General features: G+C 70.1%; 167 protein-coding genes, 2 tRNA genes and 5 pseudogenes. 76 read left to right on the top strand and 98 right to left on the bottom strand.

Annotated features, from left to right (window positions below; all coding sequences use genetic code 11):
* Positions 1-137: 137 nt before the first annotated feature.
* The 5 genes from glmU to ACFVX4_RS13260 all read left to right on the top strand — a co-directional run bounded on the left by glmU (position 138) and on the right by ACFVX4_RS13260 (position 4,743).
* Positions 138-1,586, top strand: coding sequence for a bifunctional UDP-N-acetylglucosamine diphosphorylase/glucosamine-1-phosphate N-acetyltransferase GlmU (gene glmU, locus ACFVX4_RS13280; protein ID WP_389975524.1), 1,449 nt, complete (start codon positions 138-140; stop codon positions 1,584-1,586).
* Positions 1,587-1,706: 120 nt separating this feature from the next.
* Positions 1,707-2,681: a ribose-phosphate diphosphokinase gene (locus ACFVX4_RS13275; protein WP_030976866.1), complete on the top strand. Its 975-nt coding sequence runs from the start codon at positions 1,707-1,709 to the stop codon at positions 2,679-2,681.
* Between the two features lie 182 nt (positions 2,682-2,863).
* Positions 2,864-3,448, top strand: a complete 585-nt coding sequence (locus ACFVX4_RS13270) for a 50S ribosomal protein L25/general stress protein Ctc (RefSeq protein WP_389975521.1) — start codon at positions 2,864-2,866, stop codon at positions 3,446-3,448.
* Positions 3,449-3,567: 119 nt separating this feature from the next.
* The gene (gene pth / locus ACFVX4_RS13265; RefSeq protein WP_389975518.1) at positions 3,568-4,161 is read left to right on the top strand and encodes an aminoacyl-tRNA hydrolase; all 594 of its coding nucleotides are present in this window, start codon (positions 3,568-3,570) and stop codon (positions 4,159-4,161) included.
* A gap of 111 nt (positions 4,162-4,272) precedes the next feature.
* On the top strand, positions 4,273-4,743 hold the full coding sequence (locus ACFVX4_RS13260; protein ID WP_389975515.1) for a hypothetical protein: 471 nt from the start codon (positions 4,273-4,275) through the stop codon (positions 4,741-4,743).
* A 194-nt stretch (positions 4,744-4,937) separates the two neighbouring features.
* On the opposite strand, the gene ppc is transcribed toward ACFVX4_RS13260, so the two are convergent.
* Positions 4,938-7,667, bottom strand: coding sequence for a phosphoenolpyruvate carboxylase (gene ppc, locus ACFVX4_RS13255; protein ID WP_389975513.1), 2,730 nt, complete (start codon positions 7,665-7,667; stop codon positions 4,938-4,940).
* A gap of 323 nt (positions 7,668-7,990) precedes the next feature.
* Between ppc and ACFVX4_RS13250 the strand changes: the two genes are divergently transcribed.
* The 3 genes from ACFVX4_RS13250 (at position 7,991) to ACFVX4_RS13240 (ending at position 10,373) form a co-directional block, all read left to right on the top strand.
* Positions 7,991-8,992, top strand: a complete 1,002-nt coding sequence (locus ACFVX4_RS13250) for an acyl-CoA desaturase (protein ID WP_389975510.1) — start codon at positions 7,991-7,993, stop codon at positions 8,990-8,992.
* Positions 8,989-9,678: a TetR/AcrR family transcriptional regulator gene (locus ACFVX4_RS13245; RefSeq protein WP_266418299.1), complete on the top strand. Its 690-nt coding sequence runs from the start codon at positions 8,989-8,991 to the stop codon at positions 9,676-9,678. Before ACFVX4_RS13250 ends, ACFVX4_RS13245 begins: the two co-directional genes overlap by 4 nt.
* Before the next feature lie 92 nt (positions 9,679-9,770).
* Positions 9,771-10,373: a Uma2 family endonuclease gene (locus tag ACFVX4_RS13240; RefSeq protein ID WP_389975801.1), complete on the top strand. Its 603-nt coding sequence runs from the start codon at positions 9,771-9,773 to the stop codon at positions 10,371-10,373.
* A 3-nt stretch (positions 10,374-10,376) separates the two neighbouring features.
* Here ACFVX4_RS13240 and ACFVX4_RS13235 read toward each other — a convergent pair whose 3' ends face one another.
* Both ACFVX4_RS13235 and ACFVX4_RS13230 read right to left on the bottom strand, forming a co-directional pair.
* Positions 10,377-10,742 (bottom strand): VOC family protein, encoded by a 366-nt coding sequence (locus ACFVX4_RS13235; RefSeq protein WP_389975507.1) that lies wholly within the window; start codon positions 10,740-10,742, stop codon positions 10,377-10,379.
* Positions 10,742-11,539, bottom strand: coding sequence for a trans-aconitate 2-methyltransferase (locus tag ACFVX4_RS13230; protein WP_389975504.1), 798 nt, complete (start codon positions 11,537-11,539; stop codon positions 10,742-10,744). Before ACFVX4_RS13230 ends, ACFVX4_RS13235 begins: the two co-directional genes overlap by 1 nt.
* 88 nt (positions 11,540-11,627) lie before the next feature.
* Between ACFVX4_RS13230 and ACFVX4_RS13225 the strand changes: the two genes are divergently transcribed.
* Complete coding sequence (locus ACFVX4_RS13225; protein ID WP_072487439.1) at positions 11,628-12,125, top strand: MarR family winged helix-turn-helix transcriptional regulator; 498 nt, start codon at positions 11,628-11,630, stop codon at positions 12,123-12,125.
* Here ACFVX4_RS13225 and ACFVX4_RS13220 read toward each other — a convergent pair.
* Entirely contained in the window at positions 12,084-12,875 is a 792-nt protein-coding gene (locus ACFVX4_RS13220) for a LuxR C-terminal-related transcriptional regulator (RefSeq protein ID WP_389975501.1), read from the bottom strand. The genes ACFVX4_RS13225 and ACFVX4_RS13220 overlap by 42 nt on opposite strands.
* 268 nt (positions 12,876-13,143) lie before the next feature.
* Here ACFVX4_RS13220 and ACFVX4_RS13215 point away from each other — a divergent pair, with 268 nt between their 5' ends.
* Positions 13,144-13,587, top strand: a complete 444-nt coding sequence (locus ACFVX4_RS13215; RefSeq protein WP_389975498.1) for a GNAT family N-acetyltransferase — start codon at positions 13,144-13,146, stop codon at positions 13,585-13,587.
* On the opposite strand, the gene galK is transcribed toward ACFVX4_RS13215, so the two are convergent.
* The 13 genes from galK to rsmI form a co-directional block, all read right to left on the bottom strand.
* Entirely contained in the window at positions 13,562-14,788 is a 1,227-nt protein-coding gene (gene galK / locus ACFVX4_RS13210; protein WP_389975496.1) for a galactokinase, read from the bottom strand. The genes ACFVX4_RS13215 and galK overlap by 26 nt on opposite strands.
* Positions 14,785-15,765, bottom strand: a complete 981-nt coding sequence (gene galE, locus ACFVX4_RS13205) for a UDP-glucose 4-epimerase GalE (RefSeq protein ID WP_389975493.1) — start codon at positions 15,763-15,765, stop codon at positions 14,785-14,787. Before galE ends, galK begins: the two co-directional genes overlap by 4 nt.
* The gene (galT, locus tag ACFVX4_RS13200; protein WP_389975490.1) at positions 15,762-16,805 is read right to left on the bottom strand and encodes a galactose-1-phosphate uridylyltransferase; all 1,044 of its coding nucleotides are present in this window, start codon (positions 16,803-16,805) and stop codon (positions 15,762-15,764) included. The genes galE and galT overlap by 4 nt, the downstream gene beginning before the upstream one ends.
* 190 nt (positions 16,806-16,995) lie before the next feature.
* The gene (locus ACFVX4_RS13195) at positions 16,996-17,688 is read right to left on the bottom strand and encodes a LuxR C-terminal-related transcriptional regulator (RefSeq protein WP_389975487.1); all 693 of its coding nucleotides are present in this window, start codon (positions 17,686-17,688) and stop codon (positions 16,996-16,998) included.
* 311 nt (positions 17,689-17,999) lie between these two features.
* The gene (locus ACFVX4_RS13190; RefSeq protein ID WP_389975484.1) at positions 18,000-19,901 is read right to left on the bottom strand and encodes a PQQ-binding-like beta-propeller repeat protein; all 1,902 of its coding nucleotides are present in this window, start codon (positions 19,899-19,901) and stop codon (positions 18,000-18,002) included.
* A gap of 133 nt (positions 19,902-20,034) precedes the next feature.
* Positions 20,035-21,858, bottom strand: coding sequence for a PQQ-binding-like beta-propeller repeat protein (locus tag ACFVX4_RS13185; RefSeq protein ID WP_389975481.1), 1,824 nt, complete (start codon positions 21,856-21,858; stop codon positions 20,035-20,037).
* A 247-nt stretch (positions 21,859-22,105) separates the two neighbouring features.
* Entirely contained in the window at positions 22,106-23,929 is a 1,824-nt protein-coding gene (locus ACFVX4_RS13180; protein WP_389975478.1) for a PQQ-binding-like beta-propeller repeat protein, read from the bottom strand.
* A 108-nt stretch (positions 23,930-24,037) separates the two neighbouring features.
* On the bottom strand, positions 24,038-25,855 hold the full coding sequence (locus ACFVX4_RS13175) for an ABC-F family ATP-binding cassette domain-containing protein (RefSeq protein WP_389975475.1): 1,818 nt from the start codon (positions 25,853-25,855) through the stop codon (positions 24,038-24,040).
* A gap of 101 nt (positions 25,856-25,956) precedes the next feature.
* On the bottom strand, positions 25,957-26,850 hold the full coding sequence (locus tag ACFVX4_RS13170; RefSeq protein ID WP_389975473.1) for a 4-(cytidine 5'-diphospho)-2-C-methyl-D-erythritol kinase: 894 nt from the start codon (positions 26,848-26,850) through the stop codon (positions 25,957-25,959).
* Positions 26,847-27,722, bottom strand: coding sequence for a 16S rRNA (adenine(1518)-N(6)/adenine(1519)-N(6))-dimethyltransferase RsmA (gene rsmA / locus ACFVX4_RS13165; protein ID WP_389975470.1), 876 nt, complete (start codon positions 27,720-27,722; stop codon positions 26,847-26,849). Before rsmA ends, ACFVX4_RS13170 begins: the two co-directional genes overlap by 4 nt.
* A gap of 47 nt (positions 27,723-27,769) precedes the next feature.
* Positions 27,770-28,636 (bottom strand): TatD family hydrolase, encoded by an 867-nt coding sequence (locus tag ACFVX4_RS13160; RefSeq protein WP_389975468.1) that lies wholly within the window; start codon positions 28,634-28,636, stop codon positions 27,770-27,772.
* A gap of 57 nt (positions 28,637-28,693) precedes the next feature.
* Positions 28,694-29,077 carry a hypothetical protein gene (locus ACFVX4_RS13155; protein WP_389975465.1) on the bottom strand — a complete coding sequence of 128 codons (384 nt, stop codon included), beginning with the start codon at positions 29,075-29,077 and terminating at the stop codon, positions 28,694-28,696.
* A 171-nt stretch (positions 29,078-29,248) separates the two neighbouring features.
* On the bottom strand, positions 29,249-30,145 hold the full coding sequence (rsmI, locus tag ACFVX4_RS13150) for a 16S rRNA (cytidine(1402)-2'-O)-methyltransferase (protein ID WP_389975463.1): 897 nt from the start codon (positions 30,143-30,145) through the stop codon (positions 29,249-29,251).
* 215 nt (positions 30,146-30,360) lie between these two features.
* Between rsmI and ACFVX4_RS13145 the strand changes: the two genes are divergently transcribed.
* The 7 genes and pseudogenes from ACFVX4_RS13145 to ACFVX4_RS13115 all read left to right on the top strand — a co-directional run bounded on the left by ACFVX4_RS13145 (position 30,361) and on the right by ACFVX4_RS13115 (position 36,916).
* Complete coding sequence (locus ACFVX4_RS13145) at positions 30,361-32,127, top strand: dolichyl-phosphate-mannose--protein mannosyltransferase (protein ID WP_389975459.1); 1,767 nt, start codon at positions 30,361-30,363, stop codon at positions 32,125-32,127.
* A gap of 116 nt (positions 32,128-32,243) precedes the next feature.
* Positions 32,244-33,143: an alpha/beta fold hydrolase gene (locus tag ACFVX4_RS13140; protein ID WP_389975456.1), complete on the top strand. Its 900-nt coding sequence runs from the start codon at positions 32,244-32,246 to the stop codon at positions 33,141-33,143.
* Positions 33,144-33,295: 152 nt separating this feature from the next.
* Positions 33,296-34,933: a penicillin-binding transpeptidase domain-containing protein gene (locus tag ACFVX4_RS13135; RefSeq protein ID WP_389975453.1), complete on the top strand. Its 1,638-nt coding sequence runs from the start codon at positions 33,296-33,298 to the stop codon at positions 34,931-34,933.
* Positions 34,934-34,979: 46 nt separating this feature from the next.
* Complete coding sequence (locus ACFVX4_RS13130; protein ID WP_157987114.1) at positions 34,980-35,129, top strand: hypothetical protein; 150 nt, start codon at positions 34,980-34,982, stop codon at positions 35,127-35,129.
* Positions 35,130-35,194: 65 nt separating this feature from the next.
* On the top strand, positions 35,195-35,695 hold the full coding sequence (locus ACFVX4_RS13125; protein WP_389975450.1) for a YbaK/EbsC family protein: 501 nt from the start codon (positions 35,195-35,197) through the stop codon (positions 35,693-35,695).
* The gene (locus ACFVX4_RS13120) at positions 35,692-36,543 is read left to right on the top strand and encodes an EamA family transporter (protein WP_389975447.1); all 852 of its coding nucleotides are present in this window, start codon (positions 35,692-35,694) and stop codon (positions 36,541-36,543) included. The genes ACFVX4_RS13125 and ACFVX4_RS13120 overlap by 4 nt, the downstream gene beginning before the upstream one ends.
* Positions 36,544-36,702: 159 nt before the next feature.
* A pseudogene (locus ACFVX4_RS13115) lies at positions 36,703-36,916 on the top strand (DUF397 domain-containing protein).
* An 87-nt stretch (positions 36,917-37,003) separates the two neighbouring features.
* On the opposite strand, the gene ACFVX4_RS13110 reads toward ACFVX4_RS13115, so the two are convergent.
* Complete coding sequence (locus ACFVX4_RS13110) at positions 37,004-38,551, bottom strand: MFS transporter (protein ID WP_389975797.1); 1,548 nt, start codon at positions 38,549-38,551, stop codon at positions 37,004-37,006.
* Positions 38,552-38,843: 292 nt separating this feature from the next.
* Here ACFVX4_RS13110 and ACFVX4_RS13105 point away from each other — a divergent pair, with 292 nt between their 5' ends.
* Complete coding sequence (locus ACFVX4_RS13105; RefSeq protein WP_389975444.1) at positions 38,844-39,836, top strand: Lrp/AsnC family transcriptional regulator; 993 nt, start codon at positions 38,844-38,846, stop codon at positions 39,834-39,836.
* A 32-nt stretch (positions 39,837-39,868) separates the two neighbouring features.
* On the opposite strand, the gene ACFVX4_RS13100 is transcribed toward ACFVX4_RS13105, so the two are convergent.
* From ACFVX4_RS13100 to ACFVX4_RS13080, 5 genes are all read right to left on the bottom strand, one after another.
* Positions 39,869-40,669, bottom strand: coding sequence for an SDR family NAD(P)-dependent oxidoreductase (locus tag ACFVX4_RS13100; protein ID WP_389975441.1), 801 nt, complete (start codon positions 40,667-40,669; stop codon positions 39,869-39,871).
* Positions 40,666-41,829, bottom strand: a complete 1,164-nt coding sequence (locus ACFVX4_RS13095; RefSeq protein ID WP_389975794.1) for a serine hydrolase domain-containing protein — start codon at positions 41,827-41,829, stop codon at positions 40,666-40,668. Before ACFVX4_RS13095 ends, ACFVX4_RS13100 begins: the two co-directional genes overlap by 4 nt.
* Before the next feature lie 169 nt (positions 41,830-41,998).
* Entirely contained in the window at positions 41,999-42,769 is a 771-nt protein-coding gene (locus ACFVX4_RS13090; protein ID WP_389975438.1) for an energy-coupling factor ABC transporter ATP-binding protein, read from the bottom strand.
* Positions 42,766-43,527, bottom strand: coding sequence for a cobalt ECF transporter T component CbiQ (gene cbiQ, locus ACFVX4_RS13085; RefSeq protein ID WP_385544902.1), 762 nt, complete (start codon positions 43,525-43,527; stop codon positions 42,766-42,768). Before cbiQ ends, ACFVX4_RS13090 begins: the two co-directional genes overlap by 4 nt.
* 1 nt (position 43,528) lies before the next feature.
* Positions 43,529-44,623 carry an energy-coupling factor ABC transporter permease gene (locus ACFVX4_RS13080; protein ID WP_389975435.1) on the bottom strand — a complete coding sequence of 365 codons (1,095 nt, stop codon included), beginning with the start codon at positions 44,621-44,623 and terminating at the stop codon, positions 43,529-43,531.
* Between the two features lie 178 nt (positions 44,624-44,801).
* On the opposite strand from ACFVX4_RS13080, the gene ACFVX4_RS13075 reads away from it, so the two are divergent.
* Positions 44,802-45,164, top strand: coding sequence for an SsgA family sporulation/cell division regulator (locus ACFVX4_RS13075; RefSeq protein WP_389975432.1), 363 nt, complete (start codon positions 44,802-44,804; stop codon positions 45,162-45,164).
* 165 nt (positions 45,165-45,329) lie between these two features.
* Here the strand turns inward: ACFVX4_RS13075 and ACFVX4_RS13070 are convergent, their stop codons facing one another.
* Together ACFVX4_RS13070 and ACFVX4_RS13065 are read right to left on the bottom strand one after the other, a co-directional pair.
* Positions 45,330-47,546: an MMPL family transporter gene (locus ACFVX4_RS13070; RefSeq protein ID WP_389975429.1), complete on the bottom strand. Its 2,217-nt coding sequence runs from the start codon at positions 47,544-47,546 to the stop codon at positions 45,330-45,332.
* Positions 47,547-47,682: 136 nt separating this feature from the next.
* Entirely contained in the window at positions 47,683-48,255 is a 573-nt protein-coding gene (locus ACFVX4_RS13065; protein ID WP_266418236.1) for a TetR/AcrR family transcriptional regulator, read from the bottom strand.
* A gap of 190 nt (positions 48,256-48,445) precedes the next feature.
* Here ACFVX4_RS13065 and ACFVX4_RS13060 point away from each other — a divergent pair, with 190 nt between their 5' ends.
* Positions 48,446-51,736, top strand: coding sequence for a S41 family peptidase (locus tag ACFVX4_RS13060; protein ID WP_389975426.1), 3,291 nt, complete (start codon positions 48,446-48,448; stop codon positions 51,734-51,736).
* Between the two features lie 24 nt (positions 51,737-51,760).
* Here the strand turns inward: ACFVX4_RS13060 and ACFVX4_RS13055 are convergent, their stop codons facing one another.
* Together ACFVX4_RS13055 and ACFVX4_RS13050 are read right to left on the bottom strand one after the other, a co-directional pair.
* Entirely contained in the window at positions 51,761-52,123 is a 363-nt protein-coding gene (locus ACFVX4_RS13055; RefSeq protein ID WP_389975423.1) for an ATP-binding protein, read from the bottom strand.
* Positions 52,124-52,128: 5 nt separating this feature from the next.
* Positions 52,129-52,350, bottom strand: a complete 222-nt coding sequence (locus tag ACFVX4_RS13050; RefSeq protein ID WP_389975420.1) for a hypothetical protein — start codon at positions 52,348-52,350, stop codon at positions 52,129-52,131.
* A gap of 117 nt (positions 52,351-52,467) precedes the next feature.
* On the opposite strand from ACFVX4_RS13050, the gene ACFVX4_RS13045 reads away from it, so the two are divergent.
* From ACFVX4_RS13045 to ACFVX4_RS13030, 4 genes are all read left to right on the top strand, one after another.
* The gene (locus ACFVX4_RS13045) at positions 52,468-53,319 is read left to right on the top strand and encodes a helix-turn-helix domain-containing protein (protein ID WP_389975418.1); all 852 of its coding nucleotides are present in this window, start codon (positions 52,468-52,470) and stop codon (positions 53,317-53,319) included.
* Positions 53,300-53,572 carry a DUF397 domain-containing protein gene (locus tag ACFVX4_RS13040; RefSeq protein WP_389975416.1) on the top strand — a complete coding sequence of 91 codons (273 nt, stop codon included), beginning with the start codon at positions 53,300-53,302 and terminating at the stop codon, positions 53,570-53,572. The genes ACFVX4_RS13045 and ACFVX4_RS13040 overlap by 20 nt, the downstream gene beginning before the upstream one ends.
* Before the next feature lie 33 nt (positions 53,573-53,605).
* Positions 53,606-54,805: a hypothetical protein gene (locus tag ACFVX4_RS13035; RefSeq protein WP_389975413.1), complete on the top strand. Its 1,200-nt coding sequence runs from the start codon at positions 53,606-53,608 to the stop codon at positions 54,803-54,805.
* 191 nt (positions 54,806-54,996) lie between these two features.
* Entirely contained in the window at positions 54,997-55,977 is a 981-nt protein-coding gene (locus ACFVX4_RS13030) for a serine/threonine dehydratase (protein WP_389975411.1), read from the top strand.
* 102 nt (positions 55,978-56,079) lie between these two features.
* On the opposite strand, the gene ACFVX4_RS13025 is transcribed toward ACFVX4_RS13030, so the two are convergent.
* The 4 genes from ACFVX4_RS13025 to ACFVX4_RS13010 all read right to left on the bottom strand — a co-directional run bounded on the left by ACFVX4_RS13025 (position 56,080) and on the right by ACFVX4_RS13010 (position 59,779).
* Positions 56,080-56,322 carry a hypothetical protein gene (locus ACFVX4_RS13025; protein ID WP_389975408.1) on the bottom strand — a complete coding sequence of 81 codons (243 nt, stop codon included), beginning with the start codon at positions 56,320-56,322 and terminating at the stop codon, positions 56,080-56,082.
* An 84-nt stretch (positions 56,323-56,406) separates the two neighbouring features.
* A complete protein-coding gene (locus tag ACFVX4_RS13020) occupies positions 56,407-57,300 on the bottom strand; it encodes an SDR family oxidoreductase (RefSeq protein WP_389975405.1) in 894 nt (297 codons plus the stop codon).
* On the bottom strand, positions 57,297-58,259 hold the full coding sequence (locus ACFVX4_RS13015) for an alpha/beta fold hydrolase (RefSeq protein ID WP_389975402.1): 963 nt from the start codon (positions 58,257-58,259) through the stop codon (positions 57,297-57,299). The genes ACFVX4_RS13020 and ACFVX4_RS13015 overlap by 4 nt, the downstream gene beginning before the upstream one ends.
* A complete protein-coding gene (locus ACFVX4_RS13010) occupies positions 58,256-59,779 on the bottom strand; it encodes a flavin-containing monooxygenase (protein WP_389975399.1) in 1,524 nt (507 codons plus the stop codon). Before ACFVX4_RS13010 ends, ACFVX4_RS13015 begins: the two co-directional genes overlap by 4 nt.
* A 251-nt stretch (positions 59,780-60,030) precedes the next feature.
* Here ACFVX4_RS13010 and ACFVX4_RS13005 point away from each other — a divergent pair, with 251 nt between their 5' ends.
* Positions 60,031-60,681 carry a MerR family transcriptional regulator gene (locus ACFVX4_RS13005; RefSeq protein ID WP_389975791.1) on the top strand — a complete coding sequence of 217 codons (651 nt, stop codon included), beginning with the start codon at positions 60,031-60,033 and terminating at the stop codon, positions 60,679-60,681.
* 100 nt (positions 60,682-60,781) lie between these two features.
* Here ACFVX4_RS13005 and ACFVX4_RS13000 read toward each other — a convergent pair whose 3' ends face one another.
* Complete coding sequence (locus ACFVX4_RS13000; protein ID WP_266418213.1) at positions 60,782-61,597, bottom strand: exodeoxyribonuclease III; 816 nt, start codon at positions 61,595-61,597, stop codon at positions 60,782-60,784.
* Positions 61,598-61,647: 50 nt separating this feature from the next.
* Between ACFVX4_RS13000 and ACFVX4_RS12995 the strand changes: the two genes are divergently transcribed.
* Positions 61,648-62,127, top strand: a complete 480-nt coding sequence (locus ACFVX4_RS12995; protein ID WP_385328999.1) for a GNAT family N-acetyltransferase — start codon at positions 61,648-61,650, stop codon at positions 62,125-62,127.
* On the opposite strand, the gene ACFVX4_RS12990 is transcribed toward ACFVX4_RS12995, so the two are convergent.
* The 3 genes from ACFVX4_RS12990 to ACFVX4_RS12980 all read right to left on the bottom strand — a co-directional run bounded on the left by ACFVX4_RS12990 (position 62,079) and on the right by ACFVX4_RS12980 (position 64,940).
* Positions 62,079-63,329: a serine hydrolase domain-containing protein gene (locus ACFVX4_RS12990; protein ID WP_389975396.1), complete on the bottom strand. Its 1,251-nt coding sequence runs from the start codon at positions 63,327-63,329 to the stop codon at positions 62,079-62,081. The two genes, ACFVX4_RS12995 and ACFVX4_RS12990, sit on opposite strands and share 49 nt — an antisense overlap.
* 86 nt (positions 63,330-63,415) lie before the next feature.
* Complete coding sequence (locus tag ACFVX4_RS12985) at positions 63,416-64,201, bottom strand: SAM-dependent methyltransferase (RefSeq protein WP_389975393.1); 786 nt, start codon at positions 64,199-64,201, stop codon at positions 63,416-63,418.
* 139 nt (positions 64,202-64,340) lie between these two features.
* Positions 64,341-64,940 (bottom strand): ArsR/SmtB family transcription factor, encoded by a 600-nt coding sequence (locus ACFVX4_RS12980; RefSeq protein ID WP_389975390.1) that lies wholly within the window; start codon positions 64,938-64,940, stop codon positions 64,341-64,343.
* Positions 64,941-65,059: 119 nt separating this feature from the next.
* Here ACFVX4_RS12980 and ACFVX4_RS12975 point away from each other — a divergent pair, with 119 nt between their 5' ends.
* On the top strand, positions 65,060-65,332 hold the full coding sequence (locus tag ACFVX4_RS12975) for a hypothetical protein (protein ID WP_389975387.1): 273 nt from the start codon (positions 65,060-65,062) through the stop codon (positions 65,330-65,332).
* A gap of 116 nt (positions 65,333-65,448) precedes the next feature.
* Here ACFVX4_RS12975 and ACFVX4_RS12970 read toward each other — a convergent pair.
* The 7 genes from ACFVX4_RS12970 to galU all read right to left on the bottom strand — a co-directional run bounded on the left by ACFVX4_RS12970 (position 65,449) and on the right by galU (position 70,912).
* Positions 65,449-65,522, bottom strand: a tRNA-Ala gene (locus ACFVX4_RS12970).
* Between the two features lie 97 nt (positions 65,523-65,619).
* Positions 65,620-66,762 (bottom strand): gephyrin-like molybdotransferase receptor GlpR, encoded by a 1,143-nt coding sequence (gene glpR, locus ACFVX4_RS12965; RefSeq protein WP_389975384.1) that lies wholly within the window; start codon positions 66,760-66,762, stop codon positions 65,620-65,622.
* 158 nt (positions 66,763-66,920) lie between these two features.
* Entirely contained in the window at positions 66,921-67,532 is a 612-nt protein-coding gene (locus ACFVX4_RS12960; protein WP_389975381.1) for a GNAT family N-acetyltransferase, read from the bottom strand.
* Positions 67,533-67,549: 17 nt separating this feature from the next.
* Entirely contained in the window at positions 67,550-68,074 is a 525-nt protein-coding gene (locus ACFVX4_RS12955; protein ID WP_389975378.1) for a molybdenum cofactor biosynthesis protein B, read from the bottom strand.
* A complete protein-coding gene (gene moaC / locus ACFVX4_RS12950; RefSeq protein ID WP_389975375.1) occupies positions 68,071-68,571 on the bottom strand; it encodes a cyclic pyranopterin monophosphate synthase MoaC in 501 nt (166 codons plus the stop codon). The genes ACFVX4_RS12955 and moaC overlap by 4 nt, the downstream gene beginning before the upstream one ends.
* 123 nt (positions 68,572-68,694) lie before the next feature.
* Entirely contained in the window at positions 68,695-70,005 is a 1,311-nt protein-coding gene (glp, locus tag ACFVX4_RS12945; RefSeq protein ID WP_389975372.1) for a gephyrin-like molybdotransferase Glp, read from the bottom strand.
* A 4-nt stretch (positions 70,006-70,009) separates the two neighbouring features.
* Positions 70,010-70,912, bottom strand: a complete 903-nt coding sequence (gene galU / locus ACFVX4_RS12940) for a UTP--glucose-1-phosphate uridylyltransferase GalU (RefSeq protein ID WP_389975369.1) — start codon at positions 70,910-70,912, stop codon at positions 70,010-70,012.
* 106 nt (positions 70,913-71,018) lie between these two features.
* Here galU and ACFVX4_RS12935 point away from each other — a divergent pair, with 106 nt between their 5' ends.
* Positions 71,019-71,609, top strand: a complete 591-nt coding sequence (locus ACFVX4_RS12935; RefSeq protein ID WP_389975366.1) for a 5-formyltetrahydrofolate cyclo-ligase — start codon at positions 71,019-71,021, stop codon at positions 71,607-71,609.
* Here the strand turns inward: ACFVX4_RS12935 and ACFVX4_RS12930 are convergent.
* Entirely contained in the window at positions 71,606-74,356 is a 2,751-nt protein-coding gene (locus ACFVX4_RS12930) for a penicillin acylase family protein (RefSeq protein ID WP_389975363.1), read from the bottom strand. The genes ACFVX4_RS12935 and ACFVX4_RS12930 overlap by 4 nt on opposite strands.
* A gap of 292 nt (positions 74,357-74,648) precedes the next feature.
* Here ACFVX4_RS12930 and ACFVX4_RS12925 point away from each other — a divergent pair, with 292 nt between their 5' ends.
* The 6 genes and pseudogenes from ACFVX4_RS12925 to ACFVX4_RS12900 form a co-directional block, all read left to right on the top strand.
* The gene (locus ACFVX4_RS12925; protein ID WP_389975360.1) at positions 74,649-76,202 is read left to right on the top strand and encodes a potassium/proton antiporter; all 1,554 of its coding nucleotides are present in this window, start codon (positions 74,649-74,651) and stop codon (positions 76,200-76,202) included.
* Positions 76,203-76,576: 374 nt separating this feature from the next.
* Positions 76,577-77,860, top strand: a complete 1,284-nt coding sequence (locus ACFVX4_RS12920) for an MFS transporter (RefSeq protein ID WP_389975357.1) — start codon at positions 76,577-76,579, stop codon at positions 77,858-77,860.
* A 66-nt stretch (positions 77,861-77,926) separates the two neighbouring features.
* A complete protein-coding gene (locus tag ACFVX4_RS12915) occupies positions 77,927-78,277 on the top strand; it encodes an FmdB family zinc ribbon protein (protein ID WP_389975354.1) in 351 nt (116 codons plus the stop codon).
* 108 nt (positions 78,278-78,385) lie between these two features.
* Positions 78,386-79,219: an S-methyl-5'-thioadenosine phosphorylase gene (locus ACFVX4_RS12910; RefSeq protein WP_389975351.1), complete on the top strand. Its 834-nt coding sequence runs from the start codon at positions 78,386-78,388 to the stop codon at positions 79,217-79,219.
* A gap of 285 nt (positions 79,220-79,504) precedes the next feature.
* Positions 79,505-80,020: an RcpC/CpaB family pilus assembly protein gene (locus ACFVX4_RS12905; RefSeq protein ID WP_389975348.1), complete on the top strand. Its 516-nt coding sequence runs from the start codon at positions 79,505-79,507 to the stop codon at positions 80,018-80,020.
* Between the two features lie 33 nt (positions 80,021-80,053).
* Positions 80,054-80,269, top strand: a pseudogene (locus tag ACFVX4_RS12900) (large conductance mechanosensitive channel protein MscL); the annotation flags it as partial.
* Positions 80,270-80,336: 67 nt separating this feature from the next.
* On the opposite strand, the gene ACFVX4_RS12895 reads toward ACFVX4_RS12900, so the two are convergent.
* Positions 80,337-80,546 carry a hypothetical protein gene (locus tag ACFVX4_RS12895; protein ID WP_385328972.1) on the bottom strand — a complete coding sequence of 70 codons (210 nt, stop codon included), beginning with the start codon at positions 80,544-80,546 and terminating at the stop codon, positions 80,337-80,339.
* Between the two features lie 22 nt (positions 80,547-80,568).
* Positions 80,569-80,947, bottom strand: a pseudogene (locus tag ACFVX4_RS12890) (hypothetical protein).
* 170 nt (positions 80,948-81,117) lie between these two features.
* Here ACFVX4_RS12890 and ACFVX4_RS12885 point away from each other — a divergent pair.
* The 3 genes from ACFVX4_RS12885 to ACFVX4_RS12875 all read left to right on the top strand — a co-directional run bounded on the left by ACFVX4_RS12885 (position 81,118) and on the right by ACFVX4_RS12875 (position 84,479).
* Positions 81,118-82,275: a low temperature requirement protein A gene (locus ACFVX4_RS12885; protein WP_389975345.1), complete on the top strand. Its 1,158-nt coding sequence runs from the start codon at positions 81,118-81,120 to the stop codon at positions 82,273-82,275.
* Positions 82,276-82,473: 198 nt separating this feature from the next.
* The gene (locus tag ACFVX4_RS12880; protein WP_389975788.1) at positions 82,474-83,574 is read left to right on the top strand and encodes a P1 family peptidase; all 1,101 of its coding nucleotides are present in this window, start codon (positions 82,474-82,476) and stop codon (positions 83,572-83,574) included.
* 134 nt (positions 83,575-83,708) lie between these two features.
* Positions 83,709-84,479, top strand: coding sequence for a DUF6227 family protein (locus ACFVX4_RS12875; protein WP_389975341.1), 771 nt, complete (start codon positions 83,709-83,711; stop codon positions 84,477-84,479).
* A gap of 151 nt (positions 84,480-84,630) precedes the next feature.
* Here the strand turns inward: ACFVX4_RS12875 and ACFVX4_RS12870 are convergent, their stop codons facing one another.
* Positions 84,631-86,232, bottom strand: a complete 1,602-nt coding sequence (locus ACFVX4_RS12870) for an MFS transporter (RefSeq protein ID WP_389975338.1) — start codon at positions 86,230-86,232, stop codon at positions 84,631-84,633.
* A gap of 92 nt (positions 86,233-86,324) precedes the next feature.
* On the opposite strand from ACFVX4_RS12870, the gene ACFVX4_RS12865 reads away from it, so the two are divergent.
* Positions 86,325-87,311 (top strand): helix-turn-helix transcriptional regulator, encoded by a 987-nt coding sequence (locus ACFVX4_RS12865; protein ID WP_389975335.1) that lies wholly within the window; start codon positions 86,325-86,327, stop codon positions 87,309-87,311.
* Between the two features lie 136 nt (positions 87,312-87,447).
* Here the strand turns inward: ACFVX4_RS12865 and ACFVX4_RS12860 are convergent, their stop codons facing one another.
* Positions 87,448-88,446, bottom strand: coding sequence for an RNA polymerase sigma factor RpoD/SigA (locus ACFVX4_RS12860; protein ID WP_266418161.1), 999 nt, complete (start codon positions 88,444-88,446; stop codon positions 87,448-87,450).
* Between the two features lie 148 nt (positions 88,447-88,594).
* Between ACFVX4_RS12860 and ACFVX4_RS12855 the strand changes: the two genes are divergently transcribed.
* Positions 88,595-89,134, top strand: a complete 540-nt coding sequence (locus tag ACFVX4_RS12855) for a GNAT family N-acetyltransferase (RefSeq protein ID WP_389975332.1) — start codon at positions 88,595-88,597, stop codon at positions 89,132-89,134.
* A gap of 72 nt (positions 89,135-89,206) precedes the next feature.
* Positions 89,207-90,307 carry a questin oxidase family protein gene (locus tag ACFVX4_RS12850; RefSeq protein ID WP_389975329.1) on the top strand — a complete coding sequence of 367 codons (1,101 nt, stop codon included), beginning with the start codon at positions 89,207-89,209 and terminating at the stop codon, positions 90,305-90,307.
* An 89-nt stretch (positions 90,308-90,396) separates the two neighbouring features.
* Here ACFVX4_RS12850 and ACFVX4_RS12845 read toward each other — a convergent pair whose 3' ends face one another.
* Positions 90,397-91,179, bottom strand: coding sequence for a dioxygenase (locus ACFVX4_RS12845; protein WP_389975326.1), 783 nt, complete (start codon positions 91,177-91,179; stop codon positions 90,397-90,399).
* Between the two features lie 139 nt (positions 91,180-91,318).
* Between ACFVX4_RS12845 and ACFVX4_RS12840 the strand changes: the two genes are divergently transcribed.
* A complete protein-coding gene (locus tag ACFVX4_RS12840; protein ID WP_206433798.1) occupies positions 91,319-91,831 on the top strand; it encodes a MarR family winged helix-turn-helix transcriptional regulator in 513 nt (170 codons plus the stop codon).
* Between the two features lie 131 nt (positions 91,832-91,962).
* Here the strand turns inward: ACFVX4_RS12840 and ACFVX4_RS12835 are convergent, their stop codons facing one another.
* Together ACFVX4_RS12835 and ACFVX4_RS12830 are read right to left on the bottom strand one after the other, a co-directional pair.
* On the bottom strand, positions 91,963-93,495 hold the full coding sequence (locus ACFVX4_RS12835; protein WP_389975323.1) for an MFS transporter: 1,533 nt from the start codon (positions 93,493-93,495) through the stop codon (positions 91,963-91,965).
* Between the two features lie 181 nt (positions 93,496-93,676).
* The gene (locus ACFVX4_RS12830; RefSeq protein ID WP_389975320.1) at positions 93,677-94,339 is read right to left on the bottom strand and encodes a TetR/AcrR family transcriptional regulator; all 663 of its coding nucleotides are present in this window, start codon (positions 94,337-94,339) and stop codon (positions 93,677-93,679) included.
* A gap of 310 nt (positions 94,340-94,649) precedes the next feature.
* Between ACFVX4_RS12830 and ACFVX4_RS12825 the strand changes: the two genes are divergently transcribed.
* Positions 94,650-95,927 (top strand): M6 family metalloprotease domain-containing protein, encoded by a 1,278-nt coding sequence (locus ACFVX4_RS12825; protein WP_389975317.1) that lies wholly within the window; start codon positions 94,650-94,652, stop codon positions 95,925-95,927.
* 44 nt (positions 95,928-95,971) lie between these two features.
* Here ACFVX4_RS12825 and ACFVX4_RS12820 read toward each other — a convergent pair whose 3' ends face one another.
* Together ACFVX4_RS12820 and ACFVX4_RS12815 are read right to left on the bottom strand one after the other, a co-directional pair.
* Complete coding sequence (locus ACFVX4_RS12820) at positions 95,972-97,756, bottom strand: class I adenylate-forming enzyme family protein (RefSeq protein ID WP_389975314.1); 1,785 nt, start codon at positions 97,754-97,756, stop codon at positions 95,972-95,974.
* Positions 97,757-97,857: 101 nt separating this feature from the next.
* Positions 97,858-98,445: a TlpA family protein disulfide reductase gene (locus ACFVX4_RS12815; protein ID WP_389975312.1), complete on the bottom strand. Its 588-nt coding sequence runs from the start codon at positions 98,443-98,445 to the stop codon at positions 97,858-97,860.
* A 180-nt stretch (positions 98,446-98,625) separates the two neighbouring features.
* On the opposite strand from ACFVX4_RS12815, the gene ACFVX4_RS12810 reads away from it, so the two are divergent.
* The 4 genes from ACFVX4_RS12810 to ACFVX4_RS12795 all read left to right on the top strand — a co-directional run bounded on the left by ACFVX4_RS12810 (position 98,626) and on the right by ACFVX4_RS12795 (position 102,569).
* On the top strand, positions 98,626-99,570 hold the full coding sequence (locus ACFVX4_RS12810) for a S8 family serine peptidase (protein ID WP_389975309.1): 945 nt from the start codon (positions 98,626-98,628) through the stop codon (positions 99,568-99,570).
* Between the two features lie 147 nt (positions 99,571-99,717).
* Positions 99,718-100,185 (top strand): hypothetical protein, encoded by a 468-nt coding sequence (locus ACFVX4_RS12805; RefSeq protein WP_389975306.1) that lies wholly within the window; start codon positions 99,718-99,720, stop codon positions 100,183-100,185.
* Positions 100,186-100,194: 9 nt separating this feature from the next.
* The gene (locus ACFVX4_RS12800) at positions 100,195-102,018 is read left to right on the top strand and encodes an alpha/beta hydrolase (RefSeq protein WP_389975304.1); all 1,824 of its coding nucleotides are present in this window, start codon (positions 100,195-100,197) and stop codon (positions 102,016-102,018) included.
* Positions 102,019-102,113: 95 nt separating this feature from the next.
* Positions 102,114-102,569 (top strand): hypothetical protein, encoded by a 456-nt coding sequence (locus ACFVX4_RS12795; protein ID WP_389975301.1) that lies wholly within the window; start codon positions 102,114-102,116, stop codon positions 102,567-102,569.
* Between the two features lie 225 nt (positions 102,570-102,794).
* Here ACFVX4_RS12795 and ACFVX4_RS12790 read toward each other — a convergent pair whose 3' ends face one another.
* Both ACFVX4_RS12790 and ACFVX4_RS12785 read right to left on the bottom strand, forming a co-directional pair.
* Complete coding sequence (locus ACFVX4_RS12790) at positions 102,795-103,067, bottom strand: hypothetical protein (RefSeq protein ID WP_389975298.1); 273 nt, start codon at positions 103,065-103,067, stop codon at positions 102,795-102,797.
* A gap of 3 nt (positions 103,068-103,070) precedes the next feature.
* A complete protein-coding gene (locus ACFVX4_RS12785) occupies positions 103,071-103,544 on the bottom strand; it encodes a hypothetical protein (RefSeq protein WP_389975295.1) in 474 nt (157 codons plus the stop codon).
* A 454-nt stretch (positions 103,545-103,998) separates the two neighbouring features.
* On the opposite strand from ACFVX4_RS12785, the gene ACFVX4_RS12780 reads away from it, so the two are divergent.
* Positions 103,999-104,074, top strand: a tRNA-Arg gene (locus ACFVX4_RS12780).
* A 76-nt stretch (positions 104,075-104,150) separates the two neighbouring features.
* On the opposite strand, the gene ACFVX4_RS12775 is transcribed toward ACFVX4_RS12780, so the two are convergent.
* From ACFVX4_RS12775 to ACFVX4_RS12725, 11 genes are all read right to left on the bottom strand, one after another.
* Complete coding sequence (locus ACFVX4_RS12775) at positions 104,151-105,302, bottom strand: tyrosine-type recombinase/integrase (RefSeq protein ID WP_389975292.1); 1,152 nt, start codon at positions 105,300-105,302, stop codon at positions 104,151-104,153.
* Positions 105,302-105,493 (bottom strand): helix-turn-helix domain-containing protein, encoded by a 192-nt coding sequence (locus ACFVX4_RS12770; RefSeq protein ID WP_389975289.1) that lies wholly within the window; start codon positions 105,491-105,493, stop codon positions 105,302-105,304. The genes ACFVX4_RS12775 and ACFVX4_RS12770 overlap by 1 nt, the downstream gene beginning before the upstream one ends.
* Complete coding sequence (repSA, locus tag ACFVX4_RS12765; RefSeq protein ID WP_389975785.1) at positions 105,490-106,869, bottom strand: replication initiator protein RepSA; 1,380 nt, start codon at positions 106,867-106,869, stop codon at positions 105,490-105,492. The genes ACFVX4_RS12770 and repSA overlap by 4 nt, the downstream gene beginning before the upstream one ends.
* Positions 106,870-106,979: 110 nt before the next feature.
* Positions 106,980-107,297, bottom strand: coding sequence for a SpdD-like protein (locus tag ACFVX4_RS12760; RefSeq protein WP_389975287.1), 318 nt, complete (start codon positions 107,295-107,297; stop codon positions 106,980-106,982).
* 23 nt (positions 107,298-107,320) lie between these two features.
* A complete protein-coding gene (locus ACFVX4_RS12755; protein ID WP_389975284.1) occupies positions 107,321-107,476 on the bottom strand; it encodes a hypothetical protein in 156 nt (51 codons plus the stop codon).
* Between the two features lie 12 nt (positions 107,477-107,488).
* On the bottom strand, positions 107,489-107,680 hold the full coding sequence (locus ACFVX4_RS12750; protein ID WP_007388789.1) for a mobile element transfer protein: 192 nt from the start codon (positions 107,678-107,680) through the stop codon (positions 107,489-107,491).
* A gap of 1 nt (position 107,681) precedes the next feature.
* Positions 107,682-107,876, bottom strand: a complete 195-nt coding sequence (locus tag ACFVX4_RS12745; RefSeq protein WP_389975281.1) for a hypothetical protein — start codon at positions 107,874-107,876, stop codon at positions 107,682-107,684.
* Between the two features lie 19 nt (positions 107,877-107,895).
* Positions 107,896-108,561, bottom strand: coding sequence for a DUF2637 domain-containing protein (locus ACFVX4_RS12740; protein WP_389975278.1), 666 nt, complete (start codon positions 108,559-108,561; stop codon positions 107,896-107,898).
* A gap of 85 nt (positions 108,562-108,646) precedes the next feature.
* Positions 108,647-110,002, bottom strand: coding sequence for an FtsK/SpoIIIE domain-containing protein (locus ACFVX4_RS12735; RefSeq protein ID WP_389975275.1), 1,356 nt, complete (start codon positions 110,000-110,002; stop codon positions 108,647-108,649).
* A gap of 3 nt (positions 110,003-110,005) precedes the next feature.
* Positions 110,006-110,362: a hypothetical protein gene (locus tag ACFVX4_RS12730; RefSeq protein WP_389975272.1), complete on the bottom strand. Its 357-nt coding sequence runs from the start codon at positions 110,360-110,362 to the stop codon at positions 110,006-110,008.
* Positions 110,363-110,501: 139 nt separating this feature from the next.
* Complete coding sequence (locus ACFVX4_RS12725; RefSeq protein ID WP_389975269.1) at positions 110,502-111,281, bottom strand: GntR family transcriptional regulator; 780 nt, start codon at positions 111,279-111,281, stop codon at positions 110,502-110,504.
* 18 nt (positions 111,282-111,299) lie between these two features.
* On the opposite strand from ACFVX4_RS12725, the gene ACFVX4_RS12720 reads away from it, so the two are divergent.
* The gene (locus ACFVX4_RS12720; RefSeq protein ID WP_389975782.1) at positions 111,300-111,764 is read left to right on the top strand and encodes an NUDIX hydrolase; all 465 of its coding nucleotides are present in this window, start codon (positions 111,300-111,302) and stop codon (positions 111,762-111,764) included.
* A gap of 558 nt (positions 111,765-112,322) precedes the next feature.
* On the opposite strand, the gene ACFVX4_RS12715 is transcribed toward ACFVX4_RS12720, so the two are convergent.
* From ACFVX4_RS12715 to ACFVX4_RS12690, 6 genes and pseudogenes are all read right to left on the bottom strand, one after another.
* A complete protein-coding gene (locus tag ACFVX4_RS12715; RefSeq protein ID WP_389975266.1) occupies positions 112,323-114,908 on the bottom strand; it encodes a tetratricopeptide repeat protein in 2,586 nt (861 codons plus the stop codon).
* 17 nt (positions 114,909-114,925) lie between these two features.
* Complete coding sequence (locus ACFVX4_RS12710) at positions 114,926-115,336, bottom strand: hypothetical protein (RefSeq protein WP_389975259.1); 411 nt, start codon at positions 115,334-115,336, stop codon at positions 114,926-114,928.
* Positions 115,337-116,452: 1,116 nt separating this feature from the next.
* A pseudogene (locus ACFVX4_RS12705) lies at positions 116,453-117,169 on the bottom strand (GntR family transcriptional regulator); the annotation flags it as partial.
* An 8-nt stretch (positions 117,170-117,177) separates the two neighbouring features.
* A complete protein-coding gene (locus tag ACFVX4_RS12700; RefSeq protein ID WP_389975256.1) occupies positions 117,178-117,402 on the bottom strand; it encodes a hypothetical protein in 225 nt (74 codons plus the stop codon).
* Positions 117,403-117,601: 199 nt separating this feature from the next.
* Positions 117,602-117,742: a hypothetical protein gene (locus tag ACFVX4_RS12695; protein ID WP_389975253.1), complete on the bottom strand. Its 141-nt coding sequence runs from the start codon at positions 117,740-117,742 to the stop codon at positions 117,602-117,604.
* A gap of 168 nt (positions 117,743-117,910) precedes the next feature.
* Positions 117,911-118,189, bottom strand: coding sequence for a hypothetical protein (locus tag ACFVX4_RS12690; RefSeq protein ID WP_389975250.1), 279 nt, complete (start codon positions 118,187-118,189; stop codon positions 117,911-117,913).
* A gap of 77 nt (positions 118,190-118,266) precedes the next feature.
* Here ACFVX4_RS12690 and ACFVX4_RS12685 point away from each other — a divergent pair, with 77 nt between their 5' ends.
* Positions 118,267-119,022: a GntR family transcriptional regulator gene (locus tag ACFVX4_RS12685; protein WP_389975247.1), complete on the top strand. Its 756-nt coding sequence runs from the start codon at positions 118,267-118,269 to the stop codon at positions 119,020-119,022.
* 6 nt (positions 119,023-119,028) lie between these two features.
* On the opposite strand, the gene ACFVX4_RS12680 is transcribed toward ACFVX4_RS12685, so the two are convergent.
* The 4 genes from ACFVX4_RS12680 to ACFVX4_RS12665 form a co-directional block, all read right to left on the bottom strand.
* Positions 119,029-119,490 carry a DUF4240 domain-containing protein gene (locus tag ACFVX4_RS12680; protein WP_389975244.1) on the bottom strand — a complete coding sequence of 154 codons (462 nt, stop codon included), beginning with the start codon at positions 119,488-119,490 and terminating at the stop codon, positions 119,029-119,031.
* Between the two features lie 491 nt (positions 119,491-119,981).
* Positions 119,982-120,410: a type II toxin-antitoxin system VapC family toxin gene (locus tag ACFVX4_RS12675; protein ID WP_389975241.1), complete on the bottom strand. Its 429-nt coding sequence runs from the start codon at positions 120,408-120,410 to the stop codon at positions 119,982-119,984.
* Complete coding sequence (locus tag ACFVX4_RS12670) at positions 120,407-120,679, bottom strand: hypothetical protein (RefSeq protein WP_389975238.1); 273 nt, start codon at positions 120,677-120,679, stop codon at positions 120,407-120,409. The genes ACFVX4_RS12675 and ACFVX4_RS12670 overlap by 4 nt, the downstream gene beginning before the upstream one ends.
* A 693-nt stretch (positions 120,680-121,372) precedes the next feature.
* Positions 121,373-122,152, bottom strand: coding sequence for a calcium-binding protein (locus ACFVX4_RS12665; protein ID WP_389975236.1), 780 nt, complete (start codon positions 122,150-122,152; stop codon positions 121,373-121,375).
* Positions 122,153-122,462: 310 nt separating this feature from the next.
* Here ACFVX4_RS12665 and ACFVX4_RS12660 point away from each other — a divergent pair, with 310 nt between their 5' ends.
* Positions 122,463-123,962 (top strand): immunity 49 family protein, encoded by a 1,500-nt coding sequence (locus ACFVX4_RS12660; protein ID WP_389975233.1) that lies wholly within the window; start codon positions 122,463-122,465, stop codon positions 123,960-123,962.
* A 48-nt stretch (positions 123,963-124,010) separates the two neighbouring features.
* Here the strand turns inward: ACFVX4_RS12660 and ACFVX4_RS12655 are convergent, their stop codons facing one another.
* The 4 genes from ACFVX4_RS12655 to ACFVX4_RS12640 form a co-directional block, all read right to left on the bottom strand.
* On the bottom strand, positions 124,011-124,607 hold the full coding sequence (locus ACFVX4_RS12655; RefSeq protein WP_389975230.1) for a hypothetical protein: 597 nt from the start codon (positions 124,605-124,607) through the stop codon (positions 124,011-124,013).
* Between the two features lie 16 nt (positions 124,608-124,623).
* Positions 124,624-125,238: a hypothetical protein gene (locus ACFVX4_RS12650; protein ID WP_389975227.1), complete on the bottom strand. Its 615-nt coding sequence runs from the start codon at positions 125,236-125,238 to the stop codon at positions 124,624-124,626.
* A 50-nt stretch (positions 125,239-125,288) separates the two neighbouring features.
* Positions 125,289-125,570, bottom strand: a complete 282-nt coding sequence (locus ACFVX4_RS12645) for a hypothetical protein (RefSeq protein ID WP_389975225.1) — start codon at positions 125,568-125,570, stop codon at positions 125,289-125,291.
* 75 nt (positions 125,571-125,645) lie between these two features.
* Positions 125,646-126,443, bottom strand: a complete 798-nt coding sequence (locus ACFVX4_RS12640) for a hypothetical protein (RefSeq protein ID WP_389975222.1) — start codon at positions 126,441-126,443, stop codon at positions 125,646-125,648.
* 204 nt (positions 126,444-126,647) lie between these two features.
* Between ACFVX4_RS12640 and ACFVX4_RS12635 the strand changes: the two genes are divergently transcribed.
* From ACFVX4_RS12635 to ACFVX4_RS12615, 5 genes are all read left to right on the top strand, one after another.
* The gene (locus tag ACFVX4_RS12635) at positions 126,648-127,865 is read left to right on the top strand and encodes a CapA family protein (protein WP_389975219.1); all 1,218 of its coding nucleotides are present in this window, start codon (positions 126,648-126,650) and stop codon (positions 127,863-127,865) included.
* Positions 127,866-128,255: 390 nt separating this feature from the next.
* Complete coding sequence (locus tag ACFVX4_RS12630; protein ID WP_389975216.1) at positions 128,256-130,565, top strand: HAMP domain-containing protein; 2,310 nt, start codon at positions 128,256-128,258, stop codon at positions 130,563-130,565.
* Positions 130,566-130,571: 6 nt separating this feature from the next.
* Complete coding sequence (pgsB, locus tag ACFVX4_RS12625; RefSeq protein WP_389975213.1) at positions 130,572-132,296, top strand: poly-gamma-glutamate synthase PgsB; 1,725 nt, start codon at positions 130,572-130,574, stop codon at positions 132,294-132,296.
* Complete coding sequence (locus ACFVX4_RS12620; protein ID WP_266418098.1) at positions 132,293-132,775, top strand: poly-gamma-glutamate biosynthesis protein PgsC/CapC; 483 nt, start codon at positions 132,293-132,295, stop codon at positions 132,773-132,775. Before pgsB ends, ACFVX4_RS12620 begins: the two co-directional genes overlap by 4 nt.
* Before the next feature lie 27 nt (positions 132,776-132,802).
* A complete protein-coding gene (locus ACFVX4_RS12615; RefSeq protein ID WP_389975210.1) occupies positions 132,803-133,879 on the top strand; it encodes a C40 family peptidase in 1,077 nt (358 codons plus the stop codon).
* A 45-nt stretch (positions 133,880-133,924) separates the two neighbouring features.
* Here the strand turns inward: ACFVX4_RS12615 and ACFVX4_RS12610 are convergent, their stop codons facing one another.
* A complete protein-coding gene (locus ACFVX4_RS12610; RefSeq protein ID WP_389975207.1) occupies positions 133,925-135,742 on the bottom strand; it encodes an MFS transporter in 1,818 nt (605 codons plus the stop codon).
* 267 nt (positions 135,743-136,009) lie between these two features.
* Here ACFVX4_RS12610 and ACFVX4_RS12605 point away from each other — a divergent pair, with 267 nt between their 5' ends.
* A complete protein-coding gene (locus tag ACFVX4_RS12605) occupies positions 136,010-136,375 on the top strand; it encodes an acetyltransferase (RefSeq protein ID WP_389975204.1) in 366 nt (121 codons plus the stop codon).
* Positions 136,376-136,477: 102 nt separating this feature from the next.
* On the opposite strand, the gene ACFVX4_RS12600 is transcribed toward ACFVX4_RS12605, so the two are convergent.
* Positions 136,478-138,886, bottom strand: coding sequence for a serine hydrolase (locus ACFVX4_RS12600; RefSeq protein WP_389975201.1), 2,409 nt, complete (start codon positions 138,884-138,886; stop codon positions 136,478-136,480).
* Between the two features lie 195 nt (positions 138,887-139,081).
* On the opposite strand from ACFVX4_RS12600, the gene ACFVX4_RS12595 reads away from it, so the two are divergent.
* From ACFVX4_RS12595 to ACFVX4_RS12585, 3 genes are all read left to right on the top strand, one after another.
* Positions 139,082-139,804, top strand: a complete 723-nt coding sequence (locus ACFVX4_RS12595) for a GPP34 family phosphoprotein (protein WP_389975198.1) — start codon at positions 139,082-139,084, stop codon at positions 139,802-139,804.
* A gap of 248 nt (positions 139,805-140,052) precedes the next feature.
* Positions 140,053-140,922, top strand: a complete 870-nt coding sequence (locus ACFVX4_RS12590; protein ID WP_389975195.1) for a helix-turn-helix domain-containing protein — start codon at positions 140,053-140,055, stop codon at positions 140,920-140,922.
* A gap of 231 nt (positions 140,923-141,153) precedes the next feature.
* Positions 141,154-141,360: a DUF397 domain-containing protein gene (locus ACFVX4_RS12585; protein ID WP_385328922.1), complete on the top strand. Its 207-nt coding sequence runs from the start codon at positions 141,154-141,156 to the stop codon at positions 141,358-141,360.
* Between the two features lie 142 nt (positions 141,361-141,502).
* On the opposite strand, the gene ACFVX4_RS12580 is transcribed toward ACFVX4_RS12585, so the two are convergent.
* Positions 141,503-142,357 (bottom strand): hypothetical protein, encoded by an 855-nt coding sequence (locus ACFVX4_RS12580; protein ID WP_389975192.1) that lies wholly within the window; start codon positions 142,355-142,357, stop codon positions 141,503-141,505.
* An 80-nt stretch (positions 142,358-142,437) separates the two neighbouring features.
* Here ACFVX4_RS12580 and ACFVX4_RS12575 point away from each other — a divergent pair, with 80 nt between their 5' ends.
* Positions 142,438-143,220: an SDR family oxidoreductase gene (locus tag ACFVX4_RS12575; protein ID WP_389975189.1), complete on the top strand. Its 783-nt coding sequence runs from the start codon at positions 142,438-142,440 to the stop codon at positions 143,218-143,220.
* Positions 143,221-143,614: 394 nt separating this feature from the next.
* Positions 143,615-145,186 (top strand): sodium:solute symporter family protein, encoded by a 1,572-nt coding sequence (locus tag ACFVX4_RS12570; protein ID WP_389975186.1) that lies wholly within the window; start codon positions 143,615-143,617, stop codon positions 145,184-145,186.
* Positions 145,187-145,215: 29 nt separating this feature from the next.
* Here ACFVX4_RS12570 and ACFVX4_RS12565 read toward each other — a convergent pair whose 3' ends face one another.
* On the bottom strand, positions 145,216-146,331 hold the full coding sequence (locus ACFVX4_RS12565; protein WP_389975183.1) for an ADP-ribosylglycohydrolase family protein: 1,116 nt from the start codon (positions 146,329-146,331) through the stop codon (positions 145,216-145,218).
* A gap of 200 nt (positions 146,332-146,531) precedes the next feature.
* On the opposite strand from ACFVX4_RS12565, the gene ACFVX4_RS12560 reads away from it, so the two are divergent.
* The 3 genes from ACFVX4_RS12560 (at position 146,532) to ACFVX4_RS12550 (ending at position 147,975) form a co-directional block, all read left to right on the top strand.
* Entirely contained in the window at positions 146,532-146,816 is a 285-nt protein-coding gene (locus ACFVX4_RS12560; protein WP_389975180.1) for a hypothetical protein, read from the top strand.
* Positions 146,813-147,211, top strand: coding sequence for a hypothetical protein (locus tag ACFVX4_RS12555; RefSeq protein WP_389975177.1), 399 nt, complete (start codon positions 146,813-146,815; stop codon positions 147,209-147,211). The genes ACFVX4_RS12560 and ACFVX4_RS12555 overlap by 4 nt, the downstream gene beginning before the upstream one ends.
* A 119-nt stretch (positions 147,212-147,330) precedes the next feature.
* Positions 147,331-147,975 carry a dihydrofolate reductase family protein gene (locus ACFVX4_RS12550; protein ID WP_389975175.1) on the top strand — a complete coding sequence of 215 codons (645 nt, stop codon included), beginning with the start codon at positions 147,331-147,333 and terminating at the stop codon, positions 147,973-147,975.
* 61 nt (positions 147,976-148,036) lie between these two features.
* On the opposite strand, the gene ACFVX4_RS12545 is transcribed toward ACFVX4_RS12550, so the two are convergent.
* Both ACFVX4_RS12545 and ACFVX4_RS12540 read right to left on the bottom strand, forming a co-directional pair.
* Positions 148,037-150,619: a bifunctional FO biosynthesis protein CofGH gene (locus ACFVX4_RS12545; RefSeq protein WP_389975172.1), complete on the bottom strand. Its 2,583-nt coding sequence runs from the start codon at positions 150,617-150,619 to the stop codon at positions 148,037-148,039.
* A gap of 64 nt (positions 150,620-150,683) precedes the next feature.
* On the bottom strand, positions 150,684-151,556 hold the full coding sequence (locus ACFVX4_RS12540; protein ID WP_389975169.1) for a LysR family transcriptional regulator: 873 nt from the start codon (positions 151,554-151,556) through the stop codon (positions 150,684-150,686).
* Between the two features lie 340 nt (positions 151,557-151,896).
* Between ACFVX4_RS12540 and ACFVX4_RS12535 the strand changes: the two genes are divergently transcribed.
* From ACFVX4_RS12535 to ACFVX4_RS12515, 5 genes and pseudogenes are all read left to right on the top strand, one after another.
* Positions 151,897-152,832: a virginiamycin B lyase gene (locus tag ACFVX4_RS12535; protein WP_389975166.1), complete on the top strand. Its 936-nt coding sequence runs from the start codon at positions 151,897-151,899 to the stop codon at positions 152,830-152,832.
* Entirely contained in the window at positions 152,829-153,176 is a 348-nt protein-coding gene (locus ACFVX4_RS12530; protein ID WP_389975163.1) for a YciI family protein, read from the top strand. Before ACFVX4_RS12535 ends, ACFVX4_RS12530 begins: the two co-directional genes overlap by 4 nt.
* A 40-nt stretch (positions 153,177-153,216) precedes the next feature.
* Positions 153,217-153,387: pseudogene (locus ACFVX4_RS12525) on the top strand (GNAT family N-acetyltransferase); the annotation flags it as partial.
* 294 nt (positions 153,388-153,681) lie between these two features.
* Positions 153,682-153,936 carry a type II toxin-antitoxin system Phd/YefM family antitoxin gene (locus ACFVX4_RS12520; RefSeq protein ID WP_389975160.1) on the top strand — a complete coding sequence of 85 codons (255 nt, stop codon included), beginning with the start codon at positions 153,682-153,684 and terminating at the stop codon, positions 153,934-153,936.
* Complete coding sequence (locus ACFVX4_RS12515; protein ID WP_389975157.1) at positions 153,933-154,184, top strand: type II toxin-antitoxin system RelE/ParE family toxin; 252 nt, start codon at positions 153,933-153,935, stop codon at positions 154,182-154,184. The genes ACFVX4_RS12520 and ACFVX4_RS12515 overlap by 4 nt, the downstream gene beginning before the upstream one ends.
* 3 nt (positions 154,185-154,187) lie before the next feature.
* On the opposite strand, the gene ACFVX4_RS12510 is transcribed toward ACFVX4_RS12515, so the two are convergent.
* Positions 154,188-154,607, bottom strand: a complete 420-nt coding sequence (locus ACFVX4_RS12510; protein WP_389975154.1) for an ATP-binding protein — start codon at positions 154,605-154,607, stop codon at positions 154,188-154,190.
* Positions 154,608-154,741: 134 nt separating this feature from the next.
* Between ACFVX4_RS12510 and ACFVX4_RS12505 the strand changes: the two genes are divergently transcribed.
* The 4 genes from ACFVX4_RS12505 to ACFVX4_RS12490 all read left to right on the top strand — a co-directional run bounded on the left by ACFVX4_RS12505 (position 154,742) and on the right by ACFVX4_RS12490 (position 157,715).
* Entirely contained in the window at positions 154,742-155,608 is an 867-nt protein-coding gene (locus tag ACFVX4_RS12505; RefSeq protein WP_389975151.1) for a helix-turn-helix domain-containing protein, read from the top strand.
* On the top strand, positions 155,605-155,850 hold the full coding sequence (locus ACFVX4_RS12500; RefSeq protein WP_389975148.1) for a DUF397 domain-containing protein: 246 nt from the start codon (positions 155,605-155,607) through the stop codon (positions 155,848-155,850). The genes ACFVX4_RS12505 and ACFVX4_RS12500 overlap by 4 nt, the downstream gene beginning before the upstream one ends.
* A 336-nt stretch (positions 155,851-156,186) precedes the next feature.
* On the top strand, positions 156,187-157,071 hold the full coding sequence (locus ACFVX4_RS12495; RefSeq protein ID WP_389975145.1) for a helix-turn-helix domain-containing protein: 885 nt from the start codon (positions 156,187-156,189) through the stop codon (positions 157,069-157,071).
* Complete coding sequence (locus tag ACFVX4_RS12490; RefSeq protein WP_389975142.1) at positions 157,068-157,715, top strand: HAD family hydrolase; 648 nt, start codon at positions 157,068-157,070, stop codon at positions 157,713-157,715. The genes ACFVX4_RS12495 and ACFVX4_RS12490 overlap by 4 nt, the downstream gene beginning before the upstream one ends.
* Positions 157,716-157,761: 46 nt before the next feature.
* On the opposite strand, the gene ACFVX4_RS12485 is transcribed toward ACFVX4_RS12490, so the two are convergent.
* The 5 genes from ACFVX4_RS12485 to ACFVX4_RS12465 form a co-directional block, all read right to left on the bottom strand.
* Positions 157,762-158,418, bottom strand: a complete 657-nt coding sequence (locus tag ACFVX4_RS12485) for a hypothetical protein (RefSeq protein ID WP_389975139.1) — start codon at positions 158,416-158,418, stop codon at positions 157,762-157,764.
* A gap of 159 nt (positions 158,419-158,577) precedes the next feature.
* A complete protein-coding gene (locus ACFVX4_RS12480; protein WP_389975136.1) occupies positions 158,578-158,931 on the bottom strand; it encodes a hypothetical protein in 354 nt (117 codons plus the stop codon).
* 277 nt (positions 158,932-159,208) lie between these two features.
* On the bottom strand, positions 159,209-162,727 hold the full coding sequence (locus ACFVX4_RS12475) for a hypothetical protein (RefSeq protein WP_389975133.1): 3,519 nt from the start codon (positions 162,725-162,727) through the stop codon (positions 159,209-159,211).
* A gap of 186 nt (positions 162,728-162,913) precedes the next feature.
* Positions 162,914-164,395 (bottom strand): peptidoglycan D,D-transpeptidase FtsI family protein, encoded by a 1,482-nt coding sequence (locus ACFVX4_RS12470; RefSeq protein WP_389975130.1) that lies wholly within the window; start codon positions 164,393-164,395, stop codon positions 162,914-162,916.
* 157 nt (positions 164,396-164,552) lie between these two features.
* On the bottom strand, positions 164,553-165,398 hold the full coding sequence (locus ACFVX4_RS12465) for an LLM class F420-dependent oxidoreductase (protein WP_389975127.1): 846 nt from the start codon (positions 165,396-165,398) through the stop codon (positions 164,553-164,555).
* Positions 165,399-165,686: 288 nt separating this feature from the next.
* Here ACFVX4_RS12465 and ACFVX4_RS12460 point away from each other — a divergent pair, with 288 nt between their 5' ends.
* Positions 165,687-167,195, top strand: coding sequence for a CehA/McbA family metallohydrolase (locus ACFVX4_RS12460; protein ID WP_389975779.1), 1,509 nt, complete (start codon positions 165,687-165,689; stop codon positions 167,193-167,195).
* On the opposite strand, the gene ACFVX4_RS12455 is transcribed toward ACFVX4_RS12460, so the two are convergent.
* Genes ACFVX4_RS12455 through ACFVX4_RS12445 form a run of 3 tightly spaced genes read right to left on the bottom strand, consistent with a single transcriptional unit; the run spans position 167,167 to position 170,185 of the window.
* The gene (locus ACFVX4_RS12455) at positions 167,167-168,183 is read right to left on the bottom strand and encodes a DMT family transporter (RefSeq protein WP_389975125.1); all 1,017 of its coding nucleotides are present in this window, start codon (positions 168,181-168,183) and stop codon (positions 167,167-167,169) included. The two genes, ACFVX4_RS12460 and ACFVX4_RS12455, sit on opposite strands and share 29 nt — an antisense overlap.
* Complete coding sequence (locus tag ACFVX4_RS12450) at positions 168,180-168,791, bottom strand: TetR/AcrR family transcriptional regulator (protein WP_389975122.1); 612 nt, start codon at positions 168,789-168,791, stop codon at positions 168,180-168,182. Before ACFVX4_RS12450 ends, ACFVX4_RS12455 begins: the two co-directional genes overlap by 4 nt.
* Positions 168,792-168,823: 32 nt before the next feature.
* Complete coding sequence (locus ACFVX4_RS12445) at positions 168,824-170,185, bottom strand: MFS transporter (protein WP_389975119.1); 1,362 nt, start codon at positions 170,183-170,185, stop codon at positions 168,824-168,826.
* A gap of 216 nt (positions 170,186-170,401) precedes the next feature.
* Between ACFVX4_RS12445 and ACFVX4_RS12440 the strand changes: the two genes are divergently transcribed.
* Together ACFVX4_RS12440 and ACFVX4_RS12435 are read left to right on the top strand one after the other, a co-directional pair.
* Positions 170,402-171,037, top strand: coding sequence for a DNA polymerase ligase N-terminal domain-containing protein (locus ACFVX4_RS12440; protein WP_389975116.1), 636 nt, complete (start codon positions 170,402-170,404; stop codon positions 171,035-171,037).
* Positions 171,034-171,738 carry an endonuclease gene (locus tag ACFVX4_RS12435; RefSeq protein WP_389975113.1) on the top strand — a complete coding sequence of 235 codons (705 nt, stop codon included), beginning with the start codon at positions 171,034-171,036 and terminating at the stop codon, positions 171,736-171,738. Before ACFVX4_RS12440 ends, ACFVX4_RS12435 begins: the two co-directional genes overlap by 4 nt.
* A 21-nt stretch (positions 171,739-171,759) precedes the next feature.
* Here the strand turns inward: ACFVX4_RS12435 and ACFVX4_RS12430 are convergent, their stop codons facing one another.
* The 4 genes from ACFVX4_RS12430 to ACFVX4_RS12415 form a co-directional block, all read right to left on the bottom strand.
* The gene (locus ACFVX4_RS12430; protein ID WP_389975110.1) at positions 171,760-172,935 is read right to left on the bottom strand and encodes a macrolide family glycosyltransferase; all 1,176 of its coding nucleotides are present in this window, start codon (positions 172,933-172,935) and stop codon (positions 171,760-171,762) included.
* Between the two features lie 220 nt (positions 172,936-173,155).
* A complete protein-coding gene (locus ACFVX4_RS12425) occupies positions 173,156-174,721 on the bottom strand; it encodes an APC family permease (protein WP_389975107.1) in 1,566 nt (521 codons plus the stop codon).
* 246 nt (positions 174,722-174,967) lie between these two features.
* Positions 174,968-176,431: an aldehyde dehydrogenase family protein gene (locus ACFVX4_RS12420; protein ID WP_389975104.1), complete on the bottom strand. Its 1,464-nt coding sequence runs from the start codon at positions 176,429-176,431 to the stop codon at positions 174,968-174,970.
* Positions 176,428-178,167 carry an amidohydrolase family protein gene (locus tag ACFVX4_RS12415; protein ID WP_389975101.1) on the bottom strand — a complete coding sequence of 580 codons (1,740 nt, stop codon included), beginning with the start codon at positions 178,165-178,167 and terminating at the stop codon, positions 176,428-176,430. Before ACFVX4_RS12415 ends, ACFVX4_RS12420 begins: the two co-directional genes overlap by 4 nt.
* Positions 178,168-178,437: the final 270 nt, after the last annotated feature.

The following is a 178,437-nucleotide window of genomic DNA, read 5'->3' as shown; positions in this document are numbered from 1 at the left end:
GGGGGGGGGGGGGGGGGGGGGGGGGGGGTGGGGGGGGGGGGGGGGGGGGGGGGGGTTCCTCCCCCCGCACCCATGCCTGCCTCATACCCCCCCGGTATCCTTCGGGTGTCCACCACCCGAAGCCGAAGGGCATTTCTGTGAGCTCCGAACGCCCGGCAGCCGTCGTCGTCCTCGCAGCGGGTGAGGGCACCCGCATGAAGTCGAAGACCCCCAAGGTCCTGCACGAGATCTCCGGGCGCTCGCTCGTCGGACATGTCGTCGCCGCCTCCCGCGAGCTGGACCCCGAACACCTGGTCGTGGTCGTCGGCCACGGCAGCGAGCAGGTCACCGCGCACCTCGATGCCGTCGACGACCGGCTGCGGACCGCCCACCAGACCGAGCAGAAGGGCACCGGCAACGCCGTGCGTGTCGGTCTCGACGAGCTGGGCGGCACCGTCGACGGCACCGTGATCGTCGTCTGCGGCGACACCCCGCTGCTCTCCGGCGAGACGCTCGTCGCGCTCGCCGCCACCCACACGGCCGATTCCAACGCCGTCACCGTGCTGACCGCCGAGGTCCCGGACTCCACCGGCTACGGCCGCATCGTCCGCGACCCGGCCGACGGCGCGGTCACCGGGATCGTCGAGCACAAGGACGCCACCGACGCCCAGCGCGAGATCCGGGAGATCAACTCCGGGGTCTTCGCCTTCGACGGCCGACTGCTCGCCGACGCCCTCGGCAAGGTCCGTACCGACAACAGCCAGGGCGAGGAGTACCTCACCGACGTCCTCTCCATCCTGCGCGAGGCCGGGCACCGGGTCGGCGCCTCGCTGGCCGGGGACCACCGCGAGATCCTCGGCATCAACAACCGGGTCCAGCTGGCCGAGGCCCGGCGGCTGCTGAACCAGCGGCTGTTGGAGCGGGCCATGCTGGCCGGTGTGACCGTCGTGGACCCAGCGTCCACGCTGATCGACGCCACTGTCACCTACGAGCGGGACGCGATCGTGCACCCGGGCACCCAGCTGCTCGGCACCACGCATCTCGGCGAGGACGCCGAGGTCGGCCCCAACACCCGGCTCACGGACACCGTCGTCCGCGCGGGCGCGCGCGTGGACAACACGGTCGCGGACCGGGCCGAGGTCGGCGAGGGCGCGACGGTCGGTCCGTACGCCTATCTGCGGCCCGGCACCACGCTCGGCACGAAGGCCAAGGCCGGTACGTACGTGGAGATGAAGAACGCCACGATCGGCGAAGGCACCAAGGTCCCGCACCTGAGCTACGTCGGCGACGCGACGATCGGCGACCACACCAACATCGGTGCCGCCAGCGTCTTCGTGAACTACGACGGCGTGGCCAAGCACCACACCACGATCGGCTCCCACTGCCGTACCGGGTCGGACAATATGTTTGTGGCGCCCGTCACGGTCGGGGACGGCGCCTACACCGCGGCCGGCTCGGTCATCACCAAGGACGTACCGCCCGGTTCGCTGGCCGTCGCCCGCGGCCAGCAAAGGAATATCGAGGGTTGGGTTGCCCGCAAGCGTCCGGGAAGCGGCGCCGCGCAGGCGGCTCAGGCCGCCGCATCGGAGCGCGACAGCGAAAGCTGACCGGAAACAGGTGCGCCGCGCACGGCGTACCGTGATAGATGCTCACCCCATTTCGGCTGGCTCGTTGCGCATCGGGACACATGCGCGCAGCGCCAGGAACACGTCTGAGGAGACTGTGCTGTGACCGGGATCAAGACGACCGGCGAGAAGAAACTGATGCTCTTCTCCGGCCGCGCCCACCCCGAGCTGGCCGAGGAGGTTGCGCACCAGCTGGGTGTCGGCCTCGTGCCGACGAAGGCCTTCGATTTCGCCAACGGTGAGATCTACGTCCGCTTCCAGGAATCGGCCCGCGGCGCCGACTGCTTCCTGATCCAGAGCCACACCGCTCCGATCAACAAGTGGATCATGGAGCAGCTCATCATGCTGGACGCGCTGAAGCGCGCCTCGGCCCGTTCCATCACGGTGATCGTGCCGTTCTACGGCTACGCCCGCCAGGACAAGAAGCACCGCGGTCGCGAGCCGATCTCGGCCCGTCTGGTCGCCGACCTGATGAAGACGGCGGGTGCCGACCGCATCCTCACCGTCGACCTGCACACGGACCAGATCCAGGGCTTCTTCGACGGCCCGGTGGACCACCTCTTCGCGCTGCCGATCCTGGCCGACTACGTCGGCGCCAAGGTCGACCGCTCGAAGCTGACGATCGTCTCCCCGGACGCCGGCCGGGTGCGGGTCGCCGACCGCTGGTGCGACCGCCTGGACGCCCCGCTCGCCATCGTGCACAAGCGCCGGGACAAGGACGTCGCCAACCAGGTGACGGTCCACGAGGTCGTCGGCAATGTGAAGGGCCGGGTCTGTGTCCTGGTCGACGACATGATCGACACCGGTGGCACCATCTGCGCCGCTGCCGACGCCCTGTTCGCGCACGGTGCCGAGGACGTCATAGTGACGGCGACGCACGGTGTGCTCTCGGGTCCGGCCGCAGACCGGCTGAAGAACTCCAAGGTCAGCGAGTTCGTGTTCACGGACACCCTGCCGACCCCGGGCGAGCTGGAGCTCGACAAGATCACGGTGCTGTCGATCGCCCCGACGATCGCGCGCGCGGTGCGTGAGGTCTTCGAGGACGGCTCGGTCACCAGCCTCTTCGAGGAGCAGTAGGAACAGCGGTACCGAAGATCCACTTTGGGGGCGGCCTCCCCGCCGGGTAGACTCAGCGAGTTGCTCGGCGAGGGAGGCCGTACTCATGTGTACGGCGGTCCGTTATCGACGCGCTCTTCGTAGCAGGCCTGTCGTGGGCCGGGTGACCGTCCGATTTTCGTCACCTCACGAGGAGTGCAGTCATGGCTGAGGTCAAGCTCGCCGCCCAGGTCCGTACCGAGTTCGGCAAGGGTGCCGCCCGTCGCACCCGCCGCGCCAACCTGGTTCCCGCGGTCGTCTACGGCCACGGTGCCGAGCCGGTTCACGTCACCCTGCCGGGTCACGAGCTGATGATGGCGCTCAAGACCGCCAACGTCCTGATCGGTCTGGAGATCGACGGCAAGGACGCGCTGGTCATCCCGAAGGCCGTGCAGCGCAACCCGCTCAGGGGCGACATCGAGCACGTCGACCTGCTGACCGTCAAGCGCGGCGAGAAGGTCAACGTCGAGGTCGCCGTGCACGTCGAGGGCGACCTGGCCCCGGGCGGCAACCTCCTGGAGTACGTGCAGAACACCCTGCTCGTCGAGGCCGAGGCCACCCACATCCCCGAGTCCGTCACGGTCTCCGTCGCGGGCCTGGACGCCGGTGCGTCCGTCCTCGCCAAGGACATCCCGCTGCCGAAGGGCTCCGTGCTGGCCGGTGACGAGGACGCCGTCGTGCTCCAGGTCGTCGCCGCGCAGGCCGAGGAGCCGACTGCCGAGTCCGCCGAAGCGGGCGCCGAGGCCTGAGCCTCGCCCGCACTGCTTGACTGACGGGGCGGCGGTTCCTTGTTCGAGGACCCGCCGCCCCGTTTCCCTGTGATCAGCCACCTGTAACCAGCCGTCGCACGCGAGGAGACCGAGCAGAGATGTCCGACGCCACTGATCCCTGGCTCATCGTGGGCCTCGGCAATCCCGGTCCCGAGTACGCGGCGAACCGGCACAATGTCGGCTTCATGGTGGCCGATCTCCTGGCCGAGCGGATCGGCGGGAAGTTCAAGCGGGCGCAGAAGGCGCAGGCGCAGGTCGTGGAGGGCCGCATGGGCCCGCCCGGTCCGGCGAGCCGGCGGGTGATCCTGGCCAAGCCGATGTCGTACATGAACCTCTCGGGCGGCCCCGTCACGGCGCTGCGCGATTTCTACAAGGTGCCGACGGACCATGTCGTGGCGATCCATGACGAGTTGGACATCGATTACGGGGCGCTCCGGCTGAAGCTGGGTGGCGGCGACAACGGGCACAACGGGCTCAAGTCGATGACCAAGTCGATGGGTGCGGACTATCACCGGATCCGGTTCGGGATCGGGCGTCCGCCGGGGCGGATGCAGGTCGCGGATTTCGTGCTGAAGGACTTCTCGTCCACCGAGCGCAAGGAGCTCGGGTACATGGTGGACCGGGCTGCGGACTCGGTGGAGTGTCTGCTGGCGGAGGGCCTGGAGCGCGCGCAGAGCGCGTACAACTCCTGACGCCCGCAGCAACGGCGGTGGCGCGTACAACTCTGACATTTCTGCCGGTACCCCGGCGATTTTCGGCCACGAGTTGACCGGTGGTGCCGGTCTGCCCAAGGATCGCTCCCCATGAAGCGGAGCTCCTCCCACCGCGCCCTGGTCTACGCCCGCAACGCCGCCATGGGCTGTGTCGTCCTGTTGCTGCTGGTGGCGGGTGTGCTGTCGTCCTGGAACGAGGCGCACCACATAGTTCTGTCCAAGGGCCGTGAGCACGGCACGATGACCGTGACGGGTTGCGGCGCCGATGTCTGTACCGGTCCGTTCGCGCCGTCGGGGCAGGCCGTCGCGCGTTCCCGGGTGACGATCGACAGGTCCGTCGCGGCGAGGAGGGGCGACCGGTTCCCCGTCGTGGTGAAGCCGGGCACGGATGATGTGGTGCGTGCCGGGACGCCGGGCTTTCTGCATGCCTGGGTGCCGCTGGGCGGTGCGCTGTTGCTGTCGGGGCTGGTGATCGGTGGTGGCCTGCGGCTGTCCCGGACCGGCTGGTGCACGGGGATCGCGGGTGCGGCCCTGCTCGTGGCGACGTTCTTCGCGCTGTGAGCGGGGCCGCCCCCGTGTCCGGGTGGGCCCAGAGCCTGTCGGGTGGCCTCTGACCGGGCGGTCACGCCCTGGCACGCACGCTGCCCGCGTTGCCGAAATGCCCTAGTAGCTCCGCTACGAGGACATCCCGGCGCCTTGGAATCGCACGCACCAGACCGCGTCCGGTACCCGATCGAAGGTCACCCGACAGGCTCTCAGCCGGTGTTGCGCAGGCCCGCGGCGACACCGTTCACGGTGAGCAGCAGGGCCCTGGCGAGCAGCGGGTCGGGCTCTTCGCCGCGTGCCGCGGCTTCGCGCTGGCGGGCCAGCAGCGAGACCTGGAGGTAGGAGATGGGGTCCAGGTAGGCGTCGCGGATGGCGAAGGTCTGCTGGAGCACGGGGCTGGTGCCGAGCAGTTCGGTGCCGCCGGTAACCTTGAGGACTTCCTGCACGGTGAGTGCGTGCTCGGCCTCGATGTCGGCGAAGACGTGCTTCAGTTCGTCGGGGACGAGTGTGTCGACGTAGTGCCGGGCGATGCGCAGGTCGGTCTTGGCGAGGGTCATCTCGACGTTGGAGATGAAGTTCCGGAAGAAGTGCCAGTGTTCGTGCATTTCGTCCAGGACGGTGTCCAGGCCGGCTTCGCGCAGTGCCTTGAGTCCGGAGCCGACGCCGTACCAGCCGGGCACGATCTGGCGGGACTGGGTCCAGCCGAAGACCCACGGGATGGCCCGCAGTCCGTCGAGTCCGGCGCCCGAGTCGGGGCGGCGGGACGGGCGGGAGCCGAGGTGGAGGTCGGCGAGCTGGTCGACCGGGGTGGCCGCGAAGAAGTACGCGGGCAGGTCCGGGTCCTCGACGAGCTTGCGGTAGGCCGCGTGCGCCGCGTCGGAGACCGTGTCCATCGCGGCGTCCCAGCGGGCGAGGGCCTCGTCGGACTGGCGGGGCGCGGTGTGCAGCGCGGAGGCCTGGAGGGTGGCCGCGACGGTCAGCTCCAGGTTCTCCCGGGCGAGCGCCGGGATGAGGTACTTGTCGGAGATGACCTCGCCCTGCTCGGTCACCTTGATCTCGCCCTCCAGCGTGCCCCACGGCTGCGCGAGGATCGCGTCGTGCGAGGGGCCGCCGCCGCGGCCGACGGTGCCGCCGCGGCCGTGGAAGAGCCGCAGCCGTACGCCGTAGCGGTGTGCGACGTCGCGAAGGCGGCGCTGGGCGCGGTGGATCTCCCACTGGGAGGTGGTGATGCCGCCGAACTTGGAGGAGTCGGAGTAGCCGAGCATGACCTCCTGCACGTCTCCGCGCAGCGAGACGAGACGGCGGTACGACGGGTCGGCGAGCATCTCGTCGAGGATGACGTCGGCGGCGCGCAGCTCGTCGGTGGTCTCCAGGAGCGGCACGATGCCGATCTTGGCCCAGCCGCCGTGCAGGTCGATCAGGCCGGCCTCGCGGGCGAGTACGGCGGCGGCGAAGACATCGTCGGCGCCCTGGCACATCGAGATGATGTAGGACTCGATGACTTCGGGGCCGAAGCGCTCGAAGGCTTCCTTGACGGTGTGGAAGACGCCGAGGGTCTTCTCGCCGGCGGCGTCGAGGGGGGCCGGGGTCGGGGCGAGCGGACGGCGGGAACGGAGTTCCTTGGCGAGGAGCTTCTGCCGGTAGTCGCGGGGCATGTCGGCGTAGCGCCAGGATTCCTCGCCGAGCCGGTCGAAGAGCTGGCCGAGGGCGTGGTGGTGGGCGTCGGCGTGCTCGCGGACGTCCATGGTGGCGAGCTGGAGGCCGAAGGCGGAGAGGGTGCGGATGGTGCGGTCCATCCGCCCGTCGGCGAAGAGTCCGCCGCGGTGCTCGCGCAGTGAGGTCTGGATGAGTTCCAGGTCGGCGAGGAGTTCGGCGGTGCCGAGGTAGTCGCAGCCGGGGCGGTGCGGGGTGCCGGTGGCGAGGCGCTCGCGGGTGTTGACGAGCTTCTGCCGGATGCAGGTGGCCTTGAGGCGGTAGGGCTCCTCGGCGTTCAGCCGCTTGTAGCGCGGGCTGATCTCGGGGAGGCGTTCCAGGTCGGCTTCGAGCGAGGTCAGCAGTTCGTCGGTGGCACCGGTGTAGCGGATGGAGTTGGAGAGCAGTCCGCGCAGGTGGTCGATGAGTTCGAGGGCGTCGGTGATGCCGTGTTCGTGCTGGAGGATCAGCACTTCCCAGGTGACGGCGGGCGTCACGTTGGGGTTGCCGTCGCGGTCGCCGCCGATCCAGGTGCCGAAGGTGAGCGGGCGGGTGCCCGCGGGCAGTTCGACGCCGACGCGTTCGAGTTCGGCGGCCAGGTCCTCGAGTACGTCGCCGACGGCGTTGGCGTGCAGTTCGTCGAGGTAGTAGATGGCGTTGCGGGCTTCGTCGGCGGGCTCGGGGCGGACCACGCGCAGTTCGTCGGTCTGCCAGATGAGGTCGATGTTCTCGGCGAGCCGGAGGTCCTGGCGGCGCCGGTCGGCGTCGACGACGGGCGTCTCCAGGAGCGCGGCGATGCGGCGGAGCTTGTTCAGCACGGAGCGCCGGGCAGCCTCGGTCGGGTGTGCGGTGAAGACGGGTCGTACGTTGAGGTTCTTGACGGTCTCGCGCAGGTGGACGGGGTCGGCGTCCTTGAGCCGGTCGGCGGTGCGGGCGAGGAGCCCGCCCTCGGCGGCGCGGCGGTCGCGCATCTCGTGGGCGCGGTGGACCTGCTCGGTGACGTTGGCGAGGTGGAAGTAGGTGGAGAAGGCGCGCACGAGCTGCGCGGCGGTCTCCAGGTCCGTGTCGCCGAGGAGCTGGGCCGCGGCTTCGCCGTCGGTGCGGGTCAGGGCGCGGACGCGCTCGACGAGGTCGAGGAGTTCCTGGCCCTCCTGGCGTACGAGGGTCTCGCCCAGCAGGTCGCCGAGGCGGCGGATGTCGGCGCGCAGCTCGGGGCTGGCGGCGGGGGTCTGGTCGGCACTGCTCACAGTGTGCGGCTCCTTGCAGTGGTTGAGCACGGGGGTTCTCCGGGGCCGCGGCAGGCGGCGGCCACAGGGGTCTCCGGGGCCACGACCGGCAGCGGTGCTGACGCCACCCCGGGAAAGCAGAGTGCGGACCGCGCTGTCCGACCCCACCAGGATAGGTGTCCACTCCGTCGGCACCGCTCGCGGCCCGATCGGGTTTCCCCTTCGTGGGCGGCCCGTCGCGCTCTCGTGCAGCGGGCCTCCGCGCTGCCATACTTACGTTGCCGTAGGTTACGGAACCGTAGCCAGAGCTATCCGTCGTATTCCTCATCCCCAGGGGACTCCCCATGAACACCAGCCCCGCTGCGATCGACGACTCCCAGCCATCGGCGGCCGACGGTCAGACCCTTCCCTCCGCCACGCTCGGCGGGGACAACAAGCGGTCGATCGAGCAGATCGCCCTTCTGCTGTTCATCGTGGTGCCGTTCGTGGCGCTGGTCGCGGCGGTGCCGCTGGCCTGGGGCCGCGGCGTGAGCTGGCTCGATCTGGGCCTGCTCGTGGCGATGTACTTCATCGGCTGCCACGGCATCACGATCGGTTTCCACCGCTATTTCACGCATGGCTCCTTCAAGGCGAAGCGCCCGCTCCGCATCGCTCTCGCCGTCGCCGGTTCGCTGGCCGTGGAGGGCCCGCTGGTGCGCTGGGTGGCCGACCACCGCAAGCATCACCGTTTCTCCGACGCGGAGGGCGACCCGCACTCGCCGTGGCGCTTCGGTGAGAGCCTGCCCGCCCTGATGAAGGGCCTGTGGTGGGCCCATATCGGCTGGATGTTCGACGAGGAGCAGACTTCGCAGCAGAAGTACGCCCCCGACCTGGTCAAGGACCCGGCGCTCCGCGGCGTCTCCCGCCACTTCATGACCTTCACGGTCCTGTCGCTGGCGTTCCCGCCGCTGGTCGGCGGTCTGGTGACGATGTCGTGGTGGGGTGCGGCGACAGCCTTCTTCTGGGGCTCGCTGGTCCGGGTGGCCCTGCTGCACCACGTCACCTGGTCGATCAACTCGATCTGCCACGCGGTCGGCAAGCGGCCCTTCAAGTCGCGTGACCGGTCCGGGAACGTGTGGTGGCTCGCGGTCCTGTCCTGCGGGGAGTCCTGGCACAACCTGCACCACGCCGATCCGACGAGTGCCCGGCACGGTGTGATGAGGGGGCAGATCGATTCGAGTGCCCGGTTGATCCGCTGGTTCGAGAAGCTGGGCTGGGCGCACGACGTGCGCTGGCCGGACGCTGCCCGGGTCGAGTCCCGCCGTATCGACTCCCGGCGCGCCCCCGAGCGCGCCGACGCGGCATGATTGACGACGTGGCGACCGACTCCAGCACCAGCAGCGAGAACAAACGTCCTTCCTCCTCCCCTCGGCGCACCCGCCGGGTGCGGATGACCGGCAAGGAACGCCGCGAGCAGTTGCTGGACATCGGTCGCACCCTCTTCGCCGACAAGGGTTTCGAGGGCACCTCGGTCGAGGAGATCGCGTCCCGCGCCGGTGTCTCCAAGCCGGTCGTGTACGAGCACTTCGGCGGCAAGGAGGGCCTGTACGCCGTCGTGGTCGACCGCGAGATGCGCCAGCTCCTCGACATGGTCACCAGCGCGCTGACCGCGGGCCATCCCCGCGAGCTGCTGGAGCAGGCGGCGTTCGCCCTGCTCGACTACATCGAGACGTACACGGACGGCTTCCGCATCCTGGTCCGCGACTCCCCCGTGGCCCAGTCGACGGGCACCTTCGCCTCCCTGATCAGCGATATCGCCACCCAGGTGGAGGACATCCTGGGCCTGGAGTTCAAGGCCCGCGGCTTCGACCCGAAGCTGGCCCCGCTGTACGCACAGGCGCTGGTCGGCATGGTCGCCCTGACCGGCCAGTGGTGGGTGAACGCCCGCAAGCCGAAGAAGTCGGAGGTCGCCGCCCACCTGGTGAACCTGGCCTGGCACGGCCTGGAGAACCTGGAGGCGAAGCCGAGGCTGATAGGGCACCGCAAGAGCTGAACGGGGGGCCGGTCACCCGTTGTGATGACGGCTCGGGGAAGCGGCCCCTACTGTGGTCCGTAGGGCCAAGAATCCCGTCCATGGGAGGAATCATGACCGCCGAGCCGTTCACCGCGCACAGCTCCCGCTGGCCGGTGCCGCCCCAGGACGGATACACGGTGGACGATCTGTTCACCTTGCCCGATCTCCCGCCGCACACGGAGTTGCTCGACGGGAGCCTGGTTTTTGTGAGTCCACAGCGCCGTTTCCACGCCAAAATGATCGACTTGCTGATGAACGGCCTGCGTGCCACGATCCCGGCCGGCCAGAAGGCCGAGCGTGAGATGACCGTGGTGCTGGATCAGCGCAACGGTCCGGAACCCGATGTGTCCGTCGTCCGCGCCGACGCCGTCACCGATCTTGAGCAGACCCGTTTCCAGGCCGCCGACGTCCTGCTCGCCGTCGCGGTCGTCTCGCCCGATTCCGAGGCCCGCGACCGCGACGCCAAGCCGCAGAAGTACGCGGCGGCCGGTATCCCGAACTTCTGGCTGGTCGACATGGCCGGCACCGACAACCACCCGGTGGTGCGGGTGTACGAGCTGGACCCGGTGTCCAGGGCGTACGCCCTGACGGGGATCCACCACGACCGCCTCAAGACGGGCGTGCCGTTCCCGATCGACATCGACATCACCCGGGAGGCGCTGGAAGAGCTGTGACGGTCAGCCGTCCGTCCGCTCCAGGAACTCCAGCCGGTTCCCCACCGGGTCGTGGCTGTAGAAGCGGCGGTGTCCCGGCAGGTCGCCGTCCCAGTGCACCTCGGCGCCCCGCTCCGTCAGCCGGGCCGCGTACGCCTCGATGTCCGTGACGCGCAGGCCCGGGTGGGCCTTCCTTGCCGGGCGGAAGTCCTGCTCGACACCCAGGTGGAGCTGGACCGGGCCCGCCTGGAACCAGCAGCCGCCGCGGGACGCGAGTACCGGGGGTTTGGCGATCTCCGTCATGCCGAGGATGTCCGCGTAGTAGGCACGAAGGGCATCCTCGGAACCCTCCGGGGCAGCGAGCTGGACGTGGTCGACGGCGGCGATCATCACTTCTCCTTGCGGGCCACGGCGAAGATGCGGCGGAACGGGAAGACGGTGCCGTGCGGGCCCCGGGGGTAGGCGGTGCGCAGCAGGTCGCGGTACTCGGCGAGGAACGCGTCGCGGGCCTCGGGGTCGTCGGCCAGGGCGGTCAGGACGGGGCGCAGGCCGGTGCCCTTCACCCAGTCGAGCACCGGGTCCTCGCCGGGCAGCAGATGCAGGTACGTGGTCTCCCAGACGTCCGCCGTGATGCCGGGGGCGGTCAGCGCGTCGAGGTAGGCGGTGGGGGCGAGCACGGCGTCGGCATGGCGCAGCTCGCCGGCCAGGCGCTCGCGCCAGCGCGGGGAGCCGGCGAGTTCCCGCATCAGGACGTGGCTGGGCTGGTCGAAGTTGCCGGGGACCTGGAAGGCGAACGTGCCGCCGGGGGTGATCGCGTCCAGCCAGTCCGGGAAGCGGGCGGCGTGGTCGGGGACCCACTGGAGCAGGGCGTTGGAGACGATCAGGTCGTACGGCTCGGCGGGGGTCCAGGTCGTGGCGTCGGCCTCGGCGAAGTCGAGGCGGGGGCCGGCGTGGGCGCGGGCCCGTTCGAGCATCTGCGGGGAGTTGTCGTAGCCGGTGATCCGGGCCTCGGGCCAGCAGTCGGCGAGCAGGGCGGTGACGTTGCCCGCTCCGCAGCCGAGGTCGGCGATACGCGGCGCGGGGGCGGCCGGGAGGTCGGCGATGCGGGCGAGGAGGTCGAGGAAGGGGCGGGTGCGGTGGTCGGCGTGGCGCAGGTACTGCTGCGGGTCCCAGGTGGGTGAGGTCATGGAGTCAGGATCACGCCAGAAATATCTTGATGTCAAGACACTTGAATTCAAGAGACTTCATGTCGACAGACCCTTTACACTGATCGACATGGAGGACGAGGTCGACCGACTGGTCGCTGCATGGCGCCGCGAGCGCCCCGACCTCGACGTGGAACCACTCGAGGTGCTCAGCCGCGTCTCCCGCCTGGCCCGCCATCTGGACCGGGCCCGCCGGATCGCCTTCTCCGAGCACAATCTGGAGCCCTGGGAGTTCGACGTACTGACGTCCCTGCGTCGCGCCGGCGCCCCCTACCAGCTCTCCCCCGGCCAGCTCCTCACCCAGACCCTGGTCACCTCCGGCACGATGACCAACCGCATCGACCGCCTGACCAAGAAGAACCTCGTCGAGCGCCTCCCCGACCCCAGCGACCGCCGTGGCGTGCTCGTCCGGCTCACCGCCGAGGGCCGCGACAAGGCCGACCAGTCACTGGCCGGACTGCTCGCCCAGGAGCGCGCCATCCTGAGCGAGCTCTCCACCCAGCAGCGGGGCGAACTGGCCGGACTGCTACGCCAGTTGACCGCCCCGTTCGACAACATTCCCGGCTAGGGCCGGATCGGCCGGGCCGACGCCCGCGCGTCGGGCCAGGGCGACCGCGGCCAGGGTGGAGTGCACGCCCAGCTTCCCCAGCACGTTCTGCATATGGGTACGGACCGTGTGCGGGGAGAGGAAGAGCCGCTCGGCCACCGCCTTGCGGCCCAGGCCCGCCACCATGCAGCGCAGCACCTCGCGTTCGCGCGGGGTCAGGGACTCGACCAGCTGCTCGCTCTCGGTGCGGTGCTTGCGCGCCGCCGTCAGCTCCCGCAGCACGCCGGTGAGCAGCGCCGGGGGCAGATGCGTCTCGTCCCGCAGCACCCCGCGGATGACCGCGAGCAGCCGTTGCAGGGAGCAGTCCTTGGCGACCCAGCCGAAGGCACCGGCCTGCAGTGCCAGCGCAGCCCGGCGCGGGTCGTCCTTCTCGGCGAGCACCACCGTGCGCACGGACGGCCGGCCCGAACGGACCCCGGCCACCAGGGAGATGCCGTCCACCGGGGCGTTCTCCCCGTCGGCGGGGACCGGGACCGGCGCCCGGCGGTCTCCCGCCGGGCCCAGGATGCCCAGTTCGGCATCGACCAGCATCACGTCGTAGCCGCGCCCCTCGGCGGCGGCCCGCTCCAGGCACCGCAGCGCGGCGGGGCCGCTGCCCGCCGCCGACACCTCTACGTCCGGCTCGGCCGCCAGTGCCGCTGCGAGCGACTCGGCGAAAATACGGTGGTCGTCCACCACGAGAACCCGGATACGAACCACAGGCACCCCCATGCCGCGTCTGTTCCCGGGCCACCCCCGGGCCCGCCGAAGGGGACGGATCAGCGCGGGTACGACGCCCGGATCGGGGAGATGGACCATGGTTCCACGGCCGCCGCCGTGTCCCGACCGCCACCCGCCCCGGGCGCCGCACCCGACTGTCTCGTACCCCTGAATCAGCACCGGCCCCCACCGGTGCTGTGCATCAGGGTACGGCCGGCGGGCCGTAACGGAAGGCAATTCGCAGAACTGACCGGCTCCGGGCGGTTCTAAGGTGTGGTCCATGTTTCGTCTTGAGACAGAAGTGGACAAACGGCGGCGTACCTTGCTGGGCCGGCGCCTGCGCGACGACAACACGGCCGGCTCCCCGGAGCTGCGCGCGCTGCGCACCGGCCCCGCCGGGCGGGAACTCCCGTTGGAGGTATGGGCGCTGGACATCGAGGGCGCCGTCGCCGGTGGACTGACCGGCCGCACCTGGGCGTACTGGCTCCATGTGGACCAGCTCTGGGTCGATGCCCGCCACCGCGGCCGGGGCCTGGGCTCGCTGCTGCTCGCGGAGGCGGAGCGGGTGGCCGGGGCGGACCGGGCCTGTACCCGCTCCCGGCTGGAGACCTGGGGTTTCCAGGCGCCGGACTTCTACCGGGAACGGGGCTACGAGGTGAGCGGGCGGGTCGAGAACTACCCGCCCGGGGTCACCGAGTTCATCCTGACGAAGGAACTCGGCTGAGGCGGCGGGCACCCGCCGAGGGCACGGCCGGGAAGATCCGCGGCGTCGCGTGACCCGCCGAGGCGAAGGCCTCCAGCACGGACTTGGAGACCGTGTCCGCCTGCTCCTCCGCCACCAGCACGATCGCCGAACCGCCGAAGCCGCCGCCGGTCATCCGGGCACCGAGCGCCCCGGCCTCGCCGGCCGCCGACACCACCAGGTCCAGCTCCGGGCAGGAGACCCGCAGATCGTCGCGGAGCGAGGCGTGCCCCGCGTCGAGGACCGGGCCCACGGCCCGCACGTCGCCCGCGTCGAGCAGCGCGATGACCTGCTCCACCCGCTGGTTGTCGCTGACCACATGGCGTACGTAGCGCACCACGGACTCGTCGACGTCGGCCATGGCCAGGGTGTCCAGGGCCGCGCCGAGGCCGTCGTACGGCACCTCGCGCAGCGTCCGTACGCCGAGCGCCGCCGCGCCCGCCTCGCAGCCGGCCCGCCGCTCCGCGTAGGCGCCGTCGCCGAGCGCGTGCTTGACCTGGGTGTCGACCACGAGCAGCCGCAGTCCGCTCGCGGCCAGGTCGAAGGGGACCTGGCGCCGGGTGAGGTCGCGGGTGTCCAGGTGGAGGGCGTGGCCCTCGGTGCAGCAGGCGGAGGCCATCTGGTCCATGACCCCGCACGGCACCCCGACGAAGGCGTTCTCGGCACGCTGGCCGAGAACCGCCAGTTCCGGTGCGGAGAGCCCGAGTCCGAAGAGCTCGTTCAGGGCGAGCGCGGTGACGACCTCCAGCGCGGCGGAGGAGGACAGGCCCGCGCCGGTGGGGACGGTGGAGGTCAGCTGGATGTCCGCCCCGGTGACCGGGTGGCCGGCCTCGCGCAGCGCCCAGACGACTCCGGCCGGGTACGCCGCCCAGCCGTGCCCCTGGTGCGGGGCCAGTTCGTCGATCCGGAGCCGGACGACGCCGCCGGGTACGTCGGTCGAGTGGAGCCGCAGTTCGCCGTCGGTGCGGCGGGCGACGGCCGCGCGTGCGGTGTGCGGCAGGGCGAGCGGCATCACGAAGCCGTCGTTGAAGTCGGTGTACTCGCCGATCAGGTTGACCCGGCCGGGGGCTGCCCAGATCCCTTCGGGCGCACGCCCGTACAGCTCGGCGAAGGAGGCGGTCAGCTCGGTGAGGGAGGTGTCCGGCTCGGCGAGGGAGGCGGTCGGCTCACTGTTCTCGGTCATGGGGCGGTGGGCTCCTCTCGGCGGGCGAACGTCCAGGCGTCGGTGACGATTCCGGCCAGGTCGGCGCGGGACGGCGACCAGCCGAGCCGCTCCCTGGCGGTGGCGGCGGAGGCGACCAGCACGGCGGGGTCACCGGCGCGGCGGGGGGCCGCGGTCTCCGGGACGGGGTGGCCGGTGACCTCGCGGACGGTCTCGATGACCTCGCGCACCGAGAAGCCGTTGCCGTTGCCGAGGTTGCAGATCAGGTGCTCGCCCGCGGTGGCCGCGTCCAGGGCCAGCAGGTGGGCCTCGGCGAGGTCGGCGACATGGATGTAGTCGCGGACGCAGGTGCCGTCGGGGGTCGGGTAGTCGTCGCCGTACACGGAGATCGACTCGCGCCGGCCGAGGGCGACCTGGAGGACCAGCGGGATGAGGTGCGACTCGGGGTTGTGCCGCTCCCCGCAACTGCCGTACGCGCCCGCCACGTTGAAGTAGCGCAGCGAGACCGCGGCCAGTCCGTGCGCGGCCGCCTCGCCGGTGATCATGTGATCGACGGCGAGTTTGGTGGCGCCGTAGGGGTTGGTGGGCGCGGTCGCGTCGGACTCGGTGATGGGGGTGGTGACCGGTTCGCCGTAGGTGGCGGCGGTGGAGGAGAAGACCAGGGTGCGCACTTCGGCGTCCCGCATCGCGGCGAGCAGCGCGAGGGACCCGCCGACGTTGTTCACCCAGTACTTCTCCGGGTCCGTGACGGACTCGCCGACCTGGGAGTACGCGGCGAAGTGCAGCACCCCGTCGTAGGAGGGGTCCAGCCACTTCGCCGCGTCCTGGACGCGGCCCTCGATGAACTCGGCCCCGGCCGGGACACCCTCCCGGAACCCGGTCGAGAGGTCGTCCAGAACGGTGACCGCGTGCCCGGCCTCCAGCAGGTGCTGGGCGACCACACTGCCGACATATCCCGCGCCGCCCGTGACCAGGTACTTCTTCTGGGGCTTGCTCACTCGCTCGCTACCTCTCGCAGTCGCTGGGCCGCGGCCTCCGGCGGCACATCGTTGATGAACACGTTCATACCGGATTCGGAACCCGCGAGGAACTTCAGCTTGCCGGAGGTACGTCGGATGGTGAAAAGCTCCAGATGGAGCCCGAAGTCCTCCCGTCCGGGGACACCGAACGGGGCCTGGTGCCAGGCCGAGATGTACGGGGTCGGCGGCTCGCCGGGGCCGAAGATCCGGTCGAATCGCCTCAAGAGTTCCAGATAGATCTGTGGGAACTCCGTGCGCGCGGCCTCGTCGAGTTCCCGCAGGTCGGGGACGCGGCGGCGCGGGTGGAGGTGGACCTCGTACGGCCAGTGCGCGGCGTACGGCACGAAGGCGACCCAGTGCTCGCCGTCGATGACGATCCGGGAGCCGTCCGCCTCCTCGCGGGCCACCACGTCGTCGAAGAGATTGCCGCCGGTCTCGGCGCGGTGGGCCGCCATCGAGCGGAACATCAGCTCGGTGCGCGGGGTGACGAAGGGGTACGCGTAGATCTGGCCGTGCGGGTGGCCGAGCGTTACACCGATCTCGGCGCCCCGGTTCTCGAAGCAGAACACCTGCTTGACCTGCGGGAGTTCGGCGAGTTCGGCGGTGCGGTCGGTCCATGCCTCCAGGACCAGGGCGGCCTGGTCCTCGGTGAGGTCGGCGAAGGACGCGTCGTGGTCGGAGGTGAAGCAGACGACCTCGCAGCGGCCGGAGTCACCGGCGAGCGAGGGGAAGCGGTTCTCGAAGACGGCGACGTCGTAGTCGGCCTCGGGGATCTCGCTCTGCCGGCCGTCCCGCGAGGGGCAGAGCGGGCACTCGTCGGCCGGCGGGTGGTAGATGCGGCCCTGGCGGTGCGAGGCGATGGCGACGCTGTCGCCGAGGAACGGGTCACGACGGATCTCGGACGAGGTCGATACGGCGTCGAGGGGGCGCCGGTCGACGGCATCGCGCACGGCATCGTCGCGGCCGTCGTAGTAGAGCAGCTCCCGGCCGTCGGCGAGCGTCGTAACCGTCTTCTTCACCAGGTTCCTCCAAACATAACCAAACACAATGAACCACAACTCAACAAAGGCGTCAATGAGTGGCCCACGCCGGACGGCATGGGCCAGGGTCCGGTGTCCGGGCGTGCGTGGATGGCTGTGCGTGGATGGCTGTGCGTGGATGGCTGTGCGTGGCGCGGAAAAAGGCGGGGCGAGCGGGGCGGGGCGCGACTCAGCGGTTCGGCCGGTCCGGTCGGCCGACCGGTGCCGCGCGGTCCAGCAGTCCCGTGCGGGCCGCGAGTGCCGCGGCCTCGAGACGGGAGCCGACGCCCAGCTTCATCAGCACCCGCTGCACATGCGTACGCGCGGTGCTCGGCGCGATCCGCATCCCGGCCGCGATCAGCCGGGTGTCCTCCCCCTCGGCGACCCGCACCAGGACCTCGACCTCGCGCGGGGTGAGCATCTGCAGCAGCCGCTGCCCCTCGTCGTCCGGCGCCGCGGCGGGATTGAGCAGTTCGGCGAAGGCGCCCTGGAGGAGTTGCGGCGCCACCGCCGCCTCGCCGGCCCGCGCCTTGACCATCGCCCGTTCGACGCCCTCCATGCGCTCGTCGTGGCGGACGTATCCCGCGGCCCCCGCGGCGAACGCCGCCGCGATCCCGCGCGGGCTGGGCACCGGTCCGAGCACCACGACGGCCACCTGCGGGCGCTCGCGGCGGATCCGTACGATCGGGTCGAAGGCGCCGGGTTCGGCGGGTGCCGCGGTGCCGAACAGGCAGACCTCCGGGGCCCTGCTGACCACCAGTTCCGCCGCCCCCGAAGTCGGCGCGGCCGCCGCGAGGACGCGATGGCCCCGCAGCTTCAGCGCCGAGGCGAGCGCCTCGGCGAGCAGTCTGTGATCATCGACCACCATGAGCCGCACGCCCATCGAGCACACCCCCGTAGCACCGGCACACCGGTCCCCCCGGCCTTCCTGACCCGGCAAGCTACACGCTTGTTCGACGCCAGGGGCGTCTTACCGGCCAAAAGGCTCCAGAACGCCGAATCGGCGTGCGTTCGGGACCGGTTGATGGTGCGCCATGTCCGACTGGTCACCGTTGTCATCGGCCTGCCGACCACTACGGATCGCTTCCCGGGGGACCCGTGCGCCCGAAGAGGCCGGCCCGCATCTGCTCCCGAACGTGCGCGGGGGTGGTGCCCGACGAACGGACACCACCCCCGCGCGCATTCGGCCGACTGCTACGGCCTGCTGAAGCTGACCACCAGTCGGCGGCTCGTGTCCAGCGAGCCGCTCGGCTTGCTGACCATCGTGCTGGACAGGTACAGGTGCCCGTCGTTGTAGCGGAACTCGGAGTAGTCCGGCGTGAAGCTGGTCTCCGCGTCACGGATGGACTCGTCGCTCGGGTTCTCCATCAGCACCGTCTGCTTGAACGTGGCGCCGTCGATGGAGACGACCTGGCCGCCCTTGTCGTACGGGGGGACCCGGTACGCGATGATGTTGCCGCCGTCCATGCGGATCGGGAACATCGTGTAGCGGTCGCCCGCGTCGGCCCGGTCGCTGGTCGGCTTGCCGGTGGTGAGGTCGAAGGAGACGATCTCGTTGGTGTCGCCGTACTCGCCGGTGCCCTCGTGGTCCTCGGTCGGCACGTAGATCCGGTTGTTGCCCACGGCCAGTTGGCTGCAGCTCTCGACCTCGGTGGAGGCGCAGCGCGCGGCGTACTTCTCGCCGTCCGCCGCGATCCGGGTGAGCAGCTTGCCGGTGGAGGCGTCGATGGAGAAGAAGTCCGAAATGCCGCTGCCGTCACCGGCGGTGTCACCGACGTCGGCCGCGACGACCAGCGGCTTGGTGGAGACGATGCTCGCATAGTCGACACCGGGCGGCATCTTGTACGAGGAGATCGGGGCCCCGGTGGTGGGGTTCAGCGCCTGGACGACGAGCTGCGGGTCGTCGTACGAACCGCACTTGCGGACCACCGCGAGTGCTTCGCCGCCGCCGTATCCCCTGTCGGAGCAGCCGTCGGTGGTGGCCTTGGGCTTCCAGCGCTCGGCGCCGGTGTTCAGGTCGAAGGCGGCGCCGCCCTCGGATCCGCCTGCGGCGACCGTGGTGCCGCTGAGCGTGACCTCTTCGAACCTGACCGCTGCGTCACCGCTGGTGGCGGCGGTCACCGACTTGCTCCACATCAGCTTGCCGGTGCTCAGGTCGATCGCGCCGACCTGGTTGCACGGCGGGTACTTGGTCGCCTTGGTCGGCTTGCTCTGCTCGAAGGCGATGGCGGTCTTGTAGTCCTTGGACATGTGCCGCGAGGCGGCACAGACCTGGCCCGCGAGCGGGATGGACCAGAGCTTGGTGCCCTTGGCCGGGTCGTAGGCGACGATCTCGTTGAGACCGGTCTTCACGTACGCCTTGTCGGTCAGCCAGGAACCGTCGACCTTGGTGACGTCGGTGACCTTCGGCAGCGGCAGCTGGAAGGCGACCTTGGACTTGGGGTCCGCGGGTGCCTTCTCCTTGCCGGGGCCATCGGCGGCGGCGCCGCCCTTGTTCTCGCCGCTCTTGCCCTCGGTGGAGCCGCTGGACTGGGACGCCTTGTCCTTCTTGCCGTCGTCACCGCTGCCGGAGGAGTACCAGATGCCGCCGGCGACGATCAGCACCACGGCGACCGAGGCGGCGACGATGATCTGCATCTGGGTGGAGAACTTCTTGCCGTTCCCGTTCGGCTGCGGCGGCTGCGGGGGCTGCTGCATCGGCGTGGTCGGGTAGCCGTACCCCTGCTGCGGCGGCTGGCCGGGCGGCATGCCCTGCGGGAATCCGTAACCCTGCTGCGGCTGGCCGGGCACGGGTGCCTGCGGGTAGCCGTAACCGGGCTGCGGGGGCTGGCCCTGCGGGTAGCCGTAGCCCGGCTGCTGGCCCTGCGGATAGCCGTAACCGGGGCCCGGCTGCTGCGGGGCCCCGGCGGGCGGCTGGGCGGCGGCGGGCGGCGGAGTCGGGACACCGAATCCGCCTGCGGGCGGGGGGGCCGGCTGCTTGCCGAACGGGTCGGCGGGCGGCGGGGTCGGGGCGCCGAATCCATCCGGCGGGGGGTCCTGCGGGGCGCCGAATCCGCCCTGGGGCGGATCGTTGGGCGGCTGGGGCGGCTGCGTCATGGCGTACGTACCTCTGGGGAAAGGGAGTCGGTGGGACGGGACCGGCGGCGGTCGGTTGTACTCCGGCCGCCGCCGGTCGTGAGCCGTGGGGCTCCGACGGCCGGGAGCTGCCGCCGAAAGGCTTCGTGAGCCGTCAGTTGCCGAAGGCCATCATGGTCTTCGTCTCCAGCTCTTCCTTGTCGTTCCTGGCGCTGACCCGGCCACTCGCGATGAAGGAGCGGCCGCCCGCGTAGGCGATCTTCGAGTTGTAGAAGTCGTTCTCGATCTCGGCCGTCGACGCGGGGTGCTTCAGCAGCATCTGCGGGGTGCCGCCGGTCGGTGCGAGGGTGGCGATGCCGCCGCCCTTCTCGTAGCCGGCCTCCACGTAGAGCAGCACGTTGCCGCCCTCCATGCGCAGCGGCTTCACCGTGCGCTCGGCCGGGGCCGCGGCCTTCCACTTGGGCTTGCCGGTGTTCAGGTCGAACGCCACGACCTTGTTCGTACGCGCGACACCGCTGGAGTCCGGCGAGGTCGACATGTAGAAGGTGTTGGCGTCGGCGGCGACTCCGGTGCAGCCGTCGAGGGACTTGCCGAAGATGGCGAAGGCGCTGCCGCAGTCCGGTGCGAACCTGTCGCCCTTGTCGCTGACGATGCCGGAGCGGAAGGATCCATTCTGCTTCAGCGAGAGGATGCTCCACTGCTTGTCCTTCTTCAGCGAGACCACCAGCGGGTTCACCGAGTAGACCCGGTCGATCTCCCAGCCGCGCTTGGGCCGGTACGTCCACCGGGGCTTGCCCGTGACCGGGTCGAGCTCCTGGAGCTGGTGCTGCGGATTGTTGGTGTCGGCGGTGCGGCAACTGGAGGCGGCGATGAGCTTGGACCCGCCGGCGAAGGCGAACGGCTGGCAGATGCCCGACGGCTTGCCGAACAGTTCCTTGCCGTCGCTGACCCGGTAGGCGTTGGAGTTGCCGGTGCGCCCGACCGTCACGGTGTCGCCGCTGATGGCCAGCGAGATGTCCGAAAGGAAGTCCCAGGTGCCGTTCTGCTTGATCGCCTTCTTCCAGCCGGCCTTGCCGGTGTTGAGGTCGATCATCTGGAGATCCGCGCAGTCCGCCTTGTCGGTGGTGCCGTTCTTGACCCCGATGACGATCTTGCCGTCGGCCGCGGGCTGCGAGGGCGCCGCACACAGATCGGCGGGCAGCTTGAGGGTCCACTTCTGCTTGCCGTCGGCCACGGAGTAGCCGGAGACCGAGCGGTACATGCCCTTGACGATCGTGTCGCCGATCACCCAGGGGCCATACACGTCGGCGCCGTTGCGCGGCAGGTCGATGTCGTTCTTCTGCAGCCAGAGGACCTTCGCCTCGCCGGACTTGCGCCCGGCGTTGAGGTCGTCGGCGGCGCCGCGGCCCTCGCCGTCGCCGTTGCCGTTGCCCTTGTTGACGGAGGGCGAGGTGCTCGGCTCGGCGTCCCCGCTCTCCTTCGCGATCGGCTTCTTGTCGTCGTCGCCCCCGCTCGTGGCAACGAAGATGCCGCCGCCGATCACCAGGAGCGCGGCGGCTGCGGCGCCGATGATGATCGCGGGCTTGCGCTTGGAGGAGCCGCCACCGCCCGGACCAACGGGGGCCGGTGCGCCGGGGTACTGCTGCTGCGGGTAGCCGTAACCGGGCTGCTGACCGTACGGACCCGGCTGCTGCTGGCCGTACGGACCCGGCTGCTGGGCGTAGGGGCCGGGCTGCTGGGCGTACGGGCCCGGTTGCTGCTGCCCGTACGGACCGGGCTGCTGGGCCGGCTGCTGCGGGTAGCCGTAGCCGGGGGCCTGGCCCGGAGGCTGAGCGGGTGCCTGCGGGTAGCCGTAGCCCGGCTGGGCGGGCGGCGGGGTCTGCGGCGGGCCCTGGGGCGGCTGAGGACTTCCCGGCGGCGGCTCCTGCGGCGCGCCGAAGCCTCCCTGCGGCGGTTCCTGGCTGGGCGGCTGGGTCATCAGCACGTCCCCCTTCGTGCGGTCCGGTGCCCGGTCCGTTCTCCCCCGCGATTCCGCGGAGCACCACGGGGGCGAAACCCCCCTGAACTTCCCGGAAAGGAGCGAATCAGGCATGGATCCCGCGGCGTTACGTCAGTCGAGCGGGGCTTCTTTGTACCACCCGCAAGACCTCGGGCACCGGGTCGGTCCGCCCCCTGTTCCCAAGGGAGAACCGCCCCGTGATGCCTCCGTTACGCCTCATTGCCCGTCAACTGCCGAAGGCCGCCATCGACTTCGCCCGTATCTCGTCCCCGTCCTCGATCCCGGTGATGCTCGTGCTCAGGAGGAGAGAGCGGCCGTTCAGGTAGGCGACCCGGGTTTCGAAGAGATCGCGTTCGGCCTCCGCCCCCGAGGCCGGGTGCCGGAGCACCATCTGCGGTGTGCCGCCGGTCGGCGGGAGGGACGCGATGCCGCCGCCCTTGTTCTTCGCCGGCGACAGGTACATCAGCACCTTGCCGCCCTCCACCCGCATCGGCATCAGGATCTGCCCGGCGGGGGCCGCGGCCTTCCACTTGGTCTGACCGCTGGCCAGATCGAAGGCGACGACCTTGTTGGTGGGGGCGAGGTCGGACTCGTCGGGCTTGGTCGCCAGGTAGACCGTCCTGTCGTCGGCCGCCACCCCGAGGCAGTTGTCGAGGTTCTTGCCGACGGAGACGACGTCGGTGTCGCACTGCATCTTGTAGTTCTCGGTGCCGCCGACCAGTTGGGAGCGGTAGGTACCGTCCGCATTGAGCATGATGATGGCCCAGTTCTGCCCCTTCTTCAGCGACACGACCAGCGGGCTGACCGAGTAGAACTGCGCGACCTCCCAGCCCTTCTTGACCTTGTACGTCCACTGGACCTTGCCGGTGGCGGGGTCGATCCGCTCCACCAGCTGTTCCTTGTGGTCGTCGGCCGCCGTCTGGCAGCTGGCCGCGGCGACCGCCACGGGGCCGCTCGCGAAGCCGAACGGCTGGCAGTTGCCCGGCAGTTTCCCGAAGAGCACCTTGCCGTCGCCGACCCGGAAGGCATCCGTCCTGGTCTTGCGCCCGACGGTCACGGTGTCGCCGTTGATCGCCATCGCGGGGTCGGAGAGCAGGTCCCAGGCGCCCTGCCGCTTGTACGTCCTGTGCCAGCCGGCCTTGCCGGTCGTGAGGTCGACCATCTGGAGCCCGTTGCAGAGTGCCTGGTCGCCGTGACCGGTCTCGATCCCGAGGACGATCTTGCCGTCGGCGGTGGCCTGCGAGGGCGCCGCGCACATGGCGGACGGCAGGCGCAGGCTCCACTTCTGGCTGCCGTCGGCGACCGAATAGCCGGAGACCGTGTGGAACATCGCCTTGACGACGGTGTCGCCGACGAACCAGGGGCCGTACACGTCCGAACCGCTGCGCGGCAGGTCGACGCCGCCCTCCTGGAGCCAGAGGACCTTCGCCTCGCCCGGCTTGCGCTTGGCGTTGATCCCGTCGACCTCCGGGCGGAGGTCGCGCGGTCCCTGGTCCTTCTTCTCGTCCTTGCCCTTGGACTTGCCGTCGTCGGTGGACGAGCCGTCCGGCCCGGGGTCGGCGCTCTTCTTCGCCGTGGGCTGCGTCCCGTCGTCGCCGCTCGTGGCCAGCCAGACGCCACCGCCCGCCAGCAGCACCACCGCGAGCACGGCACCGACGACCTTCCCGCGCCTGCCCCGGAAGAACCCGCCGCCACCGCTTCCCGCGGGACCGGGCTGCGGCTGCGGCTGCGGCTGCGGCTGCGGCTGCGGCTGCGGCTGCGGCTGCGGCTGCATGCCGTACGGACCGGGCTGGGCCGGCGCATCGTACGGACCCGGCTGCGGCGGCACGCCGTACGGACCGGGCCGGGTGGGCGCAGCGTACGGACCGGGCTGCGGCGGCGCGCCGTACGGGCCGGGCGGCTGCGTGCCGTACGGGCCCGGCTGCGCGGGGGTGCCGTACGGACCCGCGGCCTGACCGGGCGGCTGGGTCCCGTACGGACCCGACGGGGGATCGTACGGAGCCCCGAAGCCTCCCTGCGTCGGCGGTTGCTGGCCAGGCGGCTGGGTCATCAGCACGTCCCCCTTCGTGCGGACCGTTCCGGCTTCTGCGCCGGGCAAGGTTTCTTTCTATCACCCGCCCCACGAGCCCCAACGGTCACGCCTGACGCACCGTAGCGGTCAGGCGTCCTCGGCCAGTTCCAGCCAGCGCATCTCCAACTCGTCCCGCTCGGAGACCAGTTCACGCAGCTCCGCGTCGAGCTTGGCCACCTTCTCGAAGTCCGTGGCGTGCTCCGCGATCTGTGCGTGCAGCGTGGTCTCCCGGGTCGACATCTTGTCGAGCTGCCGCTCGACCTTCTGGAGCTCCTTCTTCGCCGCACGGGCCGCCTGCGGGGAGACCGCCGCGGCCGGCGCGGCATTCTCCTTGGCCGCCGCGGGTGCGGCGGAGGGCGTGGCCGCCTCCTCCATCCGCTGCCTGCGCTCCAGGTACTCGTCGATCCCGCGCGGCAGCATCCGCAGCGTGCGGTCGCCGAGCAGCGCCATCACCCGGTCCGTGGTCCGCTCGATGAAGAACCGGTCGTGGGAGATCACGATCATCGATCCGGGCCAGCCGTCGAGGAGGTCCTCCAGCTGGGTCAGGGTCTCGATGTCGAGGTCGTTGGTGGGCTCGTCGAGGAAGAGGACGTTCGGCTCGTCCATCAGCAGGCGCAGGATCTGGAGCCGGCGCCGCTCACCGCCCGAGAGGTCGCCGACCGGGGTCCACTGCTTCTCCTTCGAGAAGCCGAACTGCTCGCAGAGCTGGCCCGCGGTCATCTCCCGGCCCTTGCCGAGGTCGACCCGGTCGCGCACCTGCTGCACCGCTTCGAGCACCCGCAGGTTCGGATTGAGTTCGGAGACCTCCTGGGAGAGGTAGGCGAGCCTGACGGTCTTGCCGACGACGACCTTCCCGGCCGCGGGCTGCTCCTCGCCCTGGGTGCGGGCCGCCTCGGCGAGCGCCCGCAGCAGCGAGGTCTTGCCCGCGCCATTGACCCCGACCAGGCCGATCCGGTCACCGGGGCCGAGCTGCCAGGTGAGGTGGGTGAGCAGCGTCTTGGGGCCGGCCTGGACGGTCACGTCCTCCAGGTCGAAGACGGTCTTGCCGAGCCGGGCGTTGGCGAACTTCATCAGCTCGCTGGTGTCGCGCGGCGGCGGCACGTCGGCGATCAGTTCGTTGGCCGCCTCGATGCGGTAGCGCGGCTTGGAGGTGCGGGCGGGGGCGCCGCGGCGCAGCCAGGCCAGCTCCTTGCGCATCAGGTTCTGCCGCTTGGACTCCTCGGTCGCGGCGATCCGCTCCCGCTCGGCCCGCGCGAAGACGTAGTCGCTGTAGCCGCCCTCGTACTCGTGGACCGTGCCGCGCTGGACGTCCCACATGCGCGTGCAGACCTGGTCGAGGAACCAGCGGTCGTGGGTGACGCAGACGAGTGCGGAGCGGCGGGCGCGCAGATGTCCGGCCAGCCAGGAGATGCCCTCGACGTCGAGGTGGTTGGTGGGCTCGTCGAGGACGATCAGGTCCTGCTCGGCGATGAGCAGCTTGGCCAGCGCGATCCGGCGCCGCTCGCCGCCGGAGAGCGGGGCGATGACGGTGTCCAGGCCGTGCTCGAAGCCCGGCAGGGCGAGCCCGCCGAAGAGCCCGGTGAGGACGTCGCGGATCTTGGCGCTGCCCGCCCACTCGTGGTCGGCGAGGTCGCCGATCACCTCGTGGCGGATGGTCGCCTGCGGGTCGAGCGAGTCGTGCTGGGTGAGGACGCCGAGCCGCAGCCCGCCGTTGTGGGTGACGCGTCCGCTGTCCGCCTCTTCCAGCCGGGCGAGCATCCGGATGAGCGTCGTCTTGCCGTCGCCGTTGCGGCCCACGACACCGATCCGGTCTCCCTCGGACACCCCGAGGGACACTCCGTCGAGCAGGGCACGGGTGCCGTACACCTTGCTGACCTGCTCGACATTGACCAGATTGACGGCCATTTCACTCCTGCCCGGGGGGATCGATCGGCTTCCCAGGGTACGGGGCGGCGGCGGTGCGATGCCCGCTCGCCCTTGCCGCCCCTCCGCGGTGGCAGGCGCGGTCAGACGACGGCCGCGCCCGGTGCCGGGGACACCGCGGCCCGTGCGTTCCGGCAGGTGCCCGAGGTGAGCAGGGCCTCGGCCACCTTCTGCGCCGACTCCGCGTCCGCCACCAGGAACGCCGTGGTCGGCCCGGAGCCCGAGACCAGGGCGGCCAGGGCACCGGCCGCGGTGCCCGCGGCGAGGGTGTCGGCGAGCGAGGGGCGCAGGGAGAGCGCGGCGGGCTGGAGGTCGTTGGAGAGCGCCTCGGCGAGCGCGGCGGGGTCGCCGGTGCGCAGGGCGTCGAGGAGTGCCGGGGAGGCTTCCGGTACGGGGACGTCGGTGTCCGCCGTCAGCCGGTCGAACTCGCCGTAGACGGCCGGGGTGGAAAGCCCGCCGTCGGCGACCGCGAAGACCCAGTGGAAGGTGCCGCCGACATCGACCGGGGTCAGCCGCTCGCCGCGTCCGGTGCCGAGGGCGGCGCCGCCGACCAGGCTGAACGGGACGTCGCTGCCCAGCTCCGCGCAGATGGCGAGCAGCTCGTCCCGGGTGGCGCCGGTGGCCCAGAGGGCGTCGCAGGCCAGCAGCGCGGCCGCGCCGTCGGCGCTGCCGCCCGCCATGCCGCCCGCGACGGGGATGTCCTTGGCGATGTGGATGTGCACATCGGGCGCGATGCCGTGCCGCTCGGCCAGCGCGATGGCGGCGCGGGCGGCGAGGTTCGTCGCGTCCAGCGGGACCTGGGCGGCGTCCGGGCCGGAGCAGGTGATGCGCAGCTCGTCGGCGGGGGTGACGGTGACCTCGTCGTACAGGCCGACGGCGAGGAAGACATTGGCCAGGTCGTGGAAGCCGTCGGGGCGCGGGGCGCCGACCGCGAGCTGGACGTTGACCTTGGCGGGTACGCGGACGGTGACGCTCACTCGCCACTCCCGGTGGGCTTGTTCTCGGCGATGGCGGCGAATTCCTCGACCGTCAGCGCCTCGCCGCGGGCCTGCGGCGAGATCCCGGCGGCGACCAGGGCCGCCTCGGCGGCGGGGGCGGAGCCCGCCCAGCCGGCCAGGGCCGCCCGCAGCGTCTTGCGGCGCTGGGCGAAGGCCGCGTCGACGACCGCGAAGACCTCGGCCCTGCTCGCGCTCGTCGCGATCGGCTCCGTGCGCCGGACCAGGGAGACCAGACCGGAGTCGACGTTCGGGGCGGGCCAGAAGACGTTGCGGCCGATGGAGCCGGCCCGCTTGACGTCCGCGTACCAGTTGGCCTTCACGGACGGCACGCCGTAGACCTTGTTGCCCGGCCGCGCGGCCAGCCGGTCGGCGACCTCGGCCTGGACCATGACGAGGGTGCGCTCGATGGACGGGAAGCGCTCCAGCATGGTCAGCAGGACCGGCACGGCGACGTTGTACGGCAGGTTCGCGACCAGCGCGGTGGGCGCCGGGCCGGGCAGCTCCCGGACCAGCATCGCGTCGGAGTGCACCAGGGCGAACCGGTCGGCACGCCCCGGCATCCGGGCGGCGACGGTGGACGGCAGCGCGCCCGCCAGCACGTCGTCGATCTCGACGGCGACGACCCGGTCCGCCGCCTCCAGCAGCGCCAGGGTCAACGAGCCGAGCCCCGGACCGACTTCGACGACGACGTCGTCCGGGCGGACTTCCGCCGTCCGCACGATCCGGCGGACCGTATTGGCGTCGATGACGAAGTTCTGACCGCGCTGCTTGGTCGGGCGTACGCCCAGCGCGGCGGCCAGCTCGCGGATGTCTGCGGGGCCCAGGAGGGCGTCGGGCTCTGTGGTGCTCACCTGTTAAGCGTAAGTCGACTCACGCTTCTCTCCCGCCGCCCTGCCGCTCAGTAGTCGAAGGCCCGTGCCGTGTTGTCCGCGATCGCCGCCGCCAGGGTGTCCTCGTCGACCCCCTTCACCTCGGCCATCGCACGCAGCGTGACCGGGATGAGATACGGCGCGTTGGGCCGGCCGCGGTACGGGGCGGGCGTCAGGAACGGTGCGTCCGTCTCGACCAGGACCAGCTCCGTCGGGGCGACGGCCAGGGCGTCCCGCAGCGGCTGGGCGTTCTTGAAGGTGACATTGCCCGCGAAGGACATGAAGTACCCGGCGTCCGCGCAGATCCGGGCCATGTCGGCGTCGCCGGAGTAGCAGTGGAACACGGTCCGTTCGGGGGCGCCCGCGTCGGCGAGGACGCGCAGCACGTCCGCGTGCGCCTCGCGATCGTGGATGACCAGCGCCTTGCCGTGCCGTTTGGCGATCTCGATGTGGGCCCGGAAGGACTCCTCCTGGGCGGCCATGCCCTCGGGCCCCGTACGGAAGTAGTCCAGTCCGGTCTCGCCTACGCCCCGTACGTGGTCGAGCGCGGCCAGCGCGTCGATCTCCGCGAGCGCCTCGTGCAGTGCCGCCTGTCCGCCCGCTTCGCGCGCCCCCTGGCGCGAGGTGCCGTCGGGGTCGCCGTGCACGATGCGCGGTGCCTCGTTGGGGTGCAGGGCGACCGCCGCGTGCACGTTCGCGTGCGCGGCGGCGGTCTCGGCGGCCCAGCGCGAGCCCGCCACGTCGCACCCCACCTGGATCACGGTGGTCACATTGACCGCCGCGGCCCTGGCCAGGCCTTCCTCGACGGTCGCGTCCTGCATGTCCAGGTGGGTGTGCGCATCGGCGACCGGTACCCGGAGGGGTTCGGGCAGCGGTGGGGCTTCGGTACGGCTCATGACGACGATCGTACGAGGACGCGCCGGTGGGCCCCGCTCGCGGTGGAGCCGGTGGGCCTACTTCCGGTGGAAGGGGTGCAGCAGATCGGACAGGTGCCAGTGGTGTCCCGCGCCCGCGGGTGCGGCGGCCACCGCCCCGCCCTCCCGGGCATCGCCGTCCTCCGTCGCCGCCCGCTCCGGCTGGGGGTGGTGGAGCAGCTGCTGGACGGTCGAGACCCGGCCGGCCCGCATGATCCGGACCACGTGTGCGCCGCAGTTCGCGCAATTGGGCCTGGAAAGGGGCGAGGGAACCCGCTCCCCGTCCGCCTTGTATATGACGAAGGCGTTGTTGGAACCGTCGACGTGATGCTCTATTTCGTAGGCCTGTTCCCAGCCGTGTCCACACCTCATGCAAGCGAAGGCGTATGCCTCGTGCGCGGTGGTTGCTGCGATGTCGCTCATGCCCGCTCCTTTGTCCGTCGGACAGGCACTCCGGACCAGCGCTCCGGAGATTGCGTCCCTGAACCAGTGGACGCCTTCACCGGCAGGAGCGCATCGGGCCCTGTCGACTGTTGGAGCGCTTTTGGCCTTCTCGTGGCAGAAAGGCTCGTTGCGCGGCTCTCGCTTTGCTTTTTACGATAGTCCTTTGCCCTCCGCGGGTACGGTTCGCGCCGCGTTCTTTGCCGCGACGACCGCGTCGAACACTTCGCGCTTGGGCAGCCCCGCGTCGGCGGCGACGGCGGCGATCGCCTCCTTGCGTCGCTCGCCCGCCTCCTCGCGCACCCGCACCCTGCGTACCAGCTCCTCGGCGTCCAGTTCCTCGGGCCCGGATTCGGCCGCGCCCTCGACGACGACGGTGATCTCGCCGCGTACTCCTTCGGCCGCCCAGACCGCCAGCTCGCCCAGCGGGCCGCGCTTCACTTCCTCGTACGTCTTGGTCAGCTCCCGGCACACGGCGGCCCTGCGGTCGGCGCCGAAGACCTCGGCCATCGCGGCGAGGGTGTCGTCGAGCCGGTGCGGGGCCTCGAAGAAGACCATGGTCCGGCGCTCGTCGGCGACCTCGCGCAGCCGGCCGAGCCGTTCGCCCGCCTTGCGGGGCAGGAAGCCCTCGAAGCAGAAGCGGTCGACGGGCAGCGCGGACAGGGCGAGCGCCGTCAGCACGGCGGACGGGCCGGGGACCGCGGTGACCTTGATGTCCTTCTCCACGGCGGCGGCCACGAGCCGGTAGCCGGGGTCGGAGACGGACGGCATCCCGGCGTCCGTGACCAGCAGGACGCGGGCGCCGCCGGTCAGTGCCTCGACGAGTTCGGGCGTACGGGCCGACTCGTTGCCCTCGAAGTAGGAGACGACCCGCCCCGTGGTGTGGATGCCGAGCGCCTGGGTGAGGCGGCGCAGCCGCCGGGTGTCCTCGGCGGCGACGACGTCCGCCGTCTCCAGTTCGGCGGCGAGGCGTGGCGGGGCGTCCGCCACATCGCCGATGGGGGTTCCTGCGAGTACCAGCGTTCCAGTCGTTCCAGTCACAGGAGCCATCCTCCCAGCACGGGCGACAGCGCTGGTGCCGTGACCGGCAATGCCTGCCGGAAGGAGCGTCGTCCCGTGCGTGCGATCGCAAGGCGGACGAGAGCCCTGGTAGCGGCGCCACCAGGGCTTTCGGCCAACGCCGCGAGCGTGCGCGCCGGGCGGCGCGACGGGGCAGGGCCTGCCGGGAAGGGCACTCGCACAGAAGCGTTCCCTACGATGGCGCGGTGACGAGTACTGCGCCCGAAGCCCGACAGGGCCAAGACGCCGGGGAACCGCACGGCGAAGAACCGGCCTCCTGGCAGCAGCGGCTGCGCCGCTTCGGCCATTCGCCCCGGCCCGGGATCGGGCTGCGCGAGCGGCTTGTCCCGCCGTTCACCAGGCCCGGCACCCAGTTGTGGGCGGTGCTCGGGATCTCCCCGCCGATGGCCGAGCGCCTGGTGCGGTGGTCGGCGTGGGGCGGTCCGCTGCTGGTGGCGCTGGTCGCCGGGGTGCTGCGGTTCTGGAAGTTGGGCAGCCCGCACGCGCTGATATTCGACGAGACGTACTACGCCAAGGACTCCTGGGCCCTGATCAACCAGGGGTACGAGGGCGACTGGCCCAAGGACATCGACAAGCTGATCCTCGAAGACCCGTCGAAGGTGCACGTCCCGGTGGACCCGGGCTATGTGGTGCACCCGCCGGTCGGCAAGTGGATCATCGGGCTCGGTGAGCACTTCTTCGGGTTCACGCCGTTCGGCTGGCGGTTCATGGTGGCGGTGCTCGGCACGCTGTCGGTGCTGATGCTGTGCCGGATCGGGCGGCGACTGTTCCGTTCGACGTTCCTGGGCTGTCTGGCGGGCACCCTGCTCGCCGTCGACGGTCTGCATTTCGTGATGAGCCGCACCGCGCTGCTCGACCTGGTGCTGATGTTCTTCGTGCTGGCGGCGTTCGGCGCGCTGCTGATCGACCGCGACTGGGCGCGGCGCAGACTCGCCGCGGCGCTGCCGGTCGACGAGGAGGGGGTGCTGCGCCCCGACGTGGGGGTCGCGGAGAACCTGCGGCTCGGCTGGCGTCCCTGGCGGATCACCGCGGGCCTGATGCTGGGGCTGGCCTTCGCCACCAAGTGGAACGGCCTGTACATCATGGTCGGCTTCGGCCTGATGACGGTGCTGTGGGATGTGGGCGCGCGCCGGACCGCGGGTGCGGTCCGTCCGTACCTGGCAGTGCTGAAGCGGGATCTGCTGCCCGCGTTCGTCTCGACGGTCCCGGTCGCGATCCTCACGTATCTCGTCTCCTGGACCGGCTGGATCGTCACCGGCAAGGGCTACTACCGGAACTGGGCGCAGACCGACGGCCGGGGCGGCAGCTGGACATGGCTGCCGGACTGGCTGCGCAGCCTGTGGCACTACGAGTACCAGGTCTACGAATTCCATGTGAACCTGACGTCCGGCCACACCTACCAGTCCAATCCCTGGAGCTGGATCGTGCTCGGCCGGCCCGTCTCGTACTTCTGGAAGGAGCAGCCGGGCTGCAAGGCGTCGGAGACCGGCAAGTGCGCGCGCGAGGTGCTGGCGATCGGGACACCGCTGCTGTGGTGGGCGGCGTGCTTCGCCCTGGTGTACGTGCTGTGGCGGTGGTTCTTCCGGCGCGACTGGCGGGCGGGTGCGATCGCCTGCGGCGTGGCGGCGGGCTGGCTGCCCTGGTTCCTCTACCAGGAGCGGACGATCTTCCTCTTCTACGCGGTCGTGTTCGTGCCGTTCCTGTGTCTCGCGGTGACGATGATGATCGGTGCGATGCTGGGCCCGGCGGCCGGGACCGGGCCGAAACGGGAACTGGGCCTGATGACCGGCGACCCCTCGGGCGAGCGCCGGCGGACGCTGGGCGCAATCGCGGCGGGCGTCCTGGTCCTGCTGATCATCTGGAACTTCATCTACTTCTGGCCGATCTACACGGGAACGCCGATCCCGGACGGGTCGTGGCGCGACCGGATGTGGCTGGACACCTGGATCTAGGGTCTTTCGTTTGGATCATGCCGGGCAGAACCACCGAGAGGCCGTAGTCGTCGACTGCGGCCTCTCGACGGTTGCCGACCGCCATCGGTGTCCGTAGGTTCTCCACGGTGAATCCGATGGAGACCCGGGGCCTCGCGTCGATGACCGACGAGGCCCGAATACGCTGGGTGGCGCTGGGTGACACGCCCCGGAAGCCGCCCGTGGTCCTGCTCCACGGCGGCCCAGGTCTGCCGGACTATCTGGGCGGCGTCGCCCCGATGATCGCGGACCTCGCGCCCGTGTACCGCTACGACCAGCGCGGCACGGGCGGGTCCCCGTGGCAGGGCCGCCATACCTTCGCCCGGCATGTCGACGACCTCGCTGAGCTTCTCGACGTATGGGACGCGCCTGCGGCCGTGCTGATCGGGCACTCCTACGGCGCCACCCTGGCCGGCCGGTTCTGCATGGCCCACCCGGACCGGGTGGCCGCGATGCTGCTGATGTGCGGGCCGTTCGTCGGCGAGTGGCGCGCGGGGGACCGGGCGGAACGCGACCGCCGCATGTCCGCGCCACAACAGGAGCGGCTCCGCGCGTTGCAGCAGTTGCCGCACCGCACGGAGGACCAGGAAGTCGAGTTGCTCACGTTGTCCTGGTTCACCGACCACGCCGATCCCGAACGCGGTTGGCACTGGGCCGCGCAGGGTGCCCGGCAACGCCGCCCCGTCAACTGGCTCATGAACCGTGAGCTCGGCGAGGAAGGACGTGCGGACCCGCTCGACCAGCACCTCGACGAGCTGCGCGGGTGCCTGCCCGCGCGGGTGGAGATCCTCGGCGGCGCCGATGACCCCCGCCCGCTGTCGGCACTCGAATCGCTCGCGCTCCGGCTGGATGTTCCACTGACCCGGGTCGACGGCGCGGGACACGAACCCTGGCTCGAACAGCCCGATGCCGCACGCGCGCACCTTCGGGGATTCGTGCGGGGCACGGTGGGCCCGTGGCGCTTCGACCGGGACGCCGGGGCGGACGGACGCCCGTGATGGTGCGCCCGGATGTCCGGATCGGCATGTTCGCGTCACCCGTATCGCGTTCCGATAACAACCGTCCCGGCCCTCACCACCGTCCCGTAGGGTGCCCAGCAGCATCCCCTTGAACACGTTCAAGGGGACTCCTGGGGAGGGGGACTGCAGGCATGCGCAGTGGAGCGAAGGTTGCGATAGTCGGCGGAGTGTTCGCGGTCGTGGTCGGCGGGGTGGGCTACGGGGCGTACAACATGCTGGACGGGCTGAACGGCGGGGGCGGCGACGGTACGGACGGCAAGTCCGCCTCCGCCGAGGTGAAGACGGGCCCGGTCACCAAGGCGGAGATCGGCGACGCGTCCAAGAAGTTCCTTCAGGCCTGGGCGAGCGGCGACTCGGACGCCGCGTCCCAGCTCACCAACAACGCGGCCGAGGCCGGGCCGGTCCTCACGGACTACCGCGAGAGCGCCCACATCACCAAGGCGGTGATCACCCCGGGCCCCGCGGTCGGCTCGAAGGTGCCGTACACGGTGAAGGCGACCGTCTCCTTCGAAGGCACGTCCAAGCCCTGGTCGTACTCCTCCGAGCTGACCGTGGTGCGCGGACTGACCACCGGCAGGCCCCTGGTGGACTGGTCCCCCACCGTGGTCCACCCGGACCTGACGGACGGCGCGTCGCTCAAGACGGGTGAGGCGTCGGCCCCGTCGATCGAGGCCGTCGACCACAACGGCCGGGCGCTCACCAAGGAGAAGTACCCCTCCTTGGGCTCGATCCTGGACGCACTGCGCGAGAAGTACGGCGAGAAGGCCGGGGGTACCGCGGGCATCGAGACCTGGATCGAGGGCGCGGACGCGGGCAGCCCGGACAAGACCCTGCTGACCCTCACCAAGGGCAGGCCGGGCAAGCTGCGGACCACCCTGGACGCCAACGCCCAGGCGGCGGCCGAGGTGGCCGTGAAGAAGTTCAGCCAGGCCTCGGTGGTCGCGGTCCAGCCGTCCACGGGCGCGATCCGCGCGGTCGCCAACAACCCGGCCACCGGCTTCAACGCGGCGATGCAGGGCAAGCAGGCGCCCGGTTCGACGATGAAGATCGTGACGGCGGCGATGCTGATCGAGAAGGGCCTCGCCTCGGCCAACCAGAAGATCGAGTGCCCGCCGACCGCGACGTACTACAGCCGCACCTTCAAGAACCTGGACGACTTCTCCATCCCCGACGGCACTCTGACGACCAGCTTCGCCCGGTCCTGCAACACGGCCTTCATCAAGCTGATCGACGACACGAAGGACGACGCGGCTCTCGCCAAGGAGGCCCGCGACGTCTTCGGGATCGGTCTGAACTGGCAGACCGGCGTCGTCTCCTTCGACGGCAGCGTGCCCGAGGAGACCCAGGGCGAGGCCGCCGCGCAGTACATCGGGCAGGGCACGGTCCAGATGAACGCCCTCAACATGGCGTCCATCACCGCCACCGCGAAGACCGGCACCTTCCACCAGCCGATCATCGTGGCCCCGGAACTCGACGGCCGGCCGATCGCCACCGCGTCCCGCTCACTGCCCGGGTACGTATCCCAGCAGGTCACCAACATGATGCGCCAGACCGCGAGTTGGGGCACCGGAAGGAACGCCATGGCCTCGGTCGGCGGCGACAAGGGCGCCAAGACGGGCTCGGCGGAGGTGGACGGCCAGGCCACGTCCAACAGCTGGTTCACCGGCTTCAGCAACGACCTGGCCGCCGCCGCGGTCGTCCAGTCCGGCGGCCACGGCGGCGACGCGGCGGGCCCGGTGGTGGCGGCGGTCCTTCGCGCGGGGTCGTGAGATGACTGCTGCCGGGCCCCGGGGGTCGCGCACGTTCGTTCTCGGAATGTGCGCGTCCGTGGGCGGCATCGCGGGTGCGGTCAGGGGCGCGGCGGACGGGATGGGGCTGCTCAAGGTCCTCGGGCTGCTGGCCGTCGGAGTGTTCGGGGTGCTGCTGACCGTCGGCTGCGTGGTGAATTACGCCAGGGAACGGTGACAGCCGTTCCCGCCCGCGTGGAACCGCGTCGCATGCCCCGCGCGAGATTCGCTAGCGTGCGGGGCATGAGCCCTTCCGATGCCACCGCCGCCGCCGAAGCCCACCCCCGATTCGCCGAGGCCCTGCGGGAGCTGGGACTCGATGTCGAGGTCCGCCGGTTCCCCGAGGCCACCCGTACCGCCGCCGAGGCCGCTGCCGCGATCGGCTGTGAGCTCAGCGAGATCGTCAAGTCCCTGATCTTCGAGGCCGACGGGGCCCCGGTGCTGGTCCTGATGGACGGCTCCTCGCGCGTCGACGTGGAGCGGGTACGCGCGGCGCTGGGCGCCGGAAAGGTCAAGCGGGCCGGGGCCGATCTGGTCCGGGAGACGACCGGGTACGCGATCGGGGGCGTACCGCCCTTCGGGCACCGTACGAAGACCCGGGTGCTGGCCGACCGCGGGCTGCTGGACCACGGCGTGGTGTGGGCGGCGGCCGGCACCCCGCACACCGTCTTCCCGCTCGACCCCGAGTCGCTGATCGGACACGCCGGCGCAACCGTGGTGGACGTGCGCGAGCAGTCGGAGTGACACCGCTGGTCGCCCTCGCGGTCCTGATCGCGGCGGTCACGCACGCCAGTTGGAACGCCATCGCGCACGCGATCAAGGACCAGCTCCTCTCCTTCACCCTGATCTCCGGCGGCGGTCTGCTGATCGGCGCGGCCGGGGCCTCCCTCGTGCCGTTCCCGGCCGCTGCGGCCTGGCCGTATCTGCTGGTCTCGGCCGCGCTCCATGTGGCGTACATGCTGCTGCTGATGCGTTCGTTCACCCTGGGCGACTTCGGGCAGATGTACCCGATCGCCCGGGGTACGGCGCCGCTGGTGGTGACGGTCCTCGCCGCGGTCTTCGTCGGCGAGCGCCCGGACGGCTGGGCCACGGCCGGGGTCGCGGTGGCCTCGGCGGGGCTGGTCGGGTTGGCTCTCTGGGGCATCAGGAGCTCCGGCAGGCGCCCGGACTGGCCGGCGCTGCTGGCCGCCCTCGCGACCGGCCTGGCCATCGCCGGGTACACCACGGTGGACGGCGTCGGCGTACGCGCCTCCGGCACCCCGCTCGGCTACATCGCCTGGCTGATGATCCTGGAGGGCCTGGCCATCCCGGCCTACGCGCTGTACCGCCGCCGCGCCGAACTCCTGCCCGCCCTCCGCCCGTTCGCCGTACGCGGACTGCTGGGCGCGGCCCTGTCGGTGACGGCGTACGGCCTCGTCCTGTGGGCCCAGACCCGGGCGGCACTGGCCCCGATCGCGGCCCTGCGGGAGTCGTCGATCATCGTCGGAGCGGCCATCGGGACGCTGTTCTTCAAGGAACGGTTCGGCGCACCGCGCATCGCGGCGGCGGGGCTGATGGTCGTCGGCATCGGGCTGATGCTGCACACGAGCTGAGCGCAACGGGGCAGAGGCGGGTTCAGGGGCGGCTTCAGGGGCGGTACGGATCCGGAGTCCGCACGCTGAGAGTTCTCACCCATGCCTCTCCCCGCCATGGGCGTTGCGTCGTGTGGGTAGGCCGCTTTCGCAGCTCCGCCTCCTACGAAAGGGCATCCCGTGACAGCCGAATCCCCTCGCTGGTTCAAGTCCTCCTACAGCAGCAACGGCGGCGACTGCGTCGAGGTCGCCGCCAACCTCGTCGCACCGCGCGGCATCGTCCCCGTACGCGACTCCAAGAACCCCGGCGGGCGGGCCCGTGCCGCACGCCTCCCCCGCCTCCTTCGCCAGCTTCGTCGCGGGCGTCGAGGTCGGGGAGTTCGGCGCCGTCTGACCTGGACCGACCCCACACCGCCCCGCCGTGCCACGCATGGCGGGGCGGTCGGGCGTCCCGAAGCCGATGCTCCGGGTCTCGCCGCGCTCAGCTCGCCGGGACCGATGCCAGGCGGGCCGACGGTTCCTCGGTGGCCGGGGACGCCGGGGACGCCGGGGCCGTCGGCTTGGCGGCCGGGCGCAGGAGCACGGCGCAGGCGAGGGCGGCCAGCAGGGCGAGCGAGGCCGAGACGGTCAGGCAGAGCCGCATTCCGTCGAGGAAGGAGTCGCCCAGGGCGGTCAGGGCCGGTCCGGTGGCGGCGTCCAGGTGGAGCCCGGCCACGGCGCCGAGTCCCTGCTCGCGGGCGGTGTCGAGGACGCGGGCACTCGCCTCGGCGGGCACCCCCGCGTCGGCGAGGCGGCCGGGCAGTGCGTCGAGGGCCCGGGTGGTCAGCAGGGCGCCGAGCACGGCCGGGCCGAGGGCGCCGCCGAGCTGGCGGAAGGCGTTGTTCCCGGCGGCGGCCATCCCGGCCAGGTGGTACGGGACGGAGGACACCGCGGAGGCGGTCATCGGGGTGAGTACGGCGCCCATGCCGAGGCCCAGCAGAGCCAGCCGCCAGACGATCGAGCCGTAGGAGGTGTGGGCGTCGACGCCGGTCAGCGAGAGCATCGCGCCCGCCGCGACGACCAGGCCCGTGGTGATCAGGACCCGGGCGGAGACCCGGTGCATCAGGCGTCCGACGGGCGCGCCGACGACGAGGGCCACTCCGGACACCGTCACCATCCGCAGCGCCGCCTCGATCGTGGTCAGGTGCTGGACCATGCCGAAGTAGAGACTCAGCACGAAGAAGAAGCCGATCAGCCCGAGGAAGCTGATCATGGCGACCAGAGCGGTGGCGGTGAAGGCCGGGCTGCGGAACAGCGCCAGGTCGAGCATCGGGCTCGCGCTGCGTCGCTCCGCGGCGACGAACACGGCGGCGGATACCGCGCCGAGCACCAGGGCCGTCACCACGGCGGGCTCGCCGAAGCCGTCCGCGCCGCCCTCGATGACGCCGTAGACGACCGCGGTGACCGCGACGGCCGCACTGATCTGTCCGGGCCAGTCGAGCCGACGGCCGTGCGGGGCGCGCGAGTCGGGCAGCAGGAACGCGGCGACGACCAGCACGATCAGGGAGACCGGTATGGGCAGGAGGAAGATCCAGCGCCACGCGACGTGCTCCAGCAGCCCACCCGCGATCAGCGGGCCCACGGCGAGCGAGGCCATCAGGGACATGGCCCACAGGCCGATGAACCTGCCCCGCTCCCGGTGGTCGGGGACCGCGTGGCTGATCAGGGCCAGCGTCGTGGGCAGCAGCGCCGCCGCCCCCAGCCCGGAGACGGCCTGCCCGGCCCACAGGGCCTGCACCGAGTCCGAGGACAGCGAGATCGCCGCGCCCAGCGCACAGAAGGCCATGCCCGCCTGGAAGACCCGCTTGCGGCCGTGGACGTCGCCCCACACCCCGGTGGTCAGGATCAGCGCGGCCATCGGCAGCACGAAGGCGTCCGAGACCCAGGACAGCTGGGACGTGGAGGCGCCCAGGGCCCGCTGGACGGCCGGCAGGCTCACCGACACGGTGGTCACGGGGAGGTAGGCGACGAAGACGCCCAGGCAGGCCATGACGAGCGTGACGCCCCGCCCTGATCTGTCCTGTGTCGTTGCGGAGTTCACGAAGAGGTTCCTTCTGCTGCGGGGGTGGGTGCCGCGCGGGCACCGGCTGCGATGTGAGCACCGCCGTCCGGCGTGCGCCCGCTCCCGGGTGATCCGGCGTACCACCGCATTCCGCGCGGTACGCCGAATCACCCACAAAGCCGCCGACCAGCTTCGCCCCGACCGTCGATGAATCCCCAAGCGATCCCGGCGAACGTCATGGAACCTCCGGATGGAGCGCCGCCCATGTGACCATTCATCCATGCCTGACGATCTGGACCGCAAAATCATCCATGGACTGAACTGCTCGCCGCGGGTCTCCTTCCGCCGCCTCAGCGAGGTCGTCGGGGTGTCCGAGCAGACCGTGGCGCGCCGCTACAGCGCCCTGCGCCGCGGCGGCGTCGTCCGCGTCGTCGGGCTGAGCAGCCCCGCCGCCCACGGCCGGTCCGAGTGGATCGCGCGGCTGCGCTGCCGCCCGGACGCCGTGGAGCCGCTCGCGGATTCCCTGGCCCGCAGGCCGGAGGTCGCGTACACGAGCATCGCGTCGGGCGGTTCGGAGATCATCTGCATCATCCGTTCGCCCGCCGGGACCGCCGGCGACGACGTGCTGCTGAGGCGGCTTCCCCGGGCGGCCTCGGTCCTCGACCTGAACGTCGATCTTCTCGTCCACGCCTTCGGTTCCCCGGACACGGCCGGCTGGACCGGGCGGGAGGGCTCGCTCACCGACGAGCAGGTGCGGCTGCTGACCGCGGAGCGCCCCATCCCCGCCGGGCCCCCGCTCACCCCGACCGAGGAGGACCGCCCGCTCCTCGAAGCGCTGGCGGAGGACGGCCGCGCCTCCCACACCCGGCTCGCGGAGGCCACCGGCTGGTCCAAGCCGCGCGTGGCCCGCCGGCTGGAGGCCCTCGAAGCGACCGGCTCGCTGGTCTACGACATCGACACCGTGCCCGAACGCCTCGGCTACGAGCTCAACGCCACGCTCTGGCTCCAGGTCGACCTGCCCCGGCTCCAGCAGATCGGCGAGGAGCTCAGCGGGCACGACGAGTGCGCCTTCTCCGCGGCCATCAGCGGCAAGCACAACATCATGGCCGTGGTCATCTGCAAGGACACCCCGGACTTCTACCGCTACCTCAGCGGCCGTTTCGCCCGTACCGAGGGCATCAGGGGCTACGAGATCAGTGTGCGCGTGCGCCGCCTCAAGCAGGCCGCCTCCCTCATCCTCAACGGGCGGCTCGTCCACCCCGCGCTCGCCTGACCCGGGCGCGGGGCGGACCGGGCCCGCATCGGTCAGGCCCCCGAAACCGCCTGCCGGAAGCCGTAGTTGACCGCCGTCAGGCCGCCGTCCACGCGCAGCGTCGTGCCCGTGATCCAGGCCGCGTCGCGCGAGGCGAGGAAGGCGACGGCGGACGCGATGTCCTCCGGTTCGCCGACCCGGCCGAGCGGGTAGAGACCGCTCACCCGGGACAGTTCCGCGTCCCGGCCCGCCCAGGCGTCCGTGCGGATCGTGCCGGGGGCGACCAGGTTGACGCGTACGCCGCGCGGCCCCGCGTGGCCCGCGAGGGTGCGGGTGAGGCTGCCCAGGCCCGCCTTGGCCGCGCTGTAGCCGTGGTTGCCGAAGTCCTGTTCGCCGTTGACCGAGCCGATGTTGACGATCGCGCCCCGGCCGGAGGCCACCAGGTGCGGGAGGGCGGCGCGGGCGCAGCGGTAGGGGCCGGTGAGGGTGATGTCCAGGTCGCGCTGCCAGGCCTCGTCGGGCTCGTCCTCGAAGAGCGGGGCGTCGGCGGCGCAGGCGTACGCGTTGTTGACCAACACGTCGAGGGAGCCGAAGGCGGCGACGGCGTGGGCCACCGCCGCCTCGACGGCCGCCCGGTCGGCCACGTCGCAGGGCAGCGCCTCGGCGGCACCGCCCGTCCCGCGTATCGCCGCGGCGGTCCGTTCGGCGCGGTCGCCGTCCAGGTCGGTCACCAGGACGCGCGCGCCCTCGGAGGCCAGCCGGCGGGCCGTGGCCGCGCCGATGCCCTGGCCCGCGCCGGTGATGAGCACGCCGTATCCGTCGAACCGTGGACCAGCGGAGTGAGGAGGAGTCATAGCGCCGACCGTACTGCCCTGACCAGGGCCTGGGCACGGGGATCGGCGGTGACTCCCTTCTGCAGACCGTTCGTCACATAGCCGAGCGCAATGCCGGATTCGGGGTCGGCGAAGCCGAGCGAGCCGCCCCGGCCGGGGTGGCCGAAGGAGCCGGGGGCGAGCAGCGGCGCCGACGGGCCGTGCAGCATGTAGCCCAGGCCGAAACGGGTGTTGACGACCAGGACCCGGTCCGGGCCCGCCGACTCCTCGGTGCGGGCCAGGGTGAGGGTGGCCGGGGCGAACAGGCGGTGGCCGTCGACCGGGCCGATCATCGCGGCGTAGCAGCGGGCCAGCGCGCGGGCGGTGGCGATGCCGTTGGAGGCGGGGAGTTCGGCCGCCCGGTAGCCGGGGTCGTTCTCGTCGGGGAGCGGGTCGATGGCCCCGAAGGCGCGGCGGGTGAGGGACTGCGGATCGCGGTACGCCTCGGCGACGGAGCGCTTGGGGCGCACTCGCAGGATGCCGGTGTTGCCCGCGGCGGCGGGCGGTTCGACGGGCCCGATCCGGCCGATCCGGTGCGCCTCGTCCGCCGGGAGGCCGAACCAGAAGTCCAGGCCGAGCGGCCGGGCGATCTCCTCGGCGATCCAGCGGCCGACGGTGCGGCCGGTGACCCGGCGCACCAGTTCGCCGATGAGCCAGCTGTAGGTCTGGGCGTGGTAGCCGTGGTCGGTGCCGGGTTCCCACTGGGGGCGCTGGGCGGCGACGGCCTGCGGGCCGGAGATCCCGTCGGCGGCTTCGGAGGGGGTCAGCGGGCAGTCGAGCGCGGGGAGCCCGGCCCGGTGGGACAGCAGGTGCCGGACGAGCACGCGTTCCTTGCCGGCCGCCTTGAACTCCGGCCAGTACGTGCCGACCGGGGCGTCGAGGTCGACCTGGCCGCGCTGGTGCAGCAGCAGCGGTACGGCGGCGGCGATGCCCTTGCCCGCCGAGCGGACGATCTGCACGGTGTCCACGGCCCACGGTTCGGCGCCGTCGACGTCTCTCGTACCGGCCCAGAGGTCGACGACCTTGTGCCCGTCCCGGTAGACCGTGACGGCCGCGCCGCGTTCGCCGCGCTGCTCGAAATTACGGATGAAGGCATCCCGGACCGGTTCGAATCCGGCCGCCACCGTGCCCCGTACGTCCACGCCTGCTCCTGCGCTCCCGCTCATCCCCCCATGGTGCATCCCGTGGCGGGTCGGACGTGTGGCGGGTCACCTCATGTTCACAGCGCCGGAACGTTCACCGGCGTGGAACGCTCGCGGGCGCGGGAGCATTCGACGTCGCGGAACGTCCACCGTCACGGAGCATCCACCGTCACGGAGCGTCCACCGTCACGGAGCGCGGGTCGAAGCCGAAGGGCAGTTCCAGGCGGTGGCGGCGCATCAGCTTCTCGTCGCAGAGCAGGTCCTGGGTGCGGTCGTCGGCGGCGATGACGCCCTCGCTGAGGATCACCGCGCGCGGGCAGAGCTCCAGTGCGTACGGCAGGTCGTGCGTGACCATGAGCACGGTGACGTCCAGGGACCGCAGGATGTCGGCGAGTTCGCGCCGCGAGGCCGGGTCCAGGTTGGAGGACGGCTCGTCCAGGACGAGGATCTCCGGCCGCATGGCGAGGACGGTGGCGACGGCGACGCGGCGGCGCTGGCCGAAGGAGAGATGGTGCGGCGGCCGGTTCGCGTACTCCTCCATGCCGACCTGCTTCAGGGCCTCGGTGACGCGTTCCTCCAGTTCGGCGCCGCGCAGCCCGGAGGCGGCGGGGCCGAAGGCTACGTCCTCGCGGACGGTGGGCATGAAGAGCTGGTCGTCGGGGTCCTGGAAGACGATGCCGACGCGACGGCGGATCTCGGCGAGGTTGCGCTTCTCCACGGGGAGGCCCGCGACCCGGACCGTGCCCGCGCCGGCGTCGAGGATGCCGTTGAGATGGAGTACGAGGGTGGTCTTGCCGGCGCCGTTGGGGCCGAGCAGGGCGACCCGTTCGCCCCGGGCGACCGCGAGGTCCACCCCGAAGAGCGCCTGGTGGCCGTCGGGGTAGGCGTACGCGAGGCCGCTGACTTCCAGGGACGGTGCGGGGGCGGTGGGCTGACTCATAGGGACCATCCCAGCAGACAGACCGCGAGGGCGAGCACGGGGAGGGCGGCGGCGTAGGCCCACTGGGTCCGGGAAGCGGTCACCTCGTCGATGACCGGCATGGAACCGGCGTAGCCGCGGCTGACCATGGCGAGGTGGACGCGCTCACCGCGCTCGTACGACCTGATGAAGAGGGCGCCCGCCGACTTGGCCAGGACACCCCACTGCCGTACCCCGCGCGCCTCGAAGCCCCGGGAGCGGCGGGCGATCGACATCCGGCGCATCTCGTCGGTGATCACGTCGCCGTACCGGATCATGAAGGAGGCGATCTGGACGAGCAGCGGCGGCAGCCTGAGCCGCTGGAGGCCGAGCAGCAGCGAGCGCAGTTCGGTGGTGGAGGCGAGGAGCACGGACGCGGCTACGCCGAGGGTGCCCTTGGCCAGGACGTTCCAGGCGCCCCAGAGGCCGGGGACGCTGACGGAGAGGCCGAGGACATGGGTCTGTTCGCCGGGCACCACGAACGGCATGAGCAGCGCGAACGCGACGAACGGCACCTCGATGAGCAGCCGTTTGAGCAGGAAGCCCGCCGGGATGCGGGCGAGCGCGGTGACCGCGCCGAGCAGCACCGCATACAGCCCGAACGCCCACACCGATTCGCGCGGCGTCGAGACGACGACCACCACGAAGCAGAAGGCGGCGGCGATCTTGCAGTGCGGCGGCAGGTCGTGGACGGGCGAGTGACCGTGCCGGTAGAGCTTGTGTGCGTGTCCCGCGCCCATGTCAGACGCTTTCGCTGGTGCGCGTGGTGTCGTCGGGGGCGTCCTGCGTACGACGGCGGCGGACCACGTAGAAGACCCCGCTGCCGACCACGATCGTGGCCCCGACGCCGATGACTCCGGCGAGGCCGCCGGAGATCCGGGCGTTGGACACGTCCTTGACGCCGTAGTCGGCGAGCGGGGAGTCCTTGGCCGCGTGTTCCTCGGTCTTCTTGTCGATGCCCTGGTCGGCGGCGACCTTCTCCAGGCCGTCCGGGTTGGCGGAGGCGTAGTAGGAGACGAAGCCCGCCAGGACGAGGGCGGTGACCAGGCCGGTGGCCCAGATCCCCCGGTGCGAGCGGGCGGCGACCGGGGCGAGGGGCTGCCGGGCCGGGGCGTCGACGAGTTCGCCGTCGACCCGGAGCTTGAGCGAGGTGGTGAGTCCGCGGGCGCCGTGGACCAGGTCGGGGCGTACGGCGATGACGGCGCCGACGGTCAGCGCGGTGATCACGGCCTCGCCGATACCGATCAGGACGTGGACCCCGACCATCGCGGTGAAGACCTTGCCGATCGGGATGTCGGTGGTGCCGCCGATCCAGTAGATCAGCGTGAAGACGCAGGCCGCGGCCGGTACGGAGACCAGGGCGGCGACGAAGGACGCGGCCGTCACGGAGCGGCGGGTCCGCGGCAGCACCCCGAGCAGCCCGCGGAAGAGGGCGTACGCGACGACGGTGGTCGTGATGCCCATGTCGAGCACGTTCACGCCGAGCGCGGTGAGGCCGCCGTCGGCGAAGAGGATGCCCTGCATGAGCAGGACGACGGTGACGCAGAGCACGCCGGTGTACGGCCCGACCAGGATCGCCGCCAGCGCCCCGCCCAGCAGATGCCCGCTGGTGCCCGCCGCGACCGGGAAGTTCAGCATCTGCACGGCGAAGATGAACGCGGCGACGAGACCGGCAAGCGGCGCGGTGCGCTCTCCCCCACTCTCGGCTGCGCTCGAGCGGGAGGTGCCCCCCAGTTCCCGCCGGGCGCCCCGCAGGCTGACGGCGACCGCGCCGGCCGCGACGACTCCGGCGGCGGCGGAGACGGGCGCGTCGATGAATCCGTCGGGTACATGCATGGGGGGCTCCGCTTCCTGCGGTCCTGCGTTGCTGCGGACGATGTCGTGAACCGCTCAATGATAGGACCTTGTTGCAAACCCTTCGCAAGAGCGGTTACGTCACAACTGTCCGCCGCGCCCCTTACGGAAAATATGGGACATTGGATGGCGAAGCAGTATGTACAGGAGGAGTCGGACCATGCCCCCCGTGATCCATGAGCAGGCAGAAGCCTGGCTCGTCAACGACACCCCCGACCTCCCGGCGATCCCGGTCGACCTGCTGTACGACGCCGACAAGGACCCGCGCACCGTCCACGTCTCCTTCCCCGGCGGCGCCGACTGGGCGTTCGGCCGCGACCTGCTGGAGGGCGGGCTGCATTCCCCCACCGAACGCGGTGGCGTCCGCGTGTGGCCCTGCGGACGGACGCAGCTGGTCGTGGAGGTCCACTCGAAGGAGGGCGTGGAGGTGGTGCAGTTCGACAGCGCGCCGCTGATCCGCTTTCTGGACCGTACGCACACCGACGGTGGCGCCAGACCCGCGCACGACGTGACGCCCGCGTGAGATCCGCCCGCACGGCTCATCCGCATGGCGCATCCGCATGACAGAAGCCCCCGTGCCGCTCGCACGGGGGCCTCTTCATCGCCCCGGTCCCCCGTCCCCACAGGTAACCGGTGCTTCCGGGGCCGCGCTCCGCTCAGACGCGGACCCCGGAGGCCTTTTCGCCGGTCAGACCCGGGCCAGCTCCCGCTCACCACCGGCGTCGCCACCGGGCGTCTCGTCGAGCTGCTCGCGCAGCCCCTCGCCCTCCACGTCCACGTTCGGCAGGATCCGGTCCAGCCAGCGCGGCAGCGACCAGGCGCGGCGGCCGAGCAGGGCGAGGACCGCGGGCACGATCGCCATCCGGACCACGAACGCGTCGAAGAAGACGGCGATGGCGAGCGAGAAGCCGATCATCTTGACCATCTGCTCGCTGGAGCCGATGAAGCCGGCGAAGACCGCCATCATGATCACGGCCGCGGCGGTGACGACCCGGGCACCGTGCCGGAAGCCGGTGACGATCGCCTGACCGGGCTTCTCGCCGTGGACGTACGCCTCGCGCATCCGGGTCACGAGGAAGACCTCGTAGTCCATCGCGAGACCGAAGACCACACCCACCATGAAGATCGGCATCATCGACATGATCGGACCGGTCTGCTCCACCCCGAAGAGCGAGCCGAGCCAGCCCCACTGGAAGACCGCGACGACCGCGCCCAGGGCCGCGACGACCGAGAGCAGGAAGCCGAGGGCCGCCTTCAGCGGCACCAGCACCGACCGGAAGACCACCATCAGCAGCAGGAAGGCCAGTCCGACGACGAGCGCCAGATACGGCAGCAGCGCGTCGTTCATCTTCTGCGAGAAGTCGATGTTCATCGCGGTGGAACCGGTGACCAGGACCTCGGCGCCGGTGTCGGACTTGATGTCCTTGCCCGCGTCGCGGATCGCGTGGACCACGTTCTCCGTCTCCACGGAGCTCGGGCGGTCCTTCGGGACGACGGTGATCATCGCGGCGTCGCCGGCCTTGTTGAACTGGGCCGGGGTGACGGCGACGACGCCCTTGATGCCGGAGATCTCGTCGGTGACCTGCTTGGCGGCGGTCTTGCCGTCGGAGCTGTCCACGGTGTCGACGACGACCATCAGCGGCCCGTTGAAGCCGGGGCCGAAGCCCTCGGAGAGCAGGTCGTAGGCGCGCCGCTGGGTGGTGCTGGTGGGCTGGGAGCCCTCGTCGGGCAAGCCCATCTCCAGGGACGCGGCCGGTACGGCGATCGTGCCGAGGCCGATGACGCCGACGAGCAGCACCCACACCGGCTTGCGCAGCACGAACCGCGCCCAGCGGGTGCCCATGTTCGGCTTCTCCTCGACCTGGCCCGGGGCCTCGGCGGCCTTGCGCGCCTTGCGTCCCAGGGCCCGCTTGCCGGCGAAGCCCAGCAGCGCCGGGACCAGGGTGAGCGCGATGAGGACGGCGATGGCGACCGTGCCGGCCGCGGCGAAGCCCATCTTCGACAGCATCGGGATGTTCACGACGGCGAGGCCGACCAGCGCGATGACGACGGTGAGACCGGCGAAGACCACCGCGGAACCCGCCGTGCCGACGGCCCGTCCGGCCGCTTCCTCGCGCTCCCGGCCCTCGGCCAGCTCGGCGCGGTAGCGGGAGACGATGAACAGCGCGTAGTCGATGCCGACCGCGAGGCCGATCATCATCGCGAGGGTGGAGGTGGTGGAGCCCAGGTCCAGCACGTTCGCCAGCGCGGTGATCGACGAGACACCGATGCCGACTCCGATCAGGGCGGTGAGCAGCGGCAGCCCGGCGGCGATCAGCGAGCCGAAGGTGATGACCAGCACCACCGCGGCGATGGCGACACCGATGATCTCGGTGGCTCCGGTCTCCGGCATCACCTGGAGCGCGTCACCGCCGATCTCCACGGTCATCCCGCTCTTCTGCGCCGCGTGGCCCGCGTCCTCCAGGGCGTCCCGGGTCGCGTCGGTCAGCTCCATCGAGTTGACCTTGTAGGAGACCGAGACGTACGCCGTGGAACCGTTCTTGCTGACGGCATTGGCCGCGTACGGGTCGGTGACCGAGGCGATCTGGTCGGAGCCGGACTTCAGCTCGGCGATGACCTTGTTCACCTCGGCCTTGTTCGCCGGGTCGGTCATCTTCTGGTCGTCGGGGGCCTTGAAGACGACCCGGGCGCTCGCACCGTCGGCACTGCCCCCGGGGAAGCGCTGTTCCAGCAGGTCGAAGGCGCGCTGCGCCTCCGTGCCCGGGATCGAGAAGGAGCTGGAGGTGGCGGTGGACGCGGAGGCCGCGCCGAATCCGGCGAGCGCCAGCAGTGCCACCCAGATCAGGGCGACATAGCGGCGGCGCCGGAAGGCGAGCCGTCCGAGCTTGTAGAGGAATGTGGCCACGGAGGGGTACTCCCGGGTCGGGTCGTGAGTGGAAATGGGCGTGCGGAACCAGCCCGACGACGAGAGCGGCGTGTCAGGTGGGGCTTGGGGAGGGGGCCGTGCGGTGGGGACGGACCGCGCGGGGCGGTCCGGGGGGTCAGACTCCGAGAGCGGGGAGAATCACGGAGTCGACGTAATCGGTAAGGAACGCCTGGTCGACGGCGCGGTCATCGACCAGCTGCCGAGCAGTGAAGGCACCGATCAGCATGTGCGATACATATTTCAGCGCCGGGTTGTCCGGACGCAGTTCGCCCCGGTCCACGGCTCGGCGCAGCAGCAGGTCGAGGCCGGTCATCTCCGGCTCGATCAGCAGCTCGCGCAGGGCCTGGAGCAGATCGGGATTGTCGTGGACGGCATGGGCCAGACCCCGCATCAGCGCGGAGTTCTTCTCCATCTGGCAGTCGTCGCTGCGGTTCAGTGCGGCGTGGAAGTCACCGCGCAGCGACCCGGTGTCGATCTCACCGAGGGTCACCGGCTTGTTGTGCCGCAGGGCCTTGACGACCAGCTCGGGCTTGCTCCCCCACTGGCGGTAGAGGGTGGCCTTGCTGGAACGGGTGCGAGCGGCGACGGCGTCCATGGTCAGGGCGTCGTAACCGACTTCGCGGAGCAGGTCGAGCACGGCGGCGTACAGCTCGCTCTCGCGCTCGGGCGTGAGCCGGGTGCGTGCCATGTCTCGACCTCCTGTTCGGGTGCTCGAACTTCAGTTGCTCGTACGCCAGTCAATCGAACGAAACTGTTTCGTACACATCGACGGTACCCCGCCCGTCCAGCGAAACGAAATCGTTTCGCTTGTGTTCCGCACCACAACCGGTCCAGCACCACGAGTTGCCGGGGCCCTCCCGCGCGGAAAGCATTGGAGGGTGAGTGACGACGTCGCGTATCTCCGTTTCCCGCACCTCCACGACGACCTGCTCTGCTTCGCGGCCGAGGACGACCTCTGGGTCGCCCCCCTCGCGCCCGAGGGGCAGCGGCCCGGCCGCGCGTGGCGGCTGACCGTCGACCGCACCAGGGTCAGCCACCCGCGCTTCTCCCCCGACGGCAGCCGTATCGCGTACACGACCTGGCGCAGCCTCGATCCCGAGATCCATCTCGCGCCGGTCGACGGCGGCCCGGCACGCCGGCTCACCTACTGGGGCTCGACGGACACCCGGGTCTGCGACTGGACCCCCGACCCCGGGGACACCTCCCATATCCTCGCCGTGTCCTCGCACAACCAGCCGTTCTCGCACATCTCCTGGGCGTACAGCGTCCCCACCGACGGCAGCCCCGGCGGCAAGCTGCCCTGGGGCCCGGTCTCCGACATCGCGGTCGCCGACATCGACGGCGAGCGGCGCACCCTGCTGCTCACCGGTACGCCACCGCACGAACCGGCTGCCTGGAAGCGGTACCGGGGCGGCGCGACCGGCCGGCTCTGGCTGCACGGCAAGCGGCTGCTGCCGGACATCGGCGGCCATCTCGCCTCACCGATGTTCGTCGGTGGCCGGATCGCGTTCCTCTCCGACCACGAGGGCGTCGGCAATCTGTACTCCTGCCGGCCCGACGGCACCGATCTGCGCCGCCACACCGACCACGACGCCTTCTACGCCCGGCACGCCTCCAGCGACGGGCACCGGGTGGTCTACCAGTGCGCGGGCGATCTGTGGCTGGTGGACGACCTGGCGTCACCGAACGCGGTGCCGCGGAAGCTGGAGGTCCGGCTCGGCGGGCCGCGCACCGGACGGCGCCCGTACCAGGTGCCCGCCGCCAGCCACGTCGACTCGCTCTCCGTGGACGAGACGGGCCGGGCCAGCGCGGTCACCGTACGCGGCAGCCTGTACTGGCTCACCCACCGCGACGGCCCCGCCCGCACCATCGCCGACACCCCCGGGGTCCGGGTCCGGCTGCCCGAGATGCTCGGCAGCGGCGGCCAGGTCGCCTACGTCACGGACGCCGACGGCGAGGACGCGATCGAGATCGCCTACCTGCCGCGCGCCAGCGGCGACCGCGAGCCGCGCCGGCTGGCCTCCGGACAGCTCGGCAGGGTGCAGGAACTGATCGCCGACCCGGACGGCGAGCGCCTCGCCATCGCGACGAACGACGGGCGGCTGCTGCTCCTGGACACCGACGAGGAGACCTCCACCGGCGAACCCACCGAGCTGATCCGCTCCATCAACGGCCCCGTCCGCGACCTGGCGTTCTCGCCGGACGGCGCCTGGCTCACCTGGTCCCACCCCGGGATCGGCCGCTCGCTGCGCCAGATCAAGCTGGCCCGCATCCTGGGCACCGGCGCGCCCGTGATCGTCGATGTCACCAACGGCCGCTTCGAGGACGAGAATCCCGTCTTCACGGGCGACGGCCGCTATCTCGCCTTCCTCTCCTGGCGCGGTTTCGACCCGGTCTACGACGTCCACACCGGCGATCTCTCCTTCCCCCTGGGCTGCCGCCCGTACCTGGTGCCGCTCTCCTCCGCCACGCCCTCCCCGTTCGCCCTGTCCCCGGAGGGACGTCCGGCAGCGGGCGGTCTCGACCCGGCCGACGACATTCCCGACGTCGGTACGGGCGAGGGTCCGTCGACGGTCACCGTCGAGTTCGAGGGCCTGGAGAACCGGGTGACGCCCTTCCCGGTCTCCGCGTCGAAGTACTCGGCCCTGCACCCGGTGAGCGGCGGCGGCCTGGTCTGGCTGCGCTGGCCGATCTCCGGCGCGCTCGGCGAGACCTTCGCCAACCCGGCGGACATGTCGGGCCGCCCCACCCTCGAACACTTCAACATCACCAAGGCCAGGAAGACCGAACTGGTCGGCCATCTCGACTGGTTCGCGGTCAGCGGCGACGCGACCCGGCTGGTCGTCATGGACGAGGGCGAGCTGCGCGCCGTCCCCGCCACCGAGACCGGCGACAACGACACGACCGTCTACCTCGACCTGCGCCGCATCCTGCACGAGGTCGACCCGGCGGCCGAGTGGCGGCAGGCGTACGAGGAGGGCGGCCGCATCATCCGCTCCTACTTCTGGGAGCCGGACATGTGCGGCATCGACTGGACGGGCGTGCTCGACCAGTACCGCCCGCTCGTCGAACGGGTCGCCTCCCCCGACGAGTTCGCCGATCTGATGCGCGAGGTCCTGGGCGAACTGGGCACCTCGCACGCGTACGTGTCACCGGCCCGCCGCAACGAGGGCCCGCCGCACTACCAGCGGGCGATCGGCCTGCTCGGCGCGAACCTGGTGTGCCGGGACGGCGACTGGACGATCCAGCGCATCCTGCCGGGCGACTCCTCCGACTCCAAGGCCCGTTCCCCGCTGGCCGGTACGGGCATCCGGGAGGGCGCGGTCCTCACCCATGTCGACGGACGCCCGGTCGACCCGGTCACCGGCCCGTACCCGCTCCTCACGGCGGCGGGCGGCACCACGGTCGAGCTCACCTTCCGCCCGGCCGGGGGCGAGGGCCGCCCCCGCCGCGTCGCCGTCGTACCGCTGGTCGACGAACGGCCGCTGCGCTACCAGGACTGGGTGGCCAAACGCCGTGACGTCGTACGGGAGTTGAGCGGCGGCAAGTGCGGCTACCTGCACATCCCCGACATGGGCGGATCGGGCTGGGCCCAGTTCAACCGGGACCTGCGCCTGGAGGTGTCCCGGCCGGCCCTGATCGTCGACGTGCGCGGCAACGCGGGCGGCCACATCAGCGAGCTGGTGGTCGAGAAGCTGACCCGCACGATCCTCGGCTGGGACCTGACCCGCAACGCCCAGCCGGTCAGTTACGCCTCGAACGCCCCGCGCGGCCCGGTGGTCGCCCTGGCCGACGAGGCGACCTCCTCCGACGGCGACATGATCACCGCCGCGTTCCGCCTGCTGAAGCTCGGTCCGGTGGTGGGCCAGCGGACCTGGGGCGGCGTCGTCGGCATGACCGGCCGGACCCGGCTGGGCGACGGCACGGTGATCACGGTGCCGATGAACGCGGCCTGGTTCGACACCTACGGCTGGTCGGTCGAGAACCACGGCGTCGAACCGGACCTGGAGGCACTGCGCACCCCCCTCGACTGGGCGGAGGGCCGGTACGCGGTACTGGACGACGCGGTACGGGTCGCCCTGGACCTGCTGGCCGCACAACCGGCGGCGACCCCACCGACGTACGACGACGTCCCGGACCGGCGGCGGCCCCCCTTGCCGCCGCGCTGAGGGCTGTCCCGTAGCCGGAACCGCTCAGCGCAACTCGCACCAGACCGTCTTCCCGTACGGCCCCTGGTCGACGCCCCACCGCAACGCCAACGCGTCCACGAGCGACAGTCCCCGCCCCGACTCGTCGCCGGGACCGGCGGTGCGCGGCGTCGGCCAGGCGCACGGCTCGGGATCGCTCAGCTCGACCCGGACCCGGCCGGTGTGCGTACCGCTGACCCGGAGCGTGACCGGCGTCCCCTCACCGAGATGCACGATCACATTGGTCAGCAACTCGCTGACGCAGAGCAGTAGATCGGGCGAGTCCGCACCCCCGCACCGCTCCCGCAGGGTGCGCCGCATCTCCGGTACGGCCTTCGGCACGGCGAGCAGATCCACCGTGAGCGGCAACGGAGTCACCCCCCGGCCGCCGAGCGCAGCACCTCGGCCATGCGGCGCGCGGTCGCCGCATTGCAGTTGCCGAGCGCTACCAGTGGCGGCCGGGTCGTCCGTGCGGCCAGGGTCAGCGGATCGACACCGAGCGACGGCAGCGTGATGCCGTGCGCGGCGAGCGCGGCACGGAGTGCGTCGATGTCCGTACCGATGTCGTGGCCGGTGAGGTCGTACGTGTCGTCCATGGGGGGAAGTCCACCTTTCGTTGCTGACTGTGACGAACGCCTCACACGCTGCCGCATGGGCCTCTACCGTGAAAGGACTTCCCGCTCCACAACGCACAGCGCGAAAGGCGGTCAACAGTGGCCACACGCAAGGAGATCGACGGCTCGGCGGGCGTCCCGCAGTTCTACGGCAAGGAACTCCGCTTCAAGCGGGAGGAGGCGGGCCTGACCCTGGAGAAGCTGGTCGACGGCAGCTTCTACGGCATCACGTACCTGAGCGAGATCGAGCACGGTCACCGGCGGATGCCGGTGGATCTGGCCCAGCACGTGGACCGGGTACTGAAGACGGACGGGTTCTTCCAGCGGCGGTGCGGGGACGTGCGGAAGGCCAAGCAGGGAGCGCATTCCTCGTACTTCGCTGGGGTCGCGGAGGCGGAGACACGGGCTCGGGCCATCGCCGAGTGGTCCGGCACGCTGATCCCGGGGCTACTCCAGACCAGGGCGTACGCCGATGCCGTCATCCGCTCCGCACACACCCTGGACACGCCGGAGGAGGTCGAAGCCAAGATCGACGCTCGGCTGCAACGAGCCCGGCTCTTCGACAACCCCAAGAAGCCCGAGTATTGGGTAATCCTTCACGAGGCCTTGGTCCACCACTCCATCATCCCGCCTGTGGAGATGGCCGAGCAGCTGGAACATATCGCCGCCCTGGTACGACGCCGCCGCATCGTTGCACAGATCCTTCCGTGGAACGGCCCGACCCGGGCGCTCACAGAGCTGCCGCTCTTCCTCATGGACTTCGACAACGAGCCGCCGCTGCTCTACACCGAGGGTTCGTACCACGGCCAGACCATCGACGATCCGTCCATCGTCATGCGCTACCGCAAGGCATACGATCGGTTCAGGGCCGCCGCCTTGCCGCCAGAGGTGTCCCTCGACCTGATCGAGAAGGCGGCTGAGGAGTACCGGAATGGCCAGCATCGTTCTTGATCTCAGCGCTGCCACCTGGCGCAAGAGCAGCTACAGCAACGGCGATGGTGGCAACTGCCTCGAAGTCGCTGAGGAGTTCGCCCGCTGGCGTAAGAGCAGCCACAGCAACTCCTCCGGCGGCGACTGCCTCGAAGTCGCGGACGGCCACCAAGACCTCGTCCCCGTCCGCGACTCCAAGCGTCCCGAAGGCCCGGCGCTCGTCATCGCCGCGTCCGCCTGGACGCCGTTCGTCGAGGCCGTCAAGGCGTCCTGACCCCGCCGCAGCACCCCGGGCATACTTTCGAGCATGCCCGAGACCAAGGCCGTTCCCCTCTCACGGGCCGCCGCCCTGCCGCCAGGTTCGCCCCGTTCGCTGACGCTTTCGCTCCGCTACGCCGCGCCCGCACTGCTGGGCTACGTCTCCGTACGGCTCACCGGTATCGCGATCCTCCTGATCACCGCCTCCGTCACCGGCAAGGACGGAATGCACCGGCTGACGGGCCGCTGGGACTCGGTCTGGTACCAGCGGATCGCCGAACACGGATACGGCTACGAGGTCCGGCTCCCGGACGGCACCTTCCACTCCGATCTGGCCTTCTTCCCGCTCCTGCCCGCGCTGGAGCGGGGACTGTCCGCCCTGTTCCCACCCCTCGGCGTGGCCGGCGCGGGCCTGTTGATCTCCTGGCTCGCCTCGCTCGTCGCCGCCGGTGGCATCTTCGCCGTGGGTGCGCGGCTGTACGGGCGCCGGGCGGGAATACTGCTGGCCGTGCTCTGGGGGGCGTACCCGACGGCGTTCGTGCAGTCCATGGCGTACACCGAGACGTTGTTCACGGCGCTGGCGGCCTGGGCGCTGTACGCCGTTCTGACCGACAGATGGATCACAGCGGGTGTGCTGTGCGTCGGCGCCGGGCTCACCCGGCCGGTCGCGGCCGCGCTGATCGCAGCGATCGGCGTCACTGCGATGTGGCGGCTGGTCACCGCGCGGGGCGGAGCTGAACCGCTCCGGACACACCGGCGGATGGCGGTGGGTGTCTGTCTGGCCCCGCTGGGCTGGCTGTCGTACATCGTCTTCGTGGCCGTGCGGGAGAGGAACCCGTTCGCGTACTTCGATGTCCAGGCAGCCTGGAACAACCGGATCGACGGAGGGGCGGCGCTGGCCTCCTTCGTGGTGGAACAGTTCGGCCGCAACGTCTTCGCGGGACTCGGACTGTGCGCAGCCTTCGCCTTCCTCTTCTGGGTGGTGTGGCTGTGCGTACGGCAACGGCCGCGCCAACCGTTGCCCGTGATCGTCTACTGCGTCGTGGTGGTCGTGATCTCGCTGATCGGGTCCGGCTACTTCGGCTCCAGGCCCCGGCTGATGATGCCCGCGTTCCCGTTGCTGCTACCGGCTGCGGTGGCCCTGGCGGGCGCCCGGCGAAGGATGGTTCCGGCGGTGGTCGTGGGCGTGGCGGCGCTCGCGTCGGGGGTGTACGGAGCCTTTACGCTGCTCGGTTCCGGGCCTCCGTGACACCCAGGTCAGGAGCAGGCGACCATGGTCCGCGAGGCGTGCGAGGCGGCAATCGCCCCGGACGGCCAGGACAAGGGGTGGCGTGCCACCCTGATGGGGACGCGCGAAAAGCTGCTTCCGCGAAGCCAGGGCGTGTTTTAGAAGTCCCACCATCCCGGCCTCCCGGCCCGACTCCCGGCAGGAGCAACAACGTGGACCAGCTCACGTACGACGACATCAAGGCCGCCACCGACCGGACCACCGGGCACATCCGCCCGGTCACCGTCGCACCCGTCGCCCCGGAAACGATCCGCACGGAGTCCGAGCAGCCCTACGAGCTCTGGTTCGCGCTGGAGTACATGCAGTACACCGGCTCCTTCAAGGCGCGCGGCGCGCAGAACTTCATCCAGGCCCACCGCGAGGCGGGCACTCTCCCCGACTCCGGGGTCACCATCGCCTCCGGCGGCAACGCCGGGCTGGCCTGCGCGTGGGCCGCCCAGCAGCAGGGCGTGCGGGCCACGGTGTTCCTGCCGAGCGTCGCCCCGGCGGTGAAGGTGGCCAAGCTGCGCGGCTTCGGGGCGGACGTGCGGCTGGTCGGCGCGGAGTACGCCGAGGCCCTCGAAGCGTGCGAGGAGTTCGCCGCCTCGTCCGGCGCGCTCGCCGCGCACGCCTACGACCACCCGCTGATCGCCGCCGGGGCCGGCACCCTGCTGGAGGAGATCCACGCCCGGATTCCCGGCCTGGACACCGTGGTGGTCTCGGTCGGCGGCGGCGGGCTGTTCGCGGGCGTCGCCACCGCCGCCCGGCACCACGGCATCCGCACGGTCGCCGTCGAGCCGGAGAACTGCCGGTCGCTGAACGCCGCCATCGAGGCCGGCCGGCCGGTCGACGTCCCCGTCGAGTCGGTCGCCATCGACTCCCTCGGCGCCCGACGTGCCACCGCCCTGGCCCTGCACGCCGTGCGCGAGAACGACGTCCGCTCCGTCCTCGTACCGGACGGGGAGATCGTCCGCGCCCGCCAGGCGCTGTGGGACCAGCGCCGCGTCGCCGTCGAGCACGCCGCCGCCACCGCGCTGGCCGCGCTCACCGCACCGGGCCCCGGCTACCGGCCGGGCGGCGGCGAGCGGATCGCCGTCGTGCTGTGCGGGGCGAACACCGACCCGGGCGACCTGGTGCACCCGGCCGGGAGCTGAGACCGGGGCCGCCGGAAGTCCCGGTCCGCGCCACGCGGAAGGGGCGTGCCCGGAGATCCGGGCACGCCCCTCACAGACAACGCGCAGTGTCGCGATGCGCCGTCAGCGGTCGCGGCGCTCGCGGAGCTCGTCCGCGGCGCCCCGGGCCTTGTCACGGCCCTGCTGCGACGTCTTCGAGGCCCGCTCGGACGCGTTCTGCGTCCGCTCCCGGCCCTCGGTGCGCATCCGCTCCTGGCCTTCGGTGCGCGTCCGCTCCTGGCCTTGGCTGCGGCCCTCGCCGGCCTTCTTCTTCGCCTGGTCGGCGAGCTCCTGCGCCTTGTCCTTGAACTGGTCTGCAATACCCATGCTGTTCACTCCTAGTGGGTGCTTGGGGGCGGTCCGTGAGGACCTCGTTCAGCGTCGCAGGCCCCGGCACCCACCGCATGTCGATCACTTACGCTGCGTAGTCGCCGCCCTCGCGTCCTGGTCAGCGGCGCCCCCGGCGCCCACCAGTCCCTTGCTCACGCCGTCCAGCCGGGACCCGAACCTGCGGACCTCCCGCTGTCCGACGACTCCTATCAGCGAGGGCAGGTAGCCCCGCACGGACTGCATCCCGCGCAGCCACCACTGCGCGTACACATGCGGGGACCGGCGCTCGATCCCGGCCACGATCCGGTCGACCGCGGGACCCAGCGGATACGTGCGGTTCGCCGGCCAGGGCAGCCGCTGCCGCAGTTCCCGCATCACGTCGTCCTGGTCGGCGCCCCGCACCATGTCCGTGTCGGTCCAGGACAGATAGCCGACCCCGACCTTCACGCCCCGGTATCCGACCTCGGCCCGCAGGCTGTGCGCGAAGGCCTCCACGCCCGACTTGGACGCGCAGTACGCGGTCATCATCGGCGCCGGTGTCATCGCCGCGAGGGAGGCGATCTGGAGGAAGTAGCCGCGGCTCTCCATGAGCACCGGCAGGAAGGCCCGCCCGGTCACCGCGCCGCCGATCAGATTGACCTCGATGACCCGCCGCCACGCCTCGGGGTCCGAGTCGACGAACGGCCCGCCCGAGGCGACCCCGGCGTTGGCGACGACGATGTCGATCTTCCCGAACCGCGCCTTGACCTCCTGGGCGACCCGCGCCATCGCCTCGTGGTCGGTGACGTCCGCGAACCAGTGGTCGCTCTCCGAGTGCAGCCGCTCGGAGACCTTCTTCAGCTCGTCCGGCTCCAGGCCGACCAGCGCGAGCTTCGCGCCGCGCGCCGAGAGCTTGCGGGCCAGCAGCTCGCCCACACCACGTGCCGCGCCCGTGACGACGACGACCTGTCCTTCGAGACTCCGCCTGTCGCTCATGCGACCTCCTCCTTCTCGGCCGTACCGTCCGTGCCTGCGTCCGTGCCCGCGTCCGCGCCCGCCGGGAGGTGCCCGGCGACGAGCTCCCGGATCTTCGCCGTGACCGCCTCCGGTGCCTCCACCGGCGTCATGTGGCCCATGCCCGTCAGCTCGGTGAGCCCGAGGCAGTCGGGCAGCGCCGCCGCGAGGGCGCGGGCCTGCGCGGGCGGCGTCATCCGGTCCTCCGTACCCGCGATCACGACCGCGGGCACCCGCAACTCCCGTACACCCGCGTCGAGATCAAGCTCCGCGAGAACGTGACCCCAGGGCGCCCTGGCGCCCCGCGGGCAGGCGTGCACGATCCGGGCGCAGGCGTCCACCCGGTCAGGGGCGGAGCCCGCTCCCATCGTCGCGTACTTGAGTATCCGCCGGGAAACCGGTGTGACCGGTCCGAGCGGGGCCTTCGCACGGAGGATCGCGCGGGTCATCCGGGTCCGCACGGCCCCGGCCCGGACTGGCACCACCAGCGACTCGGCGGCCAGCCGCGAACTGCCGGTGCTGCACAGCAGTACGGCCGCCGCGTGCTCGCGCAGCCCGGCCCGCCGCGAGGCCGCCGTGATCGTCATGCCGCCCATGGAGTGCCCGGCGAGCACGGCCTTCTCACCCGGTGCGAGGGTGGCGGCCAGCACTGCTTCGAGGTCGTCGGCGAGGGCGTCGGTGCTGTATCCCTCGCGGCCGACGGCGGGCGAACGGCCGTGGCCCCGCTGGTCGTAGACCACGACCCGGTGGTCCACCGCGAGGTCCCGGATCTGCGCGTCCCAGAATCGGGTACTGCACGTCCAGCCGTGCGCGAGGACCACCGCGGGGGCGCCGTCCCGCCCGTGCATCTCGACATGGATCCGGGCGCCGTCGGCGGAGAGCGCGGTCAGCTCCCGCGCGGGGACCGGCGGGGTGCCGTCGCGCCGCAGCAGCCGGCTCATCCCACGACCTCCTCGGCGACGGCCTTCGCCGCGGCGGTGGCCTGCTTCGGGACGCGTACGACCTCGTACTCCGAGAGGTCGACCGACCGTGTCACCTTGCGGAATTCGGCGGTGGTGCCCGGCCAGACGGTGGTGTTGCGCCCGTTGGCGTCCAGGTACCAGCTGTTGCAGCCGCCGGTGTTCCACACGGTGCGCTTCATCCGCTCCTGGACGCGGCGGTTCCAGGCCCCGACCGCCGAGGCCCGCGCGTCGAGTGCGACCCGTCCGCCCAGCACGTTCAACTGGCGCAGGTAGTCGGCCATGTAGTTCAGCTGGGACTCGATCATCAGGATCATCGAGGAGTTCCCGAGCCCGGTGTTGGGGCCGATGATCGTCATCCAGTTGGGGAAGCCGGCGGCGCTGGCACCGCGCAGCGCCTGCATGCCGTCCTTCCAGGAATCGGCGAGCGTGATGCCGTCCGCACCCACCACACGCTCGGCGATCGGCATGTCGGTGACGTGGAAGCCGGTGCCGAAGACGATCGCGTCGACCTCGGTCTCCGTACCGTCGGAGGCGACGAGCGTGGAGCCGCGCACCTCGGCCAGGCCGGAGGCGACCACGTCCACGTTGGGCTTCGCGAGCGCCGGGTAGTAGGCGCTGGAGAGCAGGATGCGCTTGCAGCCGATGCGGTACGAGGGGGTCAGCTTGGCCCGCAGCGCGGGGTCCTTGATGGCCCGCGCCATGTTGGCCTTGGCTATCTTCTCGACCATGCCCAGCTCGCCCGGGTGCTTGGTGAAGGCGCTGACCTGCAACTCCCGTATGCCCCACAGCAGTCCGCGGCGCGCGGTGCCGGTGATGGGCAGTGCGCGGTGCAGCCAGCGCTCGGCACCGCTGATCTTCCGGTCCATGCGCGGCATGACCCAGGGCGGGGTGCGCTGGAAGAGCGTCAGGCTGCCGACCTTCGGCTGGATCGCGGGCACGATCTGGATGGCGGAGGCGCCGGTGCCGATGACGGCGACGCGCTTGCCGGTCAGATCGGCGTCGTGGTCCCAGCGGGCCGAGTGGAAGACCTTGCCGGGGAAGTCGGCGAGACCGGGTATGTCCGGCGTCTTCGGGTCGGAGAGCGGACCGCTCGCGGAGACGACGACATCGGCGGTGAAGGAGGCCCCGTTCGCCGCCTCGATGGCCCAGTGCAGCTCTTCGCGGTCCCAGCGCATGACTGTCACTTCATGGCCCAGCCTGAGGTGCGGGCGCAGCCCGAAGGTGTCCGCCACATGCTCCAGGTAGGCGCGGATGTGCTCCTGCCCGGAGAAGGTGCGCGGCCACTCGGGGTTGGGTGCGAACGAGAACGAGTAGAGGTGGGACGGTACGTCGCAGGCGCAGCCCGGGTAGCTGTTGTCGCGCCAGGTGCCGCCGACGGATTCGGCCCGCTCCAGGACGACGAAGTCCGTGATGCCTTCGCGGCGCAGCCGGACCGCGGCCCCGAGGCCCCCGAATCCGGATCCGATCACCGCCACTCGTACGTGCTCGTGCTGGGCCATGCTGCCGCCTCCCGCGGTACGTCACACGACTCTGCCAGCAATCACTGGCATTGTTGGGAGAGTAGAGCAGCTCCGTACCGATGGGTAGGGGTACGGCAAGGGAAAGTTACCGGCGGTACAACATGCGGCCTCCCCGTGGCGGGGAGCGGATGGCGAGCGCCGTGGCAGGGCGTCGGGAGCCCGCCCCCTGCCACGGGGGAGGCCGGTAGGGTGCGAGGGTGGCTGACGGACGCGAGCACCGCGAATACCGCATGGAGGAGCTGGCCAAGAAGGCCGGCATCCCCGTGCGGACCGTGCGTTTCTACCGGGAGCGCGGACTGATCTCGCCGCCCCGCCGCGAGGGGCGCATCGCCTGGTACGACGACCACCACCTGGCCCGGCTGCGCACCATCACGGGCCTGCTGGAGCGCGGCCACACCCTCACCGGCATCGCCGATCTCGCCCGCACCTTCGAGAGCGGCCGCGATGTCGCCGAGGTGCTGGGCCTGGGCGAGCCGACCGAGGAGACGCCGGTACGCCTCACACCCGAGCAGCTCGCGGACTACTTCGAGGGCGAGACCACCGCGGAGAACCTGGCCGCCGCCCTCGACCTCGGCTATCTCGCCACCGACGGCGACGAGATCGTCCACATCAGCCGCCGCCTGCTGGAGGTCTCGTCCGAGCTGGTGCGGGAAGGGGTGCCGCTCGCCACGGTCCTCGCGGCCGGCCGCCGCGTCCGCGAGCACGCCGACGCGCTCGCCGAACTCTTCGTAGGCATCCTGGAGAACCACGGCGACGAGGCCGAACCGCCCCAACTCCGGCCGCTGGCCCGCGCGGTGATGGACGCGGAGCTCTCCATGGCCCTGGACCGGCGCCTGCGCCGCGAGAACACCGACGAGCCGCCGCGGAACCTCGAACCCTGACGGGCGGTCACACGAAGGCGGCTGCCGGGCCGGCGCTCTTGATCGCACGCCGGGACACTGCCCGGATCGAGCCGCCCGGCACTCCCCGCGTTCACACGCTCTACTGTTCGAAGACCACCGTCACCGGCGCGTGGTCGCTCCACCGCTCGGCGTGCGTCGCGGCCCGCTCGACCCAGCCCTTCACCGCGCGCCCGGCCAGCCCCGGCGTCGCCACCTGGTAGTCGATCCGCCAGCCCGTGTCATTGTCGAAGGCCCGCCCGCGGTAGGACCACCACGAGTACGGCCCCTCCTCGTCGGGATGCAGCGCCCGTACGACATCGACGTACTCGGCCTCGTCGAAGACCCGGGTCAGCCACTCCCGCTCCTCGGGGAGGAAGCCGGAGTTCTTCTTGTTGCCCTTCCAGTTCTTCAGGTCGGCCTCCTGGTGGGCGATGTTCCAGTCACCGCAGACCACCACCTCGCGGCCGTCGGCCGCGGCCCGCTTCTTCAGGCCCTTCAGATACGGGAGGAACGCGGCCATGAACCGCTCCTTCTCGTCCTGCTTCTCGGTCCCGACCTCGCCGGAGGGCAGATACAGGCTCGCGACCGTGACACCCGGCAGGTCGATCTCGACGTAGCGCCCGCTCGCGTCGAACTCCTCGCTCCCGGCGTCCCCGAAGCCGCCGAACCCGATCTGCACGCGCTCGGGCGCCCGCCGCGAGTAGAGGGAGACCCCGGCCCGCCCCTTGGCGGCGGCCGGCGCGTGCACGGTGTGCCAGCCCTCCGGCTCACGCACCTCCTCGGGCAGCTGCTGCGGCTCGGCCCGCACCTCCTGGAGGCAGATCACATCGGCTTCGGTCCGGGCCAGCCACTCGACGAAGCCCTTCTTGGCGGCGGCACGGAGCCCGTTCACATTGACGGAGGTCACAGTCAGCATCCCGGCACGATACCGACATTCACGAACCGCATACACGTACCATCATCCGTATGAATATCCACCCTCGGCCCTTCGACCACCCCGACGCCGTCAAACTCAACGACCAGGTGCAGCTCGAATACGCCGAGCGGTACGGGGACGAGGGCGATGTCACACCGCTCGACCCCTCGATGTTCGAGCCGCCGAACGGTCTGTATCTGCTCGCCTACGACGCGCGCGACCGCCCCGTCGCCACCGGCGGCTGGCGCACCCAGGACCGGAACGACGAGGGCTACTCGGACGGCGACGCCGAGCTCAAGCGGATGTTCGTGATACCCGAGGGCCGCGGCAACGGACTGGCGCGCCGCATCCTGGCCGCGCTGGAGGCCGACGCGCGGGCGGCGGGCCGGGTCCGCATGGTGCTGGAGACCGGGGACAAGCAGCCCGAGGCCATCGCGCTGTACGCGTCCAGCGGTTACGCCCCGTGCGAGAAGTTCGGCCACTACCGCATGTACGAGAGCAGCCGCTGCTTCGCCAAGCCGCTGCGGTAGCGGTCCCGGGCCTGAGAGGCTGTCGGGTGACCTCGGACCGGGCGGCCTCTCAGGCGTCGGCCGCGTACTTCCAGAACTCCCGCATCAGCGTGGGCGGGGTCGGTCCGGCCATTTCCAGCTGGGTCAGCAGGATGGCGACCGCGCCGGTGGAGGGCGTGAGGTGTCCCGCCGTTCCCGTGCCGCCCACCCAGCCGTAGCGTCCCGGTACGTTCCAGGGCTCGATGGCCTCGACGTCGACCGAACCGCCGTAGCCCCAGCCCTGCCCCTCCAGGAACAACGTGCTGCGCTCGCGTCAGATGGTCGGTGGTCATCAGCCGCACCGACTCGGCCGACAGCAGCCGGCGCCCGCCGGGGCTCCCTTCCGGGTTCCCCTCCGCGAGCAGCATCCGGGCGAAGGCGTACCAGTCGTCGGCGGTCGAGACCAGCCCGCCGGTGCCGGACGGGAACGCGGGCACGCTGCTCCACTGCCCGTCCGGGGCATCGACCAGCTGGAGGCCGCCGCCCTCCGGGGCGGTGCGGTAGTAGCTGGTGAACCGGTCGGCCTTGCCGGTCGGCACGGCGAATCCGGTGTCGGCCATGCCCAGCGGCTCGAACAGCCGATCCGCCAGGAACTCGGGCAACGGCCGGTCCGAGACCCGGGCGATCAGCACGCCGAGGATGTCGGAGCAGGTGTTGTACAGCCATGCCTCGCCCGGCTGGTCGAGCAGCGGGATACGGGACAGCGTGGCCATCCACGCGTCCGGCTCCTCGATGGCCTGGGGCTGCAGCGATCCCTGCTTCAGCTCGCTGAACAGCAGCCCGACCGCGGGCAGCGAGAAGTCCGACGGGAAGCCGTACCCGGCCCGGAAGGTGAGCAGATCGGCCACGGTGATGACCTTCTCGGCGGGCACCACGTCGTCGACCGGGGAAGCGTGCGTACGGACCACCTTCGGTGCCGCCAGCTCCGGCAGCCACTGCCGCACCGGTTCGTCCAGTGCGATCCGGCCCTCCTCGACCAGCATCATGGTCGCCGCAGCGGTGACGGGCTTGGTCATCGAGGCGATGCGGAAGATCGAGTCCCTGGCCATCGCGGCCGTACCGCCCGCATCGGCGGAGCCGACCGCCGCCACCTCGACCCGGTCGCCACGGGCCACCAGGCCCACGGCTCCCGGCGCCGATCCGCCGCCGACGTGCTTCTCCAGGAGATCGCGCAGATTGCTCATCGGTCCACCTTCCCGCTCGTGTGCCCAGAAGCAGGACCGCCGCACCGCCCCGGACTCATCGGTCCCGGAGGCGTTCCCCCGACGGCTCAGCGCACCCGGGCGACGCCCACGTAGAAGCCGCTGCGCTCCCGCACCGGCGCGGGCTCCTCGCGGTACCACTCCGTGGCGAAGACCAGCCCCGGCTCGACCAGGTCCAGCCCGTCGAAGAAGGGCTCGACCTCGCTCCGGGTACGCATCCGCAGCGGGATCGCCCCCTTCCTGTACGCGGTCTCGGTCTCCTGCTTGAGCTCCGGGTGCTGGTCGGCCGTGCCGTGCGAGAGCACCAGGAAGCTGCCTGCGGGGAGTGCGTCGACGAGGGTGCGGGTGAGACCGTACGGGTCCTCGTCGTCCGGCAGGAAGTGCATGAGCGCGATGAGGGAGAGCGCGATGGGCCGGTCGAAGTCGAGCAGCTCACGGGCGTGTTCGAGGATCACCTCGGGCCGGCGCACATCCGCGTGGAGGTAGTCGGTGATGCCCTCCGGCCTGCTGATCAGCAGCGCCTCCGCGTGCCGCAGGACGATCGGGTCGTTGTCCGCGTAGACGACCCGGGCGGACGGTGTGATGCCCTGGACGACCTGGTGCAGATTGGGTTCCGTGGGGATGCCGGTGCCGATGTCGAGGAACTGGTCGACCCCGCTGCGGGCCAGCCAGGCGGAGGCCCGGTGCATGAAGGCCCGGTTCCGCGCCGCGTTGCCCCGCGCCTCCTCGGGCAGCTTCTCCGCCACCTGCTGGTCGACCGGGTAATTGTCCTTGCCGCCCAGCAGCCAGTCGTAGACGCGCGCGGGGTGGGGCTTGCTGGTGTCGATCTGGGGCCTGGGCATGCCGGCTTTCACAGGGACGCTCCTCCGTACGGAAAATCACGAGCAGCTGAGAACTCGGCCTGACGCGGGAACACCCCCGGCAGCACACACGGAACAGGCGAGCACCGCCAGCGTAGTTGGCCCCGCCGAAACCGCCCGACGGCCCCCGCCGTCACGGCTCCTCCCACGGCGGCGGCGCGGCCCTGCCCCCGTCGTCGGGCAGCATCACCAGGCGTACGGCCATCTGACGTGCGTCCGGCGGGTGTTCGCCGGGCGGGCTGGTGTACTTGTGCAGCAGCGCCTGGTACTCCTCGGCGAACGAGGCGACCTGCTCCTTCGTCATCCGCAGCCCGGCGCGGTAGATCTGGTTCCACCCCGCCGAGGCGTCGTAACCGGCGTACGCCTTCACGACCAGGTTCAGGTCATGGGTCATCTTGAGCGCGCCGAGCTTCACGGCGGCCTCGCGCTCGTCCTCGGTCATCTCCAGGCCGGGTGTCGTGAAGATGTTCGTCATGAGCGACTTCCACCAGCGCTCCCGCCCGGTGGAACGCTCCTCGATCTCCGCGATCAGATTCAGCTCGGCGAGCTTGCGCAGGTGGTAGCTGGTGGTGCCGGTGGACTCGCCGAGGGCCTTGGCGACGCTGGTGGAGTTCGCTTCGCCGTGTTCGCCGAGATAGCTCAGGATGTCGCGGCGCACCGGGTTGGACAGCGCCTTGTAGAAGGCCTTGAGGTCCGGGCCGGTGAGCACTCTCGTCTCGGGACGCTCGACCATGCCCGCCAGCATAGTGCAGAGGTTCTCTGCAATCGTTGCAGAGATTGTTTGCAGAATCTCTCTGCAATGATTACGTTGGCCCGGGAGGCGCCACCGGGCGCCGGGATTCGGGGGTATCCATGTCTGATTCGCTTGACGCCCGGACGCGGGACGAGATCGACGACCAGGTGGCGGAGGCCTTCGACGCCTACCTGTCCGACCGTCTGGCCGAGCGGGGCCCGCTGCGCGCGGCCCTCACCACGGGGCGCGGCGCCCGGGTCGTGCTGGGCACGGTCGCCCTCGGCGCCCTCGCAACGGCGCTCACGCCGGGCGGCATTGCCGCCATCTGCTGGATCTGGGGCGCGATCACGGTGATCGACGTCGCCTGGCTGTGGGCGGCCCACCGCCGCTGACGATCCGTGAGCCGATTCGCCGCACATCCTTCGCGGCACGGCCCTTCACGGAAAGCGGGCCTCAAACGACAAGATCCCGCCCGATCTTTCGATCGGACGGGATCTCGTGTGTGCGGTGGACCTGTGGGGATTTGAACCCCAGACCCCCTCGATGCGAACGAGGTGCGCTACCAGACTGCGCCACAGGCCCTTGCAACGAGTGAAACTCTAGCACCCCGAACGGGGTGCTCGGAAATCCGGTCCGTGCTGGTCAGCCGAGGCGGGGACGCAGCGGGGCCCGGGACGGCTCACTCGTTGGCGGCTCGGGGGCGTTCCCCGTCCTCGTACTGGTCGAAGAGCGGCGTCCGGCCCCGGTCGCGGGCGCGGCGGGACTGGTTGGTGCGCTGACGCGGCGCCGGGTCGACCGGGGGTGCCACGGGATGCGAGGTGCCCGTCTGGGTCGGCTCGGCGGCGCTGGAGCGGGCCGCGCTCCACGTCTCCGGGTTGCCGACCTCGACGCCGCCCGTGGCGCGCGGGGCGACCGGGGCGGTGACGTAGGTCGGCAGCGGGACCGGGACCGGCTCCCAGCTGTCGCCCTGGCCCCGGCCGCGTTCGCGCTGCTGGTCGACCCATTCCGCGTGGTCCGTCTGCTCGACCAGGGCGCGGCGGCCGGCCTCCTGCGGGGAGACCGCGGGCGCGGGCTCCGGCTCGGGGCGGCGCGCTTCGGGCTCCTCGTCGGGCTCGGCGGGGGCCGCCGCGGCCGGCTGGTGCCTGCGGGGACGGTTCTCGCGCAGATGCTGCGCCGCCACCTCGGCCCGGCGCCGGTCCATGGTGAAGGCGAACCGGCGCCGCTCCTGGGTCCGCAGATGCACGATGTACGTGCTCAGCAGCACGGCCGGAACCGCGGGTGCCCAGAGGAAGTGGAGGCCGCCGACCGCCGCGACGACCGCGCCGAGGGTGAAGGCCAGGAAGAGGACGACGGTGGTGCGCCGACGGCGCGCGAGGACCTGGAGGCGCTGGGCGCGCCGGACGCGCTCGGCGTCCGTTCCGCCCGGACGCGGGCGTGCGCGCCGCGCGGAGGACGGTGCCTGTGCCCGTGCCGGCTCGGGACGCTCCCCGGCCGTGCGCTCGGGCCCGCGCGCCGGGTCGTACACCCGGGCTTCGGTATGCGCGTCGGGCGCGGCGAAGGCCCGGACGTCCACGGAGTCCATTCGGTCCGTGGCGACGTCCGGGTCGGCGTCGGGCTCCGCCTCCTCGGCAGTGCGCTCCCGCAGGTCCTTGGCGTACCGGCGCTCCATCGCCGCCCGTCCGGACAGCAGCCGGATGGCGGTGCTGAAGCGTTCCGTCGGACGGGCTTCGTTGAGCTCGTCCTGCCTGCGGAGCCACATCGGCACCAGGTAGGCGGCCCAGGCCCCGACGATGACTGCGTAGATGAGGCCGCTGCTGCTCACGTCTCACACCGTAGAGGGGTTTGCGCGGGGGCATCCGCCAATTGGCCCGGTGTGTCGCACGATCCGGCTGATATCACGGACTTTTTTTGTGATTGTTGAGATCAGCCATGGGTGTTTGTGCGTTCGCCACCGGTCAACCGCCGATAAATATCGAACACTTATTTTATTTCCCGTGGCGTTCCTGGTCGTGCCCGGTGCCAGCGCCGGAGCAGTCCGTCGGGTACTTCCTCCGCGGTGAGCGCGTAGATCAGATGGTCCCGCCAGGCACCGTCGATGTGGAGATAGCGCGGGCGCAGGCCTTCCTCGCGGAATCCCAGTTTCTCCACGACTCTTCTGCTGGGCCCGTTCTCCGGCCGAATGCACACCTCGATGCGGTGCAGCCCGACCGTGCGGAAGCAGTGGTCGACGGCGAGGGCGACCGCGGTCGGCATCACACCGCGACCGGCCACCTCCTGGTCGACCCAGTAGCCGACATGGCCCGAGCACATCGAGCCCCAGGTGATCCCGGCGACCGTCAGCTGACCGACCAGCCGGCCCTCGTACTCGATGGCGAAGGGCAGCATCCGGCCCGCGTTGGCCTCGGCGCGCAGATGACGGACCATCTGACGGTACGTGGGGCGCTGGGCCACCGGTCCGCCCGGGGCGGGCGGCGGCACGGTCGCCTCCCAGGGGCGCAGCCAGTCACGGTTGCGCCGGTTGACCTCGCGCCACATGCGCTGGTCGCGCAGCTTGATCGGACGGAGCACGATCTCGCCGTCGCTGAGGACCACCGGCCAGGTCGAGACGTTCAGCTCGGGCTCCCCGGTCGGGGGTGATCGCCGCCGCGCAACTGGTCGACGGCGTGCACCAGGAGACGGGCGAGGACGGCGAGGCCGTCGCGCACCCCGCCGGTGGAGCCCGGCAGGTTCACGATGAGCGTGCGGCCCGCGACGCCCGCGAGGCCCCTGGAGAGCGCGGCGGTGGGGACTTTGTCGCGGCCCTCGGCGCGGATCGCCTCGGGGATGCCGGGGATCTCGTGGTCGAGGACGCGGCGGGTGGCCTCGGGTGTGCGGTCGGTGGGCGAGATGCCCGTACCGCCGGTCGTGACGATGACGTCGTACCCGGCGTCCGCTCCGGCGCGCAGGGCCTGTTCGACCGGGTCGCCGTCGGGCACGACCTGCGGTCCGTCGACGGCGAAGCCGAGGTCCTTGAGCGCCTCGGAGATCAGGGGGCCGCCCTTGTCGGCGTAGACGCCGGCCGAGGCGCGGTTGGAGGCGGTGACCACCAGGGCGCGGTAGGGGGACGGGGCCGGTGACGCCCCGGGCGCCGTCACGCGTCCGCTCCGTCCGCCTCGTTGCGCCGGTAGTCGCCGGACTTGCCGCCCGACTTCGACTCGACCCGTACGTCCGTGATGACCGCCGCCTTGTCGACCGCCTTGATCATGTCGATCACGGTCAGCGCGGCGACGGAGACGGCGGTCAGGGCCTCCATCTCGACGCCGGTGCGGTCCGTGGTCTTCACGGTGGCCGTGATCTCCACCGCGTCGTCGGCGACGCCCAGGTCGACCTCGACGCCGGAGACGGCCAGCGGGTGGCAGAGCGGGATCAGGTCGGGGGTGCGCTTGGCGCCCATGATCCCGGCGATACGGGCGGTGGCCAGTGCGTCGCCCTTGGGGACTCCTTCGCCGCGGAGCAGCTCGACGACGCGCGGCGAGACGAGGACCCGGCCACTGGCACGGGCCACCCGCGCGGTGACGTCCTTCTCCGAGACGTCGACCATGCGGGCCGCGCCCGCCTCGTCGATGTGCGTCAGCCTGTTCTGCGTACTCAACTAACTCCGCCTCGCGGTAGGGCGCCGGTTGCCCTCTCGGCCCGCACCGGGGTGCGGGCCGGGGGCCCGGGGGTGTCCCCGGGAAGGCACAGCGGCAGACACCGTACCGCCACCGCCCGGCGATCAGCGGAGCAGGACCACCTCGGTGTCCGTGCCGGGCTCGGCGGAGGTGACGTCCTCGGGCAGCACGATGAGCGCGTCCGCCTGCGCGAGTGCGGCGATCAGATGCGACCCGGAACCGCCGACGGGGGTGACCGTGCCGGCCTCCGCGTCGTACGTACCGCGCAGGAACTGGCGCCTGCCGGACGGCGAGGAGAGTGCCTTGTCCGTCTTCAGCACGGCCCGGATGGTGGGGCGGTTCACGTCCGGCAGACCCATCAGGGCGCGGATCGCGGGCCGTACGAACAGCTCGAAGGAGATGTACGACGAGACGGGGTTGCCCGGCAGCGCCAGCAGCGGTGTGTGGTCGGGGCCGATCGAGCCGAAGCCCTGCGGCTTGCCCGGCTGCATGGCGAGCTTGCGGAAGTCGATGCCGCTGCCCGGTTCGTCCTCGTCGCCCACCGAGGACAGGGCTTCCTTGACGACGTCGTACGCGCCGACGCTGACGCCTCCGGTGGTGACGACGATGTCGGCGCGGATCAGCTGGTCCTCGATGGTGGCGCGGAGCGTATCGGCGTCGTCGGTGACGGCGCCGACCCGGTAGGCGATCGCTCCGGCGTCCTTGGCCGCGGCCGTGAGCGCGAAGCTGTTCGAGTCGTAGATCCGGCCGCCGGTCAGTTCCTCGCCGGGCTGGACCAGTTCGCTTCCGGTGGAGATGACGACGACGCGCGGCCGGGGCCGCACCTTCACCGTCGACCGGCCGATCGCGGCGAGCAGGCCGATCTGCGGCGGGCCGACGACCGATCCGGCGCTCAGCGCCAGATCGCCCGGCCTGACGTCGCTGCCGCGGGCCCTGACATGGGCGCGGGCCTCGACGGGGCGGTGCACCCGGACCTCGCCGCCCGCGGCCTCCGGGGCGTCCCGGTGGGAGCGCATGGTGTCGGCGGGGCCGCCGCCCGTGCCGCCGTCGGTCCACTCGACCGGGACCACGGCCTCGGCACCGGCCGGCAGCGGGGCGCCGGTCATGATGCGGGCGGCCTCACCGGGGCCGACGGCCCGGTCGCCGGGCAGACCGTCATCGCCCGCCGCGACGTCACCGATGACGGTGAGCACCGCGGGGAACTCCTCGTCGGCGCCCTCGACATCGGCGACGCGGACCGCGTACCCGTCCATCGAGCTGTTGTCGAAGGGCGGCAGCGCGATCTCCACCATGACGTCCTCGACGAGGACGCAGCCCTGGGCATCGTGCAGTTGCAGCTCGATGGGTTCGAGCGGGCGCACCGCTTCGAGAATGTCTGCCAGGTGCTCGTCCACCGACCACATCGTGCTGCTCAAAGTGCTACATCTCCTCGGTGACGTAACTGCGGAGCCAGGTCTTGAAGTCCGGTCCCAGGTCTTCACGTTCGCACGCGAGTCTGACAATGGCACGGAGGTAATCGCTCCGGTCACCGGTGTCATAGCGGCGGCCCTTGAAGACGACACCGTGCACGGGGCCGCCGGCCTTCTCGTCCTCGGCAAGGAGCTGGAGCGCGTCGGTGAGCTGGATCTCGCCGCCGCGGCCCGGCTCGGTCCTGCGCAGTATCTCGAAGACGGCGGGGTCCAGGACATAGCGGCCGATGATGGCGAGGTTGCTGGGCGCCTCGGCGGGGTCGGGCTTCTCGACGAGGCCGGTGATGCGCACCACATCGCCTTCGGCGGTGGGCTCGACGGCCGCGCAGCCGTACTGGTGGATCTGCTCCGGCGCGACCTCCATCAGCGCGATGACGCTGCCGCCCTCGCGCTCCTGGATCTCGACCATGCGGGCCAGCAGCGGGTCGCGCGGGTCGATCAGGTCGTCGCCGAGAAGGACCGCGAACGGCTGGTCACCGACGTGCGGTGCGGCGCACAGCACGGCGTGGCCGAGGCCGCGCGGGTCGCCCTGCCGGACGTAGTGCATGGTGGCCAGGTCGCTCGACTCCTGGACCTTCTTGAGCCGCTCGGCGTCTCCCTTCCGGGTGAGCGCGGACTCCAGCTCGTAATTGCGGTCGAAGTGGTCCTCGAGCGGACGCTTGTTGCGGCCGGTGATCATCAGCACGTCGGAGAGACCGGCGGCCACCGCCTCCTCGACGACGTACTGGATCGCGGGCTTGTCGACCACAGGCAGCATCTCCTTGGGAGTGGCTTTGGTGGCCGGCAGGAAGCGGGTACCGAGCCCCGCGGCCGGAATGACAGCCTTGCTGATCCTGGGGTGCGACTGAGTCATGCGCAGAACCATAACTGGTGCGTATGTGAGGAAGATGAGGGTCCGGTTAACTTTGTACGCCTATATGCACATGCGAGAGATCCAGGGGTGCCCGTTGAGCACAGAGATGTCCCGAAAGGCGCAGCTCCGACGTGAACTGCTGGCCGCACGGCGTCTTCTGACCGAGGAAGACGTGGAGAACGCCGCGATGGTTCTGTCCCGGGGCGCACTGGATCTCGCGGAGTTGTCCGGGGCCCGTACCGTCGCCGCCTACGTCTCGGTGGGCAGCGAGCCGGGTACCCGCGCCCTGCTGGACGCGCTGCGCGCCCGTGATGTGCGGGTGCTGCTGCCGGTTCTCCTCGCGGACAACGATCTGGACTGGGCACCGTACGAAGGAGCCGACCGTCTCGTCGGAGCCGGCCGCGGACTGCTGGAGCCGGACGGCGCGCGGCTCGGCCCCGAAGCGGTCCTGGAGGCGGACGCGGTCCTGCTGCCGGGCCTCGCGGTGGACGGGCGCGGGATGCGGCTCGGGCGCGGCGGCGGCAGCTACGACCGGGTGCTGGCCAGGCTCGCCGCGGCCGGGGCGCATCCGGCGCTGATCGTCCTGCTGTACGACAACGAGGTGGTCGCGCGGGTCCCGGAGGAACCGCACGACCACCCCGTGGACGTGGTGGTGACACCGGCCACGACCCGCCGGACGGGCCGTCAGGGCCGCTAGGGCTTGAGGGTCAGGGTGTCGGTCGTCGTCTTGGAGACGGCGTTCGTGCCGTAGGACCAGTCGAGCAGTTCACCGTTGACCCACTTGTCGGTCTGATCGGTGTAGTGCGCGCTGAACGCGTGCCCGGAGGCGCCGGTGAGGTTGATCCAGCGGGACTTGTCCCAGTCCCCCACATTGACCACCATCCGCATCGACGGGACCCAGACGACCTCGTAGCCGCCCGCCGCGTTCCAGCCGGTGGCGTTCACCGCGGCCTCGCCGCCGCCGAGGTTCCACGGGCCGCGGTTGAGGGCCCGCTGGAGCAGGCCGGGGCCCTCGGTGCCGAGGGTCTGGTTCTTCAGGGTCAGCTGGTGCAGCCGGCCCCAGCTCCAGGTGGTGATGTCCTTGCCGAGCTTGGCGGTCAGCTCCCAGCGGGCGTCCTCCATGGCGCGGGCGAAGAGCTGGTCACGGTTCTCGGTCGGCTCGTTCCGGCCGCTCCTCGGCGCCTTCCACCAGTCGCTGTTCTGGTCGTCCATCAGGTCGGCGACCACCTGGTACCAGCGGTCACCGCCGTCGGGCTGGGCGGAGTCCGCGTCGCGCCGGCCGCACTCGCGCACCAGCCTGTCCTGCTCGTCGACCGGGCCCGAACCGCCGGCCCGGGGCACGTTGAGGCACTCGCCCTCGACCCGCAGCTCCTTGGGCAGCTTGTTGCCGAAGGCCAGCTTGAGGATGTTGCGCCAGACCGCGTTGAAGTACGCGGCCGCGGCCGAGTCGGACTCCTGGGTGTAGTCCCAGCCCTCCAGGAGCTTCTGTGCCTCGCGAACGCTCTTGTCCGAGACATTGATCTTCATCAGCTCGGGCACCAGCAGCGCGGCGATCTCGCTGGTGTTGTCCATCTGCATCTTCTGCATGTCTTCGGTCGAGATCTTCCCGCCGCCCTTGATCTTCGACTGGATCAGGTCGTCGATCCGCTGGCTGCGGGTGCCGTAGCCCCAGTCCTTGGTCAGCAGGTGGGGGTACTTCTTCTCGTCGATCACGGCCTGGTTGGCGGTGACGATGTAGCCGCGCTTCGGGTCGTACTCGTAGGGCAGCTCGTCGAACGGGACCGGGTCCTTCTTCCAGCCGTAATCCGAGGACCAGCCGGGGCTGGGCATCGTGCCGTCGCCCTTGAGGCGCACCGGGATCGTGCCGGGTGCCTGGTAGCCGATGTGGCCCTTGGTGTCGGCGTAGATGAGGTTCTGCGAGGGGACCTCGAAGTGCTCGGCCGCCGCCCGGAAGGTGGTGAAGTCCTTGGCCCGGTTGAGCTCGAAGACCGCGTCCATGGACTTGCCGGGTTCCAGTGCGGTCCACTTCAGGGCGACCGCGTAGCCGTCGGACCGGTCCGGCGCCGCGTTGGTGACGGGGGCCTTCTGGCCGACCTTCTCCATTTCGCTGCTGCGGTCGGAGACCAGCGGGCCGTTGTTCGTCTCGCGGACGGTGATCTTCCGGTCCTTGCCGCCGGCGACCTTGATGGTCTCGTCGCGGGTGGTGAAGGGCTTGACCTTGCCGTCGTACAGGTAGCCGTCGCCGGAGACCTTCTCCAGGAAGAGGTCGGTGACGTCCGCGCCGAGGTTGGTGAAGCCCCAGGCGATGTCCTGGTTGTGACCGATTATCACGCCGGGCATGCCGGAGAAGGTGTAGCCCGCGGTGTCGTACTGGCACTTCGCCGTGATCTCGCGGCAGTGCAGGCCCATCTGGTACCAGAGCGAGGGCAGCTGCGGCGCCAGGTGCGGGTCGTTGGCGAGCAGCGGCTTGCCGGTCGTCGTGTAGTCGCCGGAGACCACCCAGGAGTTGGACCCGATGCCGTTGCCGTTCGGGCCGAGCAGCGCCGGGATCTGGTCGAGGGTGTCGGAGAGCGAGGAGAGCTGGGTGTTCAGGCCCTCGGTGGCGCCCTGCATGGTGTTCGAGCCGATGGAGTCGGACGGGGTCGCGTCCGGGTCGAACTTGCCGGTGACCGAGGAGATCGCCCCCTGGTCGACGATCGGCCGGTGCTTCTCGTACGGGTACGCCGGGTAGAGGTCCTCGATCTGCTTCGCGTCGAGCCTGCTGGTCATCAGCGAGCGGTCGATCTCGTCCTGCATGTTGCCGCGCAGGTCCCAGGCCATGGCCTTGAGCCAGGCGACCGAGTCGACCGGGGTCCACTCGGTCGGCTTGTAGTCGTTGGTGAAGCCGAGGGCCGCGTACTCGACGGAGATGTCCTTGCCGTCGCGCCCCTTGAGGTAGGCGTTGACGCCGTCCGCGTACGCCTGGAGGTTCTTCTTGGTGTCCTCGGACAGGACGTTGTCGTACTCCTCCTGCGCGACCTTGCGCCAGCCCAGCGTGCGCAGGAAGGAGTCCGTCTCGACCTGGCCGGAGCCGAACATCTCGGAGAGCCGGCCGGCCGTCATGTGACGGCGGACGTCCATCTCCCAGAAGCGGTCCTGCGCCTGGACGAAGCCCTGGGCACGGAAGAGGTCGGCGTCGGAGTCGGCGTACAGCTGCGGGATCCCGTAGCTGTCGCGCTTGACGTCGACGCTGCCGTCGAGGCCGTCGAGCTTCGTCGACCCGGTTGTCTGCGGGTACGAGGCCCGCACGGTGGATACGGACCAGAACGCCCCGTAACCGATACCCGCGACAAGCGCCAGCACCAGAACGATCACGATCAGGCGGGCACGTCGCCCCTTCTTCCTGCCGGTCTTCGCACCGGCGGAACCGGTGGAGGCGGAAGAGACGGTGGTATTGGCGGGCATCGCTGTCCTTCGAGGGGCAGGTGGTCCTGGGAGTGCAGGAGCAACCATAGGCGCAGCGCCGGTGCGGCTCTGACGCGGTATCGGGATGGTTCGAATTGCATAGCGGTCGTACGAACGCTCGAACGCGTCAAGAAAACGTTAAAGATTAGGTAAGGTAACGAAGTACCGGCCGCCAACGGCCGATGCCGAAGGTCGATCGACTCGGCAGGCGTACGCAGGGAAGGAACGGCCACTGTCTGTCCACACGCTCAACGAACTCCTGCTCGTCTGCTCGCTCGTTCTGCTCGTCGCGGTGGCGGCGGTGCGCATCTCGTCCCGCAGCGGGCTCCCCAGCCTGCTCCTGTACCTCGGCATCGGGATCGCCATAGGGCAGGACGGCATCTTCGACGTCAAGTTCGACAATGCGGAACTGACCCAGGTCATCGGCTACGCCGCACTCGTCGTGATCCTCGCCGAGGGTGGCCTGGGCACGAAGTGGAAAGAGATCAAACCGGCGCTGCCCGCCGCGGTGATGCTCTCGCTGGTCGGCGTCGCGGTGAGCGTGGGCGTCACGGCGGCCGGGGCGCACTACCTGGTCGGCCTGGACTGGCGGCAGTCGCTGATCATCGGCGCGGTCGTCTCGTCGACGGACGCCGCAGCGGTCTTCTCCGTACTGCGCAAGGTGCCGCTGCCCGCCCGGGTCACCGGTGTGCTGGAGGCCGAGTCCGGCTTCAACGACGCCCCCGTGGTGATCCTGGTGGTCGCCTTCTCGACCAGGGGGCCGGTGGACAGCTGGTACGTCCTGGTCGGCGAGATAGCCCTGGAGCTCGCCATCGGCGCGGCCGTGGGTATCGCCGTCGGCTGGCTCGGCTCGTTCGGACTGCGTCATGTGGCGCTGCCCGCCTCCGGCCTCTACCCGATCGCCGTGATGGCGATCGCGGTGTCCGCGTACGCGGCGGGCGCACTGGCCCACGGCAGTGGCTTCCTCGCCGTCTATCTGGCCGCGATGATCCTCGGCAACGCCAAGCTGCCGCACTGGCCGGCCACCCGCGGCTTCGCCGACGGACTCGGCTGGCTGGCCCAGATCGGCATGTTCGTGCTGCTCGGGCTCCTGGTCACACCGCACGATCTGTACGACGACTTCTGGCCCGCGGTCATCGTGGGACTGGTGCTGACCGTGGTGGCGCGTCCGCTGGAGGTCTTCATCTCGCTGGCGCCGTTCCGGCTGCCCTGGCAGGAGAAGGCGCTCATGTCCTGGGCGGGGCTGCGCGGCGCCGTACCCATCATCCTGGCGACCATCCCGATGGTCGCCGGGGTCGAGGGCTCCACCCGCGTCTTCAACATCGTCTTCGTCCTCGTCGTCGTCTACACCCTCATCCAGGGACCGACCCTGCCCTGGCTGGCGAAGGCCCTGAAGATCTCCGACGATCCGGCCGAGGCCGCCGACCTGGGCATCGAGTCGGCGCCGCTGGAGCGGCTGCGCGGCCATCTGCTGTCGGTGGCGATCCCCGGCCCGTCGAAGATGCACGGCGTGGAGGTCGGGGAGCTGCGGCTGCCCGCCGGGGCCGCCGTCACCCTCGTCGTGCGGGACGGCAAGAGCTTCGTACCGGCGCCCTCGACCGTGCTGCGGCGGGGCGACGAGCTGCTGGTGGTCGCCACCGACCCGGTGCGCGACGCCGCGGAGGAACGGCTGCGCGCGGTCGGCGAGGGCGGCAAGCTCGCGGGCTGGCTGGGGGCCGGCGGCAGAGGTGGCGGCGGCGAGAGCCCCGGGTCCCACGCGGGACACGATGTGGTCCACGACATGACACACGCGCTGAAATCCGTGAAGCGGCGGGGGAAGTCGGGCGGACCGAAGGCGCACCACTGAGGTGCACGCATTGCGCGTGCACCCGGTGGGGCGCTTCCGATCCGAGGTGTCGGTGGAGTCCTTGCGCTCAATCACAGGTGCGCAAGGACCTCTGCCTGTATCATGAAGGGAACCCGATCGACCCCTGTGACGGGGCCGGTCGACCCGAACGACCAACCCGATCGACCAACCCGAACGACCAACTCTGCCTGACGCAGAGCTGGCGCGACCGTATGGCGGTCGTGGCGTCCTCCGCCTCTGCTGAGCGCCCGGCATCTACCGCAGTCCCGCGCGAAGAGGACAGCTCTCGGCAGCACCCGCAGGAACGAGCCCGCACCATCCGTGCCGGGCGCCCCGCGGGAGCCCGGCCACCAGGCGGCAGAAAGGCATGGACCGTGGCGTCCACGGTCACCGACCGCCCCGGATACGGGCAGTTGCTGCGCACCCCGGGTGCGTGGACATTTCTCCTGCCGGGCTTCGCCGCACGGCAGCCCTTCGCGATGCTGACCATCGGCATCGTGCTCCTGGTCCAACACACCACCGGCTCGTACGGCAGCGCGGGCGCCGTCGCCGCCGTGACCGGTGTCTCCATGGCCCTGTTCGCACCGCAGACCGGCAAGCTCGCCGACCGTTTCGGCCAGCGCGCCGTGCTGCTGCCGGGCGTCCTGGTGCACACGGCGTCCGTGTCGGTGCTGACGGCGCTCGCGCTGGCGGACGCGCCCCTGTGGGCGCTGTTCGTGGCGGCCGTGCCGACGGGTGCCTCCGTCCCGCAGGTCGGGCCGATGGTGCGGGCCCGCTGGGCGGCCGTGCTCGGCGCGGCACCGGGCCGCGAGGCCTCGCCGCTGTTGTCCACCGCGGCCGCCTTCGAATCGGTGACGGACGAGTTCACCTTCGTCATCGGCCCGGTGCTCGCCACCGCGCTGTGCACGGGGGTGCACCCGGCGGCCGGTCTGATCACGGAGGCCACGCTGACCCTGGCCGGCGGGCTGCTCTTCGCCGCGCAGCGCCGCACCCAGCCGGCGGTGCGCAACGCCGCGTCCGGCACCTCCCAGCGGCACGCCTCCGCCCTGTCCGTACCGGGTGTACGGGTGCTCGCGGTGGCCTTCCTCGGGATCGGCGCGGTCTTCGGCGGCATGCAGGTCTCGCTGACCGCCTTCGCCGAGGAGATCGGCCGCCCGGGGGCCAACGGTCTGCTGTACGGCGTCTTCGCGGCCGGCAACATGCTCGCCGGGATCGCCTGCGGTGCCATCGCCTGGAAGAGCGGGCCGCGACGGCGGCTGATCGTCGGGTACGTGGCACTGACCCTGACCGCGTCCGGACTGTGGGCGGTGCACTCGGTGCCCCTGCTGGCCGGGCTCGGACTCCTGGTCGGGCTCTCCATCGCTCCGGCCCTGATCAGCGGCTACACGCTGGTCGACGCTCTGGTGCCGGGGACCGCCCGGACCGAGGCGTTCACCTGGCTGACGGGCTCGGTCGCGCTCGGCCAGGCGGCGGCGGTGACGGTCGCCGGGCGGCTCGCGGACGCCCACGGAGCCAGCACCGGATTCGTGGTGCCGTTGGTGGGGACCGTACTGGCCCTGATCACCCTGGTGGGACTGCGTTCGAGGCTCGCGCCCGCCGCCTCGGGACGGACCGTGGCACGTGGTGTCGGTCACCGGAAGCCGGTCACGGTGGACTGATGCTGCGGAATACGTCAGTATGGAGCGTCGTTAGCACTCATTGAGTCAGAGTGCCAGGAGGAGCAAGTGCCGACCTATCAGTACCAGTGCACCGAATGTGGCGAGGGCCTCGAGGCGGTGCAGAAGTTCACCGATGACGCCCTCACCGTGTGCCCGAGCTGCGAAGGACGCCTGAAGAAGGTGTTCTCGGCGGTCGGTATCGTCTTCAAGGGTTCCGGTTTCTACCGGAACGACAGCCGCGGCTCCTCGTCGAGCAGCACGTCGGCTTCGTCCTCGGCAAAGGCGTCCGGTTCCGCTTCGTCGTCCGACTCCTCGTCGTCCTCGACGTCGACGGGATCCGACTCGAAGTCGTCCGCCTCTTCATCGGCGGCGTCGTCGTCCTCCTCGTCCTCGACGAGCGGCACGTCGGCCGCCTGAGCCGGACCGCACGTCCACAGCGCACTTCCGCACCGCACTTCCACCGGGAGCCCCGCCGATCCGTTCGGCGGGGCTCCCGGTGTTTTCCGGCGCCGCTACTGTGATCGCATGGCGAACGCAGAGATCGGTGTCATCGGCGGCTCGGGCTTGTACTCCTTCCTGGAGGACGTCACGGAAGTGCGTGTGGACACCCCGTACGGTCAGCCGAGCGACTCCCTCTTCCTCGGTGAGGTCGGCGGTCGCCGGGTCGCCTTCCTCCCCCGCCACGGACGCGGCCACCATCTGCCGCCGCACCGCATCAACTACCGGGCCAACCTGTGGGCGCTGCGTTCCGTCGGCGTACGTCAGGTACTCGGCCCGTGCGCGGTGGGCGGCCTGCGCCCGGAGTACGGGCCGGGCACCCTGCTCGTGCCCGACCAGCTGGTGGACCGCACCAAGGCCCGGACACAGACGTACTACGACGGGGAGATCCGGGCCGACGGCGCGGAGCCGAACGTCCTGCATCTGGGCTTCGCCGATCCGTACTGCCCCGAGGGACGCAGGGCAGCGCTGACGTCGGCGCGGGCGAGGAACTGGGAGCCGGTGGACGGCGGGACGCTGGTCGTCGTCGAGGGACCGCGCTTCTCGACCCGGGCCGAATCGCGCTGGCATGCGGCGATGGGCTGGTCGGTGGTCGGGATGACCGGTCACCCGGAGGCCGTCCTCGCCCGTGAACTGGGCCTCTGCTACACGACGATGACCCTGGTGACGGACCTGGACGCGGGCGCGGAGGCCGGCGAGGGCGTCTCGCACGGGGAGGTGCTGAAGGTGTTCGCGGCCAATGTGGACCGACTGCGCGCGGTGCTCTTCGACGTGGTGTCCGCGCTGCCCGCGGAGGCGGACCGGGACTGTCCGTGCTCGCACGCGCTGGACGGCCTCAAGACGGGGATCGAGCTGCCTTAGCGGGTGAGCGGGGGCGGTCGTGGGGCAGCGGGGCGGGTGACGGAGTTTTCCACAACGCCGGGGCTGTCCACAGGCCTCGGCGGGAATCTCGCGGACGGTGGATCGTGAGGGGTGTTCGTCCGAAACTCCTCATGGCAGGTGGTGTCGACCGTGTTCCCGTCGTCCGTGTCGTTCACGTCGTCCGTTTCTTCCGCGCCGCGCGCGTCGTCCGTATCGCCCTCGCCGACCTCGGCGTCCTCGGCGTTGCCGTCTCCGTCTCCGGCGCCCCCGCCCTGTGGGGTGCCCGTGTTCGAGCCCTTGCGAGTGCGCGGGGGCGGTGGGTGCCGGCTGCGGCGGGCGTTGTGGCGGCAGCGCCGGGCCCTGGCCGCCGGGCTGGCCCTGACGGCCGCCGCGCTCGCCGCCACGGGGCTGGGCGGTGGCGGCGCGGGCACGGGCGGTGAGGCCGCGTACGGGGCAGGGGCCGGAGGTGGGGCCGGTGCGGCGCCATCGCAGGCCCGGCGACCGGCCCGGTTGGTGTCGGCGCCGGTCCGGATCGCGGATGCGGGGGCCGTTCGTTTATTGCGGCCGGGTGACCACGTCGACGTGATCGCCGCCGGGGAAGCCGGCGCCGGAACCGGTACTGGAACCGGTGCCGGTGCCCGGGTGCTGGCGAAGGGCGCGCGGGTGGCGGAGGTGCCGCAGGCCCCGGCGGAAGGTTCCGCGGAGGACGGTGCGCTGATCGTGCTGTCCGTCCCCCGGGACACGGCCACCACACTGGCCGGCGCGGGCATCTCGTCCCAACTGGCGGTGGCCCTGTGTTGATTCGCACTGATGGACGGTCAAGTCGCCTGACCGACGGTCGCCGTCGTCTACTTCCTGATGGTCCTGCCCATGGCCAAGTACCTCGCCAAGCGGGCGGAGATGCAGGCCGCGAAGGAAGGGGTGCAGGAGACGCTGGAGGTGAGCGAGCTGGAGGTGCTGAAGGAGATCCGCGACGCCCTCGTCTCGCAGCGCTGCGGCCCGGCGGGCGAGGCCCCCGGCCAGGACCCCGGCCAGGGTCACGACCAGTAGCTCCACCAACCCCACGCACAGCAGAAGAACCGGCAGCACCACCGCCGGACCACCACGGAGCGGGGAATCAGATGTGGTGGGGCGGCTTCTCGTCGAGGAAGCGCGCCAGATCGGCGGCGCTGCCACCGGCCGGGGCCCGCTCGCCCCACCCTCGGTCCGTATCGTCCGAGGACTGCTGGTCCAGCGGATCGTCGAAGATCAGAGCCGGTTTCGGCTTCGGCCGCTCCGGATCGGAGGGCTTCGAATCGCGCGGGCCGGGGGCGGGGGCGGTGCTCATACGTTCAAGGGTACGGCGGCGGTCAGCGATCCTTCGGATCGATCAGCCACAGCCCGAGGACGACAAGGAACGACAGACAGAGGAAACCGGCCCCCCGCCAGGCCGTGCCGGTGTTGCCCTCCGTCCATGCGTCGATGGTGACGGTCAGACCCCAGAGCTGTCCGACGACCACCGTCATGGCGAGGGCCGGCCGGGCCGTCAGCTTCGAGGACCGCTCGGGCTCCTGGTCGGTGCCCGCCCCCGGACCGGGGCCGTGGTCGCGCGGGCGGTGACGGAGCGGGGCCCAGCGGCCCGGAGGCCGGCGGTACCGGGTCCGGGTCCGGCGGCCCGAGGTCCGGCGATCCCGGACCCGGCGGAGGGCGGGGTGCCAGGCGCTCCGGCGGAGCCGGTGCGTGCACCAGGGTCGGGCTGCGCGGCTGCGGCGGAGGCTTCTGGCGGCCCTGTCACCCCGTCACCGTAGGGTCGTACATGATAGTTGGTCCTGTTTTACGACTCAGCCGGGTGAGCCCGATCGCCCATCCGGGGCGTGCCCCGTTCGGCGTGGTCGAGCCCGTCTGATGTGCTGGCTCCCATGCCCGTAATGACGGCTCGCAGCCGCACCGAGGAACATCGCGCGTCGACCCCGCTGGAACTCTTCTTCGACCTCTGCTTCGTGGTCGCCGTGGCCCAGGCGGGCGCGCGGCTGGTCCACGCCCTCGCCGAAGGCCACGCCCTCACCGGAGTCGGCAGCTACGCGGCCGTTTTCTTCGCGATCTGGTGGGCCTGGGTCAACTTCAGCTGGTTCGCCTCGGCCTACGACACCGACGACCCGCTGTACCGCGTCGTCACGCTCGTCCAGATCACCGGTGTGCTCGTCCTCGCCGCCGGAGTGCCGCGCGCCTTCGACGGGGGCGACTGGACGATCGTCGTCATCGGTTACGTGGTGATGCGGCTCGCGCTGACCAGCCAGTGGCTGCGCGCCGCGCACTGCACCCAGGGTGGGGAGCGGCGCGTCGCGCTGCGGTACGCCGTCGGAATCACGGTGGTGCAGCTGGGCTGGATCGCCATGCTGCTGCTGCCCGCCGACTCGCGTGGAGCCCGTACCGCCGTCTTCGTCGTGCTCGTGCTCGCGGAGCTGTCCGTTCCCGCGCTCGCCGAGCGCGACCGCTCGACGAGCTGGCATCCGCACCACATCGGTGAGCGGTACGGGCTGTTCACGATCATCGTGCTGGGCGAGACCATCGCGGCGGCCACGGTCGCGGTCCAGGAGGCGGTGTACGAGCACGACGCGCTCGGCGAACTGCTGCCGATCGCCGCGGGCGGGCTGCTGATCGTCTTCTCCGCCTGGTGGATCTATTTCGCCGTGCCGATCCATGACTACCTGCGCGGCAGCAGGGAAGCGTTCATCTGGGGATACGGACACTTCCTGATCTTCGGTTCCGCGGCCGCCATCGGCGCGGGCATCGAGGTCGCGGTGGAGGAGGCCGTGGGCAAGGCCCACGTCTCGGACACGGTGGCCGCCGCCGCGGTGACCATTCCCTCCGCGCTCTTCCTGCTGACGGTGTGGGCGCTGCACGCCCGCCACTTCAAGCGCGACCTCGCGGAGCAACTGTCCCTCCCCGTGGCCGCGCTGGCCATCCTGGCCTGTACGTTCGCCGGCGGGTGGGCGGTGTTCGCAGCCGGTCTGGTCGCCGCGGCGGCCGTGGCCGTGGGGGTGCTGCTCTCCCGGCGGCCCGCCGTGGCCGGGTGAGCGCAGCGGACGGCCGGCGACGGCTCACGTGACCGGACGTCGCGGGTCGTGGGTCGCGAGCCGCGTCATCGGTGCCGGTGGGTCGCGAGCCGTGTCATCAATGAGGAGCACGCAGTGACGGAAGAACCCCGGAATCCGACGGACCCCGCCGCCCCACCGAACGCCGCCCCGCCCAACGCCCCCGGGCCGCTCGACACGCTGCCCGACCTCCTCGACGCGCTGACCGATGTCGCGGGGCTGCGCGTCGGCCATGCGCAGGTGCCCGGCGAGGGCGCGCTGAGCGGCACCACCGTGGTCCTCGCCCCGGAGGGCGGTGCGATCGCGGCCGTGGACGTACGCGGTGGCGGCCCCGGCACCCGGGAGACGGACGCGCTCGATCCGCGCAATCTGGTGCAGCGCATCGACGCCGTCGTCCTGACGGGCGGCAGCGCCTACGGTCTCGACGCGGCGTCCGGCGTGATGGCCTGGCTGGAGGAACAGGGGCGCGGGGTGCGGGTCGGCCCCGATCCGGCGCAGGTGGTGCCAGTGGTCCCCGCCGCCTGCCTCTTCGACCTGGGGCGGGGCGGCGACTGGCGGGCCCGTCCCGACGCTTCGACGGGCCGCGCCGCGGTGGAGGACGCGGCGGCTGCGGGGCCGGGGGCGCCGGTGGCCGAGGGGGGCGTGGGCGCCGGTACGGGCGCGGTCGCCGGGCAGCTCAAGGGCGGCGTGGGCACGGCGAGCATCCGGCTGGCCTCCGGCATCACGGTGGGCGCGCTCGTCGTGGTGAACGCGGCGGGCTCGGTGGTCGATCCGCGTACCGGGGTGCTCTACGGGGAGTACGGCGCCGCCGAGCCGCCGGCGCACCCGGCGCCCGAGGTCCTCCGTGCGGCGGAGCAGCGCCTCACCGAGGTGCGGGAGGCGAACGCGCGGCCCCCGCTCAACACCACGCTCGCCGTCGTCGCCACGGACGCCGACCTCACCCGGGCCCAGGCGCAGAAGCTCGCGGGTACGGCGCACGACGGACTGGCGCGCGCCGTCCGCCCCGTACATCTGCTCACCGACGGGGACACCGTTTTCGCGCTGGCGACCGGCGCCCGGCCGCTGGATCCGCAGAATCCGATCGCGCTCAACGACCTGCTGGCAGCCGGCGCGGACGTGCTCACGCGCGCCATCGTGAAGGCCGTCCGGGCAGCTCGGAGCATCGACGGCCGCCCAGGCGGCGGCTGCTACCCCTCGTACAGCGATCTCTACGGCATACGGCCGCGCTCCTCGCCGCAACCGGAGGGCGATGGCCCGGCCCCCGACTCGCCTGCCGGGTAAGGAAGTTCGGACGAACCGTCAGGAACCATCTGCGTGTGCCATACGTTTTCCTGAACCCCGGTCACGATGTCGGACCCAGGGACTACGTTAAGCACGCAGCAAGTAACACGCGGCAACGGCCTGGAGACAGCACCTTGAGCGATCCGTACGAGACAACCGAGCAGCACCTCGAGCGACTCCTGCGACGGGCACTCAACTCTTTCGACCTGCCCGACAGCACGGTCGAGAGACTCGGTACCGCGCTCGCCCACAGCAGTTCCCTGCACTCCTCGCACCACAGTTCCGTACTCCACCGAGAGACCTACCGGCACACGTACCTGCTGTCCGACGGCACCCCCCTCTCCCTGTGGGAGCTGGTGCACGGCGGCCCGCGGAGCGCGACGGACCCGCGGTTCCGGACGGAGCCCGACCTCATGCACCACGAGCTGTACGACGACGAGGCCGATGCCCATGTCGCCGCCGCCAGGCTGACCGGCAGCTTCGGCGAAGTCCCGGTGTTCGGGGACGACGGGCCGCAGGGCGACCTGGAGATACTCACGGTCCTGATGGCGGCTCCCCCGGCCCCGCTGCCCAGGATGTACGCCCCGGACAACTCCGCCGACCATGCCCGCCGCGTCCTGCGCCGCGCGGAGAACAGCGACGGTCCCGGCGAGGAGACCGCCCGGCTGCTGCGCGCCGCCTTCGCCCACCACATCACCCAGGTCTTCGGCCGGCAGTGCCAGGTGGACGGGCGGGACGCCGGATTCACCCTGTACGAGCACGCCTTCCTGCTCCTCGACGGCAGCGAGACGAGCCTGTGGGAGGTCGAGCACACGGCCACGCCGGACGGCCGCCACATGTGCGAGGTGTACGGCGACGAGGACACCGCACGGGGCGCCATGGAGAGCCGTACGCGCATCTGCTGACCCGAGGCCGAGGCCCGGAACCCGAGGCCTCGGCGCCGGATCCGACACGGACTCGGAAACAGAAGCAGACACGGACTCGGACGCGGACGCACCGGTGCCCGCACCCCGAAGGGTGCGGGCACTGTCCTCCCTCGACTCCGGCGGAGGTCGATCAGGACATCAGAGCCGGCTTCTTGGCGCCCTCGGAGCCGCCCTCCGCATCCACGACACCCGCCGAGCCCTCGGCACCCGCCGCGTCCCCGACACCCGCCGCGTCCACGGCCTCGTCGCCGTCCTCCACGTGCTGCCGCTGCCGCGCGGGCAGCGCGAACATCACCAGGAAGATCACCGCGAGCACCCCGGCAACCCACCACAGCGAGTGCCGGAACGCCTCCCCGAACGCCGGACCCACCTCCTGCGGCGCCAGTCGGTCACCGATCGCACCGAGGAAGACGACCGAGACCAGTCCGAGCCCGAGCGCATTGCCCATCTGCTGCACGGTGTTGATCAGCCCGGAGGCCGAACCGGAGTGTTCCTTGGGCACCTCGGAGAGCACCGCGTCGGTCAGCGGCGCCACGATCAGGCCCATCCCGATGCCCATGACCACCAGCGGCAGCGCCATCTGCAAGGACGTGATGTCCATGCCGTACCGGTCGGACTCCCAGATGTAGAGGAGCAGGCCGGCGATCATCAGCAGCGCGCCCGTCTGGAGGACCTTGCGGCCGAAGCGGGGCACCAGCTTCTGTACGGAGATCCCGGCGGCGAACGACACGGCGATCGAGAACGGGATACCGGTCGTGCCGGCCCGCAGCGCGCTCCAGCCGAGGCCCATCTGCATGTAGAGCGTCCAGACCAGGAAGAAGATGCCGAGCCCGATACCGAAGGTCAGCTGCACGGCGATGCCCGCAGCGAAGCTCTTGACCCGGAACAGCGACAGTTCGACGAGCGGCGAGCCGTCCTTGCGCGCCTTGCCCCGCTCGAACAGCACCAGAACCAGGAACACCAGCAGGCTGCCGACCATCGATGCGTGGCCCCACAGCGGCCAGCCCAGCTCGTGCCCACGGGTCAGCGGGTAGATCAGCATCAGCATGCCCAGGGTCACCAGGGCGACGCCGACCAGGTCGAGCCGGAGCGCCTTCGGGGCCTTGGACTCGGTGATGAACTTCCGGCCGAGGATCAGGCCCGCGATGCCGACGGGCAGGTTGATCAGGAAGATCGGCCGCCATTCGAGACCGGCGATGTTCCACTCGGTTAGCAGCGCGCCCAGCAGCGGCCCCAGCACGGCACCGAGACCGACGATCGCGCCGAAGAGGCCGAAGACCTTGCCGCGCTCGTGCGCCGGGAAGGTGGCGTGCACGATCGACAGCACCTGCGGAACCATCAGCGCGGCGGTGCCGCCCTGGAGGATGCGGGAGGCGACCAGCATCTCCGGGTTGGCGGCGAAGCCGCAGAGCGCGGAGGCCACGGTGAAGCCGCCGATGCCGATGAGGAACAGCCGCTTGCGGCCGTAGATGTCCCCCAGCCGGCCACCGGTGATCAGACCGGCCGCGAAGGCCAGGGAGTAGCCGGCGGTGATCCACTGGATCGAGCTGAACGAGGCGCCGGTGTCCTCGCGGATGCTCGGTATGGCGATATTGACGATCGTGACGTCGACCAGGTCCATGAAGGCCGCGGTCATGACGATGGCGAGCGCGAACCAGCGTCGCCGGTCCGACGGGTCCGAGGACACCGTTGGCCCGGATGCCGTGGACGACAGAGATGAGGAAGAAGTCATATGAAGAAGCTAAACATTCATTAGGTCGGTCCATGACCTAATGGGTGAGCACCCTGGTGAGACGACCGACACCCCGGCAGAAGGCTGAGGCCATGACCGACACCCCGGCACGACTGCTGAATCTGTTGTCGCTCCTCCAGACGCCCCGCGAGTGGCCGGGCAGCGAGCTCGCCGAACGGCTCGACGTCAGCCCGCGCACCATCCGTCGCGACATCGACCGGCTCCGCGAGCTCGGCTATCCCGTCGAGGCCTCGCGCGGATCCATCGGCGGCTACCGGCTCGTCGCGGGCACCGCGATGCCGCCGCTGCTCCTCGACGACGAGGAGGCGGTGGCCATCGCGGTGGGCCTGCGGGCGGGGGCCGGGCATGCCATCGAGGGGGTGGACGAGGCGTCCGTACGGGCGCTGGCGAAGCTGGAGCACGTGCTGCCGTCGCGGCTGCGGCACCGGGTCTCGACCCTGCAGAACGCGACGATGCCGCTGACCCGGGGCGACGGCTCGACCATCGACCCGCGGACGCTGACCGTGATGGCCTCGGCGGTCACCGGACAGGAGCGGCTGCGGTTCGCGTACCGGGCGGGCGACGGCGCCGAGACGAAGCGGGAGGCCGAGCCGTACCGGCTGGTGAGCACGGGGTGGCGCTGGTATCTCGTGGCGTACGACCTGGGGCGCGAAGGCTGGCGTACGTTCCGGGTCGACCGGGTGAGCGAGCCGTTCGCGACCGGGGCCCGGTTCGCACCGCGCGAGCTGCCCACGGGGGACGCGGCGAGGTTCCTCGCCGGCTCCATCGCCCGGCGGCAGCCGGAGCTGGCGGTCGACGTGAGCTTCGCGGCCCCGGCGGACTTCGTGTCCGCGCGGCTGCCGGCGTCGATCGGTCCGCTGGAGCGGACCGGCGAGAACAGTTGCCGGCTGCGGGCGGTGCTCGCGGACTCGCTGGAGTGGGTGGCGCTCCGGCTGGCGCTGGTGGACTGCGACTTCACCGCACACGAGCCACCGCAGCTGGTGGATTACCTGAGTGATCTGGGTGCCCGCCTGACCCGCGCGGCAGCACGCCGGCCTCCGGGACGGACCGGGTCATGAGCCGAACGGAAGCGGACCGGCCACGCAAAGACCGGCCATGAAAAGAATGAGCCCCGGCGCCAGGGGGGGTGGGCGCCGGGACTCAGCTCAGGGGGTCACGCGAAGCGACCCATTTCGGAGGTTACTGGACGAAGGCTCACGCCGCAGCATCAAAACCCGTGTCGTGGGCCATTCGCTTCAGTTCGAGCAGCGCGTGCTTCTCGATCTGCCGGATCCGCTCGCGGGTGAGGCCGTGCTGCTTGCCGACCTCGGTGAGAGTCCGCTCGCGGCCGTCCTCGATGCCGTACCTCATGCGGATGATCGACGCGGTGCGGTTGTCGAGCTTGCCGATCAGGTCCTCGAGCTCCTCGCTGCGCAGCAGCGTCATCACCGACTGCTCGGGCGACACCGCGGAGGTGTCCTCCAGCAGATCGCCGAACTGGGTCTCGCCCTCGTCGTCCACGGACATGTTGAGGCTGACCGGGTCGCGGGCCCAGTCCAGGACGTCACCCACACGCTCCGGCGTGGAGTCCAGCTCGGCCGCTATCTCGGCGTGCTCCGGGTCGCGGCCGTGTTCACGGTTGAACTCGCGCTGCACCCGGCGGATCCGGCCGAGCTCCTCCACCAGGTGGACGGGGAGCCGGATCGTACGGGACTGGTCGGCTATGGAACGGGTGATGGCCTGACGGATCCACCACGTCGCATACGTGGAGAACTTGAAGCCCTTGGCGTAGTCGAACTTCTCGACCGCGCGCACCAGGCCCGCGTTGCCCTCCTGGATCAGGTCGAGCAGGGGCAGCCCGGCCCGCGGATAGCGGCGGGCGACGGCAACGACGAGCCGGAGGTTGGAACGGATGAATATGTCCTTGGCGCGCTCGCCCTCGGCGACCAGCGCCTCCAGCTCCTCGCGCGTGGCTCCACCGGCTTCGCTGTCCACCGCACCATCGAGTATCTGCCGGGCGTAGACGCCCGCCTCGACGGTCTGCGACAGCTCGACCTCCTTGGCGGCGTCGAGCAGAGGCGTACGCGCGATCTCGTCCAGGTACATGCCGACCAGGTCGCGATCGGCGATCTCTCCGCCCGAGGCGCGAACACTGCTTGCCCGGCTGGTCCCACCGGTGGCGGACGAACGACGGGCGACGGCACGGGTTGCCATGCGTGCTCCCTTGCTGAGTAGGTCGCGACACCCTTCCGGGTGCCCTGCATCCGATGGAAACAACGACTGGAATCCGGACAGAATTCCCACGCCTGGCATTCATTTTCGCGATCATGCAGTACCCTGTGCCGCCGCGAGGGGAGAGCGCATGCCGGAGAGTCCCACAGAAGCGCAGGTCAGGCCGGGCGTCGAGGGTGATTTGGTGGCGCTCACGGACATCTACAACCATTACGTACGTGAGACCGCGCTCACATTCGACACGACCCCCTTCACTCCCGAACAGCGGCTGCCGTGGTTGCGTTCCCACCCTGAAGACGGCCCGCACCGTCTTCTGGTTGCTCAGGATGTCCGGCTTGTCGGCCCCGCCTCGATCCTGGGATACGCCACCAGCAGCGCTTTCCGCCCCAAGGCGGCGTACACGACCTCGGTCGAGGTGAGCGTGTACTGCGCCCCCCGGGCCACCGGCCGCGGCATCGGCACGCTCCTCTACGCGTCCCTGTTCGAGGCACTCGCCGACGAGGACCTGCATCGCGCGTACGCGGGCATCACCCAGCCCAACGACGCCTCCGGCCGACTGCACGAGCGCTTCGGTTTCCGCCATGTCGGTACGTACGCCGAGGTGGGCCGGAAGTTCGGCACGTACTGGGACGTGGCCTGGTACGAGAAGCGACTGGGGCCACAGCCCTAGTCCCCCGGCCGGTCCCGGTCTCGGTCCGCGGTCCGTTACGCCGCGCGGCCCCCGCGCCTAGCGTGCTCGCGCATGGACGACACGAAGAGCACGGACGACACGACGAGCACGGGCGGCGCAGGCGCGGACGGCGCGGCGGGCCCGGACGGCACCACGGTCACGGACGACACCACGGGCGCGCTCGACGAGGCGCTGGAACGCCTCCACTCCTCGGGCCCCGAACGCGACGGCTGGCTGAGCAATCACGGTCCGATGGCCGTGGAGTCGCTGGTCCGGCACGGTCAGGCACCGGCCGTCCACCGCTGGCTCGACCACTACAGCCACAAGCTGGAGGACATGCCGGACACCGCGACCCGGGTGACGGCGGAGAACTGGCGCGAGGCCCTCGGCGACCCGCACCGGATCGCGGACTGGACGGCGTACTTCGAACGGGAGACCGCCGAACGCCCCTGGCGGGACGTCCTCACCGAGTGGTGGCCACGGCTGCTCCCCGGCATCGCGGCGGGCGCCACCCACCCCGCCATCCGGGTCGGCCACTCCGTGCGCACCCTGCTCGCCGGCGAGGCGACCGCGCCCCGGATCACCGAGCTCGCCCACGGCCTCGGCTACTGGGCCGCCCGCCACCAGCCGCTGCCCGTGCTGACCCCTCTCGCGCCCGCACCCACCGCCGCGGCCGCACTGGACGCCGTACCGCCGGTGCCCGAGCAGAGCGGCGGCATCCGGGACCGGCTGGCGCAGCTCACCGCGTTCCCGGTGTGGCCGCAGCGGTTCACCGACGACCCGGACGAGGCGCGGGCCCGGCTGGTGGAGCTGGTGCGGGCCGCGACCCACCGGTTCGCCACGCACGGGCACGGCGAACCGATCATGCTGGTGCACGCCGCGACCGCACCCAACGCCGTGCTGCGCACCCTGCCCGCGCTCCCGCGCGCGCTGTGGGTGCCCAGCCTGGAGGCCGCGTGGGCGGCGAGCGCCGCGGTCACCGCCGCGTACAGTCCGGCCGAGGCAGCCCCGTACGCACCGGCGACCGCGTCCGCCGACGAGCTGTTCGCGCGGGCGGCGGAACACGGCAACGATCACACCATCAAGTTCACCGACACCGCGCTGGACATCGGTGACGAGACGGCCCTCGCCGCCGCACTCCGCTCGATCGAACTGAACCCGCCGGCCCTGTGATGTGACGAGGCCGGACCGAACCCGCCCCGGCCCTGTGACCGGGGCCGGAGCCGGGGTCGTGTCCGGGGCCTCGACCCCGGTCACAGGCCTCAGCCGAACTGCACCGACCGCTTCGCGAGTCCCATCCAGAACCCGTCGATGACGCTGCGCCCCTGGTCCAACTCGCCCTCCGAGGCGCCGAGCGTCACGAAGAGCGGCGCGAAGTGCTCGGTGCGCGGGTGGGCCAGCCGGCCGGCCGGGGACTTGTGCTCGAAGTCCAGCAGCGCGTCGATGTCCTGCGCCTGGAGCGCCCGGTTCCCCCAGTCGTCGAACTCCGCCGACCAGCCGGGGGTGCCGCCGCCCGCATGCCGCAGGGCGGCCAGGTTGTGGGTGAAGAAGCCGCTGCCGACGATCAGGACGCCCTCGTCGCGCAGCGGCGCGAGCTTGCGCCCGATGTCCATGAGCTTCTGCGGGTCCAGCGTCGGCATGGAGATCTGGAGTACGGGAATGTCGGCGCCCGGGAACATCTCCACGAGCGGGACGTACGCCCCGTGGTCGAGCCCGCGGTCCGGGATGTCCTGGACCGGCGTACCGGCGCCGCGCAGCAGCTTGCGTACGCTCTCCGCCAGTTGCGGGGCGCCCGGGGCGGCGTACTGCACCTGGTAGTAGTGCTCGGGGAAGCCCCAGAAGTCGTAGACCAGCGGGACCGTCTCCGTGGCCCCGAGGGCCAGCGGGGCCTCCTCCCAGTGCGCGGAGACCATCAGGATCGCGCGGGGGCGGGGCAGCCCGGCGGACCAGGCGGCCAGTTCGCCGGGCCAGACCGGGTCGTCGGCCAGCGGCGGGGCGCCGTGGGAAAGGTAGAGGGCGGGCATGCGCTCCGCGGTGACTGTCATGGCACTCCCCATCCACTGCTGATCCGGGTAAGTCTTCTACTGGGGTCTTTTTGAGAAGGAAGGATTCTTTAATGTTCAAGCTTCCTCCCTCCGGAGACCTTAGCTCTATCTAGTTCAACTTTCAAGAAAAGGTCGTACAGTGGAGTACATGACCACGGCATCCACCGGTGAGCCCCGCTGGCTCTCCGACGAAGAGCAGAGCGTGTGGCGCGCGTATCTCCACGCCACCACGCTCATGGAGGACCACCTCGACCGCCAGTTGCAGCGCGATGCCGGCATGCCACACATCTATTACGGTCTGCTAGTCCAGCTCTCCCAGGCCCCCCGCCGCCAGAAGCGGATGACGGAACTGGCCAAGGACGCCAAGATCACCCGCTCGCGGCTCTCGCACGCCGTCGCGCGGCTGGAGAAGAGCGGCTGGGTGCGCCGCGAGGACTGCCCGTCCGACAAGCGGGGCCAGAACGCGGTCCTCACCGACGACGGCTTCGAGATGCTGCGCCGGTCCGCACCGGGCCATGTCGACGCCGTACGCCAGGCGATGTTCGACCGGCTCACGCCCGAGCAGGTGCGCTCGCTGGGCGAGATCATGCAGGTCGTCGCCGCCGGACTGCAGCCGGAGGGCACGGACGCGGATCTGCCCTGGCTGCGCTGAACCGCGCGCATACCGATACGGCTGTGCCCCGGTTCCGTTCGAGCTCTTGAGCTTCGAGCTCTTGAGCTTCGAGCGGAAACCGGGGCACAGCCGCGTTCACATCATCTCCGTGTCACATCGCGCGTCGGCGTTCAGTGGGCGACGACCGGGATCCTGAACTCGTCCTCGACACTGCTGGCGTCACCCGAACCGGAGCCTCCGGTCGCCGGGCCCGCCGAAGGCCGCCCGGCGTTGATGAAGGTCACCGCGATGGCGGAGGCCACCACCAGGATGCCGACGGCCCACCAGATGGCACCGGTGAAGCCGTGCACCATCGACTGGAGCTTCAGCAGCTCCGGGTTCTTGGCGCCGAGTGCGGCGTGCGAGGAGGCGTACGCCGTCGCGGCCGAGGCGGCGATGGTGTTCAGCAGCGCCGTACCGATCGCGCCGCCCACCTGCTGCGAGGTGTTGACCATCGCGGACGCGACACCCGAGTCCCGGGGCTCGACACCGTGCGTGGCCAGCGACATGGCCGGCATGAACGCCGTACCCATGCCCAGACCCAGCAGCACCTGCGCGGGCAGGATCAGCCCGACGTAGGAGGAGCCGATCTCCAGCTGCGTCAGCAGCAGCATGCCGACGGCGGCGGTCAGGAAGCCGGGACCCATGAGCTTCCGCGCCGGGACCCGGGTCATCAGCCGGGCACCGATCTGCGTGGATCCGGTGATCATGCCCGCGATCATCGGGAGGAAGGCGAAGCCGGTCCTGATCGGCGAGTAGCCCTTCACGACCTGCAGGTAGTACGTCAGGAAGAGGAACAGCCCGAACATCGCGATGACGGCCAGACCCAGCGAGAGGTAGACGCCACCGCGATTGCGGTCCATCAGGACGCGCAGCGGCAGCAGCGGCGACTTGACCCTGGACTCGGTCAGGACGAAGGACAGCAGCAGCACACCGGACGCGACGAACATGCCGATGGTCAGCCCGTCCGACCAGCCGGCGGACTCGGCGCGGGTGAATCCGTACACCAGCGAGACCAGACCCAGCGCGGACAGGACGACGCCCGGGACGTCGAGCGACGAGCGGTTGCGGCTGCCGGCCGGCTCGCGGATCACGAAGTACGCGCCCGCGGCCGCGATGATGGCGAACGGGATGTTGACGAAGAACGTCCAGCGCCAGTTCAGCGCCTGGGTCAGGAAGCCGCCGAGGATCAGGCCGACGGCGCCGCCGCCACCGGCGATCGCACCGTAGATGCCGAACGCCTTGGCGCGCTCCTTGGCATCGGTGAACATCACGGCGAGCAGCGACAGGGCCGCCGGCGCGAGCAGCGCGCCGAAGACGCCCTGGAGCGCGCGGGAGCCGAAGAGCATGCCCTGGTTCTGCGCCGCGCCACCGAGCGCGGAGGCCAGCGCGAAGCCGATCAGGCCGACGACGAAGGTCCGCTTACGTCCCCAGAGGTCGGCGATCCGGCCTCCGAAGAGGAGCAGCCCGCCGAAGGCCAGGGCGTACGCCGTGATGACCCACTGCTTGTTGGCATCGGAAATACCCAGGGCCGTCTGGGCGTGCGGCAGCGCGATGTTCACGATCGTGGCATCGAGCACGACCATCAGCTGCGCGAGGGCGATGAACGCCAGCGCTTTCCAGCGACTGGGGTCCGGGAGTCGGATATCGGCTGTTTTTGACATGGGTGTATCCACCTAAGGACGCGCATGTACGCGAAGAGTCGTGAACCGGGATGCCGGTGAACATGAACCGGGATGCCGGCGAAAAGGGAAGACGGTGAACGGGCGGGCGGGTGGTGAAAGGGATGGTCAAGGCGTGGCGGACGTGCCGCCGGGCTCCTCGTTCAGGAGCCCGGTGCGGATGTCATGGCCGGCGCCGCAGATCCTCCAAGGTCGCTGCTGTTCCCGGCAGTTCGGACCGGGCCGGGGCCTCCAGTCCGTCCAGGAACAGCTGTAGATGACGGTGGGTGAACCGGTCGATGTCCAGGCAGCCGGTGCCGGGCAGCGGCCGGGTGAGCTGCGAGAGAGCGACGAGTACGTCACCGACGGCGATGTCGGTGCGCAGCCGCCCCGCGGACATGGCGCGCGACACGAGCCCCTCGACGGCCTCTTCGAGGCGTCGGCGCTCGGCGAGCAGTTCGGGATGGTCCTTGTCGAAACCGCCGGAAAGCATCGGGCACAGCGCCCCGATCCGCTCGTCGGCCGCCGCGTGCACGAAGCGGCTGAGCGCGGCGAAGGGGTCGGCCTCCTCGGCCACCGCCTCCTCCGCACGGTCGGTGGTCCGGGAGGTGACCGCGAGCACGACCTCGTGCACCAGCGCGGCCCGGTCGGGGAAGTTCCGGTAGAGCGTGGCGTTGCCGACGCCGGCGCGCCTGGCGACCTCGTCGAGCGGGACATCGGGCCCGAACTCGACGAACATCTCGCGCGCGGCCGTCACGATCCGCTCCCGGTTGCGCAGCGCATCGGCCCGCGGACGGGGCGTCCGGGGCTGCGTCACTCCGGTGGCGGTACGACTGACGGTGTCCACGACGACTGTCCCTCCTACTGCTTCCACTGCTTCTGCTGCTTCCACCGCGGCGCTCTTCGTTCTCCGCGGCGCCGCCTTGGCGACCCCTCCCCATAACCGGGGACCGCCTCCCCGTTTCGCGGGGACACGGATTCAAACGGGGAAACGGTCCCCGCTTATTTCCCCATCCTCCTGTGACCTGAGTCACATAATCGCAACGGAAAACCAACCGAACGGCGCACCCAACGAGCGGCGCCGCACCACCCGCAACAGGCTGATCCGCAGAGCGCAGTCAGGGCCGGCCGACTGCCGCGGACCCCGAGGCGCCTATATGCAGAAGCCCCGCCACCGGATACGCAACCACCGCCACCCGATCGCGCTCGCCTCTGCAACAGCCCTGGTCATAGCCGCAATGGCCACAGCCAGCAACACTCTTCCGATAGCCAGCCGGGCCTCGGCCGGCCCGGTGGCCACCGCCCGTTCGGCAGGCATAGCCCCGTGCCGAATACCGGCGACCATGGGCGTGCAGATGTCGGAAGGCATGCCGACACCGGAGGGCTACGCCCGCTCCACGGGCAAGATCCGTGCCCTCAACCTGATGATCGACTTCCCGGACGCACCGGGCGCCGGTTCCGCGATGGACCGGTACGCCGAATTCTTCCCGCAGACCACCGGCTGGTTCCGGACCGCATCGTACGGACGGCTCACATACGTCCCCGACGCCCCGTTGAAATCCTGGCTGCGGATGCCACTGCCGCTCTCGGAGTACGGGGTGGAGCGCGGCTCACCGTACGAGCCGGGCTACCGCCACCTCGTCCAGGACATCATCGCCGCCGCCGATCCGAAGGTGGACTTCGCCACGTACGACCTGGTCAACATCCTGGTCACCCCGAACGCAGGCCCCTCCGCTCTGGACACCGTCCTGTCCGTGACCTTCTCCGGCAACGACGACGCCCCGCGGGCGGACGGCGCCCCCCTCGCCAACACGTCCTTCATCTACAGCCGCCAGGACGACGGCTCGGGCTCGTTCAAACAGACCGGATACCGCGTCCTGCCGCACGAGAACGGCCATGTCTTCGGCCTCCCCGACCTCTACACGATGGAGGGCGGCGGCTCGGTCGGGCACTGGGACATCATGTCCGAGGACTGGGGCACCAATAACGACCTGCTGGGCTGGCACAAGTGGAAGCTGGGCTGGCTGGACAACAACCAGATCAGCTGCGCCGCACGGCCCGGCACCAGCGACCACGTACTCGAACCACTGGCCACGCGGGGCGGCACCAAGCTGGCGTTCGTACCGCTGAGCAGCAAGTCCGGCTATGCGGTGGAGGTGCGGACCAAGGCCGGCAACGACCAGGCGATCTGCAAGCCGGGCGTACTGATCTACAAGGTGAGCTCGGACGTCGACACCGGACAGGGCCCGGTGTCCGTCGCGGACAGCACCAAGGGAAGCGCCGGCTGCACCCGGCTGCCCAATGTGCACTCCGAACTGTCCGACGCCCCCTTCCGGCCCGGCGAGACCTTCACCGACCGGACCAGGGGGATACGCATATCCGTGGTCGACAAGGACAAGAAGGGAAACTACCGAGTCCGCATAACCCGCCCCTGACCACGCCGCCCGCTCGCTCCCCTGTCGCTCCCCTACCGCCCCTCCTATCGCCCCCGGACCTCCGCTTCGACGGGCCCGCGCAGCTCCCGCTTGAGGATCTTCCCGGTCGGATTCCGGGGCAGCGGCTCGTCCCGTACGAGCACATGGGCCGGAACCTTGAACGCGGCCAGGCTGCGCCCGACGTGCGCCCTCAGCTCCTCGGCCGTGACGGTGGCACCGGCCCGCAGCCGGACGACGGCGGCGACCTCCTCGCCCAGGACCGGGTGCGCCACCCCCAGCACCGCCGCGTCCTCGACGTCCGGGTGATCGTGCAGCACCGCCTCGACCTCCACGCAGTACACGTTCTCCCCGCCGCGGACCACCATGTCCTTGATCCGGTCGACGATGCCGACCCGCCCCTCGTGCACCACCGCGAGATCCCCGGTCCGGAACCACCCGTCGGTGAACGCCTGGGCGGTCGCCGCCTCGTCGCGCCAGTAGCCGCGGACCAGTGACTGACCGCGCAGCCACAGCTCCCCGACCTCCCCCTCGGGCAGCGCCTCGCCTGCGGGCCCGGCGATCCGCACCTCGGTGGTGGGTGTCGGACGGCCGACGCTGCCCGGGTGGAGCCGGTACTCGGCACCGAAGTTCGCCAGGACACCACCGCTGGTCTCGGTCAGGCCGTAGCCGTTGCGGGGTTCGATGCGGTCGCCGTGCCGGGCGGTCAGCCGGGCGACCAGATCGGGCGGAGCGGCGGCCCCGCCGGTGTTCAGCATCTGCAGACCCTCCAGGCCGTCGCCCGCCCGCTCGGCCGCGGCGAGCAGCTGGAGCGCGGTCGCCGGGACACCGGCGTAGTGGGTGACGCCGTGCTCGCGGATCAGACGGAGCGCCTCCTCGGCGTCCCACTTCCGCATCAGGACGAGGGTGCCGCCCGCCGCCATCGCAGCGTAGAAGCCGGTGAACGCGGCGACGTGGAAGAACGGGAAGGTCAGCAGCGACACCGGGGCGGGCCCCTGCCCCGGGATCATCCCGCGGCCGAGCGCGGAGGCGGCCGCGTGGAACCGCGGGTTGACCACCGCCCCCACCTGGGCGAGATGGGTGGCGACCGCGCCCTTGGGCCGGCCGGTGGTGCCGGAGGTGTAGATGATCGTCGCGTCGTCCTCGGGCCGGATCTCGACCTCGGGGGGTGCGGCGAGCGGATCGGGTGCGGGCAGGTCCTCGTACCGTTCGACACCGTCCGGGACGGCCTCCTCCGCGTGGAAGACGACCACGCGCGCCCCGTTCTCCGCCGCCCACCCGGCGACCCTGGGCAGCCGCTCGCCGTCCACCAGGAGCACCCGCGGCCCGGAGTCGTCCAGCGCGTACGTGAACTCGTCCTTCGTCCACCAGGCGTTGAGCGGTACGGCGACCAGCCCGGCCAGCTGCGCCGCCCAGAAGGCGATCTGCCACTCGGGGTGGTTGCGCATCGCGACGACGGCCCGGTCACCCCGGCGCAGCCCGTACGTCCCGGTCATCCGGCACGCCAGCGTGGACGCGGCGGCGAAGAACTCGGCGTACGAGTAGCTGCGCTCCCCCGAGATCAGGAAGGGCCGGTCCCCGAAGGCCCAGGTGGTCTCCACGAACTCACGGAGCGTCCTGGGCCCGTCCGCGTACACGAGCGAGCCGGCGTGCACCCCGTCCTCCACCCGCACCACGGCGAACGGGGCTCCCGGGCCGGTCAGCGCGGCTTCGATACGGACGGCGGCCTCCGCGGCGGCCGCGACCGCCTCCGGGTCGGGGCCGACGCGGGGCGGGCCGGGGGTGGCAGAGCTCGGTCCGGGGGTGGCGGGAGTCGGGTCGATGTGCGGCACGAGCGACCTTTCTAAGCGTCTAAGCGCTTGCTCAGTACATTCGCGACGCTATGCCCGCCCCCGCCCCCCGTCAAGACACCCCGGCCCCCTCGCCCGTCGGCTCAGTCCCCGGCCGGGGACCCGACCCGCGCGGCGGCGACGAGCTCCTCCAGACGGCCTTCACCGAGGGCCCCGGACGCCGTCGAGGCGACCCGTCCTCGCGCGTCCACGACGAGGGTGACGGGCAGCCCCTGGGTGGTCAGCAGCCCCTTGGGCAGCGCGAAGAGCTGCTTTCCACCGGGGTCGAGAATGCTGGGGTAGGGCATGTGGAACTCACGGGCGAAGGCACGCGCCGCGTTGGCGGAGCCGTCCCGGTTCAGCCCCAGGACAACGACCCCCTGGTCCTTCATCTTCCGGTGGAAGCCCACCAGGACCGGGGTCTCCTTGCGACAGGGCCCGCACCAGGAGGCCCACGCGTTGACCACGACGGTCTTCCCCGCGTAGTCGGAGAGCCGCACCGGGCTCCCGTCGGCGCCGCTCCCGGTGAAGTCCGGCGCGGCAGGACGGTGCGCACTGTCTATCGTCAGCGTGCCGTCCTTGCCGCGGTGATAGCCCTCGGGCGTACCCGGACTACCTCCGATCGTGATCGCGCCGACGAGAGCGACGGCGCAGGCAAGGGCGGCCAGGAAGGGAACATAGGGGCGTTTCATGGGGGGTCCTTCGGGGCGACGGCGGTCAGGCGCCACCCGGCGTCCGGGCCGGGGGATCCCGAACCCACACCGCGCCACCACCCCTGGTCACCCGTGCGGCGACACCCGGCATCCCGAGGAGCCCGGGATCCGCGGTGCGGTGCGGACGCGGCATGCGGGCATACGGAAACACCCCCGTGCATGCTGAACAACGGTTCTTGCTGGTCAGTCAGAACGGTACGCCCACCCCCAACTCCCTCCACGAACAACCCCCTTGCGACCACCTCCCCCAAGGCCACCTCCCCACCGAACCCCACCCGCCAAAAAGCCGAACCCCGCCCACCCGAAGGCCGAACCCCCGACCCGACACGACACGGCACGCCGTCACCGAGGGCACCAGGATCCCCGCCGGCCGACCACACGACCGACCGCGGTCCCAACGGGGGGCGACCTCCACAAGCCCTATCCGCTGCGCTGTCAGCGCCGCCTTCGTGCCAAGTCGACCTGGTCGCGCCGGGCGAGGACATGTTCGCTGCCTGTCTCGGCGCCACGGAACTGTGCAAGACGCACGGCACCAGCGACGCCACCGCCCTCGCCTCCGCCTCCGCAGCGCTGATCTGGTCCAAGCACCCCGACTGGACGAACAACCAGGTACTCAGGGTCATGCTCAACACGGCAAGCAAGCCCAAGAGCAGCAAGGAGCGCACGGACTACCTCGGCTACGGCGCCGTACGCCCCCGCATTGCTCTGCAGAACCCTGGCGATCCGGGCCCCGCCGACGAGTACCCCCTCCCGGACCTCGCAGCCGCAGCGTCGCAGTCTCCGTCTCCCGACACCTCCAGATCCAACGGCACCGATGCGTCGGCAAAGAATGACCACTCCGCCACGACGGCCTCCGCGCCCAAGGACGACGGCAGCATCCTCTGGATCACTCTGGGTATCGGGACGGCGGTACTCCTCGGAGCGGCGATCACGGTTTCCGCAGCCATCCGCAAGCGTCGGGCCCCTGCAGCGTCATTCCAGGCAGCCACGATCTACCCGAGCCAATTCCCTTACACAGATAAAGGGTTCACGCATGCTCCGCATTCGGCCCCGAGCGCACCGGGCAGCGTCGACCCTTCCGGCCGAGGCCCTGGTCCCGCATGAGTACAGATACTCAGGCGCGATGGTTCCCGGTGCAGATGGGGCACGTGATGAACGGGCGCTACGGTACTTCTCGATCACCAAAACGTTACTGTCGCACGTTCATATCCGCTCGTCGGTGTACGACGCGGCACGGGGAGGGGACCACTCATGGCGTGGGATGAGTGGGAGCAGCTCAAGACCGCGGCGGTCGAGCGGCACACCACGCAGATGCAGCTCAACCAACTGCCCGCCGACCCCGGAGGTTCCACTTCCGGTGGCAGCAGCGGCGGTGCCGACAAGCTGAGGTCCGACAAGGCGGCATGGACCAAGGCAGGGGAAGGCGTCGGCTCGTTGCGGGAGGACCTTGACAAGGCGTGGGTGAAGGCGGATTTGGGCCAGACGGGACTCGGGAAGCAGTCCGGGTGCCTGACCTCGGCAGCCCAGCAGGATGTCTACGATTCCTGGAGGCGCTACGTCAAGGATGTCAGCAAGGTATGCGACGGGCTTGCCGACGTGCTGGAGAAATCGGGAAATGACCAGCTACGGACCGACGAGGCCATCAAGGCCGAGATCGCCAAGCTGAAGACCGAGTACTACCAGGATCCGCCCGCCGGCGGCCAGCCCAAGGAGCGGTGACCCGCAAGAATGGACCACCCGACGCTCAAGGCCCTCAAACCGACCGAGTACGTGGAAGCGGCGGACGGGTACCGTGCCATCAGCGCCATGGCCGACTCGGCCAAGGACCGCATCGACAACCAGATCACCGCGGCCATGCGGAAGGCCAACGCGGGCGAGGCCGCGGACGCGGCGCTCAAGCAGTTGCGGAAGCTGTCGGAGAACTTCCACTACACCCAGGTCGAGTGCAGTCTGATCACCGGAGCTCTCGACGGCTTCTCATCCGAAATCACCGCTCCGAAGCGGCGCCTGACTGAGGCACTGGACGATGCGGCCACGCTGGCATACTCCGTCAACGAAGACGGCACCATCACGTATCCCGCCGGCGGTAAGAGCGAGCTCACCGGTGAGCCGATCGCTGGCGGCACAGTCCTGGGCAACACCTACCCGATCACGGGCAACAACACAAATTTCCAATCACCGGGACTGGTACCGAGCGACACTCGGTTGAAGAACCCGAACCCACACCACGCCAAAGCCGTGGACATCGCCGACCGCATCGCCCACGCCGTACGGGAAGCCCAGGAGATCGACGATCGCTACAGCAAGGCGCTGCGCAAGCTCAAGGCGGCGCCGGGGCTGAACGTCGACACCAAGACGTGGGCGAATGTGGCAGCCGATGTCGACGCCGTCAGCTCGGCCGCCAGCAAATACCTTCAGGATCAGATCCCGTTGGACAAGTCGCCGGCCGACCGCAAGGAGTGGTGGGACAACCTCAGCAACGAGGAGCGCGAGGAGTACAAGACGGCCTTCCCGGAAGTCATCGGCAACTTGGACGGCATCCCAGCCGTGGTCCGCGACGAAGCAAACCGCGGGAGCATCCAACTTCTCATCGCGCAGTTGGAGGGCCAGCACAATGAGGTGTCCAAAGACAAGCTTGATGGACTGAAAGGCATCCAGACCAAGCTCAACTCGGGCAGTCAGCCGCCAATGTTCCTTCTGGGGGTCGGTCTCGAAGGAAACGGGAGAGCGATCGTTGCCTTCGGGAACCCTGACACCTCAAAGAACGTCTCGGCTTATGTGCCTGGCTTGGGCACTAAACTCGATTCCGGTTTTGCCGACGGCACAGTGAAACGTGCCTTCGATACGACTAAGGGCGCCCAGGGTATCGATCCCTCATCATCCGCGATCGTATGGCTCGGCTACGATGCCCCTCAATCGATCGACGTGATGACTACGGGCGACGCTGAGCGCGGCGCCCCCGCGTACAACAGTTTCATGGGTGGAATTTCGGCAACCAATGAGCGTACCGATCCCCACATCACTGCAATTGGACATTCCTATGGTTCTCGACTGGTGGGGGCCGCAACACAGGAGGCAGGAGGGATTCCGGGGGCTGACGACATCATCCTTGTCGGCAGTCCCGGCGTCGGTGTTGACAAGGCGGAGGACCTAGGTGTGGGCAAGGATCACGTCTGGGTGGGAGCGGCTGAGAACGACATCGTCACCAAGCTCCCTTCGTCAAAAGAAGCTGCGGCAGGAACCATAGGACTCTTCGGGGGAGGGCCGCTTGTCGGGTACCTCGGAGGAGAAATCGCCGACCAGGGTGACGACGACATCTGGTTCGGCAAGGATCCGGCAAGCAAAGCGTTCGGCGCCAACAGATTCGAGACACTGCCCGGACCGGAACTGCTTCAGCCTTCCTTCCCCGACGTGTCGGACTCGAAGTTGGATATGGAAGCCCATAGTAATTATTTCTCTCCAGAAGAAGGGAAGGATAAGGTTTCTGCGCGAAATATCGCCGCCATTGTCGCAGGACAGCCGGGATATGTTACGAGGGAGACGCCGCGATGAGGAAAAGGGTTGCAGCGGCCGCAGTGCTGGTTCTGCTTCTGGCCGGGTGCGGCTCGACAGGTACCGCACCCTCAAGCAAGGAAAGCCAATCGAAGATGAACATGCAAGAGGCGGCCGACAAGGCGGACGCGATTCTTGACGAGACGTTTGCGGCCATCAAGCCTCCCGTTCAGTGGACGCACACGTACTCAATGCCAGGTGACTGCTATGTGGACCGCGACCGTTCCGTCATGACGATCATCTCGACCAAACGGCGTGGCAGCTTCCTCGGGGTGTTGGAACGCCACTGGAAGAGCAAGGGCTACAAGTTCGTCGCGGCGAGTCAGAACGGGCTGGCAGCCAACTTCGAGACCCAGGACGGCTTCCAGCTCGAGGTCCTGATCGGGACCACTGGCCAGGCCCACCTGAGCGTCACCACCCCTTGTGTGGAGAAATCCGAGGTTGCTCCGCCGACCAGCAAGCCGAACGGCCCGGACTACTCGAAGCAGGAGCTGCCAGCGCCGAACGTGAAGTCGACGTTCTGGTCGAGCGACGCGCCCCTCTCGAGCTGACGCGGCGGATCTCAAGTCCCTCAGCCCACGACCGCGCGTGCTCCGGCCGGTGTCGGATCTGCTCGCCCTCGGCCAGGTCCTGCTCCAACTTGCCGGCCTGGGCATACCAGTAGCTGATCTCCTGCTTCAGACGCTGATCGACCTGAGTGCTGGTGCGATCGATGACCGGGAGGAGGCGTTCACGAGCCGATCCAGCAGGCCCTCGACCACGGAATGATGCAAGAGTCAGCCACGCGGGTGAGCCGCATCCACCCTGAGCGCCACCACGTAGTGCACGGCGATGCCACCGTCGCGGAACCTCCCTCCTCCCACACCGAACGCGAAACCGTTGACGAGAAGACCGGAGAGATCCGCAGACACCGTGTCGCCCCGGACGCGGGGCTCACCACCGAAGGCGGCGACAAGCTGGTCTACGGCAACAAACTGCTCTCCATCGCCGTCCGCCTCGCAAACACTCCGCACAGCCGCGTGATCCTGGCTCTGGAGTCCATCCGTCATAAGTCAGAGGAAGAAGACCCGGAACGCGGGGCCGAGGGCCACGCCTTCGTCGAGATGATCAAGCACCTGCTCAAGCACGCTCCCGGTCTGCGGGCCGTCACCTACGACAAGGCCCTCCGAGGTGTCCACCGGGCCCCGCTTATCGCCGAAGGCCTCCTCGTCTTCACCCCCCAGTACGCGGGACTCCCACCCCAATCCCTGGAGCGCTACCAGGACGGGCCCTGCACCCACGACCTCTACGTCACCGAGGCCCGGGTCTGCAAACGCCGTATCACCGTCGACGGACAGACCCACTACACCCCACTCCCCGTCGAGGAACTCGAATACCGAAAGGGCAAGCGGACCCGCTTCTACCACCGCATCACCATCCCCTGCAGCACCAAACAGCACAAAGTGCGCATTCGAGTCGACGAGACCGAAGACGACCGTCAGGTTGACCCCACCACACGGAAGAAGCGCTTCAACCGCACCGAACACCTCCGACAGGTTCCGCCCGACACACCCGCCGGCCGCCGGCCGCCGCCTCAAGGGATTCCGCCAGGACAGCGAATCGGCGCACTCGCGATTCGACCAGAGCTATCCCCTCGAAAGGGTCCCCGCCTACGGAGCCAAAGCAGCTCTCCTCATCTACATCGGCTACGCCTGGCTGAACAACTCCATCACCCGCGCCAGAAACGGCCTGACCTTCGGCGCCTGAAACCGCGGATCCCCGGCCCCAACCCCCTGCACCTCACCCACTGGCAGCACCCCAGCTCGCCCGCCACAGGCGCGCGCGATCATGAACCCGAGGTGCCGACCTCACCCCACCCGCTACACTGTCGGCGGTGGCCCAGCCTTCACGGGCCAGGCCACCGCAACCCTGCCGACAAACCGACCTGAAGCCCTTTGCCCACCCGGGCCGGGTTTTGGACACGTTTTCCGACAGATCCCCGCCTTCGTAGCTCAGGGGATAGAGCACCGCTCTCCTAAAGCGGGTGTCGCAGGTTCGAATCCTGCCGGGGGCACCAGTTCAGAAGGGGTCCACCTCCGGATTTTCGGAGGTGGACCCCTTCTGACATCTAGATCTGACATCAACGACGGCGGTCACTGACGACCGGGGCGCCTCCTGAGCAGCCGGTCCATGTGGCTCATGGCCTTCCGCTGCGTGTCCTGCACGACGTGCGTGTAGACGTCCATGGTGATGCTGATCTGGGAATGCCCGAGGATCTCCATCACGACGCGGGGCGCGACTCCGGCCGCCGTGAGGAGCGTGGCCGTGCCGTGCCGAGCGTCGTGCAGCCGGATCACGCGGAGGCCGGCGGACTCGGCGACGCGGGTGAAGGAGCGGTAGACGTTCCGCGGCTCGACTTGGCGGCCGGTGCGGGTGGTGAAAACGTAGCCGGACTCCTGCCACCGCTCCCCCGCCTTGGCGCGAGCAGCTGCCTGCCGCATCCGGTGCCAGCGCAGGGGTGCGATGCAGAGGGCGGGCAGCGGGACGACCCGGCGACGGCGGCTCTTGGGATCGTCGTCGTAGAGGACGCCCCGTCGGCGCTGGGTCTGCTGGCGGACGTGGAGGACGCGGTTGTCCAGGTCGAGGTCCGACCAGCGCAGGCCTACGATCTCACCCCGGCGGAGCCCCATGGCGATGGCGAGAACGAAGGCCGCGTACAGCGGGTCCTTGCGGGAGGCCGCGAGGAAGTCCAGCGTCTCGTCGAGAGTCCAGGGCTTCAGTTCGCGGTTGTCGGTGCGGGGTGGCTCGACGAGCTTGGCGACGTTGCGCGTGATCAGCTCCTCGCGACAGGCGGAGGACAGCGCCGACCTCAGGACGCGGTGAGACTCCTTGGCGGTTGCCGCAGTGGTCTCCTTCTCCAGGCGGACGAGGAAGCGGCGTACGTCGGCGACGCCGAGCGATTCGAGCCGCTTGGCGCCGATCAACGGCACCAGGTACAACCGGGCATGTGCCTCGTACTTGTCGTACGTACTGAGCTTCCGCCGAGGCTTGATGACGTTGTCCAGCCAGTACGGCAGCCACTCGGAGAGCTTGGCCGAACGGGTGGGCACGGGCACGCCCTGGTCGACCTTGTCGAGCAGTTCCCGGCGCTTGGCGTCGCACTCGGCCCAGGTCTTGCCGTAGGCGAACTTGCGGGCGCGGGTGCCGTCCGGCTGAAGGACGTACACAGCGCACTGGTAACGGCCGTCCTTGCGCTTGGTGATGGTGCCGGCGCCGTTGGGATTGCGCTTGCGCGGACCGGCCATCAGGCAGCCCCCTCGATCTGGCCGAGGACGAAGTCACGAACGGCGACGTCGGGGATACGACGAGCCCCATCAATCTTGATCGAGACGAGACGGCGCGAGCGGATCAGGTCGTAGACCTTCGAGCGTCCAACCTTGAGACGCGCCATGACTTCCGGCACGGTCAGCAGTTCGGCGGTGACGGCGGTGTTCATGCTGCGGCTCCTTCCAGGGCGAGTTGGTCTTGCAGTGCTTCGCGTGCCGTCTCGCGGTTGAGCTGGATGTCCCGGGCGATTGAGGCGGCGAGGGCGGATTCGCCGGGGGTGTGGCCGTGGCCGGCGTACTGCCAGTCGGTGAGGACGAGGACGGTGTCCGGTTCGCGGTCGTCCAAGCCCAGGGCAGCGGCCTCTTGGGTGGCGCGGTAGTCGGCGCGTGCCTGGCGGAGAGCGCCGAGAGTGGTGGAGTAACGGCGGGACTTGGAGGAGAAGTGACCGCGGAAGCCGAGCATGTGTGCCCAGGCCCAGAGGCGCCGGTCCGGGTAGAGGCTGTCCAGGTCGCGGCATGCGGTGATCAGGCGGCGGGTGTGGTCCGGGACCTGGTGGCGGTTGAGCTCGGCGAGTTCCCCGATGCGGCGGTCGAGGGTGCCGGTGTTCTCGGCTGCCTTGGTGGAGTACTTGGCGACGTAGGAGGCAACGGCCTGTTCGGTGATGTCGGAGCTGTCACCGAAGGCCTTTACCGGGCGGACGTCGAGCTGTGTTCCCCAGCGGAAGGACCGGGCCGGTTGGTCCCCGGCGGACGGGACAGAGACGGACGTGTAGGAGTGCGCCGCGGCCGCATGGATCGCATCGGCAAGTAGGCCGACCGTTGCCCAGGCAGGTGGCGGCGTTCCGGGCCCCTCCGGGCCGTCGAGCCGGATCACCGCGTGGAAGTGCAGGGCGCCGCGCTTCTGGAATTCGGCGACCTTGCCGTAGGAGACGCGGACGTGGTCGGCGAGTTCTCGGCGGGTGAGGCCGGCGCGGGCAGCGAGTTCGCGGCGCAGGCGTGTGGTGAAGCGCTGCCAGAGCTGTCCGGCGTGGTTGTTGAACAGGACGGCGCCCGCGTAGTCGTACATGGCGGGGTCGAGGGCGGTGCCCAGTTCCGATGCGTCCGGGGCGTGTTGGGCGCCGCAGCGGCAGACGCCGCGGTCGGGCCGGTTGTGGACCGGGCCGAAGGAGGGGGCGGTGAGGGTGGCGAAGACGCGGGGGTGGTCCCTGACGGTGGTGGGGACGTCGCGGCAGTCGTCACCGGCCAGGCCCGCACGGATGAGGTGGTAGGTGTCGCCCGCGTAGGTCCAGGCGCAGGAGGGGCAGCGAGAGGCGCGGCGGTTGCCGCAGGCGAGGCGGAGGCGTCCGCCGGGTTCGTCGGCGGTGGTGTAGTGATGCAGGGTCTCGCCGGTGGTCTTGTCCTTGTGGAGGGTCCAGCCGGTCAGATGGATGGGGTCGGAGCAGCCGCCGGTACGGCGGATCTGGTCCTCCCAGCGCGTGTAGTCAGGAGCCGAGGCCACCCGCAGGAGGTCACCGAGGGTGGTCGGGTCGAGCAGCGGGGCAGGCACGGACGAGGCGCGATGCGCCATGCTGGGTTCTTCCTTCCGGTTGTGAGATCGGACAGGGGCGGCGCCCGGGCGGCGGATGCTTGGCGGTATCGAGGCCGCCCGGGGGCCGGTCAGCGTCGCTTGGCGTCGGCGTTGACGAGGGAGCGGATCACCAGGGCGCAGACGGCGACCGAGGCGCCAGTGACGGCGACCGCGAGGAGCATGGAGACCAGGACGGCGCCGACGACCAGGACCACGGCCGTCCCGCCGCCGACGAGGGCGAGGGCGGTGCCGGGGGTGAGCTGCACCGTGGGCCGGGACTGCATCGCAATGACCGGAGCAGGAGGCGGTACCTGCGCACTAGGCACGACAGTGGTCGGCTCCACCGACACGGGCGGCATGACGTGACCGGTGGGCATGGGATTGGTCGGGATCTTCGGGCGGAGCATCAGTGTTCTCCCTTCGGTTCGTGCTACTTGACGAAGCCGTTGACGACGGAGGCAAGCACGCTGTCGGCGAGGAGGAAGCCGCCGAGGAGGAGCACGGCGATGAGCCACCAGGGCGGGCGGATGAGCTTGACGCCGAGGTAGGCGACGGCGAGCAGCGCGAGCCAGAGCGGAACGTTCATCGGGTCGGCCTCCTAGCTGACGCGGCAGCGGTGGGTGCGGGCGGCGAGCTGTGCGGCGGACTGGCTGGAGTAGTCGGCGGACCAGCCGCACCGGTCGTTGGTGCACACGGCGGCGTGTTTGGTCTGGCCGCGGCGGTCGCGGTGGGTGCCGATCTGTACGGGGCCGATCCGCATCACGGAGTGGAAGAAGTCACGGGCGGGCATGTCAGTCGGATTCCTCTCGGGTTGTGGTCGGGTCGGGGAAGGTGGCGCGGATGTCGGCGGCGGTGGCCGGGTCGGTGGTGCGCTGGGCGGCTTCCTCGGCGAGCAGGTGGGCGAGGTAGGGCCGGTTGGCGGCGGTCATCTCGCGTGCGCCGTCGAGGTAGTCGGCGGTGGTCAGGTCGGCCGGGTCACGGGTCACGGCTTGTCTCCCTTCCGGGTCAGGTGAGTTGGGCGGCGATGGCGTCGGCGAGATGGGGCGGGAGACCGAGGCGGGCACGGAGGGTGTCGGTGTCGATCCGGACGCCGGTGCGGGCGTGGTGGTCGTCGGCGACCTTGCGGGCGTGGGCGACCAGCGCGGCCGGGACCGGCACTGCTGTGGGCAGGGCCGGGGTTTCCTCGGGCTCCGGGGCGGCGACGGGTTCGGGCACCCGGCTCGACTCGGCAACGGCGGGGTCGTGATCCGTCTCGGGCCCGGAGTCCGGAGCCGGGGCGGAAGGTGCCGGCGGAGCCGGGGAGGGGTCCGCAGATGAGTGGGCGAGGAGGGTGCCGCCCATGAACGCCAGGGCAGGCCAGGCGGCGACGAGGATGCGCAGCCACGCCGGGACATCGTTCAGGTCGAGCAGTCCGGCGGTGGCGACGTTGGCGCCGAGCGAGGCGACCAAGGCGATGAGAAACCAGCACCAGGCCAGCCGGGACGGCCCATCGGCACGCAGCCGACGCCAGGCGGCGACCAGGAGCAGGTCCACCGAGACCGGATAGGCCCAGGCCTTCCAGCCGGTCTGTCCGGCAGCGGCGGCAAGGTCGTGCAGGTGGGCGAAGGACAGTGCCCCGGCGATGACGGCCTGGACAAGTACGGCGTCGATGCGGAGAGCGGGGCGGGCCATCACGGCTCCTTCCTGTGATCAGGCATGGCAGGGGTAGGGAACCGGCGCGAAGGGCGGTCGCGCCGACCGTGGGAGGGGTGGTGGATCAGGCGGTGGCGGGAGCTGTCTTGGACAGCGGCACGCGGACCGAGTGCAGCGGGGCGACCGCGGGCCGGAAGGGCGCGAGGGCGGGCAGCTCGGGAGTGCGGTCGGCGTGCTTGTTGCAGACGTTCACGGCTTGGCGCAGCGAGGTGTGCGGGGCGCGGATGCGGTGCCAGCCGCCGGTGGAGTCCCCGGTGATGGCGATGCCGCGCGTCTCGGCAGGAATCTGGATGGCAGCGAGTACAGCGTCCGGCGCGATGTCGCCGAAGGCCATGTTCGCGGATGTCTCGTCGTTGACGCGGTGCGCGGTGCGGCCGGTGAGCTGGGCGCGGAGCATGGTGATGCCCTTGCCAAGTTCGGAGCCGAAGCGCTGCCCGCAGATTTCCAGGTAGACGCCGGCAGCGCGGCCGAGCTGGGCGAGGCGGACCAGGGCGGTGATGATACGGTCCCGCCGCTTCTCCTCCTCCTTGCCAGCGAAGAGGGCGAGTTCGGCAACCTCGTCTACCAGGACGACGACCGGCACCGGCCGTAGATCCTCGGGCAGGTCCCAGATGTCGGCGGCGATCTCCGCGTCCGGCACGGCAACGCTGACCCGCTGCTCGGCGCGGATGAGCTGATACACGTCCTGCATGTGGGACACCAGCGCCTCCAGCAACTCCAATGCGGTGTCGGGGTTGTCAGCGAGCGCGGAGAACCGGCGTGCCAGTGGGAACAGCTCGACGCCCTGCTTGCAGTCGATGCCGACCAACGCAACGTGGTGCGGGGCGAGCCCGGCGACGAGGTTGCGCTGATAGACGGACTTGCCGGACTCCGTGGCGCCGAGGGTCAGACCGTGCGGGACGGCGCGGTAGTCGCGGTAGTGAACCGAGCCGTCCTCCCGCAGCGCGACCGGGACACACATCGGTCGGACGTCGGTCTTGGCCGGCATCTGCACCCGCTTGAGTACGTCGTAGCCGGTCATCCGGATCTCAACCACGCCCGAGCGCAACTCACGGGAAGTCACGCCATACATCCCGAAGGAGTGGCGCAGCCGGTCAGAGGCGGCGGCGACATCGAAGGCGTCCTGTCCCGGGCGGAGTTTGAGCCTGAGGACCAGGCCTGTGTGGGTGGGCCGCAGCCGCAGGATGCGTGGTGCGCGGGATTCCGGCGCCGGGCGGTTGGCTATCCGGGCTAGCATCAGCCGCCAGCGCGAAGGCGGGACCGTCAGCCCGCAAGCCTCCATGACGGAGGTGTAGCGGACCAGGACGCGCACGACAGCGAGGGTGACCCCAAAGGTCAGCCAGTGCCAGGCGGGACGCCGCCACCGCAGGAGACCCGCAGCGGCAACGACCACCAGTAGTAAGACCGTTGGCCATGTCATGGCTCAGGCCGCCTTCGAGCCCGTGCCCGTGATGGCCAGCGAGGTGACGGCCACCGCGCGGAAGGCAATGCCGTGTCGCTTCTGGCCGTTGAACTCGTTCTCCCACGGCCGGGCGATCAGCCCCGTGAGGGCGGCCGGGGTGCCCATGGTCAGGTCACCGGAGATGCCGGTCTCCGGGACGGTGACGGACAGGATCTCCACCTCGTCGTTGGCCGCGAACATCACGTCCACGGTCATCAGCTGCGCGCCGGTCTCGGCGTCGGTGGCGATCTCGCCGGTACGGCGGTCCTTTACCTTCGGCTGCGGGGTCTTGGCGACCATCACGGTCGCGGCGGAGGTGTCGACGGGGATCTGACGCACAGCGGATCACTCCTCTATAGATGCCGAACTCCGTCACTCATGTATATGAGTGACATGAAGAAGAGTGCCTCACTCCTGTACATGAGTCAACCCGCCGCGACATCGAAGTCACGACGGGTTGCAGGAAGTTGAGCGAACGTCAGTCGCCGGCCGGGATCCGGTACTCGAAAACGAACTGGTCAGCAGCCATGAGCGTGTCGCACACCTCGACCACGATGCCGGTCGTCGTACGGGCCTCCCTGACGAGGTGAACCACCGGCGCACCCGGACTGAGCGCTAGCTCGGTGGCTTCCGCCTTGGAGGCTGGCCGGGCTTGCAGCGTCTCGACGAACTCGGCGAACTCATGCCCGTGGTCTTCGAGTCGGGCATAGATGCCACCGCCGCCGGGGTTCTCGGCGAACAGCTCCGGGATCTCCTTCACGACATCCCACGGGAGATACGAGGAGGCGGTCTCGACCGGGGTGCCGTTGCGGAAGTAGAGACGCCGACGGGCGAGCACCTGAGTGCCGACGGGGACGCCCAGTCGCTGGGCTGCATCCGCGGGGGCCTCCATGGGCCCGATGTAGAGGACACTCACCTTGGCAGTGGCGCCGGACTGCGCGGACTCCGCGAGGTACGCGGCCTTGCCGCCCTGGCGGAGCGAGCGCCGGAAGCGGTCGGAGGAACGGTGCCGTACCGGCGGCCGGTCCTTCACGATCGAGCCCTTGCCGTGTCGGGTCTCGACAAGCCCGCTCGCCCGCACTTCGACCATGGCCTTACGGATCGTGCCGCCGGACACGCCATAGCGCTCCACCAGCTCAGACTCACTCGGCACCATGTCGCCAGGCTTGAGCACACCAGCCCTGATCTGCTGCACGATCTCGTCCGCGATCTGCACATACCGAGGCCCGGACCTGCCCCCCTCTACCGCAGTTCCCATAGTCCTTCCATGCCTCCTATGCTCCTGTACATGAGTCAACCACAGGAAGCAACGTCGCCGCCGCTGCACTCCGTATCCGTAGCCGGGGTAGTGGTGCGCGAGGACGGGCGCCTCCTGGCGATCCGCCGAGCGGACAACGGCACATGGGAACTCCCCGGCGGCGTACTCGAACTGAACGAGACCCCGGAGGCCGGCGTAACCCGCGAAGTCTGGGAAGAGACAGGCATCCACGTCGAGGTGGACGAACTCACCGGCGTCTACAAGAACACCACCCGAGGTATCGTCGCCCTGGTTTTCCGCTGCAAGCCCTCCGGCGGCACTGAGCGCACATCAAGCGAGTCGACAGCCGTCTCCTGGCTCACGCCCGACGAAGTCAGCGAGCGCATGTCCGAGGTCTACGCGATCAGGCTCCTGGACGCCTTGGACGGCAACGGCCCTCACGTACGAAGCCACAACGGCAAGCAACTCATCCCAGTGGGATAAGACTTTCCCTACTTCATCAAGGCGCCGCGCAAGCGCGGCGCGCGCCGCCGCCCCCGGCCGCGGGTCGTCTCCTTCCCCCCCCCGGCTTTCCCCCAGCAGGGTGCGGCGCACAAAACGCAAAAAAACACCCCAAAGGAAAAAAACAAAAAATAAAAACACCCTCCCCCAGGGAACCCCCCCCCCCCCCCCCCCCCAACCCCCCCCCACACCCCCCCCCCGCGCCGCAGCCCCCGGCCGGGGGCTGCCTCTGTCTCCGCCCCGGCTGCCCCTGGCCGGGCGGCGGCGCACCGAGCGCGGACACCAGCCCGAGAGAAACGGCCGACACGGGGTGGGGAAACCCGCTGTGGCTGGGGCGGTCGGCTCCACGGCTTTAGCCACCTCCCCGGTTCGGGTCCCGCGTCGAGCAAGACCAGGGGGCCACTCGTTCAAATTCCGGGCAGGATCACAGCCTGCCCGAGTTGCCGGCCAGCGTACGGCCCCCTGATCATGCTCGACCCCAAACCGGGCAGGACACCGGCCAAACCCGCTACACAGACCTCAGGATCTACACGCCGTGCGTCATTTGTGCACTGCCCCCACACGCAGTTCCAGATCATGCAGCAGTCGACGCAGCCCGACAGCTTCAGGCGCCTCTTCGTCTGACGTCTGGTCCAGCAACGCGCGAGCCTTTGCCAGGTCTCCGGCATGCATAGCCAGGTAGGCAAGCATGTGCGAAACCCTCTCTCCCGCTTCGTGCGCCTCGTTCACATATTTGTAAGCTTGCTTGATGTCACTTCTGCGCAAGTAGTACTGGCCGAGATGGTACAGCGCATGGCTATCTCCATCCTGCGCAGCTTGAGAGTAAAGCCTTCGAGCGACCTTCCCTCTTCCTCTACGTTCTTGCAGGTAGCCCATCGCGACAGCGGCACCCGAGGAGCCGCCATCAATGGCTCGCTTATACCAGAACATGGCTCGGTTTGGATGCCCGAGCGTCTCCTGAATCAGTCCCATCTCAGTGTAATATCCTGGTTTACCTGTCGAAATCACCCGGTTGATCCATGCGAGGGCTTCACGCGCACGACCATCCCTGCGACATCGGTTAGCAAGGTTAGCCATTGCTCTAGTGTCACCCTCTGCAGCAGCCTCCCGGAAAAGCTGCTCAGCTTCCTCACCCCTGTCCGATTTTTCTAGGCTTAGGGCAAGATTATTTTTGGCGTACTCAAAGCCTGTAGCCATGGACCGCCGATAGAGAGGCTCGGCCTCCTCGTGGCGACCCGTCTCAGCGAGAAGATTCGCAAGATTGAAGACAGCGTAAGTATCATTGCGCTCTTCTATGGCAGATCGGTAAATAACCTCTGCTTCTTTTACCTTTCCAGTCTTCCGTAGCACGCTCGCCATGTTATTGGGAGCTTCCTTAACCCCCACCTTGATGGCTTTTTCATAGCAAGAAGCAGCGGATTCCCAGTCTTCCAACCTCTCATTGGCGATCCCCAGGAAGAACCATGCGTCTCTATTCCCCTCGGCCGCCGACTGCTGCAGCCACTCCAGCGCGTCTTCGCACTTATCCTGCCGTATGCGCAACTGCCCCATTAGCAGCTTGGCAACCGAAGGAGACTCCTCCATAAAGGATGTGAAAGAACTTTCCGCACCCTGCCATTCCTCGCGATCAAACAACTGTTCCGCGAGGTTGCGCATACCGTATGAGTCTCCATCCGCAGCAGCCTCACGAAACCATACTTCAGCTTCATCTGGCCGCCCCGATCTGAGCAGAACAAGCCCCAGGTTATTCTTTGATACGGAACTGCCTTGAGAGATCGCCTTGCGATACCAGAGTTCCGCTTCCTCTAGCCTATCCTCCTTAGCAGACATATGCCCCAGATGGAACGAACCGTCTCCGTTGCCGCCCTGCGCCAACCGCTCATACGCCCTGAGAGCGAAATCCTTGCGATTGGCTTTCTCTGCCCTATGGCCCACTCCATGAACCGATTCGAGAGAAAATTCATTAATTGCGCTCTCCCAAACCTCGTCTGGCGGGTTGGGAGTTTTCCCTTCACGAGCGACGGTCTCTTCCAGGTAATCGAAGGCCCTGAACATCTCATTCTGCACCGGAACGAGTAGGCTGCTCGTTGCGTGCAACGGTTCAAGTGCCCAATGAAAGGCATCAAGCATCGGCTCCGGTCGGAGCCTCATTCCGCCACGCTGTTCCAGGTAGCACTCATGGAGCCGCTCTAGCACTTGCTTAGGAACGGGCTCCTTGACCCCAGCTCTCCGCAAGTCGACAGCAGCAGAAACAATGGCAGCGCCACGCGGATGCAGGCCCGGAGCCCACGCATTCTGCCATTCCAAGAACAGCTGAGGGCCGGCGGCTAGGTACTCGGCAATTCCATATTCCTCACTGTGCCGCGCCGCCTCCCTAACCCGAGGATCACTAGATCGCGTCGCTCGCTCTATTTCCTCCGGACTCCACTGCCTATCCAGATATAGGATATGCGCTCTAGCAGTGACCGCCCTGGCAGACCTGACAAGCTTTCGCGTTTCTTGATTTAGACCACGCTCATGACGCGGAGAAAGCATTGCCATGCTATCTGCCCGCATTGCGCCGACCATAACGGCACCACTACGCAATGCTTGATCTAGTAAACCGACAGAAAGAACCGGCTCCGTAAGAAATCTGTCGAGATCGTCAACCCAAAGCAATTTTTCATCGGAGTTTGCAAGCAGAACACAGTCGTCGAATTCCGATCCATCTTCGGGGCGGAAAACATGGCGGTCGGGAAACTTACCCTTAGCCACTTCGAATGCGGTGCGCGATTTACCTGATGTTGCATCACCGACAAGCAGCACGAAACTGCCTGGCTTCAACAGAGAGAACAGGTCGTCGTCGACATCACGCTTAATGTAACTCGGTTGCTGATTTCCATCCCACGTTGCAGCTGGATGCACTCCAAAGCTGACCGAATTATCGCACTCCCGAAAACGTGGAATGTTCTCTAGTGTCAGAAGGTGTGCCGTGTTGGCGAGTTCTGAGGAATTTTTGGAGCCATTATTTGCATAATAAATCTGCACGCCATGGCTTTGCTGAAATGCAGTTCCGTGATCGTGCACATCGGCACGCTGCTCACGGGACGGAAACTCGGCATCATCTTTCCTGCTGCCATTTTCCATACGATCCCCCGAAAGCTTTAACTGTTCCTATACTCTTGCTTTCCGGAAATCTGCTGGAAAGAGACTCCATCATCTCTCACGGTGGCATTTTGAGAGATGCTTTGAGCATTTACGCTTGAGCTACTCGCCTCAATATCTCCGAGCAATTCCTTCAATGAATCCCGGGCGGCCGGCTCTCTACTCAGGACGGCACACAAGAGTGCGAAGATCTCATTTTGTCCCTGTTGCAGATCTCCACGTGCGTCGTATCCCAGAATCCGCTGCTGCAATTCGTCGATGCTCGCCTCGGTTGCGTCAAGGTCGCCCGATCCGCCAGCTACAAGGCGAACAAAACGTGTTTTAAACGCCTGCCAACCGTCCGACACCATGGCTGACAAAAGGGTGTTCGCGGCTGGCATAGCCAGCTGGGCAAGTTCTAGCTCGTTCATGGCCCCCCTAAAAACGGATACACGCAGCAGTAGGTTACCCCTGCACTACTTCACTGTCACGAGAGTCCATGAAGCGGCTCTGTCTCCCACATGTGGGCATCACTCGGGTGCGTGTCGCTGTCAGTCCTGGGTACAGGTTCCCGCCCGTGGCTGAGAGAGCGACTACGAGCTAGCGACAGGGCACGGGGAAGCCGAGGAAATTGCCGCTAGCACCCTGGCTCCAGAGTGCGTGTGCATGGCGTACCTGTTCCCCGAGGCACTACTCAGGGCGACTGCAGTAGTCCTCGGCAGATTCCAGGGCCAGGTTGATCAACTTTGCGGGGCCACGGCTGCCCGGGCCCTGCCGCACCACAGGCGCACCAGACTGAGCGGGGAATGGCGGGAAACCACGGTGAACGAGGCCGAGCCTGGAGGCGCCAAGGATCGGACGTTGGACCAGGTAGAGGCCCCAACGGACCCTATAACACTGCTGCTTCCCACGCTCATGTCCCAATGTCCCCGTCCCTACCCAACTGAGTGCGGCGTTGCGTGGTGTGCTGAGCCAGAACTGCGTAGGTGTAACGACCTCAACCGACTGGTCAGAGCAACGACCGCCCACGTGCGGCTGCGGACCATACGTGGACACGGAACCCCCTCGGCCAGTCCATACACCCATGACCTGCGGAGTTTCTGGATGAAGAAAGGCCCTCCGGAGCCGCGTGCGGGGAAGCCCCAGACTCGGTCTGGGGCTTCGCTGCCGTTGGATGTGCGCTACTGCTAACCGAAGGCGGCCGCCGGTGGTCGAGGACCCTGGTCCCCTCCTTCAGAAGCGGCGAGATGCGGTATCGGCAGGCGGTGGCCGCGGCTTGTCGCTACACGGAGCGCGTCCCGCAGGGCTCCGGTCAGGTCTGTCGCCAGGAGCCGCAGCTCTTCCGACTCCGCCTCCTCGCCGCCGAGGAGTTCCGACGCGTGCTCCAGGAGCTCGGCCGCCATGCCGAGCTGTACCGCTTCGGTGTTGTCAGCTAGGCGGGACAGGTGGCCGCTGCTGTCGTCGGTGCTCAGAAAGCAGGGCTGGCCCTCGGGGCTTGACCACGGGAGGAGTCGCAGCTCGTTGTGGGCCGTCACCCTTCCGTCCCCCCTCTCTTCGTTCATCGTGTGGTTGGTGAAGACTGCGTCGGCGCGGTCGCTGGGGAGCACCAGCAGTGCCGCCTCGACTACGCGTCCAGTGGTGTCGGTCGCCACGCGGGTGATAGCGAGAATGGGTAAGGCGGAGCTGATCCGAAGGGTCGCCGCTTCCTCTGGTGTCGGGAAGCGTGCGCTGACTTTCTCCCGGACCTCGGCCAGTGGAGGGCGGAGCTCTGCCAGCCGCGCCTCCACCCCCTCGTGCCAAAGCGACTTGCCGGGCACGTCGGCCGGCGCCAGGTCGCAAGGGACGTAGATTCGGGCCAGGCTGTGCGGCGACTTCCCCTCGTGGCTGAGGCAGAGGAATTCGGTCAGTGGGCTGCTTGCTGACACCCTCAGCAGAGCGGCCAGATGCCCTCGCGCCGGGAGATTGGTGGTGCGGACGCTGACGTGCAGAGGCGAGTCGGCCGCGGTCTGCGCGGCGGGCGTGAGACCACCGCCGACGTACGTGATTCTGCGGAGAGGGTGACGGACGAAGTTCCCCCTGCCGTGAATCTTCTCGACGAGCCCTTCGCCCTGGAGAACTGCGAGGGCGCTCCGCAGTGTCGGCGTGCTGACCGCGTAGCGGGAGGCGAGCTGCGCCTCGGAAGGGAGACGTTCGCCGGCCTTGATTCGACCGGTCGAGATCTGCTTCCGAAGGTCGTCGGCGATGAAATGACGGCGGGAAGCCACGGATTGAATCACCGCCTTCTCAGCATCCGCAGGGCGACGAGCCGGGTCCGGGAGTGCATGGTCAGCAGTTCGCCCGACTCGAAAAGAAGTCGCTTTGCCTCACCGGGCAGTTGGAAGAGGTCGGCCACGCGGCACGGCTGACCGCCGATCTGGATGACGTCGCCACGCTGCACGTTGGCCGAGGTGATCTCGACGTTGGTTGCCAGCGCACCGCTTGGTGCCCATCTCCTCACTGGGCCACCTCCCTCGGCGCGATGGGGACGACCGGCGGGTGGCAGGGGCAGTTGCATGCCTCGTAGACCACGGGGACGCCGATCGGTGCCACGGCGGGGGAGGAATGCGCGCACTCGCGGTGCGTGCCGATCAGGCACGAGCTCGACCTGTAGGGGACGGCCTTCGCGTGCGTCACGCGTGGTTGCTGACGAGGAGGCATCAGAGAGCCTCCGCCGGTGCGAACCAGGTGTGCGCGAAGGGATCGTGAGGTACGGCCGTCGAGCGCCGTTTCGTACATTCCTCGCTGGCCGGCACGTACGGGCGGACGAGCGCGGTCTCCTCGCCTGCGAGAACCTCCATGCGGCCTCGGTGCTGCCCCATGAACAGCGTGGGCCAGTCGGAGTGTCCGAGGTGAACGACCGTGGATCGGACAGGCGTTGAGGGGCGGCGGTGCCGGCCCTTCGGGAGGTACCGCTCACTGGTGCGTGAGACGGCACGGCGGATACGGTTGAACATGCTGATCAGCTCCTATCGCTGATGGCCAGGTCCCCGGACGTCGCCCGTCGCGGGGGCCGCTTTGCGTACGGCGGCCCATAAGGTGCGGCCGTTCACGTCGCTGGTGAGAAGCCCGAATCGATCTGCCTCTGCCACGACTTCCAAGACCTCCCGCCATGACTCGGCGGGGAAGGTGTCCGGCACCTCCGCTTCGATCGACGTGTGTTGGGCGTGCTGTTCCACGCGTGTGGTGAGTCCGGCGGCGGACAACCGGGCGGCGATGTCCTCGGTGCTCAGTTCGGAAGCGGGCACAGGTGTCTCCGTCGCCAGTTGATCACTTTACGTGACGCTAGTTAACTAGATTAAGGCTAGTGGACTAGATTTTCCATATGCCTGAGCAGCCGCCTTATCTCCGCATCGCGGACATCCTTCGGCAACGGATCGCGGAGCATGAGTGGACGCCGGGGGACCGGCTGCCGTCGCGCGCCCAGATCGCCCAGGAGTGCGGCGTCGGTGAGAACGTGGTCCGCCGGGCGCAGGAGCTGCTGATCTCCCAGGGTGTTCTGGAAGGCCGCGCGGGTTCCGGCACGTATGTCGCCGAACCTCGTTGGCGCGTCCGGGTGGTCCGCTCCTCGGCACGCGAGCAGCGTGACGATTCCCCGTTCCGTGCGGACATGCAGGCTGTGGGCAGGCGCGGGGACTGGGAGAGCCGGACCGAGGCCAAGGTTCCGGCTCCGATTGAGATCGCGACGCGCCTCGGTATCGCTGAAGGCGACCTGTGCGTCCGGACCGCGTACGAGTTCCTGGCCGATGGCAGGCCGGTGCAACTGTCGACGAGCTGGGAGCCGTACGACCTTACCGGCGGAACCCTCGTTGTCCTTCCCGAGGGCGGACCTCATGCCGGGGCTGGCGTCGTGAACCGGATGGCCGAGATCGGCGTCACGGTCAGCCATGCCGTCGAGCAGCCCGAGCCCCGGCAGGCAACCGCAGAGGAGGCGTCACTGCTCGGGACCCAGAAGGCCGCACTCGTCACGCACATCCGGCGGACCTACTACAGCGACCAAGGGCGGCCTGTGGAGACGGCGGACATCGTCGTGCCCGTCGCCCTCTGCGAGATCGTCTACGAGATCCCCATCAAGCGGTAGTCCGGCTCAGTCCCGCAGGTGCGGCCAGCCATCCCTGTTGGAGTAGCTCTCGAAGCAGTACCGGGTCGAGCGGTCCCACTCCTCGCCGGTGGTTAGCTCGTACGCCTCTTCCGGCACGTACAGGAGCCATTCGCCGTCGTACTCGGTGGAGGTGTACGGGGCGAACTTGTCGACGTCGGAGAAGACGCTCTCCCAGACGGCTTGGCCGGCGGCGACCACAGCGCACCGGGCGTACAGGAACCCGTCGGCCGACTGCGGGAAGGGGCTGCCGTCCCGGGCCGTCATGTCGGCGACGGGGAGGGTGCCGAACTTCTCCTGGTCCAGGCGGTAGAGAGCTTCGGCATGGCGTTCCGCGAAGCCGATGATGTCGGGGACGGATCGGCGGCTCAGTTCTTCCGCGAGGCGTCGGCAGTTCGCGTGGGTCGCCTCGCCGTTCAGTGTGGCCATCAATCCCAGAAGTCGGCCCATGTCATTCTCATGAGCGCAGGATGTCAGGGCGGTCTGACATCCACGGCTGACATCAACGACGGTGGATGACAGCGGTCCTCCACGGTTCCTCGCGACGTCCGTGAGCTGCGACCCACCGGCAGCCAAGGGGGGCCTTGCCGAACTCCTAAAGCGGGTGTCGCAGGTTCGAATCCTGCCGGGGGCACAGCAGAGCAGCAGGCCAGAGGCCCTGTCGTCCTAGCGGGCGGCAGGGCCTCTGCGCTCACAGCACATATACGGCACGAGCTGACCCGGCGCCGGGACGACCGGGTGTCGTCTTCTTCTCCTGGCGCAGTCAGCCGGTAGTTCTGTTCCCCGCCCGCTCGCTCCGTGAGCGTTCCGGTGCTTGTCGACGAAACGAAAGCGGATCAGCCTGTCGTCTTCTGGGGAATTTGGCGGCAGCCTCGCGCAGGATCTCGTTTTCCTTCTGCGGTGTCGCCCGTGAGTCAGGAACGCTGGCCGCTACGGCCCACTCACAGTTGCTGTTCCCACGGATTGACGACCAGAGCCCCGGTTCGGGCCATGTGTTTGATGTTGCGGGTGGCGACCGTCCAGCCGTTGGCCAGGGCGGTGGCGGCGATCAGCGCGTCCGGCGGATCGATGCTGGTGCCGGTGGCCTTGAGCCTCTTGTGGATGGCGAGGTAGGCAGCCGCCTCCCGTTCGCCGATCGGCGCAATGCGGTCGCCGTATTCGTGCCGCACCGCGGCAAGGGCTCGGGCGTAACGGGCCTGTCGTACGGGATCCGGGGTGGCGGCCACGCCGACCTCAATCTCAGCGACAGTGATCACGCTCAGGAAGCGGTTGGGTCTAGCCGTGGAGCGGAACCATGCCATGACGCGGGGGTCGGGCTTCGCCCGGGTCGTGAGCTCGGCAACGACATTGGTGTCGAACAGATAGATCACTCGGCGTCCGTCTGCTCGTCGTAGGAGCGGGCACCGAACTCCAGGCCGTCGAAGGGCTGGGAGAGCAGGAACTCCTCGAAGCCGTCGTTGCTCAGTGTCACCCAGCGATGGAGCATCTCGGGCAGCGCCTCGATCTCCGTGTCGGCGAGCTCAGCGTCGAAGTGCCGACGCTGGTCCTCCGGCAGGGACTCCCGGATGTCACGGATGGTCCGCAGGGGGTGCGACGACGGCGGCGGCGAGTGAGACCCACCGCTGGGGGCTGTGGTCATCCGCATCGCCTCCGCTTGATCATGCCGTCTGCTGCTGGTACCAGGCTACGGGTTCCCGCCTGCCCGCCCCCATTCTTTACGACGAGAGCGGGGCGTCCGTCCGCCTGCCAGCCGAGTGGCGCTGGCAGTTCTCGCGGATACGCCCTTCCTCCGTCGGTGAGGCTCCGCACCGGGGACCCTTCCCAGCCCGGTGGCCCGCCGGAACGGATCCAGCACACATGAGGCTGGGAACGGCTGAGAACACACGAGAAACGTGGAGGAGTGATTTCGCAGGCCAGATGCCCTGAGGACGACGACGTTTCCGCAGGTCACAGCCCCGCCCAGGGAAAACTCCTAAAGCGGGTGTCGCAGGTTCGAATCCTGCCGAGCACACAACGCATCACGGCTCCGACCTGGGGGTTTCCCCAGGGAGGCGCTTCATCCGGCCTCGGACTTCCCGTCCGGGACCGTTCGCATACACGGACCGGCCACGCCCGCTCTCGCCGCCATCACGGGCGTACCGGACAGTGCGCGGATCCGTGTGGCGCCATGGGTGAGACAACGCCCTGGGCTCGATACGACAGATGCCCGACGCTGATCGATCGGCGGCCAGGCGGGGGTGAGCCCGCAGGATCAGAGGATCAGCGCCACACCAGCGGGGGCGCCGTCCCGGTGAGGACGGCGCCCCTGCTCGGGAACGCCCCCAGTACGTGGCTATCGGACGTCGACGAAGTCGCCGGACGCGTTGATCGCCGGAGTCGTCGTCGTGCCCGCGAAGCTGTAGCGGAAGTAGCCGTCGGTGGCGGCGGTGACGGTCGTCTTGAGGTTGCCCGTCGAGTCGGACTTGATCGTCTTCACCGTGGTGTAGGTGTTGCTGCCCTTCTTGCGGAACTGCAGCTTCACCGACTGGTTCGTGTAGCCGTGGTACTTGTTGTCCTCCCAGTTGGCCCGGGAGAGCTTGCCGGTGACCGTGATGGTCTTGCCCTTCTTCACCGGCTCCGGCGAGGCGTTGACCGTCAGCTTCGAGTAGCGCTGCACCTTGAATGTGGTGGCCGCGTCGCGGTGAATGAAGTCGGAGTCATTGGCGGAGACCAGCGTGCCGAGCTTCCAGGTGGCTGCCGCGTTGTTGCCGACGAAGCCGACCGATGCCTTCGGGTCGAACGTCAGCGTGCCGGTGCAGGTCGACGTGGTGGCGCTCGCCTTGACGCACTTGATCTCGTCGTCCCAGATCTGCGCGTAGTTCGGCTTTGGGCCGAAGGCGCTGATGTAGGTGGTCTCGGCGATACCGGAATCGTCCGACGCGGTCACCGAGACCTTGGCGGACACCACGTTGGTAGTACCGACCACGACCGGCTTGCCGCCGTTGATGACGACCTTGTCGATCGTGATATTGCCCGCGCCGCCATCCTCCGCCTGGGCGGCGGTAGCCCCGATCGCGGTGACGGCCAGCGCGGCGCCGGTGCCGAGCACGGCAAGGCGCATGGTTGTACGCATGAATTCCCCCCACGGATTCATTGATTGATCAGATTGATCAGAGGGAGCGTACGGCGTTGGCCAACGGTTCCCACGTTGTTGTTCAACGCCGCGGAGCCGTTCTCAGTCGTCCGCGCGGCTACCCGAGCCAGTACCCGGGGGGGCGCTCGCGAGGTATTGCACAGAGACTTATCGACCCCCCTCAGCTGTCGGACCGGACGACGAGCCGGACCTCCAGGTGGCGGGCGGGTGCGGAGACGGACGGGCGCGGTCGAGCTCGCCGGCCGGGGTGTGTCGTCCGCCCGCACACCGCCTTCGTAGAGTCGGGGAAATGAACCCGGACCACGCTCCCGACACCGACGAACTGCTGCGCGGTACGTACGCCCGACTGCTGCCCGCCGACTCGATCACCCCTGAGATCGCCGGTTCCCTTCGCTACGCGCGTCTCGTGGCCGACGGCCTCGTCTTCGCCTATGCCCTCGACCGGCCCACCGATGTACGGATCCTCACCGACCCGGACGTGGAGAGCGTCGGCCTGGAGGAGCTGGGGCGGGCGGCGTACGAGAACCTGATGCGCGTACCCGTCACGCACGAGGAGATCCCCTTCGAGGGGACGACCCTGCACTCCTTCTACGGCGACTCACACTTCATCGGGAGCCAGGCGCTGTTCCTGTCCGCCGCGGTCCGGCAGGTCACCGGCGATTCGCTTCCGCACGCCGGTGCCCTCGTCGTCATGCCGAACCGCCACAACCTGGTGTACCACCCGATCGCCGACGGCACGGTGGTCGATGCCGTCAACGGCCTCGCCTCCTACGCGCTGGGTGCCTTCGAGGACGGGCCGGGGGCACTGTCCCCGCGGGTCTACTGGTGGCACCGCGGCAGCCTGAAGTCGCTCACGGCCATCGACGAGGACACCCGGTCCTTCTCCATCCAGCCGCCGCCACAGCTGCTCGGCCTGATGAAGGGCCTGGTCCGTCTCGACCGCGCCGGCCGGCTCGCCACCCGTACCGTCGCCGAGGCGCCCGCTCCCGACCTCGCCGAACTCACCCGCGCCGCTGCCGAGTCGATAGCGGGTCTCTCCCAGGGCCCGGCCGCCGACCTGGGCGACGCCTTCGCCTCCGCCGTCGCCCACGCACACGCCCACTGCGCCGCCGACCCCAGGGCGGCGCAGATCGACACGTGGGACGCCTGGGCCACCGCCGTACAGCTCGGCTGTGCCCTGTTCACCGGTGCGCGGACCCAGGACTGCCGGCTGGGCGAGGACCTCGTCCGGCAGCTGCCGGCCACGCCCGCCGCACCGCCCGCGGACGCCCGCGCCTGGCTCGACGCCCTCTACCTGGCGATCGTGTGCCGGGAGGGGGACCGGATCCGGCGGCTGTGCCAGGTGCCGCTGGAGACGCTGCGGCAGGACGACTCCGTCGACGCGTACGTGCTGTGCTGGATCGACACCCTGCAGACCTACTTCTCCGAACGCGACTCCATGGACGGGGTCGTGGGGAAGCTGGTCGCCACCATGAAGACGTCCGGGCCCGACGAGGTGACCCACGCGCCGATGGAGTTCGTGAACGGAATCGACTACCAGCCGGTCGCGCTCTTCCACCGTCTCGTCGCGCAGGACCACGGCGCCTTCGCCGAGACACTCGCCGAAGCCCTCACGGAACACGGCGCCCACTGGGGCGAGTCGGCGGCACCGCGCGCCCGGGTGGCCCTGGGGCCATTGGCGATGGCGAGTCTCGCCTTCGACCACGGGTTCCCCATCGCTCCGGCGCAGCCGCACCTGCCCCTGTACCTGCTCAACCGCGAACGGATCGAGGAGATCCCCAGCCCCTGACCCCGGTCCCCCCGCCGGGCCGTCGTTGGGAGTCGCAGGGCCCCCGGCTCACGGTGTGACGATGGCGAACTTCCGTCCGCCGCACCGCCCGCGCTGCCCGCACGGCTTGGACGGCCCGGCGGGGGCGTCGGCGTACTCGTGACGTGGCAGCTCTCGGGTTTCGCAGAACATACCGGGCAGGGTGTTGTTCTCGATGGCGGCGCGGGGCAGGCCGCCCAGGCCGAAGACGTTGCCGAGGGCTTCGTACACGAGTCCGTGGGAGGGGGCGTGCGGGGGGATTTCGCCGCCCTCGCCCTTCTCGGGTTCCTCATCGGCGTCCCAACCGAGCTCGGCCAGGGCGTTGTTCAGGAAGTCGGGGCGGGAGCCGTTGAAGCCGCCGTCGGCGCTCAGGGTGCGGATTCCGTGCGAGGGCTGGTGCCCGAAGGGGCTCTCGGGGCCGGTGCGGCCGAACTCCCAATACGCGGTGCAGGGCAGCAGCACGAACGACCAGCCGTTGCCCGCGTCGCCGACGCGGGCAACGGCGGGGACGGACTGGTCCCATGGGGGCGCGACCCTGTCGATCACCGCGATGGTGTCCGCGTCCAGGGCCGGATCGACATCCTGTGGGCCGAACTGGCCCGGCGGCTGGATCAGGGACCGGGGCACGCGAGCCCGGCATGATTCAAACGAGAGGCCCCAGGTCGCCCACGGAGTCCGCGTAGTAGGCCGACTCGGCCAGGTGGAAGGCGAGTTGGCGGAAGGTCCAGCCCGTTCCGGCCGACCGGTCGAGCTCGTCGGGCGTCAGGGCGTCCAGGCGGTTCGCCCAGATCCTGGCCAGGCGCGTGAGCCGGCTGCGTGCCTCGTCGAGATCGGCCGCGGTGAACGGGGCGAGGTCGGCCGCGGTGGTGGTCGTCGAGGCGTGCCAGTGGTCGGGCTGAGTCTCCTCGCCTACGAGCCGCGCCTCCATCTCGGCGAGATGGTCGACCATGTGGTCGGCGACGCGGCGGATCGCCTTGTGCGGGGTGTAGAGCCGGTCACCGGCGGGGACGGGGCGGCCGTCCCAGGTGGTCCAGGTCGCGGCGAGGGCCAGGACGTGGTCGATCATGGCCGTCAGGAGCTGCGCGGGGTCGCGGCCGTCGGTCGCCGGGGCCTCGTCGGGGATGTCGGGGGCGTTGCCGGAAGTGCCGGGGGTGTTGTGGGCATCGGGAGTGTCGTGGGTGTTGCCGGAAGTGCCGGGGGTGTTGTGGGCATCGAGGGCGTTGCCGGAAGCGCTGCGAGCGTGCTCGGTGTTCGTCATGGGCCGACGCTAGATCCGGGACGCTTCGGCCCCCGCCGAACCGTTCCGGATCAGGAGGACGTGACGTCTCTCGACCGCGGACGCCTGCCCGGGGAGGCGCAGTTGGGGCACCAGTAGCCCTCCTGCTGGATGAATATCCACCCGAGCTCCTCGATGTACGGGGAGGCGACGGTCGCGCTGTGCAGCAGATGGCCGAACAGGTCGGTCTCGATGTCCGGCGGCGGTTCCGCGATGACCAGGTCGAACACGGCCCGCGCCTGGCAGCGTCTGCGGTCGCACGCGAGGTGGAACCGCACGGGGCCGGGCGGATCTCCGCCGGTGGTCAGGCTCATCTCTCCACTATGGCCGCGGAGTCGGCCGCGCGGCGCCGTTTCCCGGACAGGCCATGCCCCCCTTCCCGGCCGGCCTCAGGAAGGCAGGGACGCCGCCATGGCCGCTGCCGCGCGGCGCACCCGGGACGCGTCGTCGCGGACGGTGCGGCTGAACTCCATGTGCAGGAACGGCACGCCCTGGGCCTCGGCCTCTCTGCCCTGTACGTTGCCGCGGCCCTCCAGTGCGCAGCGGCGGGCCCAGGCGCGGCAGACGGCGAAGCCCTCGTGGCGCAGTGCCGTTGCGGTACGGCGGGCAGTGGGGAGGCCCTTGTCCGCCGAGCCGAGGGAGGCGATCACGTCGTAGTCCGGTTCGGTGCTGTCCGCGAAGCCGTGGACCTGGAGACCGGGGAGGCGGCGTGCGGCCAGTTCGTCGCAGACGGCGTCGAACACGGTGTCCCTGCGGTGGGCCACGTCGGCGCGGCCCTTCCTGTCGGCGTTGCGGTGGGTTCCGGCCATGACCAGTACGCCGCCGCGCCTGGCCCGTAGCACCCCGATGCCGAGCTGTTCGCTGCCGGCGTCGGCCACCGGGTGCGGCACCTGGACCGACCAGCGGGTCGTGGCGCTCAGGTCGATGTAGACCCGGCCCCAGCCCCGGTGGCCCTCCGCCGCCCGGTCGGAGATCTCCGCGAACCGGCGGCCGGTCACGGTGTCGGTGAACGTCCTGACGGCGAAGTCGATGTCGCCGAGACGGCGCCCGGCTTCGGCCCGCTTGCCGTCGAGGAAGAGGCCCACGGCTTCGGCGGCGGTACGGCGCTGGGCGCGCAGCGGTGGCAGATAGTCACTGCGGGCGACCGTGTCATGGGTGAAGTCCGTGATGCGACGCGCGAGATCCACGCCGTCGCGGCCGTCCGCCGCGGAACCTCCCGGGCGGTCGTCCCCGTCCCCGTTCCCGGCGCCCGGCCCCCGGCTCCCGAATGGCGCAAAAAGGGTCACGAGGGCCCCCAGAGTGACAACCATCACGGCAATACCGATCAGTGTTCGCTTGATCGTTACCTTCGATGCCGGATTCCGTGCCATAGACATATAAAAATATCAGGGGTGTCCCGCCATTCGTCTTCGGTCTCCGTCACTCGCGCCACCGCGCCCGTGCTCCTCCTCGCGGCCCTCGTCGGCTGCTCGGTTCCGGGCGGTGACAGCGACTCCGCGGACGCGAAGGAAGGTCCTTCCTTCACCGTCGCCGCAGCCGGCGACATCCTGATCCACCCCCAGCTGACCGAGCAGGGACGCAAGGACGCCGCGGCGGCCGGGGACAAGACCGGGAAGAAGATCGACTTCCATCCGTTGCTGGCCGGGGTCAAGCCCGTGATCAGCAAGGCCGATCTGGCGATCTGCCACTTCGAGCCGGTCGCGGGCAAGCCGCAGGGACCGTTCGAGGGCTTCCCCGACTTCGTCGTGCCGCCGCAGATCACCACGGCGCTCAAGGACGTCGGCTACGACACCTGCTCGACGGCCTCGAACCACACCCTCGACCACGGGGCCTCCGGCGTACGGAACACTCTCGACGCGCTCGACGGGGCCGGACTCAAGCACACCGGGTCGGCGCGCAGCAGCGCCGAGGCCGCCAAGCCGCTGATCATGGACGTGAAGGGCGTGAAGGTCGCCCAGTTGTCCTACGCCTTCGGCTTCAACGGGCGCGAGGTCCCGGCCGACAAGCCCTGGCTGACCAACCAGACCGACTTCAACAGGATCGCCGCCGCCGAGAAGGCCGCCCGCAAGGCCGGTGCCGAGGTGGTGATCCTCAGCATCCACTGGGGTCGCGAACATCATCCGGACCCGAGCAACGGACAGTTGAAGCTGGCCCGCAGGCTGGCGCGGGAGACCGGGATCAATCTGGTGATCGGCCATCACGCCCATGTGGTGCAGCCGATGGAGAAGATCGGCTCCACGTGGATCGCGTACGGCCTGGGCAACCAGGTGGCGCGGCACGACGTGCCGTCGGGGCTGACCGAGGAAGGCGTCATCGGCTGGTTCGAGTTCCACAAGCGCGGTGACACCTGGGACGTCGACGCCCGGTACGTACCGACGCTGCTGACGATCCCCCCGGATGCCGACGGCAGCGATGCACAGGAGCCCGATGTGGCGGTGGTGAAGGACCACCGGCTGGTGGATCTGGCCGGATCGCTGCAGAACGCCGAGGACCTGCCGGCCGCCGAGCGGGCCAGATACCGGATGGCCTTCCAGCGGACCCAGGGCACTCTGCTCAACCGGGGCGCCGTCGAGGACGGGCTGAAACCCTTGAAGGACCTGCCCGAGTGAGCCCCGGAACAAGCCCCGGAGTGAGCCCCGGAATGCCCCCCTGGAATGGGTGGGTCCTGAATGGATGAGTCCGGGACAAGTACGGGATCGAGCCCCGTCGACTGACCCGGCCTCCCCGCCCCGCCCGACCGACCCGCCTGCCCGACCGATCCGCCGAGCTCCCGCGGCGGCCGGGACATGCGGATACATGCGGATGTATACAGACGCATGCGGACGCCGGGGCGGCGTGGGGAGGGGCCGCGGGCGGCAGGGGTTCCGCCCCGGCGCCGGAAGTCGGAAAGCTCACACTCGCCACCCTCCGTACAACCTTCCGCAAAGCTTTTATGTCCAGCAAACGGCTGTGCCTCGTTCAGCACGCCGGAACCGAGCAGACAGTCAAAGGGGAACACGATGGCCGCTTCGTCCTCGAAGCGCCGGCACAAGGTCCGCCGGCGGGCCGATATGTCGCTTCTGGGTGGCATACGTCCCCCCATCGCGGTTCTCTCCGCGCTCCTGCTCTCCCTCGCGGGCATCACCGCCCTCGGCCTGGGAAGAGCGAGCCAGGACTCCGTACCGGAGGCGGTGCTGACCTCCCAGCAGCACTTCGCCGAGGACGGCGCCGTCACGATGCGTGCCTCGATCGACGAGAGCGTCACCGACCTGACCCGCACCGCGGGGCTCTTCAGCGCGGGCGATCCGGCCTCTCCCGACGCCGTCCTCGACAAGATCGGCAGCGTCTACCAGAAGTGGACGGGCACCGCCGTCGTCGAGATCGAGTCCGGCCGGATGCTCGCCGCGCGCGGGGAGAACGTCCCCGTCACCGCCATCGACACCGGCAAACTCGCCCAGAAGGACGGGCTCAGCCCGCGCATCGTACGGCTCCAGAACGGCGAGAGCAGGCTGCTCGCCTTCGCCCTGCTGTCCTGGCCGGACCGGCCGCAGCAGTTGCTGATCGCCTCCAACAGCCTCCGCTTCCCCGGCGTCAGCCGCGGGCAGTTCCGCTCGATCGCCGTCGTCGACACCACGGGGCACATCCTCAGCCGCGACGGCGTCCAGGAGCCGGAGCAGGTCAAGACCGACAAGCAGCGCGCGGACGCCAAACGGTCCGCCAAGCAGCTGAACGCCTTCGCCGAAACGGCCGCGACCAAGACCAGACAGCACCCGCTCAAGGCCAAGGAACCCGGCTCCGGCGGCTTCCCCGGCGTCAGCGGCAGCCTGCGCGGCAACAGCGTCCGCGGTGACCGCGCCGTCGCCGGCTATGCCGCGCTGGCCGGCCCGCAGCCCGGCGAGGGCACCGTCGCCACCTCCCTCGGGCTCACCGTCGTCGCCATGGTCGACGTCGCGGAGGACCCGACCCGCGTCGCGGGCCCCTTCTTCGGACTGGTCTCCGCCGCCGCCCTGCTGCTCATCGGCGCACTCGCGGTGGCGCTGCTGCTCGGCACCGTGCAACGGCCGCTGCTGAAGCTGTTCCTGGAGAGCCGCCGGCTGACCCGGGGCGATCTGACCCGTCCGGTCTCCGTTCCCAGGTTCGGCGAGACGGCGCGCATCGGGCGCGCCCTGGAGCGCCTGCGCCGCCAGCTCCTCGGCGAACCGGCGGAGGGCGGGGCGGCCCAGGACGCCGGCGCCGGTCCTGGCCGCCCGGGGCGCCGGAGCCGGCTCGGCAGCCGCGCGCTCATCGTCATCTGCAGCGTCCTCCTGCTGGCCTGGTCCGCACCGATGCTGCTGCTCTTCAACCGCGCCGACTCCACCGTCGCCGTGCCGGAACAGGTCGTCAGCGACCAGCGCGAGCGCACCCACACCATCTCCGACCGGGTCCGGCGCGCGCTCAACGAGGGCCACGCCGACCTGGTGTCCGTCGCCTCGCTCGTCGGCAACCGCACCTCCCCCGACGACATGAAGAAGGTCCTGGAGCGCACCCGCACCGAGCACCAGCGCTACCGCTCGATCTACGTACGCGACGCCGACGGCACCATCCAGGCCCGCGCCGGCGAGAAGCCGCACGCACTGCCCAGCGGCACCAAGGGCAAGCCGCTCACCCAGCCCATCACCGTCCTGAACGAATCCGGCAAGGAGCCCTCCATCGCCGGGTACGCGGAGATCCCCGGCCGGAACGGCGCCATGGTGATCGGCGAGTTCCGGATCGACTTCATCAACGGGCTGCTCAAGCGCCCCGGGCTCGGCCAGGTCCGGGTGGTCGACGGCGAACACCGGGTCATCGGCGGCAACACCGGCTACCTCGCCTTCGATTCCCTGCCGAAGCGACTGGACGAGCTGGTCTCCGGCACGAACCAGCGGGTCGGCATGAACGCCCCCGCGGGCGCCGTCGTCTACCGCGACAGCGACGGTGTCCAGATCTCCGCCGCCTCGCCCTTCGCCGGTGGCGGCGCCGCGAAGCAGCTCCACTGGACGGTGGTCAGCTGGCAGCCCGCGTCGGGCCTCGCCATCCCCGAGTACAGCCTGCAGAACCGCACCGTTCTCGCCGGTCTGCTCGGCATCACCGCCGCCGTGGCCTGCCTCGGCTGGCTGTACATCGTCGTCGTACGTCCGCTGCGCGAACTGGCCGGAAAGGCCGAATCGCTGGCCGACGGCGACCGCCGCACCGTGCTCTTCCCGCACCACCACGACGAGGTCGGCGCGGTCACCCGCAGTCTGGAAATTGTCCGGCAGCAGCTCCAGGAACAGCGCAGACGCGACAGCGCTCCCCTGGTCGGAAGGAACTGAACGGCCGTGCTCTTCCTCTACGGCGTGCTCGTCGTGTGCTGTGCGATCCTCCTGATCTCCGGCATCGTCGAACAGCGGCGCCACTTCACCAATCTGGAGCGCATACCCACCCGGGTGCTGATCAACGGCATCCGCGGCAAGAGCTCCATCACCCGCCTCTGCGCGGGCGCCCTGCGCGGCGGCGACCTGGTCACCGTCGCCAAGACGACCGGTACCGCAGCCCGCTTCATCCACCCGGACGCCACCGAGGAGCCGGTCTACCGCAAGTTCGGCATCGCCAACGTCGTGGAGCAGATCGGCATCGTGCGACGCGCGGCCTCCTACAACCCGGACGCGCTGGTCATCGAGTGCATGGCGGTCATGCCGGCGCTCCAGGAGATCAACCAGTCCAAGCTGATCCGGTCGACGATCGGTGTGCTGTGCAACGTACGTGAGGACCACCTGGCCGAGATGGGCCCCACGCTCGACGACGTGGCCCGCTCGCTGTGCCGCTCCATGCCTGAGGGCGGCATCTGCGTCACCGCCGAGCAGGACCGCTTCCACATCCTCCAGGAGGAGGCGGACGCCCGGGACTGCAAGCTGATCTACGCGGACCCGGAGACCGTGAGCGACGAGGAGCTGCGCGGCTTCAGCTGGTTCACGTTCAAGGAGAACGTGGCCATCGCGCTGACCGTCGCCGAACTCCTCGGCGTGGACCGGCAGACGGCGCTCCAGGGCATGTACGACGCCCCGCCGGACCCGGGTGTCCTCTCGGTCGAGCGGTACCGCACCCACGACGACAAGCGGCTGCGCTTCGCCAACGTCTTCGCGGCGAACGACCCCGAGTCGACGCTGATGAACATCAACCAGCTGCTCGATCTGGGCGCGATCGACCGGCCGCTGAACGTCGTGATCAACTGCCGCCCCGACCGGGTCGAGCGCAACGGCCAGATGGGCCAGATCATTCCCGAACTCCAGCCGGAGAAGGTGTTCGTGATCGGTCACCCGGCGAAGAGCGCCATCGACGCGATCCCCTCCGAGTGGCGCCACACCGCGGTCGACCTCGGCGGCGACAAGCGCGACCCCGAGGAGTTCATGAACCAGCTGCTCGGGCACCTCGGGCCGGAGTCGTCGCTGGTCGCGATCGGCAACATCCACGGGCAGGGCGAACTGCTCCTGGAACACCTCGCCGAGCTGCCCGCCGACGAGACCCCGGACGAGACGCCGGACGAGACGCCGGACCAGGCCCCGGACCGGACGCCGGACCAGGCCGCCCCGCAGGGAGACCCGCAGGCACCTCCGCACGCCGACGTCCCGGCCGACGTCCCCGCCGACGTCCCCGCCGACGTCCCGGCCGACGTCCCGGCCGACGGCCCGGTCACCGCCTCCTTCCCGCCGGTCCCGGCCCAGCGGCAGCAGTCGCCACACCCCCAGCAGCCGCGGCACGACGAGACCCTGGCGCTCCCCCGCTACACCCCGCACCTCGACCCGTACCAGCCCTACCCCGAGGCGTACGAGGCCCGGTACCAGCAGGCCCCGCGCCCGGCCTCCCCCCTACCGCAGCAGCCGCAGCCACACACGCACCAGCAGCCGCAGCAATCACAGTCGCAGTCGCAGTCGCAGCAGCACGAGCCACCGCACCAGAGTCCGGAAGACCCGGCCGAACCGCCCGCACCTCGCGTCCGCGGCATGTTCGAGCCGGTCCGGCCGCCCGCCCCGGCCCAGCAGGAAAACCCAGGAGAACCCCGTTGATCCCCTCCGTCCTCACCCCTGAGATTGCCGCCATAGGCATCGCCCTGGGGCTGATGTTCTCGCTGGTCTGCTACCTGACGACCAACCTCTCCCCCGGCGGGATGATCACCCCGGGCTGGCTGGCGCTCACCCTCGTCGAGGACCTCCAGCGCGCGGCCATGGTGGTCGGCGTGACCGTTCTGACGTACGTCGCGGTGCTCGGCCTCCAGAAGGTCGTGATCCTCTACGGCAAGCGGCTGTTCTCCACCGTCGTCCTCACCGGTGTGATCTTCCAGGGGACTCTGATGATCGTGCTGTCGATCGAGTTCCCGCTGATGTACACCAACCAGACCCTGGGCTTCATCGTCCCCGGCCTGATCGCGTACCAGCTCGTCCGCCAGCCCAAGGGCGCGACCCTGCTGGCGACCGGCTCGGTGACGCTCATGGCCTATGTCGTTCTCACCGCAGGCATCCTGCTCGGCGCGCTGCCGACCGTCTGACCCGAACCTTCCGGAGCTGACTGACTCATGAGTGCCAAGACCAAGCGCCGTCCCCGCCAGGCGCTGCACGCCGTCACGGTGACCGCTCTGCTCGCGGGCAGCGCCTACCTCACCGTCGAACTGCGCAAGGACGAACAGGCCAAGGCCCCGGCCGTGCAGGCCGTCACCGACAATCCGGCGCTGAAGTCCTCGAACCTGAAGAACGGCGAGCAGCGCTGGGAACGGCTGCGCAACCCGTCCCGCACCCTGCTGCGCGGCGCCGACGGCGAGATCCTCGCCAGCTTCACCGACGGCGCCCGCACCGCCACTCTCACCGGCCCCAGCCGCACCTTCACCGAGCCCAGCACCACCACGTCCAAGGTCGTCACCGAGGACTGGGTGCGGCTGATGCCGTACCAGTGGAAGAAGGGCGCCGAGAACGAGAAGTGGTTCAAGGACTGGTTCAAGGAGTTCTTCGGCAGCGAGGAGGACGACCTCTTCGCCACCGCCTTCCAGTACGTCGCCGACGCCCCGGTCAAGAAGGACGACGAGGGGGTCTCCTACGCCGGTGACGCCAGCTTCGGTCCGCTCAACCCGAACGGCAGCGAGGGCAACGACCTCCGGCTGGAGGAGTCCGACTTCTTCGACTACCTCGGCATCCCGTACACCTTCCGCAACGGCACGACGATGCAGCCCCGTACCGAGCGCGCCCGCTCCATGGACTGCTCGGGCTTCATCCGTACGGTGTTCGGCTACCGGGCCCGCTACCCGCTCATGGCCACCGATGCGTCCGGCGACGGCCTGCCGCGTACCGCCAACGGCATGGCCCGTTCCCACCGCGGTACGGACGTGATCGACCTGAAGGGCATCACGCCGGCCGACCGGCCGAAGAACATCGATGTGCTGCAACCCGGTGACCTGGTCTTCTTCAAGCTCGACCAGCGCACCAAGGAGCGCCTCGACCACGTCGGCATGTATCTCGGGCACGACACCGACGGCCACAAGATCTTCATATCCAGCCGGGAGGAGGCCAACGGCCCGACCATCGGCGACAAGGGCGGCACGTCCCGGCTCGACGGAAACGGGTACTACGCGGCGACCCTGCGCAGCGCGAAGCGGCTGTAGCGGAGCGCCCCGTGACGGGAGCGCCCGTGGCGAGCGCCGTCGCCGTCAGCGCAGTTCCTCCGGGCACGGCGTGCCCGGAGGCAGCTGGTAGGGGGCGGCCAGCCGGTACACGCCCGGTCGCGGCGCGAGCAGTTCCGTCCACTCGTCGCCGTCCGCGTCCTCGTCGACCTTGAACAGACAGCCGTTGGTGTTGACGAAGGTCCGCGGACTGCTCTCGTCCGTGCGCCGCTTGGACTCCTCGGTCTCCTGCGGCCGTTCGACGCCCTTGCCCTCGCTGTCGACCACGGCGAGCCAGCGCGAGTACGGGATGCGGATCAGGATCCGGCCGGGCGTCTTCACATGGATGGTCAGCTCGCCCGCGCCGGCCTGGTCCACCGAGGCCGGCGGATCGGCCAGCGGCACCGGGCTGTCCACCTCGAAGAGCCGCCAGTTGGCGTCGGACCAAACCGGCTTCAGATACGGCAGTCCCTCGTCGACGAGCTGCGCCTCCTGCACCGCGCCGCTGGAGTCCGGCGTCCCCTTGGGCAGCACCACGTAGTGCACCGCCCAGCGGTCCAGCCACTGGCGGTAGTTGGCGCTGTTCAGGGTGTCGTCGTAGAAGAGCGGGTTGCGCTCCATGTCCGCCTGCCGGTTCCAGCCCCGGGCCAGATTGACGTACGGCGCGAGCGCGGACGCCTCCCGGTGGCTGCTCGCCGGCACGACCTCGACCCTGCCCCGCTCGGCGCCGACCTGTTGCAGCTCATTGACCAGCGGGGCCAGCTCGCGCGCCCAGGAAGCGCTGGGGGCGGTGCGGACGATGTCGTCGACGCCCTTGAAGCCGACCCAGAAGTTCAGCCCGGCGAACGCGATGATCAGCGCGTACCAGCGCCGGGAGCGCGGCACGGTGTACGGCAGCGCGGCCAGGAGCACCACTCCGGCGAACAGCATCGCCATCCGGGTGACGTTCGAGCCGATCTGCGAGTCGATCACATAGGTCAGCAGCGTCCCGACGCCGTACACGGCGGCGGCGGTGCGGACCGTCTTCCAGTCGCGCGGTACGAGGACGAAGACGAGGACCGAGAAGATGAACGGCAGCGAAAGCGTCGCGATCGACATCGGCTGCGTACCGGAGAACGGGAACAGCCACGCGGACAGCGCCACCACCGCGACCGGGGCCAGGCCCAGCGCGTACGCGCCGGGGCGCCGTTTGTTCAGGAACAGCGCGGCGGCGATCACGCCCAGGAACAGCCCGGCCACGGGGCTGCTCGCCGTCGCGAGCCCGGCGAGCGGTGCGGCGACGGCCGCCTTCGCCCACCGCTTGTACCGCCAGCGGTGGGGCCAGCAGAAGACCGCGGCCGTCGCAGCCACCGCGAACATCATGCCGAGCCCGAACGTCACCCGCCCCGACAGCGCGTTGCACAGATACGCGAACGCCCCGGCGAGCGAGCAGGCCAGGGGATTGCGGACGGCCCGGACCCGGACCAGGATCAGCGCGGTCAGCGCCGCCGACACGGTCCCGGCGACCATCATCGTGGTACGCACGCCGAGCACCGACATCAGATACGGCGAGACGACGCTGTACGAGACGGGGTGCATGCCCCCGTACCAGGCGAGGTTGTACGCCGTGCCGGGATGCCGGCCGACGAATTCGGCCCAGGCGTCCTGGGCCGCGAGGTCGCCGCCGCTGTTTGCGAAGAAGAAGAACCAGAGCAGGTGGGTGACGGCGGCGATCGCGGTCGTCAGCAGGACCGGGTGGCGGCGGCAGCGCTCCTTGAAACGGTCGACCCGGTCGCTGCCGCCCAGCGCGGGAACCCCTTCAGAGCCCTCCGCCGAGTCCGTACGGGCTGTACTGCGCTTCGCCCGTGTGGGCTCAGCAGTGGTCACTGCGACTCTCCCCGTCCTTGCCCGGACGCATCGGAACCAACGATTTACTGCACGGGCCTCATTGTCGGAAGACGCGTTCCGGGGTGCACACGTTGCTTCCGGGACGCTAGCACGCGGCTTTTTCCCTGTCCGGAAAGGTTCCTTGAAGTGGGATGTTCCCCGCAGTAACCTGCAATAGTCGTTCAAGATCATCAGCTCACGAACGACTATGGAGTTCCCATGCACAGATGACAGGCACGCACCGCAACCCTTGCCGCCACCGCAGGCGTGATAGCGCTCGGCACCCTGGCCGCCCCCGCATACGCAGCCGCGGCCGATCCGTCCGGCCTCTGCGGTTCTGGCTACTCGGTCATCGACTCACACAAATTCCAGAGCGTCGGGGGCACCGTCTATCTCCTCTACAGCGGCAGCGCCGGCAAGAACTGCGTGGTGACGATCCGCAACACGGCCGGAAAGGCCACCTACATGGAGGCGGGGCTCCAGGTGCAGGGCGGCGCGACCCAGTACGACAGCGGCTCCTACACCGCGCACGCCGGCCCGGTGCGGCTGGCCGCAGGCAGCAAGTGCGTGAAGTGGGGCGGCATGCTCGGCAGCGACGAGTCGTGGACGAGCGGGTGGAGCCACTGCGGCTGACCCCGTACGCCGTCGGGCCCCGAAACACCTGTGCCACGCAACGCTCGTCGCGCTGCGTGGCACAGGTCGTTCCGGGCGCCGAGCCCTCGCCCATCCGTTTGATCAGCTGATTCGCGTCAGTTTCCTACTGAATCCGGGAGTCTTCAGGTCCTCCTGGAGGGCCACCGGGGCGCTGACCCTGCCGGGGCCGGTTCCGACGGTGACCACACCCACCGTGGTGCCCGCCGACGCCTCGTGCGGGATCGTCTTGCCGTCGTTCGACACGGACAGTTCGACCTTCAGGCCCGGCCAGCCCTTCGCCTTCAGATCGCGGGTCGCGACCAGCGCGGTCCGGCCGCCGAGCCCGTCGTCCACGTACCCGACGACGTCGCCCTTCTTCACGACCCGGGCGGAGGTGACGGCCTTCTGCGCCCCCTTGATCAGCTTGAGGCTGTTGTTCAGCGACATCACCAGGCTGTCGTACGGCTGACCGGTACCTGCCTGCTGGCCCATGACGGCGCCGTAGATCCATAGCTTCTGCCCGTCGACCACGGTGTTCGCGGACCAGAGCAGGTTGCCGCCCGCCGGAGTGGACGAGCCGGTCTTGATGCCGCTCACCCCCGGCTCCAGCAGGATGGTGTTGTTGTTGTAGATCATCTGGTCGATCCCCGGGATCTTTATCTCCGGGGTGTCGACGATTCCCCGGAACACGTCGTTCTGCATGACCGCCCGCGCCAGCTTGAGCTGGTCCTCGGCGGTGGAGACGGTGCGCTTGTCCAGACCGCTCGGGTCGGTGTACGTCGTGTTCTTCATGCCGAGTTCCTTGGCCGCGGCATTCATCTTCGCCACGAACTCCTTCTCGGATGGGGCGTCCCAGCGGGCGAACAGCCGTGCCGCGTTGTTGCCGGAGGGGATCATCAGCAGCTGGAGCAGCTGCTTCTGGGTGAACTGCTGCCCCTTCGTGATCGGCGCCGTCGACTCGTCCTCACGCTTGGACTCGTCCTCCGCCTGCTGGTCGACGGTGATCTTCTCGCCCTCTTCCTTTCCCTTGAGGGGGTGGTCCTTGAGGACCACATACGCCGTCATGACCTTGGCGACACTGGCGATGGGCGCGGGCTTCTGCGCGCCCGCGCTGCCCATCGAGCCGACGCCGTCCACGCTCACCGCCGACTGGCCCTGCGCCGGCCAGGAGAGGTTCAGACGGTCACCGTCGAAGGTGTAGGCCGACTCGACCGACAGCCCCAGCTCGGGGTCCGGGAGCGGGCGCACCATCTGCACGATCGCAAAGACGATCACCAGGAGCAGGACCAGGGGGGTCCAGATCTTGACCCTGCGCACGGCGGTGCGGACCGGCGTCTCCGGCGGCGGGGGCGTGTTCGTCAGCTCGGCCAGCAGGTCGAGCGGCGGCCTGGGCGGCATCGGCTGCTGTGTGGTCCGCTCGGCACCGGACAGCGCGGTGGGAGGCGGCGTGCCGGGCTTCGCGGCGGAGGCGGCGGGCACCTCGGGCTTACGGGGCGCGGGCGCCGACGCCGGCCGTACGTCGTCCCCGCGCAGGGGTACGAACTTGCTGGTCCGCTCGGCGGCGGACTCGGCCTTCGACTCGGCCTCCGAGCCCGGCTTTGCCGTCTTCGCCCCGGGCGGGGTGATCTTCAGCGCGGTCGTCGGCTGGTCGACCCGGAGTGCGGCGGGCGCCCTGAAGATGGCGGTCGGCTGATCGATGCCCTGCTTGTCCTCGGCGGCGGCGTCGTCAGCCTCGGCTTCGGCCTTCTTCTTCTCGGCGGAAGGTGCCTTGTCGTCGGAGTCGTCGGACGCGCCATCGGACGGCTCGTCCCCGTCCCCGTCCCCGGCATCGGCATCGCTCGACGCGGTCGCCGCGTCCGCAGCCGCGTCGGTGTCCGCGTCCTCCGCGCCCTCCGCGTCCTCGTCCTTCGACGTGGCGGCCTTCGCGTCATCGCCCTGCGCGTCGTCGTCGCTGTCCGCGTCGTCGCCGTCCGCTTCGTCGTCCTTCGTCACCCAGGCGGCGACGGCCGCACGCAGCCGCGCATCGCCCTCCTCGGAGCCCTCTCCGGAGCCCTCGGCGGGCTTCGCCGCCGCCGCCTCGTCCGCTGCGGCATCCGCGGGCTCACCCGCATCCGCGCTCTCCGAGGCCTCAGGCGCCTTCTCCGGACCCTCGGAGCCCTTAGCGGCCCCCTCGGTCTTCTCGGCCTCCTCGGCGCCCACAGCGCCGTCAGGGCCCTCGGCCTCGACCTCGGAATCCGCGACCGTGTCACCGTCCGCCTCCGCCGACGGCTCCTCGACCCCGGAGCCCTCCGGCTCCGTACCCTCCGGCTCCGGGTCGTCGACGCCCTCGGCGCCCTCGCCGTCCTCGGTGACCGGTGCCGTGCGGAAAACGGCCGTCGCCGTGTCCGTCTTTCCGGCGGCCGCGTCATCGGCGGACGGTTCACGGAAGACGGCGAGCCGCGGATCGCTTTCACTCCGAGCCGTACCCGACGACTTCTGCTGCTCCGACTTGTCGGGGGACTCGCCCGCCACCGATGCCTCCTCCATGCGGCGCGGGGGACACCCCCGCGCTGTCCGAACCATCTACCAGTGTCCTGTGTGAACCACCGGCCCGGCTGCTAGACGGGAACGACATAGCTACTGGTTCCCATACAAAGCACCCAGGCACTCTCGACAGACCAATGTGAGAGGGGTCACCCTGTCATTCATCCACGCGGGGAGGCATGGATGGGCAGGAGCCGCAGAACAATTCCGGAGGAGCTTCTGCTGCTCGCTCTGGACCCGACCACGGGTACCACAGCGCAGCCGCAGTCGCTCGACCTCGGCCTCGCCGGAGCTCAGCTAGTGGAGCTGGCTCTGGCAGGACGGATAGCCCCTGACGGGGATCGTATCGCCGTGGTGATGCCACGGCCGACAGGAGATCCGACTCTGGACTCCGCACTGGAACTGCTGCGGCGACGCGGCAGCCCTGTTCGGGCGGTCCATTGGATTGGCGGGCCCCGGCTGGGGCTGCGTCAGATCTACCTCGCTCATCTGGAGCGGTGCGGCATGGTGCATGCCGTGGCGGGCCAGATGTGCGGAGTGCTGCCGACGACTCGCTACCAGGCGACGGAGACGGCAATCAGCCGGGACATCAGAGCCAGGCTGGACAGTGCGATCCGCACCGGCGTACCGCCGGACCCGCGGACCGCGGCGCTCGCCGCGCTGGCCCACGCGGTCGGACTCGGCAAGCACCTGTATCCCGGGAACGAGGGGCGTTCATCACGCTCCCGGCTCCGGGACCTGATCAGGCACGACCCCATGGGCGGACTCGTGGCACATGCCGTGATGGACGTCCAGAACGGGGCGGTCGCACAGCCGCGCCGCAATCAGGCGGCCGGAGTTCCATTGCAACCGCAAGTGCAGTCGCAGTCACGCCGCGGCAGCATGGCGCACACCGCGGCCCACTAGGCGCACCACGCCCCGGGGCCGTACGCACCGCCGCACCGCCGCGCAACTGCACGGCAGCACCAACCGAATACCGCCGCACCGTCGTCCCCAAGACCCGGTTCGGGAGCCGCACCAAGCGCGGGGCAGCCGAGAGACATCGGCTGCCCCGTGCGCTTGCGTGTGGCCATTTCCCAGCGCGACCGGGGGAAGTGGTGGCAATCTGCTGAGCAGTAGATACGCACAGCTACATAGCCGGAGGTGCCGTTTCCGTGCCGTCCAACGTCAATCCCACCGTCAGGCGACGCCGGTTGGGCCAGGAATTGCGCCGACTGCGCGAACTCAAAGGCATGACGGCCGAGGAGGTGGCGGAGCGGCTGCTGGTCTCGCAGTCGAAGATCAGCCGCCTGGAGAACGGCCGCCGCTCCATCAGCCAGCGTGATGTCCGCGATCTCTGCGGGGTGTACCAGGTCGAGGACCACCGGATCGTCGACTCACTCATGCAGATGGCCAAGGACTCCCGCCAGCAGGGCTGGTGGCACGCCTTCGGCGACATCCCGTACAGCGTCTACATCGGTCTGGAGACCGACGCCGAATCGCTGCGGGTGTACGAACCCCAGGTGGTCCCCGGCCTGTTGCAGACCCGGAGTTACGCCGAGGCGCTGATCAACGGAGCGCTGCCGGAGGCCCCGCCGTCCGACATCGACAAGCGCGTCAGCGTCCGGGCCCGCCGCCAGGACCGGATCACCGACCCCGAGCATCCGCTGCGGCTGTGGGCGGTCATCGACGAGTCCGCGCTGCGCCGGCTGGTCGGCAGCAAGCACGTGATGATCGAACAGCTGGAGCAGCTGGTCGAGCTGTCCCAGCTGCCGCACGTGACCGTGCAGGTGCTGCCGTTCGAAATGGGCGCGCACCCCGGCATCAACGGGCAGTACGCCATTCTCGAATTCCCGGACGCCGCCGACTCCAGCGTCGTCTATATCGAAGGCGTCACCAGCGATCTCTATCTGGAGAAAGCCAACGATGTGCAGCGGTACAGCGTCATGTACGAGCACCTGCGGGCACAGGCGCTGAATGTGGAACAGACTCGGCACTTCATCACCGAGATCGTGAAGGATTACACCCGGCTCAGCACCGACTGAGCACCGGTGCGGGGCAGCCTGCAAAGTCCGGATTGCGGAAAATGAAGTGATGTTACGGGAGGGGCGGCGGTAAGGTACACCGCCGCCCGCCCCGAGTGGAAGATCTACCTGGTATATACCACTCGGTCGAGTGAACGCCCCCTTCGCACAAGGAGCTTGGCGAGTAGCGTCGATCACACCAACCGGAACACTGTTGGTGTCATTTACGCGACTCTTTGAACCGGAGTGAACATGGCCATTCGTCAGGGTGCTACGGACAAGTGGACGAAGTCCTCGTATTCCGGGGGCAACGGCGCCTGCGTCGAAGTCAAGTCCCCTCTCACGCAGGCAATCGACGTGCGCGACTCGAAGGCCCCCGAGGGCCCCTCGATCACGTTCGTCCCCGCCGCTTGGAACGCATTCGTGCGCGATGTCGGCAAGGATGCCGTCAACGCCTGATCAATGATTTTCCGTGCGCATCGCGGTGCCGGTTCCGGTGCCGTTGTCAGCCCTCTCGACTGGTCCGCCGTCCTGGCCGAGGGGGCTCGATGCCCGACCCGACGGGCAACCACGCAACGGGGCGGCCGGGTGACCGGAATGCTCAGCGCAGCTGATCGACATACAGATCGGTGCCCGGCACCGTCGGGATGAACGGCGCCACCAACTCCACCCGCCCCAGGCCGGATTCCACGACCGCCGCGTCGAGCCCGGTGAAGTGCTCGGCCCAGCACTCCCTCGGGTCCTCCTGGAGGAACCAGAGCAGGGTCAGCCGGGTGTCGACGCCCTCGACCTGTTTCACATAGCTCATCCGGTCACCGGGCAGCGGCGTGGGGCGGAAGACGGTCACCATCGCCGCCGGGGAGCCGGCCAGCCGCTTCGGCAGATGCCGCGAGCGCAGCCACTCCAGCAACTCGGCCCGCCTCCCGGCCCCTTCGGCACCGTCTCCTTCGACGTCGATCACTTCGAGGACCACCCCCCGGTAGGGGTGGTCGAGGGCATGGAAGTCCCGGGGCCCCGCGGCACCGTCCCGGTAGACCGTCGCCTCGTGGTCCTGGAACGCGGTGAACACATGGGTACGGCCCTGGTGGACCCGACCGTCCCGGCTGAGCCTCCGGTTGATGCCGACGGTCCACCTCATGTGGTCGTCGTAGCGCCCGTCCGTCACCCAGTACGTCGACAGATAACAGCCGGCCGTGACGGGCCGCGCGACGGCGGACGCCTCCGGGTAGCGCAGCTCCTGGAGCTCCCGGGTGGCCACCCAGCGCCGCCCGGCGAACATCCAGGGCATCGCCATCGCGCCCGCGTAGTAGTGGTCGTCCTCGTACCAGCGGTTGTACGCGTACTCATGGCCCGGGTGCGGTTCGACCATGGTGATCAGCGCATGGCCGGGATGGACGCCGTACGGCCCCAGCGCGGCCAGTTCGGCGTAGGTGTCGCTCCGCGTCTCGTCGCTCATGCCGTTCCCCTTCCGTACTCCACAGCGGCGTCCTACTCTGACGCTCCGTCAGAAGAACTGCCAGAGCCGGGAGGCCACCGATGTTGCTCGCGGGGAAGACCGTCATCGTGTCCGGGGTGGGCGCCGGGCTCGGGCACCGGGTCGCGGCGGCGGTCGTGCGGGACGGCGGCGACGCGGTGCTCGGGGCGCGTACCGCCGCGAATCTCGCCAGGACGGCCGCGGAGATCGACCCGGACGGCCGGCACACGGCCCGGCTGGCCACCGACATCACCGACGAGGCGCAGTGCGAGGCGCTCGCCGCGCTGGCCCTGGAGCGGTTCGGGCGGATCGACGCGGTGGTCCATGTCGCCGCCCGGGACAGTTACTTCGGCGGGATCGAGGACGCCGACTTCGCCACCTGGCAGTCGGTGATCGACGTCAATCTGCTCGGCACGCTGCGGATGACCCGCGCCTGCCTGCCCGGCCTCAAGGAGCGCGGCGGTTCGGTGGTGATCATCGGTACGCAGTCCTCGGTGGCCGCGCCGTCCCAGGTCCAGCAGGCGGCGTACGCGGCCTCGAAGGGGGCGCTCACCTCGGCCATGTACTCCATGGCCCAGGAACTGGGCCCGCACCGGATCAGGGTGAACACGGTGCTGCCGGGCTGGATGTGGGGGCCGCCGGTGCAGGCGTACGTACAGTTCACGGCGCACAGCGAGGGGGTGCCCGAGGCCGAGGTGCTGGGCAGGCTCACCGAACGCATGGCGCTCCCGGAGCCGGCCACCGACGGCGATGTCGCCGAGGCCGCCGTGTTCCTGGCCTCGGACCGGGCGCGGGCGATCACCGGGCAGTCGCTTCTGGTCAACGCGGGCGAGCTGATGCGCTAGGGCCTGTCCGGACAGGCCCTGGGGGCCCTGGACCCGCCTCCTGCGATAGAACCCCCTCTCCGCCGCACGGGACCCGCATCCCGTGCGGTTTTCTGTGCTCTGCGGCGTACTTCGGCGTTCTTCGGAGTTTCCCCGGTCTCTGCACGACCTGACGAAGTGCCCGCTCATCGTGTGTCCGCTGTCACGTCGGCGACAACGACCGCGTAAGTCAAGAGCAAGCAAAATCGTTCGACTTACTGATCTGCGTTCACATCCCTGACCGCGAAAACCTTGACCCCGGTACCGGACAGGCGGTTCAATCCCCGATGTCCCCGCTCCCGCACGGGGCCCCGCTGAACGGCCGTACCGACGAAGCGCGCTCCCCGTTCACAAGGCGGACCCCAGGAGGGGGCACATGAACAGTCTCGACTGGGTCGTGCTCATCGGCTACTTCGGCGTGATGATCGCGATCGGGATCTGGTCCCACAAGCGCGTGGACAACGTCAGTGACTTCTTCACCGCGGGCGGCAAGATGCCGTGGTGGCTCTCCGGCATCTCGCACCACATGTCCGGCTACAGCGCGGTGATGTTCACCGGGTACGCGGGCATCGCGTACCAGTACGGTGTCACCTCCTTCGTCACCTGGTCGCTGCCGATCGCCATCGGCATCGGCATCGGCGCCCAGCTCTTCGCTCCCCGGCTCAACCGGCTGCGCTCGCGGCTGCATGTCGCCTCGCCGCTCGAATACCTGAAGAACCGCTACAACATCCCGACGCAGCAGGCGCTCGCCTGGTCCGGGCTGCTGCTGAAGATCGTGGACGTCGGCGCCAAGTGGGCCGCCATCGCCACGCTGCTGTCCGTCTTCACGGGCATCTCGATCACCCAGGGCATCTTCATCACCGGCTGCATCACCGCCGTCTACTGCACGGTCGGCGGTCTGTGGGCGGACGCGCTCACGGAACTGGGGCAGTTCGTCATCCAGCTCTTCGCCGGCGTCGCGATGCTCGTCACCGCCATGAGCAAGCTCGACGGCGTCAGCACCCTGTGGACGGTCTGGGACAAGCTGCCCGAGGGGCATACGAACCCGACGGCCGGTCCGTACACCGTGACCTTCCTGCTGGCGTACCTCTTCATCAAGACCTTCGAGTACAACGGCGGCATGTGGAACCAGGCGCAGCGCTACATGGCCACGGACTCCGCAGCCGCCGCGAAGCGCTCGGCCCGGCTCTCCGCCGTGCTCTGGCTGGTCTGGCCCACGGTCCTGTTCTTCCCGATGTGGTGCGCCCCGCTGCTGGTCCACGCGCAGAAGCCGGACGCCTCGGACAGCTACGCCCTGATGACCGAACAGCTGCTGCCGCACGGCCTGCTGGGCCTGGTCGTCGTCGGTTTCTTCTCGCACACGATGGCCATGTGCTCCTCGGACGCCAACGCCATCTCGGCGGTCTTCACCCGGGACATCGCCCCGGTCCTCTCCAAGTCGGCGCGCAACTGGGGCAGTCGGGCCGGGCTGCTGGCGGCGCGGCTGTCCACGCTCGGCTTCCTCGGCCTGTCGATGGCGCTCGCCACCCAGATCAACTCGCCGACGTTCAAGGACATCATCTCCGTCGTCATCAAGTGGGTCGCCGGTCTGATGGGTCCGATCGCGATTCCGTTCATGCTCGGTCTGCTGCGCAGGTTCCGCAGGTCGGGTCCGACGGCGGCGCTCGTCAGCTGGGCGGCGGGGCTGCTGGCGTTCTACTTCACCAATTACGACTTCGACGGTTCGGTGAAGACGGACGTCGCGCTCCAGTACCAGGTGGCCCTGCCGCTGGTGATCTCACTGGTCCTCTACATCGTGATCGGCTTCGTCAGGCCCGAGGACACCCCGGAGCGCGACGCGATCATCGAGCAGATCAACTCCGACGGTGACGGCACGGCGGCCGGGGCGACGGTGCCGGCTCAGGCCGGTCCGGGGGACGCCGCGGTCACGGAGGGTGTGAAGGACTGACGCCCGCCGCTCCACGCGGCGGGGGTGGGTCAGGCGCGCGGGTAGCGGGCCAGCCAGCCCGGTGCGGCGGCCGACGGGCTGTGCAGGGCCGGTCCCTGCGTCATCTCCATCGCGAAGTCGTCCGCGAGCTCCAACAGCGTTGCCCTGCCCTCCAGTTCGGCGAGCCAGGCGGGCGGCAGCGCGGTCTCGCCGTGCAGCGCGCCGAGCAGCGCCCCGCACAGGGACCCGGTGGCCGCGGACGGCCCGCCGTGGTTGACGGCCAGCCGCAGCCCGTGCCGGATGTCCTCGCCGACCAGCGCGCAGTACACGGCGACGGCGAGGACTTCCTCCGCGGCGTCCGTGGCCCCCAGCGACTCGATCAGGGCGGGTCCCGGAATGCCCTGGCGCACGGTGCCGAGGGCCTGCTTCAGCGCCTCGGTGACCGGTTCGTGCCCCGGGCGCTCGGCGAGCAGGCCCAGCGCGTGCTGGACGGAGCCGTCCAGGGTCTCGCCGCGGGCCAGTCCGTGCACCATCACGGCGAGGGCGCCCGCGGAGAGCAGGGCGGTGGGGTGGCCGTGGGTCTGGGCGGCGCACTCGACGGCGAGCTGGAGGACGAGCTGGGGCTCCCAGCCGACGAGCAGCCCGAACGGTACGGACCGGGTGAGGGCCGCCGAGTCCCGCGCCTGGGGGTTCTTGGGCTTGTCGAGGGTGCCCATGGTGGTGTCGCCGAGCCCGGTCAGGCATTCCCGGGTCGGGCCGCGACGGGCGTACAGCCACTCCTGCCGGGCGAGCCAGCCGTTGTCCTCGCGGCGTTCGTCGGGCCCCCAGTCGTGCTGGGTGGCCGCCCACCGCAGATGGGCCCGGTGCACATCGGTGGGCGGGTGCCAGGCCCCGGAGTCGCGACGGACCTGGGCGCGTATCAGCCCGTCGACGGTGAAGAGGGTGAGCTGGGTGACGGCGGTGACGGTGCCGCGTCCGCCGTGCACGGGCACCAGATCGGTGACGGCGTCGGCGCCGTGGGCCGCCCGGATCTCTTCGAGCGTGAGCCCGTCGACCCCCGCCCCGAGCGTGTCTCCGATGGCCCCGCCCAGCAGTGCGCCGCGTACCCGGCTGCGGAAGTCCTGCTGCTCGGCACGGCCCCACACAGCCGTGGTCCCTGTGCTCACCGCGCCCTCCCCCGTCGGCCCGAGATCCGGCCCGCCTGCGACTGCGCAGCACTGTAATCGAACGGAGACGGTCGGTAGAGCGCACGAATCGGGTACGGGCCGGTATGTGAACGGACGTCCCGCAGGTCGTTTATGACCGGACGAAGACGCCTCGGGTGACATGACACACCCTCTCGCCATGACGACCCTATAGTGACTCTATGGCTACTACGACGATCCAGGTCCCCAAAGAGACGCGCGACCACCTCGCCCAGCTGGCCAAGGAACGCGGCCTGAGCCTGGGCCAGTTGGTCGACCAGCTGGCCTCGCAGCAGCCCACCGCTGCCCAGATCGCCGAGCGCGTGGCCACCACCCGACGGGTGCTCCGGGAGCGCATGGGCTGCACCCTGACCGACGAGGAATTCGAGGACGGTCCGGACGTGCTGGCCAATGTCTACGCCATGGCGGCCGAGAAAATGCGTGCCGGTCGGGACAGGGCAGCGTGATCATCCTCGACACGAGCGCGGTGGCGGCGCTCACCCGAGGGCATCGCGCCCTGCACCTCCTCGCCGACAACATGGCCCACACGCCGGGAGACTGGCTGCACGTCCCCGCGCTGTGCCTCATGTACGGAGAGGCGGCATCGGAGAACCTGGCGCGTGAGGCGCTGGCGCTCCCCGGGGTTCTGGTCGACCCGCTCGACCGGACGGCAGCGGCCACCGTCGGAGCCATGGTGCGCGACGGCTGGGGAGAGCCCGACACCTGCCACGCGCTTTACGTGGCGACACCCCACCAGGAGAGCGGCGGCATGTCGATCATCCTGACCGGGCGCGAGGACGACTACCCGCCCGGCATCCTCACTGTCGATATCGACTCGCCCGGGATGCTCGGCTTCCACTGAGCCGCGGCGTACCCGCCCCGCGCCGGAGTCGGTCGGACGCCGACAACGCCACGTCCACACCGATGATTTTTCCCGGTGTGGGGAGTCCCACTGTTACCGACACGCACAGGAGGAGACACGTGACTCAGCTGCTGAGAGTCCAGAACTTCAACGTTTCGAGCGACGGATTCGGCGCCGGCGAGAACCCGAGTCTGGAACGGCCGTTCGGCGACGCCGATCCCGGGGAGATGTTCTCCTGGGCCGGGGCCACGGCGAGCTGGCCCATGCGTACCGACCCCGGTGGCAGCCGCGGTCTGGATGACTACCTCACGCGGGACTACGCCCGCAACATCGGCGCCGAGATCATGGGGCGCGGCAAGTTCGGGCCCCAGCGCGGCCCCTGGGAGAACCTCGACTGGCGTGGCTGGTGGGGCGACGAGCCCCCGTTCCGCACCCCGGTGTTCGTGATGACCCACCACACGCGTCCTTCGTTCACGCTCTCCGACACCACGTTCCACTTCGTCGACGACGACCCCGCCACGGTCCTCGAACGGGCCCGGGAAGCGGCGCAGGGCAAGGACGTCCGACTCGGCGGCGGAGCCACCACCATCCGCGAGTTCCTCGACGCCGACCTGGTCGACACCATGCATGTGGCGGTCTCGCAGGTGGAGCTCGGGTCCGGGTCACGGCTCTGGAAGTCGCCCGACGAGTTGCTCGACCGGTTCCACCTGGATGTCGTGCCCAGCCCGAGCGGCGTGACCCACCACCTGTTCTGGCGGAAGTGACACGGGGGAAACCGCCGCGGACGGCGCCGTACGATCGCTCCGGCGTACGGCGCCGCAGGCCTCAGTCCGGCAGCACGGGAAGCAGCTCCGGCAGGTGTCCGTCGGACGCCGCCGCCGCCGACACCCGCTCCTGGGGGACCTCCCCGTACAGCGTCGTACGCGGCTTCGCCGGACGGCCCGCGAGTTCCGCGATGGCGACCAGGTCCTGGACGGAGCGGTACGAGCCGTAACCGGAGCCCGCCATCCGGGAGATGGTCTCCTCCATCAGGGTGCCGCCCAGGTCGTTGGCGCCCGAGCGGAGCATCTCGGCCGCGCCCTCCGTGCCGAGCTTGACCCAGCTGGTCTGGATGTTGGTGATGTGCGGGTGCAGCAGCAGCCGGGCCATGGCGGTGACGGCCCGGTTGTCGCGGTCGGTCGGGCCGGGGCGGGCGATGCCCGCGAGGTAGACGGGCGCGTTGGTGTGGATGAACGGCAGTGTCACGAACTCCGTGAAGCCGCCGGTCTCCTGCTGGAGGCCGGCCAGGGTCCGCAGGTGTCCGAGCCAGTGGCGGGGCTGGTCGACATGCCCGTACATCATCGTGGACGAGGAGCGCAGGCCCACCTCGTGGGCGGTCCTGATGACCTCCAGCCAGGTCGCGGTCGGCAGCTTGCCCTTGGTGAGGACCCAGCGGACCTCGTCGTCCAGGATCTCGGCCGCCGTGCCGGGGATCGAGCCGAGCCCGGCCTCCTTCGCCGCGATCAGCCAGTCACGGATGGACATCCCGGTGCGGGTGGCGCCGTTGACGACCTCCATGGGCGAGAAGGCGTGCACATGCATGCCGGGGACGCGTTCGCGCACCGCCTTCGCGATGTCGAAGTACGCGGTGCCGGGCAGGTCCGGGTGGATGCCGCCCTGCATGCAGACCTCGACCGCGCCGACGTCCCACGCCTGCGCGGCCCGGTCGGCGACCTGGTCCAGGGAGAGGGTGTAGGCATCGGCGTCGGTGCGCCGCTGGGCGAAGGCGCAGAACCGGCAGCCGGTGTAACAGACGTTGGTGAAGTTGATGTTCCTGGTGACGATGTACGTGACGTCGTCGCCGACCACGTCGCGGCGCAGGGTGTCCGCGATCCGGCACAGCTCGTCGAGCGCCGGGCCGTCCGCGTGGAGCAGGACGAGCGCCTGCTCGTCGGTGAGCTTCGTCGGATCGTCGGCGGCCTGGCTCAGCGCCTGGCGCACATCGCCGTCGATCCGGGACGGGACCATGCCGGGGGCGGCGGCCTCGCGCAGCGCCTCCCAGTCCCCGTACACCTCGTCGAAGTCCTCGCGGCGGTCGCCGGTGCGGCCCTCGGTGTCGATGGTGCGGTGCAGGTCGGTGCGGCCGGTGGCGCCGAACTCCTGGTCGGGCTCCTGCCAGGGCAGCCCGGCGGGGATCGCACCCTCGCGGGCGAGCCCCGTCTCCGGGTCGGCGAGGGCGCGGACGTGCGGGAGGAGGCGGGGGTCGAGCCACGGCTCGCCGCGCCGGATGAACTCCGGGTAGATGGTGAGCCGTTCCCGGAGCTCGAAGCCCGACTCGGCGGTCCTCGCGGCGAGTTCGTCGATGTGCGGCCAGGGGCGCTCGGGGTTCACATGGTCCGGCGTGAGCGGCGAGACCCCGCCCCAGTCGTCGATCCCGGCGCCGACGATCAGCGCGTACTCGGCGTCGACGAGATTCGGCGGGGCCTGGATGCGGGCGGACGGGCCGAGGATGTGCCGGGCCACGGCGATGGCGGCGGCCAGCTCCTCCAGCTCGGCGTCCGGCATGCCGCGCATCGCGGTGTCCGGCTTGGCGCGGAAGTTCTGGACGATGACTTCCTGGATGCCGTGGTAGGCGCGGGCGGTCCTGCGCAGCTCGAAGAGGGAGTCGGCGCGCTCCTCGTACGACTCGCCGATGCCGATCAGGATGCCGGTGGTGAACGGGACGTTGGAGCGCCCCGCGTCCTCCAGCACCCGCAGCCGCACGGCCGGTTCCTTGTCCGGGGAGCCGTGGTGCGGGCCGCCGGGCTCGGACCACAGGCGGGTGGCCGTCGTCTCCAGCATCATGCCCATGGACGGCGCGACGGGCTTGAGCCGCTGAAGGTCGGTCCAGGTCAGCACGCCCGGGTTGAGGTGCGGGAGGAGCCCCGTCTCTTCCAGCACCCGGATCGCCATGGCGCGTACGTACGCGAGGGTGTCGTCGTACCCCTCGGCCTCCAGCCACTCCCGCGCCTCGGGCCACCGGTCCTCGGGCCGGTCACCCAGCGTGAACAGCGCTTCCTTGCAGCCCATGGCCGCGCCCTTGCGGGCGATGTCCAGCACCTCGTCGGGCGAGAGGAACATCCCGTGTCCCTCGCGCCGCAGCTTGCCGGGCACGGTGACGAAGGTGCAGTAGTGGCACTTGTCGCGGCAGAGCCGGGTCAGCGGGATGAAGACCTTCCGGGAGTACGTGATCACCCCCGGCCGCCCCGCGGCATCGAGGCCGGCATCGCGCACCCGGGCGGCCGAAGCGGCGAGATCCGTCAGGTCGTCGCCCCGCGCCTGGAGCAGAACGGCGGCCTCGGCCACATCGAGAGCGACACCGTCACGGGCCCGCTTGAGGGCCCGCCGCATGGAATTGGTCGTCGGACGTCCGCGCTGAGGATCGGTCATGAACCCGAGCATACGAGCGAGGCCCGCGCCCCGGACCAGGGCATCTGCCGGGCACGACCACGGTTCAGTCCGTCGCCGCCCCAGCGAGCGCATGCACCAGCGGGGTCGCGCGGTCCGTGCGCCAGATCAGGGCCCACTGGACGGGCGGGGCATCGTGGAGGGGGAGGTAGACGACATCGGTCTGCGCGTTGTAGCGCCGCCCCTCGTCGGGGACGGGGCAGACCGCGTCGCCTGCCGCGACGAGGGCAAGGATCTCGTAGAAGGTGCTGACGGCCGGGCCGCGGCGGACGGGGCGTCCGGCGGGAGTGCGGGCCGGCAGGACGGCGGCTTCCCAGTAGGCGGGTATGGGGCCGTTCAGGCGCGGCACGATGTGATCGCCGAGCACCTCCATGCTCACCGACTCCTGCCGGGCGAGCGGGTGGCCCGCGGCCATCATCAGATGAAGGGGTTCCTCGCGCAGCAGCGCCCCGACGGTCAGGTCCGGCTCGCGAACCGGCAGCCAAGTGGTCACCGCGTCGACCTCGCCGGCCCGCAAGGCTCCGAACGGATCGCTGAAGAACACTTCCCGGAAACGGAGTTCGACGGACGGGTGCCGGGACCGGAAGCGGGTCAGGACCGGGGCCATGTCGTGCATCTGGGCGCCCAAGACCCCCAGCGTCAGCGTGCCGGAAGATTGGCGGGCGACGTTGATCACCTCCGCCAGGGCGTCCTGGATGCCCTCATATGCCGGCTTCAGCCGCTGGAGCAGCACCTCTCCGACGGGGGTCAGCCGCACCTGGCGGCTTGTGCGCTCGAAGAGCTGGGCGCCAATGGCGCGTTCCTGCTTCTTGATCGCCTGGCTGACACGGGCCGGGGAAACATGCAGGCGCTCGGCGCTGCGGCCGAAGTGGAGCTCCTCCGCGAGCGTCAGGAAGATCTCTATGTCCCGCAGTTCCATCCTGTTCCCCGATTCCATTCCGGTACCCGGAGTCGTGAACCTCTGGGTTAACGACCATAACAAGATCAGCTGTTGTTCCCGGGCCGCCCCGGTATGCATGCTCGGGACCAGGCCGGGAAACTTCCCTCGGGTGACATGAGCCGGCGCGAGGCGGCAGGAATTGCCCGCTCAAGTCGGCCGACGGCCCGGAAGGCGCGTAGCTCATCGGGCGTGAGACCTCACCGCCCTGTGCTCCGCCCGCCGAGTACGAACCCCCACAGAGAGATTGCCGCGTGACACCTGATCCGAGCACCCCGCAGGACGTCGAGCGCATCGCCGCCACCGAAGATCTGGAGCAGCAGTGACACCCCGAACCGTCGAGGAGTACGCGGTGTCCGACCGCGAGAGCGGCCCGTACGCGATCACCACGGGCCCGGACGGCGCGCTGTGGTTCACCCTGGTGCACAGCGGCAGGATCGGCCGGCTGGTCCCGGGACAGGAACCGACCAGTCATCGACTCGCCCCGGACAGCGGTCCGACGGTCATCTGCAACGGGCCGGACGGTGCGCTGTGGTTCACGCAGTACCGGGGGCACCAGATCGGGCGGATCACGCCCGCCGGCCAGGTGACGGAGTTCGCGCTGCCGACTGCGGAGTGCGGGCCCTTCGGCATCGCGGCGGGGCCGGACGGCGCGCTGTGGTTCACCGAGACCGCCGCCGACCGCATCGGCCGCGTCACCACCGACGGATCGGTCACGGAGTACCCGCTGCCCCGCACCGGCGCGTTCCCCTCCGCGATCGCCGCGGCCGGGGACTCGATGTGGTTCACCATGAACCAGGCCAACGCCATCGGCCGTATCGGCATGGACGGCTCCATCACGGTCCATGACCTGCCCACCGAGGCGGCCGCACCGGTGGGGATCGCAGTGGGCACGGACGGAAGTGTCTGGTTCACCGAGATCGCGGCCGGTCAGATCGGCCGCCTGACACCCGACGGGCGCATGACCGAGTACCCGCTGCCCGACCGCTCCGCCAAGCCGCACGCCGTCACGACCGACGCCGACGGAACGGCCTGGTTCACCGAATGGGGTGGGAACCGAGTCGGCTCGCTCACCTCCGACGGCACGGTCACCGTCCATGACCTGCCGACCCCGGCCTCCGAGCCGCACGGCATCACGGTGGGCCCGGACGGCGCCCTGTGGACGGCCCTGGAGACGGGCGCACTGGCCCGCATCGAACCGGCCACGACCAGAACCACCCTCACCACCAAGAACACCGAACAGAGGAACACCCCATGAAATACGCCCTCGTGGTCTTCGAGACGGATGCGTCACGCGCCCTGATCCAGGCCGACCGCGCCGCCTACCGAAAGGCGTACGAGACCTGGATCGGCGAGCTCGCGGCAGCGGGCAAGCTGGCGGGCGGCGACGCCCTCGACACCGAGCACCAAGGCCCTGTCACCGTGCGCAGGACGGCGGACGGGTCCACGGCGGTGACCGAGGGTCCCGTGCACAGCGGCGAGGAAACCCTCGGCGGCTGGTTCGTGCTGGAGGTGGCCGACCACGCCGAGGCCATCGACCTGGCCCGCGGCTTCCCCACCCCGGAGGCGCTCGAAATCCGCCCGATCCTCGAATCGGCCTGAGCAGCATGCGGCCCTCGGGCCTGTCCGGCGGATCGGGGGCGGCAACGGCTACATCGACGAGATCCTCGCCGAGGGCACCCGCATCCTGGCCGCCGAGGGCGTCGACCGGATCAGGGCATCGACGGACCTCGGCAACGTCCCCATGGCGAAGGCCTTCGCCCGCGCCGGATACGTCAACTTCGAACGCTCCCTCAACCTGGTCTGGGACTGACGCTGCCGCGGGCCTGACCCGCGATGCGGATCAGGCCCCTGCCCGAAGGCCGTCACGGACTCAGCGGCTGACCGTGGTCTCCCGCTCGATGCATGACAGCTTCTTGGGATTGCTTACGCCGCGGAGCCCGGTTATGAGGCCGACATCGATGCGCATCGCAGACATGCTCGGCCATGCCCGGGGAATCGCCGCTACATCCGTCTCGCGGCACTCTGCCCTGTTCACGTCGCAGGAAGTCGACTCACGCACGGACACCAGCTGGACACAAGATGCAACAAGTGTACACTTCTGCACATGAGTGACACGCTACCAATCACTGAAGCCCGAGCCCGCTTCGGCTCTCTCGTCCGCAGAGCCTCCAACGCGCGCGAACGCATCACGATCACCGACCACGGCCAGCCCGCGGCCATACTGATCAACGCTCAAGAACTGGCCGAGCTGGAGGATGCATTGGCTCTCGCCCAGTACCAGGCTCGCCAGGCCGCTGGCGCCGTGGAGACCGTCCCGCATGACCAGGTCCGCGCACGACTCGGCCTGGAGCAGCGTTGACGTATCTGATCACCTGGGACGAGCACGCCATCGACCAGGCTGCCCGATTCCTCAAGGACGATCCCGACGGCTTGCGCCAGTTAATGGATGCCGTCGACCTGCTCGCTGACGACCCCGCGCCTCAAGGGTCAGCGCCATACGGCTCTCCCACGCTGCGGCGCGTGCACGTGGGGCGCTATCGCGTGCTGTACGAGATCAAAGAAGCCCAGGTCACCATCATCGTGATCCACGTCGGCCGCCTCGGCTGACGTTCACCGGGACGTGGCCAGCTCCGCCCACACCGTCTTGCCCACGTCCCGGTCCTTCACGCCCCACGAGGTCGCCAGCGCCCCGACCAGGTGCAGGCCGAACCCCGATTCCGCGCCGGGGCGGGAGGGCCTCACCTCCGGCTCCCGTTCCCCTCTCGCGTCCGACACCTCGATACGGAGCGTGCCCGCGAGAACGACGAGCCGCAGCTCGAAGTCCCGCCCCGGCACCAGCCCGTGCAGCACCGCATTGGCCGCCAGTTCGGACACGATCACCGCGACGTCCCCGGAGAGCTCGCTCCCGTACGGCACGCCCCACGCGTCGAGTTGATGCACCGCGAGCCGACGGGCGAGGCGCGCGCCCCGACGGGTGGCGCTGAAGCGTTGGGCGAACTCGGCGCCCGCAAGGGTGATTTCAGCGTTCATGTGACTCAGCGTGTCCGGTTGCTCGTACGCTGACCAGGAGTGACACCACGACGCCGAGTAGCTGCACGGGCACGCTCCGTCGGCTGTACGGGGCGTCGGCCGTGACCGGGCGAACAGAGAGCGGTGCGGGGCAGATGGCGAACGCGGAACGCGAAGAAAGGCCGGAGCAGCCGGCCGAATCGGATGGAACGGCGCACCTTTTCAGGGCACTGGGCAAACAGATCAAGGTGTTGCGCGAACGCGCGGGCATGAGTCAGAGGGAACTTGGCCTCGCGGCCCACTGCGGGGAAGACCTCATCTCGGCGATGGAGCGGGGGGTGCGCACGCCGCAGCCCGACTTCCTGATCCGTGTGGACCCGCTCCTCGGCGCGGACGGGGTGCTGCGAGCCACCGCCGACGAGGTGCGAGAGGCGCTGGCGAAGGCGCGAACCCGGCACCCCGACTGGTTCCGGGGCTTCGCGCGGGTGGAGGCCGATTCTCTGGCACTCCACGAGTACAGCAACCAGGCAATTCCTGGTCTGCTCCAGACAGAGGAGTATGCACGGGCAGTGTTCACGAAGCGCCGCCCTCTGCTGGACGAGCAAACCGTGGAGAAGCGTGTCTCGGACCGACTTGCCCGCCAACAAATCTTCGAGCGCTGGCCTCAGCCGACGTTCAGCTTCGTGATCGAGGAAGCAGTCATCCAACGCCCGCTCGGCGGACGAGCCGTCCACGCTGGCCAACTTCTCCGGATGAGCAAGATCAGTCGGATGCGAACGGTGGAGCTTCAGGTGATGCCCACCGATCGAGACGAACACCCTTCCATGGACGGCCCGTTCACCCTCCTGACCCCCAAGGGCCGAAGCGAGGTTGCGTACACAGAGATCCAGGGGCATGCCCGACTCATCACCGACCCGGACGAGGTCCGCCTGTTCAGCGAGCGCTATGGAATCATGCGAGCGCAGGCTCTCACCCCGAGGGAGTCCCTGATGCTGATCGAGAAGATGCTGGGAGAGTTATGAACACCGAGCAGCTCCGCTGGTTCAAGAGCAGCTATAGCGGCGGCGAGGGCGGAACCTGCGTCGAGGTCGCCTTCGACTGGCGTAAGTCGAGCTACAGCAGCGGTGGCGGCGGCGAGTGCGTCGAGGTCGCGACCTGCCCCGCCACCATCCACATCCGCGACTCCAAGAGCACCCAGGGCCCCCACCTCGACGTCGCCCCCGGCGCCTGGTCCGCGTTCGTCACGTACGCGCGTCAGGGCTGATCGCACCAGGTCAGCCCACGTTCGCCCGGTCCCGCACCGGATCGCGACAGCCGCGACCCGGTGCGCCGCGACCCGGGTGACCGCGACGCGGCGGCCCCCGACGTAAAAGAGCTTTTAAAGGCTTGGGGAAGAAGAAACTTTCCCAACCCAACCCCTCCCCCAGCCACGTACAGGGGCCCGTCACTCACACGGGTGAGGTTCGCCAACTGAGCTGGATTCCGCAGGGGTTCGCTGGCATATGCTCGCCGCGACAACCCCCAGACATGCGTCGGCCCCCGGCCGGGAGTGCAATCCCATACCGAGGGCCTGACCACCGAGGAAGTTCGGAGCTTCCTGATGGATACACAGCAGGTTAGCGCGCCCTCGCGCACCCCGTCTCCCGTTCGCGGGGGCGCCACGCCGACAGCCGGTGTCATGCACATCAACTCCCGGCACACCAGCCGCTTCACCGTCATCGGCAACCATCTCGCCCAGCACCGCGAGCTCTCCCTCCTCGCGATCGGGCTCTCGACGTACATCCAGTCGCTTCCCGCCGGGGCGCGGATCGGCATCAAGACGCTCGCCGAACGCTTCCCGGACAGCGAGGCCCGTATCGCCGCCGCGTTACGCGAACTGGAGGCCCACGGCTACCTGAGCCGTACCCGCGAGCGGCTTCCCAACGGCCGTGTCGTCACCCGTACTTGCTCCTACAACCAGCCGACCGGCACCACGCAGCGGCACCCGGCTCCGGCCCCGGCACCCAAGCCGCGCCCCCAGCCCAGCGGCCCGGCACCCGCACCAACCCCCGAACCGGCACCCGCACCGGCCAAGGCCCCGCCCCCGCCGCTCCCCCAGCCGCGCAAGGAGCTCCCCCAGCTCATCCGCGCCGCCACCGCGCTGCTCACCGATCTCCCCCGCCACGCGCCCCAGATCCACCTCGCCGAGAAGGACGTCGTCCTGCTCGCACCCGCCGCCGCCACCTGGTTCGAGCGCGGCGCCACACCCGCCGCCCTCCGGCACGCCCTCACCCACGACCTCCCCCAGCCCCTCAAGCACCCCGCCAAGCTCCTCCGACACCGCCTCACGGCTCTTCTGCCGCCCCCACCGACCCCGGACATGCCCGCAGTCCCGCTCCAGAACTGCGACCGCTGCGACCGCGCCTTCCGCTCCCTCGTCCCGGGCAACTGCCACGACTGCGCAGCCGACGCCGCCCACGCCCCGTTCCCTATCCTGACCGGATGATCACCACCCCTGAACTCGTCATATTCGACTGCGACGGCGTGCTCGTCGACAGCGAACGCATCGCCGTACGCATCCAGGTCCAGGTGGGCGCCGAGCTGGGGTGGCCGCTGACGGCGGAGGAGGTCGTCGAGCAGTTCGTGGGGCGGTCGAACAAGTCCATCGGCGAGCTGGTCGATGCCCGGCTGCCCGGTGCGTCCGCCGCCTGGCAGCAGCGCTTCGAGGACCTCCACCGCGACGCGGTCGGGACCGAACTCGTCGCGGTGGAGGGCATCCACGAAGCGCTGGCCGCCCTCACGCTCCCCACCTGCGTGGCCTCCAGCGGCAGCCACGACAAGATGCGCCACACCCTGGGCCACACCGAGCTCTACGCGCACTTCGAGGGACGCATCTTCAGCGCCACCGAGGTCGCACGCGGAAAGCCCGCCCCCGATCTCTTCCTTCACGCGGCCCGGCGGATGGGGGTCGAGCCCGCCGCCTGTGTGGTCGTCGAGGACAGCAAGTACGGCGTGCAGGCCGCCCGTTCGGCCGGGATGCGGGCCTTCGGCTTCGCGGGCGGGCTGACCCCGGCGCACTGGCTGGAAGGCCCGGACACCGTGGTCTTCGACGACATGCGCAAGCTGCCGACGCTGCTGTCCGGGAGCTGAGAGTTCCCGGCCCGCCGCTTCCCGTGTCTCGCGGTGCTCCGGCCCGTCACCACTCCTCGTAGTGGCCGATCACCCGGAAGCTGCCCGCGACGCCGTTGTCGATGAACCCGCCGCCTCGGACGTTAGGAGTCACGACACCGTAGGTGCTGCCGTAGGGGCCGACCGTGGCGACCGGAGAACCGCCGTCACAGGCGAACCCCCGAAAGACCTCGACCGCATTCCGGCTGTTGTTGTAGATGCTGAAGCTGCTCGATCCCAGCCCGCTGGCCGCGGGGACGCAGCCCCCCGGATAGGCGGAGTACTCCCGTTCGTTGAAGTAGATCCTCTCCTCCCCCCTCCGGTCGTAGCCGCGGTCGCGCCCTCCCCGGTCGGAGCCCTCGTCGCCGCGCCCGCCACGGCCGCCACCCTCGTCGTCGCGCCCGCCACGGCCGCCACCCTCGTCGTCGCGCCCTCCGCGGTCGCCACCGTTGTCCCCCTTGTCCCCCCTGCCCTCCGTTCCGCTGTCGCTGCCGAGGGGGGCCGGAGCGGGGGCAACCTGCCGGGCGGGCGGGGCGGGCGGGGCAGCCCGGTGAGCGGGCTGAGCAGCTCGCCCGGCGGCCGTTTCGGACTGGGTGAATCCGTCAGTCGAGGCATAGGTGATGCCAGTGGCAAGGACCGCTGTGCCGACTACGGCGGCGGCCACAGTGAAGGTACGCGTAGGCATGTCACTTCTCTCCGTCTCAGAGACGCCGGCCTGACGGCCGACCTGCGGCGAACGTACCGACGGGCCCCATACCTGTCATTTCGGGCAAGCCCAGGGCGTGACACCGCAGGACCGGTCGGGTGCAAAGAAGGCATTCAACGCATATCTTCCATACCGGTGTCACTGCGCCCCGGGCCACGGCGGCTGCTCCGGTGACTCGCCCTGCTCCGGGGGCGGTGACGTGGTCTGGCCCGGCTCCGGAGGCGGTCCCGTTGTCCTGCTCTGGTCCGGGGGCGGCGTTGTGGTGCTGCCCGGCTCCGGAGGTGATGCCGTGGTGCTGCCCGACTCCGGGGCGAGAGCGGAACGGGGCGACTCGGTCAGGCTGGGGGCGGGTTCCTCTGGTTGCCCTGAAGCGCTCGATGCCGGGACGGGGATGTCGGTGTCCTCCGAGGCGGAGGCGGTGGCGACGATCACGGCAGCGGAGCCGACGGCCAGCAGTGTGGCCGCCGCGATTTTGGCGATCTTTGCTCTCAACGTTCCCTCGCTGAATGTCACATTCCGGACGGCGCGTATGCGAGGCATTCGTGGCGGGGGGTGCCATGAATTTTCCTCGCAGCCACGCCACCGCGATCTTCGCCCACCTGGACCGACGACCGCGGCGGCCCCATGATGACCAATCCCGCTGATGCTCCACTGATGCCCCACTGTCGTTCCGCAACGGGCCGCGAACGCCGGACGCCCGTACGCGCAAGGGCCGGGCGCCGCACCGTCTGGTGCGGGTCGCCCGGCCCTTGTGTTCGGCCCGTACGCGTCAGCGGGCAACCGTCTTGGTCGCCTGGCTGGTTGCCGTGCCACTGGCGTGACCGGTGCGGCGGGCGGTCACCTTGACGGTGATCCTCTTGCCGCGCTGGGCGGACTTGAGCGTCAGCGAGGACTTGGTCGCGCCGGAGATCGCCTTGCCGTTCGCGTACCACTGGTAGCCGTACGAGGTCGGAGTAGGCGTCCAGGTGCCGTTGGCGGCCTTGAGGGTGCGGCCCACCTTCGCCGTGCCGGAGATCGTTGGCGGCTTGGTGGCCTTGGGTGCGCTGCCCTTGGCGACCTTCACCGAGGCGGGCGTCGTGGAACCGTCGGCGTGACCGGTACGGTGGGCCGTGACGGTGACGGTGAGGTACTTGCCGAGCAGCGAGGCCGGGACGGTGTACGCCGAGGCCGTCGCGCCCTTGATCGCCTGACCGTCGGCCTTCCACTGATAGTTGTAGGAGGTAGCGGCGGGCGTCCAACTGCCGCTCGTGGCGGTCAGTCTGGCGCCGACCTTCACAGTGCCGGTGATCTTCGGTGCGGTCGTCACCCTGGGCGCCGCGCCCTTGGCGACCGTGAGCGCCGCCGAGGTGGCCGGGACGTCCGCCGTGCCGGTGCGGCGGGCCGTGACGGTGACCGTGAGCTTCTTGCCCAGCAGCGACGCCGGGGCGGTGTACGTGGACGCGGTGGCCCCGCTGATCGGCTGCCCGTCGGCGTTCCACTGGTAGGCGTACGAGGTCGGGGCGGGGGTCCAGGTGCCGGGGGCCGCGGTGAGGCGGTCGCCGACGCGGGCGGTGGTGCCGATGGTCGGCGGTGCGCTGTTGCGGAGCGGGGCCGGGGTGACCTCGAAAGAGCCGCGCCCGTACTGCCCACTGTTGTGGGTGACGACGCTGAGGTACCAGGTGCCGACGGTGGCCCCGGTCAGGTCGAGGACGGCCGTCAGGGTCTTCCGGTCCGCCGAGACCTCGGCTGTGGTCGATTCGACCACCTTGCCGGAGAGCTGGATCTGTACCTTGTCGTCCTTGTGCAGGGCCGTACCGGTCACCCGGACCGTCACCTTGGTGCCGACGTCCCCGGTTGCCGGGGAGACCGACCCGATGCTCACCTTCTCCGTGCCGCAGATGTTGGACCAGCAGACCGCCTCGGCCTTGTACGAGGTCTTCGACGCCTTCTCCGGCAGCGACAGGACCAGAATGCTCGGAGTGGGCTCGGCGGAGTACGGCTCGTTCACGGCGCACTGGTAGCCGGTGGGGATGAAGCGCATGCAGCCGTTGTCGAGGCTCGCGTCGTACAGCGCGGGCACCGCGGTCCCGGTGGCGCCCGTGGTGTCACTGATCGCCATGTCGAACCGGTCCCGGTACGCCGTGGGCAGCGCGGCGCAGACGGCGGTGTGCTGCTCGTCGAGGGTGCCGGTGATCGGGCCGTACCCGTAGGCGATGCTCGCGACCTTCTCGCACTCGGCGGCCGGTCCGTCGGCACCGGCGATGCGCAGGGCGTCGAAGCGGTACGAGTCGGCGGCCTTCAGGCCCGCCCGGACAGTGACCAGGACCTGATAGTGAGTGGAACCGGTGACGGCGCACGCCTGGTTCTTGTTGCAGAGGGCGGTGCCGTCGGCGTCGTACACCACCACGTTCGCGGTGCCGAGCTCGTCACGGACATCGATGTGCAGGGTGTCCTTGGCGTCGGCGGTGGTGACCTGGCGGCAGCGCAGCTCGCCAGGGGCGCCCATGGTGCCGCCTGTGGACGGGCCGCCGACCTTTGTCGCCGGGTTCGGGGTGCAACCCTTCGCGGTCGCGGTGACGTCGCGGCGGGTCAGGGTGTAGTCGGCGGCGGTGTCACGGCCGGTGACCAGCACGGTGTGGGCAACACCGGGGGCCAGCGCGCAGGTCGTCCAGCTGGAGAGGGTCGAGTAGATCGAGCAGACCCGCTTGCCGTGGGGGTCCAGGACGGTGAATGCGGCAGTGGACGTGGTGCCGGGGGCCGCCTGGAGCTGGAGATTCTCCTGGGCACCGTGGTCGTCGGCCGGGATGCTCAGGCAGCGCGAGAAGACCCCGTCACCGGTGGAGAACCGGGCAGCCGAGCTCGTCGCGGTGAAGTCCCCCGCCGGAATGGCGGGACAGTCGCTCGCCGCGTCGGTGCGGTGCAGGGCGAGGGCATACGGGCCGGTCGGCTCCGACGAGTCGTCGGTGGAGACCAGGGCACGGAACGGGGCCTTGCCGGTGAGTGCGCACGTGCCGGCCGACAGGTCGGTCCAGTCGCACCGCTGGGCGCCGTCGGCGTCGACGACGGTCACTTCGGGGCGCGGCGCCGACCCGCTGAGGGCCTTCAGCACGGCCAGGCGGGCGTCCGCGGGAAGCGGCAGGGACAGGCAGTCGATCTCACCAGCCGCTGTGAACGCACCGTGGTAGAGGCCGAGTTCGACGGGCTCGCACCCAGTGGTGGCGGAGCTGTCGAGGATGAGAGTCGGGTGATCGGTGAAGACGGTGTAGTCACCGGCGGCGGGAAGGCCGCAGTCGCCGTCCCAGGTGGCGCAGACGGTCTTGCCGTCCCGGTCGTACACGGCGAGCGTCGAACGGGTGCCATCGCTGACGGAGTACACGTTGTAGCGTCCGGCGGCCGGGGCCGTGAACGTTTTGCAGCCGCTGGCCGGGGCCGCGGTCGTGGGCGCGGAGTTGTACGCGTTCAGAGGGACCTGGGTGCAGCCGGCCGAGTCGGAGATACGGCGGACGGTGAGGGTGTACTCGGCGGGGAAGCCGTGCTCCGCCTCGCTGACCTGCGAGAGGACCCGGTATGGGCCATCGCCGGGCAGGACGCAGCCCTCGCTGTCGTCCTCGTTGAAGTGCGGGCAGATCCGGGCGCCGGTCTCGTCGGTGATCCACGACAGGCCCTGGCCGTACGCGGTCGTCCTGATGTCGTTGGTGATCCGCTCGCCCGGCCTGCCGTTGAACGGCTGGCACTGGATGGCGGTCGGCCCGGTGGCCGAGCCGACGACGGGGGCGGTGTCCCAGGCGGTGCTGATCTCCGGGGCGCAGCCCTTGGCAGTGGCGAGCGGGATGACGGCGACGGTGGGCTTGCTCGCCTCGAACGCGTTGTTCGTCAGCCGGAGCGTGAATTCGCCCGAACGGGGCAGTCGGCACCAGCCGGCGCCCCACTCGGAGTCGTAGCAGTTGATCTCCGTGTCGCCGTCGAAGACATAGGCGTACGTGTTGGCGTCGGTGCCGCCGACGACCACCACCTTGTGCAGCCCGGCGGCCCCGGCCGTGATCGTGAAGCAGACCGTGCCGCCGCCCGGGATCGTCGGCCTGCCCTCCGCCGGGGCGGCCTCGCCGAAGCCGGAGAGCGGCAGTGCTGCACAGTCCTCGTCGGCCGTGGCATCGGCCGTCGCGGTGGGGGCGTACGCCTGGGCGACGCTCGCGGGTACCAGTAGCGAGAGCAGGACCGACAGCGCGAGCAACAGCGCGGCGTACGCCGCCGATCTGCGCGATCTCGCATATCTCGCGGATCTCGCCGCCGTGCGTGGGTAGCTGGGCATTCCGTTCCCCCCGGGCCGGTGAAGTGTGCGCTTTGCCCGGGCTTCGCGAACGACGGACGACCAACGGCGTGCAAACGCGGGACGGCCCGGGACACAAGCGAGATGTGTGTGACTCGTAAAGATGAGTGCACGCGATCATCGCACACGCGTCCGGGGCCGCCGAGAAATTTCGGATCCGGTCACGGGCTACTTGCCCAGTACCGCCTTCATCACGCTCTTCGCGATCGGCGCACCCAGCCGGCCACCGGAGATGTCCGATCGGGAGATGTCCATGGCCGTCGGGTCGATGAACACCGCGACCGCCACCGACTTGCCGTCGGCCTTGCCGTACGAGACGAACCAGCCGTACGGCACCTCGTCGTTCACGTTGACACCGCGCTGCGCCGTGCCGGTCTTGCCGCCGACCGTGACGCCGTCGATCAGGGCCCGCTTGGCGCTGCCCTCCTTGGCCGTGAACTCCATCATTTCCTGGACCTTCTTCGCCGTCTCCTCGGACACGGCCTGGCTCTTGAGCTTCGGTTCGTTCTTCTCCAGGACCGACAGGTCGGGGCCGCGCAGCTCGTCGACGATGTACGGCTGCATCAGCTTGCCGTCGTTGGCGAGGGCGGCCGTCACCATGGCCATCTGCATCGGCGTGCTGGTGAGGCTGCCCTGTCCCATGCCCGTCAGCGCGGTTCCGGGCTTGTCCAGTTTGTTCGGGTAGAGGCTCTTGGTGGCGAGCATGTCGCCGAACTCCTCGGAGTAGACATCGGAGTTGAAGCCGAACTTCTCCGCGGTCTCGCGCATCTTGTCGACGCCGACCTTGGACGCCGCGTCGAGGAAGACGTTGTTGCAGGAGTACTGCATCGCGGTCTTCATGGACGCCTTGTTGCACACCGCGTCGCCGGCCTCGCTGCCGATCTTGTTCGTGGAGAGCGGCAGGGGGTACGGGGAGACGGCGTCGGATGCCGCGTCGACGTCGGTGACCACGCCGTTCTCCAGGGCCGCGGCCGCCGTGAGGATCTTGAACGTCGAGCCGGGCGGGAAGGTCTCCCGCAGCGGGCGGTTGGCCAGCGGCTTGCTCTTGTCCTTGACGAGCGCCTGGAACTTGTCCCCTTCCTTGAACGAGTTCCCGGCGAAGACCGACGGATCGTACGAAGGGGTGGAGACGAGAGCCAGGACCTTCCCCGTGCTCGGATCCAGCGCGACGACCGCGCCCCGCGCGCCGAGGTCGGTCAGTCCCTTGTAACCGGCCTTCTGCGCCTTCGGGTCGATCGTGGTGATCACATCACCGCCGCGCCGCTGCTCGCCGGTGATGATGTCCTTGGCATGCCGGAACGCGAACCGGTCGTCCTGGCCGCTGAGGATGCTGTCGTACGTCTTCTCCAGCAGGGACATGCCCTGCGACTGGGAGGCGTATCCGGTGACGGGGGCGTACATCGGACCCTGCTTGAAGGTCCGCCGGTACTTGAAGTCCGTTCCGTCGACCGCCTTGGAACCGGTGATCGCGTCGCTGCCGACGACGATGTCGCCGCGCGGGGTGGCGAACTGGGCGATCTTCACCCGTCGATTTTTCTCGTGATCGGCCAGGGGCTCGCTCTTGACATACTGGATCCAGTTCGCCCGCAGCAGCAGCCCCAACACCAGCAGCCCGCAGAATATGGCTATGTGCCGCAACGGCCTGTTCATCCTGATCCACTCCCGGGCTCACCGACTATCTGGTCCTTAACCCAGGAAGATGCTGATTCCGGGCAAATGGTTGCACCCGCAACCATCCCTGGTCATGAACGCGGGCGCAGGTGCGGGCATGGACGCGGGCGTGGGTACGGGTACGGGCATCCGTCGCTCAGAGGTGCTCCGCATAGCCGTCGAGTGCCCGCAGCACCTCCGCCTCGCCCGCCGGGGGCAGTTGCAGGACGATCTCCTCGATGCCCAGGTCCGCGTAGTGCGCGAGCTTCCCCGCGCTGGGCAGCACCGCGTACGGGACGACCTGGAGGTGTTCCGGGTCGCGACCCGCCTCCTTCCAGGCCTCGCGGAGCTTCGGTACGGATTCGGTCAGGCCCCGGCCGCCGATGGGGAGCCAGCCGTCGGCGTACTGCGCGATGTGGGCGAACAGCTTCGGACCCGCCGCGCCGCCGATCAGGGTGCGGGGGCCGTTCACCGGGCCACGGGGCGCCTGGACCGGCTTCGGGTACGCGTGGCTGGCCCGGACCGAGCCGAACTCGCCCTCGTACGCCGTGGGTTCGTCCGCCCACAGGGCGCGCATCAGGGCCAGCCGGTCGCGGACGAGGTCGCGGCGGGCGGGCCAGTCGACCCCGTGGTCCGCGGCCTCCTCGACGTTCCAGCCGTAGCCGACGCCCAGCGTGAACCGGCCGCCGGAGAGGTGGTCGAGGGTGGCGGCCTGCTTGGCCAGGTCGATCGGGTCGTGCTGGGCGACGAGCGTGATGCCGGTGCCCAGGGCGAGGCGTTCGGTGACGGCGGCGGCCTGGGCGAGGGCGACGAAGGGATCGAGGGTGCGGCCGTACTCGGGCGGGAGTTCGCCGCCCGCCGGGTAGGGGGTGTCCCTGCTCACCGGGATGTGGGTGTGCTCGGGCAGATAGAGCCCGCCGAAGCCGCGCTGTTCGAGCTCGCGGGCGAGCCGCAGCGGCGTGATCGTCTCATCGGTGAGGAAGATCGTTGTGGCGATCCGCATATGAGGACACCTCCGTCGTGATCCGGTGAGGGACGAGAACCCAACGTATGCCGTGCGGTGCGGAAAGCCGAGCATGCGGGAAGTCGGGGAAATCGGGGAATCAGGGAGTTGAGGGGCCGGCCCGTTCAGGTATCCCGGCGTTCTTCCGGAGTTCACCGCCGGCCGCCAGGGTTTCGGGTGCGCGTCCTTCCGTGCCGCTCACTCACGCCTTGCCGCTCACTCCTTGCCGCTCACGACACCCGGGGAGCCCTTCGCGTGTCCGCATCGCATTCCGCTGACGGCCACCCGATGGCCAGGCGCGGCCTTCTCGTCGGGACGGCCGCCACCGCTCTGACGTTGGGCACTGTGAGCTTCGCCGACGCCGCGACCCCGAACGGCGGCAACGAGGGTGACGACCGCCCGGACCGGACCAGGACCGTGCGCGGCACCCTGCCGACCGGGTCGCCCGACTTCGTGTACCTGCCGGTCGAAGTACCGTGCGGGGTAAGGGAGATCGCCGTCTCGTACACGTACGAGAAGACACCCGTGCCCGCCGGGACGCAGGGCAACGCCCTCGACATCGGCATCTTCGACGAGCGCGGCACCGCGCTGGGCGGGCGCGGGTTCCGGGGGTGGTCCGGCGGGGCGCGCGGCAGCTTCTTCATCCGGGCGGACGAGGCGACGCCCGGCTACATCGCCGGGCCGGTCCGGGCCGGCACGTGGAACATCGCGCTCGGCCCCTACACCGTCGCCCCCGAGGGGCTGCCGTACGAGGTGACGATCACCCTGCGCTTCGGGCCCGCCGGGTCCACGCCGGAGCCCGGGTACCCGCCGGAGCGCGCGAAGGGGCGCGGGTGGGCCTGGTACCGGGGGGACTGCCACCTCCACTCCACGCACTCGGACGGCAGGCGCACTCCCGCCGAGATCGCCGCCGCCGCGCGTGCGGCCGGGCTCGACTTCATCAACAGCAGCGAGCACAACACGTACTCCGCGCACGGAGTGTGGGGCGGGCTGTGGGGTGACGACCTGCTCGTCCTCACCGGCGAGGAGATCACCACCCGCAACGGGCATGTGCTCGCGGTGGCCACCGATCCGGGCACGTTCGTGGACTGGCGCTACCGGGCCCGCGACAACCGGTTCGGGCACTACGCCAAGGCCGTGCGCAAGGCCGGCGGCCTGGTCGTGCCCGCCCATCCGCACGCCACCTGCATCGGCTGCCACTGGAAGTTCGGCTTCGGCGAGGCCGACGCGGTGGAGGTGTGGAACGGGGCGTACTCCCCGGAGGACGAGATCGCTCTCGCCGAGTGGGACAACTCCCTGGTCGCCGCCGTCCGTTGGTCGAAGCCGTGGGTCGCGGCGATGGGCAACAGCGATGCGCACCGGGAGCCGGACGTGGTGGGGCTGCCGCAGACCGTCGTCCTCGCCGACGAACTGTCGCGCGAGGCGATCGTGGCCGGGATCCGGGCCGGGCACTCGTACATCGCGGAGTCGTCCGCCGTCACGGTCTCCTTCGGCGTCTCGGGCGGGCGCGGGCTGCATGCCGGGATCGGTGAGCGGCTGCGGGTGGACGGGGACGACACCCCGGTCACCGTGCGGCTGGAGGTGGCCGGGGCGCCCGGCTGCACCGCGCACTTCGTCACCGACCAGGGCACGCTGTTCACGGCCGGGCTGCCCGAGTCGGGCACGGGCACGGTGGAGTGGCGCACGACTCCGGCCTACGCCGCCTATGTGCGGGCCGAGGTCCGGCATCCGGCGACGGTGCCGGGGCTGCCGGGGGCACTGGCCGCGCTCACCAATCCGGTGTTCCTGGAGGGGTAGGAGCGGGTCCGGCGGGTGCGGTGGCCGGGGTCGGGGCCGGGGAGGCCGCCGCGCCCCCGCGTACGCGGACGGGCCGGGTCGGGGCGGTCAGTACGCCGAGGCAGGCGATCACGAGGGCGATGCCGGTCCAGCCGAGGGCGGGGAGGTGCTCGCCGACGACCAGGACCGCGAAGACGGCCGCCACGGCGGGCTCCAGCAGGGACAGGGTCGTCGCGGTGGAGACCGGGATGCGGGACAGGCCGAAGCCGAACAGGACGTACCCGGTGAACATCGGCACCAGCGCCATGTAGAGCCCGACGCCCGCGTTCGTCCAGGAGGCAACCAGCGGCGCGCCGGTGGCCAGCAGGACCGGTACGAGCATCAGCCCGCCGAGGCCGAACACCGCCCCCATGGCCGCCCGCGAGCCGATGCCGCGGGTGATGAGGCGGTGCGCCGCCCACGCGTACACGGCGTAGGTGACGCCCGCGACCAGCCCGAGGCCCACGCCCACGACGGTCTGCCGGGCGGAGCCCGTACCGGTTCCGGTACCGGCCTGCGCGGCCTCGGCCGCACACAGCAGCACCGTGCCGGCCAGCCCCAGGGCGGCCCCCGTCAGCCATCTCCGGGACAGGCGCCGGCCGTCGGCGAGCCGCTCGATCAGGGCCGATGCCAGCGGGGCGGAGCCGATGGAGACGACCGTGCCGACCGCGACACCGGCCAGATGCATGGAGGTGTAGAACGCGAGCGGATACAGCGCCACTCCCGCTCCCCCGACGAGCACGATCCGCCACTGCGCCCGCAGCGCCGCGCGGCCCCGCGCGATGCCGCGTCCGGCCAGCAGTGCCTGGAGCAGGCCGCCCAGGCCCATCGCGGCGGCGCCGATCGCCAGCGGCCCGACCTGGGGCGCGAAGGTGGCCGCGGTGCCCGTGGTGCCCCAGAGCACCGAGGCCAGCAGGACCGCGAGCGCGCCGATGCCCGGTCCGGCGGCGCGCCCGGCCGGCCGGCTCACAGGGCGCCCACCAGGGAGACCGCCAGGTCCCGGGCGCGCCGCATGCGTACGGCGTCGCCTTCGAGGCCCGCGCGCACGATGGCCCCTTCGAGCAGGAACGCCAGGTGCTCCGCCGTGACCCGGGCCTTCTCCTCCTGGCCCGGCAGCAGCTCCTGGAGGTGGGCGGCGAGCAGGCTCTCGACCTGCTCCTTGTGTTGGCGGACCACGGTCCGACCCTCGTGCCCGGTGGGCAGTTCGGCGGCGGCGTTGAGCAGTCCGCAGCCCCGGAAGCCGTGCTCGTAGGCGAGATCGGCATGGTCGGCGTAGGCGTCGAAGACGGCCAGTACGGCCGCCGCCGGTCCCTGCGCACCGGCCAGGCGCCGCCGGTAGAGGTCGAGCCACTCCTCGTGCCTGGCCTGGAGGTAGGCGCAGACGAGGTCGGCCTTGGAGTCGAAGTTGTTGTAGAGGCTCATCTTCGCGACGCCGGCCTCGGCCGTGATCGTGTCGATGCCCGTCGCCGCCACGCCGTCGGCGTAGAACCGGCGCGCGGCGGCGTCGAGAATCCGGCCGCGCGCCGCCCCCCGCCGCCGCTTCACCGGCTGCTTCTCCTCGGCCTTCGCGTCGCCCATGTCCACCCGCCTCCTTAGTTAGGTAGGTCAGTCTACCTAATGGTGAGCGCGGCGGGCTCCGCCCGGGGCGGGCCGATGCCGAGCCGGTGCGCACAGGCCCGCCGTTGCACGACCGCCAGGCCCGCGACCACCGTCCCCAGCACCAGCCACCCCGCCGGCCCGGCCGCCATCACCACGCCCGTCAGCAGCGGCGGCCCGGCGGACTTCTGGATGGACTGCGACATCCCGGCCACCCCCAGATACGCGGCTCGGGCGCCCCGGGGCGCGAGCAGGACCGCGAGCTCCCACGAACTCACCGACCGCATCAGCTCCGCCAGCGTGACCAGCAGCGCCGCGGTGAGCAGGACCGCCGCGGCCACCCGGCTCCCGCCCCGGGTGGCCGCGGCCAGGAAGCCGCAGCCGACGAACATCAGGACCCCGTACAGCAGCACCGCCCTGGTCGCCCGGCGCGGCCCTTCGGCCCGCTTCGACACGCTCAGCTGGAGCACCACGACCATCACGGTGTTGAGGACGAGGAAGGCCGGGACCAGGGCATGCGGTGCGGAGGTGCGGTTCACCAGCCACAGCGGCAGGCCGACGGCGAGGACCGAGTCGTCGAGGTTCATCGGGATGTCCAGGAGGACGAAGCGGAGATAGCCGCGGTCCCGCCACGGGCTGGAGGGGCGGACCGAATCCCGCTCGCCCGCGAGGACCGGGGCACCGGACTCTGCGCCCCCGGCCCGTGCCGCATCCCCGGCCCCTGCCGCCTCGACGGCGCTCCCGCCCGGCTCGCTCGTGCGCCACACCAGCACCGCGGCGACGACGAACGACAGCGCGTTGCCCAGGATCAGGGCGCGGTAGGCGCCCGTGGTCCCCACCGCCAGGCCGATCGCCGCGATCCCGGCGCCGACGCCGTAGCCCGCGTTGGCCGCGCTGCGCGACAGCGCCTGATAGGCCGCGCGCCGCTCGCCCGCGACCCGGGTGGCGAAGAGCATCTCCAGCGTCTTGGCGGCCCGGTCGCCCAGGTAGGTCACGGCGACGACGGGCAGCAGCGCGTCGAAACCCGTGCAGACCAGGACCAGTCCGAGGGTCACCAGCCGGAGCAGATGGCAGCCGATCAGCAGCGGGCGCACCGGGAAGCGGCCGGCCAGCCGCCCGGCCAGCGGCGAACCGGCGATGCCCGCGACCCCGGCCACGCCCAGCAGGACGCCGATCTGCTGGGCGCTCAGATGCGTCACGAAGGTCAGATACAGGACCGAGGACGCGGCCCACAGCCCCGAGCCGGTCCGGTCCACGGCCAGGGCGAGCAGCATGATCCGCGCATTGCGGCCGCCCGGCGGATTGCGCAGCTGGGCCAGCAGACCCTGCCCGCCCTCCGGGGCCCTCGCCCTGCCACCCTTTTCGCCTCGCCGCATCACGCGCCCCCTCAGGCATGCCCCGACAGGCATGTCTCGACTCAAGAGATCTTGAACAAGGGGAAGACTGCCCGCAGAATAGTCTCGACGTCAAGATACTTGACGCCGAGATACCTTGCGCGGACCGGCGCCGGAACCCGTCCCGGTGCGCTTCGCGGCACGGGGCGTCACAGTGGAAGGGAGCACCGGGCGGGGGCTGCCGGAGGAGGTGTCCGGATGGATGTGACCGGCGACAACGACGACCGGCTCCGGGACTATCGCGGCAAACGGCACTTCGACCTGACGCCGGAACCGCACGGCAACGGTGAACGGACGGACGCGGCACCCTGCTTCGTCGTACAGATCCACCAGGCGCGGCGCATGCACTTCGACTTCCGGCTGGAGGTCGACGGCGTACTGAAGTCGTGGGCGGTGCCGCGCGGCCCTTCGGAGAACCCGCGCGTGCGGAGGCTGGCCGTCCCGACCGAGGACCACCCGCTGGAGTACCGCACGTTCGAGGGCGTCATCGCGAAGGGCGAGTACGGCGGCGGCACGGTGATCGTCTGGGACCAGGGCACCTACCGGCCGCTCAGCCACGACCGTTGGGGCGCGCCCGTGCCGTTCGAGCAGGCCCTGGAGGACGGTCACGCGACGTTCTGGCTCGACGGGACCAGGCTGCACGGCGAGTTCGCCCTCACCCGCTTCAAGGGCGGCGACGCCCCGGGCGAAGAGGTGTGGCTGCTGATCAAGGCCAAGGACGGACGGGCCACCCAGGACGGTCCTGACGCACCGGACCCCTACCTCGCACGTTCGGCCCGCACCGGCCGCACCCTGGCCCAGGTCGCGGCCGAGGAGGGAAGCGGGTCCTCGTGACCGCCCGCGACACCGTCGAGGTCCTGCTCGCCGACCACGGAACCACGTACGCGGCCGAGGCCGGCATCCGGCTGCGGAACACCCCGCAACCCCTGTACCAACTCCTCGTCCTCAGCGACCTGTTGAGCGCCCGCATCCGGGCCTCCGTGGCAGTGGCGGCGGCGCGCGCACTGTTCGCCCACGGCATGCGCTCGCCGCGCCGGATGGCCGCGGCGACCTGGCAGCAGCGCGTGGACGCGCTGGGCGAGGGCGGCTACCGGCGCTACGACGAACGGACCGCCACCCAGCTCGGCGAGGGCGCGCAGCTCCTGCTCGACGACTACGGGGGCGATCTGCGGCGACTGCGCGAGGAGGCCGACGGCGACCTGGACGCCCTGCGGGCCGGGCTGCGCCGGACCCCGGGCATCGGCCCGGCCGGCGCGGACATCTTCGTACGCGAAGTGCAGGCCGTGTGGCCGGAGACGGCGCCGTACGTGGACGGGAAGGCGCTCCAGGGCGCCGAGCGGCTGGGCCTGCCCACCTCCCCGGCGGAACTGGCGAAACTGGCCAAGCCCGCCGAGCCCGCCGAGCCGCCCCGGCCGGCGCGACAGGCCGGCCGGGGTGAACAGACGGACGGGCGTGGGATCGCCGTGCTCGCGGCGGCCCTGGTGCGTGCCGCACTCGACCAGCACATCGTGGACGACGTCAGGGCCCACGCCTGAGGAAACCGCCGGGGCGGCCGGTCAGCCCAGCATCTCCCCGATGAGGTCGGCGGCCCGCGTGGTGCCGCCCTCGGCCCGTGCCTCGGCGCGGAGCCGCGCCGAGCGGCGGGCGACCTCCGGGTCGGAGACGAGTTCGACCAGGGCGGTCCGCAGCGCCTCGGCAGTGGCCTGCGCGGTGTCGATGCGGCGGGCCACCCCCAGCTCGACGAGCCGGTCGGCGTTGGTGAACTGATCGGCGGCCTGGGGGACGGCGATCATCGGCACACCGGTGAACAGCCCTTCGCTGCTGCCGCCCATTCCGGCATGGGTGACGAAGGCGTCGGCCTGTTCCAGGATCGTGAGCTGGGGCACCCAGGAGTGCACCTCGACATTGGACGGGATGTCGCCGAGTTCCGCCGGGTCGGTGTACTTCCCGATCTGGAGCACGACGTGCCAGCCGGGCAGGTCGCCGTAGGCGGCCAGGCACTGGCGGTAGAACTCCGGCCGCCTCGTGAACGCCGAGCCCAGGGAGACCAGGAGCACGTTCCCGGCATCGGCGGGACGCGTCCAGTCCCCCGCATCCGCCCGCGCGCCGAAGCAGGGGCCGACGAACGTGACCGTGCCGGTGTCGACCTGATCGGCGTGCGGTTGCATCGCCTGCGGGATCGTCGCCAGGGCGTGCTCGGGCCGGCCGCAGAAGGCGTCCACATCGGTGGTGGACGCCCCGCAGTCGGTGAGCCACCGGGCGAACCTCGCCCGGTACGCGTCGGCGCCCGGCAGCTGCCACAGCTGCGCCGCGACGTCCTGGTCGTAGCCCTCCCAGGCCACGAACGTCGGGGACAGCTGCATGAGCGGACGGCCCTGCGTCTCGGCGAGGACGCGCGCGGGGTAGGCGCCGATGTCGTAGAGGTACAGGTCCGCGGGGTCGCGGTCGTAGACGGCACGCAGCTGCGGGAGGACCTGCACCGCGTCGTCGAAGAAGACGCCCATCGCGGCGATGGGGTCCTCGGGCCAGTCGTTGTCGGCGACCGGCAGCACGGACTCGAAGGGGATGAACTCGGCGCCGGTGGCCTCGATCGGCCCGGCCACCGCCGGGTCGTTGGCGTAGGTCACCCGGTGGCCCCGGGCCACCAGCTCGCGGATGATCTCAAGGCTCGGCAGGACGTGGCTGATGACGGGGATGCCGACCATCGCGACATGGGCACGGCGAAGTGACATGGAGGTTCACTCTTTTCAGGTCTACGGCAGATAGGACACAGCGATCCGGTGCGTCGGCCACGGGAGGAAATCACCGTGGGCGCACTCGGATTCAGCGGGACGGGGTACGTGCCCCGCCCGTGTGTCAGCCGTAGATCTGATGCATGAAGAACATGCCCGGGACCCTAGCCCGTCCCGTGCTCACGCGCACGGGGTTTTCGGCGGACTCCCCGACAGCCTCTCAGTCCTCGACGACCAGCGACGGGGTCTCCTTGGTCAGAACCTCGCCGCGGAAGAACGCCGGGCTGCGGCGCTGCATCACCAGCACCAGCACCACACCGAGCAGCAGCAGCCCGACGCCGATGACGAACACCGAGCCGACTCCGAAGACCGACGAGCCGGAGCCGTACGCCGGGTCCCACATGTCGTAGAGGGTCTTGCCGAAGACCGATGTGAGCAGGATGCCGCCGACGCCCGGGAACAGGCCCTTGAAGACCAGGTCGCGGAAGGAGCGGGTCAGGTCGGCGCGGAAGAACCAGACGCAGGCGAACGCCGTCAGCGCGTAGTAGAAGCAGATCATGAGGCCGAGCGCGTAGATCGTGTCGACCAGAACGTGCTCGCTGGCCAGGGTCATGACCGTGTAGAAGACGCCGGTCGCGACGCCCGCGGTGATCGTGGCCCTCCCCGGGGTCCGGAAGCGCGGGTGCACCCGGGCGTACGAGGCGGGCAGGGCCTCGTAGGTGGACATCGCGAGCACCGTGCGGGCCACCGGGATGAAGGTGGTCTGCAGGCTCGCGGCGGCCGAGGCGAGCACGGCGACGAAGAGCAGGATGCCGAGGCCGGGGCCCATGACCGGGCCGGCCAGCGCGGCGAAGACGTTGTCGGAGGTGCCGGGGTTGGCCAGGCCCGGGCCGGAGGTGCCGGAGCCGACGACCATCTGGGCGGCGACACCCGTCGCCAGGTAGGAGCCGACCAGCACGACCATCGCGACGAGGGCGGCCCGCCCGGGGGTCTTCTCGCTACCGGTGGTCTCCTCGTTGGCGGTCAGACAGGCGTCCCAGCCCCAGAACATGAAGATCGACAGCGACAGACCGGCGGTGAACGCGGCGAAGGACTGCACGGCGAACGGGTTCAGCCAGGACCAGGAGAAGTCCAGCGACGAGGCGAACTGCCCGCTGTGCGCCTTCTGCACGGCCATCACCACGAACAGTGCGAGGACGACGAGTTGGAGCCCCACCAGTGCGTACTGGATGCCCTTGGTGGCCGTCATCCCCCGGTAGCTGATCGCCGTGGCGACCGCGATCAGGGCCAGACAGGTCAGGATGTGGACGGGTTTGCTGTCGTCCAGGGCGGCAATCGAGTCGTTGCCGGTGATCTCGCCCGCCAGGAGCCAGAAGTACGAGGTGGCGACGCCCGCCAGGTTCGACAGGACGATGATCGTCGCGATGACCAGGCCCCAGCCGCACATCCAGCCGATGCGCGGGCCGAACGCCTTGACCGTCCAGGTGAAGGAGGTGCCGCAGTCCGGCATGGCCTTGTTGAGCTCGCGGTACGCGAAGGCGACGAGCAGCATCGGCAGGAAGCCGGCCAGGAAGACGGCGGGCATCTGCACGCCGACCTGTCCCGCGGTGGAGCCGAGGGTGGAGGTGAGGCAGTAGACGGGGGCGACGGTGGAGATGCCGATGACGGCGCTGCCCATCAGGCCGACGGAGTTCCCGCCGAGGCCCTTGCCGCGTACCCCACTGTCGGCCGGGGCGGCGCCCCGTACCGTGTCTCCGGCCTGCGGCCGCACGTCCAGCTGAGTCATGAAAAGGACGATAAACGCTGCGATTTCCACATCTGGAGGATGAGACTCCGCCGTCTCACCCTTGAATTCCAGGCAACAATACGGAGAGACCTTGATTAATTGAAGGTCTTTCGCGAACGTCGCCTTCCGATGCGAGGCCGAGGCCCGATCGCAGCACCGTACGGGAACCGCAGCAGTGTCCGTTTTGTAGGGGTTCAAAATTTCCCGTGGGTGTCCGCTCAGCGGACACCCACGGGGTGTTCCGGTTCAGCCGGGCCAGACGATCGACTGGAGTTCGCTGTACGCGTGCAGGGCGTACGAGCCGACGTCGCGCCCGACACCGCTCTTCTTGAACCCGCCGAACGGGGCCTCCATGTTCCGTCCGATGGTGTTCACGCCGACCCCGCCGGCGCGCAGCCGCCGGGCCACCCGGAAGGCGCGGGCCACGTCCGAGGACCAGACGTAGTCGATCAGTCCGTAGTCGCTGTCGTTGGCGAGCGCGATGCCCTCCTCCTCGTCGTCGAAGGGGACGACCACGACGACCGGGCCGAAGATCTCCTCGCGGACGACGCGCATGTCGTTGGTGCAGTCGGCGAGCAGGGTCGGGGCGACGTAGAAACCGCGCTCCGGACCGGCCGGGCGTTCGCCGCCCGTGATGACCCTCGCCCCCTCCTTCCTGCCCAGCTCGACGTACGACTCGATCCGGTCGCGGTGGGCGGCCGAGATGACCGGTCCGACGACCGTGCCCCTGGCCGCCGGGTCGCCCACCTTCAGATGGCCCGCGTACGCGGCGAGCTTCCCGAGCAGGGCGTCATGGAGGCCGCGCTGGACGAGGACCCGGGTCGGGGCCGTACAGATCTGACCGCTGTAGAAGGAGAACGTGGTGCCGATCCCGGCCACCGCCGAGTCGAGGTCCGCGTCGTCGAGGACGACGGCGGCGCCCTTGCCGCCCAGCTCCATCAGCTGCCGCTTCATGCCCCGGCCGCACACCTCGGCGATGCGCTGCCCGACGGCCGTGGAGCCGGTGAAGCTGACCATGTCGACGTCCCCGCTGTCGACGGCGGCCTCGCCCGCCTCGGGGCCCGACCCGGTGACGACGTTGACGACGCCCGGCGGAACGCCCGCCTCTTCGAGCGCCTCCGCCATCCGGTAGACGGAGAGCGGGTCCTGCGGGGCGGGCTTCACGACGACCGTGTTGCCCGTGGCCAGCGCGGGCGCCACCTTGCCCGCCGGGTTGGCCCAGGGGTTGTTGTACGAGGTGATGCAGGTGACGACGCCGACCGGCTGGCGGACGGCTAGTGCCCCGAAGACCCCGGCCCGCCCCATCGGCCCGGCCTCGTTGATCTGCGGCGCGACGGCCTCCTCGACCGGCTCCAGGGCGCCCCTGGCGTACCTGCGGAAGCGGGCGGCGCCGACGGCGACCTGCATGCCCCTGGCCGTCGCGGTGGTGGCGCCGCTCTCCGCGCGGGCGAGCGCGGCGTTTCCGGCGAGGTCGCGCAGCATCAGGCCCGCGGCCCGGTCGAGGATCTCGGCGCGTTCCTCGGGGCGGGTGCGGGACCAGTCGGCGAAGGCCTCCCGGGCCGCGGCCGCCGCCGCGTACACCTGCTCGCGGCTCGCCTCGGGGGCGAGGCCGACGACCTCCTCGGTGGCCGGGTCGATCACCTCGTAGTGGCCGTGGTCGGGTTCGGTCCACCGCCCGCCGATGAACAGACGCCGCTTCCCGTCGCTCATGCGGTGCTCACCGTCCGGGTGTCGCGCCCGGAGCGGAGCACCGTGCCGGGGACCGCGCCGGTCACCTTGTCGTCGCGCAGGGTCTCCACCCCGTTGACCCGGACCGAGACGATGCCGATGGCCCTGGAGTCGAGCCGGGGGCTGTCGCCGGGCAGATCGTGCACGAGGGTGGCGGGCCCGGCGTCGATGCGTTCCGGGTCGAAGAGGACGAGGTCGGCATGGAAGCCCTCCTCGATCCGGCCCCGGTCGCGGAGCCCGAAGAGCCGGGCGGGGTCGTCGGTGAGCATCTTCACGGCCCGCTCCAGGGGGACGAGCTTGCGTCCGCGCAGGCAGTCGCCGAGGAACCGGGTGGTGTACGGGGCGCCGCACATCCGGTCCAGGTGCGCGCCCGCGTCGGAGCCGCCGAGCATGACGTCCTCGTGCTCCCAGGTCTCGCGGCGCAGCGCCCAGGAGTCGGGGTCGTTGTCGGTGGGCATGGGCCACAGCACCGTGCGCAGCTCGTCGGCGGCGCAGATCTCGACGAGGCAGTGGAAGGGGTCCAGCCCGCGTTCGGCGGCGATGTCGCGTACGACGCGACCGGTCAGCCCTTCGTTGGCCGCGCTGTAGGTGTCGCCGATGACGTACCGGCCGAAGTCGGCGAGGCGGCGGAAGACTCCGGCCTCCTTGCTGTCGGCGCGGCGGAGCATCTCGGCGCGGGTGGCGGCGTCGCGGAGCCGTGCGATGCGCTCGGGGACGGGGAGGGCGAGGATGTCGCCCCAGCCGGGTATGAGGTTGAGGGCGCAGAAGGTGCCGAGCGACATGTTCATCGGGGTGAGGATCGGCATGGTGAGCGCGACGATCCGGCCGCCGGCCCGGCGGGCCCGTTCGCTGGGCACGAGCTGCCGCGGTACGCGTTCGGGGACGGCGGCGTCGATGGTGAGGACGTTCCAGTTCAGCGGGCGTCCGGCGGTGGCGGTCATGTCGACGAGCAGCTCGATCTCCTCGTCGGAGAACTGGTCGAGGCAGCCCGCGACGATCGCTTCGAGCTGGGTGCCTTCGTGTTCGCCGACGGCCCGGGAGAGGGCGAGGAGCTCCTCCGGCAGCGCGTGCCGGGAGGCGACGGGCTGCCCGTCGCCGTCGGAGTGGGTGGCGGACTGGGTGGTGGACAGCCCCCAGGCTCCGGCGTCCATCGCGTCGTGGAACAGCGCGAGCATGGCGTCGAGCTGTGCGGGGGTGGGCTGTCCGCCGATCGCATCGGCGCCCATGACGTGCCGGCGCAGGGCGCAGTGCCCGACCATGAACCCGGCGTTGACGGCGATCCGCCCTTCGAGGGCGTCGAGGTATTCGCGGAAGCTGGACCAGCTCCAGTCGACGCCCTCCTCCAGCGCCTTGAGGGCCATGCCCTCCACCCGCGCCATCATCCGGCGGGTGTAGTCGGCGTCCTCGGGGCGCTCGGGGTGGAGCGGGGCGAGGGTGAACCCGCAGTTGCCTCCGGCGACGGTGGTGACGCCGTGGTTCATGGACGGGGTGGCGTACGGGTCCCAGAAGAGCTGGGCGTCGTAGTGGGTGTGCGGGTCGACGAAGCCGGGTGCGAGGACGAGACCGGTGGCGTCCTCGGCGGTCACGGCCTCCTCGGTGAGGGTGCCCGGTTCGGCGACGACGGCGATGCGGCCGTCGCGGATGCCGATGTCGGCGGGGTACGAGGGCCCGCCGGTGCCGTCCACGACGGTCGCTCCGCGGATGAGGTGGTCGAGCATGACGGGGTTCCCTTCTGTGGTGGGTGGGTGCTTCTGCGGTGGGCGGTTGTGCGGCCGGGGTGCGCACGGCCGCGGTACGCACCCCGGCCCCACGGAGCGGCGGTCCGGGAAGACGCCGCTGGTCCGAGCGGGGCAAACTCAAGCCCCTCCGGCGATTGAGGAGCGGGGGTGGGGGGGGGGGGGGCCCCGACCCCCCCCCCCCCCTCCCCGCAACGGGGGGGGTGGTTGGACGGGTCCTCTTTTCCCTTTCTTGTTCCCCTCTCCCCTACC

It is taken from the genome of Streptomyces sp. NPDC058240 (assembly GCF_042882135.1).
GTDB lineage: Bacteria > Actinomycetota > Actinomycetes > Streptomycetales > Streptomycetaceae > Streptomyces.
Note: the sequence above shows the minus strand (reverse complement) of the source record. Positions and strands in the feature narration are given on the sequence as shown.

Bases quoted from the DNA above. Each gene is read 5' to 3' on its own strand.
- ACFVX4_RS13270 (WP_389975521.1), top strand. From the start codon at position 2,864: ATGGCTGAGGTCAAGCTCGCCGCCCAGGTCCGTACCGAGTTCGGCAAG.
- pth (WP_389975518.1), top strand. From the start codon at position 3,568: ATGTCCGACGCCACTGATCCCTGGCTCATCGTGGGCCTCGGCAATCCC.
- ACFVX4_RS13260 (WP_389975515.1), top strand. From the start codon at position 4,273: ATGAAGCGGAGCTCCTCCCACCGCGCCCTGGTCTACGCCCGCAACGCC.
- ACFVX4_RS13250 (WP_389975510.1), top strand. From the start codon at position 7,991: ATGAACACCAGCCCCGCTGCGATCGACGACTCCCAGCCATCGGCGGCC.
- ACFVX4_RS13245 (WP_266418299.1), top strand. From the start codon at position 8,989: ATGATTGACGACGTGGCGACCGACTCCAGCACCAGCAGCGAGAACAAA.
- ACFVX4_RS13240 (WP_389975801.1), top strand. From the start codon at position 9,771: ATGACCGCCGAGCCGTTCACCGCGCACAGCTCCCGCTGGCCGGTGCCG.
- ACFVX4_RS13235 (WP_389975507.1), bottom strand. From the start codon at position 10,742: ATGATCGCCGCCGTCGACCACGTCCAGCTCGCTGCCCCGGAGGGTTCC.
- ACFVX4_RS13230 (WP_389975504.1), bottom strand. From the start codon at position 11,539: ATGACCTCACCCACCTGGGACCCGCAGCAGTACCTGCGCCACGCCGAC.
- ACFVX4_RS13225 (WP_072487439.1), top strand. From the start codon at position 11,628: ATGGAGGACGAGGTCGACCGACTGGTCGCTGCATGGCGCCGCGAGCGC.
- ACFVX4_RS13220 (WP_389975501.1), bottom strand. From the start codon at position 12,875: ATGGGGGTGCCTGTGGTTCGTATCCGGGTTCTCGTGGTGGACGACCAC.
- ACFVX4_RS13215 (WP_389975498.1), top strand. From the start codon at position 13,144: ATGTTTCGTCTTGAGACAGAAGTGGACAAACGGCGGCGTACCTTGCTG.
- galK (WP_389975496.1), bottom strand. From the start codon at position 14,788: ATGACCGAGAACAGTGAGCCGACCGCCTCCCTCGCCGAGCCGGACACC.
- ACFVX4_RS13195 (WP_389975487.1), bottom strand. From the start codon at position 17,688: ATGGGCGTGCGGCTCATGGTGGTCGATGATCACAGACTGCTCGCCGAG.
- ACFVX4_RS13190 (WP_389975484.1), bottom strand. From the start codon at position 19,901: ATGACGCAGCCGCCCCAGCCGCCCAACGATCCGCCCCAGGGCGGATTC.
- ACFVX4_RS13185 (WP_389975481.1), bottom strand. From the start codon at position 21,858: ATGACCCAGCCGCCCAGCCAGGAACCGCCGCAGGGAGGCTTCGGCGCG.
- ACFVX4_RS13180 (WP_389975478.1), bottom strand. From the start codon at position 23,929: ATGACCCAGCCGCCTGGCCAGCAACCGCCGACGCAGGGAGGCTTCGGG.
- ACFVX4_RS13175 (WP_389975475.1), bottom strand. From the start codon at position 25,855: ATGGCCGTCAATCTGGTCAATGTCGAGCAGGTCAGCAAGGTGTACGGC.
- ACFVX4_RS13160 (WP_389975468.1), bottom strand. From the start codon at position 28,636: ATGAGCCGTACCGAAGCCCCACCGCTGCCCGAACCCCTCCGGGTACCG.
- ACFVX4_RS13155 (WP_389975465.1), bottom strand. From the start codon at position 29,077: ATGAGCGACATCGCAGCAACCACCGCGCACGAGGCATACGCCTTCGCT.
- rsmI (WP_389975463.1), bottom strand. From the start codon at position 30,145: ATGGCTCCTGTGACTGGAACGACTGGAACGCTGGTACTCGCAGGAACC.
- ACFVX4_RS13140 (WP_389975456.1), top strand. From the start codon at position 32,244: ATGGAGACCCGGGGCCTCGCGTCGATGACCGACGAGGCCCGAATACGC.
- ACFVX4_RS13135 (WP_389975453.1), top strand. From the start codon at position 33,296: ATGCGCAGTGGAGCGAAGGTTGCGATAGTCGGCGGAGTGTTCGCGGTC.
- ACFVX4_RS13130 (WP_157987114.1), top strand. From the start codon at position 34,980: ATGTGCGCGTCCGTGGGCGGCATCGCGGGTGCGGTCAGGGGCGCGGCG.
- ACFVX4_RS13125 (WP_389975450.1), top strand. From the start codon at position 35,195: ATGAGCCCTTCCGATGCCACCGCCGCCGCCGAAGCCCACCCCCGATTC.
- ACFVX4_RS13110 (WP_389975797.1), bottom strand. From the start codon at position 38,551: ATGGCCTGCCTGGGCGTCTTCGTCGCCTACCTCCCCGTGACCACCGTG.
- ACFVX4_RS13105 (WP_389975444.1), top strand. From the start codon at position 38,844: ATGCCTGACGATCTGGACCGCAAAATCATCCATGGACTGAACTGCTCG.
- ACFVX4_RS13100 (WP_389975441.1), bottom strand. From the start codon at position 40,669: ATGACTCCTCCTCACTCCGCTGGTCCACGGTTCGACGGATACGGCGTG.
- ACFVX4_RS13090 (WP_389975438.1), bottom strand. From the start codon at position 42,769: ATGAGTCAGCCCACCGCCCCCGCACCGTCCCTGGAAGTCAGCGGCCTC.
- cbiQ (WP_385544902.1), bottom strand. From the start codon at position 43,527: ATGGGCGCGGGACACGCACACAAGCTCTACCGGCACGGTCACTCGCCC.
- ACFVX4_RS13080 (WP_389975435.1), bottom strand. From the start codon at position 44,623: ATGCATGTACCCGACGGATTCATCGACGCGCCCGTCTCCGCCGCCGCC.
- ACFVX4_RS13075 (WP_389975432.1), top strand. From the start codon at position 44,802: ATGCCCCCCGTGATCCATGAGCAGGCAGAAGCCTGGCTCGTCAACGAC.
- ACFVX4_RS13065 (WP_266418236.1), bottom strand. From the start codon at position 48,255: ATGGCACGCACCCGGCTCACGCCCGAGCGCGAGAGCGAGCTGTACGCC.
- ACFVX4_RS13050 (WP_389975420.1), bottom strand. From the start codon at position 52,350: ATGGACGACACGTACGACCTCACCGGCCACGACATCGGTACGGACATC.
- ACFVX4_RS13040 (WP_389975416.1), top strand. From the start codon at position 53,300: ATGGCCAGCATCGTTCTTGATCTCAGCGCTGCCACCTGGCGCAAGAGC.
- ACFVX4_RS13035 (WP_389975413.1), top strand. From the start codon at position 53,606: ATGCCCGAGACCAAGGCCGTTCCCCTCTCACGGGCCGCCGCCCTGCCG.
- ACFVX4_RS13025 (WP_389975408.1), bottom strand. From the start codon at position 56,322: ATGGGTATTGCAGACCAGTTCAAGGACAAGGCGCAGGAGCTCGCCGAC.
- ACFVX4_RS13020 (WP_389975405.1), bottom strand. From the start codon at position 57,300: ATGAGCGACAGGCGGAGTCTCGAAGGACAGGTCGTCGTCGTCACGGGC.
- ACFVX4_RS13015 (WP_389975402.1), bottom strand. From the start codon at position 58,259: ATGAGCCGGCTGCTGCGGCGCGACGGCACCCCGCCGGTCCCCGCGCGG.
- ACFVX4_RS13010 (WP_389975399.1), bottom strand. From the start codon at position 59,779: ATGGCCCAGCACGAGCACGTACGAGTGGCGGTGATCGGATCCGGATTC.
- ACFVX4_RS13005 (WP_389975791.1), top strand. From the start codon at position 60,031: ATGGAGGAGCTGGCCAAGAAGGCCGGCATCCCCGTGCGGACCGTGCGT.
- ACFVX4_RS13000 (WP_266418213.1), bottom strand. From the start codon at position 61,597: ATGCTGACTGTGACCTCCGTCAATGTGAACGGGCTCCGTGCCGCCGCC.
- ACFVX4_RS12995 (WP_385328999.1), top strand. From the start codon at position 61,648: ATGAATATCCACCCTCGGCCCTTCGACCACCCCGACGCCGTCAAACTC.
- ACFVX4_RS12990 (WP_389975396.1), bottom strand. From the start codon at position 63,329: ATGAGCAATCTGCGCGATCTCCTGGAGAAGCACGTCGGCGGCGGATCG.
- ACFVX4_RS12980 (WP_389975390.1), bottom strand. From the start codon at position 64,940: ATGGTCGAGCGTCCCGAGACGAGAGTGCTCACCGGCCCGGACCTCAAG.
- ACFVX4_RS12975 (WP_389975387.1), top strand. From the start codon at position 65,060: ATGTCTGATTCGCTTGACGCCCGGACGCGGGACGAGATCGACGACCAG.
- galU (WP_389975369.1), bottom strand. From the start codon at position 70,912: ATGACTCAGTCGCACCCCAGGATCAGCAAGGCTGTCATTCCGGCCGCG.
- ACFVX4_RS12935 (WP_389975366.1), top strand. From the start codon at position 71,019: ATGTCCCGAAAGGCGCAGCTCCGACGTGAACTGCTGGCCGCACGGCGT.
- ACFVX4_RS12930 (WP_389975363.1), bottom strand. From the start codon at position 74,356: ATGCCCGCCAATACCACCGTCTCTTCCGCCTCCACCGGTTCCGCCGGT.
- ACFVX4_RS12910 (WP_389975351.1), top strand. From the start codon at position 78,386: ATGGCGAACGCAGAGATCGGTGTCATCGGCGGCTCGGGCTTGTACTCC.
- ACFVX4_RS12895 (WP_385328972.1), bottom strand. From the start codon at position 80,546: ATGAGCACCGCCCCCGCCCCCGGCCCGCGCGATTCGAAGCCCTCCGAT.
- ACFVX4_RS12885 (WP_389975345.1), top strand. From the start codon at position 81,118: ATGCCCGTAATGACGGCTCGCAGCCGCACCGAGGAACATCGCGCGTCG.
- ACFVX4_RS12870 (WP_389975338.1), bottom strand. From the start codon at position 86,232: ATGACTTCTTCCTCATCTCTGTCGTCCACGGCATCCGGGCCAACGGTG.
- ACFVX4_RS12865 (WP_389975335.1), top strand. From the start codon at position 86,325: ATGACCGACACCCCGGCACGACTGCTGAATCTGTTGTCGCTCCTCCAG.
- ACFVX4_RS12860 (WP_266418161.1), bottom strand. From the start codon at position 88,446: ATGGCAACCCGTGCCGTCGCCCGTCGTTCGTCCGCCACCGGTGGGACC.
- ACFVX4_RS12855 (WP_389975332.1), top strand. From the start codon at position 88,595: ATGCCGGAGAGTCCCACAGAAGCGCAGGTCAGGCCGGGCGTCGAGGGT.
- ACFVX4_RS12850 (WP_389975329.1), top strand. From the start codon at position 89,207: ATGGACGACACGAAGAGCACGGACGACACGACGAGCACGGGCGGCGCA.
- ACFVX4_RS12845 (WP_389975326.1), bottom strand. From the start codon at position 91,179: ATGACAGTCACCGCGGAGCGCATGCCCGCCCTCTACCTTTCCCACGGC.
- ACFVX4_RS12835 (WP_389975323.1), bottom strand. From the start codon at position 93,495: ATGTCAAAAACAGCCGATATCCGACTCCCGGACCCCAGTCGCTGGAAA.
- ACFVX4_RS12825 (WP_389975317.1), top strand. From the start codon at position 94,650: ATGCAGAAGCCCCGCCACCGGATACGCAACCACCGCCACCCGATCGCG.
- ACFVX4_RS12815 (WP_389975312.1), bottom strand. From the start codon at position 98,445: ATGAAACGCCCCTATGTTCCCTTCCTGGCCGCCCTTGCCTGCGCCGTC.
- ACFVX4_RS12810 (WP_389975309.1), top strand. From the start codon at position 98,626: ATGCTGAACAACGGTTCTTGCTGGTCAGTCAGAACGGTACGCCCACCC.
- ACFVX4_RS12805 (WP_389975306.1), top strand. From the start codon at position 99,718: ATGGCGTGGGATGAGTGGGAGCAGCTCAAGACCGCGGCGGTCGAGCGG.
- ACFVX4_RS12800 (WP_389975304.1), top strand. From the start codon at position 100,195: ATGGACCACCCGACGCTCAAGGCCCTCAAACCGACCGAGTACGTGGAA.
- ACFVX4_RS12795 (WP_389975301.1), top strand. From the start codon at position 102,114: ATGAACATGCAAGAGGCGGCCGACAAGGCGGACGCGATTCTTGACGAG.
- ACFVX4_RS12790 (WP_389975298.1), bottom strand. From the start codon at position 103,067: ATGACGGATGGACTCCAGAGCCAGGATCACGCGGCTGTGCGGAGTGTT.
- ACFVX4_RS12775 (WP_389975292.1), bottom strand. From the start codon at position 105,302: ATGGCCGGTCCGCGCAAGCGCAATCCCAACGGCGCCGGCACCATCACC.
- ACFVX4_RS12770 (WP_389975289.1), bottom strand. From the start codon at position 105,493: ATGAACACCGCCGTCACCGCCGAACTGCTGACCGTGCCGGAAGTCATG.
- ACFVX4_RS12760 (WP_389975287.1), bottom strand. From the start codon at position 107,297: ATGCTCCGCCCGAAGATCCCGACCAATCCCATGCCCACCGGTCACGTC.
- ACFVX4_RS12755 (WP_389975284.1), bottom strand. From the start codon at position 107,476: ATGAACGTTCCGCTCTGGCTCGCGCTGCTCGCCGTCGCCTACCTCGGC.
- ACFVX4_RS12750 (WP_007388789.1), bottom strand. From the start codon at position 107,680: ATGCCCGCCCGTGACTTCTTCCACTCCGTGATGCGGATCGGCCCCGTA.
- ACFVX4_RS12740 (WP_389975278.1), bottom strand. From the start codon at position 108,561: ATGGCCCGCCCCGCTCTCCGCATCGACGCCGTACTTGTCCAGGCCGTC.
- ACFVX4_RS12735 (WP_389975275.1), bottom strand. From the start codon at position 110,002: ATGACATGGCCAACGGTCTTACTACTGGTGGTCGTTGCCGCTGCGGGT.
- ACFVX4_RS12725 (WP_389975269.1), bottom strand. From the start codon at position 111,281: ATGGGAACTGCGGTAGAGGGGGGCAGGTCCGGGCCTCGGTATGTGCAG.
- ACFVX4_RS12720 (WP_389975782.1), top strand. From the start codon at position 111,300: ATGCTCCTGTACATGAGTCAACCACAGGAAGCAACGTCGCCGCCGCTG.
- ACFVX4_RS12715 (WP_389975266.1), bottom strand. From the start codon at position 114,908: ATGGAAAATGGCAGCAGGAAAGATGATGCCGAGTTTCCGTCCCGTGAG.
- ACFVX4_RS12710 (WP_389975259.1), bottom strand. From the start codon at position 115,336: ATGAACGAGCTAGAACTTGCCCAGCTGGCTATGCCAGCCGCGAACACC.
- ACFVX4_RS12695 (WP_389975253.1), bottom strand. From the start codon at position 117,742: ATGGAGGTTCTCGCAGGCGAGGAGACCGCGCTCGTCCGCCCGTACGTG.
- ACFVX4_RS12685 (WP_389975247.1), top strand. From the start codon at position 118,267: ATGCCTGAGCAGCCGCCTTATCTCCGCATCGCGGACATCCTTCGGCAA.
- ACFVX4_RS12680 (WP_389975244.1), bottom strand. From the start codon at position 119,490: ATGGGCCGACTTCTGGGATTGATGGCCACACTGAACGGCGAGGCGACC.
- ACFVX4_RS12670 (WP_389975238.1), bottom strand. From the start codon at position 120,679: ATGACCACAGCCCCCAGCGGTGGGTCTCACTCGCCGCCGCCGTCGTCG.
- ACFVX4_RS12665 (WP_389975236.1), bottom strand. From the start codon at position 122,152: ATGCGTACAACCATGCGCCTTGCCGTGCTCGGCACCGGCGCCGCGCTG.
- ACFVX4_RS12660 (WP_389975233.1), top strand. From the start codon at position 122,463: ATGAACCCGGACCACGCTCCCGACACCGACGAACTGCTGCGCGGTACG.
- ACFVX4_RS12650 (WP_389975227.1), bottom strand. From the start codon at position 125,238: ATGACGAACACCGAGCACGCTCGCAGCGCTTCCGGCAACGCCCTCGAT.
- ACFVX4_RS12645 (WP_389975225.1), bottom strand. From the start codon at position 125,570: ATGAGCCTGACCACCGGCGGAGATCCGCCCGGCCCCGTGCGGTTCCAC.
- ACFVX4_RS12630 (WP_389975216.1), top strand. From the start codon at position 128,256: ATGGCCGCTTCGTCCTCGAAGCGCCGGCACAAGGTCCGCCGGCGGGCC.
- ACFVX4_RS12615 (WP_389975210.1), top strand. From the start codon at position 132,803: ATGAGTGCCAAGACCAAGCGCCGTCCCCGCCAGGCGCTGCACGCCGTC.
- ACFVX4_RS12595 (WP_389975198.1), top strand. From the start codon at position 139,082: ATGGGCAGGAGCCGCAGAACAATTCCGGAGGAGCTTCTGCTGCTCGCT.
- ACFVX4_RS12585 (WP_385328922.1), top strand. From the start codon at position 141,154: ATGGCCATTCGTCAGGGTGCTACGGACAAGTGGACGAAGTCCTCGTAT.
- ACFVX4_RS12580 (WP_389975192.1), bottom strand. From the start codon at position 142,357: ATGAGCGACGAGACGCGGAGCGACACCTACGCCGAACTGGCCGCGCTG.
- ACFVX4_RS12575 (WP_389975189.1), top strand. From the start codon at position 142,438: ATGTTGCTCGCGGGGAAGACCGTCATCGTGTCCGGGGTGGGCGCCGGG.
- ACFVX4_RS12570 (WP_389975186.1), top strand. From the start codon at position 143,615: ATGAACAGTCTCGACTGGGTCGTGCTCATCGGCTACTTCGGCGTGATG.
- ACFVX4_RS12560 (WP_389975180.1), top strand. From the start codon at position 146,532: ATGGCTACTACGACGATCCAGGTCCCCAAAGAGACGCGCGACCACCTC.
- ACFVX4_RS12545 (WP_389975172.1), bottom strand. From the start codon at position 150,619: ATGACCGATCCTCAGCGCGGACGTCCGACGACCAATTCCATGCGGCGG.
- ACFVX4_RS12540 (WP_389975169.1), bottom strand. From the start codon at position 151,556: ATGGAACTGCGGGACATAGAGATCTTCCTGACGCTCGCGGAGGAGCTC.
- ACFVX4_RS12530 (WP_389975163.1), top strand. From the start codon at position 152,829: ATGAAATACGCCCTCGTGGTCTTCGAGACGGATGCGTCACGCGCCCTG.
- ACFVX4_RS12520 (WP_389975160.1), top strand. From the start codon at position 153,682: ATGAGTGACACGCTACCAATCACTGAAGCCCGAGCCCGCTTCGGCTCT.
- ACFVX4_RS12510 (WP_389975154.1), bottom strand. From the start codon at position 154,607: ATGAACGCTGAAATCACCCTTGCGGGCGCCGAGTTCGCCCAACGCTTC.
- ACFVX4_RS12505 (WP_389975151.1), top strand. From the start codon at position 154,742: ATGGCGAACGCGGAACGCGAAGAAAGGCCGGAGCAGCCGGCCGAATCG.
- ACFVX4_RS12500 (WP_389975148.1), top strand. From the start codon at position 155,605: ATGAACACCGAGCAGCTCCGCTGGTTCAAGAGCAGCTATAGCGGCGGC.
- ACFVX4_RS12495 (WP_389975145.1), top strand. From the start codon at position 156,187: ATGGATACACAGCAGGTTAGCGCGCCCTCGCGCACCCCGTCTCCCGTT.
- ACFVX4_RS12490 (WP_389975142.1), top strand. From the start codon at position 157,068: ATGATCACCACCCCTGAACTCGTCATATTCGACTGCGACGGCGTGCTC.
- ACFVX4_RS12485 (WP_389975139.1), bottom strand. From the start codon at position 158,418: ATGCCTACGCGTACCTTCACTGTGGCCGCCGCCGTAGTCGGCACAGCG.
- ACFVX4_RS12475 (WP_389975133.1), bottom strand. From the start codon at position 162,727: ATGCCCAGCTACCCACGCACGGCGGCGAGATCCGCGAGATATGCGAGA.
- ACFVX4_RS12470 (WP_389975130.1), bottom strand. From the start codon at position 164,395: ATGAACAGGCCGTTGCGGCACATAGCCATATTCTGCGGGCTGCTGGTG.
- ACFVX4_RS12465 (WP_389975127.1), bottom strand. From the start codon at position 165,398: ATGCGGATCGCCACAACGATCTTCCTCACCGATGAGACGATCACGCCG.
- ACFVX4_RS12460 (WP_389975779.1), top strand. From the start codon at position 165,687: ATGGCCAGGCGCGGCCTTCTCGTCGGGACGGCCGCCACCGCTCTGACG.
- ACFVX4_RS12450 (WP_389975122.1), bottom strand. From the start codon at position 168,791: ATGGGCGACGCGAAGGCCGAGGAGAAGCAGCCGGTGAAGCGGCGGCGG.
- ACFVX4_RS12445 (WP_389975119.1), bottom strand. From the start codon at position 170,185: ATGCGGCGAGGCGAAAAGGGTGGCAGGGCGAGGGCCCCGGAGGGCGGG.
- ACFVX4_RS12440 (WP_389975116.1), top strand. From the start codon at position 170,402: ATGGATGTGACCGGCGACAACGACGACCGGCTCCGGGACTATCGCGGC.
- ACFVX4_RS12430 (WP_389975110.1), bottom strand. From the start codon at position 172,935: ATGTCACTTCGCCGTGCCCATGTCGCGATGGTCGGCATCCCCGTCATC.
- ACFVX4_RS12425 (WP_389975107.1), bottom strand. From the start codon at position 174,721: ATGACTCAGCTGGACGTGCGGCCGCAGGCCGGAGACACGGTACGGGGC.
- ACFVX4_RS12420 (WP_389975104.1), bottom strand. From the start codon at position 176,431: ATGAGCGACGGGAAGCGGCGTCTGTTCATCGGCGGGCGGTGGACCGAA.
- ACFVX4_RS12415 (WP_389975101.1), bottom strand. From the start codon at position 178,167: ATGCTCGACCACCTCATCCGCGGAGCGACCGTCGTGGACGGCACCGGC.